This window comes from Streptomyces ficellus (genome assembly GCF_030406405.1).
GTDB lineage: Bacteria > Actinomycetota > Actinomycetes > Streptomycetales > Streptomycetaceae > Streptomyces > Streptomyces ficellus_B.
The window spans coordinates 1-226,416 of sequence record NZ_JAUEPL010000005.1; the positions used below are offsets into that span (position 1 = coordinate 1).

Below are 226,416 nucleotides of genomic sequence, written 5' to 3' on the forward strand. Positions count from 1 at the left end.
CTTGAGAGGGTAAGGCTCCCAGTAGACGACTGGGTTGATAGGCCGGATATGGAAGCCCAGTAATGGGTGGAGTTGACCGGTACTAATAGGCCGAGGGCTTGTCCTCAGTTGCTCGCGTCCACTGTGTGGTTCCCGGGTTGCGAACAGTCGCACCGGTTGAACCAGTTTCACTTGCTTACTTAATTGAAAAGTGTGCTTGTTCGCTAGAACCCGATAGGGTTTCGGTGGTCATAGCGTTAGGGAAACGCCCGGTTACATTCCGAACCCGGAAGCTAAGCCTTTCAGCGCCGATGGTACTGCAGGGGGGACCCTGTGGGAGAGTAGGACACCGCCGAACAATCTTTTAAGGACCCTTGGTCCCAGCGTTCATGCTGGGACCAAGGGTCCTTTTTTGTGTTTGATTTCTTCTGAAGCGCGTCGGAGAGCCGACTGCGCGAGAATGACTGCGGTACCCGAAGACAGGAGCTCAACCCATGCCCACCAACTCCTCCGACGATCGTCCCGAGCGCGAGCCGCGCCGTAGTGACGGTGGCGACCGAGGCGGCTTCCGTGGGCCGCGTCGCGACGACAACCGTGGCGGTGGTGGCGGCGGCTTCCGTCGTGATCGGGACGACCGGGGCGCGCGTCCGGCGAGCAGCGGCGGCGGGTTCCGGCGGGATGACCGCCGTGATGACCGTCGCGATGATCGGCGGGGCGACCGCCGTGACGACCGGCGGGATGACCGGCCGGCGTTCCAGCGTGACGACCGTGGGCCGCGCCGCGATGACAACCGTGGTGGCACTGGCGGCGGGTTCCGGCGCGACCGGGACGACCGGGGTGGACGCCCGGCCGGCGGCGGTGGCGGGTTCCGCAGGGACGACCGCGACCGCGATCGGGGCGGGCGTCCGGCGAGCAGCGGCGGCGGGTTCCGGCGTGATGACCGCCGTGATGACCGTCGCGATGACCGGCCCGCGTTCCGCCGTGACGACCGGCGGGATGACCGCCGTGACGATCGGCGTGACGACCGGCCGCGTGGGCCGCGGCGGGACGACCGGCCCGGGTTCCGGCGGGATGACCGGCCTGGGTTCAAACGTGATGACCGGGCCCCGCGTCGGGATGACCGGCGGGATGACCGGGGCGGGTTCCGGCGTGATGACCGCCGGGATGACCGGCGTGACGATCGTGGGGGCTTTCCCCGCGACGACCGGGCGCCGCGTCGGGATGACCGGCGGGATGACCGCGGTGGGTTCCGGCGCGACGACCGGCGTGATGACCGCCGGGATGACCGGCGTGACGATCGTGGCAGCTTCCCGCGCGACGACCGGGCACCGCGGCGTGACGATCGGCGGGATGACCGCGGTGGGTTCCGGCGCGATGACCGCCGTGACGACCGGCGGGACGACCGGCCGCGTGGGCCGCGGCGGGACGACCGGGACCGGGGCGGGTTCCGTAGGGACGACCGCGACCGGGGTGGCTACCGTGGGCGCGACGACCGTGACCGCGGTGGGTTCCGGCGCGACGACCGGGAGCGGACGCGGGACCGTGAGCCGATCAAGCGGCTGCCGATCCCGGACGACGTCACCGGGGACGAGATCGACAAGGACGTGCGGCAGGAGCTGATGAGCCTGCCGAAGACGCTCGCCGAGGACGTCGCCAGGAACCTGGTGATGGTCGCCAAGGTCATCGACGAGGACCCGGAGCAGGCGTACGCGTACTCGCGTATCGCGCTGCGGCTGGCCTCGCGGGTCGCCGCCGTGCGCGAGGCGGCCGGCTTCGCCGCGTACGCGACGCAGAAGTACGCCGAGGCGCTGGCGGAGTTCCGGGCGGCGCGGCGGATGACCGGGAGCGTCGAGCTGTGGCCCGTCATGGCCGACTGCGAGCGCGGGCTGGGCCGACCCGAGCGGGCGATGGCGATGGCCGGTGAGCCCGAGGTGCAGAAGCTCGACAAGGCGGGCCAGGTCGAGATGCGGCTCGTGGCCGCCGGGGCGCGCAGGGACATGGGGCAGCTGGACGCCGCCATCGTGACCCTGCAGAGCCCGGAGCTGGCGTCCAACTCGGTACAGCCGTGGACGGCGCGGCTGCGGTACGCGTACGCCGACGCGCTGCTGGAGGCCGGGCGTGAGGCCGAGGCGCGGGAGTGGTTCGCCAAGGCGCTGGAGGCCGACAAGGAGGGCGCGACCGACGCTTCCGACCGGCTTGCCGAGCTCGACGGCGTCGAGTTCGTCGACGCCGCCGTGGAGGAGGACGTCGAGGAGGACGAGCGGCAGGACGAGGGCCGGGACGAGGGCCGGGAGGGCTGAGTCCGCGTAGATGAGGAGGGGCGGCACCCTTTGGGTGCCGCCCCTTTTTCGTGTACTTTCGCGTACTTTCGCGTCCGCGTCAGTCGACGTCGAGGCTGCGCAGGACCAGACCCGTCGCGGGCTTCGGGCCGAAGGAGGTGGACTTGCGCGGCATGGTGACGCCCTGGCGGGCGAGGTCGCGGACGACCTCCTCGCGTACCGGATGCATCAGGACCGCCGTACCGCCCCGGCGTTCGGCCTGGGTGACGGCGGCTTCGGCGTCGTGGATGTAGCTGATGTCCTCGGGGGCGTCGGGGACGCGCCAGATGTGCTCGATGAGCGTGGAGTGCAGCACCGTGGCGTCCAAGGTGCGCCAAGCCTCGGGGCGGTCCGCCGGGACCGTACGGGCCAGGAGGTCCGGGGCGGGGCGGTCGATGAGGTGGAACCGGCCGTCGCCGGCCAGGAGGAAGGCGTTGCCCTTCAGGGCGGCGGTGGCAAGGGCGTCCAGGGCGGCCGGAAGAGGGCCGTCGACCGTGCGTATGCGGAACGTCCCGCCGAGGGCGGCCAGCGCGTCGGCGACCGGGAGACGGTTCAGGAGCCGGTGTATGGCGCGGACCTGGAGGGGGTAGCGGGCCGTGTCGATGAGGAGGACGAGCCCGTAGTTCCAGGGGCTGGGCGACGGGTGCTCCTCGCGCAGCCGCAGATAGGTCGCCCAGCGGTGGTGGCCGTCGGCGATCAGTGCCTGGTGCCGGCCGAGGTCGCCGGCGACCTCGGCCAGGGCGGCCGGGTCGGTGACGGACCAGAGGCGGTGGCTCACGCCGTCCTCGGTGGTCGTGGCGAGGAGCGGCGCGCTCAGGACGGTGCGCTCGATGACGGCGGTCGCGCCGGTGGCGGTGCCGTTGCCGCGGTAGGTCAGGAGCAGCGGTTCCAGGTTGGCGGCGGTGGTGCGCATCAGGGAAGCGCGGTCCTCGACCACGTGCGGTATGACGTCCTCGTGGGGCAGCACGATGCCCTCGGCGGGGGTGGAGAGCTCCAGGCTGCCGATGAGGCCGCGCTGGAGCAGGTCACCCTTGCGTTGCTCGTACACATAGAGGGCGGGCTCGTCGTCGGCGGCGAGGACGCCCTCGGAGAGCCAGTCGTGGAGGGTCCGGGCCGCCTGCTGGTGGCGGGCCTCGCTGGTCTCGGCCTGAGGAAGGATCAGGCGGACGATGTTGTGCGGGTCTGCTGACTCCAGGTGGTGGACACCGTCGGGCCGCACGACCACGTCGTACGGGGGCGAGGTCACCGCGGCGAGGCTCCCCACCCGTTCCGGGACATAGCGCAGTCCACGGAAGGGGAGCAGGTGCAGACCGTCGTTGGCCACGGGACCTGTGGTGTTCATCTCTGCATCGTATGTGGGCGGAGGGTATGAGCGATGATCGGGGCAGTTGGCTGTGGATGGAGGAGTGCGGACATGGCACGGCAGCAGGGCAGGAACCGGCCGGACGGCAGTGCGGCCCCGCTGAGCGAGGCGTACGACACGGCGCTGCTGGACCTGGACGGGGTGGTGTACGCCGGTGGGGAGGCGATCCCGTACGCCGTGGAGGCGCTGGGGACGGCACGGGCGGGCGGGATGCACCTGGCGTACGTCACCAACAACGCCCTGCGCACGCCGGACGCCGTGGCCGCGCACCTGACCGAGCTGGGGGTGCCGGCGGAGCCCTCGGACGTGATCACCTCGGCGCAGGCGGTGGCACGGCTGATCGCCGATCAGGTGCCGCGCGGGTCGCGGGTGCTGGTGGTGGGCGGTGACGGGCTGCGGGTCGCGCTGCGCGAGCGCGGGCTGGAGCCGGTGGAGTCGGCGGACGACGATCCGGTGGCGGTGGTGCAGGGGTACGGGGGGCCTCAGTTGCCGTGGGGGCGGTTCGCGGAGGCGTCGTACGCGATCGCGCGCGGGGTGCCGTGGTTCGCGTCCAACACCGATCTGACGATCCCGGGCCCGCGGGGCATCGCGCCCGGCAATGGCGCGGCGGTGGAGGTCGTACGGATCGCGACCGGGGCCGAGCCGCAGGTGGCGGGCAAGCCGCTGCCGCCGATGCACCGCGAGACGATTCTGCGGACAGGTGCGAAGCGGCCGCTGGTCGTGGGGGACCGGCTGGACACCGACATCGAGGGGGCGTTCAACGGGGGTGTGGACTCACTGCTGGTGCTGACCGGCGTGACGGACGCCGGGCGGCTCCTTGCCGCCGTGCCGGAGCACCGGCCGACGTATGTGGACGCCGACCTGCGGGGGCTGCTGGCCGGGCAGCCGGACGTCGGCGGGACGGCGGACACCGGTTTCGTGTGCGGCGGGTGGAGCGCGTCGGTGCGGGGCGGTGAACTGGTGCTGGACGGGTACGGGGGCGGGGGCCGGGACGGCGAGGGGGGCGGTGCTCCGGGTGCGGCCGGGGGCGGTGGCGCGCTGGATGGGCTGCGGGCACTGTGCGCGGCGGCCTGGACGTACGCGGGCGAGGGCTCGTGCACCCTGGACGCGGGCAAGGCGCTGACCAGGCTGGGGTGGTGAGCTTCCGGTCGTCGGGGAGGTGCGCGGCGGCCGGTCCTGGAGGCCAGGCAAAGGTAGGCTAACCTAACCGGGTGTTGGTCGACAGTCCTCCCAAACAGAGCGCGGAACCGACAGCCGCAGCCGAGCCCCGTGGGCGCCGCCGTTCGGTGCGCGCCGCCGGGCTGCCGGTCGCCCTCGGTGTCCTGCTGCTGGTCTGTGCCGCGAGCATCATGGTCGGGGCCAAGCCGGTTCCGCTCGGGGACGTGTGGCACGGCCTGTTCCACAACTCCGGTACGGGCAACGACATCCTCGTCCAGGAGCTGCGCCTGCCCCGGACCATCCTGGGACTGATCGTCGGCGTCGCGCTCGGCCTGTCCGGTGCGGTGATGCAGGCCCTCACCCGCAACCCGCTCGCCGAGCCGGGCCTGCTGGGCGTGAACGCGGGCGCCTCGGCCGCGGTCGTCACCGCCATCAGCTTCCTCGGCGTCACGTCGCTGACCGGCTATGTCTGGTTCGCGTTCGCGGGCGCCGCCATCGTCTCGGTGGTGGTGTACGTCCTCGGCGGCAGCCGCAGTTCCACCCCCGTACGGCTCGCGCTGGCCGGCACCGCCGCGACCGCCGCGCTGTACGGGTACGTCAACGCCGTGCAGCTGCTGGACTCCGCCGCCCTGGACCGGCTGCGCTTCTGGACCGTCGGGTCGCTGGCCAACGCCGACATGGCGACGGTACGCGGCATCGCGCCGTTCCTCGTCGTGGGCGTCGTCCTCGCGCTGCTGATCGCCCGGCCGCTCAACGCCATGGAGATGGGCGACGACACCGCCCGAGCGCTCGGCGCGCACCTCAACCGCACCCGCGCGCTCGGCATGCTGTCGGTGACCCTGCTGTGCGGCGCCGCGACCGCCGCGTGCGGGCCGATCGTCTTCATCGGCCTGATGGTGCCCTACCTCGTACGCGCCCTCACCGGCCCCGATATGCGCTGGATCCTGCCGTACGCGGCGGTGCTCTCGCCCGTCCTGCTGCTGGGCGCCGACGTTCTCGGGCGGGTGGTGGCCCGGCCGTCCGAACTCCAGGTCGGGATCGTCACCGCGCTCGTCGGCGGGCCCGTCTTCATCCACCTCGTACGCCGCAAGAGGATGGCCCAGCTGTGATCACCAGGAGCAACAGGGCGATACGCACCCCTGGGGGCCTGTCCGTCCGGTACGAGCCGCGCGCGGCCGTCGCCGTCGTGGTGCTGGCCCTGGTGACCGTGGCGGCGGGCGTCGTCCTCATCGGCAGCGGCGACTTCCCGATCGCGCCCGGCGACGTCGTCGCCACCCTCCTCGGCGACGGCACGACGGCGCAGGAGTTCATCGTCCAGGACCTGCGGCTGCCGCGCGTCCTCGTGGCGATCCTCGTCGGCGCGTCGCTCGGCGTGGGCGGCGCCGTCTTCCAGTCCGTCTCCCGCAACCCGCTCGGCAGCCCCGACGTCATCGGCTTCGGGCAGGGCGCCACGGTCGGCGCGCTGACCGTGATCGTGCTCTTCGGCGGCAGTGCCACCGCCGTCGCGGGCGGTGCCGTCGTGGGCGGCGTGGTGACCGGCGTCCTGATCTACCTGCTCGCCTGGAAGCGGGGGGTGCACGGCTTCCGGCTCGTCCTCATCGGCATCGGCGCGGCCGCCATGCTGACCGCCGTCATCCACTACCTGATCACCAAGGCCAACCTGATCGACGCCACCCGGGCCGTGCTGTGGATGACCGGCACGCTCGACGGCCGTGACTGGGCGCAGTTCTGGCCGCTGCTGGCCGTCTGCGCCGTGCTCGTGCCGCTGGTGCTGGGATACGGGCGGCCGCTGCGGATGCTGGAGATGGGCGACGACGCCGCGTACGCGCTGGGCGTGAAGGTCGAGCGGACGCGGCTGGTGCTGATGGCGTCGGCCGTGCTGCTCGTGTCGGTCGCCACCGCCGCCGCCGGGCCGATCACGTTCGTCTCGCTGAGCGCGCCGCAGCTCGCCCGCCGGCTCACCCGCTCGCCGGGCCCCAACCTCGCCGCCTCCGCGCTCATGGGCGCGGCCCTGCTGCTCGTCGCCGACTGGACCGCGACCAACGCCTTCGGCGAGCGGGAGCTGCCGGTCGGTGTCGTGACCGGCGTCGTCGGCGGTGTCTACCTGCTGTGGCTGCTGGTCACGGAGCGCAAGGCAGGCCGGATATGAGCCCGGACAGCACCATCAGCAACGCCCGCGATTCCAGGAGTACGTCCATGAGCCCGTCCGTGAGCACGTCCGAGAGCACGTCGGTTGGTACGAATGTTGGTACGTCCGTTGGCACGTCCACGCGGCAGCGTCTGAGCGCGGAGTCGGTCACCCTCGCCTACGAGCAGCGGGTCATCGCCCGGGACCTCTCGGTCCGGATACCCGACAACTCCTTCACGGTGATCGTCGGCCCGAACGCGTGCGGCAAGTCGACGCTGCTGCGAGCGCTGTCGCGGATGCTGAAGCCGACGCAGGGGCGGGTGCTGCTGGACGGGCAGACCATCCACTCCATGCCCGCCAAGAAGGTCGCCAGGACGCTGGGGCTGCTGCCGCAGTCGTCCATCGCGCCGGACGGCATCACCGTCGCCGACCTCGTCGCCCGCGGCCGCTACCCGCACCAGGGGCTGCTGCGCCAGTGGTCCCCCGAGGACGAGAGGATCGTCCGGGAGTCGATGGACGCCACCGGCGTCGGCGAGCTGGGCGACCGGTACGTCGACGAGCTCTCGGGCGGGCAGCGCCAGCGCGTGTGGATCGCGATGGCCCTCGCCCAGCAGACGCCGCTGCTGCTGCTGGACGAGCCGACGACGTTCCTCGACATCCAGCACCAGATCGACGTGCTCGACCTGTGCGCCGAGCTGCACGAGACGCAGGGGCGCACCCTCGTCGCCGTACTGCACGACCTGAACCACGCGGCGCGGTACGCCACGCACCTCATCGCGGTACGGGGCGGGGAGATCGTGGCCGAGGGGCCGCCGTCCGAGGTGGTCACCGCGGAGCTGGTCGAGCGGGTCTTCGGCCTGCGCTGCCAGGTCATCGACGACCCGGAGACGGGCACGCCGCTGGTGGTGCCGGCGGCGCGCAGGGCGCGTGCGGCGCGAACGGCCGGCGCGGGTGGTGCAGGTGTTGCAGCTGGTGCGGCAGGTGATGCGGCGGGTGAGGTCCGGGTGGCGGCGGGCGCTCTAGAGAAGTGACCGCAGCCGCAGCAGGTCGCGGAAGCTCGCCTCCAGCCTGATCCGGCCGGAGGCCCACGCCCTCGCGAAGTTCAGCTCACCGTCCACCATCGCGACCAGGTCGTCCCCGGCCATCGCCAGCCGCATCTCCGCCCTCTCGCGCGGCGGCCCGTCGTGCCGGTCCAGCACCTGGATCCGGCCACCGGTGAGGCGGCCGGTGAAGGTGGTGTCGAGGTCGGTGATGTGGCAGCTCAGCGAACGGTCCAGGGCCGCGGCGCTGCGCACCTCGCCGTCCGCGTGCTGGAGGTTGTCGGAGAGTCTGTCGAGTGCGCTGCGGCACTCCTCGATCGTGGCCATCGACACCGACCGTACCTCAGCGCTTCGCGGTAGCGTCTGGGCATGAGCGACGTAATGCCGGAGGGCTGCTCGGGGGACACCTCGCAGGACGGCGAGGCCCTGGGAGCGCGGCAGGAGAGCCCTGACGGACCCGGCGGCCCGGAGGCCCCCGGGGCCGACGCGGACGGTGCGGACGGTGCGGACGGTGCGGACGGTGCGGCGGAGTCGTATGACCCGGCTGCGGCCGCGCCGCTCGGGGTGGAGCGGGTCGCCACGGGGCATCCGCGGGTGGACGCCGGGCTTGAGCGGCTGGGCGACGCCGAACACCTCCCGGCGGACGGACACCTGGAGGTGTACGAGGATGTACACCGGGAGTTGCGCGACGCGCTGACCGCGCTCGACGACCGACCGCCGAACCCTACGTACGACCACAGGAGCTGAACCGAACGTGGCAGGAGTGGCACGCCGCCGTCTCGACGCCGAGCTGGTACGCCGCAAGCTCGCCCGCTCGCGCGAGCACGCGAGCCAGCTGATCTCGGCGGGACGGGTGACCGTCGGCGGCAACACCGCCACCAAGCCCGCCACCCAGGTCGAGACCGCCGCCGCGATCGTGGTGGCGCAGGACGACGCCGACCCCGAATACGTCTCGCGCGGCGGCCACAAGCTGGCCGGTGCCCTGGAGGCGTTCGTGCCGCTCGGCCTGAGGGTCGAGGGGCGGCGGGCGCTGGACGCGGGCGCGTCCACGGGTGGGTTCACGGACGTGCTGCTGCGCGCCGGGGCGGCCCACGTGGTGGCCGTGGACGTCGGGTACGGGCAGCTCGCCTGGTCGCTGCAGAGCGATGAACGCGTCACCGTCAAGGACCGTACGAATGTGCGTGAGCTGACGCTCGACGTGATCGACGGAGAGCCGGTGGACCTGGTGGTGGGCGACCTGTCCTTCATCCCGCTGGGGCTGGTGCTGCCCGCCCTGGCGGGCGTTTCGGCGCCCGGTGCCGACCTGGTGCTGATGGTGAAGCCGCAGTTCGAGGTGGGCAAGGAACGGCTGGGCAGCGGCGGAGTCGTACGGAGCCCGGAGCTGCGCGCCGAAGCCGTACGCAAGGTGGCGCGGCAGGCCGGTGAGCTGGGCCTCGGCGTGCTGGGCGTCACCGCCAGTCCGCTGCCGGGCCCGTCCGGCAACGTCGAGTACTTTCTGTGGCTGCGGGCAGGGGCGCCCGCGCTGGATCCGGCGGATGTGGACCGCGCCGTGGCGGAGGGACCTCGTTGACATCGACGACAGCAGCACCTCGCACCGTCTTCCTGCTCGCGCACACGGGCCGGCCGGCCGCCGTGCGCAGCGCCGAGCTGGTCGTCCAGGGGCTGCTGCGCAGCGGCATCGGCGTACGCGTCCTGGCGGCGGAGGCGGCCGACCTGCCGCTGCCGCCGACCGTCCAGACGGTGCCGGAGGCCTCGCCGGACGTGCTCGACGGCTGTGAGCTGCTGATCGTCCTCGGCGGTGACGGGACCCTGCTGCGCGGCGCCGAGTTCGCACGCGCCTCCGGGGTGCCGATGCTCGGCGTCAACCTGGGGCGCGTCGGGTTCCTCGCCGAGGCCGAGCGCGACGACCTCGACAAGGTCGTGGACCGGGTCGTGACGCGGGCGTACGAGGTCGAGGAGCGCATGACCCTCGACGTCGCCGTGTACGAGAACGGCGATGTGCTGTACACCGACTGGGCGCTCAACGAGGCCGCCGTACAGAAGGTGTCGGCGGAACGCATGCTGGAGGTCGTCCTCGCGATCGACGGGCGGCCGGTGACCGGATTCGGGTGCGACGGGGTGATCTGCGCGACACCGACCGGTTCGACGGCATACGCCTTCTCGGCGGGCGGGCCGGTGATCTGGCCCGAGGTGGAAGCGCTGCTCATGGTGCCGATCGGGGCGCACGCGCTGTTCGCCAAGCCGCTGGTGACGACCCCGGACTCGGTGCTGGCCGTGGAGGTCGAGCCGCACACCCCGCACGGGGTGCTGTGGTGCGACGGGCGGCGCACCGTCCAACTGCCCGCGGGCGCGCGGGTCGAGGTGCGGCGCGGGGCGGTGCCGGTACGGCTGGCACGGCTGCACCACGCGTCGTTCACGGACCGGCTGGTGGCCAAGTTCGCCCTGCCGGTGTCGGGCTGGCGGGGGGCACCGCACTAGGGGGCGTCCCGCCGGGATGGCGGGCGGACGGGCCCTTGACGACTTGGCCTTTGGCCGGGGAGTCGGTGGCTGGGGGCTGGGGGCTGGGGGCTGGGGGCTGGGGGCTGGGGGCCGGTGCGGGGGCGCTGCGGCCCTGGGCGGATGACACGGCGCAGGCGTCATGGCGGGCTGGTGCGGTGAGGCGTCACGGCGTGCCGGTGCGGGCGAGCCGTCACGGCGGGCCGGTGCGGTGAGGCGTCACGGCGGGCCGGTGCGGGCGACGTGGGGCGACGGCCGGTTCGGCACTCATGGTGATCATGGTGGGGGCGGGCAACCTTGCCGGTCCTGGACGCTGCTCCCCGTATCGCAGGTGGGGACCACCCCACCCCGGCGGGTGACACCCGGCCCCTATTCCTCCGCCGCGACCTGCGGCTTCGGCGACGCGGGGCGGGGTCCGTCGCACACCGGGCCCCGGACCTCGTAAGGTCTTCTCCGTGCTGGAGGAGATGCGGATACGGTCGCTCGGAGTCATCGACGACGCGGTGGTCGAGCTGTCACCCGGTTTCACCGCGGTGACCGGCGAGACCGGCGCGGGCAAGACCATGGTGGTGACCAGCCTCGGGCTGCTGCTCGGCGGGCGCGCCGACCCCGCCCTGGTGAGGATCGGTTCGCCCTCGGCCGTCGTCGAGGGCCGGATCAGCGTGCCCACCGGCGGCGCCGCGGCGCTGCGGGCCGAGGAGGCGGGCGCCGAGCTGGACGACGGCGCGCTGCTCGTCAGCCGCACCATCTCGGCCGAGGGCCGCTCCCGGGCGCACCTGGGCGGGCGCTCCGTGCCCGTGGGCGTGCTCGCCGAGCTGGCCGACGAACTCGTCGCCGTACACGGCCAGACCGACCAGCAGGGCCTGCTCAAGCCCGCCCGGCAGCGCGGCGCGCTCGACCGGTACGCGGGCGAGGCGGTCGCCGGACCGCTCGCCAAGTACACCGAGGCGTACCGGCGGCTGCGCGCCGTCTCCGCCCAGCTGGACGAGCTGACCACGCGGGCGCGTGAGCGGGCGCAGGAGGCGGACCTGCTGCGCTTCGGCCTCGGCGAGATCGAGGCGGTCGCGCCGCGCGCCGGCGAGGACGTGGAGCTGGCCGCCGAGGCGGAGCGGCTCGGCCACGCCGAGGCCCTCGCCTCCGCCGCCGCGCTGGCCCACGGGGCGCTTGCCGGCAACCCCGAGGACCCGGAGGTTCTGGACGCGACGACCCTGGTGGCGGGTGCGCAGCGGGCGCTGGAGGCCGTACGGTCGCACGACCCCGCGCTCGCCGCGCTCGCCGACCGGATGGGCGAGATCTCGATCCTGCTCGCGGACGTGGCGGGGGAGCTGGCCGGGTACGCCGACAACCTGGACGCCGACCCGCGGCGCCTGGCGGCCGTCGAGGAGCGGCGTGCCGCGCTTACGTCGTTGACCCGCAAGTACGGCTCCGATGTCGCCGCCGTCCTGGCGTGGGCGGAGGAGGGCGCCGCCCGGCTCACCGAGCTGGACGGCGACGACGACCGGATCGGCGAGATGACGGCGGAACGGGACGCCCTGCGGGCCGAACTGTCCGTTCTCGCCCAGGCACTGACGGACGCGCGAACGGAGGCGGCGGCGCGGTTCGCCGACGCCGTCACGGCCGAGCTGGCCTCGCTCGCCATGCCCCACGCGCGCGTGTCCTTCGACATCCGGCAGACCGAGGACCCGCACGGCGTGGAGGTCGGCGGGCGCACGGTGGCGTACGGGCCGGCCGGCGTGGACGAGGTCGAGTTGCTGCTCGCCCCGCATCCGGGCGCGCCGCCCCGGCCGATCGCCAAGGGCGCGTCGGGCGGTGAGCTTTCGCGCGTGATGCTCGCCGTCGAGGTCGTCTTCGCCGGGACGGACCCGGTCCCGACGTACCTCTTCGACGAGGTCGACGCGGGCGTCGGCGGCAAGGCCGCCGTGGAGATCGGCCGGCGGCTGGCCAAGCTCGCCAAGTCGGCGCAGGTCGTGGTCGTCACGCACCTGCCGCAGGTGGCGGCGTTCGCCGACCGGCAGCTCCTCGTCGAGAAGACCAACGACGGGTCCGTGACCCGGTCCGGTGTCACCGTCCTGGAGGGCGAGGACCGGGTGCGTGAGCTGTCACGCATGCTGGCCGGCCAGGAGGACTCCGAGACGGCCCGTGCGCACGCGGAGGAGCTCCTGGCCACGGCCAGGGCGGACGCCTGACGGCATCCCCGCCTCGGCGGTGGGGTCGGGTCGGGTGTCTGCCCATAGGGACTGCTCGGGTTGCGGCGGCGTGGGCGGGGGCGGGGCGGGGGCGGTACGGTGCCGGGCTCTGCCCGGCCGGCCGGGAACTGCGCGGCTCCGGGCGGATTCGGGTGGGTTCAGGTGGGTTTGGGCAGCTTCGGGACGGGTGTCGTTCAGCTCGGTGCGGTGCGGTGCGGTGCGGTGCGGTGCGGTGCGGTGCGGTGCGGTGCGGTGCGGTGCGGTGCGGTGCGGGTCGTTCGCTGCCGGTGGGGGCGGGGCCCCTCCGGGCTCGTCTCCTCGGGGCCGGCGGCCTCGGGTCTCCTGATGGGGAGCCCCTGCTTCGCCTCCCCCAAGCTCTCGGCTTCACTCGAGCAGGGGGGACCCCCATCCCCTGCGGGGACGACCCTGCACGGCCCCACCCAGTGCCGGACGTCGGCTGCGGCGCTCCTAGGGTGGCGCACATGATCGAATTCTGTAGGAGCGCCGTCGTGGGCGCGGTGGCCGCCGGGGCCACGCGCGCCGCGTACGTGGGGTTGCGGCGGCGCCGTGACGAACGGTGGGAGCGGAAGAACCACGCCGGGCGGACCGTCGACCTGTACGCGGGGCCGGCCGTGGCGGCAGGCGTGGCGCTCGGGGCGCTGCCGGCGGGCGGACGGGGGCGGCGCGCGGCCGTGCTGGCCGGCCTTGCCGCGGGAGCCTGCGGGGCGTACGACGACATGAAGGGTGACCACCGGCGGGGTTTCCGGGCGCACCTGGGCGCCTTGCGTGAGGGAGAGGTGACCAGCGGGGCGATCAAGCTGTTCGGGATCGGCTCCGCCGGGCTCGCCGCGGGCGCGCTGCTCAAGGAGCGGCCCCTCGACAAGGTCCTCGCGGGCGTGGTCATCGCCGGTACGGCCCACCTCGTCAACCTCGTGGACGTACGACCCGGGCGTGCCGCGCTCACGGTGCTGGCGCTCGGCGCGCCCGGGCTGCCGCGCGGGCCGCTCGCCGCTGCGCCGATGGGCGCTGCGGCCGCCGTCGTCGCCGCCGACCTCGGTGAGCGCACCATGCTCGGCGACACGGGCGCCCACGCCCTGGGCGCGGCACTCGGCACCGCGATCGCCGCCGCCAACGGGCGTGCCGGACTGGTGGCCCACGCGGCCGGGCTTGTCGCCGCCGCGGCGTACGGCGACAAGATCAGCCGCCTCGCGGGCTCACCCGTGTGAGTGATCCACTCTGACGGCTTACGGCGCCCGACACGGCCGCTTCGCCCCGGCGGTACCGGAACGTGCGTACGGACTGGCATTCTTGGGCGCGTGACACAGCTGCGTACGGTCCAAGTGCTGGGCGGCGGCAGCGCGGGCAGCAGCGCTCACGTCAGATCACTGGCCGCCGGGCTCGTGGCGAGGGGCGTACGGGTGACCGTGTGCGCCCCGGCCGAACTGGACCACGACTACGACTTCCTGGGCACCGGGGCGCATTTCATGCCCGTGCCGCCCCGCAGCGATCCACTCGCCATCGGGGTGCTGCGCGCGGCGTGCATGGGCGCGGACGTGGTGCACGCGCACGGACTGCACGCCTCGGTACGGGCCGGGCTGGCCCTTGGCAGCCAGCGCGCACCGCTCGTCGTGACCTGGCACACGCGCACGCACGCGGAGGGCGCTCGGGGCCGGTTGCTCCGGCTCATGGAGCGAAAGACCGTGCGCACGGCGGCTGTTGTGCTGGGCACGTCGTCCGAACTCGTCGACCTCGCCCGGCGCAGGGGCGCGCGCGACGCGCGGCTCGGGCCCGTGTCGATCCCCGCCCCGCGCCACGGCGTCACCGAGGCCCACGCCGCCAAGGCGCGAGCGGAACTCGGCGCCATGGACCGGCCGTTGGTGATGGCCGTCGGCGCGCTGGAGCCGCACCGGGGATACCGGACGCTGCTGGACGCGTCGCGGGCGTGGCTGCGCCGTGACCCCGTGCCCTTGGTCGCCGTCGCGGGGGAGGGGCGGCAACGGGCCTGGCTGCAACGGCGGATCGACGCGGAAGGGCTGCCGGTGCGGCTGCTCGGGCGCCGCGACGACGTCACCTCGCTGCTCGCCGCCGCGGACGTCGCGGTGCTCCCCAGCCGCTGGGAGTCCCGCGCCCCGCTCGCCCAGGACGCGCTGCGCCTGGGCGTCCCGCTGGTCGCGACGGCGGTGGGCGGGGTGCCGGAACTGGTCGGCGGCGCGGCCGAGCTCGTCCCGTACGGGGACGCGGGCGCGCTGGCCGCCGCCGTGACGGCCCTGCTGGACGACCCGGCTCGGCGGGCCGCGCTGGCGGCGGCGGGGCGGGCGCAGGCGGGGACGTGGCCGACCGAGGACGAGACGATCGCGCAGGTGCTGAGCGTGTACGACGAGCTGTGCGCGGGCGGCTGACGGCGAAACCCGTTCCTCCGCGCCCGGCGGTGGCCGCCGCCCTCAGAGGGTGTGGCGGCGGGCTCTGAGGGCCAGCGAGAGGGCCAGGACCGTTTGGGGGTCGTCCAGGTCCGTGCCCAGGAGGTCGGCGATGCGGGCCAGCCGGTTGTAGAGGGTCTGGCGGTTCAGGTGGAGTTCCCGTGCCGTCTCCGCCTTGCGGCCCGCGTGCGAGAGGTACGTCTCCAGCGTCGGCAGCAGGGGCGGGCGTGACGTCCGGTCGTGGTCCCGCAGCGGGCCGATCGCCCGGTCCACGAACGCCGCGAGGGCCGCCTCCCCTCCGTGGTGGCGCAGCCTCCACAGCAGCAGGTCGATGTCCAGGCGCCGCGCGTCGTACCAGGCCCGGTCCGGCAGGCCCTGCGCCGCGGTCGCCGTCTCCGCCGCGTGCCGCAGGCCCGCCGACGCCGCCGCCCAGCCACCCGGGACGCCCACCACGACGACCGGCGGGTGCCCGCCCCCGCGCTCCAGCCCCGCGCGCGCCGCGCCCGCCCGCAGCGCCGCGGCCACCCGGTCGGCGACCGCCGTCCGTTCCGACTCCGTACGCAGCCCCAGCAGCAGCGGCACCCGGCCCTCGACGGGGCGTACGCCCAGCAGCACCGGGACGCCCACCGCGGACAGCTCCTCCAGCACCGCCCGGGCCAGCAGCGCCCAGTTGCCGGACGGGGACGGCTCCGGGGCCATCCGCATCACCACCGGCAGCAGGGGCCCGTCACCCGGCTTGAAGCCCAGCACCCGCGCCTGCGCCGGCGCGTCCTCCGCCGTGATGCGGCCCTCCGCGAGGTCGGTGAGGAAGTCGCCCCGCCCCCGCGCCGCCAGCTCCTCCTCCTGCCGCGCCTGCATCAGCACCACCGCCAGGATGCCCGCCGCCCGCTCCGCCGCCATGCGGTGCACCGGCAGCAGCACACCGGAGACGGACAGGAGCACCAGCCGGGCGCGCACCGAAGCCGCGCCGGGCCCGCCGCCCGGCACGTCCACCAGCACCGCGCCCGCCGGCGGCTCCGCCTCCCGCGCCGCCCGCCGGCCGCGCAGCCCCTCCCACACCTGGAGAGGATCGGCGCACGAAGGCCCCGATTCGGTGCCCGCCGCGTACAGAAGCCGGCCGTCCGCCGTCTCCAGGAACACGGGGTTGGCGGCGAAATCCGCCAGGATGCCCAGCACCTGCGGCACCCCGCCGCCGCCCAGCAGTGCTTCCGTGCACCGCCGGTGCACCTCCTCGGCCTGCCGCAGCAGCGCGTAGTGCCCGTTGACGATCTCGGTGTGGACCTCCTCCGTGACCGACACGAAGGGCACCTCCCGGTGCAGCTGGACCAGCGGCAGCCCCGCCGCCCGCGCCGTGTCCACGATCGTCGCGGGCAGCCGCGAGAACCGCGGCCCCAGCTCCACCACCAGCGCGGCGATCCCGCGCTCCGCGAGCTGCCGCACGAACGCCCGCTGCTCCGCCGGCCGCGTACCAAGCCCCAGTCCCGTCGTCAGGAGCAGTTCGCCGCCCTTCAGCAGTGACGCGATGTTCGGCACCTCACCGGCGTGCACCCAGCGCACCGTGCGCTGGAGCCGGTCCGCCCCGGCCACCACCTCCGGAAGCCCGCCGCGCAGCCCGGGCAGCTCCAGTGCCCGCTGCACGGTGATCCCGCCGTGATCACCCTGATCGCCATGACCGTTCATGCGGCCGGACGCTACCCCGCCACCCGTTCCGGGAACATCACCCGCCGATGACAGCTCCGCCCGGCCCTCGACAACTCGTCGCCCCGAGGCGTCATTTGCGCGACCGCATGTCGCTTGTGGCGTACGTCACGCCGGAGGAGGGTCTCGCGGCATGGCAGACAAACCCATCCCCGAGGTGCAGCGGCTCAAGGCGGACTCCGTCGGACTCGTCGGTGTTGTGTTCATGGCGGTCGCCACCGCCGCACCGATCACCGCGATGACCGGCAACCTCCCCATCGCGGTCGGCTTCGGCAACGGCACCGGCGCTCCGGCCGGCTACCTCTTCGCGACCCTCGTCCTGACCGTCTTCTCCGTCGGCTACGTCGCCATGGCGAAACGGATCACCGCGGCCGGCGCCTTCTACGGCTACATCTCGCACGGCCTGGGCCGGATCGCCGGCATGGCCTCCGGGATGCTCGCGGTCCTCGCGTACATCGTCTTCGAGGCCTCCATCGTCGGCGTCTTCGCCTACTTCACCCGGACGACCGTCGCCGACCAGCTGGGCGTGGACCTCCCCTGGATCCTGTACGCGGCGGGGATGCTCGCCGTCACCGCCGTCCTCGCGTACTTCGACATCAACCTCACCGCCAAGGCGCTCGGCGTGATGCTGATCGCCGAGATCGCGGTGCTGTTCGCCGTCGCCACGGCGGTACTGCTGAACGGCGGCGGCCCGGACGGCATACCCGTCGAGCCCATCAACCCCGCCAACGCCTTCACCGGCGCCTCCGCGGGACTGGGGCTCTTCTTCGCCTTCTGGTCGTGGGTGGGCTTCGAGTCGACGGCGATGTACGGGGAGGAGTCCCGCGACCCCAAGCGCGTCATCCCGCGCGCCACCCTCGTCTCCGTCATCGGTGTGGGCCTCTTCTACATCTACGTCTCCTGGATGACGATCGCCGGCAACGGCCTCAAGGGCGCGGTCGAGGCGTCCTCCTCGGCCACCCCCCTGGACCTGTTCTTCGCCCCGACCACCACCTACCTCGGCGCCTGGGCCGTCGACGCCTTCCAGTGGCTGCTGCTGACCGGTTCGTTCGCCTGCGGCATGGCCTTCCACCAGTGCGCCTCGCGCTACCTGTACGCCATCGGCCGCGAGGGCTTCCTCCACCCCGCCCTCGGCCGTACGCACCCCACGCACGGCTCGCCGTACATCGCCTCGTACGCACAGAGCGCGATCGCCGTCGTCCTGGTCGGCGCCTTCTGGGCAACCGGGCAGGACCCGTACATCCACCTCTACACGCTGCTGGCGATCCTCGGCACGATGGCGATCCTCATCGTCCAGACCCTGTGCTCGTTCGCCGTCATCGGCTACTTCCGCAAGAACCACCCCGAGGACCGGCACTGGTTCCGGACCCTCACCGCCCCGCTGCTCGGCGGCATCGGCATGACGGCGGTCGTCGTCCTGCTGGTGCTGAACATGGAGACCGCCGCCGGCCTCGCCGCCGACTCCCTGTTCTTCACGCTCATCCCGTGGATCGTCGGCGCCATCTTCTTCGGCGGCCTCGGCCTGGGCCTCTATCTGCGGGCCAGGCAGCCGCGGCGCTACGAGATCATCGGCCGGATCGTCCTGGAAGACGCGGCCGAGCGTGCAGACGAAGACCACCAGCCCGCCACTGTCTGAGGAGCAGACCCATGTCCCGTACGCCCCTGATGCACGCCCTGCGCCGACTCGCCGCCGAACACTCCGCGGCACGGCGGCTCAACCTCCCCGTGGAAGCCGTCCGTGGCTCCACCCGCCGCGAACTGCTCCAGCGCGCCGCCGCCCTCGGCCTGGCGGCGGGCGTGGGCACGGCGGTGGCCGCCCGCCCCGCCCCCGCGCACGCCGCGACCGCCCCGCGCATCGCCGTCGTCGGCGCCGGTATCGCCGGGCTCACCGCCGCCCTCACCCTGAAGGACGCGGGCCTGAACTGCACGCTGTACGAGGCCAACCCCACCCGCGTCGGCGGCCGCATGTGGACGCAGCGCGACCACTGGGCGTACGGCCAGATCTCCGAGATCGGCGGCGAGCTGATCGACACCAGCCACAAGAAGATCCTCGAACTGTGCCGCCGCTTCGACCTGCCCGTCGAGGACTTCCTCGGCGGCGGGCCCAACGGCGCCGAGGAGGTGCTGTGGTTCAACGGCACCTACTACCCGCGCCACCAGGCCGACGAGGACTTCAAGGCCGTCTACCAGCTGCTCCACCGGGACCTCCAGGAAGCCGGCGAGGTCATGTGGAACCAGACGACCCCGCACGGCACCGCACTGGACAACATGTCGATATACGAGTGGATCGAAAGCCGCGTCCCCGGCGGCCACTCCTCGCCGCTCGGCCGGTTCATCGACGTCGCCTACAACGTCGAGTACGGAGCCGAGACCACCGAGCAGTCGTCGCTCGCCCTCGTCCTGCTGATGGGGTATCAGACCAATCCGGGACATTTCAATGTCTGGGGCCTGTCCAACGAGCGCTACCACATCACCGGCGGCAACGACCAACTGCCGAACGCCATCGCCGCCTCACTGCCCTCCGGCACCCTGCGCATGGGCTGGTCGCTGACCGCCGTACGCGCGGGCGCCGACGGCACCCAGACCCTGACCTTCAGCGAGGGCGGCACCACGCGCACGGTCACCGCCGACCACACCATCCTGTGCGTCCCGCTGCCCATCCTCAAGCAACTGGACCTGACCCACGCGGGCTTCGACCCGCTCATGCGCGACCTGCTGCGCGACGCGCGCATGGGGTACTGCACCAAGCTCAACATGCAGTGCGGCACCCGTCCCTGGCTGGGCACCGGCCCCTGGCCGGGCGTCTCGGCGGGCGACTGCTTCACCGACACCGACGTCCAGCAGGCCTGGGACACCACCAAGATCCAGCCAGGCACCGGCGGCATCCTCATCCAGTACGCCGGTGGCGCGCTCGCCAAGAAGCTCGCCCCCGCCGGGCCGTTCTCCACCGAGTCCGACCCGTACGTACGCGACCTCGCCGCCCGCCGCCTGCGCGGCATCGACGCGTTCTTCCCCGGCACGTCCAGGGCGTGGACCGGCCGCGCCCAGCTCTCCGCCTGGCACCACAACCCGTACACGCTCGGCGCGTACTCGATGTGGCCCGTGGGCTATCTGCACCGGTACGCCGGGTACGAGGGCACCGCGCAGGGCAACATCCACATCGGCGGGGAGCACTGCAGCTACGACTTCCAGGGCTTCATGGAGGGCGGCGCCACGGAGGGCGAGCGGGCGGCCCGGGAGGTCATCGCGCGGGTCGGCTGAGGAGGGCCGGACTCCGGATACGGAGGAGGGGTTGCCGGAAGGGCGGGCGTCGCCCGCTGCACCAGCGGGCAGCGAAGGGCTACGGCAACCTCTCTTTTTCTCGGATGGCTGGATATGATCGGCGTTTCCGCACCCCGGACCGGCCATCCGCCACCCACGTACAACGCAGACGTCAGTCCGGGCCGTTGGCCTGTCCCGCCCTCTTCCGCTCACGAGGACTGATGACTCCCACAGAACCCGAAGGGCCACACCGACCCGAAGGGCCACCAGAACCCCGAGGGCCACGCGGGTCCGCCCCGAGCCGCCGAAGCCGCGCGGTGCGCCTGCGGACGCTGCTGATCTGGCTGGCGGTGGTCCCCACCCTGGCGATGGGCGCCCAAGTCGTCGTCACCTCCCACCGCTTGCTGGAGCAGGCGGAGAACCTCCGTGCCGACGTGGCGGCCGGCGAGCGGACCGGCACACCCCTGTACCGGCTCATGGTCGAGATGCAGGCCGAGCGCACCATGACGGCCGCCATGTGGGCCGGCACCCCCGTGTCCCCGGCCGATCTGCGCACCCGCCGCGCCGCCACCGACCGGGCCGACGCCGCGTTCCGCCGGTCCATCGACCCCGGCCCCGAGTCCGAGCGCGCGCACCGCTACCTCCACGACGTGGAACACCGCCTCGACGACCTGGACGCCCACCGGGAGCGCGCCGACGCCCGCAGCGGACCCCCGGACCGCACCATCGGCTACTACACCGGCGTGATCGACCAGATGATCCGCAGCTACCAGGAGTTCAGCCACCTGGACGACGCCGAGCTCACCTATGAGAGCCGGCCCGTGGTCGCGCTGCTCTCCGCCTCGGAGATCCTGGCACGCGAGGACACGATCCTCGCGTCGGCCGGCCCGTCCCGGGAGCTGACCGCCGCCCGGTTCGCCGAATTCACCAACGCCGTCGGCGCCCACAGGTTCCTGTACGACTCGTCGATCGTCCCCTACCTGCCCGCCGAGGACAGGAAGGCCTTCGAGGCGATCACCGGCTCCGACGCGTGGCAGACCAAGACCCGCGTCGAGAGCGCGGTCATGTCCGAGCACGAGGACACCGACTCCGGCGTGGTGCTGCCCCGGGAGGTACGGGGCTGGCCGGCCGCCCACAAGGAGTTCTCCGCCCGCCTCGCCGACCTCAACAGCGACCGGCTGCGCGGGGTGCTCAAGCACGCCGGGGCCAAGGCCGGGCAGCTGGAGAGAGACGTCGCTTGGCTGATCGCGGGAAGCGGCGCCGCGCTCGCGGTCGTCGTGGCCGTCGTCGTGTTCACCACGCGCTCGGTCCTGCGCCGCATGGACCGGCTGCACGAGCGCACGGTGACCATCGCCGAGGCGACGCTGCCGGACATCGTGGCCCGGCTCCAGCGCGGGCAGCGGGTCGACGACGACGCGCTGCCCCGGCCCAGCGGCGAGGGCGACGAGGTCGGACGTATCAGCGACGCGTTCGCGCGCGTCGTGGCCGTGTCCGTCGAGGGGCACCGGCAACTCGCCGAGGAGCGGGACGGGTTCAGCATGTTCGCCGCGGGCATCGCCTCCCGCACCGGGAACCTGGTCAGCCGGCAGCTGAGCCTGACCGAGGAACTCCAGGACACCTTCGGCCACGACGAAACGCTTCTGCCGCAGCTGATGAGATCCGACCAGCTGACCGTGGGCATGCGGCGGCAGGTGGAGAACCTGCTCATCCTGTCCGGCGGTGAGATCCCCGACCCGCACACCGAGCCCATGCGCGTCGCCGACCTGCTGCGCGAGGCCGCGTCCGAGGTGGAGGACTTCCGGCGGATCGAACGGCACGCACTGGACGAGATCAGCGTGGAACCCCGGGTGATCAGCCAGATCAGCCACCTCCTCGCCGAGCTGCTGGACAACGCCACCCGCTTCTCGCCGCCGAAGTCGAAGGTCGTCATCCGGGCCGAAGTCGTCGGCGACGGGCTGTCGGTGGAGATCGAGGACCGGGGACCGCGCGTCGCCCCCGAGAGCTACGAGGAGATGAACGGGCGGCTCCACTCCGCCCCGCCGTACGCCGTCCTGGCGCGCAACGCGCACCGGCTCGGCCTCTTCGTGGTCGGCCACCTCGCGGACCGGCTCGGGGCCACGGTCACCCTGCGCCGCTCGGCGTTCGGCGGGACGTCCGCGGTCGTGATCCTCCCCGGGGAGCACCTGGTGAGGACCGCGCCGAAGCCGGTACCCGAGCCGCCCGCCCCCGCCTTGGCCCCCGCCATGGCCGCCGTCATGGCCCCCGCCCCGGCACCACAACGCGCAGGCGCAAGCGCCCCCGTACTCGTCCCGCGCAAGGACTCCGCCCCGCTCCCCACCCTCCCCACCGGGCTGCCCCAGCGCCGCACCGCAGGCCACGAGCAGCCGGTACGCACGCGCGCGGCGGACGCCCTGCCGGCCCTCCCCGAGCGTGTCCCGCAGACCCACATCGCCCCGCAACTCCTCCAGCCCCGCACGCCGGAATCCAGCGGCGGCCAGGACGCGGCCACCCCCGAGGAAGTGGCCGACGCCTGGGCGGACTACGAGCACGGCACCGAAACAGCAGAAGAAGAGCTCCGACGGGAACAGCCATGACGACAACACCGAACGACGCGATCTACAGCATCCTGGACAACAACCTGAGCCGGATCGCCGGCATCCAGGGAGCCGTGCTGCTGTCCAACGACGGCATCAAACTCAGCGCGTACCTGCTGGAACGCGATCAGGCCGAGCGGGTGGCGGCGGCGTCCTCCGGCATCGCGGCCACCATGAAGGCGATATCCCGTGAGGTCGGCGGCGGCCGGGTGATCCGCCAGCTCGTCGAGATGGACGACCGGTACCTGTGCATCGTCGGCTGCGGCGAGGGCAGCACCCTCATCGTCGTGACGTCCCGCAAGGCACGGCTCGGGGAGCTCGGCGGCGAGGCGGTACGGGCCTCGCAGGCGCTCGGCGAGTGGCTGGGCACCCCCGAACGCGCCATGCCCCATCGGTAATGCCCGGCGAGCAGCAGCACGGAACGCGCCGCCGCGCGCGGCTGTACGCCCTGACCGACGGGCGTACGGCCGCTGCGCGCACCGTCCTGACCATGGACACCATGATCACGGCAACGGTGGCGGCGGACGACCATGGCGGCCTGTCCAGCGAGTGGCAGGCCATCCTCGCCATGTGCCGGCCGCCGAACGGGCGGGCGGTCGCCGAGATCGCCGCCCGGATGCACATGCGCCTCACCCCCATGACGGTCCTCCTCGGTGAACTCCTGGACCGCGGCCTGATCCACCACCGGCCGCCCCTGGAAGCGGCCGAGACCTCCAACGTCCACCTGCTGACGAGAATCAGGGACAGCCTTGCCCGAATATGACACCGCCGCCGAGGAAGAGTCCCCCGTCAAGATCCTGATCGCCGGCGGGTTCGGCGTCGGCAAGACGACCCTGGTCGAAGCGGTCTCCGAGATCGAGCCGCTGCGCACGGAAGAGCGGCTGACGGCGGCGGGCGTCGGCGTCGACGACCTGGACGGCATCGAGTCCAAGACGGTGACCACCGTGGCGATGGACTTCGGCCGGATCACCCTCCCCGACGCGGGCGTCGTCCTCTACCTGTTCGGCACACCGGGCCAGGAGCGCTTCTGGTTCATGTGGGACGACCTGCTGCGAGGGGCGCTGGGGGCGATCGTGCTGGTCGACACCCGGCGCCTGGACCGCAGCTTCGCGGCGGTCGACTTCTTCGAGAACCGCGGGCTGCCGTTCATCATCGGCGCCAACTGCTTCCACGGCGAACAGCCGTACACCGCCGAGCAGATCGGTGCCGCCCTGCACCTGAGGGACCCGGACACCCCCATCCTCATGCTCGACGCCCGCTCCCACGACGACATCCGCGGCGCCCTGCTCGCCCTGCTGGACGTGCTGATCGCCAAAGCGCGCGCTTCAGCCGCCGTCTGACGTCCCGCCCGGGCCACGACGGAGGCGGGGCGGGCCCGAAGACCCGCCCCGCCTCTCGGCCGCAGCCATCAGCCCCCGTACGCGCCCGACGCCGTCAGCCGCAGCGCCGTGTCGATCAGCGGCACGTGGCTGAACGCCTGCGGGAAGTTGCCCACCTGGCGCTTGAGCCGCGGGTCCCACTCCTCCGCCAGCAGCCCCAGGTCGTTACGGAGCGCCAGCAGCTTCTCGAACAGCTTGCGCGCCTCGTCGACCCGGCCGATCATCGCCAGGTCGTCCGCCATCCAGAACGAGCAGGCCAGGAAGGCGCCCTCGTCGCCGGGCAGGCCGTCCACGCCCTCCTCGGCGCCCTCGGTCGGGTAGCGCAGGATGAAGCCGTCCTCCGTGGACAGCTCCCGCTGGATCGCCTCGATCGTGCCGATCACGCGCTTGTCGTCCGGCGGCAGGAAGCCCATCTGCGGAATCAGCAGCAGCGAGGCGTCCAGCTCCTTCGAGCCGTACGACTGCGTGAACGTGTTGCGCTCCGGGTCGTACCCCTTCTCGCACACGTCCCGGTGGATCGTCTCGCGCAGGTCGCGCCACCGCTCCAGCGGCCCGTCCGCGTCCCCCGACTCGATCAGCTTGATCGTCCGGTCGACCGCGACCCACGCCATCACCTTCGAGTGCGTGAAGTGGCGGCGCGGCCCGCGCACCTCCCAGATGCCCTCGTCCGGCTGGTCCCAGTGGTCCTCCAGGTACCGGATCAGCTTCAGCTGGAGCAGCGAGGCGTAGTCGTTGCGCGCCAGGCCCGTCATGTGCGCCAGGTGCAGGGCCTCGGTGACCTCTCCGTACACATCGAGCTGGAGCTGCGCCGCGGCGCCGTTGCCGACCCGGACCGGGGCGGAGTTCTCGTACCCCGGCAGCCAGTCGAGCTCCGCCTCGCCGAGCTCGCGCTCGCCCGCGATGCCGTACATGATCTGCAGGTTCTCCGGGTCGCCGGCGACCGCGCGCAGCAGCCACTCGCGCCAGGCGCGGGCCTCCTCGCGGTAGCCGGTGCGCAGCAGCGAGGACAGGGTGATCGCGGCGTCCCGCAGCCAGGTGTAGCGGTAGTCCCAGTTCCGTACGCCCCCGATGTCCTCCGGCAGGGAGGTCGTGGGCGCGGCGACGATACCGCCGGTCGGGGCGTACGTCAGCGCCTTCAGCGTGATCAGTGAGCGGACCACGGCCTCCCGGTAGGGCCCGCGGTAGGTGCAGTGCTCCACCCACTCGCGCCAGAACGCGCTGGTGGCCTGGAGCGCCCCCTCCGGGTCCGCCACCGGCGGCTCCTTGTGGTGCGAGGGCTGCCAGCTGATGGTGAAGGCGACCCGGTCACCGGGACGGACCGTGAAGTCGGAGTACGTGGTGAGGTGCTCGCCGTGCGTCTCCACGTCGGTGTCCAGCCAGACCGAGTCGGGCCCGGCGACGGCGACCGTACGGTTGTCGACCTTGTGCACCCAGGGCACCACACGCCCGTAGCTGAACCGCATCCGCAGCGCGGACCGCATCCGCACCCGGCCGCTGATGCCCTCCACGATCCGGACGAGCTGCGGCGCGCCGTCACGCGGCGGCATGAAATCGGTCACGCGGACCGTGCCGCGCCCCGGCGTGTCCCACTCGGATTCCAGGATCAGCGAGTCGCCGACGTACCGGCGCCGGTCGGCGACGGGCGGTTCGGCGTCATCGGCGTGCGCCGGTCCGATCCGCCAGAAACCGTGTTCCTCGGTACCGAGGATTCCTGCGAAGACGGCATGCGAGTCGAAGCGGGGCAGGCACAGCCAGTCGGCCGTCCCGTCCCGGCAGACCAGGGCGGCGGTCTGCATGTCTCCGATGAGTGCGTAGTCCTCGATGCGCCCGGCCACGTGCAATCTCCAGTCGAACGGCAACGTTCGCCCCGTGGGGCGCTTACTGGGGTCAGGGTCAAGGATCGCCGACGAGCACGAAGTCCCGGTAGCGGGCAGGGGTGGTGCCGGTATGGGGGCCCGGCTCGGCGGCGAATGTCCGAGCAGGATACGACGCACCCCGGCCCTCCGTGTGATCGTCCTGGTAGAGGTGTTGAGTTGAACGGGTGACCTGCGTCTCCCCGTGCGAAACCCCCCGGCGGGCCGTGTGCCGCCCGTGTCCGCCCGTGTGCCGAGCGTGGCCGGAAGCGGTCACCCCGCGTCGCTGATACCCTGGTAGCCCGTGGACCGGTGGGCGCCGCACCTCGAATCGGCGGCCCCCGAACCGCAGCGACGGCACCCCCGGAATCCCCGGATCGGACGCCGGTACGCACCTCCAGACCGCGACCACGGGAGCCCCCTCTTGGCCATGCCGCCCGCTGCTTTTCGAAACAGCACAGCCACGACGACCAAGCACATCTTCGTCACCGGAGGTGTCGCTTCCTCCCTCGGCAAGGGACTGACCGCCTCCAGCCTGGGCGCGCTCCTCAAGGCGCGGGGCCTTCGGGTCACGATGCAGAAGCTCGACCCGTACCTGAACGTCGACCCCGGCACGATGAACCCCTTCCAGCACGGCGAGGTGTTCGTCACCAACGACGGAGCCGAGACCGACCTGGACATCGGCCACTACGAGCGCTTCCTCGACGTCGACCTCGACGGCTCGGCCAACGTCACCACCGGCCAGGTCTACTCGACGGTCATCGCCAAGGAGCGGCGCGGCGAGTACCTCGGCGACACCGTGCAGGTCATCCCGCACATCACCAACGAGATCAAGCACCGCATCCGCCGCATGGCGACGGACGACGTCGACGTCGTGATCACGGAGGTCGGCGGCACGGTCGGCGACATCGAGTCGCTGCCGTTCCTGGAGACCGTCCGCCAGGTCCGCCACGAGGTCGGCCGTGACAACGTCTTCGTGGTGCACATCTCGCTGCTGCCCTACATCGGCCCGTCCGGGGAGCTGAAGACCAAGCCGACCCAGCACAGCGTGGCCGCCCTGCGGAACATCGGTATCCAGCCCGACGCGATCGTGCTGCGCGCCGACCGGGACGTACCGACCGCGATCAAGCGCAAGATCTCGCTGATGTGCGACGTCGACGAGGCGGCCGTGGTCGCGGCCATCGACGCCAAGTCGATCTACGACATCCCGAAGGTGCTGCACACCGAGGGCCTGGACGCCTACGTCGTCCGCAAGCTGGACCTGCCCTTCCGGGACGTCGACTGGACCGTCTGGGAGGACCTGCTGGACCGGGTGCACAACCCGGACCACGAGGTCACCGTCGCGCTCGTCGGCAAGTACATCGACCTGCCCGACGCCTACCTGTCGGTGACCGAGGCGATGCGCGCCGGCGGTTTCGCCAACAAGGCCCGCGTCAAGGTCAAGTGGGTCACCTCCGACGACTGCAAGACGCAGGCGGGCGCGGCCAAGCAGCTCGGTGACGTCGACGCGATCGTCATCCCCGGCGGCTTCGGCGAGCGCGGCGTCAACGGCAAGGTCGGCGCCATCCAGTACGCCCGCGAGAACAAGATCCCGCTGCTGGGTCTGTGCCTGGGCCTGCAGTGCATCGTGGTCGAGGCCGCGCGGAACCTCGCCGGCATCGCGGACGCCAACTCCACCGAGTTCGACCCGGCGACCTCCCACCCCGTCATCTCGACGATGGAGGAGCAACTGGCGTACGTGGAGGGCGCCGGCGACCTGGGCGGAACGATGCGCCTGGGCCTGTACCCGGCGAAGCTCGCCGAGGGCTCGATCGTGCGCGAGGTCTACGGCGACCAGCCGTACGTGGACGAGCGCCACCGCCACCGCTACGAGGTGAACAACGCCTACCGGGCGGAGCTGGAGAAGAAGGCGGGCATCGTCTTCTCGGGGACGTCCCCGGACAACAAGCTCGTGGAGTACGTGGAGTACCCGCGCGAGGTGCACCCCTACCTGGTCGCCACCCAGGCGCACCCGGAGCTGCGCTCCCGTCCGACCCGGCCGCACCCGCTCTTCGCGGGCCTGGTGAAGGCGGCCGTCGAACGACAGCGGGAAGCGCGCGAGACGGGCGAGTAGTGCAGTAGAGATACGGTTGACCGGGGTACGGGCCTGATCAGGGCACGTGCCCCGGTTTTCTGTGTACGAAGCCCGTGCGAGGGAGGACGTCTTCCATGACCATCAAGGACACGCCCGAGGAGTGGCAGGTCACCGCCTCGACGGTGCCGTTCAAGGGCAACAAGACGAGTGTCCGCGCCGACGACGTGGTCATGCCGGACGGGACCGTCGTACGCCGCGACTACCAGGTCCACCCCGGCTCGGTCGCCGTCCTCGCCCTCGATGACGACGACCGGGTCCTCGTACTGCGCCAGTACCGCCACCCGGTGCGGCACAAGCTGTGGGAGATCCCGGCGGGCCTGCTGGACGTACCCGGTGAGAACCCGCTGAACGCGGCGGTGCGCGAGCTGTACGAGGAGGCGCACGTCAAGGCGGAGCGGTGGAACGTCCTGACGGACGTCTACACCACGCCCGGCGGCTGCGACGAGGCGGTGCGGGTCTTCCTGGCCCGCGGCCTGTCGGCGGCGGAGGGCGAGCGGTTCGAGGTCGCCGAGGAGGAGGCGGACATGGAGCTCGCCCGGGTGCCGCTGGATGAGCTGGTACGGGGCGTACTGGCGGGCGAGCTGCACAACACCTGCCTGGTCGTGGGCGTCCTGTCGGTCCTCGCGGCCCGCTCGGGCGACGGCCTGGACGCCCTCCGCCCCGCCGACGCCCCCTGGGCCGCCCGCCCCTTCGAGGCATAGCCCGGTGTGACGATCGCCTGATCCGATTGAGGGATCGTCCGTCGTGCTCCGCCGGGGTGGGCCCCGGGGCTGAACTACGCTCGGAACACCCGCCGGGATCCGGCGGGATCAGCACGTGCGCAGGCGGACGGGAGCGTGGCCCGTGACGGATCAGGCGGTGGACTTCGGCGGCGCGGAGGGGGCCGGGGCGCCCGGCGCCCGGGCGCGTGGTACCGGCCGTCCCGAGCGCCGGTTCTACGGGCGGGTGCGGGAGCTGAAGGAACTGCGGGCCGACATCGCCCGCGCCGGACTCGACACCCTCGCCGGGCGCCCCTCCCCCCGCTCCCGCATCCTGCTGATCGCCGGGCGGCCCGGCAGCGGGCGGACCGCGCTCGCCGAGCAACTGGTCGGCGACCTCGCCCGGGGCTACCGCGACGGCGTCCTGCGCGCCCGGCTGACCGAGCCCGGCGGCGAGCCGGTGCCCACCGAACGGATCGCCCGCGCGCTGCTCGACGCCCTCGGGGTCGCCGCCCCCGCCGGAGCCGACGCCGACGAGCTGACCCAGCGGCTGCGGGACGCCTTCGCCGAGCGCCGCGCGCTGCTCCTGCTGGACGACGCCGCGAACGCCGAGCAGGTCGACGCGCTGCTCCCGGACAACCCCGGCTGCCTGGTGGTGGCCGTCGCGCAGGGCCCGCTCACCGGCATCCCGGACGTACGGCCGTGCACGGTGGGCGGACTGGACGCCAAGTCGGCCATCGAACTGCTCGGCGGCTTCACCGGCTCGGTACGGATCACCGTCGACCCACAGGCCGCCGAGACGCTCACCGAGGTGTGCGGCGGCCAGCCCGCCGCGCTCGTGCTCGCCGGCGGCTGGCTCGCCGCCCGCCCCATGGCGTCCGTCGCCGACCTCACCAAACGGCTGCGCGCCCTGCCCGACGAGCCCGACCGCCCGGTCGCCACCCGACCGCTGGCCCGCGCCTTCCACCTCGCCTACGAGGCCCTGCCCGCCTCCGCCGCGCGGATGCTGCGGCTGCTCGCCCTCGCCCCGGTCGGGATCGCCGACGCCCACACCGCCTCCGCCCTGGCGGGCTGCTCGGTGTCGGCCGCCCGCACCGCGCTGGAGGGCTTCGCCGCCGCCGGGCTCGTCCACGAGGTGGACGCCGAGCAGTACGAGGTGCCCGGCTGTCTGGCGCCGCTGCTGCGGGAGCGGCTGGACGCCGAGGACCGCCCCGCCGAGGTGCAGCTCGCCCGCGCGCGGATGCTGGAGCGGACCGTACGGCTGCTGCACTCCTGCCGGGCGGTCACCGAACCCGAGGGCTCGCCCGCGCGCCGCAAGCTCGCCGGACTTCCCCGTGCGCTGCGCTTTGCGACCCCGTCCGCCGCCGCGGAGTGGCTGCGCACCCGCCAGCCCGCGCTGCTGGCCTCCGCCCGCCTCGCCGTCGCCGACGGGGAGCTCGACACCCTGGCGCGGCGCCTGGTCGCCGCCCTGGTCCGGGCGCTGGCCGCGCACCGGGGCGCCGAGGCCGCGGCGCCCGAGCTGTACGGGCTGCACCAGCTGGTCCTGGACGTCGCCGACCGGCGCGGCCTGCACCGTGAGCGGGCCGCCGCCCTGCTGAACCTCGCCGACCTCGACGCCCGCACCGGCCGCACCCGCGACGCCCTGGCCCGCTACCGGGCCGCGCTGGACGCCGGACGGCTCGCGAACGACCCGTACGCGATCAGCCGCGCGATGGAATCCGTAGGCGGTGCGTACCAGGAGCTGGGGGACTGGCAGCGGGCCGCCGACTGGTACGGCAGGGCGCTGTCGCAGCGGCTCGCCCGTGACGAGCGGGCCGACCAGGCGCGGCTGTACGGCCGGCTCGGCGCGGTCCACACCTACGAGGGCCGGTACGGCGAGGCCCTGAGGAACTGGCGGGCGGCCGCGGCCGGATATCGCCGCCTCGGTGATCTCGCGGGCCACGCGCGGGCGTTGAGCGAGGCGGCCCGGGTCCAGGAGTACGCCGGGCGGCCGCAGGAGTGCCTGCGTACCTGCGAGGAGGCGGTGGAGTGGGCGCGCAGGGCCAAGGACGTGCGGCTTCTCGCGGCGCTCCAGTTGCGGCTGGCGGACACCCTCGACCGGCTCGGCGACCCCGCCGCCGCCCGGCTCCACCGGGCCGCCGCTGACCGTCTGCTGGGAGCGGAAGGTTCCACCTACCAAATCCCAGCCTACGAAATCCGCAGTGCTTCAGCCAAAGATTAAAGCTTTGCAAGGCTAGACAAAGGTCGGCCCTTCAATAGACTGGGTGAGCCGCGATTGACTGCGGTGTATCCCGGTGCGTCCAGTGCATCCGGGTATGTATTGCATTGCCCCCGTACCCACAAAGCCAAGGACCGTGATCGACGTGAAGGTCGGCATCCCCCGCGAGGTCAAGAACAACGAGTTCCGGGTGGCCATCACCCCCGCCGGTGTGCACGAGCTCGTGCGCAACGGCCACCAGGTCTTCATCGAGCACGACGCCGGTGTCGGCTCCTCGATCACGGACGACGAGTTCGTCGCCGCCGGTGCGCGGATCCTCCCGACCGCCGACGAGGTCTGGGCCACCGCCGACCTGCTGCTCAAGGTGAAGGAGCCCATCGCGGAGGAGTACCACCGCCTCCGCAAGGACCAGACCCTCTTCACCTACCTGCACCTCGCCGCCTCCCGTGAGTGCACGGACGCCCTGATCGAGTCCGGCACCACCGCCATCGCGTACGAGACGGTCGAGACCGCCAACCGCGCGCTCCCGCTGCTCGCCCCGATGTCCGAGGTCGCGGGCCGGCTGGCCCCGCAGGTCGGCGCGTACCACCTGATGCGCTCGGCCGGCGGCCGTGGCGTCCTGCCGGGCGGTGTCCCCGGCACGCACGCCGGCAAGGCCGTCGTCATCGGCGGCGGCGTCTCCGGCTGGAACGCCACCCAGATCGCCGTCGGCATGGGCTTCCACGTGACCCTGTTGGACCGCGACATCAACAAGCTGCGCGAGGCCGACAAGATCTTCGGTACGAAGGTCCAGACGATCGTCTCCAACACCTACGAGCTGGAGAAGGCCGTCATCGAGGCCGACCTCGTCATCGGCGCCGTCCTCATCCCGGGTGCCAAGGCCCCGAAGCTGGTCACCAACGAGCTCGTCGCCAAGATGAAGCCCGGAAGTGTTCTTGTCGACATTGCCATCGACCAGGGCGGCTGCTTCGAGGACTCGCGTCCGACCACCCACGCCGAGCCGACGTTCACCGTCCACAACTCGGTCTTCTACTGCGTCGCCAACATGCCGGGCGCGGTGCCGAACACCTCCACGTACGCGCTGACCAACGCCACGCTGCCGTACATCGTCTCGCTGGCCAACAACGGCTGGGTCGAGGCGCTGCGCCGCGACGCCGCGCTCGCCAAGGGCCTCAACACCCATGACGGCAAGGTCGTCTACAAGGAGGTCGCCGAGGCCCACGGCCTGGAGCACGTCGAACTGGGCGCGCTCATCGGCTGACTGCCCGCGCGGCTCTCCGCCCGACTTGCCGCCCGACTCCGCGTCTGACTTCCCGTCTGAGGCGGCCGCTCGTCAACGGGCGCCGTCAATGTCACGCATCCGGCCGGACCTTGCTCGACGAGGTCCGGCCGGATGTGTGTCCGACCACGTCCCGACGCCGCTTCAAGTCGCCTCGAACGTAACCCTTTAACCGTTTCGCACACCCGCGAAACGTATCGATGAGCGGCCGTGCGCCCTTGACAGAGAGGTGTTCCTTTGCCGACACATCGGCTCGCGTCCGGGCGATTGTGTTGCTGCGGAGCGGTGACACGCCATAGAGTCGCCAACCGTCGGCATGGTGCCACGCTGACCTATCGATAAGTTTCCTGGTCCCGTCCAAGGAGGTAAGACGACTTGTGAATGAGTCGACATTTACTCCCGGGGGTGGTCAGCCAGGAAGGCCTGAGGCGGACCAGGTTCCCTCCTCCGGGATCGAGGCTGTCGGCTCCGTCGCTGTCCGGACCTTCGCGACGCACCAGCACATGACGACAGCCCACACGATGAAGATGATGGACGGCCAACACGTGAACGCCATGGCCGGCAACGAGAGTGGCCGAGAGTCCACCCACTTCGCCGCCTACGACGAAGTCCCCGAGGGGCACTTCTACGACCCTGACGCCGAGTACGAGCCGGACCCGGAGTACGCGGCCACCCTCGCCCCGGACGCTGCCCGCCAGCGCCGCGAGCGGATCGGCCCCACCGGACGGCCCCTGCCGTACTTCCCGATCCCGGGACCACTGACCGACCACGGTCCCGCCAAGATCATCGCGATGTGCAACCAGAAGGGCGGCGTGGGCAAGACGACGTCGACCATCAACCTGGGCGCCGCGCTCGCGGAGTACGGACGCCGGGTGCTGCTCGTCGACTTCGACCCGCAGGGAGCCCTGTCGGTCGGCCTCGGCGTGAACCCGATGGAGCTCGACCTCACCGTCTACAACCTGCTCATGGAGCGGGGCATGTCGGCGGACGAGGTCCTGCTGAAGACCGCCGTGCCCAACATGGACCTGCTGCCCAGCAATATCGATTTGTCTGCGGCGGAAGTGCAGTTGGTCAGCGAGGTCGCGCGCGAGTCCACGCTCCAGCGGGCGCTGAAGCCGCTGCTGAACGACTACGACTACATCGTGATCGACTGCCAGCCGTCGCTCGGTCTGCTGACCGTCAACGCGCTGACGGCGGCGCACAAGGTGATAGTGCCGCTGGAGTGCGAGTTCTTCGCGCTGCGCGGCGTCGCGCTGCTGACGGAGACCATCGAGAAGGTCCAGGAACGGCTCAACCCCGAGCTGGAGCTCGACGGCATCCTCGCCACGATGTACGACTCGCGGACCGTGCACAGCCGTGAGGTGCTGGCCCGGGTGGTCGAGGCGTTCGACGACCACGTCTACCACACCGTGATCGGCCGGACCGTCCGCTTCCCGGAGACCACGGTCGCGGGTGAGCCGATCACCACGTACGCCTCGAACTCGGTCGGCGCGGCCGCCTACCGCCAGCTCGCCAGGGAGGTGCTCGCCCGGTGTCACGCCGAGTGAGTCTGCCCGGTGCCGACGAGTTGTTCCGTACGACAGGGGGCATGGCGCTGCAATCGTCGTCCCCGCGACGGCCGAACGGCGAGCCGCGCGTCCCCGCCCCGGCGGGCGAGAGCGACCCGGCGGGCCCGGCGGCCCCCGAGGGCTCCGTCTCCCGGCCGGGCCCGCAGGAGCACGCGGCGGCCGACACGGAGGCCGCGGAGCCGCGCGGCCGGGCGGCGGAGGACCCGGCCGCGGGTGCCGCGTCCGCCTCCGCGAAGGCGGCGGCACCGGCACGGCGCCGGGGACGCTCGGCAGGCCGGCGGCCCAGCGGGCGTGAACGGCACGACGAGAAGATCACCGTGTACGTCTCCGCCGAGGAGCTCATGGACCTGGAGCACGCGCGCCTCGTCCTGCGCGGCGAGCACGGCCTGGCCGTCGACCGCGGGCGCATCGTCCGCGAGGCGGTCGCCGTGGTCCTGGCGGACCTGGAGTCGCGGGGCGACGCGAGCATCCTGGTGCGGCGCCTGCGCGGGCGCTGACGGTAGCCTGCGCGGACCGCCGCCGTTCCGTTCGCCCCTGGACCAGGATGCCCCCGACCGACCCCGCCGCCTCCCGTCGCCGCCCCCTGGGCCGCGGCCCGGGGCTCCCCCGGCCGGGCGCCCCCGACGCGGCTCCCCCCGCCGCCCCCGAGGACGCCCCGGCACCAGCGGAGCCGGCTGGTCCGCCAGCGTTCGAGGACGCCCCCGAGCCGGCAGCCCCCGAGGACGCCCCCGAGCCGCCCGAGGACGCCCCCGAGCCGGCAGCCCCCGCGACACCCGAAGGCGCCGGCGCGCCCGCGGCCCCCGCGCCGGCAGGCGCACCGGCCCCGGGCGGTGCGGCCGTGCCGGGCGGGGGGATCGAGCCGGTGGCGCACGGTGACGCCGGGCAGTCGGTGGGCGACGGGCGGTTCACCATTCGGCTGGCGAACTTCGAGGGTCCGTTCGATCTGCTCCTGCAACTGATCTCCAAGCACAAGCTCGACGTCACCGAGGTCGCCCTGTCCAAGGTGACCGACGAGTTCATGGCCCACATCCGGGCCATGGGACCCGACTGGGACCTGGACCAGACCACGGAGTTCCTGGTCGTCGCGGCGACGCTGCTCGACCTCAAGGCCGCCCGGCTGCTGCCCGCCGCCGAGGTGGAGGACGAGGCCGACCTCGCGCTGCTGGAGGCGCGGGACCTGCTGTTCGCCCGGCTCCTGCAGTACCGCGCGTACAAGCAGGTCGCCGAGATCTTCAGCGAGCGGCTGGAGAGCGAGGGCAAGCGGTACCCCCGTACCGTCGGGCTGGAGCCGCACCACGCCGAGCTGCTGCCCGACGTGGTCATCAGCATCGGCGCCGAAGGGTTCGCCAGGCTGGCGGTCAAGGCCATGCAGCCCAAGGCCAAGCCGCAGGTGTACGTCGACCACATCCACGCCCCGCTGGTCAGCGTCCGCGACCAGGCCGAGGTGGTCATCGCCCGGCTGCGGGAGCGCGGCGAGCTCACCTTCCGCGACCTCGCCGAGGACGCGCCGGACACCCTCACCGTCGTCGCACGGTTCCTGGCCCTGCTGGAGCTGTACCGGGACAAGGCCGTCACCCTCGACCAGGAGGACGCCCTCGGGGAGCTCACGGTCCGGTGGACCGGCGGGGACAGCGCGTCGGTCACGGACGAGTTCGACCAGGTCGTGAAGGAGGAGAAGGCGTGATGGAGCTGAAGCCGGCCCTGGAGGCCGTCCTCATGGTCGTCGACGAGCCCGCGACCGAGGAGCACCTGGCGAAGGTGCTGGAGCGCCCCCGCCGCGAGGTCGCGGACGCGCTGCGCGAGCTGGCCGACGAGTACGACGTACAGGGCAGGGGGTTCCAGCTGCGGCTGGTCGCGGGTGGCTGGCGCTACTACACGCGCCCCGAGTACGCGCAGGCCGTCGAGAGCTTCGTGCTCGACGGGCAGCAGGCCCGGCTCACCCAGGCCGCCCTGGAGACCCTCGCGGTCGTCGCGTACCGCCAGCCGGTGAGCCGGTCGAGGGTCTCGGCGGTACGCGGAGTGAACTGCGACGGCGTCATGCGCACCCTCCTCCAGCGCGGTCTGGTGGAGGAGGCGGGCGCGGAACCCGAAACAGGTGCGATCCTGTACAGGACGACGAACTACTTCCTGGAGCGGATGGGCCTGCGCGGCCTGGACGAACTTCCCGAACTGGCGCCCTTCCTCCCCGAGGCCGAGGCGATCGAGGCGGAGACACAGGAAGGGGTCCCGTCGTTCGATCCGGACGCACCTGATGCGCCGGATTCCGAGCACGCAGACGACAAGACGGAACTTTGATGCGAAGCAGCAGCGGCAGGAACAGCAGCGGAAACAACGGCGGGAGCCGTGGTGGCAACAGCGGCGGCCGCGGCAGCAGCGGCGGCCGCGGCAATTACCGGGGTGCCGGTAACAGCCGCGACGACAAGAACCCGCGCGGCGGCAACCCGCGCCGGCCCCGCCCCGAGGAGCGCAGCTACGACGTGGGCGGCGCCCCCGAGGCCGGCCCCAAGCGCGGCCGCGGCACCTTCGAGGGCGGCCCCAAGCGCGGACCCGGCGCCTCCGAGGGCGGCCCCAAGCGCGGACGCGGCCCCTCTGAAGGTGGCCCCAGGCGTGGGCCGGGCGCCTCCGAGGGCGGCCCCAGGCGTGGACCCGGCGCCCCCGAGGGTGGTCCCAAGCGCGGACGTGGCGCCGCCGCACGTGGTGGCGCCAAGGGCGGTCCCAAGCAGTCCCCGCAGCGGGGCGGCGGCCGGACGACCCCGGCGCGTCCGCGTGAGCTGGACGCCCGGATCGAGGAGCGCAACCGGGAGCGGTACGCGAACAAGCCGGAGATCAAGACCCCCAAGACCTTCGGGGAGCAGGAGGGCGAGCGCCTGCAGAAGGTGCTGGCCAGGGCGGGCATGGGTTCGCGGCGGGCCTGCGAGGAGCTGATCGACGCGGGCCGGGTCGAGGTCAACGGCGAGATCGTCATCGAGCAGGGCAAGCGCGTCGACCCGGAGAACGACGAGATCAAGGTCGACGGCCTGACCGTCGCCACCCAGTCGTACCTGTTCTTCGCGCTGAACAAGCCCGCAGGCGTCGTGTCCACGATGGAGGACCCCGACGGCCGCCAGTGCCTGGGCGACTACGTCACCAACCGTGAGACGCGGCTCTTCCACGTCGGGCGGCTCGACACCGAGACCGAGGGCATCATCCTGCTCACCAACCACGGTGAGCTGGCCCACCGCCTCACGCACCCCAAGTACGGCGTGAAGAAGACCTACCTGGCCGCCATCACCGGCCCCCTCCCGCGCGAGGTGGGCAAGCGGCTCAAGGAGGGCATCCAGCTGGAGGACGGCTACGCCCGCGCCGACCACTTCCGGGTGGTCGAGCAGACCGGCAAGAACTACCTGGTCGAGGTGGAGCTCCACGAGGGCCGTAAGCACATCGTGCGCCGGATGCTCGCCGAGGCGGGCTTCCCGGTCGACAAGCTGGTCCGCACCGCCTTCGGCCCGATCCAGCTCGGCGACCAGAAGTCGGGCTGGCTGCGCCGCCTGACGAACACCGAGGTCGGCATGCTGATGAAGGAAGTCGGCCTGTAGTAGCCCATATCCGTACGAAAGCCCGTGGCCTGCGGAAAGGCCGCGGGCTTTCGTGCTTGTGGGGCACCCTCGTCCGCCTTTATAGTCAAGATGACTCTTAAGGAGGCGGCGTTGCGATTCCCCATCACCCTTGCCACGTACGGCCGGTGGCCCTGGACCCACGGGGGTGGACCAGGCCCCCGCGCCTGCGCGGTCGGGGTGATGGGGGTATGAGCGGGCAGCGCGAGCCGCGCCCCGAGGGCTACGACCCGCACGCCTTCGAGCCCTTCGCCGTCACCGTCGACCTCGCCGTCTTCACCATCCGCGACGAACGGCTCCACGCGCTGCTCGTACGGCGTGGACAGGAGCCCTACCAGGGCGCCTGGGCGCTTCCCGGCGGCTTCCTCCTGCCTCACGAGTCCGCCGGGCAGGCCGCCCGCCGTGAACTCGCCGAGGAAACCGGCCTGTCCGGCACCACCGCCGCCCACCTCCACCTGGAGCAGCTGCGCACCTACAGCGACCCCGACCGCGACCCCCGCATGAGGGTCGTCTCCGTCGCGTACACCGCCCTCGGACCGGACCTCCCGGAACCGCGCGGCGGCGGCGACGCGGCCCACGCGCAGTGGCTGCCCTACGGCTCGTACGGGCCCCTCGCCTTCGACCACGACACGATCCTCGCCGACGCGCACGAACGCGTCGGCGCCAAGCTGGAGTACACCTGCCTCGCCACCGCCTTCTGCCCGCCCGAGTTCACCCTCGGCGAGCTGCGGCAGGTGTACGAGGCGGTGTGGGGCGTCGAGCTCGACCGCCCCAACTTCCGGCGCAAGGTCCTCGCCACCCCCGGCTTCGTCCAGGCCGTGGAAGGACCGCCGCGCCTCACCGGCGGACGGGGGAAACCGGCCGCTCTCTACCGGGCGGGGCAGGCCACGACCCTGCACCCGCCACTGCTGCGACCGGAAGGAAGGCAGGAATGACCATGGCCAGGACCCTCACCAAGCAGGCGGCCACCGGCTCGCTCATCGGGCTGGCGCTCGGCGACGCGCTGGGCTTCCCGACCGAGTTCAACGACGTACCGTCCATCCTCGCGAAGTGCGGGCCCTGGCGGGAGATGACCCTGCCCAGGCCCGCCATCGTCACCGACGACACGCAGATGACCCTCGCGGTGGCCCGCGCCGTACGGACCGCGCTCGCCCGCGGCGTGCTCGCGCCGCTGCGGCTGACCCGCCCCCTGCGCGAGGAGTTCGTCGACTGGTACCACTCGCCGGAGAACAACCGTGCCCCCGGCCGCACCTGCCTGGTCGCCTGCCGGAAGCTCGACAGCGCCCTGCCCTGGCAGGAGGCCAGCCAGGTCGGCTCCAAGGGCTGCGGCGCCAACATGCGGGTCGCCCCGATCGGCCTCGTACCCGGACTCAGCCAGGAACAGCGCGCCGGCGCCGCCCAGCTCCAGGCAGCTCTCACGCATGGGCACCCCACCGCGCTGGCCGCCTCCGACCTCACCGCGCGGGCGGTGTACCTGCTGTCGCAGGGCGCCGAGCCGCTGGGGCTGGTGGGGCAGCTGCGTTCGTACGCGTACGACAACCGCACCCGCTACCACGCCACATGGCTCGGCGACCTGTGGACGTACGCCGGCGACGCGACGCCCCAGCAGTTCATCCGGCGCGGCTGGGACGAGTGCCTGCGCGCCCTGGAGACCCTGGCCTCCGCCCTCGGCACGGCCAACCCCGAGAGCGACCCGTGCCTGCTGACGGGCGAGGGGTGGATCGCGGAGGAGGCGCTCACCAGTGCGCTGCTCTGCTTCCTGCTCTTCCCGGACGAGCCGGTGACGGCGCTTCGCCGTGCCGCCTGCACGGCGGGCGACTCCGACTCGATCGCGTGCCTGACCGGCGCCTTCGCGGGAGCGCACCTGGGCGCCGGGGCGTGGCCGAAGGAGTGGGCGGAGCGCATCGAGTACCGCAGCGAGCTGCTGACGCTGGGCGCGCTCTGGGACGCTTGAGCCCATGACCGAACTCCTGGAACTCCCCGACCTGGCCTCCGTCGTCGCCGAACAGCCGGACCCGCTGCTGTTCGCCACCGTCTCCGGCGCCCACCTGTACGGCTTCCCGTCCCGCGACTCGGACGTGGACGTCCGCGGGGTGCACCTGCTGCCGGTGGACGCGCTGATCGGACTGCGCGAGCCCGAGGAGACCCGCTCCCGCATGTGGCAGCGGGACGGCGTCGAGATGGACCTGGTGACCCACGACCTCCGCACGTTCGTGCGGCTCATGCTCCGGCGCAACGGCTACGTACTCGAACAACTGCTGTCCCCGTTGGTGGCCCACACCACCGACGCCCACGCGGAGCTCGCCGCCCTCGCTCCGGGTGTGGTCACCACCCACCACGCCCACCACTACCGTGGGTTCGCCGCCACCCAGTGGCGGCTGTTCGAGACGAGCGGGGAGCTGAAGCCGCTGCTGTACACGTTCCGGGCGCTGATGACCGGCATCCACCTGATGCGTACGGGCGAGGTGGTGGCCCACCTGCCGACCCTGCTCGGCTCGGTGCCGGCCCCGGAGTACGTGGCCGAGCTCATCGCGGCGAAGGCGGACGCCGAGCACTGCCCCGCCACCGGCGTGGACACCGAGCGGGTACGGACGGACGTCGAGGCGCTGCACGGCGCCCTGGACGAGGCCCGGGCGGCGTCGGCGCTACCGGACGCGCCCCTGGCGTACGACGCGCTGCACGACTTCGTGGTCCGCACCCGCCTGGAGGGCTGACGCCCGGCGCGTACGGAACAGGAAGTCTTCCACCGCCCGCCGGTCCGGCTCGGGCGGCAGCGGGGAATCGGAGGCGGCCTCGTCGGCCTCGTCGGCGAGGCGGGCCATCCGGGACACGACCTCCCGCCACGGCACCTCACCCCGCTTCACCGCCAGCAGCAGCTCGCGGTCGTCGCCCACGTCGATGACCAGCTCGCCCGTGCGCAGCAGGTCGCGGCAGCTCGACAGCAGGCGCAGGAGGTGCATGGCGGGTTTCCAGCGCGGCGCGCCGTACTGCCGGACGTCCGCCTCCAGCTTCTTGCGCCGGCCGGCCGCGTACCGGACGAAGGTCTGGTGGACCTGACGGGAGAGGAACGCGCCGCGCAGGGCCAGCAGTTCGCGGCCGGTGTCGTCGACCCGCTCGACCAGCGGGGAGTGCAGGCACTCCAGGGCGTTGGGGTTGGCGCGCAGGGCCAGTTCGCAGAAGCGCTCCAGCTCCCAGCTGAACTGCTCGTCCGCCGGGCCCTCCACGTGCGTGGGCGGCTTGTCGAAGCGCCACTGGAGCGGGGTGGGGGCGAGGAACACCCCGCGGCGGTCGGTGTCGCTGTCGTCCGTGGCCAGCCCGAAGGCGCGCGACCCCATGACACAGGAGTAGATCGTGTGGTCGCGCACCAGTTCCTCGGGGGTCATGCGGCAGACACTACGACCCTCGCGCGGCGGAGCGGCCACGCGGTGGCTCACCCCAGGGGAGCGAGCCCCGTGGCGCGGCCGTCCGCGTCCCGGCGTACCTCCAGGACCTCCGTGACGGCGGCACGGTCGATCGGTCCGTACACATGCGGGTAGGGCCCCTCCCGGCGGACCTCGGCGGTCAGCCGCTCCCCGTCGACGCGCAGCACCAGCAGCGGGCCGGCCGTCTCGCGGTAGTGGGCGTCGGCGATGGCGAGGGCCGTCTCCTCGTCCGGCGAGCAGTGGACGAAGCCCTCGGCGGCCAGGGAGCCCGGGCGGTAGGGGGCGGTGGGGTCGGCGGACCATTCGGCGGCCGGGACGACATGAAGCAGCATGCGGACAGTGTGACCTGCCGTTCTGCCCACCGGTCTCCCATGCCGGACAGTTCCGGCGACGCGCCCGCGGCTGACTAGGCTTGATACCAGCACTCGCGCATGCGGCACAGGTGAAGGAGCAGGACGTGGCGGTACGAGCGGTCCGAGGGGCCGTCCAGCTGGAGCGGGACGACGCCGGGCACATGCGGGACCAGGTCGGCGAGCTGCTCACCGCCGTGCTTGAGCGCAACGGCCTCACGCCCGACGACCTCATCAGCGTCTGGTTCACCGCCACGCCCGACCTGCACAGCGACTTCCCGGCCGTGGCGGCGCGCAAGCTCGGCATCGTGGACGTACCGCTGATCTGCGCCCAGGAGCTCGCCATCGAAGGCGCCATGCCGCGCGTCGTGCGCCTCCTGGCGCATATCGAGACCGACCTGCCCAAGTCCGCCGTCGCGCACGTGTACCTCGGTGCCGCGGCCGCCCTGCGCAAGGACATCGCCCAGTGAGAACCGCCGTCGTCATCGGAACCGGGCTGATCGGCACCTCCGCGGCCCTCGCGCTCACCGCGCGCGGCGTCACCGTCCACCTCGTCGACCACGACCCGGCCGTGGTCCACACCGCCGCCGCGCGCGGCGCGGGCACGGAGGAGGCGCCCGAGGGCCCGGTCGACCTGGCGATCGTCGCCGTCCCGCCCGCGTACGTCGCCGGCACCCTCGCCGAGGCGATGCGCGGCGGGGTGGCCCGTGGCTACCTGGACGTGGCCAGCGTCAAGGGCGGCCCCAAGCGCGAGCTGGAGGCGATGGGCCTCGACCTGACCTCGTACATCGGTACGCACCCGATGTCCGGCAAGGAGCGCTCGGGCCCGCTCGCCGCGACGGCCGACCTCTTCGAGGGCCGCCCCTGGGTCCTCACGCCGGCCCGGGACACCGACACCGAGGTGCTGAACCTCGCACTGGAGCTGGTCGCGCTGTGCCGGGCCGTCCCGGTCGTCATGGACGCGGACGCCCACGACCGGGCGGTCGCGCTGGTCTCGCACACCCCGCAGCTGGTGTCGTCGATGGTCGCCGCGCGGCTGGCGGACGCGGACGAGACAGCGGTACGGCTCTGCGGGCAGGGCATCCGCGATGTGACCCGTATCGCGGCCTCCGACCCCCGGATGTGGGTGGAGATCCTGTCGGCGAACCCGGGTCCGGTGGCGGACGTGCTGGCCGGGGTGGCCAGCGACCTGGAGGAGACGGTCCAGGCGCTGCGGTCGCTGCAGTCCGCCGACGAGGACAAGCGGCGTGACGGCGCGAGCGGCGTCGAGGACGTGCTGCGGCGCGGCAACGCCGGCCGCGCCCGGGTGCCGGGCAAGCACGGCGGCGGGCCGACCGCGTACGAGACGGTCGCCGTCCTGATCAGCGACCAGCCGGGCGAGCTGGCGCGGATCTTCGCCGACGCGGGCCGGGCGGGCGTGAACGTCGAGGACGTCCGCATCGAGCACGCGACCGGCCAGCAAGCGGGCCTGGTCCAGCTCATGGTCGTCCCCGCCGCCGCGCCCGCCCTCGCGACGGCCCTGCGAGAGCGCGGCTGGGCACTGCGCGAGTAGCGCCCCGGCCCCCGAGCCCGCGACCGCCGGCCCGCGCGGCCCCGGGTCCGGCGGCCCCCGGCCCGCGCGATCCCCGGGCCGGGGGAGCCCTCCGTGGGCGTGCGCGGACCGGGTGCTCCGAACGGGTGTCAGGGGAGGGACGCGGCAGTCGGTAACCTTGTGCAGGGCCCTTCGGCAACCGGCCGGCCCCCTCCCACCCACCAGGAAGGTGTCCGACACCGTGGAATCCGTGATCGTCGCCATCGACGGCCCCTCCGGCACGGGCAAGTCGAGCACCTCCAAGGCGGTCGCCGCCAAGCTGGGGCTCAGCTACCTGGACACCGGCGCGCAGTACCGGGCGATCACCTGGTGGATGATCAGCAACGGCGTGGACGTCACCGACGCCGACGCCATCGCCTCCGCCGCCGGCAAGCCCTCCATCGTCTCCGGGACCGACCCGTCCCACCCCACGATCACCGTGGACGGCGTGGACGCCTCCGGCCCCATCCGCGAGCAGGACGTCACCGCCAAGGTCAGCGCCGTCAGCGCCGTCCCGGAGGTACGCGCCCGGATCACCGAGCTCCAGCGGTCCATCGCCGCCGGTGCCGAGAACGGCATCGTGGTCGAGGGCCGCGACATCGGCACGACCGTCCTCCCCGACGCCGACCTCAAGATCTTCCTGACCGCGTCCCCCGAGGCCCGCGCCGCCCGCCGCTCCGGCGAGCTCAAGGGCGCCGACGTGCACGCCACCCGCGAGGCCCTCATCAAGCGGGACGCGGCCGACTCCAGCCGCAAGACGTCCCCGCTCGCCAAGGCGGACGACGCCGTCGAGGTCGACACCACGGACCTGACGCTCCAGCAGGTCATCGAGTGCGTCGTCACCCTTGTCGAGGAGAAGCGAGCCGCCACGTGACGCCTTCCTCGGCCTCGCCCTCGCAGAAGGGCGCCGCGGTCGGCCGGGGCATCGGCATCGGGCTGATGTACGGGCTGTGGAAGCCGCGCGTCCTCGGCGCCTGGCGCGTCCCGGCCACCGGGCCGGTCATCCTCGCCGTCAACCACGCGCACAACCTCGACGGCCCCATGCTGATGGGCACCTCCCCCCGGCCCGTGCACTTCCTGATCAAGAAGGAGGCCTTCATCGGGCCTCTGGGCCCCTTCCTGGAGCGGATCGGGCAGCTGAAGGTGGACCGGTCGGCCCCCGACCGCACCGCCATCACCGGCGCCCTCGACGTACTGGCGGGCGGCGGTGTGCTCGGCATCTTCCCCGAGGGCACCCGGGGCGAGGGCGACTTCGCCTCACTGCGCGCCGGCCTCGCGTACTTCGCCGTACGCAGCGGCGCACCGATCGTCCCGGTCGCCGTACTGGGAAGCACCGAGCGCCGCGGGCGGTTGATAAAGGCGCTGCCCCCGCTGCGCAGCCGCGTCGACGTCGTCTTCGGCGACGCCTTCCAGGCCGGGGACAGCTCCGGCAGACGCACCCGCAAGGCGCTGGACGACGCCACCGTACGCATTCAGGAGCGGCTCACCGCCCACCTGGAAAACGCCAGGCACCTCACAGGGCGCTGAGCGAGACTTGAGCTTTGAGTAGCGGATCACTCGATCCGCCGATGACGATGATGAACGAGGAACGGACTTCATGAACGACCAGCACGACCACGGGGCACTCGGCGACACCGAGTACGCGGAGTTCATGGAGCTCGCCGCCGAAGAGGGCTTCGACGTCGAGGACGTCGAAGGCGCGATCCAGGACGCCGGGCACGGCCCGCTCCCGGTCCTCGCCGTCGTCGGCCGGCCGAATGTCGGCAAGTCGACCCTGGTGAACCGCATCATCGGCCGCCGTGAGGCCGTCGTCGAGGACAAGCCCGGCGTCACCCGCGACCGCGTCACCTACGAGGCCGAATGGGCCGGCCGCCGCTTCAAGGTGGTCGACACCGGCGGCTGGGAGCAGGACGTCCTGGGCATCGACGCCTCCGTCGCCGCCCAGGCCGAGTACGCCATCGAGGCCGCCGACGCGGTCGTCTTCGTGGTGGACGCCACCGTGGGGGCCACCGACACCGACGAAGCCGTCGTCAAGCTGCTGCGCCGGGCCGGCAAGCCCGTCGTGCTGGCCGCCAACAAGGTCGACGGCCCCTCCGCCGAGGCCGACGCCGCCATGCTGTGGTCGCTGGGCCTGGGCGAGCCGTTCCCGGTCTCGGCGCTGCACGGCCGGGGCACCGGCGACCTGCTGGACGAGGTGCTGAAGGCCCTGCCCGAGGCCCCGGAGCAGACCTTCGGCACCGCCGTGGGCGGCCCGCGCCGCATCGCGCTCATCGGCCGCCCCAACGTGGGCAAGTCGTCCCTGCTCAACAAGGTCGCGGGCGAGGAGCGGGTCGTCGTCAACGAGGTGGCCGGCACCACCCGCGACCCGGTGGACGAGCTGATCGAGCTGGGTGGCAAGACCTGGAAGTTCGTGGACACCGCCGGTATCCGCAAGAAGGTCCACCTCCAGGAGGGCGCGGACTACTACGCCTCGCTGCGCACCGCCGCCGCTGTCGAGAAGGCGGAGGTGGCCGTCGTACTGATCGACACCACCGAGTCCATCTCCGTGCAGGACCAGCGCATCATCACCATGGCCGTCGAGGCGGGGCGCGCGCTCGTCATCGCGTACAACAAGTGGGACGAGCTGGACGAGGAGCGCCGCTACTACCTGGAGCGCGAGATCGAGACGGAGATGCAGCAGGTCGCCTGGGCCCCGCGCGTCAACGTCTCCGCCCGCACCGGCCGCCACATGGACCGGCTCGTCCCGGCCATCGAGACGGCGCTGGAGGGCTGGGAGACCCGCGTTCCGACCGGCCGCCTGAACGCCTTCCTCGGCGAGCTGGTCGCGGCCCACCCGCACCCCATCCGCGGCGGCAAGCAGCCCCGCATCCTGTTCGGTACGCAGGCGGGCACCAAGCCGCCCCGGTTCGTGCTGTTCGCGTCCGGCTTCCTGGAGCACGGCTACCGCCGGTTCGTCGAGCGGCGGCTGCGTGAGGAGTTCGGCTTCGAGGGCACCCCGATCCACATCTCGGTACGGGTGCGCGAGAAGCGCGGCCGCAAGAAGTGACCTCATCGAGAAGTGACCTCGTCGTCACCTCATGAGGACGGGGCCGGAGCGAATGATTCGCTCCGGCCCCGTTCGGCGTTCACCGGCCCCGGGCCCCGGCCCGGGAACCCGGCCCACATGACCCGGCCCTCGTGGACCTTGGCTCACAGTCCTCTGCGGGGAGCCGGTGGCAGCGCCGCGGGGAGGTGGTACCCGGAGTGCCGGCTGATGCCGACCTGCTGCCACCCGCCCGTATAGCCGCTGTGATGCGTCTGGTACGAGCTGCCGGAACCCAGCGACCCGAAGGACTTGAAGCCCAGGTCCTCCTCGCCGCTGCGGTCGCCGGGCAGTGTCCGGAACGACCGCAGGTACTCGGAGTACAGCGCGTCGTAGATCGGCGTGGCCGAGCAGCCCCCCGACGCGTGGCTCGACGGTCCGTCCTGCGACGGGCGCATGGCGGGAATCTGCTGGTAAGGCTGGCGGGAGGGCTCGTATGCGTGCACGTATGTGCCAACGACCTCGCCGCTCTTCGGATGCGGCCCCGGCCCGTAAAACGCCGGTCGCGGGACCGGGACCGGGACGGGACGCACGGCCGGGTCATGCCCCGCCCGGCCGTCCACGGTCCGGCCGTGGGCGGTCCGGGTGGGTGTGGACCCGGCTCGCGCGGTCCGGTCCCGCATCAGGTGCCGGCCAGCGGCATCGCGGCCGCCACCAGCCGGCCGTTGGCCGCCGCCTTCTCCAGCGCGTCACGCAGCAGGTCCTCGCGCGGCTGCTGGCCGATGGACCCGACCGGGGCGGCGAAGACCAGGACCCTGTGCGACTTGTTCGCCGCGGCGCGCCAGCCCTCGGTGACCTGGAGCGGCTGGTGGGCCTGCCACCAGGCGACCGGGCTGCCACCGCCCGTACCCGGCTGGAGGATGGCGTGCAGCTGGCCCATGGCGAGCAGCACGGACCAGCCGGCGATGGGGCTCGGCTTCTGGTTCACGTCGGTGACCGGCAGGAAGCCCTGCTCGATCAGCAGCGGAAGGAAGTCGTCGCCGCCGCTGCCGGTCGTGCCGGGCCGGGCGATGGGGGCGGTCGGTTCGACGACGAGAGCGGGGTGCAGCTCGTTGTCGATCAGTACGAGACCGCTGGTGACGCCCAGCACGGCCTGCTCGCCGATGGCCACGGGGGTCACGGGGGTCATGGGCGCCGCCTGCGGCTCCGCACCGGTGATGGACCGGACGGCGCCCTGGAGCTGGTCCTCGGCGACCTTGACGACCTGGGAGGGGATGCAGGTGGCGTGGGCGAAGGCGAGGACGGCGGTCTCCTCGCCGACGAACAGCACGGTGCTGGTGCGCTCCTGCTCGGAGTCGCCCGGGGTGCGGCAGGAGGTGCAGTCGTAGCTGCCCAGTGCGTTCTCGCCGGCGAGCAGCCGGTCGGCCTCTTCGTCGCCGATCTCGGCGCGTACGTCCTCGCTGACGTCGAGCATGCGGGGCACGGGTGGCTCCTCGGACTCGTTGCGTGCGATACCGGGCGGATCCCGGTTCGTCTCATGAAGAGCTCAACGGGTGATCTGCGGCCGGAGTCACGGTCTGCGTGCCGCCCCGGTGCGTGGGCCGACCGGGTGGGGCCCTCGCGACGCCCCGCGCGGCGGCGGCGAGGGGCCGCCCGGGGCCGCCTAGCGTGGGCCGATGCCGAAGATCCGCTTCTGGCCGGCCCTGCTGCCGGCCGTGGTGCTGCTGCTGACCGGGACGACGGGCGCGGAGGCTCACTCCGCGCGCGGCGTCGCCTATCCGCCGCCGCCCGGGCCCGGGCCGGTCTCCGCGTCGTACGCCGCGCCCGCCTGCGCCTCCGACCAGTGGCCGTGGGGCTGCGTCGCCGAGTGCGAGAGCGGCGGGCGCTGGGACCTCAACACCGGTAACGGGTTCTACGGAGGGCTGCAGTTCCGGCAGTCCACCTGGGAGGCGTACGGCGGCCTGAAGTACGCCCGCCGCGCCGACCTGGCGACGCGTAAGGAACAGATCACGGTCGCGCAGGAGGTGCTGCGGTGGCAGGGCTGGCAGGCCTGGCCCACGTGCTCCAAGAAGTACGGGCTCTCCGGCCGTGCCCACACCGTGCAGCCGGGCGACACGCTGACCGCCGTGGCCAAGCGGTTCAAGGTGCAGGGCGGCTGGAAGGCGCTCTACAAGGCCAACAAGAAGGTCATCGGGGACGATCCGCACCTGATCAGGCCCGGGATGATGCTGGCCCTTCCTCCCCTCCCCAAGTCCGGGAAGTGAACTCGGCGAGCTCGCCGCTGAACCGGAGCGAGCCGCGCCGCAGTTCGTGGACGAGCGTCCCGGGCGGCAGGCCGGCCGGCGGGCGCTGTTCGGCCACCACGACCGCCGCGTCCAGGGCGCCGAGGTGGCGGTAGGTGCGCGCCGCGACGGCGGGCGACATGCCGAGGGCCGGTTCGTCGACGAGGACGACGCGCGCGGGTGCCAGCACGGCGCGGGAGAGCGCCAGCATCCGCTGCTCGCCGCCGGAGAGGGTGCCGGCACGGCGGGGGAGGAGCGGGCGCAGCTCCGGGTACACGTCGAGGGCGGTCGCGACGTCGGGGCCCTGGGCGGCGAGTTCCAGGTTCTCGGCGACCGTGAGGGTGGCGTAGAGGGCGCGCCGGTCCGGTACGAAGCACAGGCCGCGGCGCGCCCGCTGGTGGGCGTGCAGCCGGGTCACGTCGGCGCCGCGCCACAGGACGCGTCCCGCGCTCAGCGGCACGGTCCCGGCGAGGGCGCGCAGGACGGTCGTACGCCCTGAGCCGTTGCGGCCCAGCAGCACGGTGAGGGTGGCGGCCGGGACGGGCAGGTCGATGCCGTGCAGGGCCTCCAGGGGGCCGTAGCGGACGCGGGCCGACCGCAGTTCCATCTCGACGCTCATGACACGATCCGCCCCGCCTCCATGACGTGCACGGTGTGGGCGATGTCCGCGACGAGGTCGAGGTCGTGCTCGACGACGAGCACGGCCGTCCCGTCCGCCGCGAGGGCCTTGAGTACGCGGGCGAGGGCGGCGGTCTCGCCCGCGTCGAGCCCGGCGGCGGGCTCGTCGAGCAGCAGCGTGTGCGGCCGCCCGGCCAGCGCCCGGGCCAGCTCGACCCGCCGCAGGGTGCCGGTGGACAGCCCGGCGGCGGGCAGGAGGCGGGCGCCGGTCAGCCCGAGGAGCCGCAGGGCCTGCTCGACCGCGCGCGGATCGTCGCGTACGCGGCCCTGTTCGGCGCCGACGCGTACGTTCTCCTCGACCGTCAGGGTCGGGAAGACGGCCAGCTCCTGGAACGTCCGGGCGATCCCGAGCCGGGTACGGGCGTGAGCGGGGAGCGCGGTGATGTCGGCGCCGTCGAGCGTGACGCGGCCGGAGGTGGGGCGCGTGGTGCCGGCCAGGCAGTGGAACAGGCTGCTCTTGCCGGCGCCATTGGGCCCGATGAGGGCGGTGATCCCGCCGGGCGGGACGAGCAGGTCGACGCGGTCGAGGGCGGTGAACCCGCCGTAGCGGAGGGTGAGGCGGTGGGCCTCCAGGCCGCGGGTGCGGGTGGGGGCGGGGGTGGGAGCGGGTGCGGCGGCTGCGGCCGGTGCCGGCCGGTGGGGGTGCGCCCGGCCCTCGGCCGGGCTGGTGTCCCTACCCGTGCGGGTGGGGAGGTCGGGTGCGGGTCTTCCCGTGGGTGGCCGGCCGCCGTCGGCGGCTGCGGGTGGCGTTCGGCCTCCGGCCGGGCCGGTGCCATACGTCCTTGGCTCCCGTGAGGCCGGTGGCCGGTCGCGGACCGGGCTGATGCGCGGTGGAGCACCGTCCTGCGCCGGGCGCCCGGCGGAAGACGGACGGGCTGCACGCGCGCGTGCCGCGCGCAAGGCACCGCCTCGGCCCCCGGCCATCCCGGCGCCGGGACGCTTTGCGGTACCGGGCAGCAGCGACGTCAGGGGCGGGAGGCGGGCTGTCAGGGCGGCCAGGAGGCCGATGACCGCCGCCGCCGCGCCGCCCCGTGCGCCCGCGTCCAGGCCGACCAGGAGCACCGCCGCCGCCAGCGGGGACAGCAGGCTGTCCGCGCCCAGCACCAGGACAGCCGCGAACCACAGCAGGCCGCGCACGGGGTCGTACGCCTCCGGGTCGAACGCGCGCACGCCCATGCCCAGCAGGCCGCCGCCCAGAGCCGCCAGGGCCGCGCCCGCCACGAAGGCGAGGAGCTTCAGGGCGGGTACCGGCACGCCCGCCGCCTCCGCGCCCGCCTCGTGGTCGCGCAGCGCGGCCAGCGCCCTGCCCGTACGCCCCCGGCGAAGCGCCGCGACGTACAGCAGGGCCAGGGCGAGGACGACCAGTTCCAGGACGTAGTAGCGGCGGTCCGAGGCGAAGCCGGCCGGGCGCGACAGGGACAGCCCCGCCGTCGCGTACGGCTGCGCGAAGACGAACCGGCTCGCCGCCACCCCCACCGCCAGCGTCGCCAGCGCCAGCGCCAGGCCGTGGCGGCGGATCGCCGGCCACCCGGTCAGCACCCCCAGCGGGGCGACCAGCACCACGGCCACCAGCAGCGCGGTCAGTTCCGGGAGCCGGGGCACCCCGGGGAAGCGCCCCGCCGCCAGCAGCGCCGTGAACAGGGCGCCCAGGCCCGCGTACGCCGCCTGGCCCAGCGAGATCTGGCCGCCCCGGCCGGTGACCACGACCAGGGACAGAAGGATGACGGCGAGCGCGGGCACCTGGACCGACGTCTGCAGGTCCGGGCCCGCGAAGCCCAGCGGCAGCAGGAACAGCACGCCCGCCACCACCCACACCCCCGCCGGCACCCGCGCCCCCGCCGTGGACGTGCGCGGCAGGGCGTCCCGCGCCCCCACGCCCGGCAGCGCCAGCGCGGCCACCAGCAGGGCCACGACGAACAGGTTCGTGGCGACGGCCTGCACCAGCGGGCCCGCCCAGCCCACCGGGTGGAACCGGGTCAGCTGCGCCTGGCCGATACCGATCGCCAGCGCGGTCACCACCGCCACCGGCAGGCTCCGCATCCGGGCGACCACCGCCACCGCGATCACCTCGACCACCAGCAGCGGCAGCCCGTACGGATCGAGCCGCAGGTACGGCGCGAGGAGCACGCCCGTCAGTCCGGCCGTGAACGAGCCGAACGCCCACCCCGCCGCCGACACCCGGTCCGCGTCGATCCCGCCCAGCGCCGCCAGCTCCCGGTTGTCCACCACCGCCCGCAGCTGGCGCCCCAGCCGCGTCCACCGGGTCACCGCGCCCACCGAACCGCCCACCAGGACCACCGCGGCGAGCTGGAGCCACGGGTCGTCGCCGAGCAGCACCGGCGCGTCCGCCCGCGCCCCGCCGCCCCACAGCAGCGCCGCGCCCCCCACGAGCAGTACGAACACGCCGATCGACGCCACCAGCGTCCGCGCCGGGTCCAGGTCGAGCACCGCCGCCGGACGGAACACCGCCCGGTCCAGCACCAGCCCGATGCCGGGGGCGACCACCAGCAGCGTCACGCACGCGGCGAGCGGCAGCGGCCAGCCCCACTCCACCACCAGCTGGCGCAGCACGTAGGCGCAGACCATGGCGACGGCGCCGTGCGCCAGGTTGAGCACGCCCGTCGCCCGGTAGGTGACGATGAGCCCGATCCCGGTCAGGGCGGCCGCACTGCCCACGGCCAGTCCCGCGAGGACCAGTTCGTACGTCAGGGAGGACACCCGGTCAGCTCCCGGGCTCGCACACCGGACAGGGCTCCAGCCGCGCGTCACCGACCGGAACGGCGTCCGGCTTGCCCGCCACCAGCGGGCAGTCCGGGCGGTGCGCCAGCGTCCCGCCGGGCACCCGCACCGGCGGTGCGCCGGAGGAGGGGCGGTCCTCCACGGCCTCCGCCCGCCCTGCGGGCCCCGTGGCCTCCGCGGGCCCCGTGGCCTCCGCCTGCCCTGCGGGCCCCTCGGGCTCCGTGGGCGGCCGGTGCGCCCCGGACACTCCCACCGCGGCCGGCCCCGGCGCCGCCCTGGCCAGCAGCACCGCGCCCGCCACGATCAGCGCCGCGCCCGGCACGGTCGAGGACGCCAGGTAGGGGATCTGCCGCTCGGCGAAACGTTCACCGGACACGCCGTACCAGCCCAGCACACACAGCACCGCGCCCACGGTGACGCCGACCAGTCCGCCCCACCACAGCAGTCGTGATGTCGGCATTCCCGGCCTCCGCTGGCGAGATGGGGTGATTCCTTGCACTATGCCCAAGAAGGCCCAAAAAGGCACAGACCCCGGAAACCGGCGGTGAGCCAGATGGTCCACACGATGCTTCGCAGTTCCCACCGCACCGCGGCACTCGCGGCCGCGGCGGCCCTGGTACTGGTACCGGTCGCCGCGGGCTGCGGCGACGACAACGGCGGCGAGCCCCAGCGGTCCCCCACCCCCACCGCGACCGCCACCTCGCCCGGAACCCAGACGCCGACCCAGAACCAGCCCGCCGACCCGGCGGCGGCCCGGCAGCAGATCCAGAAGAACTGGACGGCGTTCTTCAGCCCGAGGACCCCGGCAGCCGAGAAGGTCAAGCTGCTGGAGAACGGCCAGCGGATGCAGCCGGTCCTCCAGGCGTTCGCCCGGGACCCCAACGCCGCGCAGACGTCCGTGAACGTCAAGGACGTCGCCTTCACCTCGGCCACCCAGGCCAACGTCACCTACGACCTGCTGGTCGGCGGCAGGCCCGCCCTGCCGAACTCCAAGGGCACCGCCGTCGAGCAGGACGGGACCTGGAAGGTCTCCACGAAGACGCTGTGCGCGCTGGTGAAGCTCAGCCCCAATGCGACGGCCGTACCGGGTTGCTGAGGCCCTGTCGCTCGCGGCGCTCCTCACGCTGAGCGCCGCGTGCGGCAGCCGTCTGTCCGAGGGCGACTTCACCACCCGCCGGCCCGCCCCGACCACCGGCGGCGCCGAGCCCCTCCGTATCGGCGTCATCACCGGCGCCACGAGCCCCGTCGGCGGCGAAGCCCTCACCGGGCCCCGCGACGGGGCGCTGGCGTACTTCGACGCCCTCAACGCCCGCGGCGGCATCGACGGCCGCCGCGTGGAGGTGACCGTCTGCGACGACGGCGGCAGTGGCGTCGGCAACAACGAGTGCGTGCACCGGCTCATCGACGAAAAGCGCGTGTTCGCGCTGGTCGCCACCACCGCCCTGGACTACGCGGGCGCCCCGCGCGTCTCCGGGGCCGGCGTTCCCGACATCGGCGGCCAGCCGCTCGGCACCGCCTACGACACCTATCCGCATCTGTACGGGATCTACGGAAGCTCCGCCCCGCGCACCGGGGACGAGCCCGGCTGGAACGGCCTCCTCTACGGCGGCACCGAGGTCTACCGCTGGTTCAAACGCGAACACGGCGCCCGTACGGCGGCCGTCGTCTCCTACAACCAGGCGGCCTCCGCCGCGTACGCCCGGCTGGTCGGCGACGGGCTGAAGGCCGAGGGCTACCGGGTCGTCACCGAACAGGTGGACTTCGCGCTGCCCAACTACCGCGCCGTCGCCGCCGACCTGCGCGAGCAGGGCGCCGACCTCGTCTTCGACGCCCTGGACACGCACGGCAACGCCCAGCTGTGCGAGGCCATGGACGCCGTCGATGTGAACGTCACCGCCAAGGTCACCAACGTCCAGAACTGGAACCAGTCCGTGCCCCGCGACTACAAGGACGCGCCACGCTGCCGCAACGCCCTGTGGGTGACCGGCTCCAGCCGCAACCACGACGAACGCGACCACCCTTCCGTACGGGAATTCCGGCAGGCCATGAACGGCAAGCCGCTCTCGCAGTGGGCGCTGGAGGGCTGGGCCGCCGCCATGTGGTTCACGGACGCGGCGCGCCATTGCGCGAAAACCGGCCTCACGCGCGCGTGCGTCGAACGGTTCATGAACCGCGCCGAGCCCTACACCGCCCGGGACCTGCTCCTGCCCGTCCGCTTCGAGCGGCTGCCCGAGCCGCCGAGGACCCGCCACACCTGCCTGTCCGTCGCCCGCTGGCAGGACGGCCGCGGCTGGGTCTCCCAGGGGGAGATGACCAAGAACTGCGCCACCGTCCCCCAGCTCGGCTACCGGCCCTGAAGCCATGCCCGCCACCAAGTACAGTCCACTTCTGACGACCAAGGATCACCACCACCACCGACGACCAGTCCGGACCAGGGGGACGCGGCGACGCGATGCACATCTCTTTTCTGCTCCACAACGCCTACGGAATCGGCGGCACAATCCGTACGACGTTCAACCTCGCCCGAGCCCTGGCCGAGCGGCACGACGTCGAGATCGTGTCGGTCTTCCGCCACCGCGACGAGCCGACCCTCGGCGCCCCGGCCGGCGTGACCATGAAGCACCTGGTCGACCTCCGCAAGAACAGCCCCACCTACGACGGCGGCCACCCCGACTACACCAAGCCCGCCAGGGTCTTCCCGCGCGGCGACGGCCGGTGGAAGCAGTACAGCCGCCTCACCGACGCCCGGATCGCCGCCCACCTGAAGTCCCTCCAGGCCGATGTCGTCGTCGGCACCCGCCCCGGCCTCAACGTCCACATCGCCCGCCAGGCCCGCCGCGGCCCGGTCCGGGTCGGCCAGGAGCACCTGACGCTGGACAGCCACGGCTACCGGCTGCGCCGCGAGATCGGCCACCGGTACGCCCTGCTCGACGCCATCACCACCGTCACCGAGGCCGACGCCCGCTCCTACCGCGGCAAGCTCAAGCTGCCGGGCGTACGCGTCGACGCGGTACCCAACAGCGTCCCGGCGCCGACCGTCGAGCCCGCCGACGGAGCCGCCAAGTGGGTCGTCGCGGCCGGCCGGCTGACCCCGGTCAAGCGGTACGACCTGCTGGTCGAGGCGTTCGCGAAGGTGGTCGCCGCCCGGCCCGACTGGCGGCTGCGCATCTACGGCGCGGGCGACGCGACCGGCAACGAGCGCAACGCGCTGCGCGCCCTGATCGAGCAGCGCGGCCTGCACAACCACGTGTTCCTGATGGGCACGGTGAACCCGCTGGAGCCCGAGTGGGTCAAGGGCTCCATCGCCGCCGTCACCTCCCGCCTGGAGTCCTTCGGGATGACCATCGTGGAGGCGATGCGCTGCGGCCTGCCCGTGGTCTCCACCGACTGCCCGCACGGCCCGGGCGAGATCATCGAGGACGGCGTCGACGGACGCCTGGTGCCGGTCGGCGACGTGGACGCGATCGCCGACGCGCTGCTCGGCCTCATCCAGGACGACGACCTGCGGCGCCGCACCGGACGGGCCGCGCTCGCCGCGTCGGAGCGGTTCGACCCGGTACGGATCGCCGAGCGCCACGAGGCGCTGTTCGCCGAGCTGGTCGCCCGGGGCGGCAACGGCCGCTCCCGTGGCCGGGTCAGGGACGCCCTGCACCGCACCCGCGGCGGGGTGCTCGACGCCGTGTACGCGGCGCGGTACAAGGCCGCCGACGTGCTCCGGAAGGGGAAGCCCGCATGACCGACGCCACGACCCCGGCCCCCGTCCCGCCCCCCGGGCCCGGCGCGCCGCGCGCGGACTGCCTCGCCGACTCCGCCGGCGGGATCACGTTCGACATAGTGGTCGTCGACACGGCCGAGCCGGTGCTGGTGCTGCGCCGGCGCGGCGGCGCCGGCCCGGCGGACGAGGCCCGGCTGCCGCTCACCCCGGCGGGCGAGGGCCATATGCGCGCGGTGCTGCCCAGCACGGTGGAGCTGGCCGAGGGCCGCTGGGACGTGTACCTGGGCGAGCGGCCCGTCGAGCCCGGCATCCGGGACCTGCGCGCCCTCATCGACCGGGTCCCCGACGAGGAGGGCAGGGTCAACGTCCACCTTCCCTACCCCACGGCGGACGGCCGGCTCGCCGTCCGCAGCTGGGTGCGCGGCCCGCACGCCGAGGCCGGCGGCCTCACTTTCGGCGAGGGCACCTGCACGGTCGACGGGATGCTGTACGGGGCGGAGCTCGGCCCCGGCGCGGTGGCCGAGGCGCGGCTGGGCGAGCGGGTCCACCAGGTGCCGGCCGAAGGCGGGCAGGGCGGCTTCGCCTTCACCCTCGCCTACGACCCGCTCGCCGAGCCGCGGCCGGTCGACGGGCAGCGGCTGTGGGAGCTGTGGCTGCGCCCCGGCCCGCACGCGGAGCCGGTGCGGATCTCCCGCATCCTGGACGACGTGTGGGACCGGAAGAACGTCTTCGTCTACCCGCGGCACCAGGGCGAGGGCTACACGGCGGCGCCCTGCTACACCAGCGACAACGACCTGTGCGTACGGGTGACGCGCTGAGCCCTCATCGCGGACGGTAGCTGTCCGCGACCGGTGGCAGACTCGCGTCCATGTTGGAGACCTCGGCACGACTGCTGCGCCTGCTGTCCCTGCTCCAGGCGCACCGCGACTGGTCGGGCCCCGACCTCGCGGAACGGCTCGGCGTCACCCCGCGCACGGTGCGCCGCGACGTCGACCGGCTGCGCGAGCTGGGCTACCCGGTCAACGCCACCCCCGGCACCGGCGGCGGCTACCAACTGGGCGCGGGCGCCGCGCTGCCGCCGCTGCTGCTGGACGACGACGAGGCGGTCGCGGTCGCCGTCGGGCTGCGCACCGCGGCGGGCAGCGGCATCGAGGGCGTCGGCGAGACCTCCGTGGGCGCCCTGGCCAAGCTGGAGCAGGTCCTGCCCGACCGGCTGCGCCGCCGGGTCAGCACGCTCACCACGTTCACCGTCCCCATGCTGCGCGCCCCCGAGTCCCCGGTGGACCCCTCCGTGCTCACCGAACTCGCGGGCGCCTGCCGGGACAGCGAGCGGCTGCGCTTCGCGTACCGGGACCACAGCGGCGCGGCCACCCGCCGCACCGTCGAGCCGCACCGCCTGGTGTGCAGCGAGCGCCGCTGGTACCTCGTCGCCTGGGACGTGGACCGCCGCGACTGGCGCACGTTCCGGGCGGACCGGATCGTCCCCAAGCCGCCGCACGGTCCGCGCTTCGCGCCCCGTACACCGCCCGCCGAGGACCTGGCGGCGTACGTCTGCGAGGGCGTGTCCACGACGGCGTACGCGGCGAAGGCCGTGATCCGCGTGCACGCGCCGCTCGCCGAGGCCGCCCGGGCGGTGGGCCCGGCGGACGGCCACCTGGAGGCCGAGAGCGACACGACGTGCGTCCTGCGCACAGGGGCCACGAGTCTCGATGTCATGGTGATCCACGTCGTGCTGATGGGGCTGGAGTTCGAGGTGATCGAACCGCCCGAGCTGGACGCCCGCATCAGGGACATCCGTGACCGTCTCTCACGGGCCCTGGACCGGTCCGCGTAGCCCGATCGGGCGGTGCGTCCGGCGGTGGGTCCGGAGGTGCGCCCGGCGATGTGCCGGCGTACCGGGAATTGCGCGGGCGGCCATGAATTCCCGGTACGCCCTCCATTCTCGTGACGATATGCCGAAGGCTATTCGGAGGCGGGGGGAAATTCGCCCGTACGGCGGATCGGGGCGGGTCGGGGGACGTAAGGAATTCCCCCGGAATTGGCCACCGGCGGCTCGGGGAGTGAAGAGGGACGTACGGAACGCATAGCGAACGTATGTCGTGATCCTGTGACACAAGCGTGACCGGGGAGGTACGTGAGGGTGGTGTGGCCCTGTCCGGCGCCAGGCTTCCGTCACCGTCCGCGGCCGCCTACGGTGAAGGGCATGGCACCGATTCCGACCCCTCCCGCACAGCCCGACGACACCCCGCAGTCGTACGTCGGCCTCGACCGACACGGCGCGGAGGAACGCGCCCGCTCCCGAGGCTGGACCACGGTGCGGTCGCTGCCGCCCGGTTCCATCATCACCATGGAGTTCGTGGCCGGCCGGATCAACTTCGAGGTCGACGGGAGCACCGTCACCCGCTGCTGGGTCGGCTGACCCCGGAAGCATCCCCGCACGACGAAGGCCCCGGCCGTGGAAGCCGGGGCCTTCGCCATGTGCGCCTGGTCCTGGTCCGCCGTGGCGCTTCGACGGACCGTCAGCCGCCCGTCAGCGGGCGCGAACGCGGCGGCCGGCGGGTGCCCGCCGGGGTGACCGGCGTCCGCTCCGAGCGCACCACCGCGTGCGGCCGCGGTTGGGTGAGCGTGGTCCTGACCGGCGCCGGGCAGCCGGTGCCGCCCGCCGTTCCGACCGGCTCGCGCACCTCCTCCGGTCCCGTCAGCCGCGTCCGGTAGGCAGCGGGCCGTGGCCCGCCCGCCGCGACGGGAAGCGAGGGCGCCTGGCGGCGGCGCGCCCGCAACTGCTCGCGCACCGCGAAGACCATCGCCTCGCTACGGGCGATCAGCGGCTCGCACCAGGGCAGTCCGAGCAGGATCAGCAGACCGGCGGCCCAGCCGAGCAGGACGTCGCTGAGCCAGTGCGTACCGAGGTAGACGGTGGTCAGGCCGACGCCCAGGGCCACCACGGCGGACAGGGCCGACAGGTAGCGTCTGGCCCGCGGAGTGGTGGCGAGATACGCCAAAATGCCCCAGGTCACCACGGCGTTGGCGGTATGTCCGGAAGGAAATATATCGCCGCCCGCGAACATCTCGGCCGAGCCGATCCGCGTCGCGTAGTGGGGCCCCAGCCGGCCCAGGCCCAGCTTCACCGCACCCACCGTGACGTTCAGCAGCAGCAGCGCGGCGCCCAGCGCCAGCAGCGGCCGCAGCGTGTGCTGCCGCCAGGAGCGCCAGCCGAGCCAGGCCGCCACCATCACGGCGGTCGGGCCGCGCTGGCCCAGCACCACGAAGTAGTCCAGCGTCGCGTGCAGTTCCGGCCACTGCTGATACGGCCGGAAGAGCATGACCTTCCAGTCGAGGGTCACCAGCCACGACGAGACGAGCACGGCCACCACGATGGCGAGGTAGAACGCCGACGTCCCGCCGAAGAGGGCGAGACGGGTGCGGCTCATCCGCGGGATCTCAATCTTCGGCGGTTCCGGCTCCCGGTCCAGACGGGCAAAGATGTCGGTACGCACCCAATCGACGTTACAGGGAGTGAGTGTCAGCCCACGTCCATCCGGTCCTTTCGTGATGACGATGTGATGTGGAGTGCGTCTCAGTCCGCTGTTTATTCGCTGCTTATCCATAAACCTCGGGGGCCGTGGGCCCTATTGTCCGCGGGCCCCTTCCGCAAGTGTGTTTGTGTGTGGCGGGAAATGAGCGGGGTCGGGCCGCGACCCCCGGGTTACTCCCTCCGGGTGGGGCTCCGGCGGGCGGCCGGAGTGGCGTACGCCACACGCCCACTCCTGCCCCCGTGAGAGCTGGACCACGCGTCACAGGGCCGGACTCGCGTACGCTGACGGCTCACTCGCCCGTCGATGCCGGGCCGCCCCGGAGGACGTCCCCCTCCGGCCGGTGCCCACCGAGCGCGAGGGATTCGTCTGTGGGAGGTACGTACATGTCCGTGACGACCACGGCCGGAGCACGCCTGCGTGCCGCCGGCGGCGGTGGAAACCGCTGGGTCGTCCTCGTCGTCCTCTGCGTCAGCCTGCTGCTGGTCGCCCTCGACGCGACCGTCCTCCACGTCGCCGTCCCCGCCGTCACCGAGGACCTGCGCCCCAGCGCCACGGCGCTGCTGTGGATCGTGGACGCCTACCCGCTGGTCTGCGCCTCGCTGCTGATCCTCTTCGGCACGCTCGGCGACCGCGTCGGGCGCCGCAGGGTCCTGCTGGCCGGTTACGGACTGTTCGGCGTGGCCTCGGCGGTCGCGGCCTTCGCCGACACGCCCGCCGTGCTGATCACCGCCCGCGCCCTGCTCGGCGTCGGCGGCGCCATGATCATGCCCGCCACGCTGTCGATCCTCCGCGCGGTCTTCCCGGACCGGCGCGAACGCGCCACGGCGATCGGCATCTGGACGGCGGTCGCCGCAGTCGGCGCCGCCACCGGACCCGTCCTCGGCGGGTTCCTGGTCGAGCACCTCTGGTGGGGCTCGGTCTTCCTCATAAACATCCCGCTGATGGCGCTGATCCTGCCGCTCGGCCGCTGGCTGCTGCCCGAGTCGAAGGGCAGCGGCCAGGGGCCGTGGGACGTGACCGGCGCGCTGATGGCGGCGGCCGGTGTGCTCGGCGTGGTCCTCGGCGTGAAGCGGGCGGGCGCCGGCGAGTCCCTGCTGAGCATGGGGACCGCCGGACCCCTGCTGGCCGGAGCGGCCCTGCTGATCGTGTTCGTACGACGCCAGAGGCGCCGCGCGCACCCGCTCATCGACACGCGGATGTTCGCCCGGGCCGCCTTCACCACCTCCGTCGGCTGCATCGTCCTCGCCATGCTGGCGCTGGTCGGCCTGGAGCTGATCGCCGTCCAGTACCTCCAGCTCGTCCTCGGGCTCAGCCCGCTGGAGACCGGGCTGCGGCTGCTGCCGCTCACCTTCGCCGCGATGGCCGCCGGTGCCACCGGCTCGTACACGCTGCGGCGCGTCGGCCCGCGCCGGATGGTCGGCTGGGGCTTCGTCCTCACCGCCGGTGCCGTCCTGCTGCTGGTCCTGATGGGACAGCACGACCGGCCGCTGCTGCTCACGGCCGGCTTCGTCCTGCTCGGCTTCGGGCTCCAGACGACGCTGTTCGGGGCGTACGAGTCGATGCTGAGCGAGGCCCCGGCGCACAGCGCGGGCGGGGCCGCCGCGATCGGCGAGACGTCCTACCAACTGGGCGCCGGCATGGGCATCGCACTGCTCGGCAGCGTCATGAACGCCGCGTACGCGCCCGGCCTCGAACGGGTGCCGGGCGTGCCCGAGCCCGCCGGCTCGGCCGCCGCGAACTCGCTGGGCGAGGCCTACCAGGTCGCGGCCCAACTGGGCGGCCCGGCGGGCGACGCGCTGCGCACGGCGGCGCGGCACGCCTTCGTCCACGGGCTGCACGTCACGCTGTTCGTCAGCGCGGGGCTGCTGCTGCTCGGCGCGCTGATGGCGGTACGGCTGCCGCGCGTGATGGAGTGCCCGGCCGACCCGGATGCCCGGCTGGGCGCCGGCGGCGGGGCGGAGCCGGACGGCGTCCGGGCCGATGGGGTGCCCGGTCCGCGGCCCGAGGCCCGCTTCGGGGCGGAGCGGGAGACCCGCCGTGAGGGGTACGCGGCGGAGCCGGGGGCCCATGTGCCCGCGCGGCGCGCGCCCGCGGAGTCGGCCGGGTCTGGACGCACGGCACACTGAGCCGTAACGTCAGCGCCGAGCCGTGACTAACAGCGCTAGTTTTAGCGGCGTTTCAGCCGCCGGAGGCCCCGCCATGTCCGCATCCTCGAAGCAGCCCGCGCACCAGCCCGCGAAGCTCCCCTCCTTCGACCCCCGCGACCCCCTCGGCGTCGACGACCTGCTCGCCCCCGAGGACCTCGCCGTCCGCGACACCGTCCGCGCCTGGGCCGCCGACCGGGTCCTGCCGTACATCGCCGACTGGTACGAGAAGGGCGAGCTGCCCGGCATCCGCGAACTGGCCCGCGAGCTCGGCTCGATCGGCGCGCTCGGCATGTCGCTGGAGGGGTACGGCTGCGCGGGCGCGAGCGCCGTCCAGTACGGGCTGGCCTGCCTGGAGCTGGAGGCCGCCGACTCCGGCATCCGCTCGCTCGTCTCCGTCCAGGGCTCACTCGCCATGTACGCGATCCGGAAGTACGGCTCCGAGGAGCAGAAGCGGCACTGGCTGCCGTCGATGGCCTCCGGCGAGACCATCGGCTGCTTCGGCCTCACCGAACCGGACCACGGCTCCGACCCGGCCGCCATGCGGACGTACGCCAAGAAGGACGGCACCGACTGGGTGCTCAGTGGCCGCAAGATGTGGATCACCAACGGCTCGGTCGCCGGGGTCGCGGTCGTCTGGGCGCGGACGGACGAGGGCATCCGCGGCTTCGCCGTCCCGACCGACAGCCCCGGCTTCTCGGCGCCCGAGATCAGGCACAAGTGGTCACTGCGGGCGAGCGTCACCAGCGAGCTGGTCATGGACGACGTACGGCTGCCGGCCGACGCCGTGCTGCCGGGCGTCACCGGCCTGAAGGGACCGCTCAGCTGTCTGAGCCACGCTCGCTACGGCATCGTCTGGGGCGCCATGGGCGCCGCGCGGTCGTCGTTCGAGGCGGCGCTCGAGTACGCGAAGACGCGCGAGCAGTTCGGCAAGCCCATCGGCGGCTTCCAGCTCACCCAGGCCAAGCTCGCCGACATGGCGCTGGAGCTGCACAAGGGCATCCTGCTCGCCCACCACCTCGGGCGGCGGATGGACGCCGGCACACTCCGCCCCGAGCAGGTCAGCTTCGGCAAGCTCAACAACGTACGGGAGGCGATCGACATCTGCCGCACCGCGCGAACGATCCTCGGCGCCAACGGGATCTCGCTCGAATACCCGGTCATGCGGCACGCCACCAACCTGGAGTCGGTGCTCACCTACGAGGGCACCGTGGAAATGCACCAGCTGGTGCTGGGCAAGGCACTCACCGGCCTCGACGCGTTCCGGTAAGCGGCCCTGCCCGCTAGCTCTGGTTGAAGAAGCCGTCCTGGGCGCGGCCGGCGGGCTCTCCGTTGACGATCTCCGTGTCCGCGGGCGTCAGCAGGAAGACCCGGGTCGCCACGCGCTCGATCGAGCCGCGCAGCCCGAAGGTCAGACCGGCCGCGAAGTCGACCACGCGCTTGGCGTCGGCGGGCTCCATGGAGGTGAGGTTCATGATGACCGGAACCCCGTCCCGGAACAGCTCGCCGATGGCCCGGGCGTCCCGGAACCCGTCCGGGGAGACCGTCGCGATCCGGCGGCCCTCCTCCTGCGCGGCCTCGGAGGCGACCCGTACCCGGGGGTCGGTCACCCAGGCGTCGCTGCTGCGGTCACCCTCGGCGTACTCGTCGTCGTAGTAGCGCTCGTCGTTGTCCTCGACGAGTCCGAGCCATGCACTCGCCTTGCGCACCGATCCCATGGACGCCTCCTTTCAACGCGGTCACTGGTGGTTCCGCTATCCCTATGGTCGTCCATCATGCGGATCGCGCGCCAAGTGGATAGTCGCCGCGCGAGGGATTCGTGACGGTACTGGTGCAGAGGATGTGGCGATTCGTCAAGGTTCCCCGAGCGTACGGGGCCTGAGAAGGACCTCGCGTAACTCACATATGACATTCAGGCCGGACGGGTGAGCGTGCGGACGTACGGGTGAACGAACCACCTCGGTACGATGCCCGCCGCGCGGCGGAACGACTCACGGGGGAGCGCCATGTTCGGAATCGTCAGGCCCTGTACGCACCGGCTCACGGAGGGGCTCAAGGCGGAGTGGATGGCCCATCTGTGCGGGCTGTGCCTGGCACTTAGGGCCGACCACGGGCAGTTCGCCCGGATCGTCACCAACTACGACGGCCTGATCGTCTCGGTCCTGACGGAGGCTCAGGCCGAGCGGGACGGTGGGGCACGGCGCACGGCGGGGCCCTGTCCCCTGCGCGCCATGCGGACGGCGCCGGTCGCCCGGGGCGAGGGCGCGCGGCTCGCCGCCGCCGTCTCGCTGGTCCTGGCCTCCGCGAAGGTACGGGACCATGTCGCCGACCGGGACGGCCTGCTGGCGCGCCGTCCGGTGGCGGCCGCCGCACGCCGGGTCGCGCGAGGCTGGGACCGGGCGGGCGCCAGGGCCGGGCGCGAGCTGGGCTTCGACACGGCCGTGCTGGTCGACGCGGTGGACCGGCAGACCGGGATCGAGGCGCTGGCCGGGCCCGGTACGCCGCTGCTGACGGTGACCGAGCCCACCGAGACGGCCACCGCCGCCGCGTTCGCGCACACCGCGGTCCTGGCCGGCAAGCCGCGGAACGTGGCGCCGCTCGCGGAGGCGGGCCGGCTCTTCGGGCGGCTCGCGCATCTGCTGGACGCCGTGGAGGACCGCGAAGCTGACGCCGCGTCGGGCGCCTGGAACCCCCTCACCGCGACCGGCACCTCGCTCGCCGAGGCGCGGCGGCTGGCGGACGACGCGCTGCACGGCATACGGCTCGCCCTGCGCGACGCGGAATTCGTGGACGACACGCTGCTGCACGTGCTGCTCGCGCACGAGCTGCGGCAGTCGGTGGACCGGGCGTTCACCACGACGACCTGCACGCACCGGGGGTACCGGGGCCAGGGGCATGGCGCGCCGCAGCAACCGCCGGGCGGCGGGTACGGGCCGTACGGTTCGCCCAGCCCCTACGGCGGCGGGCACCCCGGCGGCCCGGGCAGGCTCGGTGGTCCGGCCGGCCACCCCGGCGGCCCTGGTGACGTCGGCGGTCCCGGCGGTCCCGGCCACGGCGGGCTGGGAGGTCCGGGTTCCGGCGGTCCCGGCCACGGCGGGCTGGGGAGGTCCGGGTTCCGGCGGTCCCGGCCACGGCGGGCTGGGAGGTCCCGGCCACGGTGGTTCCGGCGGTTCCGGCCACGGTGGTCCCGGCGGTTTCGGCGGTGGGATGCCGCCGGGCTTCGGCGGGGGCGGCGACCCGTCCAAGCCCAAGCCGCGCGGCTTCTGGGCCGGCTGCGCCGCCTTTGCCTGGCTGTTCTGCACCTGCCAGATCTGCTGCGCCAAGGAGTACGAGGGCCCCTGGTCCCGTAAAAAGCGCAGGGGCTGCTGCCGCGACGGGGACTGCAACTGCGACTGCGGAGGGTGCGACTGCTGCTGCCCCTGCGACGGCTGCTGACGGTCCGTAGAAGTCTGCGCGGCCATCCCTGAAGGGCGAAATTCCGGCCGCCCCGCGCAAGGGGTGTCCTCCTCGGGGCCCGGGTCACCTCCGCGGGGCGCGGGCCTGTGCCGATAGTTGCTCCTCCTCGGGCCGCTCGTTCCTCGCGGCCCCTTGCCGTGGTTCTCCAGGGCCAGGAACGGGCCCCGGGTGCGGCTGAAAGACACCCTTGCGTCGGTAGTTGAGCCCGCGAATACTCCGAGCAGCGCTTGTCAGGAACACGGCGTGTTCGCAATCCGGACACCGCCGGGTCACCTGGCCGCGACTCACGGGCCCGGCACCCCACGGCGGGCCCCCGATTCCCCTCGGGAGGAACGACAAGTGAGCACCAAGCGCACCACCCCCCGCAGCGGCGCAGCCAGACGCACCCGTCTGCTCGCCGTCTCCCTCGGTCTCATATCCGCCGCCGCCCTCGCGGTCCCCGCCGCGAGCGCCGACTCCCCGCGGACGTACAGCGCCGCCCAGCTGTCCGCCGCCGGCTCGGCCGTCCTCGAAGCCGATGTGGCCGGCACCGCCTGGCACGTCGACCCGAAGACCAACACCCTGGTCGTCACCGCCGACTCGACCGTCTCCCCGGCCGAGATCGCCGCGATCAAGCGCGAGGCCGGCGCCAACGCCGGGGCCCTGCGCATCGAGCGCACCCCGGGCAAGTTCACCAAGCTCATCTCCGGCGGCGACGCCATCTACGCCAGCAGCTGGCGCTGCTCCCTCGGCTTCAACGTCCGCGACAGCGCCGGCACCACGTACTTCCTCACCGCCGGCCACTGCACGGACGGCGCGGGCACCTGGTACGCCAACTCGGGCCGCACCACCGTCCTCGGCCCGACCACCGGCTCCAGCTTCCCGAACAACGACTACGGCATCGTCCGCTACTCCAACACCTCCATCTCCAAGCCCGGCACGGTCGGCAGCGTCGACATCACCAGCGCCGCCAACGCCACCGTCGGCATGTCCGTCACCCGCCGCGGCTCCACCACCGGCACCCACAGCGGCTCCGTCACCGGCCTCAACGCCACGGTCAACTACGGCGGCGGCGACATCGTCTACGGCATGATCCGTACGAACGTGTGCGCCGAGCCCGGCGACAGCGGCGGCCCGCTCTACTCCGGCAGCCGCGCCATCGGCCTCACCTCCGGCGGCAGCGGCAACTGCTCCTCCGGCGGGACGACCTTCTTCCAGCCGGTCACCGAGGCCCTGAACGCCTACCGCGTCAGCGTCTACTAGTCCGGCCCCAGCTACCAGTCCGGCGCCGGCCAGTCCGGCGCCGGCGCCACGGGCCCCCGACCGGATCGCGGTCGGGGGCTCGACGCCGTGCCCGCATTTGAGAGGATTGTGGGAGCGTCGGCCAGGAGAGCGGGGGCGGATGAAGCGCATCGGAGTGACCGGCCACAGGGACATCCCCGACCAGCTCCTCACCCATGTCCAGGCCGCGGTGCGGGCGGTCTTCCACGGCCATGACGGCTCCCTGGAGGTGTTCTCCAGTCTGGCGGCCGGGGCGGACCAGCTCTTCGCGGACATCGCCCTGTCCTGTGGTGCCGAGCTGACCGTCGTCATCCCCAGCGGGGACTACGAGGACGGCTTCGACGACCCCGGCGAGCTCGCTCGCTACCACTGCCTGCGCGAGCGGGCCACGCGCGAGGTGCGGATGGACTACCCGCACTCCACGGACGAGGCGTACTACGCGGCCGGCACCTACATCGCCGACCACTGCGACCGGCTGCTCGCGGTCTGGGACGGCCGCCCGGCCCGCGGCCTCGGCGGCACGGGCGACATCGTCCGCTACGCCCGCGAGCGGGGGACGCCGGTGACGGTCATCTGGCGGGCGGGTGTCGAACGGGCCTGAAGCGCTCGTCTCACCGCCGGTGCTGGACCAGCCAGTCGGTGTGCTGCGGCGAGACGATCCGCTCGGTCTCGTACACGGCCGCCGCCCACCGGTCCTCGCCGATCACCGTCTCCATCGCGGTGTGCATCGCCGCGAGGTCCTCCTCCACCAGGGAGTGCGCCGCGATGAGCGGCTGGTGACGGCGGATCTCGCTCCAGGCGACGCACGAGGCCGCCGCGGCCGACAGCAGCCCGGCCGCCACGGCCGACCCGCCGGCCGAGAAGGTCTGCAGCGCGCCCAGGAACAGGGCCAGCGCGGTCAGCATCGAGATGGTCACGGACCACAGTGTGGTCGCCCGGCGCGACACCACGGTCCGCCTGTGGTACCAGTTGCGCTGCTCGATCAGCCGGTCCCTGACGTACGTCTCCTTGCGTACGCGGAAGGGCTTGGCGCGCAGCATCCGCATGGCCGGGGTGATGAGCTCCGCCCGCGCGTCGGCCGTCCCCGACTCGCGCGGGTCGGCCCAGCCCACCTTCCGCAGCTCGCTCAACCCGTCCTCCAGCCGTGCGAGGAACTCTCCTTCCGGGTCGGGGCAGTTGGCGTCGAAGGGAGCCCCATGGACGGCGTACCGCCAGCACATCGACTTGATGAACTCGGCGGCGGAGCGGTTCAGTTGCCAATGCGACTTCGCTCGGCGTCCGGAGGCGCGGTACGTGGCCAGCAGCACGCCCGCGTACGCCACCGCGCTGAGCGCTCCGGCCAGTTGGAAGCCGGCACCGATCCGCCAGCCGCCCGGCACCGCCGCCAGGCAGGCGCCCAGCACCAGAAGCCAGAGCTGCAGACGGGTGTCCTGGACCGCCTCACGCTGCCGCGCGATGGCGGTCTCGTCGGATCGGTGGAACAGCGCCGGCAGATCCGCGTTTCGGAAGACCATGCTCTGCAGTGGGCCCTGAAACGCCGTCATGCGCACCCCCGTCTGCGGTTTTGTCTCACTCTTTCGATGGAATGGCTTGTTCCGGGCCGTTCGGGGAATGCCGGTGCAACGCTTTTCGTTCCCGCTCCACGCGCTGATTTGCCGCGGGTGGCCATGAGAGTAAAGTCGTGCCGCCAACACCGCAACGGTGCGGTTATCCCCAGACCGACCCACATCCCCCAAGGACGGCCGTCGTGAGCCTTCAGCCCCCAGTCGCATTCGCTGTCGCGAAGAAAAATCGCGTGGCCCTCCCCGAGATCGACGTGCGCGGAGCCACCGCCGCGAAGAAGCTCAGCCGCGTTCTTCCCTCGGTGAGTGAGCGTACCGAGCGAGTCCCGACGTTCAACTCCGCGCTCTAAACTGGCGGAATGACTGGACCGCTGGTCCCTTTTCGCGAGATCGTCCTGAAGGTCCACAGCAGGTGTGATCTCTCCTGCGACCATTGCTATATCTACGAACACGCTGATCAGAGCTGGCGTACCCGCCCCAAAGCAATCTCTGACCAGGCCATTTCCTGGACAGCTCTGCGACTGGCCGAGCATGCCGAGAAACATGCCCTGCCCTCCGTGTCAGTGATCCTGCACGGAGGGGAGCCTCTGCTGGCAGGGCCCGCACGCCTCAGGCGCGTCTGCGAGGAACTCACCGCCGCCCTCGCCCCGGTCACCGAGCTGGATCTGCGCATCCACACCAACGGCCTGCGACTCAGCCCCCGCTACCTCGATCTCTTCGACGAGTACGGCGTGAAAGTGGGCATTTCCCTCGACGGCGACAAGACGGCCAACGACCGCCACCGCCGCTTCGCCGACGGCCGCAGCAGCCACCCCCTGGTCCTGAGGGCGGTCGACCTGCTGCGCCAGAAGCGCTACCGCCACCTCAACCTCGGCCTGCTGTGCACGATCGACGTGGCCAACGACCCCGTGGCGGTGTACGACGCGCTGACCGCGCTCGACCCCCCGCGCATCGACTTCCTCCTGCCGCACGCCACCTGGGAGGACCCGCCGCCCCGTCCGGACGGCTCACCCACCGCGTACGCCGACTGGATCCTCACCGTCTTCGACCGGTGGAACCACCAGGGCAGGCCCGTCCCCGTACGCCTCTTCGCCTCCGTGCTGTCCACGCTCGACGGCGGCCCCAGCCTCACCGAATCCCTGGGCCTGGCCCCCACCGACCTGGTGGTCGTCGAGACCGACGGCACCCTGGAACAGGTCGACTCCCTCAAGAGCGCGTACGAAGGCGCCGCCGCCACCGGATTCGATGTGTACCGGCACTCCTTGGACGACGTCGCCGCCCACCCCGGCGTCCGGGCCCGCCAGCTCGGCCTCGCCGGAGTCGGTGACACCTGCCGGCGGTGCCCCGTCGTCCGCTCCTGCGGCGGAGGGCTCTACACCCACCGCTACCGCCACAGCAGCGGCTTCGACAACCCGTCCGTCTACTGCGCCGACCTCGAAGCGCTGGTGCGCGGCATCGAGGCCCGTACCGCCGCCGCCACCGCGCCCCCCGCCCTCACCGACCCCGGCGCGCTCCTCGCCGAACAGCACGAGCTGACCCGCGTCCTGCTCGCCGAACTGCACAGCGAGCTCGATGGACGCGGCGGCGAGCGGTGGGCCGAGGCCTGGGAGCTCGCGGGCGCGGTCGAGCGGCGCTCCGACGGGCTGGACGAGGTGCTCGCCCACCCTTATACGCGGACCTGGCTCCTCGACTGCCTGGACGCTCTGCGCGAGGAACGTCCCGGGGCCACCGGCCTGGCGGGGGAGCTGGCGCGGTACGTGGCGGCCGCGGCCGTACGGGGCGGGCTGGACGTGCCGGTCCGCGTCGCCCACCGGGGCGGCGCGCTGCATCTGCCGACGCTCGGGACGCTCCGGCTCGACGTGGCCGGTGACGCCGAGGTGTGGGCGACCGGGGACGGGTTGGCGGTACGGGCGGAGGGGACCGAGCGGCGCGTCGAGCGGCTCCCTGAGGAGGGCGCCGGCTGGCGGCCCGTGCGGCACGGGGCGGGCGGCGTCGCGCTCGACGACCTCGACCCGTACCGGCACTGCTTCGACGCGCCCGCCGCCGGGCGGCTCACGCGCGCCGAGGCGGCCGACTTCAGCGGGCGGCTGGAGCGCGCCTGGGCGTTGCTGCGCGACGCCGTACCGGAACAGGCCGGTGAGGCCGCCGCCGGCCTGCGCGTCCTGACCCCACTGGCCGGAGCGGAGCCCTCCGTGGGACGGCACGGATACGGGGCGCTCGGCCTGCCGCTGCACGAGGAGACCGGTGCGCTCGCGCGGGCCCTGCTGCGCGGCTTCCGGCGGGCCAAGCTGCGGGCGCTGCTCGACGTCGCGGACCTCTACGCGCTGGACGGCGCCTGGAGCCACCCCGCGCCCTGGCGGGAAGCGCCGGTGCCGGTGTCCGCCCTGCTGGCCGGGGCGTACGAGCGGGTCGGCCTCGCGGCGTACGAGGAAGGCCACGCCGACCACGCGGAAAGGGCGCTCGACCTGCTGGAAAGCGCCGCCGAACTCACCGTCGGCGGAAAACTCGTGGTCCGCGGGCTGCGTGAGGAACTGTCCCGGGCCCAGCCGTGCCGATCAAGAAGGCCGTCCGCCGTGCCGGCGCGTGGATGACCGAAAAGCAGCGTGGAATGACCGAACGCCATGGGAGTGGTCCGCAGCGCGCTCCGGAATGATTAATCAGCTCGTATCCTTCTCCTCCCGGATACGAGTGATCACATAGGACGGGGGTCGTGTGCAGGCGTCACCGCAAGCGCGAGCGGCGGACCATCGGCCGTACTTCTTCCTGAGTTATGCGCACACGCCGAGGTACGGAGCCGGCGGCCCCGATCCCGACATGTGGGTCGAGCGGCTCTTCCGCGATTTATGCGGCCATGTGATGGCCATGACCGACCTGCCCGCCGGAGCCTCCGCCGGGTTCATGGACCGGGAGATACGTTCCGGCGAAGGCTGGTCGGAACGGCTCGGGGAAGTCCTGGCCACCTGCCGCGTCTTCGTCCCGCTCTTCTCGCCCCGCTACTTCGTCAGCGAGATGTGCGGCAAGGAGTGGTACGCCTTCGCCACCCGGGCCATCTACCACCACGCCAAGCACAACAGACCCGCCGAAGCCATCGTGCCCGCCCTGTGGGTGCCCGTCCCGCCCGAGCAACTCCCCGGCCCCGCCGAGCGGTTGCAGTTCAACCACCGCGACTTCGGCGACCGGTACGTCACCGACGGGCTCTACGGCCTGATCAAACTCCGCGTATTCGCCGAGGAGTACGAACGGGCCGTATACGAACTGGCCAAACGCATCGTCTCCGTCGCCGACGCCGTCGCCATCAGCCCCGGCAGACCCGTCGACTACCGCGCCGCGCCCAGCGCCTTCGGCACCCCGGGCCGCGGCCCCCGGCCCCTGAAGGTCACGGTCGCCGCCCCCACCCGCCACGACCTCCCCGAAGGCCGCGACCCCCGGTTCTACGGCGAGATGCCGCAGGACTGGAGCCCGTACCACCCCGACGCCGCCCGGCCGCTCGCCTACGTCACCGAGGACCTGCTGCGCGCGCTCAACTACCAGGCGACCGTCTCCTCCTTCGACCATGACACGGGCCCGCCGGACGCCAAACAGCCCCCCGGCCGGCCCGAGATCCTGCTCCTCGACCGCTGGGCCCTGAAGGACGAGGAACGCCGCGAACGGCTCGCCGCCTTCGACGCGGAACACCGCCCCTGGGTCAGCGTCGTCGTCCCGCGCAACCAGGGCGACCACCAGACCCGGGCCGCCGACGCGGAGCTGAACGAGACACTCGAACGGACCATGCCCGTCAAGATGGGCCAGGGCCGCGCCGCCGGCCGGGCCGCCGCGAGAGGCGTCCCCAGCATGGAGGCGTTCGGCCAGATCCTGCCCCAAGTGGTGGAGGCGGCCGCCCAGCAGTACCTGCGGCACGCCGCCGTCTACCCGCCGGCGGGCGGCCGGCACACCGAGCGGCCGCGGCTGCGCGGCCCGGTGCCCGGCGAGTTCACCACCACGCACGTCAGACCGGAGACGCACCACAACGCGCCCGATGCGGAGGACTTGGATGACAGCCAGTCGTGACGGACGCATCGTCACCTTCTACTCCTACAAGGGGGGAACGGGGCGGACGATGGCCCTGGCCAACACGGCGTGGATCCTCGCCGCGAACGGCAAGCGGGTCCTGGCCGTCGACTGGGACCTGGAGGCCCCCGGCCTGCACCGGTTCTTCCACCCCTTCCTCGACCCGTCCACGCTCGGTGCCACCACCGGCGTCATCGACCTGATCACCGAATACGCCTGGGCCGCCACCAGTCCCGCGCAGCGGCCCGACGACTGGCACCGCGACTACGCGCGCATCCAGCCCCACGCCGTCTCCCTCACCCCGGAGAACCTCGGCTGGGAGTTCCCCGACGGGGGCACCCTCGACTTCGTCTCCGCGGGCAAGCAGAACCGCGAATACTCCGCCACCGTCTCCACCTTCGACTGGGACAACTTCTACGACCGGCTCGGCGGCGGACACTTCTTCGACGCGCTGCGCGACGACATGAAGGCCCACTACGACTACGTCCTCATCGACAGCCGCACGGGCCTGAGCGACATCGCCGACATCTGCACGGTGCACCTGCCGGACGCGCTGGTCGACTGCTTCACCCTCAGCGACCAGTCCATGGACGGCGCCGCCGCCGTCGCCCGGCAGATCGACGAGCGGTACGGCGGGCGCGGCATCCGGATCTTTCCCGTACCGATGAGGATCGACGAGGGCGAGAAGGAGAAGGCGGATGCCGGACGGGCGCTGGCGCGGCTGAAGTTCGACGGTTTCCCGACCGGGCTGACCGGGGAGGAGCTGGCCTCCTACTGGGGCGCGGTGGAGATTCCGTACCGGCCGTACTACGCGTACGAGGAGACCCTCGCGACCTTCGGGGACGACGCGGGGATCGCCAACTCGCTGCTGTCCGCCTTCGAGCGGCTCACCGCCGTGATCACCGACGGGCGCGTCACCTCCATGCCCACGGTCGCCGAGGAAGTACGGCTGCGCATACGTGACGCGTTCACCCGGCGCCGGCCCGCCATGCCCGCCGACCTGTTCCTGTCGTACGTCGCCGAGAACCGGATGTGGGCCGACTGGATCGAGTCGGTGCTCACGCGGGCGGGCTTCCGTGTCGTGCCGCGCGACGTCTCGGCCGACCCCGCGACGTCGGGCGGCGATGTTCTGCGGGCCGCCGAGAACGCCACCCGCACGGTGGTCCTGCTGTCCAGCGCCTACCTCAAGTCCGCGCGGGCGGTGGACGTGTGGGAGCGGGCCGCCGCCGACGACCCCGGCGCCGGGCGGCGCCACCTGCTGCCGGTGCGGGTCGGGGACGTCCGGCTGACCACCCCGTACATCGACCGCAACCCGGTCGACCTGTTCCGGCTCGACGAGACGCACGCCACCGCCGCGCTGCTGCGCGCCCTGGACCGGCCCGTCAAGCTCAACGAGGGCGTGCCGCCCGGGCCGCGCTTCCCCGGGACCGTGCCGAAGATCTGGAACGCGCCGCCCCGCAACCCCGGCTTCACCGGCCGCTCCGTGGTCCTGGAGCGGATGCGCGACCAGCTCGGGGGAGGGATGGCCGTCGTCCTGCCCCAGCCGCAGACGCTGTACGGGCTCGGCGGCGTCGGCAAGACCCAGGTCGCGCTGGAGTATGTGCACCGCTTCATGGCCGACTACGACCTGGTGTGGTGGATCCCCGCCGAGCAGACCGACGGCGTGATCGCGTCGCTGGCCGAACTGGCCGTCCGCCTCGGCGCCCAGGGCGGCGAGGACATGGCCGCCGCCTCCCAGGAGGCCATCGACCTGCTGCGGCGCGGTATTCCCTCCCACCGGTGGCTGCTGGTGTTCGACAACGCCGACGACCCCGATCAGCTGAAGCGGTTCTTCCCGACCGGTGGCCACATTCTGGTCACCTCCAGGAACCAGACGTGGTCGCAGTACGGCGACGCGCTGCCCGTGGACGTGTTCCTGCGGGAGGAGTCCATCGAACACCTCCAGCGCCGGGCCAAGGGGCTGAGCGTCGAGGACGCCGACCAGGTCGCCACGGCCGTCGGTGACCTGCCGCTCGCGGTCGAGCAGGCGGCCGCCTGGATCGCGGAGACGGCCACGCCCGTCGCCGCGTACCTGGAGCAGCTGGAGCAGGCCGCCGCGCGCACGCTGGCGCTCAACCAGCCGGCCGGCTATCCCGAGCCGGTCGCCGCGACCTGGAACGTGTCCATCGAACGGCTCAAGGAACGCTCACCGGCCGCCGTGCGGCTGCTCCAGCTGTGCGCGTTCTTCGCGCCCGAGCCGATCCACGCCAACCTGCTGTACAGCAAGGAGATGATCGAGGCGCTCAAGCCGTACGACCCGTCGCTCCAGGAGAAGCTGGTGCTGGGGCGGGTGATCCGGGAGATCGGGCGGTTCGCGCTGGCCAAGGTCGACCAGGTGTCCAACTCCATACAGGTGCACCGGCTGGTGCAGGCGGTGATCCGCTCGCAGCTGTCGGAGGAGGAGCAGAGGCAGGCCCGGCACGCCGTGCACCGCATCCTGGCGGGGGCGCGGCCCGATGACGACGAGCCGATCGACAACCCGGAGACATGGGGCCGGTTCGCCACCATCTGGCCGCATCTGGGCACGTCCGAGGCGCGGTTCTGCAAGGAGCCGGAGACCCGGCGGCTGCTCATCGACCGCGTGCGCTACCTGTGGAAGCGGGGGGACTGGCAGACCGCGTGGACGCTCGGCAGCGAGCTGCGCGAGGCGTGGAAGGAGATGCTGGGCGACCGTGATCTGCAGTACCTGTACCTGCGGTTCCACCTGTCCAACATCCTGCGCTCGCAGGGGCGGTACGTGGAGGCGCGTGAGCTCGACGAGGTGACGCTGGAGCGGCAGCGGGAGGTGCTCGGGCCCTCGCATCCGCACACGTACATGACGACGAGCGGCCTGGCGATGGACCTGGGGACGCTCGGGGAGTACGGCAGGGCCATGGAGCTGGCCACCGAGGCGCACGAGGGCTTCAGCGAGATCTTCCACGAGTCCCACCCGCGCACCCTCGCCGCCGCCAACAACCTCGCGCTGAACCTGCGCATGGTCGGGCAGTACGCCCGGGCGCGCGAGATCGACCAGGAGGTCTTCGACCGGCGCACCGAAGTGCTCGGGCCCGACCACCCCTACACCCTGTCTTCGGCCACCTCGCTCGCCCGCGACCTGCGGGAGGTCGGGCGGTACGAGGACTCGGTCGCCCTGCTCAGCCGTACGTACGCCACCTACAAGGAGACCCTCGGCCGCGCCTTCCCCGGCACGCTGGCGGCCGCCAAGTCGCTGGCCGTCTCCCTGCGCAGGGCCGGCCTGCTGGACGACGCGCGACGGCTCACCACGGCCACCCGCAACCGCTACCGGGCGAAGTACAGCTCGGCCAACCCGGACTCGCTGGCCTGCGACCTGAACCTGGCGGCGGACCTGTTCGCGGCGGGTGAGCCGGTGGCGGCGCGGGACCTGGCCCAGGAGGTCGTCGACCAGTACCGGAAGGTGCCGGGGGAGCGGCACCCCTACACGCTCGCCGCGATCAACAACCTGGGCATCTACCAGTGGGGGTGCGGAGCCCCGGAGAGCGCGGAGCAGCTCCTTGAGGGCGCGCTGCGGATCATGCGGGAGGTGCTCGGTGAGCGGCATCCGTACGCGCTCTTCTGCACCGTGAACCTGGCGAACGCCAGGGCCGACGTGGGGGAGTTCGAGGAGGCGCTGCGGATCGAACGGCGGACCGTGGGCGCGTTGCGGGAGGTGCTGGGCGGGCACCACCCGGAGGTGCTGGGCGTGGCGTCCAACATGGCCGTCACGCTGGGCGCGCTGGGGCGCAAGGAGGAGGCGGCGCGGCTGCGGGCGGAGACGGCGGCGGAACTGGCGCGGCAACTGGGCGACGAGCACGCGCTGGCCCGGCTGGCGCGGGAGGAGCGGCGCGTGCACCGGGACCTGGAGCCGTTGGCGGTGTGACGGGGCGGGGTGCGCTCCGGCGCCGGGCGCCGGGTGCGGCTCAGTGGTCGAGGAGCCAGGTGAGGACGCGCGGCAGGGCGTGCAGGGCGTCGAAGTGGGCGGCGGCCGGTTCCAGGACGGCTGTCGCGCCCGGGATGCGCTGGGCGAGCCAGCGGGAGTGGCCGACCGGTGAGAACACGTCCTGCTCGCCGTGCCAGAGCAGCACCTCGCCCGGAATGTCCGCCGGGTCGAAGCCCCAGGGGCTGCAGAAGGCCAGCGCGTCATCGATCCAGCCGTACGCCGAAGTGCGCAGCGCCTCCCGGTAGTTGCGCAGCAGCATGGATCTGACGCCCGCGTCCGAGACCACCATCCGGTCGGAGGCGGTCAGCTCCCGGCGCAGGTCGTCCAGGAGCCGCACCGGGTCCTTGCGGATCTCATCGGCGCGTGGTGTGAGGCGGGCGGCGACGCCCTCCGGGTCGAGCGTCGCGGTGGTGTACTCGGTGACGTTGGACGCCGCCATGCCCTCGAACCAGTCCAGCCCGTCCGCGTCCCGTGGCGCCAGCGTCACGAGCGCGGCGGTACGCGTCACCCGGTCGGGGAGCAGGGCCGCGCAGGCCAGTGCGTGCGGGGCGCCGCCGGAGCGGCCCACCACCGCGAACCGCTCCAGACCGAGGGCGTCGGCGATGTCCGCCACGTCCGAGGCGACGGAGGCGACGCTGCGCCCCGCCAGCCGGTCGGAACCGCCGTAGCCGGGGCGGTCGTAGGCGATCAGTTGCATACCGCGCTGGTAGAGCACCATGCCGCGTGGAGCCGGGCCGAGCCTGCTGCCGGGCGTGCCGTGCAACAGGAAGACCGGACGGCCCTGCGGGTCCCCCAGGCGCTCCACCATCAGATGCCGGCCGTCCGCAGCGCGCACCCGACGTCGCAAGCCCCCGCCTCCTTCGCTGTAGGTCCCTCGATGATTACCCATCAGGGTGCCCGTGTCTCCTGTCGTGACGTGTTCCGCGTTCGCAAACGGCAACCGCCCCGGAATGGTGGGTGCTCCGGGGGCACGGCGTGAAGGTCGCGTGCGCGTCCTGAGTTCGACCTTGTGTGCTACCGGCCGGTATCGGGATAGTGGGCTGCCCATCCTCCGTGTCCAGGGCACCCCACGCGCCCGGACACGGCCCCCACAGGAGGTCGAAGTTGAAGCACCGACGCATACCCAAAAGGCGTGCGGCGTTCGCCGGTGGAGCCGCGGTGGCTCTGCTGGGAGCGGGAATCACCTTCCAGACTGCGAACGCCAGCGAGGAACCGCCGCAGTTCACCGTGAAGACCCTGTCGGTGGCCGCGGCGGGAGATCTCGCCTCGACACTGGAGAAGACGCTCGGCGGCGACGCGGGCGGGTCCTATTACGACGCCGGGTCCAGGACGCTGGTCGTCAATGTGGCGGACGCGGCCGCGGCCGACTCCGTACGCACGGCCGGCGGTGAGGCGAGAATCGTCGAGCACACGCTGGCCGAACTGGGCGAAGCCCGGCAAACCTTGAAGAACCGGGCGACCATACCGGGGACGTCCTGGGCCGTCGATCCGGTGACCAACAAGGTGGTCGTCACGGCCGACCGTACGGTCAAGGGCGCGTCGCTGGACCGGCTGACGCAGGTCGTGAAGGGGCTGGGGACGAAGGCGGAACTGAAGCGCACGGCAGGCGAGTTCAGGCCCTTCATCGCGGGCGGTGACGCGATCCACTCCGGCGGCGGGCGCTGTTCGCTCGGGTTCAACGTCGTCAAGGACGGGCAGCCGCACTTCATCACCGCCGGCCACTGCGGCGACACGGGCAGCCAGTGGTCCGAGACCGGAGGCGGCCCGGCGATCGGCACCATGGTCGACTCGCAGTTCCCCGGCAACGACTTCGCGCTGGTCAAGTACGACGGTGAGACCGCGCATCCGAGCGCGGTGGACCTCTACGACGGCGGCACGCAGGCGATCACCAAGGCGGCCGAGGCCACCGTGGGGATGCGGGTGGTCCGCAGCGGGTCGACCACCCAGGTGCACGAGGGCAAGGTCACCGGCCTGAACGCCACCGTCAACTACGGCAACGGCCAGGTCGTCGAGGGGCTCGTCCAGACCGACGTCTGCGCGGAGCCGGGAGACAGCGGTGGCTCACTGTTCTCGGGTGACGCCGCGATCGGGCTGACCTCGGGCGGCAGCGGCGACTGCTCGTCGGGCGGGGAGACGTTCTTCCAGCCGGTGACGGAGGCGCTGACGGCCTTCGGGGCGCAGATCGGCTGAGTTCTCTTCCGGTCTTCCGGTCTTCCGGTCGTGTGCTCTGCCGGTCTGCCGGTCTTCCGGTCTTCCGGCGGGATCCCGGACTTCGGTCCGGGATCCCGTCGTGTCAGGCCCTGTCCTCTTTCCTGCGGACCGCCGACATCACCAGGGTGACCACGGTGCCGACCACCGCCCAGATGGCCAGGACCTGCATCGCGCCGGAGAGCGCGTTGCCCTTGAAGTACGCGATCGAGCGCGCCGCCCAGGTGCCCGCGCCCGGCGGCAGGGCCGGGCCGATCGTCCGCCAGAAGTCGGGCAGCATCGGGGCCGGGAAGGCCCCTCCGGCGGACGGGTTGCCCGCGATCACGATCAGCAGGACCGCCAGGCCGATGCCGATGACGCCGGTGAGCGCCTGGAGTGCGAGGGTGATCGCGCCCACCGCGAAGACGACCAGGGCGCCCAGGCCCCACAGCCCCAGCACGCTGCCGGGCAGGGCGCCGAGGAGGGGCCCGACGATGACCGCGCCGCCCAGGCCCCCGGCGATCGCGGAGAGCGCGATCACGGCGAGCCGGATGATCGCGCGCTGGGGGTTCGAGGGGCGGGAGCCCGCGCTGATCGCCAGGATCGACGCGCAGAGATAGCCGCCCACGCACCAGCCGACGACGAGGTAGAAGGCGGACAGGCCGTCGAAGTCCTCGGGGGAGGCCGGGGCCACGTCGACCGTGCGGACCGTGCGCTGCTGGGCCTGTTCCAGCTGGGTGGTGATCCGGGTCAGGGCGTTGGCGAGGACCGTTCCGCCGCCGGAGGCGACCAGCAGGGTGTCGGTCGTGCCGCGCGGGTCGATGATCAGTGCGCCGTCGATCTCCCGGTTCAGGATCTGGCGGCGCGCCTCGGCCTCGTCGCGGACCACGCGCGGGTAGAGCGGATCGCCGGGCAGGTCCGCCAGCCGTTCGGCGGCCTGGGTGGCGGCCGGGCCGGGGGCCACCACACCGAAGGGCACGTCGGTCGGCCTGGGCTTGTGCAGGGCGCCCACGTAGGACGCGATGAACAGCAGCTGCAGGGCGAGCACCCCGATGACCAGCAGGGCGGCTCGGGGCGTGACGGCGCTCTTCACCTCATCGACGAGCTTCATGCCCCCACGCTCGGGGGCGCTCCCCGTTCATGCAGGTGGGGTGGGCTGAATGGCGGATTCCTATCCTGTCGTACACCCGTTCGAACGTGGTCTATGGTGGTAGTGGGGGAGGTGAGACCGGATTGATCCAGGAGGTGCGGGTGCCAGGGTTCACGCATCTGCACACCGTTTCGGGCTTCTCCCTGCGGTACGGGGCCTCTCACCCGGAGCGGCTGGCGGCGCGCGCCGCCGAGCGCGGCATGGACGCCGTCGCCCTGACCGACCGCGACACCGTCGCGGGCGCGGTCCGGTTCGCCACGGCCTGCGCCAGGGAAGGCGTCCGGCCGCTGTTCGGGGCCGACCTCGCCGTGGGGGAGCGGGATACCGGGTCCTCGCCCACCGAGCGCCGCCGTACCCCCGTGCGCGGCGGTGCCTTCGTCGACGAGTCGGCGCCCCGTGTGGTCTTCCTCGCCCGCTCCCGGGAGGGCTGGGCCACGCTGTGCCGGCTGATCAGCGCCGCGCACGCGGGAGAGGGCTCCCCGCTGCTGCCGTGGGGGGAGAACCACGGCGACGGTCTGACCGTGCTGCTCGGACCCGACTCCGAGGTCGGCCGCGCGCTCGGTGCCGGCCGCCCCGACCGCGCCGCCCGGCTGCTGGCGCCGTGGCGCGAGGTGTACGGCGACGCCGTGCGCCTGGAGGTCGTCCACCACGGCCGCACCGGCACCGGCCCCGGCTCCCTGCGGCAGGCCGCCCGCACCCTCGGCTTCGCCGCCGAGCGGGGTATGCGCGCCGTGCTGACCAACGCCGTGCGGTACGCCGACCCCGGCCTCGGCCCGGTCGCCGACGTCCTGGACGCCGCCCGGCGCCTCGTACCGATCGACCCGCGCAAGGGGCTCGACAGCGGGGAGCGGTGGCTGAAGGACCCGGCCGCGATGGCGGCCTGCGCCCAGGCGGTCGCCGAGGCCGCCGGGCTGCGCCGCGACACCGCGCACCGGCTGCTGGCCATGACCGAGGAGACCGCCGCCGCGTGCCTGGTCGACCCCGAGGACGACCTCGGCATCGGCACCGTCCACTTCCCCGAGGCCCACCTCGTCGGCGCCGGCCGGCGCACCGCCGAGCGGGTGCTGCGCTCGCGCTGCGCCGCCGGGATGGTGCTGCGCGGCCACGACCGCAAGCACGCGTACTGGACCCGCCTGGAGGACGAGCTGCGCACCATCGAGCGGCTCGGCTTCGCCACGTACTTCCTCACCGTCGCCCAGGTCGTGGACGACACGCGGCAGATGGGCATCCGGGTCGCCGCGCGCGGCTCCGGCGCCGGGTCGCTCGTCAACCACCTCCTCGGCATCGCCCACGCCGACCCCGTCGAACAGGGCCTGCTCATGGAGCGCTTCCTGTCCGTGCGGCGGCCCGCGCTGCCCGACATCGACATCGACGTGGAGTCCGCGCGCCGCCTGGAGGTCTACCGCGCGATCCTCGGCCGCTTCGGCCCCGAGCGGGTCGCCGCCGTCGCCATGCCGGAGACCTACCGGGTGCGTCATGCCGTACGGGACGTGGGCGCCGCGCTGTCCATGGACCCGGCCGACATCGACCGGATCGCCAAGTCCTTCCCGCACATCCGCGCCCGGGACGCCCGCGCCGCGCTGGACGAGCTGCCCGAGCTGCGTGAGCTGGCGGGGGAGCGGGAGAGGTACGGGAGGCTGTGGGAGCTGGTCGAGGCGCTGGACGCACTGCCGCGCGGCGTCGCCATGCACCCGTGCGGAGTGCTGCTCTCCGACGCCTCGCTGCTGCGCCGTACGCCGGTGGTGCCGACCAGCGGCGAGAGCTTCCCCATGTCGCAGTTCGACAAGGACGACGTCGAGGAGCTCGGGCTGCTCAAGCTCGATGTGCTCGGCGTACGGATGCAGTCGGCGATGGCGCACGCGGTCGCCGAGATCCAGCGGGCGAGCGGCGAGGTCGTCGACATCGACGACCCGGCACAGGTGCGGCCCGGCGACCCCGCCACGTACGACCTGATCAGGTCGGCCGAGACGCTCGGCTGCTTCCAGATCGAGTCGCCGGGCCAGCGCGATCTGGTCGGGCGGCTCCAGCCGTCCACCTTCCACGACCTGGTGGTCGACATCTCGCTGTTCCGGCCGGGCCCGGTCGCCGCCGACATGGTGCGGCCGTTCATCGAGGCCCGTCACGGGCGGGCGCCGGTCCGCTATCCGCACCCGGATCTGGAGGACGCGCTGCGGGAGACGTACGGGGTCGTCGTCTTCCATGAGCAGATCATCAAGATCCTCGACATCATGACCGGCTGCGGGAGGGAGGAGGCCGACGCGGTACGGCGCGGGCTGTCCGACCCCGAGTCGCAGGGCCGGATCAAGGTCTGGTTCGAGCGGAGTGCGAAGGCCAAGGGGTACGCGGCCGATGTGGTCGCGCGGACCTGGGAGATCGTGGAGGCGTTCGGCAGTTACGGGTTCTGCAAGGCGCACGCGGTGGCCTTCGCCGTACCGACGTACCAGTCGGCGTGGCTGAAGGCGCATCACCCGGCGGCCTTCTATGCCGGTTTGCTCACGCATGATCCTGGTATGTACCCCAAGCGGCTGCTGCTGGCGGACGCCCGGCGGCGCGGGGTGCCGGTGCTGCCGGTGGATGTGAACCGATCGGCGGTCGCCCATCAGATCGAACTGGTGTCCGGTTCCCTGGGGAAGTGGGGCCTGCGGCTGGCCCTTTCGGACGTCCACGGCATCAGCGAGGCGGAGGCCGCGCGGATCGAGGCCGGCCGGCCGTACGCCTCGCTGCTGGACTTCTGGGAGCGGGCCCGCCCCAGCAGGCCCGTCGCCGAACGGCTCGCCCAGGTCGGCGCGCTGGACGAGTTCGGCTCCAACCGGCGCGACCTGCTGCTGCACCTCGCCGAACTCCACCGCCTCCAGCGGGGATCCGGCTCGTACGGCGACCAACTCCCGCTCGCGGGCGGCCGGAAGGCCGCGCCCATCGGGCTGCCTGACCTGAACGACGAGGAGCGGCTCAGCGCCGAGCTGGGCGTGCTGTCCATGGACGCCTCGCGGAATCTGATGAGCGATCACCAGGCGTTCCTGGCCGAGCTGGGCGTCGTGTCCGCGCAGCGGCTGCGCGGAGCGCCACACGGGCAGACCGTGCTGGTCGCGGGCGCCAAGGCGGCCACCCAGACCCCGCCGATCCGGTCCGGCAGGCGCGTCATCTTCACCACGCTCGACGACGGCACGGGCCTGGTGGACCTGGCCTTCTTCGACGACAGTCACGAGGCGTGCGCGCACACCGTCTTCCACTCCTGGCTGCTGCTCGTACGGGGCGTGGTGCAGCGGCGCGGGTCGCGCAGCCTCAGCGTGGTCGGCTCGGCCGCCTGGAACCTCGCCGAGCTGGTGGAGCTGCGGCGCGAAGGCGGCCTGGACGCGGTGGCGGCGCGCCTGGCGGAGCCGGTGGCGACGGCTCCGTCGGACAGCGGGCGGCGGATCACGATGCCGACCGGGTACGAGATGAACCCCTGGGCGGACCTGCGTCCGGCGGGTGAGGGGGCGGCACCGAAGAAGTTGTGGCACCAGAGTCCGGGGAGCGCGGGATGATCCTCTACGTACGATTCCGGCTGGAGCCGACTCCTGAAGGAGGAGGGACCGACGCCCTGCTTCCCCAACTGGTGGGCCTGCTGGGGCAGTTCACGCCGGTCGTCCAGGCGATCCCACCGGACGCCGCGCTCGCCGACGTGCGGGGAGCCGTACGGTACTTCGGGCGCGGCCCCGCCGAGCTGGCCGCCGTGATCCGGGTCCGGGCGCTCGCCCTGTACGGCGTGGACTGCGCCATCGGGGCCGGGCCCAACCCGCTGCTCGCCCGGATGGCGGCACGGGACGCGGCGCCCGGGACGACGCTGGTGGTGACCGACGCGGAAGCGTTCCTGCGGGACAAGCCGGTCGCCGAGCTCCACGGAGTGGGCACCGCCACCGCCCGGATGCTCTGCTCGTACGGGCTCGACTCCATCGGGCGCCTCGCCGCGGCCCCGCTCGCCGTGGTCCAGCGCATCGTGGGCGCGCGGGCCGGGCGCGAGCTGTGGGAGCGGGCGCAGGGCACCGACCGTACGGCGGTCGTGCCGAACGCCGCGTCCCGGTCGGTCGCCGGTGAGCGGACCTTCGACCGCGACGAGCTGGACCAGGAACGGCACCGGCGCGCCCTGCTGTCGCTCGCCGGGGAGCTGGGCGCGCGGATGCGGGGCGAGGACCAGGTGTGCCGCTCGCTGACGCTCACCGTGCGGTACGCCGACCGGTCGTCCACCACCCGCACCCGCACCCTGCGCGAGCCGACCGCCCACTCGGTGGAGCTGGCCGCCACCGCGTACGCGATGCACGAGGCGCTCGGGCTCCAGCGGGCACGGGTGCGCGCGATCGGGCTGCGCGCCGAGGGGCTGACGTCCGCCGAGAAGGCCGCGCACCAGCTCTCCTTCGACCCGGCCGACGACAAGGCGCGCCGGATCGAGGCGGTGGCGGACAAGGCGCGGGCCAAGTTCGGGCCGGGGGCGATCGTGCCGGGGTCGCTCGCCGCCTAAAGCGCGGCGGGAACCTGGAAGCCGACCTTCGCCAGGTAGCGCGCCAGGTAGGCCGGGTCCCGGGTGGCCAGGCCGATGTGGCCGTCGGGGCGGATCAGGAACAGGCCCCGGCCGAGCTCATCGGCCAGGGGGCAGTCGGTGACCTGGTGGGTGCGGATGTCCGACGGTGTCCCGGGCGGCGGGCAGCCCACCGCCAGCAGGGTGAAGTGCGGGCCCTTGAGCAGCTCGAAGAGGCGTCGCGTACCGCCGTCCGGGGTGGCGCACGGGAGGTCGGGAGCGCGGTCGCCGGCCTGGGCGGCGGCCGGGGAGAGCCGTTCGCGCGTCTCGGTGGACAGCGTGCTGTCGCGGTAGTGGGCCGACAACTGGTGCGTGACGCGGCCGCGTTCGCGCGCCTCGGCGCTGCCGCCCTCGGGCCGGCGGCCGGCCCGGTAGAGGCGGGTGCTCAGCTCCAGGACGGCGGCGGCCGCGGGCTGCCGCTCGGCCTCGTAACTGTCGAGCAGCGCGGGCGGGGCGTGGTGGCGGATGACCTGGCCGAGCTTCCAGCCCAGGTTGTACGCGTCCTGGACGCCGATGTTCAGGCCCTGTCCGCCGCCGGGCGGGTGGACGTGCGCGGCGTCGCCGGCAAGCAGGACGCGGCCCTCGCGGAACCGTTCGGCCAGTGCCGTACGGGGCCGGTAGCCCGAGACCCACCCCACATCGGTGACCGCGTCGGCGGGCAGGTGGGTGCGGGCGGCGATCAGGGCGCGTACCGCCTCCGGGGCGGGCTCGGGGTCCTCGATGTCCGTCCGGGCGGACAGCTGGAAGTCGTCCGTCCCGGGCAGCGGGCACAGCAGGAGCGGACCGCCCGGGGCGTCGGGCCAGATGTGCCAGTGGTCGCGGTCCAGGTCCCGGACGCGTACGTCCGCCACCAGCGACGGGCGCAGATCGTCCGCCCCGCCCTTCATGGCGACACCCAGCGACTCCCGTACGGTGCTGCGCCCGCCGTCGGCCCCGACCAGGTACGGGACGGTCAGCGTCCGGCGGCTGCCGTCGGGGTGCGCCAGCTCGGCCAGTACGTGCCGGTCGGTCTGGTGCAGGGAGGTGAACCGGGTCCCGTACTCCACCGATCCGCCCAGGGCGAGGAACCGGTCCCGCAGGATCTCCTGCGTACGCCACTGAGGGACCATCCACGGTCCCGGGTAGCGCGACGCCGGGGCGTCCGGGTCCTGCTCGATCAGCCGCCACTCGCCCTGCCGCCGGCCGTCCCGCCAGGTCTGCATGGGCGGGAAGGGGCCGCCGGCGGCCTGGAGCGCGGCCATGACGCCGAGGTCGTCGAGGACCTCCTGGGTGCGCGGCTGAAGGCCCTTGCCGCGCGAGCCGGGAAAGGGCCGGGCGGCCGCTTCGACCACATGGGCGCGCACGCCGCGCCGGGCGAGGTCGCAGGCGAGCGCGAGCCCGGTGGGGCCGGCGCCGACGACGAGAACGTCCACGGCGCCGTGCACCGATGCACCTCGGTACGTGTCGCTGCGCATCTCTCACCGCTTTCTCCCGGACGGCACGGCCCGGACATGCATCGCACGGCCGCCTGCCGCAATATGCGGAATATGCCCCTGAAGGGGATGGCCCCTTCGCGCTGTCGGCAACATCCCCCCGGTTGGCCTGATGACCGTACGCACACCTCGGAGCACACGATGGTTCCTCCCGGCACGGCTGTCACCTGCCCCTTCGACTTCAGCGACGCCCTGGAATTCGACCCGCTGCTGGCCGAGCTGATGTCCCGGGGCCCGGTCACCCGGATCCGGCTGCCCTACGGCGAGGACGAGGCGTGGCTGGTCACCAGCTTCGACGGGGTACGGCAGGTGACCACCGATCCGAGGTTCAGCCGGGCCGCCATCGTCGGCCGGGACTACCCGCGCCTGACCCCCGAGCCCATCGTCTCGCCGGAGTCGGTCAACGTCATGGACCCGCCGCACAGCGCGCGACTGCGCCGGGCCGCCGCGCAGGCGTTCACCAAGAGCCATGTGGACCGTATGGAGCCGGCCGTGCGGCGCGTCGTCGACGGGCTGCTGGACACCATGGCCGAGCACGGCCCGCCCGCCGACCTGGCCGAGCACCTCTCGACGCCGCTGCCGCACCACACCATCTGCGAACTGCTGGACATCGCCCCCGCCGACAGGCCCGTACTCCTGCGCCGCACCCAGGCGTTGCTGAACACGGCTCCGCAGGAGCGGCGGGCGGCGGCGGAGGCCAAGGCGAACCTGCGGGAGTACTTCACCGGTCTGGTCGCCGACCGGCGGCGCGCTCCGGGCGAGGACCTCATCAGCCTCATGGCCGGCGCGCGGGACGGGGAGGAGCCGCTGAGCGACGACGAGCTGGCCGTACTGGCGGTGACGCTCATCCTCAGCGGCAATGACACGGCGACCTGCCAGATCAGCAACATCGCCTACACCCTGCTCACCCGCCCCGAGCACCTGGCCCTGCTGAGACGGCACCCCGGGCGGCTGCCCGAGGTGCTGGAGGAGCTGCTGCGGTTCATCCCGTTCCGCAAGGGCGTCGGCATCCCGCGCGTCGCGCTGGCGGACGTGGAGCTCGGGGGAGTGCTCATCCGGGCGGGCGACTTCGTCCATGTCTCGTACCTGACGGCCAACCGGGACCCCGCCGTGTTCCCCCGCCCCGACGAACTCGATCCCGACCGGCCGCCCCGGCCCCATATGACGTTCGGCTGGGGCGGGCACCACTGCATCGCGGCGCCCTTGGCGCTGGCGCAGCTGAGGATCGCGATCGGGACGCTGCTGGAGCGTTTTCCGGGGCTGCGGCTGGCGGTGCCCGCGCATGAGGTGCGGTGGGACACCGGGACGATCCGGCGCTTTCCCCTCCGGTTGCCGGTGAGCTGGTAGGCACGGCGGCGCGCGGCGGTTATTCACCCGGGTTTACCCGGCCCCCGCCACCCCGGCGACCTGCGCCTCGGCATCGGCTGAGCGGCACGGCGGAGGGGCCCGTCCCCCCTGTGGACGGGCCCCTCGCCTTCGCCGCGGCGGGCGTCAGCGGGCCCTGCGGCGTGCGGCGCCGAACAGCACCGCGGCGCCGATGGCCAGGACGGCCGCGCCGCCGACCGCGAGGTACGGGGTGGTGCCGTCACCGCCCGTCTCGGCGAGGTTCCCGGAGGTGGTGGTGGCGGTGGGGTTGGTGGTGGCGGCAGCGGGCGACGGTGACGAGGCGCCGTTGGCCTCGGGGGCGTTCGCCTGCTCGGCCGCCGCGCTCGTCGGGGTCTCCGGCGTCGCCGGCGCCGACGGCTTCGCGGCGTGGTCGTCACCGCCGTGCCCGCCGTGGTCCACCGTCGACTGGCTCGCGCCGTCCTCGATCTGCTCCTCGGAGGGCGCCGACGCGGTCGGGGCCGGGTCGCTGTCCTTGCCGAAGACCACGTCGGAGCAGGTGTAGAACGCCTCCGGCGAGTCCGAGCGCTGCCAGATCGAATACACCAAGTGACGGCCGGACTTGGCGGGGACGGTGCCGTCGAACACGTAAGCCCCGTTCTCCAGCCTGGGGTTGGTCACCTTGGCGAACGGCTTCGCTTCCAGGTCCGACCACGTCAGCGCCTTGGCCGGGTCGTAGCCGTCCTTGGTGATGTACAGCTCGAAGGAGCCCTTGTGCGGGGCGGTCGCCTTGTAGCGGAACGTGTGGGGGCCGGAGGTGAGCGGTGAGGCGGGCCAGTCGGCACGGGCCAGGTCGAGGCCCTGGTACTTGTCGCGGTTGGCGCTGCACAGCTTGCCGTCCGGGATCAGCCGCTTGTGGTTCCCGGCGGCGTTGGCGATGTTCACCTCGTTCCAGTCGTAGAACGCCTGGGCGCCGCTCGCCGCCACCGCCGCCTTGCACGCCGCCGAGTCAGGGCTCTCCGGCCCCTCGGCGTAACAGGCGGACACCCGGCTGACCGGGTCGGTCATCGAACCGTGCGCGAGGGCCGGAGTGGCGGCCAGCCCGGCGAACACGAGCGGCCCGGCCCCGAGGACGACGACGGCGGCTGCGTGACGGCTGCGAGCTGTCATGGTGGCGTTCTCCTTCGACGGGAAAGCATGCGTGGGGGGTGTACGGAACGGGATCCGGCCAAGCGGTGCAGCCCCCCGGCTTCGGCACCGACCGGTCCGGACCAGCCCCGGTGATCAGCAAGCTAGCCCCTGGAAACCCTGAAATCCCCTGCTGGGAGCGGGTCATGGTGATCCTTATGCTCCGCTTAAGGCGACGCTAAGAGGCCGCTCAGGTACTCGCTCCCCGCGCGGCCGTCCGCCCTTGGCAGCGCGGTGGGTACTGTCCGCCGTAGTCCGCCGACGTCCGCCTGATGCCGTGGTTGGTGGCTCCCTGTATGGCCCCCACGGGGAGCCACCGACCGGTTGTGCCGCCCTCGGGGGAACGACCCTGGTAGCAGGGGAGCGTCCGCGTCCGGTCGACTTGCGCTTTGTAAGTTCGATCGGGGCGGCCTGACGGTCAACGTGGCGCGCCGCCACAACGCCCGGATAGAGCTGCTTGTGTCCAGCCCGGTCCAGCGTCGTTGATGTCAGCCGCGGATGTCCGAGCCTTCAGACCCGTAGTCCTGCCAGGATCGTCGGCGACGGTCATACCGGCCATCTTGGCGGGGGTGCTTGTTGCGATTGCGGCAAGCGTTGCTGTAGATGGCCTCGCCGACAGACGGATCCTGCCACCCTGGTGATGTGACCCTGCTACTCACTTGCGTTACACCTGCCTACGCCGTGCAGGCTTCAGACCGACGCCTGACGTATCTGGATGGAGAGATCGCCGAGGAGAAGGCTAACAAAGCCACCATTCTGGGGAATTTCGCCGCCTTTTCTTATACCGGATTGGCCAGATGCTCCGTAGGGGAGCCAACCGACGAACTACTGATGCGCTGCCTCGCGGCGCAGGGCAAGAATTTCTCTGGCCTATTGGACGAGTTGGCGAAAAATGCGTCACGAGACGTGCGCAATCTGCCTTTGCGTGTGCCAAAAGCGAATAAGAGAGCGGTGCGCAGGACGTCCTTTGTTGGAAGTGGCTTCGTGGGGCTGCGAAATCCCCAAGTTTTTAACAGGGAAAAGTCTAGCGATGACCTGCACCCATTTCTTGCCGTCGTCAGTAATGCGCAAGACCTAACGGAAGGCTGGAGAGCTGAAGCGGATCAGGAGTTTACTGCTCATTTGGGGTTCTTGCCCGAAGGTGCCCCATTCCTTCTCCATGCCGCAGGGCAGGCGCTACGCCCTGAGGAACGTGTGCGGCTAGAGAGAAACCTGCGTCGGGCGACCGAAAGGGTCTGTCACCCGCAGCCCATCGCCCGCCTCCTAGCCCGTGCCGTCAGGGAGGTGGCAGCTAGAAATGTCACCGTGGGGCCGAACGTCACTTGTACCCTCATAACAAGATCCACCGCCCTGCAGCCATTCGAATCAATTGCTGGCGGTATGGTGCCGATTGCCGCCGAAGTGCAAAGTGAAGCCGAATACTTCCGTCGCCCCCCTGCTCCGCAAGCCGATGATATGCGGTGGATTTATAGTCCAGCCGACCCTTCGGCAGCCTTGCATTACGGCCCTAATTTCGCCCTCAATGGGTTGATGATGAAGGGCTTCTTGTTCGGTCCAACGGACGTAGTGGACTCGTAGAGCCCATGGCGATAGAAACTAGGCACTGAGGTCGGTGGAGCGGCTTTGGGCGGGAGCTGCCATGGGGCGAGAGATCATGGCCCCGTAAGCTGATGCGCGTCGGGCAGTCTGTGGACCTGCCCGCTAAAGCACGACGTTGGGGCCATGAGCTTAGAGGCTCGCCCCATGGTGGCTGCCTAAAGCCGTGGAGCCGACCGCCCCAGCCACAGCGGTTTCCGCCCTTCGCCCGCAGCACGTGGCGCGCCGCCTGGCGCGGCCAGGCCGGGCGAAGACAGTGGCCGGGCCGCGCCGCCGAGGCGGCGCGCTCCCGCGCCGTGCGCGGGCCTTGATGAAGTAGAGATTTTGGGGCGCTCTTTCAATGAAGTGGCAGCCGTAACAAGCCGGTGCGGCTAGCGCAACAGCCACGCCGCGTGTTTGTCCCGGGCGGCCTGGGCGAGGACTCCGCGGAGTGCTTCCCTTGTCCGGCCGCGCGTCTTGACGGCGTGGCAGTTCGGGCAGAGGGCGACCATCTGTGAGGGGTGGTCACGGCCTCCGGCGGCGATCTCTTCTACGTGGTCGACTTCGAGGATTGGCCGCCCGTCGTCGGTCACGTCGTCCGGCTGTCCGGGACACCGGGGGTTCTCGCACCGGCCTTCGCATCTGATGAGTACGGCTTCGCGGGCTTGCGAGATGCGCACCGGGCGGGAGTTGATACCGCTGGAGCGCTTTCCTCTTGTGGCAGCCTCGCGGTGCTCGGCTGCCTCAACGAGTCTGCGGTACTCGGTGCTCCGGTTCGGATGCGGCGACCGGTCCGCGCGGGGCGGGGGCACGTCAGGCACTCGGGCAAGCCGCTCGCACTGAGCATGCCGAGATGCGCCGATGGGGACTCCGCCCTTGCCGCAGACCGGGCACGGCTTGTCGCTTGCGACCGGCAGGTCCCTTCGAGCTGCCGGAACGGTAGGTGACGTGTGTGCGGCCCCCTCTCTCGGGAGCCCTGCAGGTGTCTGGGGTAGATCGGGGGCGGGTTCGTCCGGCCGGGCTCGCGCCTCCATCTCTGCGCGGGCAGCGAGTTGGGCCCGGTAGACCTCGTCCAGTGCGCCCCGTGCGCGGCGGGGCTTCTTCATCGGCTGCTTCTGCGGCTTGCTGGTGAGAGGCGGGGTCTGGGCCTCGGGCTGATTTTGCTTCCGAGGCTTCTGCCCTTTCCCGCCTTCCGCCTGAGGCCTCCTGTTGATCCGGATGAGGTCGCGTCGCATTTCGCGGGTGACCAGCCTGCGCTTCGGCAGACGTTCGCCTTCAGGCGGTGCGGCTGCCTCACTCTTGCGGCTTCCGGCCTTCTCCTTGGCCTTGTTCAGGGCTTGACGGCGCACTTCGGCGCGCTCTGCGATGCGGGCGGCATCGCTTGCCCTTCTTGCTTCGACCTCTTCGGGAGAGAGTCTGGCTGCGCGGGCCAGGAATTCGGCGATTCTCTTGCTCGACGCCATATCACCTTCCTTTCGTGCCTTCCCCTGGTGTCGCACCAGGCTCACCTGAGTGGTCTCGAATGTGAGCGAAGGCGTTCCAACCATCCAGGCCCGCGCGGCGCTTTCGGATTCGGTGGCGAAGCCCCTCATCTCCTCTCATGCCGGCGGGATGTTGTGTACGGCCTCTATGTAGTTCTCAAGTATCAGCGCCTCGGGATGGGTCATGTCCCCCTGGACTGTCTTGCTTCAGTACCTAAATCTGGAGAGGCGCCGAGAAGGAACAGGGGTGCGCTCCAATCTGCGTCATTAGTCGGTGCCGTCATCATCTAGCGAAATGCGAGCCTTCTCGATAAAGGCATCTATCGCCTCGTCCAACTTCATCCAGCGGTCACGCCCCTTTTCAAATCTCACAGAAATGGGGTCTCCGCCGATAAGGCCGTGGTCGACGGTCATCATTGACTCCATTACATCGTGGGAGCAATCACATACAGAGCTTGCCACTTTACTCATCATTCCGGGGCCAGCCAGCCTTACTCGCACTGAGAGCTTCAATAGCTCCGTCCAAAGCCGATGCGATTCGTTCCACACGGCCTCCATGTCAGCGCCTTCTGACCCTCTGAGTGCAAGGGTGAGTCCCTCAGCGTCGGTTGGAACCGGAGCAAGGAAGAAGCGCGCAGCATGCGCCTCTTGGGCTGAAGCTGTAGAAATGAACTCCTCGTAGACCTCCTGCCGGGAGTCGCGGCGCTGTCGACGATGCTCGCCTCTCGCCGCAATCTTCGCCTGTTCCCGCGCTGACCATCCCGTAGCGAATGCCGCCCCCGTCGTGGCTACCGCACCCGCTAATGCACCCAATACCGCTGCAACCCCTGCATCCATTGAACGCAGATTAGCGGTAAATCGTGACTGGCACACTGACTCTCGCCTTACCCACCACTCTCCCCAGCTCCCATCCCGTCCGCCGTCGACCCACACGTCTGTGGAGCAGGCGCGGTTCCCTCTACGGCGCCGACGAGTGTGGTCACGCGACGACCATCGCCCATGCTGCGGGGTGCTTGTGGCGCCTTCCATCAGATGGAGGCGCAATGGCCAATGGGGACCATGGCAAGCTTGAGCCGGTGAGGTGCGAAGAGGGGAGACGACGTGTCGCAGCAGGCCAGCCCTCGGGGGACATTCCTGAAGATTGCCGATGCAGTGAAGACTCGGGTCGAGGCGGACCCCGACATGACGGAGCTGCCGTCTGCTGCTGATCTCATGCGCGACTACAAGGTCTCTCGGGGGGTCGCCCTCCGTGCGTTTGGTGCCCTTCAGAAGGAGGGCGTCGCCGAACCGGTGCCTGGTGGCCGGTGGCGCGTCGTACGGCCAGGCGAGCGAGCTGACCGGCGCCCGCTGGACGCCCGGATCGCCGCCATCATCGCAGATGAAGGCCTCGCGGTCGGGGCACCGTTCCCCAGTGCTTCCGTTCTGGCAGCGCGGTTCGGAGTCTCACGTCCTACCGTGACGAAGGCTTTGGACAAGTTGGAGGCCGCCGGCGTGTTGGCGAGCGGAGGGCAGGGCAAGGCGCGGACGGTCCGCGCCGTGCCGATTCGAGAGGAGCGTTCGTAGCTTGTCGGAGCTGACGGAGTGGGCGTACCCCCTGGCGGAGTCGCTGCTTGCTGAACCGTTGCCACGTCGCTGGAAGCACTGCTTGGGGGTCGCTGAGCGGGCGCGCAGCATCGCGCCCATCCTCGGGGAGGACGCCGAGCTGCTGGAAGCGGCGGCAGTCCTTCATGACATCGGGTACTCGCCAGACCTGGCCAAGACGGGCTTCCATCCTCTGGACGGCGCCCGCTACCTCCGGGACGTGGCACACGCCGACGAGCGGGTCGTGAACCTGGTAGCCCACCACTCCTGTGCCTGGATGGAGGCGGAGGCTCGGGGTCTGCGCGAGGAGCTGGAATCCGAGTTCCCTCGCGACAGTGCGCACCTGAATGACGCTCTCTGCTACTGCGACATGAACACCACGCCGGACGGTACGCCGACCAACCCGATCGATCGAGTCAACGAGATCGCCGGGCGGTACGGGCCCGAGAGTCTCATCGGCACGTTCATCCGGCGAGCCGAGCCGGAGATTCTCGCGAGCACGTCACGTGTCCTCGAACGGGTCGCCACCGCGAGGCGTCAGCCGATGTAGGGAGCTGTCCGCGTGCCATCCATGGCGTGCTCGATCCGGAGCCGCATGGTGGGGTGGACGTCCAACTGCGACAAGTCCGCTGGGTCGACCCAGCGGACTTGTGTCGTCTCGTTGCTCGTACGCAGCTCACCGCCGACGGGGCGTGCGCGAAAGCAGATGCTGAACTGCTGGCGGACCTCTCCGTCGTCGTACTGCATCACATGACCAGGGTCTGTGTAGATGCCGGACATGCTGACGACTTCGGCCTTGATGCCGGTCTCTTCCCAGACTTCGCGCACCACGGTGTCACTGATCGACTCGCCCGCGTCGTGGCCACCGCCGGGCAACGCCCAGCGGCCGTTGTCGGACCGCTGGATCATCAGCACCTGACCCGCATCGTTCTGTACGAAGGCCACGACTGACGGGACGACCGAGTTGGCCGGCGGGGCGTCGGGGTCGTGCAAGTAGTCGATGCGTCCCATGTTCAAGCTCCCATGATGTCGCGGTCCGTGATCTGGCGAGCGCCTCCCCAGGTCTGCTCGATGCTATTCGCATAGGTGTCGAACAGACCGCCACCCGGCATTCGCCGTAGGTGGTAGACCGGGGCCATGTAGGCGCCGATGCCGTAGACGTGGGGGTTGACGAGCATCTCGTCATCGGACCGGTAGATGGAGTTGTAGAGCGTGGTCGCGTGTAGCCGGAAGCGGATTTCCGGGTGGCTCTCGAAGAGGGGCCGATAGTTCACCAACGCGTTGCGGATCTTGCCGTCCATGATTCGGTGGCCCTCGTCTATGCCGCGCTGCCGGACCGCTTCGCAGTCGGGGTCCCCCAGCAGGATGCGCACCTGGGTGGTCTCCTCAGCCTTCTTCTTCAGGAGATCCAGGAACACAGGGTCCTCGGACAGGAAGAGCCCCGAATAGACGAGCACGTCAAGGTTCTTCTCCGCCCGCGCGTACAGCTCACGCCAGAGAGTGGGCGGCACAGTGTGTCGATGGGGGTAGACAGCGACGATCTCTGCTTTGGTCAAGTCCGTCGCAGTGTTGACCGCGCGGCTGTCGTCCCACAGCGTCGTGACGTCGACGTTGAGCGCTGCGGCCGTTGAGTACTGGTGTCGCCGGTACGGCACTTTCCCCTGCGTGATCCAGCGCTCAACCGTCTTCGGGTTGACTCCGATCTCGTCAGCCAACCCCTGAACGGTCATGCCACGGGCTAACAGAGCTGACCGCAGGCGTTCGTTGGACATCTGCACCCCCGATGGGACGTCTAGGGACTTCTTGACGGTAGCCAGAACTCCCTGAGCTGTCCATGTATGGGGTAACCAACTCCCCTCACCTGCACCGATGCTGATTGTGCGCCAGCAAGTCCGGCGCAAAGCCAAGCGGTTCCGTCGGTGTTACTTGACGGACCCCCATGCAGTACCTGTAAAACAGATACTGCATCCATGGGGCGCATCGCTCGGCTGGGTGGCGGCTGATGCCGCATGCGCAGAGGGCGGGGACGCTGCAATCCCGCTAAAGGCCAGGGGACAGGGCTTCGGCCCGACTGGCGAGGTGGCCCGGTGACCGCGAGCAACGGCCGGAGGGTGGGGACACAGGTCCCCCTTGCAGTGCTTTATCCCATCCGCCTCCGTGGAGAGGAGCGCCTGATGACCCAGCGAAGTACCTCGGCGTCGCTCGTGCTGGACCGGCACGACGGCTATGCCCACCGCGTCTCCCTGATCCGCCGCTCGGCGCACCGGGCTAGCCGGTGACTCGCGGAGTCAAATCATCTGCGCAGCAGTGCTGCGGCCGGTTGCCTCCTCCGCCCGTCTGGGCCCCTCGCGGGGTGCCGTACGGGCGGGGTTGAGGGGAGCCGGAACAATCCCGTTCGCTCCGTGAGGAGTTCTCATGGCTGTTGTTGAGATCGTCTCGTTCGGTTACCTGCACGGTGCGCCGCCGGAGGCGCACCTGACCATCGATCTGCGTCACCACTTCCGGGACCCGCACGTCAGCCCGGAGCTTCGGTACATGACCGCAGACGACGAGCCCGTTCGCGCCGCGGTGCTGGGCACGCCCGGCATCGCGCATCTGGTCGGCGCCACGATCGCCGCGGTTGCCGCGTTCGCCTCGGGCCCCAGCGCCGGCCGGGTGGTCGTCGCGGTCGGCTGCGCGGGCGGCCGACACCGGGCCCCGACGTTCGCCCGCGCACTCGCCGACTGTCTGCGCGGTGCCGGGCACAGCGTCACCGTACGGCACCGCGACATGCACAAGGCCGTAGTGCAGCGCTGACGGCTGGCTGCCTGTGGCCCCGGACCCTACGCCGGGGCTGCGGGGAGCCGGGCCGGATCGGCCGGCCGGGGCCCACACGCCAAGGAGTTCGCATGTTCGGCAAGAAGCCGCAGCAGCAGTCCTCCGACCTGACCTCGACCGCTGGGGTCAAGCGCAGTCAGAAGGTCTACGACCGGATCACGTCCGGCAAGTCCAAGAACGCCGCCGCTGAGCTGGACGCCGCCCACGGGCGTGGCAGCAAGCGCAAGTAACCCACTGACACCCGCACGGCGCGCGCCCCCGGAGCTGCAATCTCCGGGGGCGCTGTCGAGCCGTAGAACCTGCTAGGGAGACCACGACTCATGAAGCACATCGTTGCACTTCAGGCGGCTGTTACCGCCACTGCGTTCGAGGGTGAGCCCACGGATGCGGAGCTGGACGCGATCGAGCGCGAGATGCCCGTCATTCAGGCGGAGGTCGAGCTGCTGGATGCACAGATCACCGTCCTGGACCGGGTGCCGTCGCAGCTGGACACGCGGCGCATCCGCCGGGCGCGTCGCCGGGTACTGGCCGCGCGGCGGGAGCTGACGAACCGGGGCGTGGCGGGTTCGCCGGAGGTGGCCTGATGGCCGCCGGCACCTACACGGCGCAGATGGCCGTGAGCCGGTGGACAGGCCGCTGGCGCCTGTACGTGGCGCTGCTCGGTGAGCCGTCGTCGCAGTGGCCGGAGTACGAGTTCGGCGGCGCCGTGGTGCCGACGGTGGCAGCGCGTTCACGGGCGTTGAACGCCCTCGGCTACGTGTTCACGGACGGCGCCGAATGGACCTGGACCGAGGACAGCACGGTTCCTGACGACGCCGCCTCCCCGGTCCTGCTGATCGCCTCCGCAGCTGTGCGGGAGGCGGGCCCGTGAACGCTGTTCAGATCCGTTCAGCCGAGCGCGCCCTGTCGGCCGGTACCTGGCTGATCGTCTGCGGAGCGATGCTCTACTCGATCCTCACCGTCACCCCGCTCATGGCGAAGCACACGCCCGCCGCGTGGGACTGGACGGCACCGATCCTCCCGCTGGTGGTGGACGCCGCTGTCGTCATCGTGGTCCGCCTCGATGCCGTCCTGGCCCGTCTGGGCGGGCACGGTGGCCGGTGGCCGATCGCGCTGCGGTGGATGACCGGCGGCATGACCCTGGCACTCAACATCGCCGACTCCGCCCTGAAGAAGGACCTGGTCGGCATGGCTGTGCACGCGGTCGCGCCGCTGCTGCTGATCGTCACCGCAGAGACCAGCCTGGCCTACCGCCGCGCCATCACCGCCGCCCTTGCCGCCCTGGACGCCCGGCAGCATGCCGAGCAGATCGAGCGGGAGCAGGCGGCGGCACGGAAGCGGGAGGCGGAGGATCGGCGGGCTCGTGAGGAGCGCGAGCACGCCGCCTTGCTGGCGCGTGAACAGCGTGAGCATGAAGCCAAGTTGCTCCGTGAGCAGGCCGAGCGGGAGGCCGCCGCACGACGTGAGGAGGCCGAGCGTACGGCTGCTCGTGAGCGGGCGGAGCGGGAGGCTCGTGAACGCCGTGAACGCGAGCGTGAACAGCAGCAGCAAGAGCGTGAACGCCTTGAACGCGAAGCCGCCGAACGCCGTGAAACCGAGCGCCGACAGCGCGAGGAACGTGCGGCCCGTGAACGCGCCGCGCTCCTCGCTGGCGGTCCCGTGAACGAGAAAGTTGCCGAGGATCTGGCCCGCCGGATCGTCCACGCCGCGTTCCACGAGGGCCTGCCCGTGCGGTCCGCCGCCGACCTGTGCGGCTGGTCCATCGGCTGGGTCAGCACCCGCTACCAGGAACTCCGCGACGCCAAGATCACCCCTGCCCTTGAGGGAGTTTCAGCATGATCGCCATCGTCCGCGCCCGCACACTGCACAACCTCCGCACGGGCATTGCTGACGCTGAGGCGGCGACAGAGGCCGCCCGCAGTGAAGCCGAGCAGCGTCGTCAGGAAGCCGAGTGCGCCATCGACTCCGCGATCCGGGCGGAGACGGCCGTGGATGAACTGCGCGCCGCACTCGCCCGCGCCACCGCCGATGCCGCCCGACTCGAAGGCGAGCTGGAGACGCTGCGCGCCCAGTCCCTCCTGGACACCGAGGACCGGCAGGCGCTGCGAATGCTGCTGCGCATGACCCGCAAGCAGAACGGACCGGCTGACCGCGTCTACGTCCTCTTTCACTACGGGGAGCTGCACAGCGTGCACGCCACGGTGGACGCGGCAGAGGCCGCAGCCGAGGCCGAAGGCGCGCCCCGCTCGGGATGGACCGCGCACACGCCGGGTGCCGCCCTGCCTCCGGCAACCGAGGTCCTGTGGCGGGTACAGCCGCTGCCCCTCGGAGGTGTCCGATGAAGTCGCCGACAGGGGTGACGTCGTGAGCCCACTGCCGGTGTTCCGGTGGCGGCTTGCTCCCGACGGCTACGCCACCTACCGCCAGCTGCGGGCGATGGGGCTTCGGCCCGGTGGCCAAGACGTCGCCGCCCAGCTCGAACGCCCGCGCCGCCGCCGGGGTCCGCTGGTCGCCTACCTGTACCGGATCGACCAGGCCAAGCCCGTACGGCCGATGACCCCGGCTCGCTGGGCCGCGCTCCGCAAGGCGAACGCCGCTCAGCAGATCTGCCCTAACTGCCGCCGTGACGTCGGGTATCGCATCCCGCGCTCGCACGGCATGTGCGGGTCCTGCATTGCCCGCGAGGAACAGCGCGCTGCCTGAACTTACGCGTAAGGCCCGGACGCTGCCGGCCAAAGCAGTGCGTCCGGGCCCCTGACCTCCCGAAGGGAGAAGCCCAGCATGACGGACACCACCCTCACTCCGGTAGCGGGCCCGGAAGCCCCGCCGGACACCACCGCACCGCCCCCGCAGCCTGAGCCCACGGCCGCCGCACCGGCGCCGGTCGAGGTGGAGCACACGCCGGGCGGGTGGCCGGTCGTGCCCCTCGCGGTGACGGGCACGAACACCACGGCCTCCCTGCTGGCCACCGCATCCCTGGTCGGCGGCCCGGTCGCCCTGGCTCTCGCCGCGACCGGCGCGGTCGTCCTCGGCACGGCCGCCGCCACGCGCAAGAGCCGCCAGCAGACCAAGCGCGGGAGCGCGACCGGCCGCAGCACCCGGTCCTCGACGCTGCAAGGCGCTTCCGCCCGCGCTGGGATGCGTCGGGGGCTGTCCCGGGCGGTGCCCTCTCAGTCCCGTAACGGGAACGCCGGCGCCACTAAGGCCGCTGGTCGCAGTCGAGGCAATGTGGGAAGTGTCTCCGGTGGTCGGGGTACGTCCGGCCGCCGCTTCGCCACGCCTTCCAGCCTGGGAAAGCCCTCGTCTTCCCGGGGTGGAAGGAGCGGTCTCGCCCGCGCAGCCGGCCTGTCCTCGACAGCGCCGGGTAAGGCTCGCGGTGGCCGGGTCGGGCAGATCAAGGCGCTGCGGGACGCGGCCCGCTCCACGGCGCCGTCGCGTGCCGCGCAGCGAGCCCAGACCACCGCCGCCCGCCGCCAGATCGCCGACGCCCGGCGGGACGCCAAACAGCAGGCCCGCACCACCGGGGCCGCGAAGAAGGGCATGGTCGGCCGGGCGGTCGCGGCAGGGCTGAACAAGGCCGGGGCCATGCGCCGGGCCGCTGTGGACCGCGCCCGTAAGACGCGTGACCAGCAGACCGGCGGCACGGTCGCCCAGCAGCGTTCAGCGGTACGCAAGGCCCCCGCCCGCAAGCGTGCCCGCAAGGCGCTGTGGCGGTCCGCCGCGCGGTTCCAGGGTCGCCGCCTGCTGGCTGCGCTGCTGGCCGGCGCGCTCGGGCTGGTCGGTCTCATCACCACGCCGCTCGGCCGCAAGCTGCGGTGGGCCTGGCTGCAAAACCCCGGCCGCCGCCTCTACGCCCGCCTGATGAAGGCCGCACGCGACCAGCGCACGGCCCGCGATCAGGCAATTCGCGACGCGCAGCAGGACGAGGAGGCCGCCGCCGACGCGGAAGCCGAGGACGACGGCACCGAGCACATCGGGGACACGGTCGAGCGCCCGGCCGGTCTGCTCCCTGCCGCACCCACCACACCCACGCCCGCTAGTGAGGGAGAGAGCGTGTCTGGTTTCCGGTTCGAGGACTACGCGGCGGAGATGGAAGCCGCCGCCAGCAACTACGACCCCGACGGCTGCATGGAGATCCTCTCCATGGTCGAAGGCCTGCCGGCAGCGCTGACCAGCGTGGCGAACGTGATGAAGATCCTCGCGGAGCGGTCCGACAGCGAGTTCCCGCTGGAGAAGGAAGTGGCGGGCTCGTTCAACGACGCCTTCGGCGCCGTCATGGCCGCCGTCGCCGTGGCGGAGGACATGGGACCGCTGTTCCGCAACGTGCACGCCCAGGACATCGCCCGCCACGAGGACCCCCGCAACGGCCACCAGGCAGAGAAGGGCTGGAACGTCTGACCATGACCACCAACACACAGGCCAACACCGGGCCGGTGTGGGACTACAGCGCCGGTCACGGACCCGTGACCGGCGCTCTGTCCGCCACCACCGGAGCCTTCGCCGTCGCCACCACTGGAGCCGCCACCGGCATGCCCCCCACCTGGGCACTCGCCATCGGCACGGCCGGTGCGATCGGCCACACCATCACCAGCCTCCGCGACCGCCTCTCCGCTCGCACCGTCTCCATGCGGGCCGCATCGTGGCTCGTTGGGGCGGGTTGGACGACGTGGGCCATGACCACCGGCCCGCTGTCCTGGGCCGCGCTCGGGTCACTGGCCACCATCGGGGTCGGCATGGGGGCCGCCGCTCGCGCCACGCTGCTGTACGAGGAGGCGCGCGAGCTGGAGGCCATCGCCGCCGCTGAACGGCAGGTCGCTCGTGAACTGTCCACCGAGCGGCGGGCGATCGCTGCTGAGTGGGTGGACCGTATCCAGCGGGTGTGCGGGATCACGGTGCGGGTGGTGGCGGTGGAGATGTGGCCCACCGGCACCGGATTCACCATCGACGCCGAACTCCCCGCGGGCGGCACCACCTACGACCGCATCGCCCGCGAAGCCGCCCGCCTGTCCGCTGATGCCCGCCTGCCGCACGGCTGCACCGCCACCGCCTCCCAGGGCATCGACCAGGGCCGCGTCCTGATCGACGTGACCACAGTCAACGTCCTCGAAGCCGAAATCACCTACCCCGCCGACTACAGCCCCCTGTCCCTGCACACCGGCATCCCGTGGGGCCTTCGGACGAACGCGGACGAGATCCGCGCCTACCTCCGCGAACAGTGCGCGCTCGTCGTGGGGCCCACGGGGTCGGGCAAGACGAACATGGTCCACACGATCCTCGCGGGGTTCGCCCGCACCACCGACGTCCTCACCTGGGTCATCGACCTCAACGCCGGGTCTGCCGGCCTGCCGTGGGTACGGCCCGCACTCGAATCCAGCGGCCAGACCACCGACGGCATGCGACCGGGCATTGACTGGCTGGCCGCCTCCCACGAGGAAGCCATGGCGATGCTGGATGCGGCGGTGCGGATCGCCAAGCACCGCAAGATGGCCTACCAGGACCTGATGTCCCAGGCGAACACGGACCTGCTGCCCATCAGCGACCGGATCCCTCAGATCATGCTCGTGATCGACGAGGGGGCGGAGATCCTCGCCGCGCCGGACAAGCCCTCACGGGCCCTGGCAGCCAAGATCCTGGAAGTGATCCGGATCGCCCGCGCCATGGGCATCCGCACCGTCCTGACCGCTCTCGGGGCGACCGGGTCGGTCCTGGGAAACCTGATGATCCGCCGCGAAGCCAAAGTCCGTGTCGCGCTGACCGGTGGCGAGACCGAAGGCATGGACCTGAGCAAGCAGTTCCCCGGCTCACGCGGCCTGCGCGTCGACCAAGCCCCCTACAAGGGGTCAGGGTTCATGGGCACCCCCGAGTCACCGGCAGGGCTGTTCAAGTCGTGGCGGATCCTGCCCAACCAGATCCGCGACATCGTCGCCGCCACCTCCGACCGGCACCCCACCCTGGACGCCGTGTCGGCCAAGGCCGCCGGGCCGGACTACGCGCGCCGCTGGGACATGGCTCGCACCGCATGGATGCGCGACGACACTCTCAGCAGCACGCCGGCCGAACCGCAGACCCCAACTTCGGGCTACCTGGCGGGCGGGCTGAACCTGTCCGCCCTGCGTGACGAACGGACGCCCGTCGTGGAGACGGACGAGGAGGCGCTGGCGCGGAAGTTCCGGGAGCAGATCGACGCCCAGTTCGCCACCGCTCCCGAGCCCGGCACGGACGCTCCGTCGTCTGGGAAGCCGCCCACGGCGGGGCTGAACCTGTCCGCGCTCCGCAGCGAGGACAACGCCGCCAAGGAAGCCGCACTTGCGGTGCTGCTGGCCGCCGGGCCGGAGGGCACGGGGGCGTCCGCGATCGCCCGCGCACTCGCGGACGAGCACGGCACCACCCGGCAGACGGTCGTCGGCTGGCTCAAGACGTGGGCGGAAGAGGGGATCGCGGTGCGGGTCGGTGAGGGCACCAAGACCCGCTACGTGCACCACCGCCACGCCCCCGAGGCCCCGTGAGCAGAGGTGGGGGGTGGGGACACGGATACCAAATCCAGTCCCGAGCTGGCTGCCGGGGACCTTCCACACCCACCCCCCATGGCCGCGAGTCCCTAACGATCTCCGTTCCGGCCCAACGCTCCGCACAGTAACCGGAGCCACTGACAACGCCCCGAGAGATGACCTGCTGTCGGCTTGTCGCCCCGGCGGCTCGAAGGCCGCTGGGCTGCCCCGTGGGGACCGGAAACGGGCTTTGACCTGCAAGGCGACAAGCGACAAGACAAGACAAGCGACAAGCGACACGACAAGCGACACGACAAGCCGAGCACCGGGCAGCACCCCACCACGGGGTGCTGCCCGAGCTGTTGAAGGGACCACGTTGTGGACTCCGACAACCCGTACGAGATCACCGCCCTGACCGGACTGCCGCAGCCGATACCGCGCCCGGTGATGCTGCCGGACGAGATCCCGCCCGGGGTCGACTGGGTCACCCTCCCCAACGGGATGCGGACCCTCGCCTACGTCCAGCCCCCGGCCATGGCGCCGGTGGCGCAGCCGGTCGCCGCGCGGCCGGTCCCGACCTGGGCCAAGACCACGGCTTTGCTCACGCCGACGATCGGCGGCGGCATCGCGGCCGCCGGTATCGGCCTCTCCTACGCCGCACCGGGACTGATCGCCATGAGTCACGCCCTGTGGGCCGCCGTCGCCCTCATCGCTGCCGGCGCCGTCGCCCTCCCGGTCCTCCTCGGCGCCTGCCGACGAGGAGGCAAGGGCGGACCGGCGTACATCACGCAGAACATCACTGCCACCGGCCTGTTCGGCCGTGCGAGCGGAACCATCAACCACCACTGAGGAGCCCCGCCGATGCCGCGCCTGCGCATCCGCCATGTCATCTGGCCCCGACGCGCCCTCATCCTCGCCGACACCCCCCGCCCCGACTGCTGGGCGTGCGGCGGGGAGGGAGGCCACAACCGCGACTACGGCCACCCCGAAACCGGCGAGTACGAGGGCACCAACTGGGAGCCCTGCCCCTGCTGGGACGAACAGCGCCGCTGGACGGTGCTGCCCCTCCCGCGCCTGCCCCGCCTCCGCCGCCGCACCATCCCCGACCCGTGGGCCACCAGCGACCACAGCGACGAACCGCCGTTCTGACAACGCCGAAGGCGGCCCGCGTCTCGCCAAAGCCTCGGGCCGCCCTCGCCTGCCAGCACTCTCTACAGAACTGGAGACCTCCAGAATGACTCACCCGATCCCCATCCGGCGAGACGGCCCCCGGCCGTTACTGCTGGACCTGTACTCGTGCGCCGGCGGCGCCGCCATGGGCTACCACCGCGCCGGGTTCGACGTCACCGGCGTCGACATCGCGCCCCGACCCAACTACCCCTTCCCCCTGTACCAGGGCGACGCCTTGGAGTACCTGGCCGCGCTGATCGTGTCGGGGGAGATCGAGCGGTACGCGTTCGTACACGCCTCTCCACCCTGTCAGGCCAAGTGCGCGCTGAGTGTGGGCACGAACCGGTCCCAAGGCTGGGGCCGCACCCATGTCGACCTGGTCGCCCCGACTCGCGCTCTGCTGGACGTTACGGGGCTGCCGTACGTGATCGAGCAGCCCAACGGCCGAGCGAAGATCCGCAAAGACCTGTGGCTGTGCGGCGAGATGTTCGGGCTCGGAGTGCTGCGACACCGGAACTTCGAACTCGGCCGCTGGACCACCGAGCAGCCGAAGCACCCCCGGCACCGGGGCTACGTGCGCGGCTACCGACACGGCGTCTACCGTGACGGCCCCTACGTCGCCCCGTACGGGGACGGTGGCGGTAAGGCCACGGTGCCGGAGATGCAGACCGCCATGGGCATCACGTGGACCGACGTCCGCGAGGAGCTGACCGAGGCCATCCCGCCCGCCTACACCCAGCACATCGGCAAGGCTGCGCTCACCAGCCTGAGGCCCTGGACGGTGGCCGCATGAACAACCACCTGCTGCGTGCAGCGCTGGACGCAGCCGAACGCGGCTGGCACGTCTTCCCGCTCCGTCCGGGCAGCAAGCGCCCCGCGCTGCACGGAGAGGAGCGGTGTCCCCGCACTGGTGAGTGCGCCAGCGGGCACCGCAAGTGGGAGGAGCGCGCCACCACCGACCCTGCCCGCATCCACCGCGCGTGGTGCGGCCGGCCGTTCAACGTCGGGATCGCCACCGGCCCCAGCGGGCTGCTGGTGATCGACCTGGACATGCCGAAGAACAACAGCAGTTCGGACACGCCTAGCGGCGTGACGACCTTCAAGGCGCTCTGCGAGCGCGCCGGGCAGCGCGTCCCGACCACCCGCACCGTGCGGACTGCGAGCGGGGGCATGCATCTGTACTTCACAGCACCGCCCGGGGTTCGGCTGACGAACACGGCCGGCACGCTCGCCCCGCTGGTCGACACCCGGGCCGGTGGTGGGTATGTCGTCGCCCCAGGCAGTATCACGCCCGGTGGCTCGTACGTGGTGGTGGACGACCGGCCCGTCGCCCCGCTGCCCGGCTGGCTGTGCGAGGCGCTCCAGGGCCCGCGCCGGACGCCGCAGCCGGGCCCGGTGCCGCTGGCCACCAGCGCCTCGCGGTATGCCGCCGCAGCACTGCGCAATGAGACCCAGGCGGTCGCTACCGCAGCCGACGGCACCCGCAACCACACCCTGCTGCGAGCCGCACGAGCCCTCGGGCGGCTGATCGCCACCGGCGACCTGACCCGCGCGGAAGTCGAGGAGGCTCTTAGTAGGGCGGCGGCCGGCAATGCCACACAGCCGGAGCGCTACTACGACGACGTGATCCGGCGTGGGCTGGACTGGTCGATCGCCCACAACAGTCCCAGGCGGCCCGCATGACCCCGCCCCCGCCCTCTAAGAGCCTGGCCCCGACCACGGACCGGCCGCACGCCGCCGAACGGGGCACGCTACCGGCGGCCGTGGGCGACCGAAGGGGCGTCGCCGAAGGCGTCCCTTCTGCTCTTGGCTCTGACCCGCACCCGGGCGACGGGCGCCAGATCGTCGCCCTGCTGCGGGTCACCGCACCCGGACGCGGCACGGTCCCAACCGCCACGTCGTCGTGCGTGTGCGGACGGGACCGCAGCGCCGTCGGACACACCAAGGTGCTCGCCCTCATCGAGGAGCACACCGCCCACCGAGCCCCCTGCCCCCTTCGTACCGCTTCCCAGGAAGGGAGGACCGCCGCATGACCAGCACCAACCAGCCCGCGCCGTCCATCGACGGAGCGGCCCTGCTCGACGAGGTGGAAGCCTTCCACCGCCGCTTCAACGTCTTCCCGACCGAACACGCATACGTCGCCGTCACGCTGTGGGACGCCCACGCCCACCTCATCGACGCACTCGACGGGACCGCCCGCATCGCCTTCCTGAGCCCCGAACCCGGGTCCGGAAAGTCCCGCGCGCTGGAGATCATCGAGACGCTCACCCCTCGGTCCGCGACCACCGTCAACGCCTCAGCCAACGCCTTGTTCCGGCTGGTGGCGGCGGATGCGGGAACGCCGACGCTGCTGTTCGACGAGATCGATACCGTCTTTGGACCGAAGGCCGGCGGGAACGAAGAGGTCCGCGGGTTCCTCAACTCCGGCTACCGGCGTGGCGCGAAGTCCCTGCGCTGCGTGGGAGAGGGATCCGAGCAGAAGGCAGGCTGGTTCGACTCGTTCTGCGCGGTCGCCATGGCCGGTCTCGGCTCGCTGCCCGACACGATCCTGACCCGCTCCGTCATCATCCGCATGCGCAAGAAGGCTCCCAACGAGAAGTGCGAGCCCTACCGGCGCCGCGTCCACGAAAAGCAGGGCCACGCGCTGCGGGACCGGCTCGCGGAGTGGACAGCCACCATTCATGACCAGATCGCGAACGCATGGCCGGAGATGCCCGAGGGCGTCACGGACCGACCCGCGGACGTATGGGAGCCGCTGCTCGCGGTCGCGGACGCGGCCGGCGGGCACTGGCCCGAGCGGGCCCGCACAGCGTGCGTCGCACTCATCAAGGCCGCATCCGAAGGCGACCAGGCCTCCCTCGGCGTCAAGCTGCTCACGGACCTGCGTGACCGCGTGTTCTGCGGCGTGGACCGCATGCCCACCGCCGCCATCCTGGAAGTCCTCCTCCAGCTCGATGACGCTCCCTGGTCCGACCTGAGCGAGGACGGACAGAGCAGCAAGCCGCTCACCGCTCGCGCCCTGTCCAAGCTCCTGAGCCAGTACGTGCGGCCCGACAACACCCCGATCAAGCCCCGTGGGATCCGCGTCGGCAGCGCGACCCCGAAGGGCTACTACGCGGAGGATCTCAGCGACGCCTGGGCCCGCTACTGCCCCCCGGACCCCGGAGAATCCGCAACATCCGCAACAGCCGCAACACCGCAGGTCAACGAGGGCGAATCTGTGGCGGAAGACGGTTCCGAGGGCCGCCACATGTTCGCGGAAACCGACACACGCCAACTCCGCATCGTCGGCTGACCAGCCCCACCGACAGGTGCCGCCACGCCTCCGCGTGGCGGCACCTATCCGCAACAGAACCGGCATCCGCCACAGATTTAGGACGCTGACCAGCAATGTTGCGGCGTGGCGGATGTTGCGGATCCACCAGGAGGGAGCACCCCCTCTGAAACAGCACCGAAGGAGCCATGGACAGATGGAAAGGGTCCCTGCCGCCTCCACGGTCCAGCCCCGGCTTCACCGTGTCGAGGCTGCGGCCGAGCTGCTGGGAGTGAAGCGCACAGTCATCTACGAACAGATCCGCCTTGGGCGGCTGCGCACAGTCCGGCTTGGGCGTCGTCGGCTGGTGCCCACGGAGTACATCGACGAATACGTCGACCTGCTCAAGCGTGAGTCGGAAACGACGGCATCCTGACCAATTCCCCATGTGGGGCTGGACCGGTATCGGTCCAGCCCCACACTTACGCAACCACAGGGAATCCTCATGAGTGAGACCGCCGGTCGCCCCCGTAAGGCGGCAAATGGTGAAGATTCGATCTACTGGGACGCCTCCAAGAATCGATACGTGGGCGCCATTTCATTGGGGTACACCCCGGCTGGCAAGCGAAAGCGTCCCAAGGTGTCAGGCAAGACCAAGACCGAAGTACGTGCCAAGCTGCGAGAGCTTCGAGCTGAGCTGAAGCAGTCGGGTGCCAAGTCATCGGCCCAGTACACGGTGGGCCAGGCAGTAAATGACTGGCTGGCCAAGGGGCTTAAAGGAAGGGACCCCAACAGCATCAGCACCTATCGCAGCCTCGCGGACAATCACGTCATTGCGGATCTCGGCAAGGCGAAGCTGCGTGACTTGTCGGCTGACGCAGTTGATTGCTGGCTCGACGAACAGTCGGAAGTGCTAGCCACTAGTTCACTCGCGATGGTGCATTCGATTTTGCGGCGATCCATCACACACGCACAACGGCATGACAAGGTCTCCCGGAACGTGGCGGAGTTGGTCGAGACTCCCGAAGGTCAGGTCGGCCGCCCCAGTAAATCTTTGACGCTGGAGCAGGCGAAGGCTGTCCTGTCCGGCCCCGCAGAGGGGAGCTGGATCCATGCCTATGTCGTTGTGTCGCTGCTCGTAGGAATCCGTACAGAGGAGGTGAGGCCACTCAAGTGGAACCACGTGCATCTTTCGCCTGCTGAGGGAGTGGTGCCGCACATTGAGGTGTGGCGGTCCGTGCGCCGGCGGGGCGAGATGAAGACGCGTAAAAGTCGGCGAACCCTGGCGGTGCCGCGACAGGTCGTCACCGTGCTCAAAGAGCATCGGGCCGAGCAGCGACGAAGGAGAGAGGCCCTTGGGCTGGCCTGGGACCCAGAGGGGTTCGTGTTCGGGACAGACAGCGGCGATCAACGCACTGCGGACCAGGTTCGGCGGAGCTTCCGAGCGCTGCTGCGGCGCGCCGGCTTCGACCAGCCCGAGAAGTGGACACCGCGAGAGCTGCGGCACAGCTTCGTTTCACTGCTCTCCGATCACGGGATCCCGATCGAAGTGATCGCGCGAGTCGTCGGTCACAGCACCACGATCGTTACGGAGACTGTCTACCGTAAGCAGTTGCGGCCCGTCATCACGGAGGGAGCCGAAGCCATGGACGACATCTTTGATGGCGGGGGAGTTGCTAACCCGTAGGCGCCCGTGGGGGAGCTGAGCGGAGCCGTGGCTCCCCCTTTGGCTCCCCGGCCCGAGGATCCCAGTACTGGGCTGTCGGCCGTACACGCCCCGACCTGCAACGGCACAAGGGTGGTCGTGCCGCGCGTCGCTTAAGGCGACGCTAAGAGGCCGCTCAGAAAGCACACCCGGATGCCGCTGCCGGTGTCGCCGCCGGGCCCCCAGGACGGTGGACCCCCACGCAGGTCACCCCACCCGCCGGTACCGCCGTTCCGGGCGGCCCGTGCCGCCGTAGCGGAGCGAGACCTCGGCGCGGCCCGTTTCCGCGAAGTACTCCAGGTAGCGGCGGGCGCTCACGCGGGAGAGGGAGCCCGCCTCGGCGCACTCCGTGGCCGACAGGCCCGCGGGATGGTCGCGCAGGATGCGCTCCACCAGGTCGGCCGTGTGCGCGGCCAGGCCCTTGGGGAGCTCGCGGGAGCCGGGCGGGCGGGTGCCGAAGATCTGGTCGACGTCCTCCTGCCGCGCCTGGTCCAGCGTGTCCAGGCGGCTGCGCAGCGATGCCACGTGCAGCAGCTGTTCGCGCAGCGCCGCCTGGCTGAACGGCTTGATCAGATAGTGCAGGGCCCCGGCGCGCAGCGCCGAGCGGACCGTGCCCGCGTCCCGGGCCGCCGTGATGAACAGCGCGTCGACGCCGTGGCCCGCCGCCCGCAGGGCGCGCAGCACGCTGATCCCGTCCATGTCGGGCAGGTAGATGTCCAGCAGCACCAGGTCGGGGCGGAGCGCCTCGGCCGCGCGCAGCGCCTCGGCACCGCTGTGCGCCACCGCGACGACCGTGAAACCGTCCACCGCGGACACATAGCGGCTGTGCAGTTTGGCGACCATGAAGTCGTCGTCGACCACCAGCACGTTCGTCACGGCGCCACGCTAGGTCGCGACCACAAGGACCACAACGTCCGTTGATTGCGGAAGGGAGACAGGTTCTTAACGCGAGGGCAACATGTGGGCCACTTCACGTCCGAAAAGACACGGTCCGAAAGGCGGCACACGTGCGTTTGCGCACCCCTCTCGCCCTCCTCGGGGCGGCGCTGCTGGTGCTCGTCGGGCCGCCGCTGCTCTCTGCGGGCAGCGGCTCCGACACCGGCACACAGATCCCCGGTCTGCGTCTCATGGTGCCCAACACGCCAGGCGGCGGGTACGACATCACGGCGCGCACCGCGGCCAAGAACGCCGAGGACGCGGGCCTCACCCACAACATCGAGGTCTTCAACCTGCCCGGCGCCGGCGGCACCGTCGGCCTGACCCGGCTCGCCGGCGAGCACGGCAACGGCAAGCTCGCCATGTCCATGGGCCTCGGCGTCGTCGGAGCCGTACACACCAACAAATCCCCCAAGACCCTCGCCGACACCACCCCGATCGCCCGGCTCACCGAGGAGCAGGACATCGTGGTCGTCGCCAAGGACTCCCCGTACAACAGCATCCACGACCTGCTGGCCGCCTGGAGGAAGAACCCCGCCAAGCTCCCCGTGGGCGGCGGCTCGTCACCCGGCGGGCCCGACCACCTCGCGCCGATGCTGATGGCGCAGGCCGCCGGGATCTCCCCGAAGTCGGTGAACTACATCCCCTTCGACGGCGGCGGCGAACTGCTCGCCTCCATCCTCGGCAACAAGGTCGCCTTCGGTGTCTCGGGTGTCGGGGAGTACCTCGACCAGATCAAGGCGGGCGAGCTGCGGCTCCTCGCCGTCACCGGGCCCGAACGCGTACCCGGCCTCGACGCGCCGACCCTCCGCGAGGCGGGGCTCGACACCGAGTTCACCAACTGGCGCGGCATCGTCGCCCCGCCCGGCCTGTCCGACGCCGAGCGCGACAAGCTCATCGGGCTCGTCAGCGAGCTGCACGCCTCCCCGCAGTGGCAGGAATCCCTGAAGAAGAACGGGTGGGACGACGCCTTCCTCGCCGGGGACGCGTTCGGGGAGTTCCTCGACACACAGAACGAGCGCGTCGACTCCGTCCTGAAGGAGCTGGGACTGTGACCACACCCCTCGCACGAAGCCGCCGCGCCTGGCTGCGGGAGCACTCCGAGCTCGGGGTCGGCCTGCTGCTCGCCGTGATCGGCGTGCTCGTCCTCACGGACGCGCTGACCATGAACGTCGACACCGGCCAGCGCGGGCCGGTCGGGCCGAGGACCGTACCGCTCGTCGTCGGCGGGGGCCTCCTCGCCGTCGCCGTCCTCCTCACCGTCGACGTCCTGCGCGGCGGCCGCGGCGAGGCCGAGACCGGCGAGGACATCGACCTGTCCGAACCCAGCGACTGGCGTACGGTCCTGCTGCTCGCCGGAGTCTTCCTCGCGGGCGCCGTCCTCATCGGCCCGCTCGGCTTCCCCATCGCCGGCGCGCTGCTCTTCTGGGGCTCCGCGTACGCGCTCGGCAGCCGCCGCGCCGACCGCGACCCGCTGATCGCTGCCGTCCTCTCCCTCGTCACCTACGTCGTCTTCAACAACCTGCTCGGTGTCCCCCTGCCCGGTGGCCCGCTGATGGGAGTGCTCTGATGGATTCCCTGAACTCCCTCCTCGACGGCTTCGGCACGGCCCTGACCCCCATCAACCTGCTGTGGGCCGCGATAGGGGTGCTGCTCGGCACGGCCATCGGCGTCCTGCCCGGCATCGGCCCGGCCATGGCGGTCGCGCTGCTGCTTCCCGTGACGTACGGACTCGAACCCACCGGCGCGTTCATCATGTTCGCCGGCATCTACTACGGCGCCATGTTCGGCGGCTCCACCACCTCCATCCTGCTCAACACGCCCGGTGAGAGCGCGGCCGTCGTCGCCGCGATCGAGGGCAACCCGATGGCCAAGGCGGGCCGCGGCGCCCAGGCCCTCGCGGCGGCCGCGGGCGGCCACTTCGCCGGCGGCATGATCGGCACGATCCTGCTGGTCGTCCTCGCCCCGACCGTCGCCGCGCTCGCGGTCGACATCGGCGCGCCCGACTACTTCGCCATCATGGTGCTCGCCTTCATCGCCGTGACCTCGGTGCTCGGCTCGTCCCGCATCCGCGGCCTGGCGTCCCTGCTCATCGGGCTCACCCTCGGCCTCGTCGGCCTGGACCAGATGACCGGCCAGCAGCGGCTCACCTTCGGCTCGCTCCAGCTCGCCGACGGCATCGACGTCGTCATCGTCGCGGTCGGCCTCTTCGCGATCGGCGAAGCCCTGTGGGTCGCCGCACACCTGCGGCGCACCAGCGGCGACGCGATCCCGGTCGGGCGGCCCTGGCTCGGCAAGGCGGACGTCAAGCGGACCTGGAAGCCGTGGCTGCGCGGGCCGGTCATCGGCTTCCCGTTCGGCGCGATCCCGGCCGGCGGCGCGGAGATCCCGACCTTCCTGTCGTACGTGACGGAGAAGCGGCTGTCCCAGCACAAGGACGAGTTCGGGCGGGGCGCCATCGAGGGCGTGGCCGGACCGGAGTCGGCCGCGTCCGCCTCGGCGGCGGGCACCCTGGTCTCCATGCTCACGCTGGGCCTGCCCACGACGGCCGTCGCCGCCGTGATGCTCGCCGCCTTCCAGCAGTACGGCATCCAGCCGGGCCCGCTGCTCTTCGAGCGCGAACCCGACCTGGTGTGGGGCCTGATCGCCTCCCTCTTCGTCGGCATGGTGCTGCTGCTCGCGCTGAACCTGCCGCTCGCGCCCCTGTGGGCGAAGCTGCTGCGCGTCCCGCGCCCGTACCTCTACGCCGGAATCCTCTTCTTCGCGGCGACCGGCGCGTACGCGGTCGGCGGTGAAACCCTCGACCTGGTGATCCTGCTGATCATCGGCCTGATCGGATTCGGCATGCGCCGCTACGGCCTGCCCGTGCTGCCCGCCGTCATCGGCGTCATCCTCGGCCCGGCCGCCGAACAGCAGCTGCGCCGGGCGCTCCAGATCAGCGACGGCAGCGTGACGGGCCTGGTCAACACCCCGTTCTCGGTGACCGTGTACGCCGTGATCGTGATCCTGCTGGCCTGGCCCTTGCTGAAGAAGGTGATCACCCGCCGTCGTCATCTGCCGGTATGACGATTCGCCCCGCGACCGCCGACGACGTCCCCCGCGTGAAGGCCCTGACCGACGCGGCCTACCACCACCACATCGAGCGGACCGGCCTCGTACCGGCCCCGATGGAGGCGGACCACGCGGCGGACGTTGCGGCGGGGAAGCTGTACGAGCGGTACGGCTACGAGGTCGTCAAGCGGCATGCCGACGGCCCGTACGACCGCGTCCACTACCGCAAGCCAGTCTCCTGACCCGGCAGCCGGCCCTCGCGGGCGAGGCCCTCCAGTACGTCCAGGGCCGCACGGGCGGCCGTCGCCGCCTGAGGGTCCCGGTCCGCGAGGCCGCTCGCCTCGAACTCGTCCTCGTCCAGGCGCACCACCCGCGTGCCGTCCGCCGACACCCACACGTCAAGGTCCAGGTCCTCGACCACCACCTCGCCCTCGCCCACGACGGCCGGCCGGGTGATGTCGCAGTACCAGCCCTTGAGCGTGGTGTCGGCGGACCGCACCTCCTTCACCGCGTACCACCGGTCGCGCCAGTAGTGCTCCACGAAGACGTCACCCGGCTCGAACCGTACGAACCCGAAGTCCCGCACCCCGTCCGCCGCCCACGGGGCGCGCACGGTCAGGTGCGTACCGTCGTCGGCGACCACCTCGGCCGGGTAGCGGATCTTCGTACGCCCGGCCTTGACCAGGCGTACGTCAACCGAACGTGCGGACATGCCGTACCTCCGTCGCGCAGACCTCGTACCCGAACCACTTGTTGATCGCCAGCATCGGCCCGTTCTCGGCGTCGTTGCTCGTGAACGCGTCCGTGCAGCCCGCCGCGCGCGCCCTGCGCAGCGAATCCGTCTTCGCGAGTTTGGCCAGGCCATGCCCCCGGTGGGCGCGCAGGGTGCCGGTCATGCCCGACCAGTAACGCCGCTCGCCGTCCGTGTGCGCGGCGGTGAAGGCCGCCACCTCGCCGTCCACCAGCACGACCGTGGACAGACCGAGGTCGAGCAGCGGGTTGTTCCAGGTGTGGGCCAGCCAGTCCTCGTAGTCGTCCAGCTCCGCGCCGATGTCGCTCGGCTCGTCGGACGTCACCTCGGCGTCCGCCTGGAACATCGGGCGGGGGTCGGCGGTGTAGTCGGCGGCGGTGCGCAGCTCGACGCCCGGCGGGAGCCTCGCCGGCAGCTCCGGCAGGGTGCCGCCCGCCAGGTCTAGCCGCTGGAAGTGCGCGGACCGGGTGGGCCGGTAGCCGCGTCTCTCCGCGAACGCCCGGAACTCCGGCTCGTCCAGTACCCAGGCGTACACCTCCACCGCGCCCTCGGCCGCCAGGTGCTCCTCGGCCGTACGCAGCAGCAGCCCGCCCGCGCCCTGCCCGCGACGGCCGGGATGGACCTGCGGATTGGCGTACGACTGACCCGGGGTTCCGGACTCGTACGCGACGCCGACCTGCGCCGTGCCGACGATCTCGCCGTCCATCTCGGCTATCAACAGCCGGTACTTGCCGGCCGGGTTGGCGGACTCGACATGGAACAGGACCGAGCGGGGCGTCGTCACCTCGAAGGGCAGCGCGGCACGCCGCACCCTGCTCACGGCGTCGGCGTCCTCGGGACGGAAATCACGCACGATGACAGTCATGACGCCGGACGGTACGCGCGGTCCGGCCATGGTCGCCTCCCAATTTCGGTGCGCTGGGGGACAATCGGGCGGTGACCTTGAAGATCTCCATCGACGCGGCTTCCACGACGGCCCCGTACGAACAGCTGCGCGCCCAGATCTCCGCGCAGGCCCGCTCCGGCCGGCTCCCCGTCGGCTGCAAACTGCCCACCGTCCGGGGCCTCGCACAGGAGCTGGGCCTGGCCGCGAACACGGTGGCCAAGGCGTACCGGGTGCTGGAGGCGGACGGCGTGATCGAGACGCGCGGCCGGGGCGGCACGTTCATCGCCGCCGCCGGCGATGCCGCCGAGCGGCAGGCAGCGGCGGCGGCCGCCGCGTACGCCGCCGAGGCCCACCGCCTGGGGCTGTCCCGCGCCGCCGCCGAGGCGGCCGTCAAGGACGCGCTGCGCGCCACGTACGGGCGGTCCTAGAGATACAGCCCCGCGTCCGCGCCGCGCCCCTGGTCCGGGATCGCCGCCGGGCCGGTGCCGCGGCGCAGCGCGTACAGCTCCGCCAGCGTCGCGCCGTCCCGGCCGACGGCTTCCTCCCGCCCGTGGGCCTCCCTGCCGAGCCAGGCCAGGGCCTCGGGCCGGGTCAGCGGGCCGACCTCGATGCGGGCGAGGCACCGGCCGGGGCGGACCACCGCCGGGTGCAGCCGCTCCAGGTCCTCGTTGGTGGTGACGCCGACCAGGACGTTTCGCCCCTGGCCCAGCAGCCCGTCCGTCAGGTTCAGCAGCCGCGAAAGGGCCTGGCCCGCCGTGTGCTTGGCCTCACCGCGGATCAGCTCGTCGCAGTCCTCCAGGAGCAGCAGCCGCCAACGGCCCTTCGCGGTGCCCTCGTCCTCGCCGATCGCGATGTCCATCAGGTATCCGACGTCGTTGAACAGCCGCTCGGGGTCCAGGACGCAGTCCACCTGGCACCAGTCCCGCCATGACCGGGCCAGCGTACGCAGCGCGGACGTCTTGCCCGTGCCCGGCGGGCCGTGCAGGAGCAGCAGCCGCCCACCGATGTCGTCCGGCGTGACCTTCATCAGCCGGCCCATCGCGTCGGCGACCGGCGCCGTGTAGTTGGGCCGCACCTCGTCCCACGTACCGGCGGCGATCTGGCGTGTCGTGCGGTACGGGCCGCGGCGCGGCGACACGTACCAAAAACCCATGGTCACGTTCTCGGGCTGCGGCTCGGGCTCGTCCTGCGCGCCGTCCGTCGCCTGCTTGAGCACCTTCGCCGCCAGCTCGGAGTCCACCGCCGTGACCGTCACATCGGCGCCCCGGTTCCAGCGGGAGACCAGCAGCGTCCAGCCCTCGCCCTCGGCGAGCGTGGCCTTGCGGTCGTCGTCGCGGGCGGCGCGCAGCACCGTGGCGCCCGGCGGGAGCAGGGTGGCGCCGGGCCTGACGCGGTCGATCGTGGAGCTGTGCGCGTACGGCTGCTCGCCCGTCGCGAAGCGCCCGAGGAACAGCGCGTCGACGACGTCGGCAGGGGAGTCGCTGTCGTCGACGGTGAGCCGGATCGGCAGAGCGTCTTGGGGGTTGGCAGGCATGCGCCCCATGATCCGGCACACACGCGTTCCACGCACGGCGTTTACGTACGTGTCCGGGCGAGCACGGTCCCGCCCTGCCGCTGGGCAGTTCCCTCATTCGGGTGAGTGAAAAACGCACCGCCATCAGTGACGCGGCGTCACATACTGTCCGCGGCGCGCGAATGCCGCCCTGCGGCAGAAAGACTCCGAACGGAGCACGAGACGGCGCGTCGGACCGGGCCCGTGCCGACGCCATTCCAGCGATCGGCGCGCACGCCTCCGACCGGCCCAACACGGGCCGGGACGGCCGGGCAGCCGCGCCGTCAAATCAGGGCCACGGGAGAAGACTTAGCCCCGGAGTCCCGGATATCGACCCTCCGTACGGAGTTGCCACTGACGTTTCGTCAACCGACCCCCGACCGGGCTATTGGCATGGACACTCCCCACTGCTACGACATTTTCAGGCAGAAATCCTGCTAAAGGGAGGTTCCATGAAACTGTCCCGAGCCGCGGCTTTCACGACCTCATTCCTCCTCGGCGCCGCCCTGACCCTCACCGGGGCAGGAGCGGCGCAGGCCGCCTCGTCGGCCGCAGCCCTCGACTACGTCGCCCTCGGCGACTCGTACTCCTCCGGAGTGGGCGCCGGCGCCTACGACGCCTCCAGCGGCACCTGCAAGCGCACCCCCCGCGCCTACCCCGCCCTGTGGGCGGCCGCCAATTCACCCGCCTCCTTCGCGTTCACCGCCTGCTCCGGCGCCCGTACCAACGACGTGACGGCCGGCCAGCTCGGACCCCTCTCCTCCGCCACCGACCTCGTCTCCATCACCATCGGCGGCAACGACGCCGGATTCGCCGATGTGATGACCACCTGCGTCCTCCAGTCCGAGGCCACGTGCATCGCACGCATCAACGAGGCCAAGCGCTACGTCGACACCACCCTGCCCGGCCGCCTCGACTCGGTGTACTCGGCCATCAGAACCAAGGCGCCCTCGGCGCGCGTCGTCGTCCTCGGCTACCCCCGGTTCTACAAGCTCGGCGGCAGCTGCGTCGCCGGCATGACCGAGAACGAACGCCGCGCCATCAACAACGCGGCCGACCACCTCAACGCGGCGACCGCCAAACGCGCCGCCGACCACGGCTACAGCTTCTCCGACGTCGTCCCCGCCTTCACGGGACACGAGATCTGCTCGAGCGCCTCCTGGCTGCACAGCGTGAACTGGATCAACATCGGCGAGTCCTACCACCCCACCGCCGCCGGACAGTCCGGCGGCTACCTGACCACCTTCAGGGCCTCGGTGTAACGGAACCGCTCGGTGACGGCGTTTCGCCGGTCGGAGTCCCGCCCGTCGGCGACTCGTCCTCGCACGTGACCGAGAAGCCCACCCAGGGGGAACGCGCCCCGGCCGGGCTCCGGACCTCCACCCGGACCCGGTCGCGGTGCGTTTCCCCCTGCTTGTACGTCAGCTCCGTATGCTCCACCCGCCGCTCGGCCGGACCGCCGGAGGCGAACTCCACCGTCCTCCAGCCCGGGCCGGAACTCTCACCGCTCTCCGTCACCCAGCGGTACTCGACGGAGGCGGGCGTGCGGCCCACGGTGATCGTGGCGCTGAAGGACGGAGCCTCGGCCTCCGGTGGCGGACACGTCCCGCGGTAACTCCCCCGCACGGCCTGGGCGTACACGCTCACCGACTGCGCGGTGCCGCTCGTCTCCGGCGGCGGCGGGCTGCTGGGCGGGGGTGGCGGTGCCGTGTCGTTGCCGCCGGTCGGGGTGGCGCTGGGCAGGGAGGTCACGCCCGGTGAGGTGGCACCGGCGCCGATGCCGCCGCCACCGCCCGGGTCGTCGTCACGCAGCAGGGCGTACGTGAGCCCGCCGGCCGCCAGCAACAGGGCGGCGAGACCCGCCGCCAGCAGGGCCACGGGACGCCGCGACGACCGCTCCGGAACGCCGCCGGCCGTCGCGGTGGTATCCGCGACCCCGTACGGAGGCACCCGTGCGGTGGTGCCCTCCGGGAACGCCCCGGCGACGACCGTGGGGGCGAGTCCGTCCGCCGGGACCGGCGCCGTACGCGGGCTTCCGCCGGCGCCCACGACGCGCAGCTGCTGCTCGGCCTCCTCGGCCGTGAGCCGCTCGGCCGGGTCCTTGCGCAGCAGCCCTTCGATGACCGGCGCGAGCGGACCCGCCCGGCGCGGCGGCGGCAGCTCCTCGTCCACCACCGCGCGCAGCGTGCTGAGCGGCGTGTGCTGCCGGAACGGCGAGTGGCCCTCCACCGCCGCGTACAGCAGCACACCCAGTGACCACAGGTCGGACGCGGGGCCGGGCGTCTGCCCGAGCGCCCGCTCCGGCGCCAGGAACTCGGGCGAACCGACCAGCTCACCCGTCATGGTCAGGTTGGACGTGCCCTCCACCGTGGCGATCCCGAAATCCGTCAGCACCACCCGTCCGTCGTTGGCGAGCAGCACATTGCTCGGCTTCACGTCCCGGTGCAGCACCCCCGCCTCGTGCGCGGCACGCAGCGCGGCCAGCACCTCGGCCCCGATGTGGGCGGCCCGCCGCGGTGGCATCGGGCCCTCGGCGTCGAGGGTCTCGGCGAGCGTCAGCCCGCGCACCAGCTCCATCACGATCCAGGGCCGGCCGTCCTCGATCGCCACGTCGTACACGGTCACCACGCCCCGGTGCGAGATCCGCGCGGCGGCCCACGCCTCCCGCTCCAGCCGCGCGTACAGCCGCCGCTCGTCGGCGTCGCCGAGACCGGCCGGTGCCCGCACCTCCTTGACCGCGACCTCACGGCCCAGCACCTCGTCCCGGGCGCGCCACACGACACCCATGCCGCCCTGCCCGAGCGGGCTCAGCAATCGGTAACGCCCCGCCACCACACGTGCCGCGTCCGGCCGTTCGCTCACAGGGGGTTCTCCCTTCCCGGCGTGGGTACGTGTATGTCCAACTCACGCTGGAATCAGTCGTATTCGGAGGGTAGTCGTCAACCCTCGTACATGTGTGGTGAATCCCGCCACCGGGATACACGAGTGTGATGCGGGGACGATAGGGTTAATGTGCAGCGGCCGGGTGCCCTCGTACGGGTGGGGAGTGACATGGAACAGATAACAGTGCGCAGCAGGCCTCGTGTGCCTGCCATCACGTGCGGGAGCAGCGCGACCAGTTCGCGCCTCGACCGGCATCTCTCGGTGCTCGGCGGTCCGGCCGTCCCGCAGCGTGAGACGGCCGAAGCGACCCTGCTCATGCGGGAATTGACATCGCGTGACGTCGCCCACACGAGCAAGAGCGCACGCGTCAGGCTCTTCGCCCCGCTGCGCCGCCTGCGCCGCTCCCTCTTCGGCAACCACGGCTGACCCGGGGCGGAAGCACCCACCGCCCCTGACGACACCCGCACGCCGACCGGCCCGTACCCACCCGCTGCGCAAGGTCACCCCGGCTACGGGCCCACGGTCCGCAGCCGGGCGACGGCCGGGGCGGGGCCGTGCAGGGTTGTCCCCGCAGAGGATCGCGGCGAAGGTTGGGCTCCCCATCCGACGTACCCAAGGCCGTCGGCCTCAAGGAGACGAGCCGGGAGGGGCCACGCCCCCACCGGCAGCAGCCCGCACCGCCCGGGCAGTGGCTCCCCGCTCCTGGGCACCAGCTTCCCCACCGCCCCCGACAGTAACTCCCCGCCCCCCCCGGGCCGGACGTCAGGCCACCACACCCTCCCGCCGTAGCACCGCCCGTGCCTCCTCCGGGAGCCCCAGCTCCCGCAGCACCGCGTCCGTGTGCTCGCCGAGCGCCGGAACCGCGCCCATCCGGGCCTCCGGTCCGCCCGGCAGTGTGATCGGCGGCAGCATCGCCCGCAACGGACCGGCCGGCGTCGCCACCTCCCGCCACCGGTCGCGCGCGGCGAGCTGCGGGTGGGCCGCCACGTCCGCGACCGTGTTGAGGCGGGCACACGCGATACCCGCCGCCTCCAGGCGCTCGATCGCCTCCGCCGTCCCCAGCGCGGCCAGCGCCTGCGCCACCACCGCGTCCGTCTTCTCGCGGTGCGCCACCCGCGCCGTGTTCGTCGCGAACGCCGGATCCCCGCCCAGCTCCGGCCGGCCCAGCACCGATTCGGCCAGCCGCCGCCACTCGCGGTCGTTCTGCACCGACAGCAGCACCTGACCGCCGTCGGCCGTCGCATAGGCGTCGTACGGCGCGATGACGGCGTGCGCGACGCCCGTGCGCGCCGGGGCCTCGCCCCCGTGCATCCCGTGGTGCAGCGGATGCCCCATCCACTCGGCCAGCGACTCCAGCATGGAGATCTCCACCGGCCCTCCCCGGCCCGTCGTCGCACGCCGCAGCAGCGCCGCCAGCACCCCGGAGAAGGCGTACATCGCCGCCGCGATGTCGGCCGCCGGGATCCCCGCCTTGACCGGCTGCTCCGGCGTCCCGGTCACCGACACCAGGCCCGCCTCGCACTGCACGAGCATGTCGTACGCCCGCTTGTGCGCGTACGGGCCGCCCGCCCCGTACCCCGACACGTCCACCGCGATCAGCCGTGGGTGTGCCGCGCACAGGGTCGCCGCGTCCAGGCCGAGCCGGGCCGCCGCGCCCTGGGCCAGGTTCTGTACGAACACATCGGCTCCGGCGACGAGTTGGCGTACGACCTGGATGCCACGCGGGTCCTTCAGGTCCACCGCGAGGGATTCCTTGCCCCGGTTGCACCAGACGAAGTGGGAGGCCAGGCCGGCCGCCGCCGTGTCGTAGCCGCGCGCGAAGTCGCCGCCGTCCGGCCGCTCGATCTTGATCACCCGGGCGCCGAGGTCGGCGAGCTGGCGGGTGGCGAAGGGCGCGGAGACGGCCTGCTCGACGGCGACGACGGTGATCCCGTCCAGGGGCAATGGCGGCTGAGTGCTCATGACAGCCGTACCTATCGTGTACGTGCCACCCTTGTCACCCCTCCCGGGCCGCGTACCCGCGTACCCCGCGTACCGCCAGTGGGGCGCACACCGCCCACAGTGCCTCGGCCGAACGCTCACAGGAGCGCCAACTGTCCCTCCGGTCCCTCTTCGTGCGGGTCCAGTACGGACGCGGGGCGGCGGACTACGGCGGGGGCGGGGAGCACGCCCGCCTTGCGGAGGTCGGTGCGGGTGATCAGCGCCACGCCGGCCAGGTCCGGTTCATCCGACTCCAACGCGGCCTGGAGCGCCAGGACCGTGATCAGTTCCAGCAGCTCGGACGTCCACTCCTGCGGCCAGGCGGCCGGGCCGATCGCCTCCAGGGAACCCGGCTCGGCGGCCGGCGCGGCGCGGCGCTCGAACCACAGCTCCAGCATCCGCACGCCGCCCACCCGGTAGTCCCAGGCCTCGGCCGGTACGGGAGAGACCCGGCCCCCGTCGCCGACGTGCAAGGTCTCGTCGTCCGCGTCGTACGTCAGCGTCGCCGGGCGGGGCGGGATGGCGGCGCGGACGTACGGGCGGCGGCCGCCGGGCAGCCGTGGGCGTTCGCCGCCACGGGCGCCGCGCACCTGGACGGCCGTCATACGGTGGCCCAGCGCCACGCCGGAGGCCCACACCCCGGGGTCGGCGGGCAGCGGCACGGCGCACCCGGCCGGGGAGGGGCGGGCGGCGGCCACCGCCCAGGCCAGCACGTCCTCGGGGGCGACCTCGCAGCCGTACCGCCCGCTCAGCAGGCCGGTCAGCCCGGGCGTGACGTTCGGCTCCAGGCCGCCCGGCCGCCGGTACAGCGGCCGGATGCGGCCCGGGCGGCCCGCCGGGGAGCGGCCGTCCGGCAGCGCGGCCGTCACCAGCAGCGCGGGCCCCGGCGCCCTCGGCACGTACCCCTGCTCGACGGCGAACAGCTGCCGCTGGTCCGCCACCCGCCACAGCTCGGGCCGCGCCACGTCGATCAGCCGGTGGTCGGGCAGCAGCCACTGCTGGTCGAACGGCCCGTGCGCCAGCCGCACCGGCTCCGGGCACGGCCCCGCCTCCCGCGACAGCCTGACCGTCGCGGTGCGCTGCCCCGGCAGCGCGGCGACGGAACTCGCGAGCGTACGCGCGCGGCTGGGCCGGAACAGGGCCTCCCGCTCATCGCCCACGGCCCGCACCAGCGCGTCCCAGCGGGCCCGCAGCGTCGCCGCGTCCGGGGCGACGACCCAGCCACGCCCCAGCCGCAGCGGCGCCACGGACCAGGGCATCAGGTCGTCGAGCAGCGGCACATCATCGGTCACGGCCCGCATGCTAGTGACCGCCCTCAGTCCGCCTCCACCGTGACCGTGAACGAGAACCGGTCGCCCCGGTAGCGGATGCGCGCCACATCCACCACCCGGCCGTCCCCGTCGTACGTCACACCCGTGTAGTGCAGGATCGGCGACAGCAGCGGGACCTGGAGCAGTTCGGCCGTCTCCGGGTCGGCGAGGCGCGCCTCCACCGTGTCGGTGATCCGGCTGATGCGCACCCCCACCGCGTCCCGCAGGACCTTCGTCATCGGCCAGCGCTCCAGGTCGGCCAGGTCGATCCCGGCCGCCACGTCCGGACGTACCGCGTTCTCCGCCCAGTTGGTCGGCTCACCGCTCTCGCCGTCGCAGCGCAGCCGCTTGTACGTGATGACCTGCGTCACGTCCGGGAAGTGCTCGGCCAGTTCACCCGGCACCCCGGCGGGGCCGTGACCGAGAATCGCCGTCCGCTCCCCCGACTGCTGCGCCACGATCGCGTCGATCGAACCGAGCAGCCGGCGCGGCGTGCTGCGCCGGGCGCCCGGCTCGATGAACGTGCCGCGCCGGCGGTGCCGGCTGATCAGCCCCTCCGCCTCCAGCTCCTTGAGCGCCTGCCGCATGGTCAGCACGCTCACGCCGTAGTGCGCGGCCAGTTGCTCCTCGGTGGGCAGCCGCAGCGAGGCGTCCGGCGCCCGCCCGAGTATCGAGGCGCGCAGGGACTGCGAGACCTGGTACCAGAGCGGGAGCTTGCGGTTGAGGACCAGCGAGTCGGGGGCGAAGGCGGTCACTTTTCCTCCGTACTACGGCCGAAAGTGGCGCTCCAGACCCTGCCATACGTCGTCGTAGCCCCGCTGCAGGTGGTCCGCGTTCGCCGCCTGGGCGGTGGCCGTGACGGGCCAGCGCGTCTCGAACATGAAGGCCAGACCGTCGTCGACCTTCTGCGGCTTCAGCTCGGCGGCGCTCGCCTTGTCGAACGTCTCCCGGTCCGGGCCGTGCGCCGACATCATGTTGTGCAGCGAGCCGCCGCCGGGGACGAAGCCTTCGGCCTTCGCGTCGTACGCGCCCTCGATCAGGCCCATGTACTCGCTCATCACGTTGCGGTGGAAGTACGGCGGGCGGAAGGTGTCCTCGCCGACCAGCCAGCGCGGCGCGAAGACGACGAAGTCGACGCCGGCGAGGCCGGGGGTGTCGGACGGCGAGGTGAGGACGGTGAAGATCGACGGGTCGGGGTGGTCGTACGAGATCGTCCCGAGGACGTTGAAGGTGCGCAGGTCGTAGACGTACGGGACGTGGTTGCCGTGCCAGGCGACGACGTCCAGCGGCGAGTGGTGGTACGTCGCGGTCCACAGGTTGCCGCAGAACTTGTTCACCACCTCGATCTCGCCCTCGGCGTCCTCGTAGGCGGCGACGGGCGCCCGGAAGTCGCGGGGGTTGGCCAGGCCGTTGGCGCCGATCGGGCCGAGGTCGGGGAGCTGGAAGGGCCGGCCGTAGTTCTCGCACACGTACCCGCGCGCGGTGTCGTCGAGGAGCTCGACGCGGAAGCGCACGCCACGCGGGATCAGCGCCACCTCGCCGGGGCGGGCGGCGAGCACGCCCAGCTCGGTGCGGAGCAGCAGACCGCCGCGCTCGGGCACGATCAGCAGCTCGCCGTCCGCGTCGCTGAACACCCGCTCCATGGGGGCGTTGGCGTGGTAGAGGTGCACGGCCATGCCGGTGCGCTGGGTGGCGTCGCCGTTGCCGCCGAGCGTCCACAGGCCGGCCAGCCAGTCGGTGCCGGGAGCCGGGTCCGGCAGCGGGTTCCAGCGCAGCCGGTTGGGGTCGGGGACGGTCTCGGTGAAGGGGGCCGTGCGGATCGCGCCGTTGTCGGTGCGCGTGAAGGGCGGGTGCGCGGCGGACGGGCGGATCCGGTAGAGCCACGTGCGGCGGTTGTGGGCGCGCGGCTCGGTGAACGCGGAGCCGCTCAGCTGCTCGGCGTACAGGCCGAGTGGTGCCCGCTGGGGCGAGTTGCGGCCCTGTGGCAGCGCGCCCGGCAGGGCCTCGGAGCTGTGCTCGTTGCCGAATCCGGAGGCGTACTCCAAGCCTTCGGCGATCTTCCTCGCCTGTTCGTTCGCGTGTTCGGCGCCGTCACTCGTCATCGCCCGCTCCTGCCGCTGCGTGTGTCACCAAAAGAATCCTATGCAAGACCGTAGGATTCCGCGCGGTCCCGCGTCAACGGGGGCAGGTCTTGGACGGCCCGGACGGGACGGAGGTTCCACCCGCCGGGCACGGCATCACGCCTTCCGTGCGGCCCGCCGGGCGACCCGGAGCTGATGGTCCAGACCCGGCGGCTGCTCCACGCGTATCGGGGGCCGACTCCGGACTGTGCCAGGGCATCGCCACCGTGCGTACCGGTCGGTATGCTCGGCCGGGTTCGCGCGTTGTCGCCGCTGCCGCTCCGGGGAGGCCCCCATGCCCACCGCCCTGCGTATCTGCCCGCTCTGCGAAGCCACCTGCGGGCTCACCCTCACTCTCGACGGCAACCGGGTCACCGGCGCGCGCGGGGACCGGGAGGATGTCTTCAGCCGGGGGTTCATCTGCCCCAAGGGCGCCTCGTTCGGCGAGCTCGACGCCGACCCGGACCGGCTGCGCGCACCTCTCGTACGCACGGACGGCACCCTCCGGGAGACCACCTGGGAGGAGGCCTTCGGGCTCATCGCGCGCCGCGTGCCGCCGCTCGTGGAGCGGTGCGGGGCGAACGCCGTGGGCGTGGTCCTCGGCAACCCCAACGTCCACACCATGGCCGGCGGCCTCTACCCGCCCGTCCTCCTCGGCGCCCTGCGCACCCGCAACGTGTTCACCGCCTCCACCCTCGACCAGATGCCCAAGCACGTCTCCACCGGCCTGATGTTCGGCGACCCGTACGCCGTGCCCGTCCCGGACCTCGACCGCACCGCCCACCTGCTGGTCATCGGCGCCAACCCGCTGGACTCCAACGGCAGCCTGTGCACCGCCCCCGACTTCCCCGGCAAGCTCAAGGCGCTGCGCGAACGCGGTGGCACCCTCACCGTCGTGGACCCGCGCCGCACCCGCACGGCTCGCCTCGCCGACCGGCACGTCGCCATCCGCCCCGGCACGGACGCGCTGCTGCTCGCCGCGCTCACGCACGTGCTGTACGAGGAGGGCCTCACCGGACTCGGGCCGCAGGCCGCGCATGTGGAGGGCGTCGCGGAAGTCCAGGCGGCGGTAGAGGAGTTCACACCCGAGGCCGTGGCCGCCGCGTGCGACGTGGACGCCGGCACCATCCGTACGCTCGCCCGCGAGCTGGCGGCGGCGCCGGCGGCGGCCGTGTACGGGCGGATCGGCGGCAGCACCGTCGCGTACGGCACCCTCACCAACTGGCTGGTCGACGTCCTCAACGTACTGACCGGCAACCTGGACCGGCCCGGCGGCGCGCTCTTCCCGCTCTCCGCCACCGCCCCGGCGCCCCGCCCGGCCGGCCCCGGCAAGGGCTTCGCGCTCGGCCGCTGGGCGAGCCGGGTGTCCGGCCACCCCGAGGCCAAGGGCGAACTGCCCATGGCCGCCCTCGCCGAGGAGATCGAGACCCCGGGCGACGGCCGGGTCCGCGCGCTCATCTCCATCGCCGCCAACCCCGTCCTCTCCGCGCCGGACGGTGACCGCCTCGACCGCGCGCTCGGCGAACTGGACTTCATGGTGAGCGTCGATCCGTACCTGAACGAGACCTCACGCCACGCCGATGTGGTCCTGCCCCCGCCGCCGCCCGCGCAGAGCGCCCACTTCGACTTCGCGTTCAACGGCTTCGCCGTACGCGACCAGGTCCGTTACAGCCCCGCCGCCCTCCCCCTGGAGACGGGACGGATGGACGAGTGCGAGATCCACGCCCGGCTGATCCTCGCGGTCTCCGGCATGCACGGCGCCGACCCCGGGGCCGTGGACGACATGGTCGTCGAGCGCACCCTCGCCAAGGCCGTCACCGAGCCGCACTCACCCGCGTACGGGCAGGACCCCGAGGAGTACGCGGCCCGGCTCACCGGCCGCACCGGCGCCGAACGGCGCCTGGACCTGATGCTGCGCCTCGGCCCGTACAGGCTGACCCTGGACCGGCTGCGCGAGGAGCCGCACGGCATCGACCTCGGCCCCCTCAAGCCCCGTATCCCGCAGCTGCTCAAGACCCGCAGCGGCCGCGTCGAGCTGCTGCCCGCCCCGATCGCCGCCGACCTGCCCCGGCTGCGCGCCGCACTCCGGGAGCGGCCGGCCGAACTCGTCCTCGTCGGCCGCCGCCACCTGCGCTCCAACAACAGCTGGATGCACAACATCCGCACCCTCAACCGCGGCAGCAACACCTGTACCCTCCAGGTCCACCCCGACGACGCGGCCCGCCTCGGTCTCGCGGACGGCGCGCCCGCCCGCGTCCAGGCCGACGGCGGAGAGATCCAGGCCCCGGTGGAAATCACCGACACCGTACGCAGGGGAGTGGTCAGCCTCCCGCACGGCTGGGGGCACGACCGGCCCGGAACGCGGATGTCGGTCGCCGCGGAGCGTCCCGGCGTCAACGTCAACCAGCTCCTCGACGGGACCCGGCTCGACCCCCTGTCCGGCACCGCCGTGCTCAACGGCTTCCCCGTGCATGTATCACCACTGCGATGACCTGGGGTTTTGCTCGTATTGCTCACACGTCAACACCTTGTTAACGGCTCAACGCGACACCTAACGTCATCCGAACCGCCGCCCCCGGTGGAGTTCAAGGGTGAACGTTAGGTGTCCTCCATGCTGACAATCCTCGGATTCGTCATGATCGCGACCTTCCTGGTCCTGATCATGATGAAAAAGATGTCGCCGATCGCGGCGCTCGTCCTCATCCCCGCCCTCTTCTGCGTCCTGGTGGGACAGGGCGCGCAGCTCGGCGACTACGTCATCGAAGGCGTCGGCAACCTGGCGCCCACCGCCGCGATGCTGATGTTCGCCATCGTCTACTTCGGCGTGATGATCGACGTCGGCCTCTTCGACCCGATCGTCCGGGGCATCCTGCGCTTCTGCAAGGCCGACCCGATGCGTGTGGTGGTCGGTACGGCGGTGCTCGCCGCGATCGTCTCGCTGGACGGCGACGGCTCCACCACCTTCATGATCACCGTCTCGGCGATGTACCCGCTCTACAAGCGCCTGAAGATGAGCCTGGTGGTGATGACCGGCATCGCCGCCACCGCCAACGGCGTGATGAACACCCTCCCCTGGGGCGGCCCCACCGCCCGCGCCGCCACCGCCCTCAAGCTCGACGCCGGCGACATCTTCGTACCGATGATCCCCGCCCTCGCCGTGGGTCTCCTCTTCGTCTTCGTCCTCGCCTACGTCCTGGGGCTGCGGGAGCGCAAGCGCATCGGCTACCTCAGCCTGGAAGAGGTCCTGGAGCCGCAGTCCGAAAGCGTGCTGGTCAAGGCCGGCGGCGGCGAGGAGCGTCCCCCGGCGGCCCCCACGGGCGGCGGCACGGGAGACGGAGGCCAGGGCGGCGAGGGCGGCGAGGCAGGCGACGGCGACGGCCCGGGCGGGGGCTTCCAGGGCCTCGACCCGAACCGCCCCACCCTCCGCCCCAAGCTGTACTGGTTCAACGCGGCCCTCACCGTGGCGCTGCTCACCTCCATGATCATGGAGCTGCTGCCCATTCCCGTGCTCTTCCTCATCGGCGCTGCCCTCGCCCTCACGGTCAACTTCCCGCACATGCCCGACCAGAAGGCCCGGATCGCCGCCCACGCCGACAACGTCCTCAATGTCGCCGGCATGGTCTTCGCCGCCGCCGTCTTCACCGGCGTCCTCACCGGCACCGGCATGGTCAAGCACATGGCCGACTGGCTCGTCGGCGCCATCCCCGAGGGCATGGGCCCGCACATGGCGCTCGTCACCGGCCTGCTGAGCCTGCCGCTGACGTACTTCATGTCGAACGACGGCTTCTACTTCGGCGTGCTGCCCGTCCTCGCCGAGGCCGGTGCCGCACACGGCGTCTCGCCGCTGGAGATCGCCCGTGCCTCGCTCGTCGGCCAGGCCCTGCACATGTCCAGCCCGCTGGTGCCGGCGGTGTACGTGCTGGTCGGCATGGCCAAGGTCGAGTTCGGCGACCACACCCGGTTCACGGTGAAGTGGGCCGCGCTCACCTCGCTGGTGGTGCTCGGCGCGGGAATCCTCTTCGGCATCATCTGATGCGGGGGAACCGGTACTGGCTGCTGCGCCTCGTCATCGCCTTCTGCTTCGCGCAGGCGGCGGTGTCGATGGCGCGGCCCGCCGTTTCCTACCGGGCCCTGTCCCTGGGCGCCGACGAGCGCGCCATCGGCCTCATCGCGGGCGCCTACGCGTTGCTGCCGCTGTTCGCCGCCGTACCGCTGGGGCGCAGGACCGACCGGGGGCGGTGCGCGCCGCTGCTGCCGGCCGGGGTCGCGCTCATCGCGGGCGGGTGCGCGGCGAGCGGTACGGCGGGCTCGCTGGGGTGGATGGCGGCGTGGAGCGGCGTCATGGGGCTGGGCCACCTGTGCTTCGTGATCGGCGCGCAGTCGATCGTCGCCCGCCAGTCGGCCCCCGCCGAACAGGACCGCAACTTCGGCCACTTCACCATCGGGGCCTCCCTCGGCCAGCTCGTCGGACCGGTCGCGGCGGGCCTGCTCATCGGCGATGACATGGGCGGCACCAGCGCCCTCGCCCTGGTCGTCTCGGCGGCCGTCGCCGCCTTCTCCGTCGCCTCGCTGTGGCGCGTCGAGCACCGGGTGAACACCGGGCACGCGCGCGTGGAGCCGGACAAGGTGCCCGTGCGCCGCATCCTGCGGACGCGGGGAGTCCCGGCCGGGATCCTGATCAGCCTCGCCGTACTGTCCGCGACCGACGTCCTGACCGCCTACCTGCCGGTCATCGGCGAACAGCGCTCCATCGCCCCGGCCACCGTCGGCCTGCTGCTGAGCCTGCGCGCCGCCGCCACGATCGCCTGCCGGCTGGTCATGACCCGGATGATCCGGCTCATCGGCCGTACGGTGCTGCTGACCGTGACGTGTCTGCTCGCCGGTCTGCTGTGCGCGGGCATCGCGCTGCCCGTCCCGGTGTGGGCGCTCGCCCTCATGCTGGCCCTGCTCGGCTTCTGCCTCGGTGTCGGCCAGCCGCTGTCGATGACCACGGTGGTCCAGGCCGCCCCCGCCGAGGCCCGCTCCACCGCCCTCGCCCTGCGCCTGACGGGCAACCGTCTCGGCCAGGTGGCGGCCCCCGCGTCCGCCGGACTGGTCGCCGGACTCGCCGGAACGGCCGCCCCGTTCGTCATGCTGGGCACCCTGCTCCTGGCGGCGGCGGGCCTGGGGGTACGGGTGGGGCGGGTGCCCGACGCGGTCCGTACGACGCGGACGGGCCGCCGCGTGCCGCGTCAGCGGGCCTGACGCCGGCTGCCCGGCGCCTCGCCGAGCAGCGTCCGGCAGTGGGCGATCAGCCCTTCCAGGGCCACCTCGAACGCCGCGTCGGCCCGTCCCGCGCCGACCGCCGCCAGGGCGCGGGCGAGCTGCGGGGTGCTGATCTCCTCGGGCAGCTCCCACATGGTCTCGGGGGCGGCCAGGTCCAAGGCGGAGCCCAGGACCAAATTCTCCAGGCCGGTGAGCACCGGCATGACGTCCGCCGCCGCGAACCCGGCACCCAACAGCAGGCCCACGGCCCGCTCGTACTGCTCAAGCACCTTCGGCGCCCGTACCGGTGACGTCATCAGCAGCGGGATCGCGCGCGGGTGCGCGGCGAAGGCCGCGCGGTAGGAGCGCGCCCAGGCGGCCAGGGCCGCGTCCCAGGGCGCCGCGTCCAGGGTGGCCGAGTCGATCGCCTCGCAGATCCGCTCCCGCATCAGCTCCACGATGCCGTCCCTGCCGTCCACATGGTGGTACACCGAGCCGGTCTGCGCGCCCAGCCGCCGGGCGATCCGCGGCACGCTGAACTCCCCGTGCGCGTCGACCAGTTCGAGCGCCGTCGTGGTGATGCGTGCCCGGTCGAGCAGTGGTGTGCGCGGCCGTCCCATGGCGCAGCCTCCTGTCATCAGGTCTTCCCGGATGCCCACACGGAGGCTACATTGCCGAAACCGAAAGCCTTTAGGTTTTCCTTTCCCGGGCTTCCGCTCCGCTTGGTTCCGCTCGCGTTCCACTCGGGTTCACCAGCCCAACAGCCCAATAGCCCCGCCTTCCGTACGCAGAAGGGCTCACCCACACCCATGTCCGTGACCTCCAAGGCGTCCCCGGAGAGAGCCGAGCAGCGGCCCGACCGGGGCCGGCTCCGCACCGGCACCCTCGGCACCGCCGACATCACCTTCTTCGTCGTCTCCGCCGCCGCCCCGCTCACCGTCATGGCGGGCGTCGCCCCCATCGCCATCGTGCTCGGCGGCATCGGCGCCCCCGCCGGCTATCTGATCGCCGGCATCACCCTCGCCGTCTTCGCCGTCGGGTTCACCACCATGAGCCGCCACGTCCGCAGCGGCGGCGCCTTCTACGCCTACATCACCCAGGGCCTCGGCAAGCCGGTGGGCATCGGGGCCGCGCTCCTCGCCGTGGTGGGCTACAACGGCATGGAGATCGGGGTGTACGGGCTCCTCGGCACCGCCACCGCCGACACCGCCCACGCCCTGTGGGGCCTCGACATCCCCTGGCTGCCCGTCTCGCTCGCCGGGCTGGTGCTCATCTGGTACGGCGGCTACCGCTCCATCGACTTCGGCGCCAAGGTCCTCGGCGTCCTCCTCGTCGCCGAGACCGGCATCCTCGTCCTGCTCGCGGGCGGCGTGCTGCTCAAGGGCGGCGCCGGCGGCCTCTCCCTCGCCTCCCTCGCGCCCGGCAACGTCCTGGTACCCGGCACCGCCGCCGTCCTGGCCTTCGCGTTCCTCGCCTTCACCGGGTTCGAATCCACGGTGATCTACCGCCGTGAGGCCCGTGACCCCGGCCGCACCATCCCCCGGGCCACCTATATCGCCGTGTGCTTCCTCGGGCTGTTCTACGCCTTCATCGTCTGGACGGTCATCCAGGCCTTCGGTGACGAGCGGGTCGTCAAGGCGGCGAGCGACGACGCCGGCGGCCTGTTCTTCTCCGCCATCGCCACCTACGTGGGCGGCTGGGCCGCCGACCTGATGCACATCCTCATCGTGACCAGCATCCTGGCGTCGCTGCTGGCCTTCCACAACGCCATCAACCGCTACAGCCTGGCGCTCGCCGAAGAGGGCATCCTGCCCAAGGCCCTCGCCAGGATCCACCCCCGGCACGGCTCCCCGTACCTCGCCGGGGCCGCCCAGGCCGTACTCGGCCTGGCCGTCGTCCTCGCCTTCGCGCTCGCCGGAGCCGACCCGTACACCCAGCTGCTGCTGTGGGTCAACACGCCCGGCGGCATCGGGCTGATGGCGCTCCAACTGCTCGCCGCCCTCGCCATCCCGGTCTACTTCCGCCGCGTCAGCCACAACGAGGGCGTCGTGCGCACGGTCGTCGCGCCCGTGACCGCGGCCGTGCTGCTCACCGCCGCGATCGGGCTCGTCGTCGCGAAGATCGACCTGTTCACCGGCGCCTCCACCACCGTCAACACCGTCCTGGTCGCCCTGGTCCCCGGCGTGTTCGTGCTGGGCGTGCTGCTCGCCCTCCGGCTGCGGCGCAGCCGCCCCGAGGTGTACGCGCGGTTCGCCGAAGAGCCCACCGAATCCCAGCCGTAGGAGTACGTACGTGTCCGCACCCGACCTCGTCCTCACCGGAGCCACGGTCCGCACCCTCGACCCCGCCCGCCCGCACGCCACCGCCGTGGCGATACGCGACGGGCTGATCGCCGCCGTGGGCGACGCCGCCGACGCGCGCGACTGGACCGGCCCCGGCACCGAGACCGTCGACCTCACCGGAGCCACCCTCACCCCCGGCCTCACCGACTCCCACAGCCACCCGGTCTGGGGGCTGGAGATGGCCACCGGACTCGACCTCTCCCCGGTCACCGACCTCGACGGACTGCGCGCGGCCCTCCACGGCGCCGAGCGCACCGAAGGCTGGGTCGTCGCCCACGGCCTGGACCACAACGCCTTCGGCGGCCGCCCCGTCGACCGCGCCCTCATCGAGGACGTACTCGGCGACACACCCGCCTTCATCCGGCTGTACGACGCGCACTCCGCCCTCGCCAACGGAGCCGCCCTGCGGGCCGCCGGAGTCGACGGGCCGCGCGCCTTCGCGCAGCGCGCCGAGGTCCGGTGCGACGCCGATGGCCGGCCCACCGGCCATCTCATCGAGCACGCGGCGATGGCCCTGGTCACGGCGGTGATGCCCAAACCCTCGTACGGCCGGCGGCGTGCCCGGCTCGTCGAGCTGCTGACCGCCATGGCCGCCACCGGCCTGACGGGCGCGCACGTCATGGACCTCGGCGACGGGGACGTACCGGATCTGCTGGCGTCCGTGGAGGAGGCGGCGGACCTGCCGCTGCGGCTGCGCCTGGCGCCCTGGTGCATGCCGGGGGCGGACAGGGAGGCGCTGGACGAGCTGGTCGCCCTCCAGCGGCTGCGCGGCCGGAACTGGCTGGTCGGCGGCGTGAAGTTCTTCATGGACGGCACCATCGAGGGCGGCACGGCGTGGCTGGAGCACGCCGACTGCCACGGCGGCGGCACCGAGGCGTTCTGGCCGGACCCGGCCGCGTACAGCGCGGCCGTGCGCCACCTGCACGCGGCGGGCGTACGCACCGCCACGCACGCGATCGGTGACGCCGCCGTGCGGCACGTCCTGGACACCGTCCAGTCGCTGGGCGCGGGCGGCCGGCTCGCGCACCGGATCGAGCACATCGAGACCGTCCCCAGTGACCAGATCGCCCGGTTCGCGGAGCTCGGCGTCATCGCCTCGATGCAGCCGCCGCACACCGCGTACACGCGCGCGGACCACACCGACGAGTGGTCCAGGCGGCTCGGCGACGAGCGGGCGTCGCGCGCCTGGCGCTGCCGCGACCTGCGGGACGCGGGGGCGTACCTGGCGCTCGGCTCGGACTGGCCCGTCGCCCACTACGACGCCCGGCAGGTCCTCGCCACCGCCCGTGCGCCACGCGGGGCCGCGGCGGCGGGCCGGGCACTGACCGGGCTGATGGCCCTGGAGGGGTGCACCACGCACGCGGCGGTCGCGGCGGGGGAGCAGGCCGTGGCGGGCCGGATCGCGCCGGGCCTGCGCGCCGACCTCACGGCGTTCGCGGTCGACCCGGTCGACGCCCCGGCCGACGAGGTCGCGGACGCGCCGATCCGGCTGACGGTCTCCTCGGGACGGGTCACGCACCGGGCGCCGTAGAGCCCGGATCCGGCCGAATCCGGTGTTTCGGCCGGATCGCGCGGCGGCGGGCTGCCAGAGTGATCGGCGCTCACGCACCCCAGCGCGGAAAGGGCTCACCCGCCATGCCGGTCCTGTCCACCACCCGCTCCCGCCTGGCCGTCACCACCGTGACCGTCCTGCTCGCGGCCGGTGCCCCCACCGCGTACGCCACGCTCGGCGGCGAGCAGCAGCCCGCCGCCGTGGAGACCTCCGCCCGCGGCTCGGCGTACCTGGAGACGCGGCTGTTCTTCGGGACCGAGCGGCCCGACGGAGGTCCGGACGTGACGGACAAGCAGTTCATGGCGTTCATCGACCGCGAGGTGACCCCCGGCTTCCCGGACGGGCTGACCGTGCAGGACGGGCGCGGGCAGTGGCGGGACGCGAGCGGGAGGATCGAGCGGGAGCGTTCGTACGAGCTGATCCTGCTGTACCCGGCGGCGGAGGCGAAGGGCCGCGATGCGAGGATCGAGCGGATCCGCGACGCCTACGAGCGCGCCTTCGGCCAGGAGTCGGTCGCCAGGCTGGACGAGCTGACCCGCGCCGACTTCTGATGTGACGCGGCCGGTTTCCGATGTGACGCGGTCGGTACCCGAGCCCCTGGCGCAACCAAAACTACCGCCGCTAGTTTGGGGTCGACGGGCGAGCAGGTCGACCAGCGAGCAGGCCCCTAAGGAGAAGCGGATGAAGGCCCACGACGGGATGTACATCGGCGGCGCGTGGCGACCCGCCGCCGGCACCGGCACCATCGCGGTGGTGAACCCGGCCGACGAGCAGGTCATCGCGCATGTACCGGCCGGCACGGCCGAGGACGTGGACGCCGCCGTGCGGGCCGCCCGCGCGGCCTTCCCCGCGTGGGCCGCCACCCCGGCCGCCGAGCGGGGCGCCCGGATCGCCGCGCTGCGCGATGTGCTGGTGGCCCGCAAGGACGAGATCGCCGAGACGGTCACGGCGGAGCTCGGCGCGCCGCCCGCGCTCGCCCGGAAGGTCCACGTCGGCCTGCCGATCGTGGTCGCCGGGTCGTACGCCGAGCTGGCCACGGCGTACGCCTTCGAGGAGAAGGCCGGCACCTCCACCGTCCTGCTCGAACCGGTGGGTGTCGTGGGCGCCATCACGCCCTGGAACTACCCGCTGCACCAGATCGTCGCCAAGATGGCCCCCGCCCTGGCCGCCGGCTGCACGGTCGTCCTCAAGCCCGCCGAGGACACGCCCCTGACCGCCCAGCTGTTCGCCGAGGCGGTGCATGAAGCGGGGCTGCCCGCCGGGGTGTTCAACCTGGTGACGGGGCTCGGCCCGGTCGCGGGTCAGGCCCTCGCCGAGCACGACGGCGTCGACATGGTGTCCTTCACCGGCTCGACCGGCGTCGGGAAGCAGATCGGCGCGCTCGCCGGTGCCGCGGTCAAGCGCGTCGCCCTCGAACTGGGCGGCAAGTCCGCCAATGTCATCCTGCCGGGCGCCGATCTGGCCAAGGCCGTGAACACCGGCATCGCCAACGTCATGTCCAACTCCGGCCAGACGTGCAGCGCGTGGAGCCGGATGCTCGTCCACCGCGACCGGTACGACGAGGCCGTCGCCCTCGCGGCCGAGGCCGTCGCCGCCCACGTGCCGGGGGAGCGCGTCGGCCCGCTGGTCAACGCCAGGCAGCGCGAGCGGGTACGCGGCTACATCGAGCAGGGCGTGGCCGAGGGCGCGCGGCTCGTCGCGGGCGGCCCCGAAGCACCCCTCGACAAGGGCTACTACGTCAGCCCCACCGTCTTCGCCGACGTCACCCCCGACATGACCATCGCCCAGGAGGAGATCTTCGGCCCGGTCGTGTCGATCCTGTCGTACGAGGACGAGGAGGACGCCCTGCGGATCGCCAACGGCACCGTCTACGGCCTGGCCGGCGCGGTGTGGGCCGCGGACGACGAGACGGCCGTCGCGTTCGCGCGCCGCATGGACACCGGCCAGGTCGACATCAACGGCGGCCGGTTCAATCCGCTCGCACCCTTCGGCGGCTACAAGCAGTCGGGCGTCGGGCGCGAGCTCGGCACGCACGGCCTCGCCGAGTACCTCCAGACCAAGTCCCTCCAGTTCTGAGCCCGGGAGACCCGCGATCGTGATCCGAGCCGCCGTCCTGCCCGCCATCGGTGCCCCGCTGGAGATCACCGGCATCGAACTGCCGGAGCCCGGCCCCGGCCAGGTGAGGGTCCGCCTCGCCGCCGCCGGTGTCTGCCACTCCGACCTGTCCCTGTCCAACGGCACCATGCGCGTGCCCGTCCCCGCCGTCCTCGGCCACGAGGGCGCCGGTACCGTCGTCTCCGTCGGCGAGGACGTCACCCATGTCGCCCCCGGCGACGGCGTCGTCCTCAACTGGGCGCCGTCCTGCGGTGCGTGCCACCACTGCGGGCTGGGCGAGGTGTGGCTGTGCGCCGACGCCCTCAGCGGCGCGGCCGGCGTGTACGCGGTCACCGGGGACGGCAGGCGACTCCACCCCGGCCTGAACGTCGCCGCGTTCGCCGAGGAGACGGTCGTCGCCGGCAACTGCGTACTGCCCGTGCCGGACGGCGTCCCGCTCACCGACGCCGCCCTGCTCGGCTGCGCGGTCCTGACCGGGTACGGGGCGGTCCACCACTCCGCGCGCGTCCGCGAGGGCGAGTCGGTCGTCGTGTTCGGCGCCGGCGGGGTGGGCCTCGCCACCCTACAGGCCGCCCGGATCGCGGGCGCCGGGACCGTCATCGCCGTCGACGTGTCGCCGGAGAAGGAGGAGCTGGCCCGCCGGGCCGGGGCCACCGAGTACGTCGTCGCCTCCGACACCACCGCCAAGGACATCCGCAGGCTCACCGGGGGGCAGGGCGCCGACGTGGCCGTCGAGTGCGTCGGCCGCGCCGCCACCATCCGTACCGCCTGGGACTCCACCCGGCGGGGCGGCCGCACCACGGTCGTCGGCATCGGCGGCAAGGACCAGCAGGTGACCTTCAACGCCCTGGAGCTCTTCCACTGGGGCCGCACGCTCTCGGGCTGTGTCTACGGCAACTGCCGCCCCGCCGAGGACCTCCCCGTCCTCGCCGGGCACATCCGGGCCGGACGCCTCGACCTGAGCGCGCTCGTCACCGAGCGGATCGCGCTGGACGGCATCCCGGCGGCCTTCGACAACATGATCGCGGGCAAGGGCGGCCGCGCACTGGTCGTCTTCTAGCACCCTCTCAGCCTTGTAGGGCTTCCTTAAAAGCACCCCGGCCGCGTCGCGCGGCCGGGGTGCTCGTGCCGCCCGGGGCGCGTCAGGGAGAAGCGGAATCGTTGCGGTACAACCCGTTGACCGCCATACCAGCCGGTCGGTACGGTCCCGGACAACTCAAGGCGCCGCCCCCCTTTCGTCCCCCGCACCCATCGGAGTGTGCACCGCATGGACACGGCACCCTCTTCCTCCGCCCCCCTCACCACCACCGAGCCATCCGGCAGCCACCGCCGCAGGGTGGCCACCGCGGCCGCCCTCGCCTCCGCCGTCGAGTGGTACGACTACTTCGTCTTCGGCATCGCCGCCGCCCTCGTCCTGGGCGACCTCTACTTCCCGGCCGGCAGCGCGTCCGCAGGCGTCCTCGCCGCCTTCGCGACCTTCGCCGTCGGCTTCCTCGCCCGCCCCATCGGCGGGATCATCGCGGGCCAGCTCGGCGACAAGCGGGGCCGCAAGCCCATGCTGGTGCTCGCCCTCACCCTGATGGGCCTCGCCACCACCGGGATCGGGCTCCTCCCCACGTACGAGACGATCGGCATCGCCGCTCCACTGCTGCTGGTCCTCCTGCGCGTCCTCCAGGGCATCGCGGTCGGCGCCCAGTGGGGCGGCGCGATGCTCATGGCCACCGAGTACGCCCCCGAGGGCAAGCGCGGCCTGTACGGCAGCCTGGTGCAACTCGGCGTCCCCATCGGCGTGGTGACCGCCAACACCGTGTTCCTGGTCGCGGGCGCGTTCACCAGTGACGCGGCGTTCGCCGCCTGGGGGTGGCGGGTGCCGTTCCTCGTCGGCTTCCTGGTGCTGGGGCTCGCCTGGTACATCCACAGCCGGGTCGAGGAGACGCCCGAGTTCAAGGCGGCCGAACAGGCCCTGGCGGAGCGGGAGAAGACCGAGACCCGCTCCCCGCTCAGGACCATCCTGCGCAGCCACCTCGGTACGGTCTTCCTGGCCGGCGGCTCCTTCGCCGTCAACACCGCCACCTTCTACATCATCATCACCGGCGTGCTGGACTACACCACCCGTGAGCTCGGCATGAAGCGGAGCGCGGTCCTCACCGTGTCCCTCTGCATCAGCCTCACCCAGCTCGTGCTGATACCGGCCGCGGCGGCGCTGTCCGACCGGATCGGGCGGCTGCGCATCTACGCGCTGGGCGCGGTCGGCCTGCTGGTGTGGGCGATCCCGATGTTCCTGCTCATCGACACCAAGTCGCTGCTGTGGCTGGCCGTCGGCACCTTCGTCACCAGCTGCTTCCTCAGCATCATGTACGGGCCGCAAGCGGCGCTATTCGCCGAGCTGTTCACCGCGGAGATGCGCTACACCGGGGCCTCGCTGGGCTACCAGATCGCCGCCGTGTTCGGCGGCGGCCTGGCGCCGTTCATGATGGTGCTGCTGCTGGAGGCCACCGGCACCTCGATGGCCGTCTCCGGCTACATCATCGGCCTGGCCGTGATCGCGCTGATCTCCATCAAGATCCTCGCCTCACGGGCCGCTTCCCGCTGACGGCAACCGCGCTCCCGGTCACGGCCCCCGGTCCCGTGGCCGGGAGCGCTCCTACGCCTCGGTGGGCGCCGAACCGTCCCGGGTCCGTACCGCCTCGTACTGGATCATCAGGCCGTCCAGCAGCGCCCGCAGCCCCGTCTCGAAGGCGCCTTCGTCCACCTTCTGCTGCCGCTGGGCGAGCAGGTGCGCCTGGCCCAGGTGGGGGTAGTTCGCGGGGTCGTAGGCCGTCTCGTCGTCGACGAAGCCGCGCGCGAAGGAGCCGAGCGCCGAGCCGGTGATGAAGTACCGCATGAGCGCGCCGATGTGGGTGGCCTGGGCGGGGGGCCAGCCGGCCCGGACCATCGCGCCGAACACGGCGTCGGCCACGCGCAGCCCGGCCGGGCGGCGGCCCGGGCCCCGGGCGAGGACCGGGACGATGTTGGGATGGTCGGTGAGGGCCGCGCGGTAGGAGAGCGCCCAGTCGTGCAGCGCCGTACGCCAGTCCCGGCCGTCGCCCTCGTCGAACATCGACAGGTCGACCTTGGCGCTCACGGAATCCGCGACGGCGTCGAGGATCTCGTCCTTGTTGCGGAAGTGGTTGTAGAGCGAGGGCCCGCTGACGCCCAGTTCGGCGGCGAGCCGGCGGGTCGAGACCGCGTCCAGCCCCTCCGTGTCCACGAGCGCGCCCGCCGTGGCGACGATGCGTTCTCTGCTGAGGAGGGGCTTGCGCGGTCGGGCCATGCGGCACATAGTAGGGCCTGCCAGTAAGAAACTAGCAGTGATAGTTAAATGTGGGGTGTCGCGCATGAACCTGGAGCTGAGCGAGGAGCAGACAGCCGTCCGCCGGCTCGCCGAGGACTTCGTCCGGCGCGAGATCGCCCCGCACGCCGTGGCCTGGGACCGCGCCGAGAGCGTCGACAAATCGATCGTGAAGAAGCTCGGTGACGTCGGCTTCCTCGGCCTCACCATCCCCGAGGAGTACGGCGGTTCGGGCGGCGACCACCTCACGTACTGCCTGGTCACCGAGGAACTCGGCCGTGGCGACTCGTCCGTGCGCGGCATCGTGTCCGTCTCCCTCGGCCTGGTCGCCAAGACGATCGCCGCCTGGGGGAGCGAGGAGCAGAAGCGGCAGTGGCTGCCCCGCCTCACCCGCGGTGCGGCGCTCGGCTGCTTCGGCCTCACCGAGCCCGGCACCGGCTCCGACGCCGGCAACCTCACCACCCGGGCGGTGCGCGAGGGCGACGATTACGTGATCAGCGGCACCAAGATGTTCATCACCAACGGCACCTGGGCCGACGTGGTGCTCCTCTTCGCCCGTACCCATGACACGCCCGGCCACCGGGGCGTCTCCGCCTTCCTCGTCCCCACCGACACGCCCGGCCTGACCCGCCGCACCATCCACGGCAAGCTCGGCCTGCGCGGCCAGGCCACCGCCGAACTGGTCCTGGACGGCGTCCGGGTGCCCGCCTCCGCGCTCCTGGGCCCGGCGGGCAAGGGCTTCTCCATCGCCATGTCCGCGCTGGCCAAGGGCCGTATGTCGGTCGCCGCCGGATGCGTCGGCATCGCGCAGGCAGCGCTGGACGCGGCCGTACGGTACGCGGGGGAGCGCGAGCAGTTCGGCAAGCCGATCGCCTCGTACCAGCTCGTACAGGAACTGATCAGCGACATATCCGTGGACGTGGACGCGGCGCGGCTGCTGACCTGGCGGGTCGCCGATCTGATCGACCGGGGCGAGGAGTTCGCCACCGCCGCCTCCACGGCGAAGCTCTTCGCCTCCGAGGCCGCCGTGCGCGCGGCCAACAACGCCCTCCAGGTCTTCGGCGGTTACGGCTACATCGATGAGTACCCGGTCGGCAAGCTGCTGCGCGACGCGCGCGTGATGACGCTGTACGAGGGCACCAGCCAGATCCAGAAGCTCATCATCGGCCGCGCGCTGACGGGCGTTTCCGCGTTCTGAGTACTTTTGCTGACGACCTCTGCTGAGTACGTTCTCTGAGTACGGGAACGGATGTGGCCCCCGCCACACGCGGCGCATGATTCCCGGCATGAGTGACACACCGGTCAAGCAGCAGAACACGGCCGCCTACTACGGCCAGGCCGTCGCCTCCTTCGCGATCGCCCTGGCCGCGGTCGCCCTCGGCATCTTCAACCTGGAGACGGACGCCTGGGTGCGGGCCTTCCTCGGCGTCGCCGTCCTCTACCTCACCACCTCCGCCTTCACCCTCGCCAAGGTCGTCCGCGACCGGCAGGAGGCCGGGCAGATCGTCAGCCGTGTCGACCAGGCCCGCCTGGAGAAGCTGCTCGCCGAGCACGACCCGTTCCAGAAGCTCTGACAGAGCATGCTCTAAGCGCTTGCTCACTGTCGGGGTATGGTGTTCGTCCTGTGGAAACCGGAAGGGGCGAACGATGAGCGCGGCGGAGGAGATGACCGGCGAGGACACGCCATGGGCCGAGGTCACACCCGACGCGGCCCGGCGGCTGCTCGTCGCCGCGGTCGAGGCCTTCGCCGAGCGGGGCTACCAGGCCACCACCACCCGTGACATCGCCGGCCGGGCCGGAATGAGCCCGGCCGCGCTCTACATCCACTACAAGACCAAGGAAGAGCTGCTCCACCGGATCAGCCGGATCGGCCACGACAAGGCCCTGGAGATCCTGGAGGCCGCCGCGAACGGTCCCGGAACCGCCGCCGAGCGGCTCGCCGACGCCGTGCGCTCCTTCGTCCGATGGCACGCCGGGCGTCGTACCACCGCGCGCGTGGTCCAGTACGAGCTGGACGCGCTCAGTGCCGAGCACCGCGCCGAGATCGTGGAACTGCGCCGCAAGAGCGACGCCGCGGTGCGCCGCATCATCAACGAGGGTGTGGCGGCGGGCGAGTTCGACGTCCCCGACGTACCCGGCACGACGCTCGCCGTGCTCTCGCTCTGCATCGACGTGGCGCGCTGGTTCAGCACCGAGGGCCGCCGCACGCCCGACGAGGTCGGCGCGCTCTACGCCGACCTCGTCCTGCGCATGGTGTCCGCCCGGAAGTAGGCGGGCGGGCTCAGAAGTAGTAGCGGGACAGCGACTCCGCGACGCACACCGGCTTGTCGCCGCCCTCGCGCTCCACCGTCACCGCGGCCGTCACCTGCACACCGCCACCGGCGTCCTCGACGTCCCTGAGGACGGCGGACGCCCGCAGCCGCGACCCGACCGGTACGGGAGCGGGGAAGCGGACCTTGTTCGTTCCGTAGTTGACGCCCATCCTCACGCCCTCGACCCGCATGATCTGCGGGACGAGCAGGGGCAGCAGCGACAGCGTGAGGTACCCGTGCGCGATGGTCGTCCCGAACGGTCCGGCCGCGGCCCGCTCCGGGTCCACGTGGATCCACTGGTGATCGCCCGTGGCCTCGGCGAACAGGTCGATCCGCTTCTGGTCGACCTCCAGCCAGTCACTGTGCCCCAGCTGCTCGCCGACCGCCGCGCGCAGCTCGTCGGCGGACGTGAAGACCCTCGGCTCTGCCATGTCCCAGCTCCCCTGACTCAGATTGTCTAAGCGCTTGCTCAGCATGGTGCGGCGGGTGCGCTCCTGTCAACGGACCGCGGTGGGGCGGCCAGTAGGGTTCGAGGGGTGCCGCAGATTCCAGAGCAGATCCATGAGCTCACCGTCGGCCAGCTGTCCGCCCGCAGCGGAGCGGCCGTCTCGGCCCTGCGCTTCTACGAGTCCAAGGGCCTGATCAGCAGCCGCCGCACCAGCGGCAACCAGCGCCGCTACGGAAGGGACGCGCTGCGCCGCGTGGCCTTCGTACGCGCCGCGCAGCGGGTGGGCATCCCGCTGGCCACGATCAGGGACGCCCTGGCCCGGCTGCCGGAGGAGCGCACGCCGACCCGCGAGGACTGGGCGCGGCTGTCGGAGGCGTGGCGCTCCGAACTCGACGAGCGGATCAAGCAGCTCGGCCGGCTGCGCGACCACCTCACGGACTGCATCGGCTGCGGCTGCCTCTCCCTGGAGACATGCGTGCTGTCCAACCCGGACGACGTCTTCGGCGAGCGCATCACCGGCTCGCGGCTCATGGTCGAAGAGCGCCGGCCCGCACCCGGGCGCGAGGGCTGAGCCGGGGGAGCCGTTCGGGGGTCAGGCACCCTCGGCCCGGGTCTCCTGGAGCCGGCGCGTGTCTTCGGGCCGGGCTTCCTCGGGCCGCGTCCGTCCGGGCCGGGCCTCCTCGGGCCGCGTCCGGGCGTCTTCGGGCTCGGCCTCCTCCGTCATGCCGGGGCGGCCGAACAGCATGTCGTAGCCCGGCGGCAGCTGGAGCAGGACGCGGCGCATCAGGTCCTCGTCCGCCGCGTCGGCCACGACGCTGAGGACGGCACCGACGTCCCACTTGGCCGTCTCCTCCGTGGCGCCGTCGATCCACGCGGCCGTGGCCCGTACGAACCGTTCGGGTGCCAGGGGTTCAGCGGCCGGGAGCGGGTTGAGCAGCACCAGCGCGCAGGTCTCCGGCAGCCGGGCGGCCAGTTCGGCCCGCTCGGTGCCGACCAGATGGGCGCCCAGCAGGGCGAGGACGACGCGAGCGGCCCGGTCGGCCTCCCGTCGTGAGGGGTATTCGCCGCGTTCTTGCACCGCGGACAAGAACGCGTCCCACTGCATGCGCATCTCTCTTCCTCGGCCTTGTCGACGGGCGGGTGGGCAACGGGCGAGGGCGGGGCCGGGAAGGCACCCGTCCCCGCCCGTCATGCGGTGCGGCGGGCCGGTCAGCGGCGTGAGCGCGGGTCGCTCGCGTCAGCCGCTGATCTCCTTGCGCTCGCCCCCGCCGCTGATCGCGATCTTGCGCGGCTTCGCCTGTTCGGCGACCGGGATCCGCAGCGTCAGGACACCGGCCTCGTAGGAGGCCTCGATACGGTCGGTGTCCAGCGTCTCGCCCAGGAACAGCTGACGGCTGAACGTACCGGCCGGCCGCTCGGCGATCACCATCTCGGCGCCCTCTTCCGGGACCGTACGGCGCTCGGCCTTGACGGTCAGGACGTTGCGCTCGACGTCCAGGTCGATGCTGTCGGCGTCGACCCCGGGCAGGTCGAGGTGGACGACGAAGCTGTCGCCTTCGCGGAAGGCGTCCATCGGCATGGCCGCGGGGTGGGCGGTGGTGCCCAGCAGTCGCTCGGTGAGGCGGTCGAGCTCGCGGAAGGGGTCGGTCCGCATCAGCATCATCGGTCCCTCCTCTATGTACTCACGGATGCTGTGACCGTTGCCTCTCTCCTTATAACTCCACCGGCCAAAGTTGACAAGGGGGGACTCAAGATTCTCCACTCGTACGTGGGGGGCGCGCCGGGCGGGGTCACCGCAGGCGGAGCCGAGCGCGGCAGCGGGGGCGTACCCAGGTCCGTGTGGCCGCCCCCGCGGTTCCTCACGCCGTCCCCGCGGTTCCTCACGCCGCGCCGCGGTTCCTCACGCCGTCCCCGCGGTTCCTCACGCCGCGCCGCGGTTCTCGCGCACCGACGCGAGTTCCTCACGCCACCGACGCGAGCTCCTTGCGCGGCCGCAGCAGCATCCGCCGCTTGGCCGCCGCCAGTGCCTCGGGCGTCAGAACGGGCTGGGGCACCACCACTCCACAGTCCGTGCAGACCGGCCCGAACCACGGCTCGTTCAACAGGTCCTGCCGCCAGATGATCGCGTCGCCCGCACACACCGGACACGTCGCGCGGGGCCCCGCCTCCAGGGCGGAGATCAGCCGGCGCAGCGCCTCGGCCAGCGGCATCGTCGGATGCGTCGACGGGTCGTCGCAGCGCGCCACGCCGTTGCCGCCCCAGGTGCGCCGGTGCCAGTCGTCGAACCAGCCGGGCCGCCGCAGCCCGTCGTGCTTCTCGCGCCTGCGACGCGCGGCGAACTTCTCCTCGTACGCGAGCCAGACCGCCCGCGCCTCCTCCAACTCGTCGAGCGCGGCCACCAGCCGCGCCGGATCGGGCTCGCGGTCCTCGGGCCCGAACCCATGCCTCCGGCACAGGTGGTCCCAGGTCGCCCGATGCCCATAAGGGGCGAATCGCTCAAGGCACTTGCGCAGCGAATACCGCCGCAACGCCAGGTCACACCCCGGATCGCGAACCTGTCTCGCAAGACTTCGGAAACCGGCCATCGCACTGTCACCTCCGTCACTGGTACTTCGGCGTTGATGAATGGACGTACGGGTGCCCGTTTCGGCTCCATCGAAAAACGGCGCGACCCCATCAGCGGTACATCTGACGTGAAATACGCCCACGAGCCCGGGTGTGGCGATTCCGAAAAGGTGACGCTCTCTCACCTTACCGATGGCGCAATACCGCCAGTAACCTCCGGCGGACCGGCCTCATCGAGGAGCCCCCCATGCGACGACCCACCGCACGACTCCGGATCGCCACCGCCGCCGTGATCGCCCGGCCGCAGGGCTGTTGACGCCCTGGACCGGAGCGACGGCCGCCGAGGAGCCCGTTCCCGCCGCCGTCACCGACCACTGCCGCGGCCAGTGCGCGGACATCCTGCCCCCGGGGCAGAACGGCAACGCCACCCTCGCCGAGATCCTCGCCCACCGCGCCTTCGGTACCCGCCCCGCCCACAGCTCCGACCAACTCGGCCGCTACGACGCCCTCGTGGGCGGCCATGGCACCCTCACCGACGAGAAGCTCACCGACTTCTTCAACGACGCGTCCTTCGGCGTCCCGGCCGACCAGGTCGAGTCGGTGACCAAGCCCCGCACCGACGTCACCATCACCCGCGACAAGAAGACCGGCGTCCCGCACATCCAGGGCACCACCCGCTACGGCACCGAGTTCGGCGCGGGGTACGCCGCCGCCCAGGACCGGCTGTGGATGATGGACCTCTTCCGGCACATCGGGCGCGGCGAGCTGACCCCCTTCGCGGGCGGCGCGCTCGCCAACCAGGGCCTTGAGCAGCAGTTCTGGCCGCAGGCCCCGTACACCGAGGCCGACTACCAAGCCCAGATCGCCTACATCAGGACCACCCACGGCGCGCGCGGCGAGCAGGCAATGGCCGACGCCCAGGCGTACGTCGACGGCATCAACGCCTACCGCGAGAAGGCCAAGGACGGCCGGTACTTCCCCGGTGAGTACGTGCTCACCGGCCACATCGACTCGATCACCAACATCGGCGAGATACAGCCGTTCACCCTCACCGACCTGATCGCCATCGCCTCCGTCGTCGGTGGCCAGTTCGGCGGCGGAGGCGGCGGCGAGGTCCAGGCCGCCCTCTCCCTGCTCGCCGCCCAGCAGAAGTACGGCGTGGTGGAGGGCACGCGCGTGTGGGAGTCCTTCCGGCAGCGCAACGACCCCGAGGCCGTCCTCACCATCCACGACGGCACCTCCTTCCCGTACGCCGAGAAGCCCGCGCACGCGCGCGGCACCGCGCTCCCCGACCCGGGCTCCGTGAAACCCGAACAGCTGGTGTACGACCGGACCGGCTCGGCCGGCACCGGCGCCACGTCCCCGGTCGACGCCCCCGCGCGGCTGAGGCCCGCACAGGGCATGTACGACGACGGCGTCATCGCCCCCGGCTCCCTCGACCCGAGGAAGGGCATGTCCAACGCCCTGCTCGTCTCCGGAGCCCACACCGCGAGCGGAAACCCCGTCGCCGTCTTCGGCCCCCAGACCGGGTACTTCGCGCCCCAGCTGCTGATGCTCCAGGAACTCCAGGGCCCGGGCATCTCCGCGCGCGGCGTCTCCTTCGCCGGGGTCGGCATGTACGTACAGATGGGCCGGGGCCAGGACTTCGCCTGGTCGGCCACCTCCGCCGGCCAGGACATCACCGACACGTACGCCGTCGAGCTGTGCCAGGACGACACCCACTACCTCTACCGGGGTGTGTGCACGCCCATGGAGAAGCTGGAGAAGCGCAACGCGTGGAAGCCCAGCGTCGCCGACTCCACCGCCGCCGGCTCCTACCGGATGCAGGTCTGGCGTACCAAGTACGGCATCGTCACCCACCGGGCGACGGTCGGCGGCAAGCCCGTCGCCTACACCTCACTGCGCACCACCTACCGCCACGAGGCCGACTCCATCATCGGCTTCCAGATGCTGAACGACCCCTCCTACGTGAAGGACGCCACGACCTTCCAGCAGGCGGTCCACCACATCGACTACGCCTTCAACTGGTTCTACGCCGACGCCAAGGAGGCCGCCTACTACAACAGCGGCAAGAACCCGGTCCGCGCGGCCGGCGTCGACCCGGCGCTGCCCGTCGCGGCGCGGCAGGCGTACGAGTGGCAGGGCTTCGACCCGGCGCACAACACCGCCGCGTACACCCCCTTCGCCCAGCACCCCCGGTCCGTGGGCCAGGACTACTACATCTCCTGGAACAACCGGCAGGCCAAGGACTACAACACCGCGGCGTTCGGCTTCGGCGCCGTACACCGGGGAGACCTGCTCGACCAGCGCGTGAAGAGGCTGGTCGAGGCGGGCGGCGTCACCCGCGCCTCCCTCACCCGGGCCATGGCGGAGGCGGGGGTCACCGATCTGCGCGGCGAGCAGCTGCTGCCCGAACTCCTCGCGATCCTGCGGAGCCGGCCGGTCGGCGACCCGCAGGCGGCCGCCGCGATCCAGCAGCTGGACGCCTGGCGCGCCGCCGGGGCGCAGCGCAGGGAGAGCGCACCCGGTGCGCACCGCTACGGCCACGCCGACGCCGTACGGATCATGGACGCCTGGTGGCCGCTGCTGATCGAGGCGGAGTTCCGGCCGGGGCTGGGCGATGAGCTGTACGCCGCGCTCAAGGGCAGCCTGTCCGTCGACGAGTCGCCGGGCGCCGCCCACGGAGCGACCGGCGCGCACAGCGGCTCGGCGTTCCAGTACGGCTGGTGGGGCTTCGCCGACAAGGACCTGCGCCAGGTCCTCGGCCGGCCCGTGCGGGGCCCGCTCGCCAGGACGTACTGCGGCGGGGGCGACCCGGGAGCCTGCCGTGACGCGCTGCTGACGACCCTGAAGCAGGCCGCCGCGAAGCCCGCCACCGAGGTGTACCCCGGCGACGACACCTGCGCGGCGGGCGACCAGTGGTGCGCGGACGCGCTGGTCCACCGCCCGCTGGGGGGCATCACCCACGCCACGGTCAACTGGCAGAACCGGCCCACCTACCAGCAGGTGGTGGAGTTCCCGGCGCACAGGTAGGCGCCCGCGCGGGCCGGGTCACCCGATCCGGCCCGCGGCGATCACCACCCGCGCCAGCTCCGGGTGGCAGATGTCGCTGTGCGCGCCGGTGGGCGGACCGCCGCGGCGTACCACGGACGCCGCGTCCACGTTGACGCACCCCGAGGCCGGCAGGCCCCGGGCCAGTGCCGCGTCCAGGGTGAGCCGGGGGGTGCCGTCCACGGCCTGGATGCCGTCGTGGCCCATGGCCCACCACCGCTCGTCCCGGATCAGGCTCGTCGCGTCGCCCGCCAGGCGGGCCGCGAGCGGGTAGATCACGCCCAGCGCCGTGTCATGGCGCGAGTAGCAGGCCACCACCGGCCCGTCGACCCGCCGTTGCAGGCCGCCCAGCGCCCCGGCGCCCCGCAGCCCGTGCGGCAGGCGCGTCGCGAACACGTAGTGTGAGAAGGCCCCTTGCAGCAGCGTCACCGACTTCACGTTCCGCACCCCCTCGGGCAGGCCGCGCAGCGCGAACGACACCAGCCGCGCCCCCTGGCTGTGCCCCACCAGGTGGACCCGCACACGCGGGGACGACCGTGCCAGGTGGCCGAGGAGCGGGCCGAGCCCCCGCTCGCCGACCGTTCCCGACCGCCGCTTCATCTCCCAGTACGCCGCCTGGCGCAGCACCTCCTTGGCGCCCTTCCACAGCCGCTTCAGCCCACGGCCCAGGGCCACCGGGCTGCCGTCCAGCGCCGCCGTGAACTGCGCGCACACCGACACGGTGTCCTCGCGCAGGAACGCCGGATCGCCGCCCTCGCCCAGGTCCGCCGCGACGCCTGTGGCCCCCGCGACCGGTCCCGCCGTGGCTCCCTCGCCCGGGTCCGCCGCAGCGCCCGCGACCGGGGCTGCGACCGGGGCCGCCACCAGCTCCCGTACCAGCGACCCGAACGCGTCGAAGGCGGCCGCGTCGTCCGGCTGCTCCGCCAGCAGCCAGGCCAGCCGCTCCACGACCGCCTCCCGCCCGGGGAAGGCCGCCATGAGCGCCCGCACGGTCTCCTCGTCCAGGCCGGGGCCGGCGACCGCACCGGCGACCGCGGCCGCCCGCTCGAAGTCGGGGACCGGCTCGTCCGCGAACCGCATGGACGGCCAGACGATCCCCGCGTACCCGAGCCGCGCCCGCGCCGCGTCCCCCAGCAGGTCGGGGAAGGGCGCGAGGAAACGCGAGTACAGCCTGGCCGACACGGCGGTGGAGCTGTTCCACCCATGGGCGAACATCACCAGATCCGTCACGTCCAGCCGCGCCAGCGCGTCGCGCTGCGCGGCGTTCACATCGCCGTCCTTGTCGAAGGTGATCTCCTGGTAGGGCCGCACGCTCATCCCGGTCATCGCCCCGTCCCTCCGCTCCGCGCCGGAGCCATCAGCGGTACATCAGGTACTGCCGCCGTACCGCCCGGAAGGCGTCGAGCCGGGCCTGCCAGGCGTCCACCACCTCGTCCGGCCCGGCGCCCGCGTCGATCAGCGTCCGCACCTGCGCGGAACCGGTCAGTTTGTCGATCCAGTTGTCCGCCCGCCAGGCGAAGCCGCTCCAGCTGCGCTTCGCCGTCACCAGCAGGGCGATCCCCGTCCGTACGGGATCGAAGGCGTCCCGGTCGTGGACGTGCAGCTGCACCCCACCGACCGTCCTGCCCTGGAACTTGGAGAACGTCGGCGCGAAGTACGCCTCCCGGAAGTGGACACCCGGCAGGTCCAGCGCGTTCGCCGCCTCCGCCCACCGCCGGTCGACGCCCTCCGCGCCCAGCAGTTCGAACGGCCGCGTCGTGCCCCGCCCCTCCGACAGGTTCGTCCCCTCGAACAGGCAGGTCCCGGCGTACACCAGCGCGGTGTCCGGCGTCGGCATGTTCGGGCTCGGCGGCACCCACGGCAGCCCCGTCGCGTCGAAGAAGTCGGCGCGCCGCCACCCCGACATCCGTACCGTCACCAGCTCCACCGGCCGGGCGAGGAACTCCCCGTTGAACAGCCGCGCCAGCTCCGCCACCGTCATCCCGTGCGCCTGCGCGATCGGCTCACGCCCAACGAACGTCGAGAACGCCCTGTCGAGGACCGGCCCGAGCGCCGCCCGCCCCGTCACCGGGTTCGGCCGGTCCAGCACCACGAAACGTTTCCCCGCGAGCTCCGCCGCCACCATGCAGTCGTACAGCGTCCAGATGTACGTGTAGAAACGCGCCCCCACGTCCTGGATGTCGAACACCACCGTGTCGACCCCCGACGCGGCGAACACGTCCGCCAGCGCCCGCCCGCTCTTGAGGTACGTGTCGTACACCGGCAGCCCCGTCGCCGGATCGTCGTACCGCCCCTCCGAACCACCCGCCTGGGCGGTTCCCCGGAAGCCGTGCTCGGGACCGAACACCGCCACCAGGTCCACCCGGTCGTCGGCGTGCATCACGTCCACGATGTGCCGGGCGTCGGCAGTGATCCCGGTCGGGTTGGTCACCACCCCGACCCGCTGCCCGGCCAGCTCCGCGTACGCGCCGTCCGCCAGCCGGTCGAAACCCGTACGCACCCGGCGCGTGCGTCCCCTCGCCGAGGCGGGTGCCGCCCCCGCCACCGCCCCCGCTCCCGCGGCGCCACCCGCGACCAGCAGACCCCGTCTGGACACGCTCATCCGCACACCTCCGTGACGGCTCGACCACGCGACGCTCCCGCCACGCACGCTAGCGCGGGCACCCGCCGCGCGGAACGAGGCGGACGCGACGGTCTTTCCCCGGCCTTCCCCCGGTCTGTCGCCGGTCCGTCGCCGGTCTGTCCCCCGGTCTGTCCCCCGGTCTGTCCCCCGGTCTTTCCCCGCAACATACCGACCGGTTAGTCTGCCGAGCGGCACACGTGGTGAACGCGAGGGAGAGGCGGGTCGGCGATGAGTACGGTGCGGGGCACGGGCGTGGTCGTCACAGGAGCGGGCGGCGGCATCGGGGCCGCGCTCGCCCGGAGGTTCGCGGCGGAGGGCGCCCGCGTCGTCGTCAACGACATCGACCCCGGCCGCGCCAAGGCCGTCGCCGACGAGATCGGCGCCACCGCCGTCCCCGGCGACGCCTCCGCCGTCGTCGAGGAGGCCCGCGACGCGCTCGGCGGCACCGTCGACGTCTACTGCGCCAACGCAGGGCTCGCCTCGCCCGGCGACGCCTTCGCCGGCGAGGAGGTGTGGGCCGCCGCCTGGGACGTCAACGTGATGGCCCACGTCCGCGCCGCTCGCGCGCTGCTCCCCGGCTGGCTGGAGCGCGGCAGCGGCCGCTTCGTCTCCACCGTCTCGGCGGCCGGGCTGCTCACCATGGTCGGCGCCGCGCCCTACAGCGTGTCCAAGCACGGCGCGTACGCCTTCGCCGAATGGCTCTCGCTCACCTACCGCCACCGCGGCCTCAAGGTCCACGCCATCTGCCCGCAGGGCGTGCGTACGGACATGCTCACCGCCGCGGGCTCGGCGGGCGAACTCGTCCTCGCCCCCACCGCCATCGAGCCCGAGGACGTCGCCGACGCGCTGTTCGAGGGCATCGAGGCCGACCGGTTCCTGATCCTGCCGCACCCCGAGGTCGCCGGTTACTACCGGGCCCGCGCGAGCGACCCGGAACGCTGGCTGAACAATATGAGCCACATCCAGCAGAAGTGGGAGGGCACCGGGCAGTGAACCCGACGACCTCGATCTACGCGGCCAAGCCCTGGCTCGCGCAGCTCAGCGACGCCCAGCGGGCCGCCATCCAGCCCCCGCCCACCGTGGTGCACGCCTTCCGCGCCGCCGTCGCCCGCGCCCCCGAGCGCCCCGCCCTCGCCTACTTCGACGGCCGGCTGACCTACCGCGAGACCGACGCGCTCTCCGACTCGGTGGCCGGATACCTCGCCTCCCGTGGCGTCGGGCGCGGCGACCGCGTCGCGATCATGCTCCAGAACACCCCGCACTTCGTGCTCGCCCTGCTGGGCGCGTGGAAGGCGGGCGCGATCGTGGTCCCGCTCAACCCGATGTACAAGTCGGGCGAGGTCACCCATGTACTGAAGGACTCCGAGGCGACCGTCCTGATCTGCTCGGACCGCGCCTGGGAGGCGTATCTGCGCACGACGGCCGCCGGCTCGCCGGTCCGCGTCGCCGTCACCGCCGGAGAGAAGGACCTCCAGACCCGCGACGACCCGCGCGTCCTCGGCTTCGAGCGGCAGGCGAAGCCGGCCGACACCGAGGACCTGATCGCCGTCGCCCGCGCCGGGCACCCGGCGCCGCGGTACGGCCGCGACCTGACCGCCACGGATACCGCGCTGATCAGCTACACCTCCGGCACCAGCGGCACGCCCAAGGGGGCCATGAACCCGCACGGCGCGATCATGTACAACGCGGAACGGCAGCGCACCGGCCACCCCATCGCCGAAGGCGCCGCCTACTTCGCGCTCGCCCCGCTCTTCCACATCACCGGCATGGTCTGCGAGCTGGCCGCCTGCGTCGCCAACGCGGGCACCCTCGTCCTCGCCTACCGCTTCGAGGCGGGCGTCGTCCTGGACGCCTTCGCCGAGCACCGCCCCGCCTACACCGTCGGCCCCTCCACCGCCTTCATGGCGCTGGCCGCCCACCCCGACGCCACCCCGGACCACTTCGCGTCCTTCCAGGTGATCTCCTCCGGCGGCGCGCCCGTGCCCCCCGCCCTGGTGGAAAAGTTCCGCGCCGGCTTCGGCCCGTACATCCGCAACGGCTACGGCCTGACCGAGTGCACCGCCCCCTGCGCCTCCGTCCCGCCCGAGAAGGAGGCGCCGGTCGATCCCGCCTCCGGCACCCTCTCGGTCGGCGTCCCGGGCCCCGAGACCATCGTCCGCATCCTGGACGAGCACGGCGAGGAGGTGCCGTTCGGCGAGCACGGCGAGATCGCCGTACGCGGTCCGCAGGTCGTCCCCGGCTACTGGCGGCTCCCGGAGGCGACCGCCGAGACCTTTCCGGGCGGCGAGCTGCGCACCGGCGACATCGGCTTCATGGACCCGGACGGCTGGCTGTACGTCGTCGACCGCAAGAAGGACATGATCAACGCCTCGGGCTTCAAGGTGTGGCCGCGCGAGGTCGAGGACGTGCTCTACACCCATCCCGCGGTCCGCGAGGCGGCCGTCGTCGGCGTCCCCGACGCCTACCGCGGGGAGACGGTCAAGGCGTACGTCAGTCTGCGCCCGGGTGCCCCGGCCGAGCTCGCGGCGTACTGCGCGGAGCGGCTCGCGGCGTACAAATATCCCCGCGAGGTCGAGATCCTGCCGGAGCTGCCCAAGACGACGAGTGGGAAGATCCTGAGGCGGGAACTGCGTTGACCCCGTCGGCGGGGTTGACGCGGACGTCAGCGGACGCGAGCACGCCAGCACACGAGCACACGAGCACACCAGCACATGAGCACATGAGCACACGAGAAGGGCGGCGGCACATGGCCAGGACGACGGACGGGAACGGTACCCCCGTCCCCCAGAGGCTGCTGGCCGCCGCCACCCGGCTCTTCGCCGAGCAGGGCTACGACCGCACGTCCGTGCAGGAGATCGTCGAGTCCGCGGGCGTCACCAAGGGCGCCCTCTACCACTACTTCGGCTCCAAGGAGGACCTGCTCCAGGAGGTGTACGCGCGCGTGCTGCGGCTCCAGCAGGAGCGCCTGGACGCCTTCGCCGACGCCGACGCGCCCGTGGAGCAGCGGCTGCGCGACGCCGCCGCCGACGTGGTGGTCACCACCATCGACAACCTCGATGACGCGGCGATCTTCTTCCGGTCGATGCACCACCTGAGCCCGGAGAAGAACAAGCAGGTACGGGCGGAACGGCGCCGCTACCACGAGCGGTTCCGGGCGCTCATCGAGGAGGGCCAGCACAGCGGCGTCTTCTCCTCGGCCACGCCCGCCGACCTGGTGGTGGACTACCACTTCGGCTCGGTCCACCACCTGTCCACCTGGTACCGCCCGGACGGGCCGCTGAGCCCCCAGCAGGTGGCCGACCACCTGGCCGACCTGCTGCTGAGGGCTCTGCGCCCGTAAGCGGTCCGTCAGTTGGCGTCGACCAGGTCGTGCGCGGGGACGGTCACCGTGCGCGCGCCCGGCTTGCCGCCGAGCACGATCTTGCGCAGAGCGCTGTTGTTGCCGAGGTCGGTCTCCTTCAGCCGCTTCTCCGGGTTGGCCAGCACCTGGATGTAGTAGGTGCCGTTCGGTACGCCGGTGATGTCGAAGGACTGACCGGGCAGGTCCTGGGTGTACGTGTCGCCGGAGCCCACGTCGAGCACCTCACGGACGGAGATGGAGTTCTCCGAACCGCACGCCGTGGACAGGTCGGTGTTGTCCGGGTGCCAGTTGGCGTTCTTCACCGTGTAGTCGACGGCGTCGGTGTTGGCCAGGCAGAAGGCCTCCTTGCCGCTGCGCACGGCCTCCTTCTGGTCGGCCTTCAGGAGCCGGTAGCTGGCGAAGTCGGTGAAGTGCCAGTGCTCGTGGCCCGGGCGCGGGTCCCACTCCATGGTGCCGGTCGGCGTGTAGCCCACCTGCTTGCCCTTGGCGTCGTAGAAGTACTGGTAGGCGTCCATCAGCTCCTTGCCGGGCGTGCGGAAGCCGTCGACCACCAGCTGCGCCGGGCCCGCGTTCCACACGTTGGCGCTGAACGACAGGTAGTCCTTGCCCGGGACGTCGTTCTCGCCGTCGCTGATGGTGATGCCGTAGGCGGGCAGCGAACGCAGGTCGGGCTTGGGCACGTCGGGCACCACGGGCTTGCCGGTCGGCCGCTTGGGGGCGGCCCTCACCGCGGGCGCCTTGCGGGAACCGTCCGTCTGCCCGGCCCCGTCGCCCATGCGCGCCGCCTTGCCTCCCGCCTTCTTCAGCGCCCACGGCAGCGCGGGCGGTGCGGGGGTGTGGGGGCCGTGGCCCACGTTGTACGACGGGCCGGCCCCGCTCGTCGCGGGCGCGGGCGCGGGGGCGCGCATGGCGCCGTGGCCGGAGTGCGCCGAGTGCGCCGAGTGCGCCGAGTCCGCGGCGGGGGCGGAGGGGGCGGCCGCGTGGGAGCCGTGCCGCGCGGCGGCCGATGGGGCCTCGCTCTCCCAGCTGCGCTCGCGCACGGTCAGCTTGACCGTCTGGGGCTTGTCCTCGATGCCGAACGCGTCGCGGTAACGCTTGGTCACCGACACCGTGGCGGTGTACTTCCCGGCGGCCAGCTTGACCGGGGCGGAGGAGTAACCGGCGTAGGTGTTGGACGCCCAGCCCTTCTCGACACCCCACACGGAGCCGAGCGTGAAGGGGTTGCCGGGGCAGCTCTCGGGATACTTCGACGTGGCGGGCGCGTCGGGGCGTACCCGGCCGGACGCGTTGTTCGGGCAGAACGCCTCGGTCTTGCTCAGCACCGTCTTGCCGGCCGCGTCCGTGATCGTGATCCGGGCGAAGTCCGGCAGCCCCGAGAAGTCCTTCACCAGGCCCTTGGGGAGAGCCTTGGTACGGGTCGCCTTGCCGTCGCGGATGATCTGCGTGGCCACGACCGGGTCCTTGTAGGACGTACGGGTGACCTTGAGTTCCAGCGGGGCGTTCTCGGCGGTGACGTACGTACCGAGGTCGAGGTAGACGCCGGGGTCTTCCTTGTACGAGTCAAGGGTCACCGATGCCGACGCGGCGATCAGGCTCAGCTTGGGCGTGAGCGGCGCCTTCTTGGCGTCGGGCGCGGCGGCGACGATGCCGGCGGTCACGGCGATCGCCGCGGTGGCGGCGAGCACCGAACGCCCGAGACGGGCATGGGGGGTTCTGGTCATGGTTCCTCGTTTTCCGGGTCGGCGAGGCTAACTCCGGCCCGTGAGAGTCGGGTGAGGACACCATGGGTTGTCTGGGGGCTCGTGAGACACGGATCGTTGGCCGAAAACCTGTTGTGGATAGCGGATCAAGTCGTCATGGCGCGGTTTCCGCCCTGCGGGCGTACCCGGTCTGGTAAGGAGCGCGGCCGGCAGTGGAATTCCGGTACGAACGGGGACAGGAGCACGAACGGGCAGGGCGCCGTGGCCTGCGGCGTCCCGCCCGTTCGTGCTCCTGTGTGCGTGACGCTCAGAGGTACCGCTTCAGCTCCCGCCGCGCCAGCGACCGCTGGTGCACCTCGTCCGGGCCGTCCGCCAGCTTCAGCGTCCGCGCCCCGGCCCACAGTTCGGCGAGTGGGAAGTCCTGGCTGACACCGCCCGCGCCATGGAGCTGGACCGCCTTGTCGATGATGTCCACCACCGCGCGCGGCGTAGCGATCTTGATGGCCTGGATCTCGGTGTGCGCGCCCCGGTTGCCGACCGTGTCCATCAGCCAGGCGGTCTTCAGCACCAGCAGCCGCAACTGCTCGACCGTCACCCGGGCGTCCGCGATCCACCCCTGCACCTGCCCCTGGGCGGCCAGCGGCTTGCCGAAGGCCGTACGCGACACGGCCCTGCGGCACATCAGCTCGATCGCCCGCTCCGCCATGCCGATCAGCCGCATGCAGTGGTGGATGCGGCCCGGGCCCAGCCGGGCCTGGGCGATGGCGAAACCGCCGCCCTCCTCGCCGATCAGGTTCGCGGCCGGGACGCGGACGTCCTGGAAGACGACCTCGGCGTGACCGCCGTGGGAGTGGTCCTCGTACCCGTACACCCGCATCGCCCGCCGCACCTCGACGCCCGGGGTGTCCCGGGGCACGAGGATCATCGACTGCTGGCGGCGGATGTCCTCACCGTCAGGGTCGGTCTTGCCCATCACGATGAAGATCTTGCAGTCCGGGTTCATCGCGCCGGAGATGTACCACTTGCGGCCGTTGATGACGTACTCGCTCGTTCCGTCGGAGGCTCGCTGGATGCGGGTCTCGATGTTCGTCGCGTCCGACGAGGCGACCTCCGGCTCCGTCATCGCGAACGCGGAACGGATCTCCCCGGCCAGCAGCGGCTGGAGCCACTGCTTCTTCTGCCGCTCGTCACCGAACTGCGCCAGCACCTCCATGTTCCCGGTGTCCGGGGCGGCGCAGTTGAGGGCGGTGGGCGCCAATTGCGGCGACCGGCCGGTGATCTCGGCGAGCGGCGCGTACTGGAGGTTCGTCAGCCCCGCCCCGTACTCCTCGTCCGGAAGGAACAGGTTCCACAGGCCCTGCCTGCGCGCCTCCGCCTTGAGCTCCTCCACGACCGCCGGGGTGTCCCACGGCGAGTCGAGCCTCGCCCGCTGCTCATGGGCGACCGCCTCGGCCGGGTAGACGTACTCGTCCATGAAGGCGAGCAGTTTCGCCCGCAGTTCCTCGGTGCGCGCGTCGAATGCGAAGTCCATGGGGTGGGGTCAGCCTTCCTGGAGGGTGGTGAGGCCGTGCTCGATGAAGACGGGGACGAGTTCGCCGATGCGGTCGAAGCCCGCGCCGACGGTCTGCCCGAGGGTGTAGCGGTAGTGGATGCCCTCCAGGATCACGGCGAGCTTGAACCAGGCGAACGCCGTGTACCAGGAGAGGGCGCGGGTGTCGCGGCCGGAGCGAACGGCGTACCGCTCGATCAGTTCGGCGGCCGTGGGATGGCCGGCGGCGCTCGCGGTGGTGCTGATGGGGGAGCCCGGCAGGTCCAGCCTGACGCTGTACATGGCCAGCAGGCCCACGTCCGTGAGCGGGTCGCCGAGCGTGGACATCTCCCAGTCCAGTACGGCCTTCACCCGGTCGTCCTCGCCGAGCAGCACATTGTCCAGGCGGTAGTCGCCGTGGATGACCGTGGGGGCGGGCGAGGAGGGCAGGTGGCGGCCGAGCGAGGCGTGCAGCTCGTCGATCCCGGGCAGTTCACGGTTGCGGGAGGCGTCCAACTGCTTGCCCCAGCGCCGCAACTGCCGGTCGAGGAAGCCCTCGGGGCGCCCGAAGTCGCCCAGGCCCACCGCCTCGGGGTCGACGGCGTGCAGGTCGACCAGCGTGTCGACCAGGCCGAGGACGGCGGCCCGGGTGCGCTCGGGCCCGAGCGGGGCCAGTTGCTCGGCGGTCCGGTACGGGGTGCCCGCCACGAACTCCATGACGTAGAACGGCGCTCCGAGCACCGACTCGTCCTCGCACAGCGCGACCGGCTCCGGCACCGGTACCGCCGTGGGGTGCAGGGCGCTGATGACGCGGTGCTCACGCTTCATGTCGTGGGCGGTGGCCAGGACGTGGCCGAGCGGCGGGCGGCGTACGACCCACTGCCGGGTGCTGTCGGTGACGACGTACGTGAGGTTCGACCGGCCGCCCTCGACGATCCGGGCGCTGAGCGGTCCGCTCACCAGTCCCGGCCGCTCGCGGTCCAGGAAGCCGCGCAACCGCTCGGGGTCGAGACCTGGCGGGGGAGCTGAGCTCATCGTTCGCACCTCCGGGGCGAAAGGACGGTGATCGTACGCAGCAGCATGACCGACCAGTCGGTATGTCGTCCAGTGCCGGGCCGGAAACCACCTGCGCACCTCTGGTCCGGCGGTCGCCCTCATGAATAGGGTTCATGTATGAATGCCGCGCTGTTGATCGACGACGTCCGGCTCACCCCGATCCTCATCTCCGACCCGCCTCTCCTCAACACCCAGGGCGTCCACCAGCCCTACACCCCGCGCCTCGTCGTGGAGGTGGTCACCCGGGGCGGTGTGACGGGCGTCGGCGAGACCTACGGCGACGGCACGTACCTCGACCTCGCCCGCCCGCTCGCCGAGGCGCTCCGTGGTCATTCGGTCACGGACGTGAACGGCCTGTTCCGCCTTGCCGACCAGGTGTGCGGCGGCTCGCCCGCCCCCGGCGCGCAGGGCACGGACGCCCGCGTCGAGGCGGACGGGCTGCGCGGGGTGCGGACCGCCGACAAACTGCGCCTGTCCGTCGTCTCCGGCTTCGAGGTCGCCTGCCTGGACGCCCTCGGCAAGACCCTCGGCCTGCCCGTGCACGCCCTGCTGGGCGGCAAGGTCCGCGACGCCGTCGACTTCAGCGCGTACCTCTTCCACCGCTGGGCCGCGCACCCGGCCGGCGGCGAGGAGGACGACTGGGGCCCCGCCCTCGACCCGGCCGGCATCGTCGCCCAGGCCCGGCGCTTCGCCGACGAGCACGGCTTCTGCTCGTTCAAACTCAAGGGCGGCGTCTTCCCGCCGGACCAGGAGATCGCCGCCGTACGCGCGCTGGCCGAGGCGTTCCCCGGCCGGCCGCTGCGCCTGGACCCCAACGGCGCCTGGTCCGTGGAGACTTCGCTGTATGTCGCCGAACAGCTCGGCGGCGTCCTCGAATACCTGGAGGACCCGGCCGCCTGCACCGACCGTATGGCCGAGATCGCCGCCCGTACCACCGTGCCCCTCGCCACCAACATGTGCGTCACGACCTTCCCCGAGATCGCCGCCGCCTTCACGCGCGGCGCCGTGCAGGTGGTGCTGTCCGACCACCACTACTGGGGCGGTCTGTACCGGACGCGTGAACTCGCCGCCGTCTGCCGCGCGTTCGGCGTGGGCCTTTCCATGCACTCCAACACCCACCTGGGCATCAGCCTCGCCGCCATGACCCACGTCGCGGCGACCGTCCCCAACCTCGACTACGCCTGCGACAGCCACTACCCCTGGCAGACCGAGGACGTCATCACCGCCCGCCACGTCTTCGAAGGCGGCCGCCTCGCCGTCTCCGACGCGCCGGGGCTGGGCGTCGAACTCGACCGCGAACGGCTCGCCGCGCTCCACCGGCGCTGGCTGGACGACGACGGAACGATGCGCGAGCGCGACGACGCGGCGGCGATGCGGCGGGCGGACCCGGCATGGGTCACGCCGGCCGTCCCGCGCTGGTGACCGGCTGCCCCCGCGGGGCCGGCCCGCTTATGCGCCGGCCCGGCTGCTTATGCGCCGGCCCGAGCGCGTACGCCGTACGGCTGTCCGCCCCGAGCCGTTACGCGCAACAGGCGTGCTCACGCGTGACAGGCCACCGGCAGCCCGCCGTTCATCGCCGCCATGTCCCCGAACACGGCCGCCACATCGAGCGGCGAGCCCTCCGGCTGTCCGGCCAGTTCCGCGTACGCCCGGTGCACATTGGCCACCAGCCGCTCGCTCTCCCGCCATCCGGCGAATTCGCCCAGGTCCGTCTGGCGCGCCACCTCCAGGGGCGTGAGCCCCTTGGCGTGCCCCTCCTCGGCGATCCCGGCGACAAACCGCAGATAGCGTTCCGTGGCGTCGTACGCCGAAGGGTCGGTGAGCGGACCGTGCCCCGGCACCACGGTCCGCGCACCGAGCGACCGCAGCACCTCCATCGCCCGCAGCGACCCGCCCAGCGAGCCCGTCGCCAGGAACGGCGTGCCGCCGTTGAAGACCAGGTCACCGGTGAACACGACGCCCTGCCGGGGCAAGTGCACGATGGTGTCGCCGACCGTGTGCGCGGGGCCCGGGTGGACCAGCCGCACCTCGGTGCCGCCCACGTGCAGGGTGAGCCGGTCGCTGTACGTGAGGTCCGGCGCCGTGACGCGGATGTCGCCGAAGTCGGTCTGCGGCCAGATCAGATGCAGCTGCCGCCCGGCCGCCAGCACCTCGTCGCGGCACGCCTCATGGCCGATGACCGTGGCCTCGGGCGCGAAGACGGCGTTGCCGTAGGTGTGGTCGCCGTGGTGGTGGGTGTTGATCACGGTCCGGGGCAGCGGCACGCCCTGTTCCACGATGGCCTCGCGCAGCGCGACCGCCCGCCGCTCGGTGGCGGCCGTGTCGACCAGGACCGTGGCCCCGCCGTCACTGATGAAACCGGCGTTGTTCAGGCACCAGCCGCCGTCCGGCTGGACGTACGCGTGTACTTCGGGCGCGAGTTGGACGGTGTACGGATCCGTGGCAGGCACCTGCGGTCTCCCGGGTCGTGGCCTAACTGACGGGCAGAGCCTGCCAGTTGCCCGTCACCCGGAGCGCGGCGGGGTGCCGCGTGGTGCCGCGCGGTGTCGTGCGGTGCCGTGCGGTGCGTGCCGTACGCGACAGGGCCTAGTGGTCGTCCCAGTGCCCGTCGTGGGCGGCGTGCCGGTGTCCCTCGTGCACGTAGTCGACGTGGTCGCCGTGCGCGACGGCCGGGTGACCGCAGTTGTCCCCGTGTTCATGGGCGTGCCCGCTATGGGCGATGTGCTCGCCCGGCTCGCACTCGTCCCAGTGCCCGGAGTGCTCCCGGTGCAGATGCCCCTCGTGGACGTAGTCCAGGTGATCGTTGTGGACGACAGCCTGGTGCCCGCAGGCCGGCCCGTGGATGTGGGCGTGTGAAGTGTGTTCCTGATGGACGACGGTCATGACGGAGCCTCCGGCGTCGGTATCGGTCACATCCCCAGGCTAGTCCTCTTTGTTATGAATAATTCGTTATGGGTGATCACTCGGCTTGCGTACGGGCGGGACCGGCCCGAGGGTCGGATGCATGAAGGCGATCAGTTACCGCCGCTACGGCGGCCCTGAGGTCCTGGAATTCGGCGACTACCCCGACCCCAAGGTCGGACCGGACAAGGTCCTCGTCAAAGTGCGCGCGGCCGCCGTGAACCCGGTCGACTGGAAGGCCCAGGCCGGGTACCTCGACACCATCTTCGACGCCGTCTTCCCCGTGGTCCCGGGCTGGGACGTGGCCGGTGTCGTCGTCCAGCCGGGAGTCTCCGTGACGGAGTTCGCCGTCGGGGACGAGGTCATGGGGTACGTACGCGAGGACGTCCTGTGGCACGGCACCTTCGCCGAGTACGTCGCGGCCCCCGTCCGCACGCTGGCCCGCAAGCCCCGCAACCTGGGCTTCGAGGAGTCGGCGGGCCTGCCGCTCGCCGGGCTCACCGCCTACCAGGTGCTGCACCGGGCGCTGCGGGTGCGCCCGGGGGAGACCCTGCTGGTGCAGGCCGCCTCGGGCGCCGTCGGGTCGATGGCCGTGCAGATCGCCCGGCACCTCGGCGCCCGCGTCATCGGCGCGGCGCGCGAGTCGGGCCAGGACCGGATCCGCGAGCTCGGCGCGGAACCGGTGCTGTACGGCGACGGCTTCGCCGACCGCGTCAGGGCCCTGGCCCCGCAGGGCGTGGACGCCGCGTTCGACACGGTCGGCGGCCAGGTCCTGAAGGACTCGGCCCATCTGCTGGCGCCCGGGGGACGGCTCGCGTCCATCGCGGACGGCGAGGTGATCGGCATGGGCGGCGCCTACTACTGGGTACGCCCCGACCCGGACGACCTGGCGGCGCTCGCCGAACTGGCGGAACAGGGCGCGCTGGCGGTACGGGTCGCCAAGTCGTTCCCGCTGGAGCAGGCCGCGGACGCCCAGCGCGCCGCCATGGAGGGCGGCCTGAACGGCAAGGTCGTCGTCACGGTCGGCCGGAACGACTGACCGCCCGCCAGTCGCGCTCCCGGCACCGCGGCCGGCCCTGCCGGGCCAGCACCGGCCGCCGGGCACGGTCCGCTGGGCTAGCGCCCCGCCGCCGGGGCGCGGCTCGCTGCACCAGCAACGCCCCCGGGCCCGCCCTGCCGGGGCAGCACCTACCGCCCGGGCGCGGTCCCGCCGGGCCAGTACCCGCCGCCGGGGCAGGCCCGCTGCAAGCAACGCCCCCGGGCCTGCCCTGCCGGGCCAGCACCGGCCGCCGGGCACGGTCCGCTGGGCTAGCGCCCCGCCGCCGGGGCGTCGCCCGCCGGGCCAGCGCCCGCCGCCGGGGCGCGGCCCGCTGCAATAGCAACGCCCCCGGGCATGCCCTGCCGGGGGCAGCACCTATCGCCCGGGGCGTCGCCCGCCGGGCCAGCACCCACCGCCGTGCGGGCCCTACACCACCACCGCCACCGCGAACGCCGCCAGCGCGAGCGTGCAGGCCGTCGCCGTGACCGCGCCATGGGGCGTCAGTGCTCGCGGGCGCGCCGTACCCAGTGCCCGCATCCGCCGGTGGGCCACGCCCAGGAACGCCAGCCACACCAGCAGCGACAGGGCGGCGCCCACCACACCGGCCGCCGTGATGTCGTCGTGCACGGCCTGCTTGGCCGCCAGCACCGCGGCGCCCGTCGCCGACAGCGTCGTACGCCGCCACGCCAGCCGCGTACGCTCCGGCTGAAGCCCCGGGTCCCGGACCTCGGCGGCGTCCGGCGCGTGGCCGCCCGTCATCAGCCGCGCCAGCCGAAGACGACGACCACCACCATCGCGACCGCGACCACGCCCACCGCCAGGCTCAGCAGCGCGGGAAAGCGGCTGACCGGCAGGTCCTCGCCCCGGCGCATGGCCCGCTCGCAGCGCGCCCAGTGGTTCACCGCCCGAAGCGCGCACAGCGCCCCCGCGGCGAGCAGCGCGAGCGCCATGCCCACCCGGACGCCCCAGCGCAGGTCGGGCAGGAACTGATCGACCGCGAACCCGCCGCCGACCAGGGCGAGCGCGGTCCGGATCCAGGCCAGGAAGGTGCGCTCGTTGGCGAGGGAGAACCGGTAGTCGGGCGTGTCCCCCTCTTCCCGGATCCGCCGCGGCGCCAACCACAGCCGCAGGCCCCGCACAAAGTCGCTCACATGATCACACTATCGGGGGTGTCTGTGGACGGCATGCGCGCCCGTCGACGCGGTACGCCCGAAGATGCTCGTACGCGGCACAGCCGTCCGGCACCCACTCCCACTCGCCCAGCCGGGCCTCCAGCTCCGGCTCCGGCAGGAAGGCGTGCCAGGCGACCTCCTCCGCCTGCGGGCTCACCGGGAGCTCGCACCGAACCTCGTACACCGCCGACCACCACGACCCCCGCTCGCCCCCCTCGTACAGAAAACGGAACAGCCGCGTCGGCCGCGGCAGACCCGGCACACCCAACTCCTCCCGCGCCTCCCGCAGCGCCGCCTCGTCGTAACTCTCGCCCGCCCCGACCACACCGCCCACGAACATGTCGTACAGAGAGGGGAAAACCAGCTTCGTCGCGGTCCTGCGATGCACGAACACCCGGTCCTCGGCGTCCCGCACGAACACGAACACACAGCGATGGCGCAGCCCCCGCGCGTACACCTCACCGCGCGGCAGCCGCGCCACCACCCGGTCGTGCTCGTCAACGACGTCCAGGATCTCGTCAGCGGCGCTCATGCCGCCATGAAATCACCGTCCACCTGTTGACGTGTTACCGCCGCGTACCGAAGATCGGAGCACCCTGCCGACAAGGATGAGAGCCCATGGCGTACGACGCTGATGTGATCGTGATCGGGGCCGGCCTCGCCGGCCTGGTCGCCACCGCCGAGCTCGCCGAGGCGGGGCGCAGCGTCATCCTGCTCGACCAGGAGCCCGAACAGTCCCTCGGCGGCCAGGCCCACTGGTCCTTCGGCGGCCTGTTCTTCGTGGACTCGCCCGAGCAGCGCCGGATGCGGATCAGAGACAGCCACGCCCTCGCCCTCCAGGACTGGCTGGGCACGGCGGGCTTCGACCGCCCCGAGGACCACTGGCCGCGCAAGTGGGCCGAGGCGTACGTCGACTTCGCGGCCGGTGAGAAGCGGTCCTGGCTGTACCGCCAGGGAGTCAGGTTCTTCCCGGTCGTCGGCTGGGCCGAGCGCGGCGGCTACGACGCCACCGGGCACGGCAACTCGGTGCCGCGCTTCCACATCACCTGGGGCACCGGCCCCGGCCTGGTCGCGCCCTTCGAGCGGCGCGTCCGCGAAGGCGTCGCCAAGGGCCTCGTCCAGCTGAGGTTTCGCCACCGGGTCACGAGCCTGGGCCGCAGCGCGGGAGCCGTCGACACCGTCAGCGGCGAGATCCTGGAGCCGTCCGCCGCCGAGCGCGGCACGGCGAGCAGCCGGGAGGTCACCGGGGCGTTCGAGTACCGCGCCCAGGCGGTGATCGTCACGTCCGGCGGCATCGGCGGCAACCACGACCTCGTACGCGCCCAGTGGCCGCAGCGGCTCGGCACCCCGCCCGACAAGATGCTCTCCGGCGTGCCCGCGCACGTCGACGGGCTGATGCTCGGCATCGCGGAGGCGGCCGGCGCCCACCACATCAACCGCGACCGGATGTGGCACTACACCGAGGGCATCGAGAACTGGAACCCCATCTGGGCCAGGCACGGCATCCGCATCCTGCCCGGCCCGTCGTCGCTGTGGCTGGACGCGACCGGCCGCCGCCTGCCCGTGCCGCTGTTCCCCGGCTTCGACACGCTGGGCACGCTGGAGCACATCATGCGGTCCGGGTACGGCTACACGTGGTTCGTCCTCAACCGGCGGATCATCGGCAAGGAGTTCACCCTCTCCGGCTCCGAACAGAACCCGGACCTCACCGGCAAGTCGGTCCGCGGTGTCCTCGACCGGGCGCGCGCCGACGTCCCGGGTCCGGTCAGGGCGTTCATGGACCACGGGGCGGACTTCGTCATCGAGGACGACCTGCCGTCCCTGGTGCGCGGCATGAACGCGCTCACCAAGGAGCCGCTCATCGACGAGTCCGCCCTGCGCCGCGAAATCGTCGCCCGCGACCGGGAGATCGCCAACCCCTTCACCAAGGACCTCCAGGTCACCGTCATCCGCGGCGCCCGCAAGTACCTCGGCGACCGGCTGATCCGTACGGTCGCCCCGCACCGGCTCCTCGACCCCGGGGCGGGCCCGCTGGTCGCCGTGCGGCTCAACATCCTCACCCGCAAGTCGCTCGGCGGCCTGGAGACCGACCTCTCCTCCCGGGTGCTCACTCCCGACGGCACCCCGCTGCCGGGCGTCTACGCGGCCGGTGAAGCGGCCGGCTTCGGCGGCGGAGGCGTCCATGGCTACCGCTCCCTGGAGGGCACCTTCCTCGGTGGCTGCCTCTTCTCGGGCCGCGCGGCAGGCCGAGCGGCCGCGAAAGCCACCGCCTGAGCGGCGCGGCCCCGCCTGCCCCCGCCCGCGCCCGCCCGCGCCCCGATGCCCGGCCGCCCGCGCCCCGACGCCGGGCCGGGTCAGGGACGACTGCGCAGCGGGTGTCCTTCGGGCACTTCCACCAGGGCGATGCGCACCCCGTCCGGGTCGGCGATCCACATTTCGATCAGGCCCCACGGCTCCTGCTGCGGCGGCCGCAGCACCTCCACCCCGCGCTCGCGCAGCTCTTCGTGGGCGGCCCGGACGTCGGCCACCTGGAGCCACAGCCGCATACCGGGCGAGGGCGGAGCGGGGGAGCGGCCGGAGAGTTCGAGGAAGCCGCCGCCGAGGAAGTACACCGTGCCCCGCTCGGGCCCCGTCCCGAACTCCCGGTAGACGGCCAGCCCCAGCGCCCCGCCGTAGAAGTCGCGTGAGCGCTGCGGATCCGTAGGGCTCAACAGAACCCTGCTGCCCAGTACATGCACCATGCGGCGAGCCTACGCCCGCCGCTGAGCCATCCTCACAAAGCACAGCCCCGCCACTGAGCAATCCTCAGAATGCCCACCCGGCAGGGGCGTTCGGAGCCCACCAGCCGACGTGCAGTCCCGTCGTCGACACCTTCTCGCCCGACAGGACGGCGGCGACCAGCCGGTCGCGCAACGGGCAGGGAAAGGCGAGCAGATACGGCTTGAGGGCGGAAGACACGCGCGCCAGTCCGGCACGCGTGCCCCCGCCCGGCACCCGACAGCCGGACCCCGCTCCCTACAGCACCAGCGACAGCAACAGGACGAACACGATCCCCACCACCGAGATGATCGTCTCCATCACCGACCAGGTTTTGATCGTCTGGCCGACGCTCATCCCGAAGTACTCCTTCACCAGCCAGAAACCGGCGTCGTTGACGTGGCTGAAGAAGAGCGAGCCCGCGCCGATCGCCAGCACCAGCAGCGCCGCGTGCGAGGTGGACATGCCGGCCGCCAGCGGGGCGACCAGTCCGGCGGCCGAGATCGTGGCGACCGTCGCCGAGCCGGTCGCCAGCCGGATCGCCACCGCGATCAGCCAGGCCAGCAGCAGGGCCGGGATGGACCAGTCCTTGGAGAAGTCCAGGATCATCTGCCCGACGCCCACGTCGATCAGCGTCTGCTTGAAGCCGCCGCCCGCGCCCACGATCAGCAGGACGCCCGCGATGGGGGCGAGCGACGTCTCGACGGTCGCCGAGATCCGCTCCTTGGTGAAGCCGGCCGCCCTGCCCAGCGTGAAGAGGCCCACGAGCACCGCCGCCAGCAGCGCGATCAGCGGCGAGCCGATGACATCCGTCACCCGCTGGACGTGGTTGTCCGGGTTGCCCACCACGATGTCGACGAGCGCCTTGACCAGCATCAGCACCACGGGCAGCAGCACGGTCGCGACGGTCGCGCCGAAGCCGGGCCGCCGCTCCAGGTCCTGCGAGGGACGCTGGGGGATCAGCCGCTCGGGCGCCGGGACGTCCACCCACCGTGCCGCGTACCGGGAGAACAGCGGCCCCGCGATGATCACGGTCGGGATGGCGACCACGAGGCCCAGCGCCAGCGTCACGCCCAGGTTGGCGCCGAGCGCGTCGATCGCGACCAGCGGACCGGGGTGCGGCGGGATGAGCCCGTGCATCACGGACAGACCGGCCAGCGCCGGAACACCGATCCGCATCAGCGAGTAGTCGCCGCGCTTGGCGACCAGCAGCACCACCGGGATCAGCAGCACGATGCCGACCTCGAAGAAGAGCGGCAGGCCGATCACGGACGCGATCAGCACCATCGCCCAGGGCATGGCCCGGCCGCCCGCCCTGGCGAGGATCGTGTCCACGATCTGGTCCGCGCCGCCGGAGTCGGCCAGCAGCTTGCCGAGGATCGCACCGAGCGCGATGAGCACGCCCACGCCCGCGACCGTCGAGCCCAGGCCCTTGGTGAACGACTCGATGGCGGCGTCCAGCGGGGCTCCGGCCAGGGCGCCGAGCCCCAGCGAGCCTATGGTGAGCGCCAGGAAGGCGTGGAGCCTGAACCTGGTGATGAGCAGGACGATCAGGGCGATGCCCGCCAGGACGGCGATGCCCAGCTGGCCGTTGCCCGCCGATGTGATCGGCTCGGCGGCGTCCGCTGCCAGCATCTCGACGTTGAGACTGGTCACAGGGGAGTCCTCAGGTAGCGAGCCGGCGCAGCGCGGCGACGGCCCGGTCGGTGATGTCCTCGGGGCTGCCCGAGACGTCGACGGCCACACCGGCCTCGTCGTCCCCGAGCGGCTGAAGCGTGGCGAACTGCGAGTCCAGCAGCGCGGTCGGCATGAAGTGGCCCTTGCGCGCGGCCATCCGCTCCTCGATCAGTGCCCGGTCGCCGGTCAGGTGCAGGAAGATTACGCCGGGGGCGGCCGCCCGCAGCCGGTCGCGGTAGGCCCGCTTCAGCGCCGAGCTGCTCACCACCCCGCCGAGCCCGGCGCGTCCGTGTGCCCACCGCCCGATCGCGTCGAGCCAGGGCCACCGGTCCTGGTCGTCCAGCGGGATGCCGGCCGACATCTTGGCGATGTTCTCCTCGGGGTGGAAGTCGTCGCCCTCGGCGTAGGGGACGCCGAGGCGCTCGGCGACCAGCGGGCCGATGGTGGTCTTGCCGGTTCCGGCCACGCCCATCACGACGACGACGGGGGGTTTGTGCATGAGCGGTGCGCCTCGCTGTCTTCCTCGACATCGGTTCCGACGCCGATGGCGTCGCCGCACACTGAAACCCATGCGGTACGACGTATTCAAGAGCCTGTGACATAAAAGTCATACTTTTTAGCGGCGGTTACGCTAAGCACATGACGACTCAGGCCCAGGGGCTCCATACGCATGTGCTGGACGCCCTGGGTCTCGCGATCACGACCGGGGAGTACCCGCCCGGCAGCGTGCTGCGCACCGACGAGCTCGCCCAGCGCTTCTCGGTCTCCCGCACCGTCGTACGGGAAGTGGTCCGCGTGCTGGAGTCGATGCACCTCGTCGAGTCGCGCCGCCGCGTCGGCGTGACCGTCCGCGCCACCGAGCAGTGGAACGTCTACGACCCGCGCGTCATCCGCTGGCGGCTGGCCGGCACCGACCGCCCCCGCCAGCTCCGCTCGCTGACCGTCCTGCGCTCCGCCGTCGAACCGGTCGCCGCCGGCCTCGCCGCCGTCCACGCCACCCCGGAGCAGTGCCGCGAGCTCACCGAGCAGGCCCTCGGCATGGTCGCCACCTCGCGCGGCAGGCAGCTGGAGGCGTATCTGGTCCACGACATCGCCTTCCACCGCGTCGTCCTCAACGCCTCCGGCAACGAGATGTTCGCGCGGCTCGGCGATGTCGTCGCCGAGGTCCTCACCGGCCGCACCCACCACCAGGTGATGTTCGAGGACCCCGACCCGGCCGCCGTCACGCTCCACGTCCAGGTCGCCGAAGCCGTACGGGGGCGGGACGCCGTCCGGGCCGAGGAGCTCACCCGGCAGATCGCGGTGGGGGCCCTGCGTGAGCTGGACATCCTCGCCCCTTAGGGTCAGCCGTTGGGTAATGAGGTCACCCGTTAAGCTGCGCAATGCCGATTAACCCACCGGTAACCTCAAAAACATCTCAGATCAGCCCGTACGTGACATAGGCCACAGCCAAAACGGCAGCGTAGCCGTGACTATGTGCTCTGGCCCTCATGCCACGGTGACCACCTTCATCACCGTCGTACGGCTGATACCGCACGGACCCCCTCACAAAGGCGACATCCAGATGAGTGACCGCACCATGCCTGCGGCCGACACCCTGAGCCCCGGTTCTCCGGCGGCGACGGGCGCCCCCCACATCGACGCCGGTGACGCCGGTTACAGCAAGGACCTCAAGTCCCGCCACATCAACATGATCGCCATCGGTGGAGCGATCGGCACGGGCCTCTTCCTCGGTGCCGGTGGCCGTCTGGCGGGCGCGGGCCCCTCCCTCGCCATCGCGTACGCCGTCTGCGGCGTCTTCGCCTTCTTCGTCGTCCGCGCCCTCGGTGAGCTGGTGCTCTACCGTCCCTCCTCGGGTGCCTTCGTCTCCTACGCGCGTGAGTTCATGGGCGAGAAGGGCGCCTACACGGCCGGCTGGCTGTACTTCCTCAACTGGTCGACCACCGCCGTCGCCGACATCACCGCGGCCGCGACCTACGCCCACTTCTGGGCCATGTTCAGTGACGTCCCGCAGTGGATCCTCGCCCTGATCGCCCTCGCCGTCGTCCTCACCGCGAACCTGATCTCGGTGAAGTACTTCGGTGAGATGGAGTTCTGGTTCGCGATCATCAAGGTCGCCGCCCTGGTGATCTTCATGTGCGTGGGCATCTTCCTCGTCGTCACGCAGGCCGAGGTCGGCGGCCACACCCCGGGCCTCGCCACCATCACCGACAGCGGCGGCATCTTCCCGACCGGCATGCTGCCCATGCTGATGGTCGTCCAGGGCGTCGTCTTCGCGTACGCCTCCGTCGAGCTGTGCGGTGTCGCCGCCGGTGAGACCAAGAACCCCGAGAAGATCATGCCGAAGGCGATCAACTCGATCATGTGGCGCGTGGGCCTGTTCTACGTCGGCTCGGTCGTGCTGCTCGCGCTGCTGCTGCCGTACACCTCGTACTCCGCCGACCAGAGCCCCTTCGTCACCGTCTTCGACAAGCTCGGCATCCCGGGCACGGCCGGGATCATGAACCTGGTCGTCCTGACCGCCGCCCTGTCCAGCCTGAACTCCGGCCTGTACTCCACCGGCCGCATCCTGCGCTCCATGGCGATGGCGGGCTCCGCGCCCAAGTTCACCGCCCGGATGAACAAGGGCCAGGTGCCCTACGGCGGCATCCTGCTCACCGCCGCGTTCGGTGTGCTGGGCGTCGGCCTGAACTACGTGATGCCGGGCGAGGCCTTCGAGATCGTGCTGAACCTCGCCTCCATCGGCATCCTCGGCACCTGGGGCATGATCATGCTCTGCTCGCTGCTGTTCTGGACGCGCTCCAAGGAGGGCAAGGTCGCCCGGCCGTCCTACCGGCTGCCCTGGGCTCCGTACACCCAGATCGTGACGCTGGTGTTCCTCGCCTCCGTCCTCGGCCTGATGTGGTGGGGCGGCGGCGTCGGCCGGACCACCGTGAACTGCCTGCCGCTGATCGCCGCCCTGCTGGTCGGCGGCTGGTTCGCCGTCCGCAAGCGGGTCGGCGTGCTCGCGGCCGCTCAGCCGCGGGACTGACCACCCGCCGCAGAAGCGAAACCCCCGCCGGACAGCGTCGTCCGGCGGGGGTTTTCTCTCACCCCTGGCCGGCGGGAAGAGCCAGCCGCAGCCGGCTGGTGAACCGGTGCGCGACTCCGGTGAGCGGGTCGGTGAACTCCAGGCCCCGCGCCAGCAGCTGAAGCGGCCGCGCGTAGTCGTCCGACCCGTCCTCACACACCACCGGATACAGCGGGTCGTTCAGGATCGGCACGCCGAGGCTGTTCATATGGACCCGCAGCTGATGCGTACGCCCGGTCCCCGGCACAAGCCGGTACCGGCCGAGCCCGCCGCGGTGCTCCAGCAGCTCGACCCGGCTGACGCTGTTCGGCTCGCCCGGCTCCTCACGGGCCGCCGGCACGCCCCGCTCCTTGACGATCCGGCTGCGTACGGTCACGGGCAGCGCGAGCCCCGGATCGTACGCCGCCACCGCCTCGTACTCCTTGCGCACCCGCCGGTCCCGGAACAGCGTCTGGTACGCCCCCCGGTCCTCCGGCCGGACGACGAAGAGCGCGAGCCCCGCCGTCAGCCGGTCCAGCCGGTGCGCGGGCTGGAGCTCCGGCAGGTCCAGCCGGCGCCGCAGCCGCGCCAGCGCCGTCTCGGTCACATGCCGTCCGCGTGGCGTCGTCGCCAGGAAGTGCGGCTTGTCGGCGACCACGATCCGCTCGTCCCGGTGGACGATCCCCACCTCGAAGGGCACCCGCTCCTCGGCCGGGAAGTCCCGGTGGAACCACAGGTACCGCCCCGCCGTGTACGGCTCGTCCCCGCCGGCCGGCGCCCCGTCCGCCCCGACGAACCGGCCCTGTGCCAGCATCGCGTCGACCCCCGCGGCGCCGATCGCCCCCGCGTACCGCGCGACCAGATGGTCCCGGACGGTGCCCCACGCCCCCTCCGGATCGGCGGGCAGCCGCAGCCGCACCGGGTCGACACCGGCGCGCTGCGGCAGCGGGGCGGACGGGGGTCTCGTTCGGCGTCTCACGGCCCCACCGTAAACCGCCTCGTACGGACGCCGGCTCAGGGCAGCGGTACGGTCGCCTCACCCGACCCCCGCGCCGACCCGCCGCCGACCACCCGCACCCGGAACGGCCGGTCCGTGCCGCTCGCGCTCACCCGCAGCGCCGACCCCTCCCGTACCACCGTGTACGCCGCCGCCGGCGCCCCGCCGTGATCCGGCACCGTCACCGTCCTGCCCTCCGCACCGGGCGCGACCAGCAGCGTCAGGCCGTCCAGCCAGTCGCCGTCCGGCCGCTGGTCGTCCGCGCCCAGCGGCAGCACCGCGCCCGGCCGCACATACAGCGGCAGGCTGTCGAACCCGTGCCTCTCGCGGCGCCAGGCCGGCCCGGTCACCGTGACGCCGGTCAGCAGATGCGTCCAGGTGCCCTCGGGCACATAGAACTCCACGTCGCCGTCGGCCGTGAACACCGGGGCGACCAGCAGGTCGGGCCCGAGCATGTACTGCCGGTCCAGCGTCCGGCAGCCCGGATCGTCCGGGAACTCCAGCAGCATGGGTCGCATCAGCGGCGTACCGCTGCGACGCGCCTCGACGGCCGCCCCGTACAGGTACGGCATCAGCCGGTGCTTCAGCTCCGTGAACTGCCGTGCCACCTCGACCGCTTCGTCCCCGAACTCCCACGGCACGCGGTACGACATGTTGCCGTGCAGCCTGCTGTGCGACGACAGCAGTCCGAACGCCAGCCACCGCTTGAAGACCTCCGGGTCGGGCGTGCCCTCGAAGCCGCCGATGTCATGGCTCCAGAACCCGAACCCGGACAGGCTCAGCGACAGCCCGCCCCGCAGCGACTCCGCCATCGCGTTGAACGAGGCGAAGCAGTCCCCGCCCCAGTGCACCGGGAACTGCTGCCCGCCCGCCGTCGCCGACCGCGCGAACAGCACCGCCTCGCCCTCCCCGCGCTCCTTCTCCAGCAGTTCGAAGACACAGGCGTTGTACAGCTGCGTGTAGTAGTTGTGCATCCGCTCCGGATCGGAGCCGTCGTGCCACACCACATCGGTCGGCACCCGCTCGCCGAAGTCGGTCTTGAAGCAGTCCACCCCCTGGTCGAGCAGTGTCTTCAGCTTCCCCTGGAACCAGGCCCTGGCCGCCGGGTTGGTGAAGTCCACCAGCGCCATCCCGGCCTGCCACAGATCCCACTGCCAGATGTCACCCCGGGGATTGCGCACCAGGTAGCCGTGGTGCGCGCCCTCCGCGAACAGCGCCGACTTCTGCGCGATGTACGGGTTGATCCACATGCTGATCCGCAGCCCGCGCTCCTTGAGCCGGGCGAGCATGCCCTCCGGATCGGGGAAGGTCCGCGGATCCCACTGGAAGTCCGACCACTGGTACTCGCGCATCCAGAAGCAGTCGAAGTGGAAGACGGACAGCGGGATGTTCCGCTCCGCCATGCCGTCGACGAAGGACGTGACGGTCTCCTCGTCGTAGGACGTGCAGAACGACGTCGTCAGCCACAGCCCGAACGACCACGCGGGCGGCAGCGCGGGCCGCCCGGTCAGCGCGGTGTAGCGGGCGAGCACGTCCTTGGGCGTCGGCCCGGCGATCACATAGAACTCGATCGACTGGTCCTCGACGCTGAACTGCACCTGCCCGACCGACTCGGAGCCGATCTCGTACGACACCTTCCCGGGGTGGTTGACGAAGACGCCGTAGCCCCGCGAGGAGAGGTGGAACGGGACGTTCTTGTACGCCTGTTCGCTGCTGGTGCCGCCGTCCGCCTGCCAGATGTCGACGCTCTGGCCGTTCTTCACATACGGGGTGAAACGCTCGCCGAGCCCGTAGATGTACTCGCCCACGCCCAGTGCCAGCTGCGTCACCATGTGGTGCCCGCCGTCCGGGGTCCTGGCGAACGCGGTGCCCTTCGCCTCGACGGCGGTCAGCCGCCTGCCGTCCGCGTCCAGGAACGCCAGGCCCCAGGGGCCGTCGCTGTCCAGGCGGACGGTCAGCGGCCCGCTCGTCAGCTCGGTGACCGAGCCCTCCCGCCGCGTCCGCGCCCCCGACCCGCGGCCCGCGTCGTGCAGCACGAAGTCCGGCCCGTGGTGCGCCTTGCCGGCGTGGTGGGTGGTGCGCACCCCGATGACGCCCTCGGCCGGGGAGAAGCACTCCACCGTGATCAGCGGCGAGTTGAGGGTGTGCCCGCGGTGCTCGACGTGCTTGACCGCGGCGTACGCGGTGAAGTGGTCGTCGCTGACGTGCAGATCGCGCACTTCGGTGGCGTACGAGGCGTGGACGCCGTCGCGCATCAGCCAGAAGCCGTCGGTGAATTTCATCGGGTTCCCAGTCGGAGGTAGGTGTGCAGGACGGCGGCGATCCGGTCCCAGGCGGCCTGATCGCGCGCGAGGGGCGGCAGCGTCTCGCCGTCGCCGCCGCCCCACGCGGTGGCGACGGCCACGGCGTCCTCGCCGGTCGCGGCACCCGCGGCCAGCGCGGCGGCGCCGAGGGCGACCAGTTCGGTGGTACGGGGCAGGACGACGGGCCGCCCGGAGAGCCGGCGCACGGTGTCCACCCACGTACGCCCCTGGGCGCCGCCGCCGATCAGCCGCAGCGGCGTGTCCGTGGCCGTGGCGCCGGGAAGCGCGTCCAGGGCCCGCAGGAGGGTGAACGCCGCGCCCTCGTAGGCCGCGCCCAGGAGCTGCCGGGGCGTGGTGGCGTGGCGGAGCCCGGTCAGCAGCCCGGAGGCGCCCGGCAGGTCGGGGGTGCGCTCCCCGTCGAGGTACGGCAGGAGGACGGCCTCGCCGCCGGGCGCCGCGTCCTCGCGGTCCAGGCCCAGCAGCTGGGCCACCTTGTCGACGGCGAGCGTGCAGTTGAGGGTGCACCCGAGCGGCAGGTACGTGCCGTCGGCGGCGGCGAACCCGGCGAGGGCGGCGGTGGCGGGGCGGGCGAGGGTGGCCGTGAAGACGGTGCCCGAGGTGCCGAGGGAGACCACCGGGTGGTCCAGCAGCCCTGCCCGGCCGAGCCCCATGCCCACCGCGGCGGCCATGTTGTCCCCGGTGCCCGCGGCGACGGCGATGTCCTCCGGCAGGCCCAGCGCGGCCGCGGCCGTGGCGGTGAGCGAGCCGACGCGGGTGGCGCCGGTCGGGGCGACGGCGGGCAGGAGGGCGGCGTCGAGGCCGAGGAGGTCGAGCAGGCCGGGGTCGTAGGCGCGCGTGGCGGTGTTGTACCAGCAGGTGCCCGAGGCGTCACCGGGGTCGGTGGCGGCGACGCCGGCCAGCCGCTCGGTGAGGAAGTCGTGGGGGAGGCGTACGGCGGCGGCCGCGTGGGCGGCGCGCGGCTCGTTCTCGCGCAGCCACTGCCACTTGGCGGCGGTCATGGAGGCCACGGGTACGGAACCGGTGCGCTCCAGCCAGGCGTCGGGGCCGAGCTCGGCGGTGAGGGCGGCGGCCTGGGGCGCGGAGCGGGTGTCGTTCCACAGCAGGGCGGGGCGCAGCGGGCGTCCGGCGGCGTCCAGGACGACCAGGCCGTGCTGCTGGCCGGCGACCGCGATGCCGGTGACGGCGCGGGGGTCGAGGCCGTCGAGGGCGGCGGCGACGGCTTGGGCGAGCGCCCGCCACCACTGCTCGGGGTCGCTCTCGCGGGCGCCGGCCTCGCCGCTCACGGTGTGGGCGGCCCGGCCCACGGCGAGCACCCGCCCGGAGTCGGCCTCCACGACGGCCGCCTTGGTGGACTGCGTGGAACTGTCCACGCCGATGACGTACCTCATTTTTTGATCGTACACAAAACAAATTCACCAGGGCTAGATACCCTTGGCTTCCGCTCCCTCGTCGCGTATTAGTAATGTGAGCAAACAAATCGCGACCAAGGGACACGGACCATGCCGGAACGCTTCACCCCCACCCCCGAGGACATGTTCACCTTCGGCCTGTGGACGGTCGGCTGGCAAGGCGTCGACCCGTTCGGCACCGCCACCCGCCCGGCCCTCGACCCGGTGGAATCGGTCGAGCGCCTGGCCGCTCTCGGCGCCCACGGCGTAACCTTCCACGACGACGACCTGGTCCCCTTCCAGTCCTCCGACGCCGAGCGCGAGGCCGTGGTCAAGCGGTTCCGGGACGCTCTGGAGCGCACCGGCATGAAGGTGCCGATGGCCACCACCAACCTCTTCACCCACCCCGTCTTCAAGGACGGCGCCTTCACCGCCAACGACCGCGACGTGCGCCGCTACGCGCTGCGCAAGACGATCCGCAACATCGACCTGGCCGTCGAACTCGGCGCCACCACCTACGTCGCCTGGGGCGGCCGCGAAGGCGCCGAGTCCGGCGCCGCCAAGGACGTCCGCGCCGCTCTCGACCGGATGAAGGAGGCCTTCGACCTCCTCGGCCAGTACGTCACCGAACAGGGCTACGACCTGCGCTTCGCCATCGAGCCCAAGCCCAACGAGCCGCGCGGCGACATCCTCCTGCCCACCATCGGCCACGCCCTGGCCTTCATCGAACGCCTGGAGCGGCCCGAACTGGTCGGCGTCAACCCGGAGGTCGGCCACGAGCAGATGGCCGGCCTCAACTTCCCGCACGGCATCGCCCAGGCCCTGTGGGCCGGCAAGCTCTTCCACATCGACCTCAACGGCCAGTCCGGCATCAAGTACGACCAGGACTTCCGCTTCGGCGCCGGAGACCTCCGCCAGGCCTTCTGGCTGGTCGACCTGCTGGAGAGCGCCGGCTACCAGGGCCCGCGCCACTTCGACTTCAAGCCCGTGCGCACGGACGGCTTCGACGGCGTGTGGGAGTCCGCGAAGAACTGCATGCGCAACTACCTGATCCTCAAGGAGCGCGCCGCCGCCTTCCGCGCCGACCCCGAGGTCCAGGAGGCCCTGACGGCCTCCCGCCTCCATGAACTCGCCCGGCCCACCGCCGGGGACGGCCTGGCCGCCCTGCTGGCGGACACCACCGCGTACGAGACCTTCGACGTCACGGCGGCGGCCGAACGCTCCATGGCCTTCGAACGCCTCGACCAGCTGGCCCTGGACCACCTCCTCGGCGTCCGCTGACTCAGGACAGCGCCTGCTCGGGCCGGATGGCCGGCCGCGGCTGGACCGGCCCTGACCCGCCCGGATGGCGTTGGTGACCGGTTCGCCGGCCACCGGCTCGGTGGTGAAGGCCGGTTCCTCCAGGTCCCAGTCGGCCAGTTGCCGGGTAACCGCGCCACGGGGTGGCCGCGACGACCGCCGGGCCGGCGGGCAGGTCCCACCGGGCGGCCCGCCCGGCGTCAAAGGCGCGCGTACGCGCCACGAGCAGGCGACGCCGTCGCCCGGACGGGGCGGCAGCAGCGCATCGAGGTCGACGCCTCGCAGGATGTCGTCTGCCGGCCGGCCTGGGCAGCACGAGCACAAGCACGGGCGCCGGATGCCCGGCACGGGTCAGTGCCCGCGATCCGCTCGGCGGAGCCGCACCCGTGGCACGTCGCATGTGACGCCCGTCACCGTGGCGTCACGTCCGGCCCGCGTGAGCGGTCCCGCTCCACCCCTCCGCACGCTCCGCGTACCCCGCCGGATCGGCCACCACCTCGCGTACGACCAGTGCCGCCGCCCCCCGCGCCGCGTCGCCCGACGACGAGGACGCCCGCAGCCGCCCGCTGCCGGCGGCCCAGAGCCCCGACACCACCCGGCGGCTCAGCTCCCGGTCCGCCGCCGGGCCCAGCCATGGCATCAGCGGCCGGTAGATCCCGCCCAGCACGACCGCGTCCGGGTCCAGCAGGTTCACCGCCCCGGACACCACCTGCCCCAGCATCCGCCCGGCCCGCTCAAGAGCCGCCACCGCCCGGCCGTCACCGGCCCGGGCCCGCGCCTCCAGCTCCGCCACGCCCGGCAGCCCGGCCGACTCGTCGATGCCCGCACCGCGCAGCAGCGCGGCCTGACCGGCGTACTGCTCCAGGCACCCGCGTGAACCGCACCGGCACTCCGGCCCCTCCGCGTCCGCCACCACGTGCCCGATCTCGCCCGCGAACCCGTGCGCGCCCCGCATCAGCTCACCGTCGACGACCAGCGCGCCCCCCACCCCGATCTCACCCGACAGGTAGAGGAAGCTGCGCACCCGCTCCAGTCCGCCGAACCACAGCTCGGCCAGCGCCGCGGCGTTCGCCTCGTTGTCCGACCCCACCGGCAGCGCCGGCCGGCCCGGCCGCAGCGCACACAGCGCCTGCCCGAACAGGCCCTCCGCCGCCACCCGGTTCCACCCGAGGTTGGGCGCCTGGCGCACCGTGCCGCCGGACACCAGCCCCGGCAGCGCGAGCCGCGCCCCGGCCGGGCACAGCTCCTGCTCGGCGGCCGACTCCAGCGTCCGCGCCGCGATCCGCGCGGCCCGCCCCAGCACATCGGCGGCCGGTACGCCCCGGTTGTCCAGGTGCTCGGTCAGCCGCACCCGGTCCGTGCCGGCCAGGTCCACGACGCACACGGAGACGTAGTCGATGTTGATCTCGACGCCGAGGCCGGCCGGTCCCGTACGCGCCACCCTCAGCGCCGTCCCCGGCCGCCCGGCCTGGCCGCTGAAGGTCTTCCCCCGCTCCGTGAGAAACCCGCTCGCCAGGAGCTGCTCCACCAGCGACGAGACCGCCGCACGCGTCAGCCCCACCCGCGCCGCCACCGCCGCCCGGGTGGCCTCACCCTCGTCGTGCACCGCCCGCAGCACCAGGCTGAGGTTGTGCCGCCGCACGGTCGCCTTGTCGGCCTTGGGCTCCAGCGGATCGAGAGTGTTCTTCATCGTGCCGCCGAGCCTATGCGAAGCCCGGGCACACGAAAGCGCGGGCCCGGTCTGAGACCGAACCCGCGCTTCTCTGTGTCCGAGGGGGGACTTGAACCCCCACGCCCGATAAAGGGCACTAGCACCTCAAGCTAGCGCGTCTGCCATTCCGCCACCCGGACAAGGTGTCTGTCGCCCGGCCCGCGGCCGTTCCGACGTGGAAAACCATAGCAAACATTCGAGGGGCTCGATCACGCCCCCGCCCGCACCGGGGGAGGGGGCAGGATGAGAGGACCCACCAGCAGCTACGCGGGAGGAACCAGCGTGAGCGAGTCGAGCACGGCGCGGACAGCAACCGTCACGGGCGAGGACGAGGTCGTCGGCCTCTGCCGCGACCTGATCCGGATCGACACCAGCAACTACGGCGACCACTCGGGCCCGGGGGAGCGGGCGGCCGCCGAGTACGTCGCCGAGAAGCTCGCCGAGGTGGGGCTCGAACCCACGATCATCGAGTCCCACCGGGGGCGCGCGTCCACCGTGGCGCGGATCGAGGGCGAGGACCCCTCCCGGCCCGCGCTCCTGATCCATGGCCACACCGACGTCGTGCCCGCCAACGCCGAGGACTGGACGCACCACCCGTTCTCCGGCGAGATCGCGGACGGCTGCGTCTGGGGCCGCGGCGCGGTGGACATGAAGGACATGGACGCGATGACGCTGGCGGTGGTACGGGACAGGCTGCGCAGCGGCCGCAAGCCCCCGCGCGACATCGTGCTGGCGTTCCTCGCCGACGAGGAGGCGGGCGGCACCTACGGCGCCCGCCACCTCGTCGACAAGCACCCCGGCCTCTTCGAGGGCGTCACCGAGGCGATCGGCGAGGTCGGCGGCTTCTCCTTCACCGTCAACGAGAACCTGCGCCTCTACCTGGTCGAGACCGCCCAGAAGGGCATGCACTGGATGCGGCTCACCGTGGACGGCACCGCCGGGCACGGCTCGATGACCAACACCGACAACGCCATCACCGAGCTGTGCGAGGCGGTGGGGCGGCTCGGCCGGCACACCTGGCCGGTACGGGTCACCAAGACCGTACGGTCCTTCCTCGACGAGCTGTCCGACGCGCTCGGCACCCCGCTGGACCCCGAGGACATGGACGCCACCCTCGCCAAGCTCGGCGGCATCGCCAAGATGATCGGCGCCACGCTGCGCAACTCCGCCGCCCCGACCATGCTCGGCGCGGGCTACAAGGTCAACGTCATCCCGGGCCAGGCCACCGCGCACGTCGACGGGCGCTTCCTGCCTGGGTACGAGGAGGAGTTCCTGGCCGACCTCGACCGGATCCTCGGGCCGCGCGTCCGGCGCGAGGACGTGCACGGCGACAAGGCGCTGGAGACCAGCTTCGACGGCGACCTGGTGGACGCCATGCAGTCGGCGCTGAAGGCCGAGGACCCCATCGCCCGGGCCGTGCCGTACATGCTCTCCGGCGGCACGGACGCCAAGTCCTTCGACGACCTCGGCATCCGGTGCTTCGGCTTCGCGCCGCTGCGGCTGCCGCCGGAGCTCGACTTCGCCGGCATGTTCCACGGCGTGGACGAGCGCGTGCCGGTGGAGGGCCTGAAATTCGGCGTACGGGTGCTGGACCGCTTCATCGACGCGAGCTGAAGATCCGCAATAGTCGGCTGAAACGACACTCCAATAATCGCCCGCGTGTGCACACCTGACCGAAAAGGGTGAACGGAGTCATCCGGACGTAGCCCGATTACCTCCCTGTCGTTACAGGTGATGCGGTCCGCGGCTGGGATCGCATTGCCAACAAGGAGGAATAATGATCAAGAAGGTCGCCGCTGTCGCGGCTGCCACGGGCGGTCTGGTGCTGGCGGGCGCGGGCATGGCCGTCGCCGACGCCGGTGCGTCGGGTGCCGCCGTCGGTTCCCCCGGCGTCATCTCGGGCAACGTCGTCCAGGTGCCGATCCACGTGCCGGTCAACGTCTGCGGCAACACGGTGAACGTCATCGGCCTGCTGAACCCGGCCTTCGGCAACGTCTGCATCAACGACTGACGCGTTCACTGACGTTGAGTCTCAACCCTTAGTGGTGTGAGCCCGGCTGGCCCCGGAGTGCGTGCCATGCACTCCGGGGCCGGTGGGCATTCGGCCTCCGGGCGCTGTGCCCGGGGGTATTCCGGAGCCTAGAAGGCAGGGAACAAGCTATGCGACAGGTCACGCGAAAGGGCCTGACCATCGTGGCGGCCGCGGGTGGCGTGCTCGCCCTCGGTGGCGGATACGCCCAGGCGCACACCGGCGCGGACGCCCATGGGGCCGCGTCGAACTCCCCGGGCATCGCGTCCGGGAACTCCGTCCAGGCACCGGTGAGTGTGCCGGTGAACGCGTGCGGTAACACCGTGAACGTCGTCGGGGCCCTCAACCCGTCGTTCGGGAACAAGTGCGTCAACAAGTCGAGCGGCGCCAAGGCGCACGGTACGACCAGCAACTCACCCGGTGTCGCCTCCGGCAACAACGTCCAGGCGCCGGTGAGCGTCCCGGTGAACGCGTGCGGCAACACTGTCGACGTGGTGGGGGCGCTCAACCCGTCGATGGGCAACAGCTGCGGCAACGGACACCCGCACAAGCCCGGTAAGCCGGGAGAACCCGGAAAGCCGGGAGAGCCCGGAAAGCCGGGAGAGCCGGGCAAGCCCGGTAACCCGGACCAGCCCGGCAACCCCGGGAACCCCGACGAGCCGGGCAACCCCGGTAACCCGGACGAGCCCGGCACCCCCGAGCCCGACGAGCCCGGCAAGCCGGGTACGCCGGACCGCCCGGACACCCCCGGTCAGCCCGGTTCGCCGATCGAGCCGAACGAGCCCGGCCCGCAGACCGTCACGCCGCCCCAGGGCGACGAGGAGCTCGCGCTGACCGGGGCGGCTCCGCTCGGGCTGCTGATCCCGGCCGGCGCGGGTCTGCTGCTCGGGGGCACGGTCCTCTACCGTCGCGCCCGGCAGTCCGCGTAGGCACGCCGCGTAACCGCCCCGAGCGGTCGGGGCGGAGGCGACGGAGCGGATACGACAGAGCGGGCCTCGCTTTCGCGGGGCCCGCTCCGTGCTGCTCGTCACCCTCACCAGGTGGCGCGCACCTGACGGATGATGCGCCGGCGCAGCCGCACCCTGCGGCTGCCGTCCCGGTGCAGCATCAGTCGGTCCAACTCCCAGTGTCCGTACTCGGCATGGTCGGTCAGCAGACGGGTCGCCTCCTTGCGGGACACCCCGCGAGGTACGTACACGTCGACAAATTCGTATTCCGGCATCGCATCTATTGTGCGTCCAGTGGCCCGGTACGGATAGCGTCTACAGTATGTCTGATGCTGCGCAGCCCACCGCTGCCGAGGTACGTGCCGCCGCCGAGGCGGTCAAAGCCGCACTGGACCGTCACCTTGAGGCGGTCGAGAACCGCACCGGTGATGACGACCCGGCCGTCTACGCCGCCTTCAATGCCCTCGCCGCCGCCGCCGAGGCCTACGACGAGCGGCTCTACGACCGGTACGACGAGGTCACGCCCTTCGAGATCCCCGGCGTGGAGGATTCCCTCCCGCCGTACGAGGGCCCCGAGGAACCGAACGCGGTGACCGTGCTGATCCGCCGCGACTACGCGGTGGTGGAGCCGCAGCGGCTGCTGGCCCAGTCCCAGCGCATCGCGGACGTGGACCGGGAGGACGACGGCACGGAAACCCCCGCCTTGGTGGGGACGAGCGTGCACGCGGCGCTCGGGGTGCTCTTCGGGGAGTACGAACCGGACGAGATCGCGTCCCGGCACAAGGAGTTCGGCCTGGAGGAGGGCGACTCCACGCTCTGGGTCGCGGCGGCGGACGAGCTCCCCGAGCCGGGCGAGTGGCTCAGCACCCCCTTCGACCAGGCCGACCCGAGCCGGGTGATCTGCCGCTTCGACGTGAGCGCGGTCTTCGACGAGGACGACATCCACGGGGGCCCGGACGTCACCGGCCTGGACACCCCCTGACACCTCCTGACACCCACTGACGCCCGCTGACCCCCTGACCCCGCTGACACTCGGCCCCGGCGCCCGGCGCGCCGGGGCCGAGTGCCCGGTCAGGCTTCCGGCGGCGTGGACAGCAGCGCCTCCAGGAGGGTGCGCAGGCGGGTGGTGCGGGGGCGGGGCGGGGTCTCCTTGACCGCGTGGGGCAGCGCCTGGTCCACACCCTGCACCACCGACAGGTGCCGCTCACCGCGGCCGAACGCGGTGTAGACCCAGGCGCGGTCCAGGGCCCGCGCCGCGTCGCCGGGCAGGACGACGACGGCCGCCGGCCAGCGCATCCCCACCGCCTGGTGCGCGGTCAGCGCCCAGCCGTGGCGCAGTGCCGACTCCACCCGCTCCTTCGGTACGACGACGGGCTCGCCCTCGCAGTCCAGGCGCAGCCCCGCCGCGTCCGCCGAGAGCACCGTGCCGGGCACCGTCCGGCCCGGCGTCGGGGCGTAGGCGATCCGGTCGCCCGGGTCGAACCCGCCGAATCGTCCCGGGCCCGGGTTCAGCCGCTGCTTCAGCGCGGCGTTCAGCGCACGCGTCCCCGCCGAGCCGCCATGGCCGACCGTGATCACCCGGGTCTGCTCCGCCGGCACCCCGATCGCCCGGGGCACCGAGTCCGCGACCAGCTGCACCGTGCGGTGCACGGCCTCGCCCGCGTCCCGTACCGGGACGATCACCACCTCCTTGCCCGGCGCCTCCACCTGATGGAGCTCGCCGATCCCGATCCCCGAGACCAGCTCCCCGATCGGCCCCGGATCGGGCGTCCGTGACGCGACGTGCGGGCACACCCGCGCCGCCAGGACGTCCGCGAAGACCCGCCCCGCGCCGGCCGACCACAGCACGCCCGGGTCGCCGCTCAGCACCAGACGGCACCCGTCCGGCAGGGACTCCACCAGCATCGCGGCGGTCTCGACGTCCAGCTGCGGGGCGTCCAGCACGACCAGCAGGTCCAGTGCGAGCGCGCCGTCCTCGTCCCGGCCGGGGCTTTCCGTCCCGGACAGCAGGCCATGGACGGTCACCGCCGCCACGTCCGCGCCCAGCCTGCGGCGGCCGTTCTCCGTGTACGTCGCCACGGCGGCCCGCAGCCCCAGCCCGCGCGCCGCCTCCGCCAGGGCTGCCGCCTCGGCCCGTGCCGCTTCGCCCCCCGTATGTGTGACCAGCCCGTGCCCGGCGACCGCCCGGATCAGCTCGGCCACCGGCGCTGCGGCCTCCCACCGGCTGTCCGGCCCCGTCCTGGCCAGTCGCGCCAGTCCGTCCGCGAGGCTCTCCTCCGCCAGCGCGTACCGGTCCAGCCCGATCAGCACCGGCGTCGGCTCGGCGCTCTCCTCGACGGCCGGCTCCTCGTCCACCGGCTCGTCCTGCCCCTCGTGCCCCTCGTGGAACACCAGCACCGCGCCCTCGGCGATCGCGTGCCGGACCGCCTCCTCCGGCTCCGGCACCGCGTGCTCGGCCAACGCCGTACGCAAGGCCGCCGCCTCCAGCGCCGTGTGCCCCTGGAGGGCCGCCCGCTGGAGCAGCCACCCGACCAGCGCGACCGTCCTGCGCTCGTCCCCGGGACCGCACTCCGCGCCCAGCAGCGCCCGCGCGAAACCGTCGGCCTGCTCCGGGCGCACCCCGGGCACCGCCAGCAACTGCCACGGGTCCTCCCGCAGCGCGTCCGCCGCCGTCCGGCCGAGCACCGTGGCCACCTGCTCGGCGAGCGACGCGGGCGCACCGCCCTCGGCCAGCACCGCCCGCACGGCCGCGATGTCCTCGGGCGCGGCCGTCCGCGCCGGACGGGCGGGCGCGGGGGAGTCGTAGAAGGTCGTACCGGACTTCTCGCCGCTCTCCACGGCCCGTACCGCCGCGAGCAGGTCCGCGGCCCGGCCGCTCAGCTTGCCGCCGGCCGCGATGGTCCCGCCCTTCTCGGCCTTGCGCTGCTCGATGCGCGCCCGAAGCTCCCGCTGCGCCGCAAGCTCCGCCTCCGCCTCCGAGACGGCGCCTGCCTCTGAGACGGCCTCCGCCTCCGACACGGCCTCCGCCTCGGACACGGCGCCCGCCTCCGAGACGGCGCCCGCCTCTGAGACGGCGTCTGCCTCTGAGACGGCCTCCGAGACGGCCCCCGCCTCGGCCGCGTCGCCCTCCGGCGCGGCCGTGCCCTCCTCGCCGCCGTGCTCGGGCGCACCCGTGTCACCGCCGCCCCCGGCCTCCTCCGGCGGCGCCGGGACGGCAGCGGAACCGCCCGGCTCCGCACCCTCCGCGGCAGCGGGCACGGCGGCGGGGGTGACGGAGGTGGCGTCCTGGTCGTCCGCCGAGGGGCCGGGGGTTGCGCCCCGGGGAAGCGCGGTCACAGCGTGCTCCAGTCCTGATCGGGATAGCGGTGCACGGGCGCCGACACATCGTCGAGCGCCCGGCGGATCTCGTCAGGAAGACTAAGCGCCTCCACTGACAACGCGGCCGTGAGCTGCTGCGCGGTGCGCGCGCCCACGACCGGCGCCACGACCCCCGGCCGGTCCCGCACCCACGCCAGCGCCACCTGGAGCGGCGTGGCGGCCAGCCCGTCCGCCGCCGTGATGACCGCGTCCACGATCCGGGTCGCCGAGTCGTCCAGGTACGGTTCCACGAACGGTGCCAGCCGGTCCGACGCGCCCCGCGAATCGGACGGCGTGGCGTGCCGGTACTTGCCCGTCAGCACCCCGCGCCCCAGCGGCGACGACGGCAGCAGCCCGACGCCCAGGTCCAGCGCGGCGGGCAGCACCTCCCGCTCCACGCCCCGCTGGAGCAGCGAGTACTCCATCTGCGTACTGGCCAGGCGTGCCCGCACGCCCGGCGACGCCAGCTGCCAGGTCGCCGCCTTCGCCAGCTGCCACCCGCAGAAGTTCGACACCCCCACATACCGCGCCCGCCCGCTGCTGACCGCGATGTCCAGGGCCTGGAGCGTCTCTTCCAGCGGCGTCTCCGGGTCGAAGGCGTGGACCTGCCACAGATCCACGTAGTCCGTCCCCAGCCGCGTCAGCGACGCGTCCAGCGCCGCCAGCAGATGGCCGCGCGAACCGTCGAACCGCCGGTCCGGGTCGGGCACGCTGCCCGCCTTCGTCGCGAGGACCAGGTCGTGCCGCGGCACCAGCCGCTCCACGAGCTGCCCGAGCAGATACTCGGCCTCGCCGCCCCCGTACACGTCCGCCGTGTCGATGAGCGTCCCGCCCGCCTCCCAGAACACCTTCAACTGGTCGGCGGCGTCGTGCTCGTCGGTGTCCCGCCCCCAGGTCAGGGTGCCGAGGCCGATCCGGGACACGCGCAGACCGGTACGGCCGAGATGCCTCTGCTCCATGAGCGCGAGATTACTGGCCAGAGGCCCACGCGCAGAGAGCCTGTGGACAACTGGCCCGGGCGCCCCCCTGACGGGACGCCGACCTGCGCGCTAGAGTCCGGAACCAGGACGTTACTGATCAGTAAATGAGTCGATGAGTAAGGGGACCGGCTATGCGGCTCGGCATCAACCTCGGCTACTGGGGTGCGGGCATGGACGGCGACAACCTCGCCGTCGCCCAGGAGGCGGACCGCCTCGGCTACGACGTGTGCTGGGCCGCCGAGGCGTACGGCTCCGACGCCCCCACCGTCCTCGCCTGGGTGGCCGCACAGACCGAGAACATCGACATCGGCTCCGCGATCATGCAGATCCCGGCCCGCCAGCCCACCATGACGGCGATGACGGCGGCCACCCTCGACGCGCTCTCCGGCGGCCGCTTCCGCCTCGGCCTCGGCGTCTCGGGACCCCAGGTCTCCGAGGGCTGGTACGGCGTGAAGTTCGACAAGCCGCTGTCCCGCACCCGTGAGTACGTGGAGATCGTGCGCAAGGCCATGGCCCGTGAGCGCCTCACCCACGAGGGCGAGCACTGGACGCTGCCGCTGCCCGGTGGCCCGGGCAAGCCGCTGAAGCTGACCGTCCACCCGCAGCGCGAGCACATCCCGCTCTACATCGCGGCGATCGGCCCGAAGAACCTGGAGCAGACCGGTGAGATCGCCGACGGCGCCCTGCTGATCTTCCCGTCCGCCGAGCACCTGGAGGAGACCGCGATCCGCCACCTCCGCGCCGGCCGCGAGAAGGCCGGCAAGACCATGGCGGGCTTCGACGTCGTACCGACCCTCCCGCTGGCCATCGGCGACGACGTCAACGCGCTCGCCGACATGTTCCGCCCGTACACCGCGCTGTACGTCGGCGGCATGGGCAGCCGCAAGCAGAACTTCTACAACCAGCTCGCCCAGCGCATGGGGTACGAGAAGGAAGCCGCCGAGATCCAGGACAAGTACCTCTCCGGCGACAAGGAGGGCGCGGCGGCCGCCGTCCCGCACCGGCTGATCGACCAGACGACGCTGCTCGGGTCCGTCGAACGGATCGCGGAGCGGATGCGGGCGTACGCGGCGGCCGGTGTCACCACCCTGACCCTGGCCCCGGCCGGCTTCACGCTCGACGAGCGGATCGCGGCACTGAGGGCCGGGACCGAGGCCCTGGAGCGGGCCGGCCTCGTGGACTAGGACCCTGCGACCAGGAACCAGAAACCGCGAACCAGAAACCGCGAACCAGAAACCGCGAACCAGGACCTGGGGCCAGGAACCTGGACCAGGGACCTATGAGCAAGCCTGCGGCCGTGGTGGGGGCTCGGGGTCATCCCCGCCACGGCCGTCACGCTGCACAACGCGCCACGCCCCTTCCCGGTTACTGCCCCAGCGCGTCCGGTACTCCGCCATCCGGCGGACTTGCACGGCCGAGCTGTTGCCAGGCCCCCGTCGCGGCACTTGACTCGTGCTCACGCGCGCACGAGAGGTGGCATTGATGCTGTCGGCCCGAAGCCTGTTCCAGGAGATCCTCGACAACGACGACTCCTACCAACTGTTCTGTTCCATCGCGGCCAGCGGGGAGACCCAGGGAGGCTGGGAGAACGCCCGCATCGCCGCCCTCGTACCCGAGAGCCTGCGGCATCTCGCGCCCAAGATCACCCGGCACGGGGCCGACGAGGACAAGCACGGACGGATCTTCAACGCCCTGCTGAAGAAGCGCGGGCTGGACCCGGCCCCCGTCCCGCCGGAGACCGACTACACGATGCTGCTGGAGCGGCGTGGCATCGGCCTCGCCCACGACAAGCTGCGCCGCGACGAGCCGCTCACCGAGCACGACATCCTCGTCTACCTCTCGCACAGCCGGGTCACCGAACAGCGCGCCGCCGACCAGATGCAGATGCTCGTCAGGTACTTCGGCGACCACCCCGAGGTCGGCAAGGCCCTGAAGATGATCTGCGACGACGAGGACAACCACCTCGCGTACTGCCACGAGGAACTGCTGGGCCTCGCGTACGCCGGACACGGCCGCACCATCCAGCGCACCCTGCGCGAGTGCGCCCTGGCCGAGATCGCCGTCTACCGCGACGTCAGCCTCGCCGTCATGGACCACATGGGCCGCATCCTGAAGTGGCCGCGCGCCAAGCAGGCGGCTCTCGCCATGGGCATCCACGGAATGTACGCGTACGAGAAGGCCGGCGGCTGGCGGCGCATGGTCAGCCTGACGATGCCGGAACGGCGCAACGCGCTGGGCGGACCGGCCGAAACCGCCCCCGTCTTCTGAGCCACCGGCAGCCACCGGCCCCTGCCGCCTCCCTACAGCCAGCCCCGCCGCTTGAACAGCCGGTACAGGTCGGCGACCGCCACGGCCATCACGGTGATCACCGCCGGGTAGCCCAGGACCCAGTTCAACTCGGGCATGTGGTCGAAGTTCATGCCGTAGACGCCGGCGACCATCGTGGGCACCGCGGCCATCGCCGCCCACGCCGAGATCTTCCGCATGTCGTCGTTCTGCCGCACGCCCATCTGCGCGAGATGGGCCGACAGGATGTCCGACAGCAGCCGGTCGAGCCCCTCCACCTGCTCGGTGGCGCGGATCAGATGGTCGCTGACGTCCCGGAAGAACGGCTGGGAGGCCTCGCTGATGAACGGCACGCCCGCGCCCGCGAGCCGGGAGATGGGGGCGGCCAGCGGTCCGGTGGCCCGGCGGAACTCCAGCACCTGGCGCTTGAACATATAGATCCGTGACGCCGTGTTCTTCGCGTCGCCGCCCGTGGGCTGGAAGACCTCCGTCTCCATCTCCTCCAGGTCGACCTGGAGCTCGCCCGCCACCTCGATGTAGTGGTCCACGATGGCGTCGCTGATCGCGTACAGCACGGACGTCGGCCCCTGCTTGAGCACCTCCGGCTCGGACTCCAGCCGCGTGCGTACGGCCGCCAGCGGCGCCCCCTCCCCGTGCCGGACGGTCACCACGAAGGAATCGCCCAGGAACACCATCACCTCGCCGGTCGTGACGGTGTCGCTCTCCGGCTCGTACAGCACCGGCTTGAGGACCATGAACAGCGAGTCGTCGTACACCTCCAGCTTCGGCCGCTGATGCGCCTTGAGAGCGTCCTCGACCGCCAGCGGATGCAGCCCGAACTCCTCGGAGACGTGCTCGAACTCGCTCTCCGTCGGCTCGTGCAGACCGATCCACAGGAACGCGTCGCCGGATGCCCGCGCCGCTTCGAGGGCGTCGGAGAAGTCGGAGGGGCCCTTGCTGCGCTGCCCGTCCCGGTAGATGGCACAGTCCACGATCACGGCGCGTATTCTCCCCCGGCGCCCGGCCCCGCGCACCTGTGATGCCGCCTACGCTGGCAGACATGGCCACGTTGATCCTCGTACGGCACGGACGCTCGACCGCCAACACCTCGGGTGTGCTCGCGGGCCGGACGCCCGGTGTCGCCCTCGACGAGCGCGGCGCCGCCCAGGCCGCGGCTCTGCCCGCGCGGCTGGCCGGCGTGCCGCTCGCCGCCGCCGTCACCAGCCCGTTGCAGCGCTGCCTGGAGACCCTCCAGCCGCTGCTGGCCGCCCGGCCGGGGCTTGCGCTGCACACCGACGAGCGGATCGGCGAGTGCGACTACGGCGACTGGTCGGGGCGCAAGCTGGCCGAACTCGCCGACGAGCCGCTGATGGAGGTCGTCCAGCAGCACCCGTCCGACGCCGCCTTCCCGGGCGGCGAGTCGATGCGCGCCATGCAGAGCCGCGCCGTCGACGCCGTGCGCGGATGGAACGCGCGCGTGGAGGCGGAATACGGGGAGGACGCGGTGTATGTGATGTGCTCGCACGGAGACGTCATCAAGTCCGTCGTGGCCGACGCACTCGGTATGCATCTCGATCTGTTCCAGCGGATCCATGTGGATCCTTGTTCCGTGACGGCGATCCGTTACACCCGGCTGAGGCCTTTTCTCGTACGGCTCGGCGACACCGGTGAGCTCGGTGGGCTGATGCCGCGTGAGGACACCGGCGCTGGGACCGCGGAGGTGGGCGGCGGCGCGGGCGCGTCGTGATCGATCGGCACAGTAGGGTGGACGGGCCGCAGGGCCGTCCACCATCGAAGCAAGGGAGAGGGAACGTGTCCCGTCAGGTATTCCTCTATGACCCACCGGAGCGCTTCGTGGCCGGCACGGTCGGGCTGCCTGGCCGTCGTACGTTCTTCCTCCAGGCCTCCGCCGGGGGCCGGGTCACCAGCGTCGCCCTGGAGAAGACCCAGGTGGCCGCGCTCGCCGAGCGGATCGATGAACTGCTGGACGAGGTGGTGCGCCGTACCGGGGGCAATGCCCCGGTGCCCGCGGTCGCCCCTTCCGACATCACCGACACCGCGCCCCTGGACTCCCCCGTGGAGGAGGAGTTCCGGGTCGGCACGATGGCGCTGGCCTGGGACGGCGAGGAACAGCGCATGATCGTGGAGGCGCAGGCGCTGGTCGAGCTGGACGTGGACTCCGAGGAGGACCTCGCGGAGGCCGAGGAGCGGCTGCTCCAGGACGAGGAGAACGGCCCGCCGATGCTGCGCGTCCGGCTGACCGGCGCACAGGCGAGGGCCTTCGCCAAACGCGCGCTCGACGTGGTCAACGCCGGGCGCCCGCCGTGCCCGCTGTGCAGCCTGCCGCTCGATCCGGAAGGACACGTATGCCCGCGCCAGAACGGATACCGCCGGGGAGCCTGACCCCGGTGGAGCTGGTCGATCTGCTCGCCAAGGGCGAGCTGACCGTGCGCGGCCAGGTCCGCGAGGCGTCCAACGCGGTACTGCTGTGTTCCGTCGCGTACGAAGGCCAGGAAGCCGACTGCGTCTACAAACCCGTCGCGGGGGAGCGCCCCCTGTGGGACTTCCCCGACGGGACGCTGGCGCAGCGGGAGGTCGCGGCGTACGAGGTGTCCGAGGCGACCGGCTGGGGCCTGGTCCCGCCGACGGTCCTGAGGGACGGGCCGTACGGCCAGGGCATGGTCCAGCTGTGGATCGACGGCGATCCGGCCGCGTCGCTCCTCGCGCTCGTCGACGGCGAGGAGGCGGGGGAGGGCTGGAAGGCGGTCGGCCTGGCGCAGGTCGGCGAGGACCGCACGGCCCTGCTGGTGCACGCCGACGACGTACGGCTGCGGCGGCTCGCGGTACTGGACGCGGTGATCAACAACGGTGACCGCAAGGGCGGCCATCTGCTGCCGGCGCCGGACGGGCGGCTGTACGCCATCGATCACGGCGTCACCTTCAACGTGGACGACAAACTACGCACCCTGCTGTGGGGCTGGGCCGGCGAGCCGCTGCCGGCGGAGGCCCTGGGCGTGCTGGCCCGCCTGGACGCGTCGCTGGCCCCCGGCGGGTCTCTCGCGGTCCGGCTGGCGGAGCTGCTGACCCCGGCCGAGGTCACGGCGGTACGGTCCCGGGTCGCCGCGCTGCGCTCCTCGGGCCGCCACCCGGAACCCTCGGGCGAGTGGCCCGCGATCCCCTGGCCCCCGGTCTGACGCCTCCCTGGCCCGGTCTGACGCCTCTCGGGGTCACCCCGGAGTCTGGTCCGTCCTGTGCGCCGCACACTTCGGGCGGACGCGCAAGAGGGCGTATCCGGTCATGATCCCGCATCCGGTTCGTATCCGGAACACGCGTCCGGTTACGCTCATGACATGCATGCCTGGCCCGCTTCTGAGGTCCCCGCCCTGCCCGGCAAGGGCCGCGACCTCCGGATCCACGACACCGCGACCGGTGGACGAGTGACCCTCGACCCCGGCCCCGTCGCCCGTATCTACGTCTGTGGCATCACGCCGTACGACGCGACCCACCTGGGTCACGCGGCGACCTACAACGCGTTCGACCTCGTTCAGCGCGTGTGGCTCGACACCAAGCGGCAGGTTCACTACGTCCAGAACGTCACCGACGTGGACGATCCCCTTCTGGAGCGGGCGCTCCGCGACGGCATCGACTGGGCGGGCCTCGCCGAGCGCGAGACCGCTCTGTTCCGCGAGGACATGACCGCTCTGCGGATGCTTCCGCCGCAGCACTACATCGGTGCCGTCGAGGCGATACCCGGCATCGTGCCGCTCATCGAGCGGCTCCGGGACGCCGGTGCCGCCTATGAACTCGAAGGCGACATCTACTTCTCCGTCGAGGCCGACCCCCACTTCGGTGAAGTCTCGCACTACGACGCCGAGTTCATGAGGGTGCTGTCCGCCGAGCGCGGCGGCGACCCGGACCGCCCCGGCAAGAAGAACCCGCTCGACCCGATGCTGTGGATGGCCGCCCGTGAGGGCGAGCCCAGCTGGGACGGCGCCGGCCTCGGGCCCGGCCGACCCGGCTGGCACATCGAGTGCGTGGCCATCGCCCTGGACCACCTGGGCATGGGCTTCGACGTGCAGGGCGGCGGCTCCGACCTGATCTTCCCGCACCACGAGATGGGCGCCTCGCACGCCCAGGCGCTGACCGGTGAGTACCCGTTCGCCAAGGCGTACGTACACGCCGGAATGGTCGCGCTGGACGGCGAGAAGATGTCCAAGTCCAAGGGCAACCTCGTCTTCGTCTCCACGCTCCGCCGCGACGGCGTCGATCCGGCCGCCATCCGCCTCGCGCTGCTCTCGCACCACTACCGCGCGGACTGGGAGTGGACCGACCAGGTGCTCCAGGACGCCCTGGAGCGGCTCGGGCGCTGGCGCGCCGCCGTCTCCCGCCCGGACGGGCCGTCGGCCGACGCGCTGGTCGAGGAGGTGCGCGAGGCGCTCGCCGACGACCTCGACGCCCCGGCCGCCCTCGCGGCGGTGGACCGGTGGGCCGCCCGCCAGGAGTCGGACGGCGGTACGGACGAGAGCGCGCCCGGTCTGGTCTCCCGTACGGTCGACGCCCTCCTGGGCGTGGCGCTGTAACCGTTCGGACCTGCGTACGTGAGTACGCCGGCGGGGCGGCACTCTTTCGGTGCCGCCCCGCCGGCGTCTGTCAATCACTTGTCGTCCGTCACCGGTTGTCCGCCAGCGATTGTCCGTGACCCGTTGTCCGTCCTCGGGTGTCAGTCCTCGGTGGAGTCCGGCGAGCCGTCCTCGCCGCCCGGTTCCGCCCCCGGCTCCGACCCGGGGCCGGACTCCGGCTCGGCTTCCCGCTTCGGCGGCTTCGGCGGCCGCGTCCGTCCGCTGGAGGTGTCGCGCAGGTAGGAGCTGTCGCCGCCCAGGTCCGTGGCGTGCCCGGGCGTGGCACCCGGTCCGGCCCCGGGGCCTGAACCGGGCCCTGAGCCCGGCCCCGGCCCCGGGCCTCCGTCCCGGCGCCGCAGGTACCGCTCGAACTCGCGGGCGATCGCCTCGCCCGACGCCTCCGGGAGCTCCGCGGTGTCCCGCGCCTCCTCCAGCGTCTGCACGTACTCCGCCACCTCGCTGTCCTCCGAGGCGAGCTGGTCCACGCCGACCTGCCAGGCCCGCGCGTCCTCCGCCAGCTCACCCAGCGGGATGCGCAGGCCGATCAGGTCCTCCAGCCGGTTGAGCAGCGCCAGCGTCGCCTTGGGGTTGGGTGGCTGCGACACGTAGTGCGGCACCGCGGCCCACAGGCTCACCGCGGGCACGCCCGCGTGCGTGCAGGCCTCCTGGAGGATGCCGACGATGCCCGTCGGTCCTTCGTACCGCGTCTCCTCCAGGTCCATGGTGCGCGCCAGGTCCGGGTCGGAGGTGACGCCGCTGACCGGCACCGGCCGGGTGTGCGGGGTGTCGCCGAGCAGCGCGCCCAGGATCACCACCATCTCCACGCCCAGTTCGTGGGCGAAGCCGAGGATCTCGTTGCAGAACGAGCGCCAGCGCATGGACGGCTCGATGCCGCGGACCAGCACCAGGTCGCGTGGCTTGTCGCCGCCCACCCGGACCACCGAGAGGCGGGTGGTGGGCCAGGTGATCTTCCGTACCCCGCCGTCCAGATACACCGTGGGCCGGTTGACCTGGAAGTCGTAGTAGTCCTCGGCGTCGAGCGCCGCGAAAACCTCGCCCTTCCACTCCCGTTCCAGGTGCGCGACCGCGGTGGAGGCGGCGTCGCCGGCGTCGTTCCAGCCCTCGAACGCGGCCACCATGACCGGGTCGATCAGCTCGGGAACCCCCTCGAGCTCGATCACCCAGGCCTCCTTCCGAAGTTCCGTGCGTACGGACCAACCTTACGGCTTTCCGGGGCCCCTCCCGAGCCCCTGTACACCTCCGAGACACCTGCGAGTGCTCTGCCGACCGGGAGCCACTACCCACGACGACGGGGAGGGACACAGGACGAATCCAGCCGATTCATCCGAGCTGTATACGAGAACTGCGGCCCCGCCCCTGGACTCTTCCACCACAACGGCGCTATACATCGGATGACCGTTGAAAGATCCGATGTTAGGGGGCTCGTATGCGTCAGACCGTCACCGCGTTCGAGGTGCACGACGTCCGCTTCCCGACCTCCGAACGGATGGACGGCTCCGACGCCATGCACCCGGACCCCGACTATTCCGCCGCGTACGTGGTGCTCCGCACCCGCGACGGGGCGGAGGGTCACGGCTTCGTCTTCACCATCGGCCGGGGCAACGAGGTCACCGCCGCCGCCATCGAGGCCCTGCGCCCCCATGTGATCGGCCGGCCCGCGCCCCGCACCGCCCAGGACCTCGCCGCCCTCCACCGCGGCCTCACCCACGACTCCCAACTGCGCTGGCTCGGCCCCGAGAAGGGGGTGACGCACATGGCGGCCGGAGCCGTCGTCAACGCCGCCTGGGACCTCGCCGCCACCGTGGCCGGGCTGCCCGTCTGGGAGTTCCTCGCCACCATGACGCCCGAGGAACTGGTCTCGCTCGTCGACTTCCGGTACCTCACCGACGCCCTGACCCCCGCCGAGGCCCTCGCCATCCTCCGCGCCGCCGAACCCGGCCGCGCCGAGCGCGCCGCCCGCCTGCGCGCCGAGGGCTACCCGGCGTACACCACCACACCCGGCTGGCTCGGCTACGACGACGCGAAACTGGTCCGGCTCGCCAAGGAGGCCGTCGCGGACGGCTTCGGCCAGATCAAGCTCAAGGTCGGCGCCGACCTCGACGACGACGTACGGCGCCTGCGCCTGGCCCGCGACGCGGTCGGCCCCTCCGTACGCATCGCCGTCGACGCCAACCAGCGCTGGGACGTCCCCGACGCGCTGCGCTGGATGGCCGCCCTCGCGCCGTACGCACCGCACTGGATCGAGGAGCCCACCAGCCCCGACGACATCCTGGGCCACGCGGCCATCCGCGCCGGACAGCCCGTCAAGGTCGCCACCGGCGAGCACACCGCCAACCGCGTGCTCTTCAAGCAGCTCCTCCAGGCGGGGGCGGTCGACTTCGTCCAGATCGACGCCGCGCGGGTCGCCGGGGTCAACGAGAACCTCGCCATCCTCCTGCTCGCCGCCAAGTACGGCGTACCGGTGTGCCCGCACGCCGGCGGGGTGGGGCTGTGCGAACTCGTCCAGCACCTGGCGATGTTCGACTACGTCGCCGTCTCCGGCACCTGGGAGGACCGGGTCATCGAGTACGTCGACCACCTCCACGAGCACTTCACCGACCCGGCCGTGATCGACTCCGGACGGTACGTCGCGCCCCGGGCGCCCGGCTTCTCCGCACGGATGCGCCCCGAGTCGGTCGACGCCCACCGCTACCCGGACGGGCCCGTGTGGCGGGCCCGCAGGACCCTGACGGAGGTCACCGCATGACGGCCCTACGGGACTTCGAGGGGCTCGCAGCCCTGGTGACCGGCGGCGCCTCCGGAATCGGCGCCGCCACCGCGGCCCTGCTGCTGGCCCGGGGCGCGCGGGTCGCCGTCCTGGACCGGGACCCGGCGGGCGCGCCCGACGGCACCCTCGCCCTCACGGCCGACGTCACGGACGACGCGGCCGTACGGGCGGCCGTCGACGCGGCGGCCGCGGAGTTCGGCGCACTCCACACGGTGGTGTCCAACGCGGGCGTCGGCGCGGTCGGGACGGTCGCGGACAACGCCGACGAGGAATGGCGGCGGGTCCTCGACGTCAATGTCCTCGGCATGGTCCGTACGGCCCGGCACGCCCTGCCCCACCTGCGGCGCGCCGCCGCGGGCCGCCCCGGCGGCGTCTCGGTCACCCACACCTGCTCCATCGCCGCCACCGCCGGGCTGCCGCAGCGGGCGCTCTACAGCGCCTCCAAGGGCGCCGTGCTGGCGCTGACCCTCGCCATGGCGGCCGACCACGTCCACGAGGGCATCCGCGTCAACTGCGTCAACCCCGGCACCGCCGACACGCCCTGGGTCGGCCGGCTCCTGGACCGGGCCGGCGACCCGGCCGCCGAACGTGCCGCCCTGGAGGCCCGCCAGCCGATGGGGCGGCTGGTCACCGCCGAGGAGGTCGCCGCGGCCGTCGCGTACCTGGCGAGCCCCGCGGCGGCGGCCGTCACGGGCACGGCGCTCGCCGTCGACGGCGGCATGCAGGGCCTGCGCCCGCGCCCGGCGACCTGAGAGGGCCGGGCCAGAACGGGACCGGGTCTCACAGCCCGAGCCGCGGACCGGCGACCGGACTCACAGCGTCGATCTGAGCCACTGCTCCACGCCCGCGACATGGACCGTCGCCCATGACCTGGCCGCCTCGGCGTCCCGCTCGCGCAGCGCCGCGAGGATGGCCCGGTGCTCGTGGAGCGTCCGGCCGACCGCGTCCTCCTGGGTCAGGCCGCGCCAGATCCGGGCCCGGGTCGTCGGCCCTGACAGGCCGTCCAGCAGCGAGCAGAGCACCGCGTTCCCGGCGGACCGCACGATGGCCCGGTGGAACTCCAGGTCGGCCGCCACCAGCTCCTCCACCGCCGGAGTGTCACCCAGCGCCGCCAACCGGTCCCCCAGCTCGTCCAGTTCGGCATCCGTGATGCGGCCGGCGGCCATCCCGGTGGCGGCCGGCTCCAGGACGCGGCGTACGGCCAGGAACTCCAGCACCGTGTCGTCCCGGTGGAAGTCCACGACGAAGCTCAGCGCCTCCAGCAGCAACGGGGGGTCGAGGCTGGTGACATACGTACCGTCCCCCTGGCGCACGTCCAGGACGCGCATCAGCGACAGGGCGCGCACCGCCTCGCGCAGCGAGTTGCGCGACAGACCGAGCCCGGCGGCGAGTTCGCTCTCCTTGGGGAGCCGGTCACCGGGGCGCAGCGCACCGGAGACGATCATTTCCTTGATCTTCTCGATCGCCTCGTCGGTCACGGCCATGGCTTCCCCCAGCTGGAGACATCCGATGTCTGAGCGTACAACGAGGGCGGCCCCCTCAGGAGCCGCCCTCGGAGCCGGTCCGCGCCGTCAGGCCTTCTTGCCGAGCATGTCCTCGACCTTGGTCCGGATCTCGTCCGTCGCCAGGCCCCGGATCGTCAGCGTCGTACGGCGGCGCAGCACGTCGTCCGCCGTCTCTGCCCACTCGTGGTCGCGGGCGTAGGCGACCTGCGCCCAGATCTCCGGCGCGTCGGGGTGGATGCGCTCGGCCAGCGCCGGGTCGTCGTTGGCCAGGCGCGCGATGTCGAAGGAGAGCGAGCCGTAGTGCGTGGCCAGGTGGCGGGCGGTGTCCGCGGCCATGCGCGGGCCGGGCGTGCCGCCGTCGACCAGCAGCCGGTGGGCGACCGCGTTGGGGTTGGCTATGCCGGGCAGCGGCAGCTTCTTCGGGAGCTGGGAGATCGGCTCCATGTCCTCGCCCAGCGGGTGGCCGGGCAGGGACGCCAGCTTGTTCATGACCGTACGGCCGATGTGGCGGAAGGTCGTCCACTTGCCGCCGGCGACCGACAGCATGCCGCCGCGCCCCTCGGTCACGACCGTCTCGCGCTTGGCCTTGGAGGTGTCGCCGGGACCGCCCGGCAGGACGCGCAGACCGGCGAAGGAGTAGGTGATCAGATCGCGGGACAGCTGCTGGTCGCGGATGGAGAACGCGGCCTCGTCCAGGATCTGGGCGATGTCCTTGTCGTTGACCGCCACCTCGCCGGGGTCGCCCTCGTACTCCTCGTCGGTCGTACCGAGCAGCAGCATGTCCTCCCAGGGGAGGGCGAAGGTGATGCGGTACTTGTCGATCGGGGTGGCGAGCGCGGCCTTCCAGGGGGAGGTGCGCTTGAGGACCAGGTGCGCGCCCTTGGACAACCGGATCGACGGGGCCGCGTTCGGGTCCTCCATCTTCCGCAGGTGGTCGACCCAGGGGCCGGTGGCGTTCAGCACGAGCCGGGCGTCGACGCCGAACTCCTCGCCGTCGGTCCGGTCCTTGAGGTCCGCGCCCGTGACCCGGCCCTGGGTGAAGCGCAGGCCGGTGACCTCGGCGTGGTTGAGCACGGTGGCGCCCGCGTCGACCGCGGCGCGGACCGTCATCAGGGCCATGCGCGCGTCGTTCATCTGGTCGTCGCCGTACACGGCCACGGCCTTGAGGTTCTCGGTGCGCAACTCCGGCACGTCCTGCGCGGCCTTGGCGGGGCTCAGCAGGTGGCCGACGCCGTCACCGAAGGCGGACAGCGCCGAGTACGCGAAGACGCCCGCGCCGAGCTTGGCGGCGCCGTGCGGGCCGCCCTTGTAGACCGGCAGGTAGAAGGTGAGCGGGTTCGCCAGGTGCGGGGCGACCTGGCGGGAGACCGCACGGCGCTCGAAGTGGTTCTCCGCCACCAGCTTCACCGCGCCGGTCTGCAGGTAGCGCAGGCCGCCGTGGAGGAGCTTGGAGGAGGCGGAGGAGGTGGCGCCGGCGAAGTCGCCGGCGTCCACCAGGGCCACCCGCAGCCCGGACTGCGCGGCGTGCCAGGCGGTGGAGATGCCCAGGATGCCGCCGCCGATCACCAGGAGGTCGTACGTCGCCTTGGAGAGCCGCTCCCGGGTCTCGGCACGGCTCGGCTGGGAACCGGCTGCCGGGTGCGTCCCGAGGGAAGGGACGCAGCGCAGGGTGGTCATGTCGATTTACTCCTCGTCAGTTCTCTTCTTCGAGCCAGCCCATGGAGCGTTCAACGGCCTTGAGCCAGTTCTTGTACTCGCGGTCGCGGGTGTCCGCGTCCATGCGGGGGGTCCACTCGGCGGCCCGGCGCCAGTTGGCGCGCAGCGCGTCGGTGTCGGGCCAGAAGCCGACGGCCAGACCGGCGGCGTAGGCGGCGCCGAGGCAGGTCGTCTCGGCGACCATCGGGCGCACCACGGGAGCGTCCAGGACGTCCGAGAGCGTCTGCATCAGCAGGTTGTTGGAGGTCATGCCGCCGTCGACCTTGAGCGCGGCCAGTTCGACGCCGGAGTCCTTCGTCATGGCGTCGGTGATCTCGCGGGTCTGCCAGGCGGTGGCCTCCAGGACGGCACGGGCGATGTGCGCCTTGGTGACGTACCGGGTCAGGCCGGCGATCACCCCGCGGGCGTCGGAGCGCCAGTACGGGGCGAACAGGCCGGAGAAGGCCGGTACGAAGTACGCGCCGCCGTTGTCCTCGACGGAGGACGCCAGGGTCTCGATCTCGGCGGCGGAGTTGATCAGGCCCATCTGGTCGCGCATCCACTGCACCAGCGAGCCGGTGACGGCGATGGACCCCTCCAGGGCGTACACCGCGGCCTGGTCGCCGATCTTGTAGCCGACGGTGGTGATCAGACCCGAGTACGAGTTGATGATCTTCTCGCCGGTGTTCATCAGCAGGAAGGTGCCGGTGCCGTACGTCGACTTGGCCTCGCCCTCGGAGAAGCAGGTCTGGCCGAACAGGGCCGCCTGCTGGTCGCCGAGCGCGGAGGCGACCGGGACACCGTCCAGGACGCCGCCCTTGACCTGGCCGTACACCTCGGCGGAGGAGCGGATCTCCGGCAGCACGGCCGCCGGGACGTCCATGGACTGGAGGATCTTGTCGTCCCACTCCATGGTGTGGAGGTTCATCAGCATGGTGCGGGAGGCGTTGGTGACGTCGGTGACGTGGTGTCCGCCGTCGACGCCGCCCGTCAGGTTCCAGATGACCCAGGAGTCCATGGTGCCGAAGAGGATGTCGCCGGCTTCCGCGCGCTCGCGCAGGCCCTCGACGTTGTCGAGCATCCAGCGGATCTTCGGACCGGCGAAGTACGAGGCGAGGGGGAGGCCCGTCTCGCGGCGGAAGCGGTCCTGGCCGACGTTGCGGCCGAGCTCCCGGCACAGGGCGTCGGTGCGGGTGTCCTGCCAGACGATGGCGTTGTGGACGGGCTCACCGGTGTTCTTGTCCCACAGCAGCGTGGTCTCGCGCTGGTTGGTGATGCCGATGGCCTTGACGTCGGCGGAGGTGATGCCCGCCTTCTCGATGGCGCCCGCCACGACTTCCTGGACGTTGGTCCAGATCTCGGCGGCGTCGTGCTCCACCCAGCCCGGCTTGGGGAAGATCTGCTCGTGCTCCTTCTGGTCGACGGAGACGATGCGCCCGTCGCGGTCGAAGACGATGCAGCGGCTGGAGGTGGTGCCCTGGTCGATGGCCGCGATGAACGGCCCTGCGCCGTGGGAGGAAGTCCCGGTGGTGGTGTGTGCGTCGGTCACGGTTGCTCCCGGAAGTCTGTAAGGGTCGAAGGACGGCTCAGGCGAACGCGATGTTGTAGATACCCGCGGCGAGGGCTCCGCCGATCAGCGGCCCGGCGACGGGAATCCAGGCGTACCCCCAGTCGGAGCCGCCCTTGTTCGGCAGCGGGAGCAGGGCGTGCACGATGCGCGGGCCGAGGTCACGTGCCGGGTTGATGGCGTAACCGGTCGGGCCGCCGAGTGAGAGGCCGATGCCGACCACGACGAGGGCGACCATCAGTCCGCCGATGACGCCGAGGCCCTTGCCGCTGTCGTTGAGGCCCTGGGTGAGCACCGCCAGCACGAGCACGAGGGTGCCGAGGATCTCGGTGGCGAGGTTCTGCCAGACGTTGCGGATCTCCGGGCCCGTCGAGAAGACGCCGAGGACGGGGCCGGCGTGGCTCCTGGCCTCGTCGTGCGGTCCCTCGATGGCCTTTTCGGTGGGGTCGCCCACGATCTCGCGATCGGTGAGGTGGGCGTGGAACTGGCCGTAGTAGGCGATCCAGACCAGGGCCGCGCCGATCATGGCGCCGAGGAGCTGGCCCGCGAAGTAGACGGGGACGTTCTTCCAGTCCCCGTCCTTGATGGCGATGCCGACCGTGACGGCCGGATTCAGGTGGGCGCCGGACAGGGAGCCCGTCATGTAGACCGCGGTCATCACCGCGAAGCCCCACCCGAAGGTGATGGCCAGCCAGCCGGCGTTCTGCGCCTTCGAGCGCTTGAGTACGACGGCGGCGACCACGCCACCGCCGAGCAGGATGAGTACGGCGGTACCGATGACCTCGCCGATGAAGATGTCGGAGCTGGACACCCGCGACTCCTTTGTCCTTCGTCCAGGGGAAGGCGAACCCCGGGTCCCTCCGGTGGTCCGCGCTCTCAGGTGAGAGCGTTAACCGGCCTCCTGGCGTTGCCACACTCTAGCGCGAATTGCCGGTAGGTGTTCGACAATGCCGACCGATGAACGGCAGTTTTGCTCCCTGGTAAACGTGGCGTCAAGAGTTCTGTTGGCCGAAATGCGTTCGTTACCGATGATGCGCCCGAGGCGTCAGAAGCGCCCGGCGCCCAGGTCGCGGGAGACCGAACGCGCGCAGTCCCGTACCGCCGCCACCAGCTCCGAGCGCAGCTCGCCGGCGTTGCACACCCGCTCCACGGCGCCCGTGATGGCCACCGCCCCGACCGGCATCCGGCGCCGGTCGTGAATGGGCGCGGCCACCGATGCCACGCCCTCCCAGGTCTCCTCCACGTCCGCCGCCCAGCCGCGCGCCCGGGTCATGTCCAGTACGGCCTCGAAGTCCTCCAGAGCGGTGATGGTGCGCGGCGTGAACGCCTTGCGCTCCACCTCCAGCGCCTCGGTGTGCGCCACCGGGTCGTACGCCGACAGCACCTTGCCCAGGGCCGTGGAGTGCAACGGCTGCATGGCACCGACCTCCAGCACCTGGCGGCTGTCGTCGGGGCGGAAGACGTGGTGGATGACCAGGACGCCGTGCTGGTGCAGCACTCCCAGGTGGACGCTCTCGCCGCTGGAGCGGGCCAGGTCGTCGGTCCACACCAGGGCGCGGGCGCGCAGCTCGTGCACGTCCAGATAGCTGTTGCCCAGCCGGAGCAGCTCCGCGCCCAGCTGGTAGCGCCCGGAAGCGGGGTCCTGCTCGACGAAACCCTCCGCCTGGAGGGTGCGCAGGATGCCGTGCGCCGTACCCTTGGCCAGATCCAGCGAGGAGGCGATGTCGGACAGTCCGAGACGGCGCTCCCCACCCGCGAGCAGTCGCAGCATCGCCGCCGCCCGTTCAAGCGACTGGATGTTCTTCGGCATCGCCCGGCCCTTCTCCCTCGGTTCGACAATGCTGAACACTATCGGTCGTTACCGACCCTGAGCCACACCGAGGAAGCCCCCCGGAACCAGCGCCGCCGGACAGCGGCCCCCACAGCATGCCCGTCCACCACCTGGAACAAGATGCCCCCCGGAGGGGGTACGCGGTTACCCTGGCCCGGTGCGCCTTCCGCCGAAGACGCAAAGCCGACAGCCGTCGCATTCCAGGGAGCACATCCATGGCCTCGTCGCCGACCCCCTCCGCTGACAGCACCCAGAACACTGACAGCAGGACCCGAGCCGCAGCCCTCCGCCAGGCGCTCGCCACCCGTGTGGTGGTCGCCGACGGAGCCATGGGCACGATGCTCCAGGCACAGGACCCCACCCTTGAGGACTTCGAGAACCTCGAAGGGTGCAACGAGATCCTCAACGTCACCCGTCCCGACATCGTCCGGTCGGTCCATGAGGCGTATTTCGCGGTGGGCGTCGACTGTGTGGAGACGAACACCTTCGGGGCGAACCTCGCGGCGCTGGGGGAGTACGACATCTCGGAGCGTGTCCTCGAGCTGTCGGAGGCGGGTGCCCGGATCGCCCGCGAGGTCGCCGACGAGTACACCGCCTCGACCGGACAGCAGCGCTGGGTGCTGGGCTCGATGGGGCCGGGCACCAAGCTGCCGACGCTGGGCCATGCCCCGTACGGGAAGCTGCGCGACGCCTACCAGCAGAACGCCGAGGGCATGATCGTCGGCGGCGCGGACGCGCTGCTGGTGGAGACCACTCAGGACCTGCTCCAGACCAAGGCCGCCGTCGTCGGAGCCCGCCGCGCCCTGGAGGCGAGCGGCACCGACCTGCCGCTGATCGTCTCGGTGACGGTGGAGACGACCGGGACGATGCTGCTGGGCTCGGAGATCGGCGCGGCGCTGACGGCGCTGGAGCCGCTGGGCATCGACATGATCGGCCTGAACTGCGCGACGGGCCCGGCGGAGATGAGCGAGCACCTGCGCTACCTGGCCCGGCACTCCCGTATCCCGCTCTCCTGCATGCCGAACGCGGGTCTGCCGGTGCTGGGCAAGAACGGCGCGCACTACCCGCTGACCGCGCCCGAGCTGGCGGACGCCCAGGAGACGTTCGTGCGGGAGTACGGGCTGTCGCTGGTGGGCGGCTGCTGCGGTACGACGCCGGAGCACCTGCGTCAGGTCGTCGAGCGCGTCCGCGGCCTCACCCCCGCTCCGCGTGATCCGCGCCCCGAGCCGGGGGCGGCGTCGCTGTACCAGACGGTGCCGTTCCGGCAGGACACCTCGTACCTGGCGATCGGCGAGCGGACGAACGCCAACGGGTCGAAGAAGTTCCGTGAGGCGATGCTCGAGGGCCGGTGGGACGACTGTGTGGAGATGGCCCGCGACCAGATCCGCGAGGGCGCCCACATGCTGGACCTGTGCGTCGACTACGTCGGGCGCGATGGTGTGGCCGACATGGAGGAGCTGGCCGGCCGGTTCGCCACCGCCTCGACGCTGCCGATCGTGCTGGACTCCACCGAGGTGGAGGTCATCCGTGCCGGGCTGGAGAAGCTGGGCGGCCGCGCGGTGATCAACTCGGTGAATTACGAGGACGGCGACGGCCCCGAGTCCCGTTTCGCGAAGGTCACCGCGCTGGCCCGGGAGCACGGCGCGGCCCTGATCGCGCTGACGATCGATGAGGAGGGCCAGGCCCGTACCCCGGAGAAGAAGGTCGAGATCGCCGAGCGGCTGATCGCCGACCTGACCGGTAACTGGGGCATCCAGGAGTCGGACATCCTCATCGACACCCTCACCTTCACGATCTGTACGGGTCAGGAGGAGTCCCGCAAGGACGGCATCGCCACCATCGAGGCCATCCGCGAGCTCAAGCGCCGCCACCCGGACGTACAGACCACCCTCGGTCTGTCGAACATCTCCTTCGGTCTCAACCCGGCCGCCCGGGTCCTGCTGAACTCGGTCTTCCTGGACGAGTGCGTCAAGGCGGGTCTGGATTCGGCGATCGTCCACGCGAGCAAGATCCTGCCGATCGCCCGTTTCGACGAGGAGCAGGTCACCACCGCCCTGGACCTGATCCACGACCGGCGCCGTGAGGGCTATGACCCGCTCCAGAAGCTGATGGAGCTGTTCGAGGGCGCCACCACCAAGTCCCTGAAGGCGGGCAGGGCCGAGGAGTTGGCGGCGCTGCCCCTGAACGAGCGTCTCAAGCGCCGGATCATCGACGGGGAGAAGAACGGCCTGGAGGCCGACCTCGATGAGGCCCTGCAGACCCGTCCCGCCCTGGACATCGTCAATGAGACGCTGCTCGACGGCATGAAGGTGGTCGGCGAGCTGTTCGGTTCCGGCCAGATGCAGCTGCCGTTCGTGCTGCAGTCCGCCGAGGTGATGAAGACCGCGGTCGCCTACCTCGAACCCCACATGGAGAAGGTCGAGGGCGAAGAGGGCAAGGGCACGATCGTGCTGGCCACCGTGCGCGGTGATGTGCACGACATCGGCAAGAACCTGGTCGACATCATCCTGTCCAACAACGGCTACAACGTGGTCAACCTGGGGATCAAGCAGCCCGTCTCCGCGATCCTCGAAGCGGCCCAGGAGCACCGGGCCGATGTGATCGGCATGTCCGGCCTGCTGGTCAAGTCGACCGTGATCATGAAGGAGAACCTCGAAGAGCTCAACCAGCGGGGCCTGTCGGCGCACTACCCCGTCATCCTCGGCGGCGCGGCACTGACCCGCGCCTACGTCGAGCAGGACCTGCACGAGATCTACGAGGGCGAAGTCCGCTACGCCCGGGACGCGTTCGAGGGCCTGCGCCTGATGGACGCCCTGATCGCCGTCAAGCGCGGCGTCCCCGGCGCCACCCTGCCGCCCCTCAGGGAGCGCCGGGTCAAGGCCGCCGCCACCGTGGTCGAGGACCAGGAGCCGGAGGGCGGTGTCCGCTCGGACGTCGCCACCGACAATCCCGTACCCGAGCCGCCGTTCTTCGGCACCCGGGTCGTCAAGGGCATCCCGCTCAAGGAGTACGCCTCCTGGCTGGACGAAGGCGCCCTGTTCAAGGGCCAGTGGGGCCTGAAGCAGGCCCGGACCGGCGACGGACCGACGTACGAGGAGCTGGTCGAGACCGAGGGCCGGCCGCGGTTGCGCGGCTGGCTGGATCAGCTCCACACCCAGAACATGCTGGAAGCCGCCGTGGTCTACGGCTACTTCCCGTGCGTGTCCAAGGGCGACGACCTGATCATCCTGGACGAGCGCGGGAACGAGCGCACCCGCTTCACCTTCCCGCGCCAGCGCCGTGGCCGCCGCCTGTGCCTGGCGGACTTCTTCCGCCCCGAGGAGTCCGGCGAGACCGACGTCGTCGGCCTCCAGGTCGTCACCGTGGGCAGCAGGATCGGCGAGGCCACCGCCGAGCTGTTCGCCTCCGACGCCTACCGCGACTACCTGGAACTGCACGGCCTGTCCGTCCAGTTGGCCGAGGCCCTCGCCGAGTACTGGCACGCACGCGTACGCGCCGAGCTGGGCTTCGCGGCCGAGGACCCGGCCGACGTGCAGGACATGTTCGCGCTCAAGTACCGCGGTGCGCGCTTCTCACTGGGCTATGGCGCCTGCCCGAACCTGGAGGACCGCGCCAAGATCGCCGACCTGCTCCAGCCCGAGCGCATCGGGGTCCACCTCTCCGAGGAGTTCCAGCTCCACCCCGAGCAGTCCACCGACGCGATCGTCATCCATCACCCGGAAGCGAAGTACTTCAACGCGCGGTAACACAGGACCCGACGTACACTGGTCGGTCCAGTGCAGGCCGGTCGCTTTCCCACCGGGATTCCCCCGCCGGGGTGAGCGACCGGCCTTCTCGTCCCTCTATGGAGGTGTGCCGGATGACCAGTACGGTCCCCGCGTCCTTGACCCGTATGGCCGAGGGCTCCGCCCTGCAGGCCGTCTTCCTCGACATGGACGGCACGCTCGTGGACACCGAGGGCTTCTGGTGGGACGCGGAGGTCGAGGTCTTCGGCGCACTCGGCCATCAGCTGGACGAGGCCTGGCGTGACGTGGTGGTGGGCGGGCCGATGACCCGCAGCGCCGGCTACCTCATCCAGGCCACCGGCGCCGACATCACCCTCGCCGAGCTCACCGTGCTGCTCAACGAGCGCTTCGAGGAGCGCATCAGCCGCGGCGTCCCCCTCATGCCGGGCGCCGAGCGGCTGCTGACCGAGCTCGCCGCGCACAACATCCCCACCGCGCTGGTCTCCGCCTCCCACCGCCGCATCATCGACCGCGTGCTGAGCTCCCTCGGCGCCGACCGCTTCGCGCTGAGCGTCGCGGGCGACGAGGTCTCCCGTACGAAGCCGCACCCCGACCCGTACCTGCTGGCCGCGCGCGGCCTGGGCGCCGACCCCGCGAGATGCGCCGTCATCGAGGACACGGCGACCGGAGTGGCGTCCGCCGAGGCGGCGGGCTGCCGGGTGGTCGCCGTACCGTCCGTCGCGCCCATCGCACCGGCCGACGGCCGTGTGGTGGTGCGGTCACTCGAAGAGATCGATCTCCGCTTTCTGCGCACACTGATCACACGAGTGAACTGATCGCGCACCGAGCGTGGCTCCTTAACGCATAAAGACCCAGAGCGCCGGATCATGCCTTTTCCGTTACGAGAAGGAAAAGGCTTCCGGCGTGACCTTCGTCACTCAGCGTGGCGAGGAATGCATGGGTGGAAAGGCGTGCATGCCCAGAACGCCATGCTTCGCTCCGGCCCATGTGTCCGGATTCATGGAGCCGTGTACGAATCATTCCGGCGCATAGAGATCGATTCGGCCGCATTACTGATCACCGTCTGATGCGTGCTCAACTCGGCCCCGTTCCAGCACCGGTGGCGTGGCCCACTAATCTCTTGCCGAGAACTTCGCCGCAGTTTCCGCGTGTCCCCGTCAGGCCACCCCGCCGACCGGACACAGGATCGATCGCTCTGTATCCCGGCCCGATCGCTCCCGCCCCGACCGGGCGGACGCGGCGGAGTGTCCCCAGACCGCTGTACCCAGTGCCGGATGAGGAGAACGTCCAGGATGAACCGCAAGACTTTGGTGCTGCCGGCCGTACTCGGCCTGCTCGCCCCCGCGCTCGTCGCCTGCGGCGGCACGGACGGCGGCTTCGGCGGCGACAACGCCATCGTCGTCGGTACGACGGACCAGTTCACCGCCGGTGAGGACGCGCCCGCCCCGTTCGACCCCGCCTTCGCGTACGACACCGGGGTCTGGAACGTGCTCCGCCAGACCGTCCAGACGCTGATGCACGTCCCGCGCGGCGGCGGCGCGCCGGTCCCCGAGGCGGCCTCCCAGTGCGGCTTCACCGACCGCGCGAGCGAGAGCTACCGCTGCGTCCTGCGCGAGGGCCTGACGTTCGCGGACGGTACGCCGCTGACCGCCGAGGACGTGAAGTTCTCCATCGAGCGGACCCTCGCCATCAAGTCGGACAACGGCGCGGCGGGCCTCCTGTCGAACATCGACACGATCGAACGGAAGGGCGACAGCGAGGTCGTCTTCCACCTGAAGACCCCCGACGCCACCTTCCCGTACAAGCTCTCCACGCCCGTCGCCGCCATCCTCAGCAGCGAGAAGTACGAGGCCAAGAAGCTCCGCGACGGCTTCCAGGTGGACGGGTCCGGCCCGTACACCATGCAGGCCGAGGTCAGCGGCGACCGCGTCACCAAGGTCGTCTTCACCAGGAACGCCCACTACAAGGGCGACATCAAGGTCCGCAACGACAAGGTCGAGCTGCGCTCCTTCGGCGATGCCGACGCGATGGGGCAGGCCCTTCAGTCCGGCGACATCGACATGATGACCCGGACCATGTCGCCCGAGCAGATCAAGGACCTCAGCGAGACCCCCGAGCAGGGCATCAAGCTCACCGAGGTGCCCGGCCTGGAGATCCGCTACCTCGCCTTCAACACCGACGCCCCGTCCGTCAAGGACAAGGCCGTCCGCCAGGCCATGGCCGCCGTCATCGACCGCACCCGGCTCGCCGAGACGGTGTACGGGGCCACCGCCACTCCGCTCTACTCACTGATCCCCTCCAGCATCACCGCGCACACCAACTCCTTCTTCAACAAGTACGGCGAGCCCAACACCAAGAAGGCCGCCGGGATACTGCGCGACGCGGGCATCACCGCCCCGGTGAAGCTGACCCTGCACTACACCACCGACCACTACGGCTCCGCCACCGCCAAGGAGTTCGCGGCGCTGCGCGACCAGCTCAACGCCACCCAGCTGTTCGACGTCACCATCGAAGGCGCCGCGTGGTCGAAGTTCCGCCCCGCGCAGAAGCGCGGCGACTACGCCGTGTACGGCCTCGGCTGGTTCCCGGACTTCCCCGACCCCGACAACTACATCGCGCCCTTCCTCGACGCGGACAACTTCCTCAACACCCCCTACGTCAACAGCGCCACCCGCACTCGGCTCCTGCCCGCGTCGCGCCGCGCCGCCGACCGCAATGCCGCGACCCCCGCCTTCGCGCGGATCCAGGAGATCGTCGCCGACGACGTCCCGGTTCTGCCACTGTGGCAGGGCAAGCAGTACGTGGCCGCGCGCGACGAACTGACCGGCGTGGAGTGGGCGCTGAACACCTCCTCGGATCTGCAGCTCTGGGAGCTCGCCCGAGGTATCGCCTGACCCTGCTGTACCCGGCCGCGCACACGGGCTCGGCCGACGATGAGACCCAGAGGCAAGGTTCCTGTGAAGGCACACAACAAGTGGCTGACGGCCCCGCTCGCCGCGGGGCTTGCGGCCGCCATGCTGAGCGGCTGCGGCGAGGAGAAAGGTGGCGACGCCGGCGAATCCGGCGGCTCGGTGGTCGTCGGCATGTCCGACGAAGTCCTGGCGACGGACCCCGCCGCCGGTTACGACCCGGGCTCGTGGCTGCTGTTCAACAACGTCTTCCAGTCCCTGCTCAGCTTCCCCAAGGGCGCCTCGGTGCCCCAGCCGGAAGCGGCCGAGAAGTGCGGCTTCGACCAGGGCGGCAGCAAGGTCTACCGCTGCACACTGCGTGACGGGCTGAAGTTCACCAACGGCAACAGCCTCACCTCCGAGGACGTCAAGTTCTCCTTCGAGCGCGCGATGAAGATCAACGACGAGGCCGGCCCCGCGCCGCTCCTCGCCACGATCGGCAAGATCGACACGCCGGACGACAAGACGGTCGTCTTCACGCTGAAGGTCCCCGACGCCACCTTCCCCAGCAAGATCGCCTCGGGTGCCGGCTCCATAGTCGACCGCCGCGAGTACAAGGACGGAGAGCTGCGCGAGGACGGCAAGGCCATCGGCTCCGGCCCGTACAAGCTGGACTCGTTCAACGACACCGAGGCCGTCTTCTCGCCCAACCCCGACTACAAGGGCACGGCGAAGGTGAAGAACGGCGGCGTCACGCTGAAGTTCTTCCACGGTGACCGCAAGGCGCTGGCCGCGGCCCTGCAGAAGGGCGCCGTCGACGTCGCCTATCGAGGCCTCGCCGCCGCCGACATCGCCGAGATCCAGGCCTCCGACACCTCGTCGGAGAACGCGATCGAGGTCATCGAGGGCTCCAGCGCCGAGGTGCAGCACCTGGTGTTCAACATGGACCACCCGGTCGTCGGCAAGCCCGGCGTGCGCAAGGCCATCGCCTACCTCGTCAACCGCGACGCGCTCGTCGAGAACGTCTACCGGTCGACCGCCACCCCGCTGTACTCGATCATCCCGGCCGGGATCGTCGGCCACAACACGGCCTTCGTCAACGCCTACGGCGACCAGCCGCAGCCGGAGAAGGCCGAGAAGGCGCTGCGCTCCGCCGGCGTCACCGGCAAGGTGAAGCTCACCCTCTGGTCGACGCCCAGCCGCTACGGCCCGTCCACCGACGAAGAGCTCCAGGCGATCGCCAAGCAGCTCAACGACAGCAAGCTGTTCGACGCCACCGTCAAGTCGGTCGAGTTCGAGCAGTACGAGAAGGACATCAAGGCCGGCAAGTACGGCGTGTACGTGAAGGGCTGGGTCCCCGACTACCCGGACCCGGACAACTTCACCCAACCGTTCTTCGGCGAGGGCAACGTCCTCAACAACAACTACGAGAACGACAAGATCACCGGCACGCTGGTCCCGCGCACCGCCGCGACCGCCGACCGGACCGCCGCCGCCGAGGACTTCGGCAAGCTCCAGGACCTGGTGGCCGAGGACCTGCCGCTCCTCCCGCTCTGGCAGGGCAAGCAGTACGCGGTCGCCCGCGACGGCATCACCGGCCTGGAATGGACGCTGGACGCGTCCACCGTGTTCCGCTTCTGGGAGATCAAGAAGAGCTGATCTTGGAGATCGAGAAGAGCTGATACGGAGGCGGGGTGCCCGACGCGAGTCGGACACCCCGCACCCGTACGCCCGTCACTGGGCGCCGGGGCGCACCAGGCCGCTCTCGTACGCGTACACCGCGGCCTGGACGCGGTCCCGGAGCCCCAGCTTGGTCAGCACATGACCCACATGGGTCTTGACGGTCGTCTCGCTGACGAACAGATCGGCGGCGATCTCGGCGTTGGACAGCCCGCGCGCCACCAGCTTCAGCACCTCGACCTCACGCTCGGTCAGCGTGTTCAGCGCGCCCGGCACCGGCTCCTCGCCGGAGGGAAGCTGGTCCGCGTACTTGTCGAGCAGCCGGCGCGTGATGCTCGGCGCGAGCATCGCCTCGCCCGCAGCCACCACCCGGATCGCCTGCACCAGCTCATGGGCCGGGGCGTCCTTCAGCAGGAAGCCGCTCGCCCCGGCGCGCAACGCCTCCACCACGTACTCGTCCAGATCGAACGTGGTCAGCACCAGCACCTTCGCCGGCCCGTCCCGGCCGGGCCCGGTGATCTGCCGGGTCGCCTCCACCCCGTCCATCCGCGGCATCCGGATGTCCATCAGCACCACATCGGGCTGCAACGCCCGCACCTGGTCCAGCGCCTGGAGGCCGTCCCCGGCCTCACCGACGACCGCGATGTCCTGCTCCGCCTCCAGGATCATCCGGAAGCCGGTACGCAGCAGGGGCTGGTCGTCGACCAGTAGGACGCGGATCGCCACAGGTACTCCTTAAGGGCTCAGCTGACCGAGCCCATTCTGCCCTGACGGGCACCGCCCGACTCGGGCGGGACCAGCGCCCGCGCCCGTCTCGCCCCGGCGACGGCGGACCGGGTCATTCCGGACGCCGGGGCGGGATGATCGGCAGCGGGTACACCGGCGGAGTCCCGCCGAACTCCGGGCACACCGCCTGGTGGTCGCACCACCCGCACAGCTTCGTCGGCCGCGGCCGCCAGTCACCCGTCTCGGTGGCCTGCGCGATCGCGTCCCACAGCGCCAGCAGCTTCCGCTCGACGCGCAGCAGGTCCGCCTCCACCGGGTCGTACGTCATCACATCGCCGCTGCCCAGATACACCAGCTGCAACCGGCGCGGCACCACGCCCTTCAGCCGCCAGACCACCAGGGCGTAGAACGTCATCTGGAACAGCGCACCCTCGCTGTACTCCGGACGCGGCGCCTTGCCCGTCTTGTAGTCGACGATCCGCACCTCACCCGTCGGCGCCACGTCGACCCGGTCGATCACCCCCCGCAACCGCAGCCCCGACTCCAGCTCCGTCTCCACGAACAGCTCCCGCTCAGCCGGCTCCAGCCGCGTCGGGTCCTCCAGCGTGAACCACCGCTCCACCAGCTGCTCCGCCTCCGCCAGCCAGCGCGTCAGCCCCTCCCCGTCCGGGTCCTGCGCGAACAGCTCCGCCAGCTCCGGGCGCGACTCCAGCAGCCGGGTCCACTGCCCCGGCACCATCGCCTTCGCCTTCGGAGCCGTCCGCTCCACCGCCGGATCGTCGAAGAGCCGCTCCAGCACCGCGTGCACCAGCGTGCCGCGCGTGGCCGCCGCGCTCGGCTTCTCCGGCAGCTTGTCGATCACCCGGAACCGGTACAGCAGGGGACACTGCATGAAGTCGCTCGCCCGGGACGGCGAAAGAGACATCGGCGGCTGAGGCCTCGGGCTCGTGGTCATGACTCAGAACCCTACGGCCCGCCACTGACAGCGAGCGGCATACCATCGACGCCAGACCCTCCCACACTGCATGATCGTCGTGTGACGCTTCACACCGAAGGGATCCTGTGAACAAGGACGACGAGAGCGGCGAGCACACCCGCCCGCGGTCCGACACGAGCGGAACCACCACGCCCGACGGCGGAAAACCGCAGCGGACCGAGCGAGGCGGCGGCATCCTCATGGGCCGCCTCTTCGGCGTACCCGTCTACGTCGCCCCCAGCTGGTTCCTGGTCGCGGCGCTCATCACCTGGGTCTTCGGCGACCAGATCGACCGGATCCTGCCCGAACTGGGCAACGCGCGCTACCTGGTCTCCCTCTTCTTCGCGGTCGCCTTCTACGCCTCCGTACTCATCCACGAACTGGCCCACACGGTCGCCGCGCTCCGCTTCAAACTCCCGGTGCGCCGCATCCAGCTCCAGTTCTTCGGCGGCGTCTCCGAGATCGAGAAGGAGACCGAGACCCCCGGCCGCGAGTTCCTCCTCGCCTTCGTCGGGCCGCTGCTCTCCCTGGTGCTCGCCGGGGTCTTCTACGCCGCCATGTACGCCGTCGAACCCGGCACCGTGCCCGGCGTGCTGCTCGCCGGCCTGATGATCTCCAACCTCATCGTCGCCGCCTTCAACCTGCTGCCCGGCCTGCCGCTCGACGGCGGCCGGATGCTCCGCGCCGTCATCTGGAAGATCACCGGCAAGCCCATGAGCGGCACCGTCGCCGCCGCCTGGGTGGGCCGCGCCCTCGCCATCACCGTCCTCATCGGCCTGCCGCTGGTCACCCACACCGGGGCCCTCGGCAACGCCACCAACGAGATCAGCGGCATGGAGACCGTGATGGACGCGCTCCTCGCCGCCATCCTCGCCGCGATCATCTGGACCGGCGCCGGCAACAGCCTGCGCATGGCCCGGCTGCGCGAACACCTCCCCGAACTGCGCGCCCGCACACTCACCCGGCGTGCCGTCCCCGTCGAGCCCGGCACGCCCCTCTCCGAAGCCCTGCGCCGCGCCAACGAGGCCGGCGCCCGCGCCCTCGTCGTCGTCGACGGCCGGGGCGAGCCCACCGCCCTGGTCCGCGAGACCGCCATCGTCGGCATCCCGCAGCACCGCCGCCCCTGGGTCGCCGTCAGCGGCCTCGCCCAGGAGCTCACCGAGGGCATGCGGGTCCCCGCCGAACTGGCGGGCGAGGCCCTCCTCGACAGACTCCGCGCGCATCCGGCCACCGAATACCTGGTGGTCGAGGAGTCCGGCGAGATCTACGGCGTGCTGTCCACCGCGGACGTCGAGCGGGCCTTCGTCCAGGCCATGGCACGCCCCGGTTCCTGAACCCCATACACTGGTCACATGTCCGAACCGACCGGTGCCGCCCGCCGACGCGGGCCCTTCGAGGTCGGGGACCAGGTCCAGCTCACCGACCCCAAGGGACGCCACTACACGTTCACGCTCGAGGCCGGGAAGAACTTCCACACCCACAAGGGTTCCTTCCCGCACGACGAGCTGATCGGCGCTCCCGAGGGCAGTGTTGTCCGTACCACGGGGAACGTCGCCTACCTTGCGCTGCGCCCCCTGCTCCCCGACTACGTCCTGTCCATGCCCCGCGGCGCCGCCGTGGTCTACCCCAAGGACGCGGGGCAGATCCTGGCCTTCGCCGACATCTTCCCCGGCGCGCGCGTCGTCGAGGCGGGGGTGGGCTCCGGCTCGCTCAGCAGCTTCCTGCTCCGGGCCATCGGCGACCAGGGCATGCTGCACTCCTACGAGCGCCGCGAGGACTTCGCCGAGATCGCCAAGGGCAATGTCGAGCGCTATTTCGGCGGACCGCACCCCGCCTGGCAGCTCACGGTCGGCGACCTCCAGGACAACCTGTCCGACACCGACGTCGACCGTGTGATCCTGGACATGCTCGCCCCATGGGAGTGCCTGGAGGCCGTCTCCAAGGCACTCGTCCCCGGCGGCATCCTGTGCTGCTACGTCGCGACCACCACCCAGCTCGCCCGCACCGTGGAGTCCATCCGCGAGATCGGCTGCTTCGCCGAGCCGGCCGCCTGGGAGTCGATGATCCGCAACTGGCACGTCGAGGGCCTGGCGGTCCGCCCGGACCACCGCATGATCGGCCACACCGGCTTCCTGCTCACCGCCCGCCGCCTCGCGGACGGCGTGGAGCCCCCGATGCGCCGCCGCCGCCCCGCCAAGGGCGCGTACGGCGAGGACTACGAAGGCCCCAACAAGGGCTGAGGGCCCCCACAAGGGCTGACAGTCCCCACAGGGGCTGACGCTCCTGGGGCTGACGCCCCGACAACGCTCCGGCGCCGCCGTCGAGTTCCCGCCCCACGCGGGGAACTCGACGGCGGCGCCGCCACGTTCACCGTTTCCGCAGGAAACCGCCCCGACCCCACCGTTCCGCCTCCCTGTGACGTATGGCACGATGCTGGCCACCCCCACCGCACAGCCACAGGAGGCACTCCACGTGCAGACCTCCGTCGTTCCGGACCTCGCGCACACCCACGCCCGCCCGGTGCACTGGCTCGCCACCGCCGCCGCGATGGCCGCGGTCGTCGCGGGCGCCGGAACGCTGCAGCCCGAAGCCGCCACCGCCTCGCAAGCCGGCGTCACCACCGCGGCGGCCCCGGTGGCCGCCCCCGACGCGGCGGGCGTGACCTACCCCCTCGCATGCGCGGGCGCTCCCAGCGTGGTGACGAAGAGGGCGACGGGGGACATCGACGGCGACGGCCTGCCCGAGACGGTCGTGGCGGCGCGCTGCCAGGCGGGTTCCGGAACGCCCCCGAGCGGCCTGTACGTCCTGGCCGGCGGCGCAGGCGGCACAGGCGGCGCAGGCGGCGCAGGCGGCGCAGGTGGCGCGGGGCCGGAAGCCCGCGTGGTGGCCACGCTGGTGGAGCCCGCCGAACGGCAGTCCGTCGACGCGCTCGCCGTACGTGACGGGACGGTCACCGCGACCCTGCTCGGCTACTCCTCACCGGACGTACCGAAGTGCTGTCCCGATCAGCGGGAGACGGTCAAGTGGCGGTGGGAGGGCGGAAAGTTCATCCGCTCAGGCCCCGTCGAAGCACTCGGTAGATAACCGGTCACGCGGCGTCAGGGCCGTAGACTTCCACCCTGTCCGAAACCCGCCGTACGTGGATGCAGTCGCCCGGGCACTCCTTCGCGGAGTCCACGACGTCCTGGAGCAGGGGCAGCGGAACGGGCGTGGTGGCCCCCGGGTCCTGCAACAACTCGTCGTCCGCGCTCTTCACGTACGCCAGCCCGTCGATGTCGAGCTCGAAGACCTCGGGGGCGTACTGCGCGCAGATCCCGTCGCCGGTGCAGAGATCCTGGTCGATCCAGACCTCCAGAGCCTCGCCGGCGGCCGTGGTCGGAGCCTCGTGCTGCGCGGTCATATCCCCTGCCGTTTCCTGCGTCGGGTGAAGCGATGAGAAGTAAGTCGGGCCAGCCCTGACGGGTGTTGACCACACCGACGATACAACCGCCCGCTTTCAGATGTTGATGGGTGGGTATCCCCCTGGCGTGAGGGAGAGCGCAAGGGTGAAGATCGGACACACCCCGAGAGTCTTTGTGATCTAGGGGTTTCAATCACCACCAGCCCAGGTAGGGTCAGGAAGCGTCCAGCTCCCCTTGGAGGAGGTGAGGACCGTGGCAGCCCACGACGACGACATCAACCGCGGCATCCGGCCGGGGCGGGGGTCTGAAGACCCTGCCGGCCAGGTCGCCTATCTCGAGCAGGAAATCGCCGTCCTGCGACGTAAGCTCGCCGACTCTCCGCGTCACACGAGGATTCTCGAAGAGCGGATCGTCGAGCTGCAGACCAACCTGGCCGGCGTGTCCGCGCAGAACGAGCGACTCGCCAACACGCTCCGTGAGGCCCGCGACCAGATCGTGGCCCTCAAGGAGGAGGTCGACCGGCTCGCGCAGCCTCCGGCCGGCTTCGGTGTCTTCCTGCAGGCGAACGAGGACGGCACCGCCGACATCTTCACCGGGGGCCGCAAGCTCCGGGTGAACGTCAGCCCCAGCGTCGAGCTCGACGAGCTCCGGCGCGGCCAGGAAGTGATGCTCAACGAAGCGCTCAACGTGGTCGAGGCCATGGAATTCGAGCGCGCCGGGGACATCGTCACCCTCAAGGAGATCCTTGAGGACGGCGAGCGCGCCCTGGTGCTCGGGCACACCGACGAGGAACGGGTGGTGAGGCTCGCCGAGCCGCTGCTGGACATCACCATCCGCCCCGGCGACGCCCTGCTGCTCGAGCCCAGGTCCGGTTACGTCTACGAGGTCATCCCCAAGAGTGAGGTCGAGGAACTCGTCCTCGAAGAGGTCCCCGACGTCGACTACGACAAGATCGGTGGTCTGGGCAACCAGATCGAGCTGATCCGTGACGCGGTCGAGCTCCCGTACCTCTACCCCGACCTCTTCAAGGAGCACGAACTGCGGCCGCCGAAGGGCATCCTGCTCTACGGCCCGCCCGGCTGCGGCAAGACGCTGATCGCGAAGGCCGTCGCCAACTCCCTTGCCAAGAAGGTCGCCGAGGTGACCGGCCAGCCCGCGGGGAAGAGCTACTTCCTCAACATCAAGGGCCCCGAGCTCCTCAACAAGTACGTCGGTGAGACCGAGCGCCACATCCGCCTGGTCTTCCAGCGTGCCCGTGAGAAGGCGAGCGAGGGCACTCCCGTCATCGTCTTCTTCGACGAGATGGAGTCCCTGTTCCGCACCCGTGGCTCCGGTGTCAGCTCGGACGTGGAGAACACCATCGTTCCGCAGCTGCTCGCCGAGATCGACGGTGTGGAGGGGCTCGAGAACGTCATCGTGATCGGCGCCTCGAACCGCGAGGACATGATCGACCCCGCGATCCTGCGGCCCGGCCGGCTCGATGTGAAGATCAAGATCGAGCGTCCGGACGCGGAGGCGGCGAAGGACATCTTCGCCAAGTACCTGACACCTTCGCTGCCGCTGCACGCGGACGATCTGGCCGAGCACAATGGTTCCAAGGAAGCCGCTGCCCAGGCCATGATCCAGTCGGTCGTGGAGCAGATGTACGCGGAGTCCGAGGAGAACCGGTTCCTCGAGGTCACGTACGCCAACGGCGACAAGGAAGTCCTGTACTTCAAGGACTTCAACTCCGGCGCGATGATCCAGAACATCGTCGACCGGGCCAAGAAGATGGCCATCAAGGCCTTCCTCGACCACAACCAGAAGGGCCTTCGGGTCTCCCACCTCCTCCAGGCGTGCGTGGACGAGTTCAAGGAGAACGAGGACCTGCCGAACACCACCAACCCGGACGACTGGGCCCGGATCTCCGGAAAGAAGGGCGAGCGGATCGTCTTCATCCGCACCCTCGTCACCGGAAAGCAGGGCGCCGACACCGGTCGGTCCATCGACACGGTGGCGAATACCGGTCAGTACCTGTAGATCGCATTCCGGCTGCGGGTGCCCGGGGTTTTCCCCGCCAATGGCGGGGGAGGGCATCCGCAGCCGGTTGCTTTCACCGGCTTGGGCCATCATTCCGACCACACCGCAGCAATGACGCAATTGATCTCCCCACCAGCGCGGAGGCGTTCTAGGCTCGTCCGTACCGCCGAGTCGCGCAGTGCGGGGACGGGCACCGCACACGCACCGGAACAGCGGTACTTGAGCGCCTTTCCCGAACGGGGGCGCCGCCGGGCAAGGAGGGCCGCATGACTGTACGGCGAGTAATGGGCATCGAGACGGAGTACGGGATCTCCGTCCCCGGCCACCCGAACGCCAATGCCATGCTCACCTCGTCCCAGATCGTCAACGCCTACGCGGCGGCGATGCACCGGGCGCGCCGCGCCCGCTGGGATTTCGAGGAGGAGAACCCGCTGCGGGACGCCCGCGGCTTCGACCTCGCCCGCGAGGCCGCCGACTCCAGTCAGCTCACCGACGAGGACATCGGCCTGGCCAACGTCATCCTCACCAATGGGGCCCGGCTCTACGTCGACCACGCGCACCCCGAGTACAGCGCCCCGGAGGTGACCAACCCGCGCGACGCCGTCCTCTGGGACAAGGCCGGCGAGCGGATCATGGCGGAGGCGGCCGAGCGGGCCGCCCAGCTGCCCGGCGCCCAGCCGATCCACCTCTACAAGAACAACACCGACAACAAGGGCGCCTCCTACGGCACGCACGAGAACTACCTGATGAAGCGGGAGACCCCCTTCTCGGACATCGTGCGCCATCTGACGCCGTTCTTCGTCTCGCGGCAGGTCGTCACCGGCGCGGGCCGGGTCGGCATCGGCCAGGACGGCCATGAGCACGGCTTCCAGATCAGCCAGCGCGCCGACTATTTCGAGGTCGAGGTCGGCCTGGAGACCACCCTCAAGCGGCCGATCATCAACACCCGCGACGAGCCGCACGCCGACGCCGAGAAGTACCGCCGCCTCCACGTGATCATCGGCGACGCGAACCTCTCCGAGATCTCGACGTACCTCAAGCTCGGCACGACGGCCCTGGTGCTGTCGATGATCGAGGACGGTTTCATCACCGTCGACCTGGCCGTCGACCAGCCCGTGCGGACCCTGCACCAGGTGTCCCACGACCCGTCGCTGCGGTATCTGATCACGCTGCGCAGCGGCCGGACACTCACCGCTGTCCAGCTGCAGATGGAGTACTTCGAGCTGGCCCGCAAGTACGTGGAGGAACGCTTCGGGGCCGACGCCGACGAGCAGACCAAGGACGTGCTGGTCAGGTGGGAGGACACCCTCAACCGGCTGGAGAACGACCCGATGAGCCTGGCCGGCGAGCTGGACTGGATCGCCAAGCGGGAGCTGATGGAGGGCTACCGGCGCCGGGACAACCTGGACTGGGACGCGGCACGGCTGCACCTGGTGGACCTGCAGTACGCCGACGTACGCCCCGAGAAGGGCCTGTACAACCGTCTGGCGGCCCGCGGCAGGATGAAGCGGCTGCTGGACGAGGCGGCGGTCGACCGGGCCCGTACGAAGCCCCCTGAGGACACCAGGGCCTACTTCCGGGGCCGCTGCCTGGAGCAGTACGCCGACGACGTCGCCGCGGCCTCCTGGGACTCGGTGATCTTCGACCTGCCGGGCCGTGACTCCCTGCAGCGGGTCCCCACACTGGAACCGTTGCGTGGTACACGTAACCACGTCAAGGAGCTGCTGGACCGCTGCCGCACGGCCGAGGACCTGGTCCGCGTGCTGTCCGGCGGCTGAGAGCCCGCGAAAAAAGCTTCGCCGGGCAATCTCCGGGAATCATGGGGACAGCCCCTGGACGTTGGGAAAGTACAGGGCCGATGTCAGACCGTCCTTGTAGGGTCTGATCTTGAGAGACCGAACCAAGCGGGCAAACCGAGCGGGGTGAGGGATATGGCGACCAAGGACACCGGCGGCGGGCAGCAGAAGGCCACACGTTCCACCGAGGAGGTCGAGGAGCAGACGCAGGACGCGCAGGCCTCCGAGGACCTCAAGGAGCGCCAGGAGAAGCTGTCCGACGACGTCGACTCCGTACTCGACGAGATCGACGACGTCCTCGAGGAGAACGCCGAGGACTTCGTACGGTCCTTCGTGCAAAAGGGCGGACAGTAGCAGCTCGTTGTCCGTCCCGGGCCGTCGGTGAAAGCCGGTGGCACCGGGACGGATGACCGGCGACGGCACGGGTAAGGTCCGTGCACAGCACGCATGATCGGCCCGACCGCCGCAGCGGCGGGCCGCCGCCTCATTTCGGAAGGAAACGCGTGGAAGCCAACCCTCGTAGCACCGGGCGTCTGCCGGCAGCCTTCCTGACGCCCGGCTCGTCCTCGTTCATGGACTTCCTGTCCGACCACTCGCCCGACCTGCTTCCGGGCAGGCGCACCCTGCCGCCGGTGCAGGGCGCCATCGAAGCACCGCACGGCACGACCATCGTCGCGACCACGTTCCCCGGCGGTGTGGTGCTCGCCGGCGACCGGCGGGCGACCATGGGCAACATGATCGCCCAGCGCGACATCGAGAAGGTCTTCCCCGCCGACGAGTACTCGGCCGTGGGCATCGCGGGCACGGCCGGCCTCGCGGTGGAGATGGTCAAGCTCTTCCAGCTGGAGCTGGAGCACTTCGAGAAGGTCGAGGGCACCCAGCTCTCCCTGGAGGGCAAGGCGAACCGGCTCTCCACGATGATCCGCAGCAACCTGGGCATGGCCATGCAGGGCCTGGCCGTCGTTCCGCTGTTCGCCGGCTGGGACGTCGACCGCGAGAAGGGCCGTATTTTCAGTTACGACGTGACGGGCGGCCGCTCCGAGGAGCACGGCTTCGCGGCCACCGGCTCCGGTTCGATCTTCGCCCGGGGCGCGATGAAGAAGCTCTACCGCGAGGACCTGACCGAGCAGCAGGCGGTCACGCTGGTCGTGCAGGCCCTGTACGACGCGGCGGACGACGACTCGGCGACCGGCGGCCCGGACGTGGCCCGCCGGATCTACCCCATCGTCACCGTGATCACGGAGGACGGCTTCCGGCGGCTCACCGAGGCCGAGTGCTCCGACGTGGCCCGCTCGATCCTGGAGCGCCGTCTCGAACAGCCCGACGGCCCGCGCGCCGCGCTGCTGTGATGAACCCGCCACTGACAGAAAGGGACGGATAGCCGGTGTCGACGCCGTTCTATGTCTCACCCCAGCAGGCCATGGCCGACCGGGCGGAGTACGCCCGCAAGGGCATCGCCCGCGGCCGCAGCCTGGTCGTGCTGCAGTACGCCGACGGCATCGTCTTCGTCGGTGAGAACCCGTCCCGCGCACTGCACAAGTTCAGCGAGATCTACGACCGGATCGCCTTCGCCGCGGCCGGTAAGTACAACGAGTACGAGAACCTCCGGATCGGCGGTGTGCGCTACGCGGACCTGCGCGGCTACACCTACGACCGCGACGATGTGACGGCCCGGGGGCTCGCCAACGTCTACGCCCAGACGCTGGGCACGATCTTCTCCAGCGCGGGCGAGAAGCCGTACGAGGTGGAGCTGGTCGTCGCCGAGGTCGGCGACTCCCCGGCGGGCGACCAGATCTACCGGCTCCCGCACGACGGGTCGATCGTGGACGAGCACGGCTCGGTCGCGGTCGGCGGCAACGCCGAGCAGATCAGCAGCTTCCTCGACCAGCGCCACCGCGACGGGATGTCGCTCGCCGAGGCGCTGAAGCTGGCCGTCCAGGCGCTGTCCCGGGACACCAACGGCAGCGAGCGGGAGATCCCCGCGGAGCGGCTGGAGGTGGCGGTCCTGGACCGCACGCGCCCGCAGCAGCGCAAGTTCAAGCGGATCGTGGGACGCCAGCTGTCACGCCTCCTGGAGGCCGACACGCCGTCGTCCACCCCGACGGACGCCCCGTCGGACGAGGAACCGGACGAGTCGCAGGAGTAGCCGCTCCTGCCCCCGGTGCCCCGGACAGCTCGCGGCCCGGGGCACCGGCGTGTCCGGGTGTCAGCGGGCCCGAGCGGGGCCCGAGGAGCCACGGGGCACCAGGGTGACCGGGAGGTCGCCGCTCTCGGGCGGCCGGCCGGACAGCACGTCCAGCAGGGCCGCCATCCCGCGCTCCCCGATCCGTTCCGCGGGCAGCCTCACCGTGGTCAGCTCGGGCTCCACCGCCGTGGCGAGCGCCAGGTCGTCGAACCCGGTGACCGACACGTCCTCGGGCACCCGCAGCCCCAGTCGCCGTACGGCCTTGCAGGCGCCCGCCGCCACGATGTCGTCGTCGCAGACCAGGGCGGTCGGACGCGGCCCCGGCGCGCTCAGCGCGGCCTCTGCGGCCGCCCTGGCACCCGAGACGTCGAGCGGCGCGGGGACGGTCCGCACGGTCACCTCCGGCACGCCCCGCAGACACGCGGCCAGGGCCCGGGCACGTACATCGAAGGTCCAGGAGGGCACGGCCGAGGACAGGTGCGCGAAGCGGCGGTGGCCCAGGGCCAGCAGATGGCCCGTCACCTGGCGCATGCCGTCCCCGACGTCGAGGTTCACGTACGCCGCCGCGCCCGTATCGGCCGGGTCGCTGTCCAGCATCACCAGCGGCAGGTCCGTGCCGCGGATCGCCCGCAACGCGTCGGCGGCCATCGAGGAGGCGATCACCCCGTCCAGCGCCGCCCGCGCCGAGGCGAACGGGTCCTTCGCGGGGCCCACGCCCTGGGGGGAGGGGTACAGGACCACGCCGAACCCGTGCTCGGCGGCGACCGTGGCGGCGCCCGTGTAGACGCGGGCGAAGAACTCGTTGGTGAGCGCCGGCACCACCAGGAGCGCCGTCCTGGTACGGCCCAGCCGGAGGTTGCGCGCCGCGAGATTGGGGCGGTAGCCGAGCTCGTCGGCGGCGTCCCGCACCAGCCGGGCGGTGCGCTCCGAGACCCGCCCGCGCCACTTGTCGCCGAGGACCAGCGACACGGTCGCCTGCGAGACCCCAGCGGCCCGCGCGACGTCCCGGCTGGTCGGCCGGGGACGTGCGGCGGCGGGGCCGGCCGCCCGGTGGGGCGCGGGGTCGGGAGCCGCTGGGTCCGGGTGGTGCACGCACGCCTCCGCGTTCGACGATCACGCCCGCGAGGTGGACCCGCGGGATGCCGTCATGGTACGTATGACGCAGGAACGTTATACGTAAAACCTCGGCCGCGCCCGAGGGAGAGGGGCAGCAGATGGCAGCCGCGACGGGCGGATACGCCGACATCCTCAAGGCACCCCACGCCGCCCGCCTGCTCATCGGCACCCTCATAGGGCGGCTGCCCAACGGCACCGGACCCATCGCCATCATGGTCTTCACGCGCGCCGAGGGCGGCAGCTACAGCCTGGCGGGCGCCCTCGCCGCCGTGTACGGCATCGGCAACGCCATCGGCCAGCCCCTCCTCGGCCGCGCCGTCGACCTGTACGGCCAGCCCCGCGTCCAGCTGCCCGCGGCCCTCGTCTCGGCCCTCGGCATGGCGCTGCTCGTCCTCGCCGGCCTCGACCCGCTCCCCCTCACGTACACGGCCGTCGCCGTCGCGGGGCTGTTCACCCCGCCCCTGGAGGGCGGCCTGCGCGCCCTGTGGCCGAGCGTCCTGGGCCGCGAGGACCGGGTCCACCGGGCGTACGCCATGGACGCGGTGGCCCAGGAAATCATGTTCACGGTCGGCCCGTTGCTGGTCACGGTGCTCGTCGCGCTCTGGTCGCCCGCCGCCGCCCTGCTGGTCATCAACGCGATAGGCGTGGCCGGCGCCCTGTCGGTCGTCCTGTCCGAGCCCTCCCGCGCCTGGCGGTCCGCGCCGCGCGAGGCGCACTGGCTGGGGGCGCTGCGCTCGCCGGGGCTGCTCGCCCTGCTCGGATCGTTCTTCTTCGTCGGCCTCGCCCTCGGCTCCATCACGGTCGCCGGCTTCTCGTACGCCGAGGACCACGGCCGCGAGTCGGTCTACGGGTGGCTGATGGCCGCCCTGGGCCTGGGCGCGCTGATCGGCGGCGCGGTGTACGGAGCCCGGCACTGGGCGGGCGCCCCGGAGCGCCGGCTGCGGGTCCTCGTGGGCCTGCTGGCGCTGGGCTACCTGCCGCTGACGCTCACCCCCGGCGTGGTCGCCATGACGGCCCTGGCGGCCCTCTCGGGTGTCTTCCTGGCGCCCGCCATCGCGTGCGCGTTCATCGTGGTCGACCGGCACGCGCCGCGCGGCACGGTCACCGAGGCGTTCTCCTGGCTGGTCACCACCTTCGGCGTGGGCGCCGCCGCCGGAACGGCGGTGGCCGGCCCGGTCGTCCAGCACTCCGGCACCACCGCGAGTTTCGCCGTCGCGGGCGCCGGTGGATTCACCGCCCTGCTGGTACTCCTGGCCACCCAGCGCGCGCTGGCGGTTCCGCCCCGTACGGCACCGCACGGGGAAGATGTCGTGGCCACATCGGAAAATGATCGAAACGGTGCTGTCGAACCCGGTTTCAGCACAGGCCATCAGGCGTAATGTTCAGTCATGGACCGCCGCATTTTCGGGCTGGAGAACGAGTACGGCGTCACGTGCACGTTCAGGGGACAGCGCCGACTGTCTCCTGACGAAGTGGCGCGCTACCTCTTCCGCCGTGTTGTGTCATGGGGCCGCAGCAGCAACGTCTTCCTGCGGAACGGCGCCCGCCTGTACCTGGACGTGGGATCGCATCCGGAATACGCAACTCCCGAATGCGACAACGTGACCGAGCTGGTCACCCACGACAAGGCCGGTGAGCGCATTCTCGAAGGCCTGCTCGTCGACGCCGAACGCCGCCTGCACGAGGAGGGAATCGCGGGCGACGTCTACCTCTTCAAGAACAACACCGACTCGGCGGGAAACTCCTACGGCTGCCACGAGAACTATCTCGTCGCCCGTCACGGAGAGTTCTCGCGGCTCGCGGACATCCTCATTCCGTTCCTCGTCACCCGGCAGCTGCTCTGCGGCGCCGGCAAGGTGCTGCAGACCCCGCGCGGCGCCGTCTACTGCGTCAGCCAGCGCGCCGAGCACATCTGGGAGGGCGTCAGCTCCGCGACGACCCGCTCCCGCCCCATCATCAACACGCGCGACGAGCCGCACGCGGACGCCGAGCGCTACCGCCGCCTGCACGTCATCGTCGGTGACTCCAACATGTCCGAGACGACCATGCTGCTGAAGGTCGGCGCCACCGACCTCGTCCTGCGCATGATCGAGGCGGGCACGGTGATGCGGGACCTCACCCTGGAGAACCCGATCCGGGCGATCCGTGAGGTCAGCCATGACATCACCGGGCAGCGCAAGGTCCGGCTCGCCAGCGGACGCGAGGCCTCCGCCCTGGAGGTCCAGCGCGAGTACTACGAGAAGGCCGCCGACTTCGTCGACCGGCGCGGCATCCGCACCGGCACGGTCGCCCAGGTGCTGGAGCTGTGGGGCCGCACGCTCGACGCCATCGAGCAGGAGGACCTCGACCGTATCGGCACCGAGATCGACTGGGTCATGAAGTACAAGCTGCTGGAGCGGTACCGGGCCAAGCACAACATGACCATGTCGCACCCCCGGGTCGCGCAGATAGACCTCGCATACCACGACATCCACCGTCGGCGCGGGCTCTACTACCTGCTGGAGAAGAAGGGACAGGCCGCCCGGATCTGCGACGACCTGAAGATCTTCGAGGGCAAGTCGGTGCCCCCGCAGACCACCCGGGCGCGGCTGCGCGGCGACTTCATCCGCCGCGCCCAGGAGCAGCGGCGGGACTTCACGGTCGACTGGGTGCACCTCAAGCTCAATGACCAGGCCCAGCGCACCGTCCTGTGCAAGGACCCCTTCCGGTCGGTCGACGACCGGGTGGAGAAGCTCATCGCCGGGATGTGAGCCGGGGCCCTCGGTCCGCCCGGGTCGGTGATCAGCGCTGTGAGGCGCCGTGCGTTGCTCGTACGGCGCCTCACGCACGCCGTAGAGTCACGCCGTAGAGTGACGCGACACCCTCAGAGTGACGCGACACCCTCGCGAACTCGACAGCGAAGACCTACAGATCACGAGATCCCGACCAGATACGAGGCATTCCGTGCGCCGTCGCTCCCTCCTTCTCGCCGTCCCCGCCGGCCTGCTCACCCTCGCGGGCTGCGGCGACGACAAGTCCGACAAGGCCAAGACGGACGAGAGCCCGTCCACGCCGGCGGAGCCCACCACGAAGATCGTGGACGGCCCGCTGCCCGCCGTCACCGCGGGCACGAAGTTCGGTGAGAAGCCGACCGTCGCCAAGGGCCCCGGCAAGCCGTCGCCCGACCTCGCGGTGAAGACGCTCGTGGCCGGTACGGGCCCGGTGGTCGCCAAGGGCGACATCCTGCAGTTCGACTACCTCGGACAGCCTTGGGACACCGCCAAGGTCTTCGACAACTCCTACGACCGGGGCGTGCCGCTGACCATGCCGATCGGGGTCGGCCAGCTCATCCCGGGCTGGGACCGGGCGCTGCCCGGCAAGAAGGTCGGCAGCCGGGTCGAGCTGGGCATCCCGCCGGCCCTCGGCTACGGCACCCGGGGCAACGCGGACGCGGGCATCAAGGGCACCGACACGCTGGTGTTCGTGGTCGACATCCGCGGCACCTTCAACGGCAGGAGCTCCGCCAAGGGCCGCGAGGTCGCCCAGGACAACATCGACCTCCCCAAGGTCGGCACCAACACCGACGGCAAGGCCCCGTCCATCGACGTACCGAAGAAGCCGGCGCCGAAGAAGCTCGTGGCGACGTACGTCCTGGAGGGCGACGGCCCGGCCGTCAAGCCCACCGACAAGCTGCTGCTCCAGTACAAGGGCGTGCTGTGGGAGGGCGGCAAGGAGTTCGACTCCAGCTACAAGGGCGGGGAGCTCGCCCAGTTCCCGCTGCAGAACCTGATCAAGGGCTGGCAGCAGGGGCTCGCCGGGAAGAAGGTCGGCAGCCGCGTCATGCTCGTCGTCCCGCCGGAGCTGGGCTACGGCGCCCAGGAGTCCGGTGGCATCCCCGCCAACTCGACGCTGGTCTTCTCACTCGACATCCTCGCCGTGATGTAAGACTGTCCCGGTTGATCAGTACATCGTTTGAGGAGCACTGTTTTACGTGAGCATCGAGAAGCCCGAGATCGACTTCCCCGAGGGCCCGGCGCCCACCGAACTGGAGATCCAGGACATCTGGGAGGGCGAGGGCCCCGAGGCCAAGGCCGGCGACTTCGTCAAGGTCCACTACGTGGGCGTGGCCTTCTCCACCGGTGAGGAGTTCGACGCGTCGTGGAACCGCGGCAACCCGCTGCAGTTCCAGCTCGGTGCCGGGCAGGTCATCCCGGGCTGGGACCAGGGAGTGCAGGGCATGAAGGTGGGCGGCCGTCGCAAGCTGACCATCCCCCCGCACCTGGCCTACGGCGACCGCGGCGCCGGTGGCGGTCGTATCGCCCCGGGCGAGACGCTGATCTTCGTCTGCGACCTGGTCGGCGTCTGACCGGCCGGACCGCTTCCGACCGGAAACGGTCATCCGAGGGCCCGTGCCTGCCGGCATGGGCCCTCCGCTTTTGCCGCGACACCCCGGGGCGGTACGTTGAGCGGGCGATAGTGACTCCATAAGAAGAGGTGCAGGGCGTCGATGGCCATTGCCAAGGCCGAGCGGCTGATGAATCTGGCGCTGTGCCTGCTGGGGACCCGGCGCCCGCTCAGCAAGCGCGAGCTGCGCGGCTCGATCGAGGCTTACGTCGAGGCCTTCGGACCGGGCGAGAGCGCGGCCGGCTCGGACGACTCCTTCAACCGCATGTTCGAGCGCGACAAGGACGATCTGCGCGAGCTCGGCCTGGTCATCGAGACCGTGGAGAACCTCGACGGCGAGACCGGCTACCTTGCCCGCCGCGACTCCAACCGGCTGCCCCCGATCCAGTTCGACGCCGAGGAGGCCGCCGCCCTGGGCCTGGCCGCCAAGGTGTGGCAGCAGGCCCGCCTCGCCGGCGCGGCGAGCGGCGCCCTGCAGAAGCTGCGCGCCGCCGGGATGCCCGAGGCGCAGGACGCGTACGACACCCCGCACAGCGCCCTCGAACCGCGCATCCCCGTCCACGAGGCCGCCTTCGAGCCGCTGATGCTGGCCTGCCGCGACCGGCGCCCGGTCGTCTTCGAGTACCGCAAGGCCAACGCCGCCCGCCCTGAGACCCGGCACGTCGAGCCGTGGACGCTGGAGTGCTGGCGCGGACACTGGTACCTGGCGGGCTGGGACCGGGAGCGGGGCGCCGAGCGGGTCTTCCGGCTCTCCCGGATCACCGGCAAGGTCCGCTCCAGGGCCGGTGCGTTCACCGCGCCCGTGCCGGACGTCTCGACGGTGCGCGAGACCGTCGAGAGGTGGGCGGGGGAGACCGCGACCCGGTCCGCCGTGATCCGGCTGCGCGCGGGGTGCGGCTACCCGCTGCGGGCCCGTGCCGTGTCCGTACGGGACCTGGGTGACGGCTGGGACGAGCTGGAGATCCCGTACGGGCACGGGCTGGACGCCTGGCTCGTCGAGTTCGGCCCGGACGTCGTCGTACTCGAACCCGCCGATCTGCGGGCCGACGTGGTGGACCGGCTGCGCGCCGTGGCCAAGGGCTGAGGGGGACGGACAACGATGGCCGCGAACGCGATCGACCAGACCAGGCGGATGCTCTCCCTGGTGACCTACCTGCGTGAGCGCCCCGGCGCGCACGTGGCGGACGTCGCCCGGGCGTTCGGCATCAGCGAGGACGAGCTGATCTCCGACCTCGACGTCCTGCCCATGTGCGGCACCAGCTTCCGCGGCGGCGACCTGCTCGACATCGACACGGACGGCGAACGGATCTGGTGGCACAACCCCGACGACGTCGCCGAACCGCTGCGGCTCGCCGCCGACGAGGCGACCGCGCTGCTGGTCGCGGCGCGGGCCGTGGCCACCCTGCCGGGGCTGCGCGAGGGCGACCGCGAGGCCCTGCTGCGGGCCACCGCGAAGCTGGAGGCCGCGGCGGGCGAGGCGGCGGGCGCCAGCTCCCGGCTGTCGGTGACCTTCGAGTCGGAGGGTGGCGTGTTCGCCGAGGTCGACCGGGCCATCTCGGAACGCCGCCGCCTGTGGCTGCGCTACTACTCACCCGCGCGCGACGAGCTCACCGAGCGCGAGGTGGACCCGATCCGGCTCTTCGCCGTCGGCCATACGTACATGGAGGCTTGGTGCCGCCTGTCCGAGGCGCGGCGCACCTTCCGGCTCGACCGGGTGGCCGAGATCCGTCTCCTCGACGAGCCGTCGGCGCCGCCCGAGATCGAGCTGCGTGATCTCTCGGAGGGCCTGGTGCAGCCGTCCGCCGACGACCCCGAGGTCGTGGT

201 protein-coding genes, 1 tRNA gene, 2 rRNA genes and 2 pseudogenes (1 of these 206 only partly in view) are annotated in these 226,416 nt (G+C 71.9%); 136 read left to right on the forward strand and 70 right to left on the reverse strand.

The genetic code is table 11. The annotated features are described in order from the left end of the window. The 4 genes from QWM81_RS05095 to QWM81_RS05110 form a co-directional block, all read left to right on the forward strand. Positions 1 to 106 (forward strand): 23S ribosomal RNA (locus QWM81_RS05095); the annotation flags it as partial. A 114-nt stretch (positions 107 to 220) separates the two neighbouring features. Next, positions 221 to 337 (forward strand): 5S ribosomal RNA (gene rrf / locus QWM81_RS05100). 212 nt (positions 338 to 549) lie between these two features. Beyond that, positions 550 to 1,599, forward strand: coding sequence for a hypothetical protein (locus tag QWM81_RS05105; protein WP_290110567.1), 1,050 nt, complete (start codon positions 550 to 552; stop codon positions 1,597 to 1,599). Next, the gene (locus QWM81_RS05110) at positions 1,539 to 2,279 is read left to right on the forward strand and encodes a tetratricopeptide repeat protein (protein ID WP_290110553.1); all 741 of its coding nucleotides are present in this window, start codon (positions 1,539 to 1,541) and stop codon (positions 2,277 to 2,279) included. Before QWM81_RS05105 ends, QWM81_RS05110 begins: the two co-directional genes overlap by 61 nt. A gap of 79 nt (positions 2,280 to 2,358) precedes the next feature. On the opposite strand, the gene QWM81_RS05115 is transcribed toward QWM81_RS05110, so the two are convergent. Then, entirely contained in the window at positions 2,359 to 3,639 is a 1,281-nt protein-coding gene (locus QWM81_RS05115) for a DUF1015 family protein (RefSeq protein ID WP_290110297.1), read from the reverse strand. Positions 3,640 to 3,711: 72 nt separating this feature from the next. Between QWM81_RS05115 and QWM81_RS05120 the strand changes: the two genes are divergently transcribed. The 4 genes from QWM81_RS05120 to QWM81_RS05135 all read left to right on the forward strand — a co-directional run bounded on the left by QWM81_RS05120 (position 3,712) and on the right by QWM81_RS05135 (position 7,977). Then, positions 3,712 to 4,800, forward strand: a complete 1,089-nt coding sequence (locus QWM81_RS05120; protein ID WP_290110298.1) for an HAD-IIA family hydrolase — start codon at positions 3,712 to 3,714, stop codon at positions 4,798 to 4,800. Positions 4,801 to 4,871: 71 nt separating this feature from the next. Next, positions 4,872 to 5,927: a FecCD family ABC transporter permease gene (locus QWM81_RS05125; protein ID WP_435372330.1), complete on the forward strand. Its 1,056-nt coding sequence runs from the start codon at positions 4,872 to 4,874 to the stop codon at positions 5,925 to 5,927. Next, positions 5,927 to 6,967 carry a FecCD family ABC transporter permease gene (locus tag QWM81_RS05130; protein ID WP_290110555.1) on the forward strand — a complete coding sequence of 347 codons (1,041 nt, stop codon included), beginning with the start codon at positions 5,927 to 5,929 and terminating at the stop codon, positions 6,965 to 6,967. Before QWM81_RS05125 ends, QWM81_RS05130 begins: the two co-directional genes overlap by 1 nt. Before the next feature lie 47 nt (positions 6,968 to 7,014). Beyond that, positions 7,015 to 7,977 (forward strand): ABC transporter ATP-binding protein, encoded by a 963-nt coding sequence (locus QWM81_RS05135; RefSeq protein ID WP_290110299.1) that lies wholly within the window; start codon positions 7,015 to 7,017, stop codon positions 7,975 to 7,977. Here QWM81_RS05135 and QWM81_RS05140 read toward each other — a convergent pair. Continuing rightward, the gene (locus tag QWM81_RS05140) at positions 7,966 to 8,313 is read right to left on the reverse strand and encodes an SCP2 sterol-binding domain-containing protein (RefSeq protein WP_290110300.1); all 348 of its coding nucleotides are present in this window, start codon (positions 8,311 to 8,313) and stop codon (positions 7,966 to 7,968) included. The genes QWM81_RS05135 and QWM81_RS05140 overlap by 12 nt on opposite strands. Positions 8,314 to 8,355: 42 nt before the next feature. Between QWM81_RS05140 and QWM81_RS05145 the strand changes: the two genes are divergently transcribed. The 6 genes from QWM81_RS05145 to QWM81_RS05170 all read left to right on the forward strand — a co-directional run bounded on the left by QWM81_RS05145 (position 8,356) and on the right by QWM81_RS05170 (position 15,067). Next, complete coding sequence (locus tag QWM81_RS05145) at positions 8,356 to 8,733, forward strand: hypothetical protein (protein WP_290110301.1); 378 nt, start codon at positions 8,356 to 8,358, stop codon at positions 8,731 to 8,733. Between the two features lie 7 nt (positions 8,734 to 8,740). Then, complete coding sequence (locus QWM81_RS05150; protein WP_290110303.1) at positions 8,741 to 9,556, forward strand: TlyA family RNA methyltransferase; 816 nt, start codon at positions 8,741 to 8,743, stop codon at positions 9,554 to 9,556. Further along, positions 9,553 to 10,464 (forward strand): NAD kinase, encoded by a 912-nt coding sequence (locus tag QWM81_RS05155; RefSeq protein WP_290110304.1) that lies wholly within the window; start codon positions 9,553 to 9,555, stop codon positions 10,462 to 10,464. Before QWM81_RS05150 ends, QWM81_RS05155 begins: the two co-directional genes overlap by 4 nt. Before the next feature lie 485 nt (positions 10,465 to 10,949). After that, positions 10,950 to 12,668: a DNA repair protein RecN gene (gene recN, locus QWM81_RS05160; RefSeq protein ID WP_290110556.1), complete on the forward strand. Its 1,719-nt coding sequence runs from the start codon at positions 10,950 to 10,952 to the stop codon at positions 12,666 to 12,668. Positions 12,669 to 13,150: 482 nt separating this feature from the next. After that, positions 13,151 to 13,894, forward strand: coding sequence for a hypothetical protein (locus QWM81_RS05165; protein WP_290110305.1), 744 nt, complete (start codon positions 13,151 to 13,153; stop codon positions 13,892 to 13,894). Positions 13,895 to 13,984: 90 nt separating this feature from the next. Continuing rightward, complete coding sequence (locus QWM81_RS05170) at positions 13,985 to 15,067, forward strand: glycosyltransferase family 4 protein (protein ID WP_290110306.1); 1,083 nt, start codon at positions 13,985 to 13,987, stop codon at positions 15,065 to 15,067. A 42-nt stretch (positions 15,068 to 15,109) separates the two neighbouring features. On the opposite strand, the gene QWM81_RS05175 is transcribed toward QWM81_RS05170, so the two are convergent. After that, positions 15,110 to 16,765, reverse strand: coding sequence for a PucR family transcriptional regulator (locus QWM81_RS05175; protein ID WP_290110307.1), 1,656 nt, complete (start codon positions 16,763 to 16,765; stop codon positions 15,110 to 15,112). A 151-nt stretch (positions 16,766 to 16,916) separates the two neighbouring features. Here QWM81_RS05175 and QWM81_RS05180 point away from each other — a divergent pair, with 151 nt between their 5' ends. From QWM81_RS05180 to QWM81_RS05205, 6 genes are all read left to right on the forward strand, one after another. Further along, a complete protein-coding gene (locus tag QWM81_RS05180) occupies positions 16,917 to 18,419 on the forward strand; it encodes an APC family permease (RefSeq protein ID WP_290110309.1) in 1,503 nt (500 codons plus the stop codon). Between the two features lie 11 nt (positions 18,420 to 18,430). Further along, positions 18,431 to 20,044, forward strand: coding sequence for a flavin monoamine oxidase family protein (locus QWM81_RS05185; protein ID WP_290110310.1), 1,614 nt, complete (start codon positions 18,431 to 18,433; stop codon positions 20,042 to 20,044). A gap of 317 nt (positions 20,045 to 20,361) precedes the next feature. Continuing rightward, entirely contained in the window at positions 20,362 to 22,638 is a 2,277-nt protein-coding gene (locus QWM81_RS05190) for a sensor histidine kinase (RefSeq protein ID WP_290110311.1), read from the forward strand. Further along, positions 22,635 to 23,036, forward strand: a complete 402-nt coding sequence (locus QWM81_RS05195) for a roadblock/LC7 domain-containing protein (protein ID WP_290110312.1) — start codon at positions 22,635 to 22,637, stop codon at positions 23,034 to 23,036. Before QWM81_RS05190 ends, QWM81_RS05195 begins: the two co-directional genes overlap by 4 nt. After that, positions 23,036 to 23,401: a DUF742 domain-containing protein gene (locus QWM81_RS05200; protein ID WP_290110313.1), complete on the forward strand. Its 366-nt coding sequence runs from the start codon at positions 23,036 to 23,038 to the stop codon at positions 23,399 to 23,401. Before QWM81_RS05195 ends, QWM81_RS05200 begins: the two co-directional genes overlap by 1 nt. Then, entirely contained in the window at positions 23,388 to 23,978 is a 591-nt protein-coding gene (locus tag QWM81_RS05205; RefSeq protein ID WP_290110314.1) for a GTP-binding protein, read from the forward strand. Before QWM81_RS05200 ends, QWM81_RS05205 begins: the two co-directional genes overlap by 14 nt. 68 nt (positions 23,979 to 24,046) lie before the next feature. Here QWM81_RS05205 and QWM81_RS05210 read toward each other — a convergent pair whose 3' ends face one another. Beyond that, entirely contained in the window at positions 24,047 to 25,852 is a 1,806-nt protein-coding gene (locus tag QWM81_RS05210) for a glycoside hydrolase family 15 protein (RefSeq protein ID WP_290110315.1), read from the reverse strand. Positions 25,853 to 26,300: 448 nt separating this feature from the next. On the opposite strand from QWM81_RS05210, the gene pyrG reads away from it, so the two are divergent. The 12 genes from pyrG (at position 26,301) to QWM81_RS05270 (ending at position 40,074) form a co-directional block, all read left to right on the forward strand. Further along, complete coding sequence (gene pyrG / locus QWM81_RS05215; protein WP_290110557.1) at positions 26,301 to 27,983, forward strand: CTP synthase; 1,683 nt, start codon at positions 26,301 to 26,303, stop codon at positions 27,981 to 27,983. 95 nt (positions 27,984 to 28,078) lie between these two features. Then, positions 28,079 to 28,705, forward strand: coding sequence for an NUDIX domain-containing protein (locus QWM81_RS05220; protein WP_290110316.1), 627 nt, complete (start codon positions 28,079 to 28,081; stop codon positions 28,703 to 28,705). 142 nt (positions 28,706 to 28,847) lie between these two features. Continuing rightward, positions 28,848 to 30,923 (forward strand): tetratricopeptide repeat protein, encoded by a 2,076-nt coding sequence (locus QWM81_RS05225; protein ID WP_290110317.1) that lies wholly within the window; start codon positions 28,848 to 28,850, stop codon positions 30,921 to 30,923. Positions 30,924 to 31,065: 142 nt separating this feature from the next. Then, entirely contained in the window at positions 31,066 to 32,181 is a 1,116-nt protein-coding gene (ald, locus tag QWM81_RS05230) for an alanine dehydrogenase (protein ID WP_290110558.1), read from the forward strand. 521 nt (positions 32,182 to 32,702) lie between these two features. Further along, complete coding sequence (locus QWM81_RS05235; RefSeq protein WP_425575765.1) at positions 32,703 to 33,746, forward strand: ParA family protein; 1,044 nt, start codon at positions 32,703 to 32,705, stop codon at positions 33,744 to 33,746. Continuing rightward, the gene (locus QWM81_RS05240) at positions 33,731 to 34,264 is read left to right on the forward strand and encodes a hypothetical protein (RefSeq protein WP_290110318.1); all 534 of its coding nucleotides are present in this window, start codon (positions 33,731 to 33,733) and stop codon (positions 34,262 to 34,264) included. The genes QWM81_RS05235 and QWM81_RS05240 overlap by 16 nt, the downstream gene beginning before the upstream one ends. A 47-nt stretch (positions 34,265 to 34,311) precedes the next feature. Further along, entirely contained in the window at positions 34,312 to 35,451 is a 1,140-nt protein-coding gene (locus tag QWM81_RS05245; protein ID WP_290110319.1) for a segregation and condensation protein A, read from the forward strand. Next, a complete protein-coding gene (gene scpB / locus QWM81_RS05250) occupies positions 35,451 to 36,062 on the forward strand; it encodes an SMC-Scp complex subunit ScpB (protein WP_290110320.1) in 612 nt (203 codons plus the stop codon). The genes QWM81_RS05245 and scpB overlap by 1 nt, the downstream gene beginning before the upstream one ends. Then, a complete protein-coding gene (locus QWM81_RS05255) occupies positions 36,062 to 37,342 on the forward strand; it encodes a pseudouridine synthase (protein WP_290110321.1) in 1,281 nt (426 codons plus the stop codon). Before scpB ends, QWM81_RS05255 begins: the two co-directional genes overlap by 1 nt. 209 nt (positions 37,343 to 37,551) lie before the next feature. After that, entirely contained in the window at positions 37,552 to 38,295 is a 744-nt protein-coding gene (locus tag QWM81_RS05260; RefSeq protein ID WP_290110322.1) for an NUDIX hydrolase, read from the forward strand. Beyond that, a complete protein-coding gene (locus QWM81_RS05265; protein WP_290110323.1) occupies positions 38,292 to 39,314 on the forward strand; it encodes an ADP-ribosylglycohydrolase family protein in 1,023 nt (340 codons plus the stop codon). Before QWM81_RS05260 ends, QWM81_RS05265 begins: the two co-directional genes overlap by 4 nt. A gap of 4 nt (positions 39,315 to 39,318) precedes the next feature. Beyond that, positions 39,319 to 40,074, forward strand: a complete 756-nt coding sequence (locus tag QWM81_RS05270; protein ID WP_290110324.1) for a nucleotidyltransferase domain-containing protein — start codon at positions 39,319 to 39,321, stop codon at positions 40,072 to 40,074. Here the strand turns inward: QWM81_RS05270 and QWM81_RS05275 are convergent. Both QWM81_RS05275 and QWM81_RS05280 read right to left on the reverse strand, forming a co-directional pair. After that, entirely contained in the window at positions 40,006 to 40,743 is a 738-nt protein-coding gene (locus QWM81_RS05275; RefSeq protein WP_290110325.1) for a nucleotidyltransferase domain-containing protein, read from the reverse strand. The two genes, QWM81_RS05270 and QWM81_RS05275, sit on opposite strands and share 69 nt — an antisense overlap. 47 nt (positions 40,744 to 40,790) lie before the next feature. Then, a complete protein-coding gene (locus tag QWM81_RS05280; RefSeq protein ID WP_290110326.1) occupies positions 40,791 to 41,114 on the reverse strand; it encodes a DUF952 domain-containing protein in 324 nt (107 codons plus the stop codon). A 125-nt stretch (positions 41,115 to 41,239) separates the two neighbouring features. Between QWM81_RS05280 and aroH the strand changes: the two genes are divergently transcribed. The 5 genes from aroH to der all read left to right on the forward strand — a co-directional run bounded on the left by aroH (position 41,240) and on the right by der (position 45,748). After that, positions 41,240 to 41,602, forward strand: a complete 363-nt coding sequence (gene aroH, locus QWM81_RS05285; protein ID WP_290110327.1) for a chorismate mutase — start codon at positions 41,240 to 41,242, stop codon at positions 41,600 to 41,602. Then, entirely contained in the window at positions 41,599 to 42,684 is a 1,086-nt protein-coding gene (locus tag QWM81_RS05290) for a prephenate dehydrogenase (protein ID WP_290110328.1), read from the forward strand. Before aroH ends, QWM81_RS05290 begins: the two co-directional genes overlap by 4 nt. A gap of 229 nt (positions 42,685 to 42,913) precedes the next feature. Then, a complete protein-coding gene (gene cmk / locus QWM81_RS05295) occupies positions 42,914 to 43,576 on the forward strand; it encodes a (d)CMP kinase (protein WP_290110560.1) in 663 nt (220 codons plus the stop codon). Beyond that, the gene (locus tag QWM81_RS05300) at positions 43,534 to 44,229 is read left to right on the forward strand and encodes a lysophospholipid acyltransferase family protein (RefSeq protein WP_290110329.1); all 696 of its coding nucleotides are present in this window, start codon (positions 43,534 to 43,536) and stop codon (positions 44,227 to 44,229) included. The genes cmk and QWM81_RS05300 overlap by 43 nt, the downstream gene beginning before the upstream one ends. A 70-nt stretch (positions 44,230 to 44,299) precedes the next feature. Then, positions 44,300 to 45,748, forward strand: coding sequence for a ribosome biogenesis GTPase Der (gene der / locus QWM81_RS05305; protein WP_290110330.1), 1,449 nt, complete (start codon positions 44,300 to 44,302; stop codon positions 45,746 to 45,748). Between the two features lie 143 nt (positions 45,749 to 45,891). Here der and QWM81_RS05310 read toward each other — a convergent pair whose 3' ends face one another. Together QWM81_RS05310 and QWM81_RS05315 are read right to left on the reverse strand one after the other, a co-directional pair. After that, on the reverse strand, positions 45,892 to 46,182 hold the full coding sequence (locus QWM81_RS05310; RefSeq protein WP_435372331.1) for a hypothetical protein: 291 nt from the start codon (positions 46,180 to 46,182) through the stop codon (positions 45,892 to 45,894). Positions 46,183 to 46,406: 224 nt separating this feature from the next. After that, a complete protein-coding gene (locus QWM81_RS05315) occupies positions 46,407 to 47,207 on the reverse strand; it encodes a DUF8842 C-terminal domain-containing protein (RefSeq protein WP_290110332.1) in 801 nt (266 codons plus the stop codon). A gap of 193 nt (positions 47,208 to 47,400) precedes the next feature. On the opposite strand from QWM81_RS05315, the gene QWM81_RS05320 reads away from it, so the two are divergent. After that, on the forward strand, positions 47,401 to 47,988 hold the full coding sequence (locus QWM81_RS05320) for a LysM peptidoglycan-binding domain-containing protein (protein ID WP_290110333.1): 588 nt from the start codon (positions 47,401 to 47,403) through the stop codon (positions 47,986 to 47,988). On the opposite strand, the gene QWM81_RS05325 is transcribed toward QWM81_RS05320, so the two are convergent. From QWM81_RS05325 to QWM81_RS05335, 3 genes are read right to left on the reverse strand one after another with little or no spacing between them, the layout of a single operon-like run. Further along, on the reverse strand, positions 47,936 to 48,625 hold the full coding sequence (locus QWM81_RS05325) for an ATP-binding cassette domain-containing protein (protein WP_290110334.1): 690 nt from the start codon (positions 48,623 to 48,625) through the stop codon (positions 47,936 to 47,938). The two genes, QWM81_RS05320 and QWM81_RS05325, sit on opposite strands and share 53 nt — an antisense overlap. Next, positions 48,622 to 51,402 (reverse strand): ABC transporter permease subunit, encoded by a 2,781-nt coding sequence (locus tag QWM81_RS05330; protein ID WP_290110335.1) that lies wholly within the window; start codon positions 51,400 to 51,402, stop codon positions 48,622 to 48,624. The genes QWM81_RS05325 and QWM81_RS05330 overlap by 4 nt, the downstream gene beginning before the upstream one ends. 4 nt (positions 51,403 to 51,406) lie before the next feature. Next, positions 51,407 to 51,883 (reverse strand): hypothetical protein, encoded by a 477-nt coding sequence (locus QWM81_RS05335; RefSeq protein WP_290110336.1) that lies wholly within the window; start codon positions 51,881 to 51,883, stop codon positions 51,407 to 51,409. 105 nt (positions 51,884 to 51,988) lie between these two features. Between QWM81_RS05335 and QWM81_RS05340 the strand changes: the two genes are divergently transcribed. From QWM81_RS05340 to QWM81_RS05365, 6 genes are all read left to right on the forward strand, one after another. Further along, complete coding sequence (locus tag QWM81_RS05340) at positions 51,989 to 52,519, forward strand: MTB12 C-terminal domain-containing protein (protein ID WP_290110337.1); 531 nt, start codon at positions 51,989 to 51,991, stop codon at positions 52,517 to 52,519. Next, a complete protein-coding gene (locus tag QWM81_RS05345) occupies positions 52,494 to 53,780 on the forward strand; it encodes an ABC transporter substrate-binding protein (RefSeq protein WP_290110338.1) in 1,287 nt (428 codons plus the stop codon). Before QWM81_RS05340 ends, QWM81_RS05345 begins: the two co-directional genes overlap by 26 nt. Before the next feature lie 95 nt (positions 53,781 to 53,875). Then, positions 53,876 to 55,159, forward strand: coding sequence for a glycosyltransferase family 4 protein (locus QWM81_RS05350; RefSeq protein WP_290110339.1), 1,284 nt, complete (start codon positions 53,876 to 53,878; stop codon positions 55,157 to 55,159). Next, positions 55,156 to 55,956, forward strand: a complete 801-nt coding sequence (locus QWM81_RS05355; RefSeq protein WP_290110340.1) for a hypothetical protein — start codon at positions 55,156 to 55,158, stop codon at positions 55,954 to 55,956. The genes QWM81_RS05350 and QWM81_RS05355 overlap by 4 nt, the downstream gene beginning before the upstream one ends. 50 nt (positions 55,957 to 56,006) lie before the next feature. Then, positions 56,007 to 56,972, forward strand: a complete 966-nt coding sequence (locus QWM81_RS05360) for a helix-turn-helix transcriptional regulator (protein ID WP_290110341.1) — start codon at positions 56,007 to 56,009, stop codon at positions 56,970 to 56,972. A 369-nt stretch (positions 56,973 to 57,341) separates the two neighbouring features. Then, positions 57,342 to 57,557, forward strand: coding sequence for an I78 family peptidase inhibitor (locus tag QWM81_RS05365; protein ID WP_290110342.1), 216 nt, complete (start codon positions 57,342 to 57,344; stop codon positions 57,555 to 57,557). A gap of 100 nt (positions 57,558 to 57,657) precedes the next feature. On the opposite strand, the gene QWM81_RS05370 is transcribed toward QWM81_RS05365, so the two are convergent. Then, positions 57,658 to 58,635: a phosphatase PAP2 family protein gene (locus QWM81_RS05370; protein ID WP_290110343.1), complete on the reverse strand. Its 978-nt coding sequence runs from the start codon at positions 58,633 to 58,635 to the stop codon at positions 57,658 to 57,660. Between the two features lie 422 nt (positions 58,636 to 59,057). Between QWM81_RS05370 and QWM81_RS05375 the strand changes: the two genes are divergently transcribed. Both QWM81_RS05375 and QWM81_RS05380 read left to right on the forward strand, forming a co-directional pair. Next, the gene (locus QWM81_RS05375) at positions 59,058 to 60,800 is read left to right on the forward strand and encodes an MFS transporter (RefSeq protein ID WP_290110344.1); all 1,743 of its coding nucleotides are present in this window, start codon (positions 59,058 to 59,060) and stop codon (positions 60,798 to 60,800) included. A gap of 73 nt (positions 60,801 to 60,873) precedes the next feature. Further along, on the forward strand, positions 60,874 to 62,088 hold the full coding sequence (locus QWM81_RS05380) for an acyl-CoA dehydrogenase family protein (RefSeq protein WP_290110346.1): 1,215 nt from the start codon (positions 60,874 to 60,876) through the stop codon (positions 62,086 to 62,088). 13 nt (positions 62,089 to 62,101) lie between these two features. Here QWM81_RS05380 and QWM81_RS05385 read toward each other — a convergent pair whose 3' ends face one another. Then, complete coding sequence (locus QWM81_RS05385) at positions 62,102 to 62,536, reverse strand: cell division protein SepF (protein WP_290110347.1); 435 nt, start codon at positions 62,534 to 62,536, stop codon at positions 62,102 to 62,104. Between the two features lie 288 nt (positions 62,537 to 62,824). On the opposite strand from QWM81_RS05385, the gene QWM81_RS05390 reads away from it, so the two are divergent. The 3 genes from QWM81_RS05390 to QWM81_RS05400 all read left to right on the forward strand — a co-directional run bounded on the left by QWM81_RS05390 (position 62,825) and on the right by QWM81_RS05400 (position 66,135). After that, complete coding sequence (locus tag QWM81_RS05390) at positions 62,825 to 64,168, forward strand: DUF5685 family protein (protein WP_290110348.1); 1,344 nt, start codon at positions 62,825 to 62,827, stop codon at positions 64,166 to 64,168. A gap of 445 nt (positions 64,169 to 64,613) precedes the next feature. Further along, on the forward strand, positions 64,614 to 65,516 hold the full coding sequence (locus tag QWM81_RS05395; RefSeq protein WP_290110349.1) for a S1 family peptidase: 903 nt from the start codon (positions 64,614 to 64,616) through the stop codon (positions 65,514 to 65,516). A gap of 139 nt (positions 65,517 to 65,655) precedes the next feature. Beyond that, positions 65,656 to 66,135: a hypothetical protein gene (locus tag QWM81_RS05400; RefSeq protein ID WP_290110350.1), complete on the forward strand. Its 480-nt coding sequence runs from the start codon at positions 65,656 to 65,658 to the stop codon at positions 66,133 to 66,135. Positions 66,136 to 66,145: 10 nt separating this feature from the next. Here QWM81_RS05400 and QWM81_RS05405 read toward each other — a convergent pair whose 3' ends face one another. Continuing rightward, the gene (locus QWM81_RS05405; protein WP_290110351.1) at positions 66,146 to 67,048 is read right to left on the reverse strand and encodes a DUF4231 domain-containing protein; all 903 of its coding nucleotides are present in this window, start codon (positions 67,046 to 67,048) and stop codon (positions 66,146 to 66,148) included. A gap of 233 nt (positions 67,049 to 67,281) precedes the next feature. On the opposite strand from QWM81_RS05405, the gene QWM81_RS29350 reads away from it, so the two are divergent. From QWM81_RS29350 to fxsT, 4 genes are all read left to right on the forward strand, one after another. Beyond that, entirely contained in the window at positions 67,282 to 67,446 is a 165-nt protein-coding gene (locus tag QWM81_RS29350) for an FxSxx-COOH-like cyclophane-containing RiPP peptide (protein WP_493660864.1), read from the forward strand. A 9-nt stretch (positions 67,447 to 67,455) separates the two neighbouring features. Continuing rightward, a complete protein-coding gene (gene fxsBH / locus QWM81_RS05410) occupies positions 67,456 to 69,687 on the forward strand; it encodes a radical SAM/SPASM protein FxsBH, inactivated beta-hydroxylase extension form (protein WP_290110352.1) in 2,232 nt (743 codons plus the stop codon). 121 nt (positions 69,688 to 69,808) lie between these two features. Next, positions 69,809 to 71,143 carry a TIR-like protein FxsC gene (locus tag QWM81_RS05415; RefSeq protein ID WP_290110353.1) on the forward strand — a complete coding sequence of 445 codons (1,335 nt, stop codon included), beginning with the start codon at positions 69,809 to 69,811 and terminating at the stop codon, positions 71,141 to 71,143. Next, positions 71,127 to 75,059, forward strand: coding sequence for an FxSxx-COOH system tetratricopeptide repeat protein (fxsT, locus tag QWM81_RS05420; protein WP_290110354.1), 3,933 nt, complete (start codon positions 71,127 to 71,129; stop codon positions 75,057 to 75,059). The genes QWM81_RS05415 and fxsT overlap by 17 nt, the downstream gene beginning before the upstream one ends. Before the next feature lie 40 nt (positions 75,060 to 75,099). Here the strand turns inward: fxsT and QWM81_RS05425 are convergent, their stop codons facing one another. Continuing rightward, positions 75,100 to 75,966, reverse strand: a complete 867-nt coding sequence (locus tag QWM81_RS05425; RefSeq protein ID WP_290110355.1) for an alpha/beta fold hydrolase — start codon at positions 75,964 to 75,966, stop codon at positions 75,100 to 75,102. Between the two features lie 257 nt (positions 75,967 to 76,223). Between QWM81_RS05425 and QWM81_RS05430 the strand changes: the two genes are divergently transcribed. After that, a complete protein-coding gene (locus QWM81_RS05430) occupies positions 76,224 to 77,309 on the forward strand; it encodes a S1 family peptidase (RefSeq protein WP_290110357.1) in 1,086 nt (361 codons plus the stop codon). A 103-nt stretch (positions 77,310 to 77,412) separates the two neighbouring features. Here QWM81_RS05430 and QWM81_RS05435 read toward each other — a convergent pair whose 3' ends face one another. Next, complete coding sequence (locus QWM81_RS05435; protein WP_290110358.1) at positions 77,413 to 78,417, reverse strand: ABC transporter permease; 1,005 nt, start codon at positions 78,415 to 78,417, stop codon at positions 77,413 to 77,415. 140 nt (positions 78,418 to 78,557) lie between these two features. On the opposite strand from QWM81_RS05435, the gene QWM81_RS05440 reads away from it, so the two are divergent. Together QWM81_RS05440 and QWM81_RS05445 are read left to right on the forward strand one after the other, a co-directional pair. Further along, on the forward strand, positions 78,558 to 81,980 hold the full coding sequence (locus tag QWM81_RS05440; RefSeq protein ID WP_290110359.1) for a DNA polymerase III subunit alpha: 3,423 nt from the start codon (positions 78,558 to 78,560) through the stop codon (positions 81,978 to 81,980). Then, a complete protein-coding gene (locus tag QWM81_RS05445; RefSeq protein ID WP_290110360.1) occupies positions 81,977 to 82,951 on the forward strand; it encodes a DNA polymerase Y family protein in 975 nt (324 codons plus the stop codon). The genes QWM81_RS05440 and QWM81_RS05445 overlap by 4 nt, the downstream gene beginning before the upstream one ends. Here QWM81_RS05445 and QWM81_RS05450 read toward each other — a convergent pair. After that, the gene (locus QWM81_RS05450) at positions 82,948 to 84,432 is read right to left on the reverse strand and encodes an FAD-dependent monooxygenase (RefSeq protein ID WP_290110361.1); all 1,485 of its coding nucleotides are present in this window, start codon (positions 84,430 to 84,432) and stop codon (positions 82,948 to 82,950) included. The genes QWM81_RS05445 and QWM81_RS05450 overlap by 4 nt on opposite strands. Positions 84,433 to 84,621: 189 nt before the next feature. Here QWM81_RS05450 and QWM81_RS05455 point away from each other — a divergent pair, with 189 nt between their 5' ends. Beyond that, positions 84,622 to 85,827, forward strand: coding sequence for a cytochrome P450 (locus QWM81_RS05455; protein WP_290110363.1), 1,206 nt, complete (start codon positions 84,622 to 84,624; stop codon positions 85,825 to 85,827). Between the two features lie 144 nt (positions 85,828 to 85,971). On the opposite strand, the gene QWM81_RS05460 is transcribed toward QWM81_RS05455, so the two are convergent. Then, positions 85,972 to 86,973, reverse strand: coding sequence for a lytic polysaccharide monooxygenase (locus tag QWM81_RS05460; protein WP_290110364.1), 1,002 nt, complete (start codon positions 86,971 to 86,973; stop codon positions 85,972 to 85,974). 660 nt (positions 86,974 to 87,633) lie between these two features. Between QWM81_RS05460 and QWM81_RS05465 the strand changes: the two genes are divergently transcribed. Then, entirely contained in the window at positions 87,634 to 88,569 is a 936-nt protein-coding gene (locus tag QWM81_RS05465) for a hypothetical protein (protein WP_290110365.1), read from the forward strand. 389 nt (positions 88,570 to 88,958) lie between these two features. Here QWM81_RS05465 and QWM81_RS05470 read toward each other — a convergent pair whose 3' ends face one another. Both QWM81_RS05470 and QWM81_RS05475 read right to left on the reverse strand, forming a co-directional pair. Continuing rightward, entirely contained in the window at positions 88,959 to 90,029 is a 1,071-nt protein-coding gene (locus tag QWM81_RS05470) for an HNH endonuclease signature motif containing protein (protein ID WP_290110366.1), read from the reverse strand. 285 nt (positions 90,030 to 90,314) lie between these two features. Beyond that, positions 90,315 to 90,884, reverse strand: coding sequence for a hypothetical protein (locus QWM81_RS05475; RefSeq protein WP_290110367.1), 570 nt, complete (start codon positions 90,882 to 90,884; stop codon positions 90,315 to 90,317). A gap of 264 nt (positions 90,885 to 91,148) precedes the next feature. On the opposite strand from QWM81_RS05475, the gene QWM81_RS05480 reads away from it, so the two are divergent. Next, a complete protein-coding gene (locus QWM81_RS05480) occupies positions 91,149 to 91,610 on the forward strand; it encodes a GntR family transcriptional regulator (protein ID WP_290110368.1) in 462 nt (153 codons plus the stop codon). A gap of 1 nt (position 91,611) precedes the next feature. Next, complete coding sequence (locus tag QWM81_RS05485; protein ID WP_290110369.1) at positions 91,612 to 92,178, forward strand: HD domain-containing protein; 567 nt, start codon at positions 91,612 to 91,614, stop codon at positions 92,176 to 92,178. On the opposite strand, the gene QWM81_RS05490 is transcribed toward QWM81_RS05485, so the two are convergent. Next, the gene (locus QWM81_RS05490) at positions 92,166 to 92,639 is read right to left on the reverse strand and encodes an NUDIX domain-containing protein (RefSeq protein WP_290110370.1); all 474 of its coding nucleotides are present in this window, start codon (positions 92,637 to 92,639) and stop codon (positions 92,166 to 92,168) included. The two genes, QWM81_RS05485 and QWM81_RS05490, sit on opposite strands and share 13 nt — an antisense overlap. 2 nt (positions 92,640 to 92,641) lie before the next feature. Next, positions 92,642 to 93,400, reverse strand: a complete 759-nt coding sequence (locus QWM81_RS05495) for a helix-turn-helix domain-containing protein (protein WP_290110371.1) — start codon at positions 93,398 to 93,400, stop codon at positions 92,642 to 92,644. Between the two features lie 643 nt (positions 93,401 to 94,043). Here QWM81_RS05495 and QWM81_RS05500 point away from each other — a divergent pair. The 16 genes from QWM81_RS05500 (at position 94,044) to QWM81_RS05575 (ending at position 107,043) form a co-directional block, all read left to right on the forward strand. After that, positions 94,044 to 94,424 (forward strand): RapZ C-terminal domain-containing protein, encoded by a 381-nt coding sequence (locus tag QWM81_RS05500; RefSeq protein ID WP_290110372.1) that lies wholly within the window; start codon positions 94,044 to 94,046, stop codon positions 94,422 to 94,424. Positions 94,425 to 94,516: 92 nt separating this feature from the next. Continuing rightward, complete coding sequence (locus QWM81_RS05505) at positions 94,517 to 94,675, forward strand: hypothetical protein (protein WP_290110373.1); 159 nt, start codon at positions 94,517 to 94,519, stop codon at positions 94,673 to 94,675. A 90-nt stretch (positions 94,676 to 94,765) separates the two neighbouring features. Further along, a complete protein-coding gene (locus QWM81_RS05510; RefSeq protein WP_290110374.1) occupies positions 94,766 to 95,029 on the forward strand; it encodes a DUF6284 family protein in 264 nt (87 codons plus the stop codon). After that, positions 95,029 to 95,316 carry a DUF6303 family protein gene (locus tag QWM81_RS05515; protein WP_290110375.1) on the forward strand — a complete coding sequence of 96 codons (288 nt, stop codon included), beginning with the start codon at positions 95,029 to 95,031 and terminating at the stop codon, positions 95,314 to 95,316. The genes QWM81_RS05510 and QWM81_RS05515 overlap by 1 nt, the downstream gene beginning before the upstream one ends. After that, positions 95,313 to 96,284, forward strand: a complete 972-nt coding sequence (locus QWM81_RS05520; protein WP_290110377.1) for a DUF2637 domain-containing protein — start codon at positions 95,313 to 95,315, stop codon at positions 96,282 to 96,284. Before QWM81_RS05515 ends, QWM81_RS05520 begins: the two co-directional genes overlap by 4 nt. Next, entirely contained in the window at positions 96,281 to 96,787 is a 507-nt protein-coding gene (locus QWM81_RS05525; RefSeq protein WP_290110378.1) for a hypothetical protein, read from the forward strand. Before QWM81_RS05520 ends, QWM81_RS05525 begins: the two co-directional genes overlap by 4 nt. A 22-nt stretch (positions 96,788 to 96,809) precedes the next feature. Next, positions 96,810 to 97,148, forward strand: coding sequence for an RRQRL motif-containing zinc-binding protein (locus tag QWM81_RS05530; protein ID WP_290110379.1), 339 nt, complete (start codon positions 96,810 to 96,812; stop codon positions 97,146 to 97,148). A gap of 78 nt (positions 97,149 to 97,226) precedes the next feature. Further along, positions 97,227 to 98,843, forward strand: coding sequence for a hypothetical protein (locus QWM81_RS05535; RefSeq protein WP_290110380.1), 1,617 nt, complete (start codon positions 97,227 to 97,229; stop codon positions 98,841 to 98,843). Between the two features lie 2 nt (positions 98,844 to 98,845). Further along, on the forward strand, positions 98,846 to 100,951 hold the full coding sequence (locus QWM81_RS05540) for a hypothetical protein (protein WP_290110381.1): 2,106 nt from the start codon (positions 98,846 to 98,848) through the stop codon (positions 100,949 to 100,951). A 360-nt stretch (positions 100,952 to 101,311) separates the two neighbouring features. Next, positions 101,312 to 101,782, forward strand: coding sequence for a hypothetical protein (locus tag QWM81_RS05545; RefSeq protein ID WP_290110382.1), 471 nt, complete (start codon positions 101,312 to 101,314; stop codon positions 101,780 to 101,782). A 12-nt stretch (positions 101,783 to 101,794) separates the two neighbouring features. After that, entirely contained in the window at positions 101,795 to 102,082 is a 288-nt protein-coding gene (locus QWM81_RS05550; RefSeq protein ID WP_290110383.1) for a hypothetical protein, read from the forward strand. 85 nt (positions 102,083 to 102,167) lie between these two features. Further along, complete coding sequence (locus QWM81_RS05555) at positions 102,168 to 102,896, forward strand: DNA cytosine methyltransferase (protein ID WP_290110384.1); 729 nt, start codon at positions 102,168 to 102,170, stop codon at positions 102,894 to 102,896. Then, positions 102,893 to 103,786, forward strand: a complete 894-nt coding sequence (locus QWM81_RS05560; protein ID WP_290110385.1) for a bifunctional DNA primase/polymerase — start codon at positions 102,893 to 102,895, stop codon at positions 103,784 to 103,786. Before QWM81_RS05555 ends, QWM81_RS05560 begins: the two co-directional genes overlap by 4 nt. 346 nt (positions 103,787 to 104,132) lie before the next feature. Further along, positions 104,133 to 105,398, forward strand: a complete 1,266-nt coding sequence (locus tag QWM81_RS05565; protein WP_290110386.1) for a DUF3631 domain-containing protein — start codon at positions 104,133 to 104,135, stop codon at positions 105,396 to 105,398. Positions 105,399 to 105,573: 175 nt separating this feature from the next. Then, the gene (locus QWM81_RS05570) at positions 105,574 to 105,792 is read left to right on the forward strand and encodes a helix-turn-helix domain-containing protein (protein WP_290110387.1); all 219 of its coding nucleotides are present in this window, start codon (positions 105,574 to 105,576) and stop codon (positions 105,790 to 105,792) included. Positions 105,793 to 105,861: 69 nt separating this feature from the next. After that, the gene (locus tag QWM81_RS05575; RefSeq protein ID WP_290110388.1) at positions 105,862 to 107,043 is read left to right on the forward strand and encodes a site-specific integrase; all 1,182 of its coding nucleotides are present in this window, start codon (positions 105,862 to 105,864) and stop codon (positions 107,041 to 107,043) included. Positions 107,044 to 107,268: 225 nt separating this feature from the next. On the opposite strand, the gene QWM81_RS05580 is transcribed toward QWM81_RS05575, so the two are convergent. Continuing rightward, a complete protein-coding gene (locus QWM81_RS05580; RefSeq protein WP_290110389.1) occupies positions 107,269 to 107,937 on the reverse strand; it encodes a response regulator in 669 nt (222 codons plus the stop codon). A gap of 131 nt (positions 107,938 to 108,068) precedes the next feature. On the opposite strand from QWM81_RS05580, the gene QWM81_RS05585 reads away from it, so the two are divergent. The 4 genes from QWM81_RS05585 to QWM81_RS05600 are packed head-to-tail and all read left to right on the forward strand — an operon-like array spanning position 108,069 to position 111,290. After that, a complete protein-coding gene (locus QWM81_RS05585) occupies positions 108,069 to 109,052 on the forward strand; it encodes a Bug family tripartite tricarboxylate transporter substrate binding protein (protein WP_290110390.1) in 984 nt (327 codons plus the stop codon). Next, the gene (locus QWM81_RS05590; protein ID WP_290110391.1) at positions 109,049 to 109,567 is read left to right on the forward strand and encodes a tripartite tricarboxylate transporter TctB family protein; all 519 of its coding nucleotides are present in this window, start codon (positions 109,049 to 109,051) and stop codon (positions 109,565 to 109,567) included. The genes QWM81_RS05585 and QWM81_RS05590 overlap by 4 nt, the downstream gene beginning before the upstream one ends. Continuing rightward, on the forward strand, positions 109,567 to 111,063 hold the full coding sequence (locus tag QWM81_RS05595; protein WP_290110393.1) for a tripartite tricarboxylate transporter permease: 1,497 nt from the start codon (positions 109,567 to 109,569) through the stop codon (positions 111,061 to 111,063). Before QWM81_RS05590 ends, QWM81_RS05595 begins: the two co-directional genes overlap by 1 nt. Further along, the gene (locus tag QWM81_RS05600) at positions 111,060 to 111,290 is read left to right on the forward strand and encodes a hypothetical protein (protein WP_290110394.1); all 231 of its coding nucleotides are present in this window, start codon (positions 111,060 to 111,062) and stop codon (positions 111,288 to 111,290) included. The genes QWM81_RS05595 and QWM81_RS05600 overlap by 4 nt, the downstream gene beginning before the upstream one ends. Here QWM81_RS05600 and QWM81_RS05605 read toward each other — a convergent pair. Together QWM81_RS05605 and QWM81_RS05610 are read right to left on the reverse strand one after the other, a co-directional pair. Beyond that, positions 111,269 to 111,760, reverse strand: a complete 492-nt coding sequence (locus tag QWM81_RS05605; RefSeq protein WP_290110395.1) for a ribonuclease FAU-1 family protein — start codon at positions 111,758 to 111,760, stop codon at positions 111,269 to 111,271. The two genes, QWM81_RS05600 and QWM81_RS05605, sit on opposite strands and share 22 nt — an antisense overlap. After that, on the reverse strand, positions 111,741 to 112,664 hold the full coding sequence (locus QWM81_RS05610; protein WP_290110396.1) for a GNAT family N-acetyltransferase: 924 nt from the start codon (positions 112,662 to 112,664) through the stop codon (positions 111,741 to 111,743). Before QWM81_RS05610 ends, QWM81_RS05605 begins: the two co-directional genes overlap by 20 nt. 71 nt (positions 112,665 to 112,735) lie before the next feature. On the opposite strand from QWM81_RS05610, the gene QWM81_RS05615 reads away from it, so the two are divergent. Next, entirely contained in the window at positions 112,736 to 113,113 is a 378-nt protein-coding gene (locus QWM81_RS05615; protein WP_290110397.1) for a GntR family transcriptional regulator, read from the forward strand. On the opposite strand, the gene QWM81_RS05620 is transcribed toward QWM81_RS05615, so the two are convergent. Next, positions 113,110 to 114,219 (reverse strand): DUF5925 domain-containing protein, encoded by a 1,110-nt coding sequence (locus QWM81_RS05620; RefSeq protein ID WP_290110398.1) that lies wholly within the window; start codon positions 114,217 to 114,219, stop codon positions 113,110 to 113,112. The genes QWM81_RS05615 and QWM81_RS05620 overlap by 4 nt on opposite strands. 470 nt (positions 114,220 to 114,689) lie before the next feature. Here QWM81_RS05620 and QWM81_RS05625 point away from each other — a divergent pair, with 470 nt between their 5' ends. Further along, positions 114,690 to 115,499, forward strand: a complete 810-nt coding sequence (locus QWM81_RS05625; RefSeq protein WP_290110399.1) for an SGNH/GDSL hydrolase family protein — start codon at positions 114,690 to 114,692, stop codon at positions 115,497 to 115,499. On the opposite strand, the gene QWM81_RS05630 is transcribed toward QWM81_RS05625, so the two are convergent. After that, positions 115,483 to 117,099, reverse strand: a complete 1,617-nt coding sequence (locus tag QWM81_RS05630) for a serine/threonine-protein kinase (RefSeq protein ID WP_290110400.1) — start codon at positions 117,097 to 117,099, stop codon at positions 115,483 to 115,485. The genes QWM81_RS05625 and QWM81_RS05630 overlap by 17 nt on opposite strands. 189 nt (positions 117,100 to 117,288) lie before the next feature. On the opposite strand from QWM81_RS05630, the gene QWM81_RS05635 reads away from it, so the two are divergent. Next, positions 117,289 to 117,546, forward strand: a complete 258-nt coding sequence (locus QWM81_RS05635) for a hypothetical protein (protein ID WP_290110401.1) — start codon at positions 117,289 to 117,291, stop codon at positions 117,544 to 117,546. 336 nt (positions 117,547 to 117,882) lie between these two features. Here the strand turns inward: QWM81_RS05635 and QWM81_RS05640 are convergent, their stop codons facing one another. The 4 genes from QWM81_RS05640 to hmgA form a co-directional block, all read right to left on the reverse strand. After that, complete coding sequence (locus QWM81_RS05640; RefSeq protein ID WP_290110402.1) at positions 117,883 to 119,082, reverse strand: CaiB/BaiF CoA transferase family protein; 1,200 nt, start codon at positions 119,080 to 119,082, stop codon at positions 117,883 to 117,885. A gap of 116 nt (positions 119,083 to 119,198) precedes the next feature. Further along, a complete protein-coding gene (locus QWM81_RS05645) occupies positions 119,199 to 120,401 on the reverse strand; it encodes a type ISP restriction/modification enzyme (protein ID WP_290110403.1) in 1,203 nt (400 codons plus the stop codon). Between the two features lie 14 nt (positions 120,402 to 120,415). Continuing rightward, complete coding sequence (locus QWM81_RS05650; protein ID WP_290110405.1) at positions 120,416 to 121,165, reverse strand: GntR family transcriptional regulator; 750 nt, start codon at positions 121,163 to 121,165, stop codon at positions 120,416 to 120,418. A gap of 12 nt (positions 121,166 to 121,177) precedes the next feature. Continuing rightward, a complete protein-coding gene (hmgA, locus tag QWM81_RS05655) occupies positions 121,178 to 122,512 on the reverse strand; it encodes a homogentisate 1,2-dioxygenase (RefSeq protein ID WP_290110407.1) in 1,335 nt (444 codons plus the stop codon). Positions 122,513 to 122,825: 313 nt separating this feature from the next. Here hmgA and QWM81_RS05660 point away from each other — a divergent pair, with 313 nt between their 5' ends. The 3 genes from QWM81_RS05660 (at position 122,826) to QWM81_RS05670 (ending at position 127,774) form a co-directional block, all read left to right on the forward strand. Then, positions 122,826 to 125,021: a molybdopterin oxidoreductase family protein gene (locus QWM81_RS05660; protein ID WP_290110408.1), complete on the forward strand. Its 2,196-nt coding sequence runs from the start codon at positions 122,826 to 122,828 to the stop codon at positions 125,019 to 125,021. A 120-nt stretch (positions 125,022 to 125,141) separates the two neighbouring features. Further along, a complete protein-coding gene (locus tag QWM81_RS05665) occupies positions 125,142 to 126,563 on the forward strand; it encodes a CitMHS family transporter (protein WP_290110409.1) in 1,422 nt (473 codons plus the stop codon). Next, a complete protein-coding gene (locus QWM81_RS05670) occupies positions 126,563 to 127,774 on the forward strand; it encodes an MFS transporter (RefSeq protein ID WP_290110410.1) in 1,212 nt (403 codons plus the stop codon). The genes QWM81_RS05665 and QWM81_RS05670 overlap by 1 nt, the downstream gene beginning before the upstream one ends. On the opposite strand, the gene QWM81_RS05675 is transcribed toward QWM81_RS05670, so the two are convergent. After that, positions 127,762 to 128,394 (reverse strand): TetR/AcrR family transcriptional regulator, encoded by a 633-nt coding sequence (locus tag QWM81_RS05675; RefSeq protein ID WP_290110411.1) that lies wholly within the window; start codon positions 128,392 to 128,394, stop codon positions 127,762 to 127,764. The genes QWM81_RS05670 and QWM81_RS05675 overlap by 13 nt on opposite strands. A gap of 189 nt (positions 128,395 to 128,583) precedes the next feature. Between QWM81_RS05675 and QWM81_RS05680 the strand changes: the two genes are divergently transcribed. The 6 genes from QWM81_RS05680 (at position 128,584) to QWM81_RS05705 (ending at position 136,376) form a co-directional block, all read left to right on the forward strand. Next, the gene (locus QWM81_RS05680; RefSeq protein ID WP_290110412.1) at positions 128,584 to 130,056 is read left to right on the forward strand and encodes an APC family permease; all 1,473 of its coding nucleotides are present in this window, start codon (positions 128,584 to 128,586) and stop codon (positions 130,054 to 130,056) included. 10 nt (positions 130,057 to 130,066) lie between these two features. Next, a complete protein-coding gene (locus tag QWM81_RS05685) occupies positions 130,067 to 131,647 on the forward strand; it encodes an amidohydrolase (RefSeq protein WP_290110413.1) in 1,581 nt (526 codons plus the stop codon). 104 nt (positions 131,648 to 131,751) lie between these two features. Then, positions 131,752 to 132,219, forward strand: a complete 468-nt coding sequence (locus QWM81_RS05690; RefSeq protein WP_290110414.1) for a DUF3574 domain-containing protein — start codon at positions 131,752 to 131,754, stop codon at positions 132,217 to 132,219. A 130-nt stretch (positions 132,220 to 132,349) separates the two neighbouring features. Continuing rightward, positions 132,350 to 133,744, forward strand: coding sequence for an aldehyde dehydrogenase family protein (locus QWM81_RS05695; RefSeq protein WP_290110415.1), 1,395 nt, complete (start codon positions 132,350 to 132,352; stop codon positions 133,742 to 133,744). 19 nt (positions 133,745 to 133,763) lie between these two features. After that, positions 133,764 to 134,843, forward strand: a complete 1,080-nt coding sequence (locus tag QWM81_RS05700) for a Zn-dependent alcohol dehydrogenase (RefSeq protein ID WP_290110416.1) — start codon at positions 133,764 to 133,766, stop codon at positions 134,841 to 134,843. A gap of 207 nt (positions 134,844 to 135,050) precedes the next feature. Next, a complete protein-coding gene (locus QWM81_RS05705; protein ID WP_290110417.1) occupies positions 135,051 to 136,376 on the forward strand; it encodes an MFS transporter in 1,326 nt (441 codons plus the stop codon). Between the two features lie 51 nt (positions 136,377 to 136,427). Here the strand turns inward: QWM81_RS05705 and QWM81_RS05710 are convergent, their stop codons facing one another. After that, a complete protein-coding gene (locus tag QWM81_RS05710) occupies positions 136,428 to 137,096 on the reverse strand; it encodes a TetR/AcrR family transcriptional regulator (RefSeq protein WP_290110418.1) in 669 nt (222 codons plus the stop codon). Between the two features lie 64 nt (positions 137,097 to 137,160). Here QWM81_RS05710 and QWM81_RS05715 point away from each other — a divergent pair, with 64 nt between their 5' ends. From QWM81_RS05715 to QWM81_RS05725, 3 genes are all read left to right on the forward strand, one after another. Next, positions 137,161 to 138,312 (forward strand): acyl-CoA dehydrogenase family protein, encoded by a 1,152-nt coding sequence (locus tag QWM81_RS05715; protein ID WP_290110419.1) that lies wholly within the window; start codon positions 137,161 to 137,163, stop codon positions 138,310 to 138,312. Positions 138,313 to 138,400: 88 nt separating this feature from the next. Continuing rightward, the gene (locus QWM81_RS05720) at positions 138,401 to 138,688 is read left to right on the forward strand and encodes a YiaA/YiaB family inner membrane protein (protein ID WP_290110420.1); all 288 of its coding nucleotides are present in this window, start codon (positions 138,401 to 138,403) and stop codon (positions 138,686 to 138,688) included. Between the two features lie 73 nt (positions 138,689 to 138,761). Then, positions 138,762 to 139,385 (forward strand): TetR/AcrR family transcriptional regulator, encoded by a 624-nt coding sequence (locus QWM81_RS05725; protein ID WP_290110421.1) that lies wholly within the window; start codon positions 138,762 to 138,764, stop codon positions 139,383 to 139,385. 10 nt (positions 139,386 to 139,395) lie between these two features. Here QWM81_RS05725 and QWM81_RS05730 read toward each other — a convergent pair whose 3' ends face one another. Beyond that, positions 139,396 to 139,857, reverse strand: a complete 462-nt coding sequence (locus QWM81_RS05730; RefSeq protein WP_290110422.1) for a MaoC family dehydratase — start codon at positions 139,855 to 139,857, stop codon at positions 139,396 to 139,398. A 105-nt stretch (positions 139,858 to 139,962) separates the two neighbouring features. Between QWM81_RS05730 and soxR the strand changes: the two genes are divergently transcribed. After that, positions 139,963 to 140,445: a redox-sensitive transcriptional activator SoxR gene (soxR, locus tag QWM81_RS05735; RefSeq protein WP_290110424.1), complete on the forward strand. Its 483-nt coding sequence runs from the start codon at positions 139,963 to 139,965 to the stop codon at positions 140,443 to 140,445. Between the two features lie 156 nt (positions 140,446 to 140,601). Here soxR and QWM81_RS05740 read toward each other — a convergent pair. The 3 genes and pseudogenes from QWM81_RS05740 to QWM81_RS05750 form a co-directional block, all read right to left on the reverse strand. Further along, positions 140,602 to 140,985, reverse strand: a pseudogene (locus QWM81_RS05740) (DUF2267 domain-containing protein); the annotation flags it as partial. 126 nt (positions 140,986 to 141,111) lie between these two features. Continuing rightward, on the reverse strand, positions 141,112 to 141,537 hold the full coding sequence (locus QWM81_RS05745) for an Hsp20/alpha crystallin family protein (protein ID WP_290110425.1): 426 nt from the start codon (positions 141,535 to 141,537) through the stop codon (positions 141,112 to 141,114). Between the two features lie 298 nt (positions 141,538 to 141,835). Further along, positions 141,836 to 142,459 (reverse strand): hypothetical protein, encoded by a 624-nt coding sequence (locus QWM81_RS05750; protein ID WP_290110426.1) that lies wholly within the window; start codon positions 142,457 to 142,459, stop codon positions 141,836 to 141,838. Between the two features lie 292 nt (positions 142,460 to 142,751). On the opposite strand from QWM81_RS05750, the gene QWM81_RS05755 reads away from it, so the two are divergent. Beyond that, entirely contained in the window at positions 142,752 to 145,472 is a 2,721-nt protein-coding gene (locus QWM81_RS05755) for a penicillin acylase family protein (protein WP_290110427.1), read from the forward strand. An 18-nt stretch (positions 145,473 to 145,490) separates the two neighbouring features. Here QWM81_RS05755 and QWM81_RS05760 read toward each other — a convergent pair whose 3' ends face one another. Together QWM81_RS05760 and QWM81_RS05765 are read right to left on the reverse strand one after the other, a co-directional pair. Continuing rightward, complete coding sequence (locus QWM81_RS05760) at positions 145,491 to 146,816, reverse strand: alpha/beta hydrolase family protein (RefSeq protein WP_290110428.1); 1,326 nt, start codon at positions 146,814 to 146,816, stop codon at positions 145,491 to 145,493. Between the two features lie 31 nt (positions 146,817 to 146,847). Next, positions 146,848 to 148,092: an exo-beta-N-acetylmuramidase NamZ family protein gene (locus QWM81_RS05765; RefSeq protein ID WP_290110429.1), complete on the reverse strand. Its 1,245-nt coding sequence runs from the start codon at positions 148,090 to 148,092 to the stop codon at positions 146,848 to 146,850. A gap of 249 nt (positions 148,093 to 148,341) precedes the next feature. Here QWM81_RS05765 and QWM81_RS05770 point away from each other — a divergent pair, with 249 nt between their 5' ends. From QWM81_RS05770 to QWM81_RS05780, 3 genes are all read left to right on the forward strand, one after another. Next, on the forward strand, positions 148,342 to 149,106 hold the full coding sequence (locus tag QWM81_RS05770; protein WP_290110430.1) for an SDR family oxidoreductase: 765 nt from the start codon (positions 148,342 to 148,344) through the stop codon (positions 149,104 to 149,106). After that, positions 149,103 to 150,749 carry a class I adenylate-forming enzyme family protein gene (locus tag QWM81_RS05775; RefSeq protein WP_290110431.1) on the forward strand — a complete coding sequence of 549 codons (1,647 nt, stop codon included), beginning with the start codon at positions 149,103 to 149,105 and terminating at the stop codon, positions 150,747 to 150,749. The genes QWM81_RS05770 and QWM81_RS05775 overlap by 4 nt, the downstream gene beginning before the upstream one ends. A gap of 110 nt (positions 150,750 to 150,859) precedes the next feature. Next, positions 150,860 to 151,453: a TetR/AcrR family transcriptional regulator gene (locus tag QWM81_RS05780; RefSeq protein ID WP_290110561.1), complete on the forward strand. Its 594-nt coding sequence runs from the start codon at positions 150,860 to 150,862 to the stop codon at positions 151,451 to 151,453. An 8-nt stretch (positions 151,454 to 151,461) separates the two neighbouring features. Here the strand turns inward: QWM81_RS05780 and QWM81_RS05785 are convergent, their stop codons facing one another. From QWM81_RS05785 to QWM81_RS05795, 3 genes are all read right to left on the reverse strand, one after another. Further along, positions 151,462 to 153,195 carry a lysyl oxidase family protein gene (locus QWM81_RS05785; RefSeq protein ID WP_290110432.1) on the reverse strand — a complete coding sequence of 578 codons (1,734 nt, stop codon included), beginning with the start codon at positions 153,193 to 153,195 and terminating at the stop codon, positions 151,462 to 151,464. 286 nt (positions 153,196 to 153,481) lie between these two features. Beyond that, positions 153,482 to 154,705, reverse strand: a complete 1,224-nt coding sequence (locus QWM81_RS05790; protein WP_290110433.1) for an acyl-CoA dehydrogenase family protein — start codon at positions 154,703 to 154,705, stop codon at positions 153,482 to 153,484. A gap of 9 nt (positions 154,706 to 154,714) precedes the next feature. Then, positions 154,715 to 155,737, reverse strand: a complete 1,023-nt coding sequence (locus QWM81_RS05795; protein ID WP_290110434.1) for a phosphotransferase family protein — start codon at positions 155,735 to 155,737, stop codon at positions 154,715 to 154,717. 138 nt (positions 155,738 to 155,875) lie between these two features. On the opposite strand from QWM81_RS05795, the gene QWM81_RS05800 reads away from it, so the two are divergent. Then, positions 155,876 to 157,180 carry a glucarate dehydratase family protein gene (locus QWM81_RS05800; protein WP_290110435.1) on the forward strand — a complete coding sequence of 435 codons (1,305 nt, stop codon included), beginning with the start codon at positions 155,876 to 155,878 and terminating at the stop codon, positions 157,178 to 157,180. 116 nt (positions 157,181 to 157,296) lie between these two features. On the opposite strand, the gene QWM81_RS05805 is transcribed toward QWM81_RS05800, so the two are convergent. Then, a complete protein-coding gene (locus tag QWM81_RS05805; protein WP_290110436.1) occupies positions 157,297 to 158,208 on the reverse strand; it encodes an MBL fold metallo-hydrolase in 912 nt (303 codons plus the stop codon). Positions 158,209 to 158,344: 136 nt separating this feature from the next. Next, positions 158,345 to 158,641 (reverse strand): hypothetical protein, encoded by a 297-nt coding sequence (locus QWM81_RS05810; RefSeq protein WP_290110562.1) that lies wholly within the window; start codon positions 158,639 to 158,641, stop codon positions 158,345 to 158,347. Between the two features lie 121 nt (positions 158,642 to 158,762). On the opposite strand from QWM81_RS05810, the gene QWM81_RS05815 reads away from it, so the two are divergent. After that, positions 158,763 to 159,698 carry an NADP-dependent oxidoreductase gene (locus tag QWM81_RS05815; RefSeq protein WP_290110437.1) on the forward strand — a complete coding sequence of 312 codons (936 nt, stop codon included), beginning with the start codon at positions 158,763 to 158,765 and terminating at the stop codon, positions 159,696 to 159,698. A 426-nt stretch (positions 159,699 to 160,124) separates the two neighbouring features. Here QWM81_RS05815 and QWM81_RS05820 read toward each other — a convergent pair whose 3' ends face one another. Genes QWM81_RS05820 through QWM81_RS05830 form a run of 3 tightly spaced genes read right to left on the reverse strand, consistent with a single transcriptional unit; the run spans position 160,125 to position 161,402 of the window. Continuing rightward, a complete protein-coding gene (locus QWM81_RS05820) occupies positions 160,125 to 160,457 on the reverse strand; it encodes a DUF202 domain-containing protein (RefSeq protein ID WP_290110438.1) in 333 nt (110 codons plus the stop codon). Beyond that, positions 160,457 to 160,849 (reverse strand): YidH family protein, encoded by a 393-nt coding sequence (locus QWM81_RS05825; protein ID WP_290110440.1) that lies wholly within the window; start codon positions 160,847 to 160,849, stop codon positions 160,457 to 160,459. The genes QWM81_RS05820 and QWM81_RS05825 overlap by 1 nt, the downstream gene beginning before the upstream one ends. 4 nt (positions 160,850 to 160,853) lie before the next feature. Then, positions 160,854 to 161,402, reverse strand: coding sequence for an NUDIX hydrolase (locus tag QWM81_RS05830; RefSeq protein WP_290110442.1), 549 nt, complete (start codon positions 161,400 to 161,402; stop codon positions 160,854 to 160,856). 86 nt (positions 161,403 to 161,488) lie between these two features. On the opposite strand from QWM81_RS05830, the gene QWM81_RS05835 reads away from it, so the two are divergent. Continuing rightward, positions 161,489 to 163,144 carry an FAD-binding dehydrogenase gene (locus tag QWM81_RS05835; RefSeq protein WP_290110444.1) on the forward strand — a complete coding sequence of 552 codons (1,656 nt, stop codon included), beginning with the start codon at positions 161,489 to 161,491 and terminating at the stop codon, positions 163,142 to 163,144. Between the two features lie 80 nt (positions 163,145 to 163,224). Here QWM81_RS05835 and QWM81_RS05840 read toward each other — a convergent pair whose 3' ends face one another. The 4 genes and pseudogenes from QWM81_RS05840 to QWM81_RS05855 form a co-directional block, all read right to left on the reverse strand. Beyond that, positions 163,225 to 163,611: a VOC family protein gene (locus tag QWM81_RS05840; protein WP_290110447.1), complete on the reverse strand. Its 387-nt coding sequence runs from the start codon at positions 163,609 to 163,611 to the stop codon at positions 163,225 to 163,227. A gap of 112 nt (positions 163,612 to 163,723) precedes the next feature. After that, positions 163,724 to 163,828: pseudogene (locus QWM81_RS05845) on the reverse strand (ASCH domain-containing protein); the annotation flags it as partial. 57 nt (positions 163,829 to 163,885) lie between these two features. Beyond that, a complete protein-coding gene (locus QWM81_RS05850; RefSeq protein WP_290110449.1) occupies positions 163,886 to 165,283 on the reverse strand; it encodes a GntP family permease in 1,398 nt (465 codons plus the stop codon). Between the two features lie 10 nt (positions 165,284 to 165,293). Then, entirely contained in the window at positions 165,294 to 165,803 is a 510-nt protein-coding gene (locus tag QWM81_RS05855) for a gluconokinase (RefSeq protein WP_290110452.1), read from the reverse strand. A 140-nt stretch (positions 165,804 to 165,943) separates the two neighbouring features. On the opposite strand from QWM81_RS05855, the gene QWM81_RS05860 reads away from it, so the two are divergent. Together QWM81_RS05860 and QWM81_RS05865 are read left to right on the forward strand one after the other, a co-directional pair. Then, positions 165,944 to 166,645 (forward strand): FadR/GntR family transcriptional regulator, encoded by a 702-nt coding sequence (locus QWM81_RS05860; protein ID WP_290110455.1) that lies wholly within the window; start codon positions 165,944 to 165,946, stop codon positions 166,643 to 166,645. Between the two features lie 223 nt (positions 166,646 to 166,868). Beyond that, positions 166,869 to 168,335 carry an amino acid permease gene (locus QWM81_RS05865; RefSeq protein WP_290110463.1) on the forward strand — a complete coding sequence of 489 codons (1,467 nt, stop codon included), beginning with the start codon at positions 166,869 to 166,871 and terminating at the stop codon, positions 168,333 to 168,335. A gap of 58 nt (positions 168,336 to 168,393) precedes the next feature. Here the strand turns inward: QWM81_RS05865 and QWM81_RS05870 are convergent, their stop codons facing one another. The 3 genes from QWM81_RS05870 to xylB are packed head-to-tail and all read right to left on the reverse strand — an operon-like array spanning position 168,394 to position 173,062. Then, complete coding sequence (locus QWM81_RS05870; RefSeq protein ID WP_290110464.1) at positions 168,394 to 169,332, reverse strand: pseudouridine synthase; 939 nt, start codon at positions 169,330 to 169,332, stop codon at positions 168,394 to 168,396. Between the two features lie 35 nt (positions 169,333 to 169,367). Next, entirely contained in the window at positions 169,368 to 171,632 is a 2,265-nt protein-coding gene (gene yicI, locus QWM81_RS05875) for an alpha-xylosidase (RefSeq protein ID WP_290110465.1), read from the reverse strand. Then, on the reverse strand, positions 171,629 to 173,062 hold the full coding sequence (gene xylB, locus QWM81_RS05880; RefSeq protein WP_290110466.1) for a xylulokinase: 1,434 nt from the start codon (positions 173,060 to 173,062) through the stop codon (positions 171,629 to 171,631). The genes yicI and xylB overlap by 4 nt, the downstream gene beginning before the upstream one ends. Before the next feature lie 111 nt (positions 173,063 to 173,173). Between xylB and xylA the strand changes: the two genes are divergently transcribed. After that, on the forward strand, positions 173,174 to 174,343 hold the full coding sequence (gene xylA, locus QWM81_RS05885; RefSeq protein ID WP_290110467.1) for a xylose isomerase: 1,170 nt from the start codon (positions 173,174 to 173,176) through the stop codon (positions 174,341 to 174,343). A 439-nt stretch (positions 174,344 to 174,782) separates the two neighbouring features. Here the strand turns inward: xylA and QWM81_RS05890 are convergent, their stop codons facing one another. After that, positions 174,783 to 176,051 carry an ROK family protein gene (locus QWM81_RS05890; protein ID WP_290110468.1) on the reverse strand — a complete coding sequence of 423 codons (1,269 nt, stop codon included), beginning with the start codon at positions 176,049 to 176,051 and terminating at the stop codon, positions 174,783 to 174,785. A gap of 76 nt (positions 176,052 to 176,127) precedes the next feature. Beyond that, a tRNA-Leu gene (locus QWM81_RS05895) sits at positions 176,128 to 176,212 on the reverse strand. 142 nt (positions 176,213 to 176,354) lie between these two features. Between QWM81_RS05895 and QWM81_RS05900 the strand changes: the two genes are divergently transcribed. From QWM81_RS05900 to QWM81_RS05910, 3 genes are all read left to right on the forward strand, one after another. Then, positions 176,355 to 177,686 (forward strand): M20/M25/M40 family metallo-hydrolase, encoded by a 1,332-nt coding sequence (locus tag QWM81_RS05900; RefSeq protein WP_290110469.1) that lies wholly within the window; start codon positions 176,355 to 176,357, stop codon positions 177,684 to 177,686. A gap of 163 nt (positions 177,687 to 177,849) precedes the next feature. Beyond that, positions 177,850 to 178,083, forward strand: coding sequence for a chaplin ChpH (gene chpH, locus QWM81_RS05905; protein WP_290110471.1), 234 nt, complete (start codon positions 177,850 to 177,852; stop codon positions 178,081 to 178,083). A 149-nt stretch (positions 178,084 to 178,232) separates the two neighbouring features. Then, complete coding sequence (locus tag QWM81_RS05910) at positions 178,233 to 179,030, forward strand: chaplin (protein ID WP_290110472.1); 798 nt, start codon at positions 178,233 to 178,235, stop codon at positions 179,028 to 179,030. 104 nt (positions 179,031 to 179,134) lie between these two features. On the opposite strand, the gene QWM81_RS05915 is transcribed toward QWM81_RS05910, so the two are convergent. After that, on the reverse strand, positions 179,135 to 179,323 hold the full coding sequence (locus tag QWM81_RS05915) for a DUF5703 family protein (protein ID WP_290110473.1): 189 nt from the start codon (positions 179,321 to 179,323) through the stop codon (positions 179,135 to 179,137). Positions 179,324 to 179,370: 47 nt separating this feature from the next. Here QWM81_RS05915 and QWM81_RS05920 point away from each other — a divergent pair, with 47 nt between their 5' ends. Continuing rightward, positions 179,371 to 180,030 (forward strand): hypothetical protein, encoded by a 660-nt coding sequence (locus tag QWM81_RS05920; protein WP_290110475.1) that lies wholly within the window; start codon positions 179,371 to 179,373, stop codon positions 180,028 to 180,030. An 89-nt stretch (positions 180,031 to 180,119) separates the two neighbouring features. On the opposite strand, the gene QWM81_RS05925 is transcribed toward QWM81_RS05920, so the two are convergent. Both QWM81_RS05925 and QWM81_RS05930 read right to left on the reverse strand, forming a co-directional pair. Beyond that, complete coding sequence (locus QWM81_RS05925; RefSeq protein WP_290110477.1) at positions 180,120 to 182,384, reverse strand: helix-hairpin-helix domain-containing protein; 2,265 nt, start codon at positions 182,382 to 182,384, stop codon at positions 180,120 to 180,122. Then, entirely contained in the window at positions 182,381 to 183,364 is a 984-nt protein-coding gene (locus tag QWM81_RS05930; RefSeq protein ID WP_290110479.1) for an aldo/keto reductase, read from the reverse strand. Before QWM81_RS05930 ends, QWM81_RS05925 begins: the two co-directional genes overlap by 4 nt. Positions 183,365 to 183,516: 152 nt before the next feature. Here QWM81_RS05930 and QWM81_RS05935 point away from each other — a divergent pair, with 152 nt between their 5' ends. After that, on the forward strand, positions 183,517 to 184,569 hold the full coding sequence (locus QWM81_RS05935; protein ID WP_290110480.1) for an LLM class F420-dependent oxidoreductase: 1,053 nt from the start codon (positions 183,517 to 183,519) through the stop codon (positions 184,567 to 184,569). Positions 184,570 to 184,867: 298 nt separating this feature from the next. Continuing rightward, positions 184,868 to 185,653: a ferritin-like domain-containing protein gene (locus QWM81_RS05940; RefSeq protein WP_290110482.1), complete on the forward strand. Its 786-nt coding sequence runs from the start codon at positions 184,868 to 184,870 to the stop codon at positions 185,651 to 185,653. 32 nt (positions 185,654 to 185,685) lie between these two features. Here QWM81_RS05940 and corA read toward each other — a convergent pair whose 3' ends face one another. After that, positions 185,686 to 186,678 (reverse strand): magnesium/cobalt transporter CorA, encoded by a 993-nt coding sequence (corA, locus tag QWM81_RS05945; protein ID WP_290110563.1) that lies wholly within the window; start codon positions 186,676 to 186,678, stop codon positions 185,686 to 185,688. Between the two features lie 53 nt (positions 186,679 to 186,731). Here corA and QWM81_RS05950 point away from each other — a divergent pair, with 53 nt between their 5' ends. The 4 genes from QWM81_RS05950 (at position 186,732) to mshC (ending at position 190,251) form a co-directional block, all read left to right on the forward strand. Next, a complete protein-coding gene (locus tag QWM81_RS05950) occupies positions 186,732 to 187,418 on the forward strand; it encodes a histidine phosphatase family protein (protein ID WP_290110484.1) in 687 nt (228 codons plus the stop codon). A gap of 65 nt (positions 187,419 to 187,483) precedes the next feature. Next, positions 187,484 to 188,074 carry a DUF3090 domain-containing protein gene (locus QWM81_RS05955; protein ID WP_290110487.1) on the forward strand — a complete coding sequence of 197 codons (591 nt, stop codon included), beginning with the start codon at positions 187,484 to 187,486 and terminating at the stop codon, positions 188,072 to 188,074. Next, complete coding sequence (locus QWM81_RS05960) at positions 188,038 to 188,865, forward strand: SCO1664 family protein (protein WP_290110489.1); 828 nt, start codon at positions 188,038 to 188,040, stop codon at positions 188,863 to 188,865. The genes QWM81_RS05955 and QWM81_RS05960 overlap by 37 nt, the downstream gene beginning before the upstream one ends. A gap of 156 nt (positions 188,866 to 189,021) precedes the next feature. After that, on the forward strand, positions 189,022 to 190,251 hold the full coding sequence (gene mshC / locus QWM81_RS05965; protein WP_290110490.1) for a cysteine--1-D-myo-inosityl 2-amino-2-deoxy-alpha-D-glucopyranoside ligase: 1,230 nt from the start codon (positions 189,022 to 189,024) through the stop codon (positions 190,249 to 190,251). A gap of 140 nt (positions 190,252 to 190,391) precedes the next feature. On the opposite strand, the gene QWM81_RS05970 is transcribed toward mshC, so the two are convergent. Then, positions 190,392 to 191,471, reverse strand: coding sequence for a PAC2 family protein (locus tag QWM81_RS05970; RefSeq protein ID WP_290110492.1), 1,080 nt, complete (start codon positions 191,469 to 191,471; stop codon positions 190,392 to 190,394). Positions 191,472 to 191,737: 266 nt separating this feature from the next. Here QWM81_RS05970 and QWM81_RS05975 point away from each other — a divergent pair, with 266 nt between their 5' ends. Then, positions 191,738 to 193,057: an enolase C-terminal domain-like protein gene (locus tag QWM81_RS05975; RefSeq protein WP_290110494.1), complete on the forward strand. Its 1,320-nt coding sequence runs from the start codon at positions 191,738 to 191,740 to the stop codon at positions 193,055 to 193,057. Then, entirely contained in the window at positions 193,054 to 193,830 is a 777-nt protein-coding gene (locus tag QWM81_RS05980) for an SDR family oxidoreductase (RefSeq protein ID WP_290110495.1), read from the forward strand. Before QWM81_RS05975 ends, QWM81_RS05980 begins: the two co-directional genes overlap by 4 nt. Before the next feature lie 60 nt (positions 193,831 to 193,890). Here QWM81_RS05980 and QWM81_RS05985 read toward each other — a convergent pair whose 3' ends face one another. The 5 genes from QWM81_RS05985 to QWM81_RS06005 all read right to left on the reverse strand — a co-directional run bounded on the left by QWM81_RS05985 (position 193,891) and on the right by QWM81_RS06005 (position 199,655). After that, positions 193,891 to 194,562: a FadR/GntR family transcriptional regulator gene (locus QWM81_RS05985; RefSeq protein ID WP_290110497.1), complete on the reverse strand. Its 672-nt coding sequence runs from the start codon at positions 194,560 to 194,562 to the stop codon at positions 193,891 to 193,893. An 87-nt stretch (positions 194,563 to 194,649) separates the two neighbouring features. Next, the gene (locus QWM81_RS05990; protein WP_290110498.1) at positions 194,650 to 196,260 is read right to left on the reverse strand and encodes a glycerol-3-phosphate dehydrogenase/oxidase; all 1,611 of its coding nucleotides are present in this window, start codon (positions 196,258 to 196,260) and stop codon (positions 194,650 to 194,652) included. Positions 196,261 to 196,276: 16 nt separating this feature from the next. Continuing rightward, positions 196,277 to 197,827 (reverse strand): glycerol kinase GlpK, encoded by a 1,551-nt coding sequence (gene glpK / locus QWM81_RS05995; protein WP_290110500.1) that lies wholly within the window; start codon positions 197,825 to 197,827, stop codon positions 196,277 to 196,279. A 37-nt stretch (positions 197,828 to 197,864) separates the two neighbouring features. Continuing rightward, positions 197,865 to 198,656, reverse strand: coding sequence for an MIP/aquaporin family protein (locus QWM81_RS06000; RefSeq protein WP_290110501.1), 792 nt, complete (start codon positions 198,654 to 198,656; stop codon positions 197,865 to 197,867). Between the two features lie 234 nt (positions 198,657 to 198,890). After that, positions 198,891 to 199,655, reverse strand: a complete 765-nt coding sequence (locus tag QWM81_RS06005; RefSeq protein WP_290110564.1) for an IclR family transcriptional regulator — start codon at positions 199,653 to 199,655, stop codon at positions 198,891 to 198,893. A 236-nt stretch (positions 199,656 to 199,891) separates the two neighbouring features. On the opposite strand from QWM81_RS06005, the gene metH reads away from it, so the two are divergent. The 4 genes from metH to QWM81_RS06025 all read left to right on the forward strand — a co-directional run bounded on the left by metH (position 199,892) and on the right by QWM81_RS06025 (position 207,969). Further along, on the forward strand, positions 199,892 to 203,422 hold the full coding sequence (gene metH / locus QWM81_RS06010) for a methionine synthase (RefSeq protein ID WP_290110502.1): 3,531 nt from the start codon (positions 199,892 to 199,894) through the stop codon (positions 203,420 to 203,422). Between the two features lie 113 nt (positions 203,423 to 203,535). Then, complete coding sequence (locus QWM81_RS06015; protein ID WP_290110503.1) at positions 203,536 to 204,237, forward strand: HAD family hydrolase; 702 nt, start codon at positions 203,536 to 203,538, stop codon at positions 204,235 to 204,237. A 477-nt stretch (positions 204,238 to 204,714) separates the two neighbouring features. Beyond that, positions 204,715 to 206,316, forward strand: a complete 1,602-nt coding sequence (locus QWM81_RS06020; protein WP_290110504.1) for an ABC transporter substrate-binding protein — start codon at positions 204,715 to 204,717, stop codon at positions 206,314 to 206,316. A 63-nt stretch (positions 206,317 to 206,379) separates the two neighbouring features. Beyond that, positions 206,380 to 207,969, forward strand: coding sequence for an ABC transporter substrate-binding protein (locus tag QWM81_RS06025; protein ID WP_290110505.1), 1,590 nt, complete (start codon positions 206,380 to 206,382; stop codon positions 207,967 to 207,969). A 75-nt stretch (positions 207,970 to 208,044) separates the two neighbouring features. On the opposite strand, the gene QWM81_RS06030 is transcribed toward QWM81_RS06025, so the two are convergent. After that, complete coding sequence (locus tag QWM81_RS06030) at positions 208,045 to 208,716, reverse strand: response regulator (protein WP_290110506.1); 672 nt, start codon at positions 208,714 to 208,716, stop codon at positions 208,045 to 208,047. A 112-nt stretch (positions 208,717 to 208,828) separates the two neighbouring features. Continuing rightward, a complete protein-coding gene (locus tag QWM81_RS06035; protein ID WP_290110507.1) occupies positions 208,829 to 209,671 on the reverse strand; it encodes a RecB family exonuclease in 843 nt (280 codons plus the stop codon). Positions 209,672 to 209,778: 107 nt separating this feature from the next. Between QWM81_RS06035 and QWM81_RS06040 the strand changes: the two genes are divergently transcribed. The 3 genes from QWM81_RS06040 to QWM81_RS06050 all read left to right on the forward strand — a co-directional run bounded on the left by QWM81_RS06040 (position 209,779) and on the right by QWM81_RS06050 (position 212,776). After that, positions 209,779 to 211,026: a site-2 protease family protein gene (locus QWM81_RS06040; protein WP_290110508.1), complete on the forward strand. Its 1,248-nt coding sequence runs from the start codon at positions 209,779 to 209,781 to the stop codon at positions 211,024 to 211,026. 18 nt (positions 211,027 to 211,044) lie between these two features. Beyond that, a complete protein-coding gene (locus tag QWM81_RS06045; protein WP_290110509.1) occupies positions 211,045 to 211,932 on the forward strand; it encodes a tRNA (adenine-N1)-methyltransferase in 888 nt (295 codons plus the stop codon). A gap of 232 nt (positions 211,933 to 212,164) precedes the next feature. After that, positions 212,165 to 212,776 (forward strand): hypothetical protein, encoded by a 612-nt coding sequence (locus QWM81_RS06050; RefSeq protein ID WP_290110510.1) that lies wholly within the window; start codon positions 212,165 to 212,167, stop codon positions 212,774 to 212,776. Positions 212,777 to 212,780: 4 nt separating this feature from the next. On the opposite strand, the gene QWM81_RS06055 is transcribed toward QWM81_RS06050, so the two are convergent. Further along, positions 212,781 to 213,092, reverse strand: coding sequence for a ferredoxin (locus QWM81_RS06055; RefSeq protein ID WP_290110511.1), 312 nt, complete (start codon positions 213,090 to 213,092; stop codon positions 212,781 to 212,783). 253 nt (positions 213,093 to 213,345) lie between these two features. On the opposite strand from QWM81_RS06055, the gene arc reads away from it, so the two are divergent. The 5 genes from arc to prcA all read left to right on the forward strand — a co-directional run bounded on the left by arc (position 213,346) and on the right by prcA (position 219,054). Next, complete coding sequence (gene arc, locus QWM81_RS06060) at positions 213,346 to 215,112, forward strand: proteasome ATPase (RefSeq protein ID WP_290110512.1); 1,767 nt, start codon at positions 213,346 to 213,348, stop codon at positions 215,110 to 215,112. 266 nt (positions 215,113 to 215,378) lie between these two features. After that, positions 215,379 to 216,890: a depupylase/deamidase Dop gene (gene dop / locus QWM81_RS06065; RefSeq protein WP_290110514.1), complete on the forward strand. Its 1,512-nt coding sequence runs from the start codon at positions 215,379 to 215,381 to the stop codon at positions 216,888 to 216,890. A gap of 153 nt (positions 216,891 to 217,043) precedes the next feature. Continuing rightward, on the forward strand, positions 217,044 to 217,262 hold the full coding sequence (locus tag QWM81_RS06070; RefSeq protein WP_030356241.1) for a ubiquitin-like protein Pup: 219 nt from the start codon (positions 217,044 to 217,046) through the stop codon (positions 217,260 to 217,262). A gap of 149 nt (positions 217,263 to 217,411) precedes the next feature. Next, the gene (gene prcB, locus QWM81_RS06075; RefSeq protein WP_290110515.1) at positions 217,412 to 218,257 is read left to right on the forward strand and encodes a proteasome subunit beta; all 846 of its coding nucleotides are present in this window, start codon (positions 217,412 to 217,414) and stop codon (positions 218,255 to 218,257) included. Between the two features lie 35 nt (positions 218,258 to 218,292). Beyond that, positions 218,293 to 219,054: a proteasome subunit alpha gene (prcA, locus tag QWM81_RS06080; RefSeq protein WP_290110517.1), complete on the forward strand. Its 762-nt coding sequence runs from the start codon at positions 218,293 to 218,295 to the stop codon at positions 219,052 to 219,054. 60 nt (positions 219,055 to 219,114) lie between these two features. On the opposite strand, the gene QWM81_RS06085 is transcribed toward prcA, so the two are convergent. Next, positions 219,115 to 220,185 (reverse strand): LacI family DNA-binding transcriptional regulator, encoded by a 1,071-nt coding sequence (locus tag QWM81_RS06085; protein ID WP_290110518.1) that lies wholly within the window; start codon positions 220,183 to 220,185, stop codon positions 219,115 to 219,117. Between the two features lie 122 nt (positions 220,186 to 220,307). On the opposite strand from QWM81_RS06085, the gene QWM81_RS06090 reads away from it, so the two are divergent. The 6 genes from QWM81_RS06090 to QWM81_RS06115 form a co-directional block, all read left to right on the forward strand. Then, positions 220,308 to 221,588, forward strand: coding sequence for an MFS transporter (locus QWM81_RS06090; protein ID WP_290110521.1), 1,281 nt, complete (start codon positions 220,308 to 220,310; stop codon positions 221,586 to 221,588). A 9-nt stretch (positions 221,589 to 221,597) separates the two neighbouring features. After that, positions 221,598 to 222,959, forward strand: coding sequence for a Pup--protein ligase (gene pafA / locus QWM81_RS06095; RefSeq protein WP_290110522.1), 1,362 nt, complete (start codon positions 221,598 to 221,600; stop codon positions 222,957 to 222,959). A gap of 193 nt (positions 222,960 to 223,152) precedes the next feature. Next, positions 223,153 to 224,133: an FKBP-type peptidyl-prolyl cis-trans isomerase gene (locus QWM81_RS06100; protein WP_290110523.1), complete on the forward strand. Its 981-nt coding sequence runs from the start codon at positions 223,153 to 223,155 to the stop codon at positions 224,131 to 224,133. 46 nt (positions 224,134 to 224,179) lie between these two features. Continuing rightward, the gene (locus tag QWM81_RS06105; RefSeq protein WP_290110525.1) at positions 224,180 to 224,554 is read left to right on the forward strand and encodes an FKBP-type peptidyl-prolyl cis-trans isomerase; all 375 of its coding nucleotides are present in this window, start codon (positions 224,180 to 224,182) and stop codon (positions 224,552 to 224,554) included. 141 nt (positions 224,555 to 224,695) lie between these two features. Further along, complete coding sequence (locus QWM81_RS06110) at positions 224,696 to 225,676, forward strand: helix-turn-helix transcriptional regulator (RefSeq protein ID WP_290110526.1); 981 nt, start codon at positions 224,696 to 224,698, stop codon at positions 225,674 to 225,676. Between the two features lie 15 nt (positions 225,677 to 225,691). Then, a protein-coding gene (locus QWM81_RS06115; RefSeq protein ID WP_290110527.1) for a helix-turn-helix transcriptional regulator crosses the window boundary here: on the forward strand, positions 225,692 to 226,416 show its 5' portion. Its footprint extends 232 nt past the window's final position; 725 of the gene's 957 nt are visible here — the first part of the coding sequence; its start codon is at positions 225,692 to 225,694; the stop codon falls past the right edge of the window.

What these genes read in the sequence shown, in the direction of transcription:
- QWM81_RS05115 (WP_290110297.1), bottom strand. Translation starts at nt 3,639, where the DNA reads ATGAACACCACAGGTCCCGTGGCCAACGACGGTCTGCACCTGCTCCCC.
- QWM81_RS05120 (WP_290110298.1), top strand. Translation starts at nt 3,712, where the DNA reads ATGGCACGGCAGCAGGGCAGGAACCGGCCGGACGGCAGTGCGGCCCCG.
- QWM81_RS05135 (WP_290110299.1), top strand. Translation starts at nt 7,015, where the DNA reads ATGAGCCCGTCCGTGAGCACGTCCGAGAGCACGTCGGTTGGTACGAAT.
- QWM81_RS05140 (WP_290110300.1), bottom strand. Translation starts at nt 8,313, where the DNA reads ATGGCCACGATCGAGGAGTGCCGCAGCGCACTCGACAGACTCTCCGAC.
- QWM81_RS05145 (WP_290110301.1), top strand. Translation starts at nt 8,356, where the DNA reads ATGAGCGACGTAATGCCGGAGGGCTGCTCGGGGGACACCTCGCAGGAC.
- recN (WP_290110556.1), top strand. Translation starts at nt 10,950, where the DNA reads ATGCGGATACGGTCGCTCGGAGTCATCGACGACGCGGTGGTCGAGCTG.
- QWM81_RS05165 (WP_290110305.1), top strand. Translation starts at nt 13,151, where the DNA reads ATGATCGAATTCTGTAGGAGCGCCGTCGTGGGCGCGGTGGCCGCCGGG.
- QWM81_RS05175 (WP_290110307.1), bottom strand. Translation starts at nt 16,765, where the DNA reads ATGAACGGTCATGGCGATCAGGGTGATCACGGCGGGATCACCGTGCAG.
- QWM81_RS05180 (WP_290110309.1), top strand. Translation starts at nt 16,917, where the DNA reads ATGGCAGACAAACCCATCCCCGAGGTGCAGCGGCTCAAGGCGGACTCC.
- QWM81_RS05185 (WP_290110310.1), top strand. Translation starts at nt 18,431, where the DNA reads ATGTCCCGTACGCCCCTGATGCACGCCCTGCGCCGACTCGCCGCCGAA.
- QWM81_RS05195 (WP_290110312.1), top strand. Translation starts at nt 22,635, where the DNA reads ATGACGACAACACCGAACGACGCGATCTACAGCATCCTGGACAACAAC.
- QWM81_RS05200 (WP_290110313.1), top strand. Translation starts at nt 23,036, where the DNA reads ATGCCCGGCGAGCAGCAGCACGGAACGCGCCGCCGCGCGCGGCTGTAC.
- pyrG (WP_290110557.1), top strand. Translation starts at nt 26,301, where the DNA reads ATGCCGCCCGCTGCTTTTCGAAACAGCACAGCCACGACGACCAAGCAC.
- QWM81_RS05220 (WP_290110316.1), top strand. Translation starts at nt 28,079, where the DNA reads ATGACCATCAAGGACACGCCCGAGGAGTGGCAGGTCACCGCCTCGACG.
- QWM81_RS05235 (WP_425575765.1), top strand. Translation starts at nt 32,703, where the DNA reads ATGACGACAGCCCACACGATGAAGATGATGGACGGCCAACACGTGAAC.
- QWM81_RS05245 (WP_290110319.1), top strand. Translation starts at nt 34,312, where the DNA reads ATGCCCCCGACCGACCCCGCCGCCTCCCGTCGCCGCCCCCTGGGCCGC.
- scpB (WP_290110320.1), top strand. Translation starts at nt 35,451, where the DNA reads ATGGAGCTGAAGCCGGCCCTGGAGGCCGTCCTCATGGTCGTCGACGAG.
- QWM81_RS05255 (WP_290110321.1), top strand. Translation starts at nt 36,062, where the DNA reads ATGCGAAGCAGCAGCGGCAGGAACAGCAGCGGAAACAACGGCGGGAGC.
- QWM81_RS05260 (WP_290110322.1), top strand. Translation starts at nt 37,552, where the DNA reads ATGAGCGGGCAGCGCGAGCCGCGCCCCGAGGGCTACGACCCGCACGCC.
- QWM81_RS05265 (WP_290110323.1), top strand. Translation starts at nt 38,292, where the DNA reads ATGACCATGGCCAGGACCCTCACCAAGCAGGCGGCCACCGGCTCGCTC.
- QWM81_RS05270 (WP_290110324.1), top strand. Translation starts at nt 39,319, where the DNA reads ATGACCGAACTCCTGGAACTCCCCGACCTGGCCTCCGTCGTCGCCGAA.
- QWM81_RS05275 (WP_290110325.1), bottom strand. Translation starts at nt 40,743, where the DNA reads ATGACCCCCGAGGAACTGGTGCGCGACCACACGATCTACTCCTGTGTC.
- QWM81_RS05280 (WP_290110326.1), bottom strand. Translation starts at nt 41,114, where the DNA reads ATGCTGCTTCATGTCGTCCCGGCCGCCGAATGGTCCGCCGACCCCACC.
- der (WP_290110330.1), top strand. Translation starts at nt 44,300, where the DNA reads ATGAACGACCAGCACGACCACGGGGCACTCGGCGACACCGAGTACGCG.
- QWM81_RS05310 (WP_435372331.1), bottom strand. Translation starts at nt 46,182, where the DNA reads ATGCGCCCGTCGCAGGACGGACCGTCGAGCCACGCGTCGGGGGGCTGC.
- QWM81_RS05320 (WP_290110333.1), top strand. Translation starts at nt 47,401, where the DNA reads ATGCCGAAGATCCGCTTCTGGCCGGCCCTGCTGCCGGCCGTGGTGCTG.
- QWM81_RS05325 (WP_290110334.1), bottom strand. Translation starts at nt 48,625, where the DNA reads ATGAGCGTCGAGATGGAACTGCGGTCGGCCCGCGTCCGCTACGGCCCC.
- QWM81_RS05335 (WP_290110336.1), bottom strand. Translation starts at nt 51,883, where the DNA reads ATGCCGACATCACGACTGCTGTGGTGGGGCGGACTGGTCGGCGTCACC.
- QWM81_RS05340 (WP_290110337.1), top strand. Translation starts at nt 51,989, where the DNA reads ATGCTTCGCAGTTCCCACCGCACCGCGGCACTCGCGGCCGCGGCGGCC.
- QWM81_RS05345 (WP_290110338.1), top strand. Translation starts at nt 52,494, where the DNA reads ATGCGACGGCCGTACCGGGTTGCTGAGGCCCTGTCGCTCGCGGCGCTC.
- QWM81_RS05350 (WP_290110339.1), top strand. Translation starts at nt 53,876, where the DNA reads ATGCACATCTCTTTTCTGCTCCACAACGCCTACGGAATCGGCGGCACA.
- QWM81_RS05355 (WP_290110340.1), top strand. Translation starts at nt 55,156, where the DNA reads ATGACCGACGCCACGACCCCGGCCCCCGTCCCGCCCCCCGGGCCCGGC.
- QWM81_RS05360 (WP_290110341.1), top strand. Translation starts at nt 56,007, where the DNA reads ATGTTGGAGACCTCGGCACGACTGCTGCGCCTGCTGTCCCTGCTCCAG.
- QWM81_RS05365 (WP_290110342.1), top strand. Translation starts at nt 57,342, where the DNA reads ATGGCACCGATTCCGACCCCTCCCGCACAGCCCGACGACACCCCGCAG.
- QWM81_RS05375 (WP_290110344.1), top strand. Translation starts at nt 59,058, where the DNA reads ATGTCCGTGACGACCACGGCCGGAGCACGCCTGCGTGCCGCCGGCGGC.
- QWM81_RS05380 (WP_290110346.1), top strand. Translation starts at nt 60,874, where the DNA reads ATGTCCGCATCCTCGAAGCAGCCCGCGCACCAGCCCGCGAAGCTCCCC.
- QWM81_RS05385 (WP_290110347.1), bottom strand. Translation starts at nt 62,536, where the DNA reads ATGGGATCGGTGCGCAAGGCGAGTGCATGGCTCGGACTCGTCGAGGAC.
- QWM81_RS05390 (WP_290110348.1), top strand. Translation starts at nt 62,825, where the DNA reads ATGTTCGGAATCGTCAGGCCCTGTACGCACCGGCTCACGGAGGGGCTC.
- QWM81_RS05400 (WP_290110350.1), top strand. Translation starts at nt 65,656, where the DNA reads ATGAAGCGCATCGGAGTGACCGGCCACAGGGACATCCCCGACCAGCTC.
- QWM81_RS05405 (WP_290110351.1), bottom strand. Translation starts at nt 67,048, where the DNA reads ATGGTCTTCCGAAACGCGGATCTGCCGGCGCTGTTCCACCGATCCGAC.
- fxsBH (WP_290110352.1), top strand. Translation starts at nt 67,456, where the DNA reads ATGACTGGACCGCTGGTCCCTTTTCGCGAGATCGTCCTGAAGGTCCAC.
- fxsT (WP_290110354.1), top strand. Translation starts at nt 71,127, where the DNA reads ATGACAGCCAGTCGTGACGGACGCATCGTCACCTTCTACTCCTACAAG.
- QWM81_RS05435 (WP_290110358.1), bottom strand. Translation starts at nt 78,417, where the DNA reads ATGAAGCTCGTCGATGAGGTGAAGAGCGCCGTCACGCCCCGAGCCGCC.
- QWM81_RS05445 (WP_290110360.1), top strand. Translation starts at nt 81,977, where the DNA reads ATGATCCTCTACGTACGATTCCGGCTGGAGCCGACTCCTGAAGGAGGA.
- QWM81_RS05455 (WP_290110363.1), top strand. Translation starts at nt 84,622, where the DNA reads ATGGTTCCTCCCGGCACGGCTGTCACCTGCCCCTTCGACTTCAGCGAC.
- QWM81_RS05460 (WP_290110364.1), bottom strand. Translation starts at nt 86,973, where the DNA reads ATGACAGCTCGCAGCCGTCACGCAGCCGCCGTCGTCGTCCTCGGGGCC.
- QWM81_RS05470 (WP_290110366.1), bottom strand. Translation starts at nt 90,029, where the DNA reads ATGGCGTCGAGCAAGAGAATCGCCGAATTCCTGGCCCGCGCAGCCAGA.
- QWM81_RS05475 (WP_290110367.1), bottom strand. Translation starts at nt 90,884, where the DNA reads ATGGATGCAGGGGTTGCAGCGGTATTGGGTGCATTAGCGGGTGCGGTA.
- QWM81_RS05490 (WP_290110370.1), bottom strand. Translation starts at nt 92,639, where the DNA reads ATGGGACGCATCGACTACTTGCACGACCCCGACGCCCCGCCGGCCAAC.
- QWM81_RS05495 (WP_290110371.1), bottom strand. Translation starts at nt 93,400, where the DNA reads ATGTCCAACGAACGCCTGCGGTCAGCTCTGTTAGCCCGTGGCATGACC.
- QWM81_RS05500 (WP_290110372.1), top strand. Translation starts at nt 94,044, where the DNA reads ATGGCTGTTGTTGAGATCGTCTCGTTCGGTTACCTGCACGGTGCGCCG.
- QWM81_RS05505 (WP_290110373.1), top strand. Translation starts at nt 94,517, where the DNA reads ATGTTCGGCAAGAAGCCGCAGCAGCAGTCCTCCGACCTGACCTCGACC.
- QWM81_RS05510 (WP_290110374.1), top strand. Translation starts at nt 94,766, where the DNA reads ATGAAGCACATCGTTGCACTTCAGGCGGCTGTTACCGCCACTGCGTTC.
- QWM81_RS05515 (WP_290110375.1), top strand. Translation starts at nt 95,029, where the DNA reads ATGGCCGCCGGCACCTACACGGCGCAGATGGCCGTGAGCCGGTGGACA.
- QWM81_RS05525 (WP_290110378.1), top strand. Translation starts at nt 96,281, where the DNA reads ATGATCGCCATCGTCCGCGCCCGCACACTGCACAACCTCCGCACGGGC.
- QWM81_RS05535 (WP_290110380.1), top strand. Translation starts at nt 97,227, where the DNA reads ATGACGGACACCACCCTCACTCCGGTAGCGGGCCCGGAAGCCCCGCCG.
- QWM81_RS05540 (WP_290110381.1), top strand. Translation starts at nt 98,846, where the DNA reads ATGACCACCAACACACAGGCCAACACCGGGCCGGTGTGGGACTACAGC.
- QWM81_RS05550 (WP_290110383.1), top strand. Translation starts at nt 101,795, where the DNA reads ATGCCGCGCCTGCGCATCCGCCATGTCATCTGGCCCCGACGCGCCCTC.
- QWM81_RS05555 (WP_290110384.1), top strand. Translation starts at nt 102,168, where the DNA reads ATGACTCACCCGATCCCCATCCGGCGAGACGGCCCCCGGCCGTTACTG.
- QWM81_RS05560 (WP_290110385.1), top strand. Translation starts at nt 102,893, where the DNA reads ATGAACAACCACCTGCTGCGTGCAGCGCTGGACGCAGCCGAACGCGGC.
- QWM81_RS05565 (WP_290110386.1), top strand. Translation starts at nt 104,133, where the DNA reads ATGACCAGCACCAACCAGCCCGCGCCGTCCATCGACGGAGCGGCCCTG.
- QWM81_RS05570 (WP_290110387.1), top strand. Translation starts at nt 105,574, where the DNA reads ATGGAAAGGGTCCCTGCCGCCTCCACGGTCCAGCCCCGGCTTCACCGT.
- QWM81_RS05575 (WP_290110388.1), top strand. Translation starts at nt 105,862, where the DNA reads ATGAGTGAGACCGCCGGTCGCCCCCGTAAGGCGGCAAATGGTGAAGAT.
- QWM81_RS05595 (WP_290110393.1), top strand. Translation starts at nt 109,567, where the DNA reads ATGGATTCCCTGAACTCCCTCCTCGACGGCTTCGGCACGGCCCTGACC.
- QWM81_RS05600 (WP_290110394.1), top strand. Translation starts at nt 111,060, where the DNA reads ATGACGATTCGCCCCGCGACCGCCGACGACGTCCCCCGCGTGAAGGCC.
- QWM81_RS05605 (WP_290110395.1), bottom strand. Translation starts at nt 111,760, where the DNA reads ATGTCCGCACGTTCGGTTGACGTACGCCTGGTCAAGGCCGGGCGTACG.
- QWM81_RS05610 (WP_290110396.1), bottom strand. Translation starts at nt 112,664, where the DNA reads ATGACTGTCATCGTGCGTGATTTCCGTCCCGAGGACGCCGACGCCGTG.
- QWM81_RS05620 (WP_290110398.1), bottom strand. Translation starts at nt 114,219, where the DNA reads ATGCCTGCCAACCCCCAAGACGCTCTGCCGATCCGGCTCACCGTCGAC.
- QWM81_RS05625 (WP_290110399.1), top strand. Translation starts at nt 114,690, where the DNA reads ATGAAACTGTCCCGAGCCGCGGCTTTCACGACCTCATTCCTCCTCGGC.
- QWM81_RS05635 (WP_290110401.1), top strand. Translation starts at nt 117,289, where the DNA reads ATGGAACAGATAACAGTGCGCAGCAGGCCTCGTGTGCCTGCCATCACG.
- QWM81_RS05640 (WP_290110402.1), bottom strand. Translation starts at nt 119,082, where the DNA reads ATGAGCACTCAGCCGCCATTGCCCCTGGACGGGATCACCGTCGTCGCC.
- QWM81_RS05645 (WP_290110403.1), bottom strand. Translation starts at nt 120,401, where the DNA reads ATGCGGGCCGTGACCGATGATGTGCCGCTGCTCGACGACCTGATGCCC.
- hmgA (WP_290110407.1), bottom strand. Translation starts at nt 122,512, where the DNA reads ATGACGAGTGACGGCGCCGAACACGCGAACGAACAGGCGAGGAAGATC.
- QWM81_RS05660 (WP_290110408.1), top strand. Translation starts at nt 122,826, where the DNA reads ATGCCCACCGCCCTGCGTATCTGCCCGCTCTGCGAAGCCACCTGCGGG.
- QWM81_RS05665 (WP_290110409.1), top strand. Translation starts at nt 125,142, where the DNA reads ATGCTGACAATCCTCGGATTCGTCATGATCGCGACCTTCCTGGTCCTG.
- QWM81_RS05670 (WP_290110410.1), top strand. Translation starts at nt 126,563, where the DNA reads ATGCGGGGGAACCGGTACTGGCTGCTGCGCCTCGTCATCGCCTTCTGC.
- QWM81_RS05675 (WP_290110411.1), bottom strand. Translation starts at nt 128,394, where the DNA reads ATGGGACGGCCGCGCACACCACTGCTCGACCGGGCACGCATCACCACG.
- QWM81_RS05680 (WP_290110412.1), top strand. Translation starts at nt 128,584, where the DNA reads ATGTCCGTGACCTCCAAGGCGTCCCCGGAGAGAGCCGAGCAGCGGCCC.
- QWM81_RS05690 (WP_290110414.1), top strand. Translation starts at nt 131,752, where the DNA reads ATGCCGGTCCTGTCCACCACCCGCTCCCGCCTGGCCGTCACCACCGTG.
- QWM81_RS05695 (WP_290110415.1), top strand. Translation starts at nt 132,350, where the DNA reads ATGAAGGCCCACGACGGGATGTACATCGGCGGCGCGTGGCGACCCGCC.
- QWM81_RS05705 (WP_290110417.1), top strand. Translation starts at nt 135,051, where the DNA reads ATGGACACGGCACCCTCTTCCTCCGCCCCCCTCACCACCACCGAGCCA.
- QWM81_RS05710 (WP_290110418.1), bottom strand. Translation starts at nt 137,096, where the DNA reads ATGGCCCGACCGCGCAAGCCCCTCCTCAGCAGAGAACGCATCGTCGCC.
- QWM81_RS05715 (WP_290110419.1), top strand. Translation starts at nt 137,161, where the DNA reads ATGAACCTGGAGCTGAGCGAGGAGCAGACAGCCGTCCGCCGGCTCGCC.
- QWM81_RS05720 (WP_290110420.1), top strand. Translation starts at nt 138,401, where the DNA reads ATGAGTGACACACCGGTCAAGCAGCAGAACACGGCCGCCTACTACGGC.
- QWM81_RS05725 (WP_290110421.1), top strand. Translation starts at nt 138,762, where the DNA reads ATGAGCGCGGCGGAGGAGATGACCGGCGAGGACACGCCATGGGCCGAG.
- QWM81_RS05730 (WP_290110422.1), bottom strand. Translation starts at nt 139,857, where the DNA reads ATGGCAGAGCCGAGGGTCTTCACGTCCGCCGACGAGCTGCGCGCGGCG.
- QWM81_RS05745 (WP_290110425.1), bottom strand. Translation starts at nt 141,537, where the DNA reads ATGATGCTGATGCGGACCGACCCCTTCCGCGAGCTCGACCGCCTCACC.
- QWM81_RS05750 (WP_290110426.1), bottom strand. Translation starts at nt 142,459, where the DNA reads ATGGCCGGTTTCCGAAGTCTTGCGAGACAGGTTCGCGATCCGGGGTGT.
- QWM81_RS05760 (WP_290110428.1), bottom strand. Translation starts at nt 146,816, where the DNA reads ATGACCGGGATGAGCGTGCGGCCCTACCAGGAGATCACCTTCGACAAG.
- QWM81_RS05765 (WP_290110429.1), bottom strand. Translation starts at nt 148,092, where the DNA reads ATGAGCGTGTCCAGACGGGGTCTGCTGGTCGCGGGTGGCGCCGCGGGA.
- QWM81_RS05770 (WP_290110430.1), top strand. Translation starts at nt 148,342, where the DNA reads ATGAGTACGGTGCGGGGCACGGGCGTGGTCGTCACAGGAGCGGGCGGC.
- QWM81_RS05780 (WP_290110561.1), top strand. Translation starts at nt 150,860, where the DNA reads ATGGCCAGGACGACGGACGGGAACGGTACCCCCGTCCCCCAGAGGCTG.
- QWM81_RS05785 (WP_290110432.1), bottom strand. Translation starts at nt 153,195, where the DNA reads ATGACCAGAACCCCCCATGCCCGTCTCGGGCGTTCGGTGCTCGCCGCC.
- QWM81_RS05790 (WP_290110433.1), bottom strand. Translation starts at nt 154,705, where the DNA reads ATGGACTTCGCATTCGACGCGCGCACCGAGGAACTGCGGGCGAAACTG.
- QWM81_RS05795 (WP_290110434.1), bottom strand. Translation starts at nt 155,737, where the DNA reads ATGAGCTCAGCTCCCCCGCCAGGTCTCGACCCCGAGCGGTTGCGCGGC.
- QWM81_RS05800 (WP_290110435.1), top strand. Translation starts at nt 155,876, where the DNA reads ATGAATGCCGCGCTGTTGATCGACGACGTCCGGCTCACCCCGATCCTC.
- QWM81_RS05810 (WP_290110562.1), bottom strand. Translation starts at nt 158,641, where the DNA reads ATGACCGTCGTCCATCAGGAACACACTTCACACGCCCACATCCACGGG.
- QWM81_RS05815 (WP_290110437.1), top strand. Translation starts at nt 158,763, where the DNA reads ATGAAGGCGATCAGTTACCGCCGCTACGGCGGCCCTGAGGTCCTGGAA.
- QWM81_RS05820 (WP_290110438.1), bottom strand. Translation starts at nt 160,457, where the DNA reads ATGACGGGCGGCCACGCGCCGGACGCCGCCGAGGTCCGGGACCCGGGG.
- QWM81_RS05830 (WP_290110442.1), bottom strand. Translation starts at nt 161,402, where the DNA reads ATGAGCGCCGCTGACGAGATCCTGGACGTCGTTGACGAGCACGACCGG.
- QWM81_RS05835 (WP_290110444.1), top strand. Translation starts at nt 161,489, where the DNA reads ATGGCGTACGACGCTGATGTGATCGTGATCGGGGCCGGCCTCGCCGGC.
- QWM81_RS05840 (WP_290110447.1), bottom strand. Translation starts at nt 163,611, where the DNA reads ATGGTGCATGTACTGGGCAGCAGGGTTCTGTTGAGCCCTACGGATCCG.
- QWM81_RS05855 (WP_290110452.1), bottom strand. Translation starts at nt 165,803, where the DNA reads ATGCACAAACCCCCCGTCGTCGTCGTGATGGGCGTGGCCGGAACCGGC.
- QWM81_RS05860 (WP_290110455.1), top strand. Translation starts at nt 165,944, where the DNA reads ATGACGACTCAGGCCCAGGGGCTCCATACGCATGTGCTGGACGCCCTG.
- QWM81_RS05865 (WP_290110463.1), top strand. Translation starts at nt 166,869, where the DNA reads ATGAGTGACCGCACCATGCCTGCGGCCGACACCCTGAGCCCCGGTTCT.
- yicI (WP_290110465.1), bottom strand. Translation starts at nt 171,632, where the DNA reads ATGAAATTCACCGACGGCTTCTGGCTGATGCGCGACGGCGTCCACGCC.
- xylB (WP_290110466.1), bottom strand. Translation starts at nt 173,062, where the DNA reads ATGAGGTACGTCATCGGCGTGGACAGTTCCACGCAGTCCACCAAGGCG.
- xylA (WP_290110467.1), top strand. Translation starts at nt 173,174, where the DNA reads ATGCCGGAACGCTTCACCCCCACCCCCGAGGACATGTTCACCTTCGGC.
- QWM81_RS05890 (WP_290110468.1), bottom strand. Translation starts at nt 176,051, where the DNA reads ATGAAGAACACTCTCGATCCGCTGGAGCCCAAGGCCGACAAGGCGACC.
- chpH (WP_290110471.1), top strand. Translation starts at nt 177,850, where the DNA reads ATGATCAAGAAGGTCGCCGCTGTCGCGGCTGCCACGGGCGGTCTGGTG.
- QWM81_RS05910 (WP_290110472.1), top strand. Translation starts at nt 178,233, where the DNA reads ATGCGACAGGTCACGCGAAAGGGCCTGACCATCGTGGCGGCCGCGGGT.
- QWM81_RS05915 (WP_290110473.1), bottom strand. Translation starts at nt 179,323, where the DNA reads ATGCCGGAATACGAATTTGTCGACGTGTACGTACCTCGCGGGGTGTCC.
- QWM81_RS05920 (WP_290110475.1), top strand. Translation starts at nt 179,371, where the DNA reads ATGTCTGATGCTGCGCAGCCCACCGCTGCCGAGGTACGTGCCGCCGCC.
- QWM81_RS05930 (WP_290110479.1), bottom strand. Translation starts at nt 183,364, where the DNA reads ATGGAGCAGAGGCATCTCGGCCGTACCGGTCTGCGCGTGTCCCGGATC.
- QWM81_RS05935 (WP_290110480.1), top strand. Translation starts at nt 183,517, where the DNA reads ATGCGGCTCGGCATCAACCTCGGCTACTGGGGTGCGGGCATGGACGGC.
- QWM81_RS05940 (WP_290110482.1), top strand. Translation starts at nt 184,868, where the DNA reads ATGCTGTCGGCCCGAAGCCTGTTCCAGGAGATCCTCGACAACGACGAC.
- QWM81_RS05950 (WP_290110484.1), top strand. Translation starts at nt 186,732, where the DNA reads ATGGCCACGTTGATCCTCGTACGGCACGGACGCTCGACCGCCAACACC.
- QWM81_RS05960 (WP_290110489.1), top strand. Translation starts at nt 188,038, where the DNA reads ATGCCCGCGCCAGAACGGATACCGCCGGGGAGCCTGACCCCGGTGGAG.
- mshC (WP_290110490.1), top strand. Translation starts at nt 189,022, where the DNA reads ATGCATGCCTGGCCCGCTTCTGAGGTCCCCGCCCTGCCCGGCAAGGGC.
- QWM81_RS05975 (WP_290110494.1), top strand. Translation starts at nt 191,738, where the DNA reads ATGCGTCAGACCGTCACCGCGTTCGAGGTGCACGACGTCCGCTTCCCG.
- QWM81_RS05980 (WP_290110495.1), top strand. Translation starts at nt 193,054, where the DNA reads ATGACGGCCCTACGGGACTTCGAGGGGCTCGCAGCCCTGGTGACCGGC.
- QWM81_RS05985 (WP_290110497.1), bottom strand. Translation starts at nt 194,562, where the DNA reads ATGGCCGTGACCGACGAGGCGATCGAGAAGATCAAGGAAATGATCGTC.
- QWM81_RS05990 (WP_290110498.1), bottom strand. Translation starts at nt 196,260, where the DNA reads ATGACCACCCTGCGCTGCGTCCCTTCCCTCGGGACGCACCCGGCAGCC.
- QWM81_RS06005 (WP_290110564.1), bottom strand. Translation starts at nt 199,655, where the DNA reads ATGCCGAAGAACATCCAGTCGCTTGAACGGGCGGCGGCGATGCTGCGA.
- metH (WP_290110502.1), top strand. Translation starts at nt 199,892, where the DNA reads ATGGCCTCGTCGCCGACCCCCTCCGCTGACAGCACCCAGAACACTGAC.
- QWM81_RS06015 (WP_290110503.1), top strand. Translation starts at nt 203,536, where the DNA reads ATGACCAGTACGGTCCCCGCGTCCTTGACCCGTATGGCCGAGGGCTCC.
- QWM81_RS06020 (WP_290110504.1), top strand. Translation starts at nt 204,715, where the DNA reads ATGAACCGCAAGACTTTGGTGCTGCCGGCCGTACTCGGCCTGCTCGCC.
- QWM81_RS06035 (WP_290110507.1), bottom strand. Translation starts at nt 209,671, where the DNA reads ATGACCACGAGCCCGAGGCCTCAGCCGCCGATGTCTCTTTCGCCGTCC.
- QWM81_RS06045 (WP_290110509.1), top strand. Translation starts at nt 211,045, where the DNA reads ATGTCCGAACCGACCGGTGCCGCCCGCCGACGCGGGCCCTTCGAGGTC.
- QWM81_RS06055 (WP_290110511.1), bottom strand. Translation starts at nt 213,092, where the DNA reads ATGACCGCGCAGCACGAGGCTCCGACCACGGCCGCCGGCGAGGCTCTG.
- dop (WP_290110514.1), top strand. Translation starts at nt 215,379, where the DNA reads ATGACTGTACGGCGAGTAATGGGCATCGAGACGGAGTACGGGATCTCC.
- QWM81_RS06070 (WP_030356241.1), top strand. Translation starts at nt 217,044, where the DNA reads ATGGCGACCAAGGACACCGGCGGCGGGCAGCAGAAGGCCACACGTTCC.
- QWM81_RS06090 (WP_290110521.1), top strand. Translation starts at nt 220,308, where the DNA reads ATGGCAGCCGCGACGGGCGGATACGCCGACATCCTCAAGGCACCCCAC.
- pafA (WP_290110522.1), top strand. Translation starts at nt 221,598, where the DNA reads ATGGACCGCCGCATTTTCGGGCTGGAGAACGAGTACGGCGTCACGTGC.
- QWM81_RS06110 (WP_290110526.1), top strand. Translation starts at nt 224,696, where the DNA reads ATGGCCATTGCCAAGGCCGAGCGGCTGATGAATCTGGCGCTGTGCCTG.